Origin of the sequence: Rhodococcus wratislaviensis (genome assembly GCF_041228765.1) — a bacterium.
Taxonomy (GTDB): domain Bacteria; phylum Actinomycetota; class Actinomycetes; order Mycobacteriales; family Mycobacteriaceae; genus Rhodococcus_F; species Rhodococcus_F wratislaviensis.
The window spans coordinates 6,675,660-6,906,345 of record NZ_CP150488.1 but is presented as its reverse complement, the minus strand read 5'-3'; the positions used below and the strand labels follow the sequence as shown (position 1 = coordinate 6,906,345).

The 230,686-nt window shown below is 67.8% G+C and carries 211 protein-coding genes and 1 tRNA gene (2 of these 212 only partly in view); 141 read left to right on the top strand and 71 right to left on the bottom strand.

The window, feature by feature from the left end; all coding sequences use genetic code 11:
* The 5 genes from WKC72_RS31855 to WKC72_RS31835 all read left to right on the top strand — a co-directional run.
* Window positions 1-200 carry the 3' end of a hypothetical protein gene (locus WKC72_RS31855; protein ID WP_370180772.1) on the top strand. It extends 1,270 nt beyond the left edge of the window, so 200 of the gene's 1,470 nt are visible here — the last part of the coding sequence; the start codon falls outside the window, past its left edge; it ends in the stop codon at window positions 198-200.
* A 79-nt stretch (window positions 201-279) separates the two neighbouring features.
* Window positions 280-1,734 carry an O-antigen ligase family protein gene (locus tag WKC72_RS31850; RefSeq protein ID WP_370180771.1) on the top strand — a complete coding sequence of 485 codons (1,455 nt, stop codon included), beginning with the start codon at window positions 280-282 and terminating at the stop codon, window positions 1,732-1,734.
* Window positions 1,731-2,795, top strand: coding sequence for a glycosyltransferase family 4 protein (locus WKC72_RS31845; protein WP_370180770.1), 1,065 nt, complete (start codon window positions 1,731-1,733; stop codon window positions 2,793-2,795). Before WKC72_RS31850 ends, WKC72_RS31845 begins: the two co-directional genes overlap by 4 nt.
* Window positions 2,792-5,074, top strand: coding sequence for a glycosyltransferase (locus tag WKC72_RS31840; protein WP_370180769.1), 2,283 nt, complete (start codon window positions 2,792-2,794; stop codon window positions 5,072-5,074). The genes WKC72_RS31845 and WKC72_RS31840 overlap by 4 nt, the downstream gene beginning before the upstream one ends.
* Complete coding sequence (locus WKC72_RS31835; RefSeq protein WP_370180768.1) at window positions 5,071-6,276, top strand: glycosyltransferase family 4 protein; 1,206 nt, start codon at window positions 5,071-5,073, stop codon at window positions 6,274-6,276. Before WKC72_RS31840 ends, WKC72_RS31835 begins: the two co-directional genes overlap by 4 nt.
* A gap of 14 nt (window positions 6,277-6,290) precedes the next feature.
* On the opposite strand, the gene WKC72_RS31830 is transcribed toward WKC72_RS31835, so the two are convergent.
* Window positions 6,291-7,664 (bottom strand): putative glycoside hydrolase, encoded by a 1,374-nt coding sequence (locus WKC72_RS31830; protein ID WP_370180767.1) that lies wholly within the window; start codon window positions 7,662-7,664, stop codon window positions 6,291-6,293.
* Between the two features lie 74 nt (window positions 7,665-7,738).
* Between WKC72_RS31830 and WKC72_RS31825 the strand changes: the two genes are divergently transcribed.
* From WKC72_RS31825 to WKC72_RS31805, 5 genes are read left to right on the top strand one after another with little or no spacing between them, the layout of a single operon-like run.
* On the top strand, window positions 7,739-9,895 hold the full coding sequence (locus WKC72_RS31825; RefSeq protein WP_370180766.1) for an alginate lyase family protein: 2,157 nt from the start codon (window positions 7,739-7,741) through the stop codon (window positions 9,893-9,895).
* A 36-nt stretch (window positions 9,896-9,931) separates the two neighbouring features.
* Window positions 9,932-11,293: a nucleotide sugar dehydrogenase gene (locus WKC72_RS31820; RefSeq protein WP_370180765.1), complete on the top strand. Its 1,362-nt coding sequence runs from the start codon at window positions 9,932-9,934 to the stop codon at window positions 11,291-11,293.
* 2 nt (window positions 11,294-11,295) lie between these two features.
* Entirely contained in the window at window positions 11,296-12,324 is a 1,029-nt protein-coding gene (locus tag WKC72_RS31815) for a glycosyltransferase family 2 protein (RefSeq protein ID WP_370180764.1), read from the top strand.
* A 14-nt stretch (window positions 12,325-12,338) separates the two neighbouring features.
* The gene (locus tag WKC72_RS31810) at window positions 12,339-13,898 is read left to right on the top strand and encodes an oligosaccharide flippase family protein (RefSeq protein ID WP_370180763.1); all 1,560 of its coding nucleotides are present in this window, start codon (window positions 12,339-12,341) and stop codon (window positions 13,896-13,898) included.
* Window positions 13,899-14,447, top strand: a complete 549-nt coding sequence (locus WKC72_RS31805) for a YdcF family protein (RefSeq protein WP_231914291.1) — start codon at window positions 13,899-13,901, stop codon at window positions 14,445-14,447.
* Here WKC72_RS31805 and WKC72_RS31800 read toward each other — a convergent pair.
* Window positions 14,402-15,538, bottom strand: coding sequence for a class I SAM-dependent methyltransferase (locus tag WKC72_RS31800; RefSeq protein ID WP_370184597.1), 1,137 nt, complete (start codon window positions 15,536-15,538; stop codon window positions 14,402-14,404). The two genes, WKC72_RS31805 and WKC72_RS31800, sit on opposite strands and share 46 nt — an antisense overlap.
* Before the next feature lie 62 nt (window positions 15,539-15,600).
* On the opposite strand from WKC72_RS31800, the gene WKC72_RS31795 reads away from it, so the two are divergent.
* Window positions 15,601-16,158 (top strand): dTDP-4-dehydrorhamnose 3,5-epimerase family protein, encoded by a 558-nt coding sequence (locus WKC72_RS31795; RefSeq protein ID WP_370180762.1) that lies wholly within the window; start codon window positions 15,601-15,603, stop codon window positions 16,156-16,158.
* 19 nt (window positions 16,159-16,177) lie between these two features.
* Here WKC72_RS31795 and WKC72_RS31790 read toward each other — a convergent pair whose 3' ends face one another.
* Genes WKC72_RS31790 through WKC72_RS31775 form a run of 4 tightly spaced genes read right to left on the bottom strand, consistent with a single transcriptional unit; the run spans window position 16,178 to window position 19,918 of the window.
* Window positions 16,178-17,218 carry an NAD-dependent epimerase/dehydratase family protein gene (locus WKC72_RS31790; RefSeq protein ID WP_370180761.1) on the bottom strand — a complete coding sequence of 347 codons (1,041 nt, stop codon included), beginning with the start codon at window positions 17,216-17,218 and terminating at the stop codon, window positions 16,178-16,180.
* Window position 17,219: 1 nt separating this feature from the next.
* On the bottom strand, window positions 17,220-17,870 hold the full coding sequence (locus WKC72_RS31785; RefSeq protein WP_172650272.1) for a PIG-L deacetylase family protein: 651 nt from the start codon (window positions 17,868-17,870) through the stop codon (window positions 17,220-17,222).
* A 3-nt stretch (window positions 17,871-17,873) separates the two neighbouring features.
* Window positions 17,874-18,662, bottom strand: coding sequence for a glucose-1-phosphate cytidylyltransferase (locus tag WKC72_RS31780; protein ID WP_370180760.1), 789 nt, complete (start codon window positions 18,660-18,662; stop codon window positions 17,874-17,876).
* Window positions 18,659-19,918, bottom strand: coding sequence for a class I SAM-dependent methyltransferase (locus WKC72_RS31775; protein WP_370180759.1), 1,260 nt, complete (start codon window positions 19,916-19,918; stop codon window positions 18,659-18,661). Before WKC72_RS31775 ends, WKC72_RS31780 begins: the two co-directional genes overlap by 4 nt.
* A gap of 348 nt (window positions 19,919-20,266) precedes the next feature.
* Between WKC72_RS31775 and WKC72_RS31770 the strand changes: the two genes are divergently transcribed.
* From WKC72_RS31770 to WKC72_RS31650, 25 genes are all read left to right on the top strand, one after another.
* Window positions 20,267-20,731: a GyrI-like domain-containing protein gene (locus WKC72_RS31770; RefSeq protein ID WP_370180758.1), complete on the top strand. Its 465-nt coding sequence runs from the start codon at window positions 20,267-20,269 to the stop codon at window positions 20,729-20,731.
* Complete coding sequence (locus WKC72_RS31765; RefSeq protein WP_370180757.1) at window positions 20,728-21,153, top strand: hypothetical protein; 426 nt, start codon at window positions 20,728-20,730, stop codon at window positions 21,151-21,153. The genes WKC72_RS31770 and WKC72_RS31765 overlap by 4 nt, the downstream gene beginning before the upstream one ends.
* A 212-nt stretch (window positions 21,154-21,365) precedes the next feature.
* Window positions 21,366-22,142: a hypothetical protein gene (locus WKC72_RS31760; protein WP_370180756.1), complete on the top strand. Its 777-nt coding sequence runs from the start codon at window positions 21,366-21,368 to the stop codon at window positions 22,140-22,142.
* Complete coding sequence (locus WKC72_RS31755) at window positions 22,139-24,265, top strand: Rv1355c family protein (RefSeq protein WP_370180755.1); 2,127 nt, start codon at window positions 22,139-22,141, stop codon at window positions 24,263-24,265. The genes WKC72_RS31760 and WKC72_RS31755 overlap by 4 nt, the downstream gene beginning before the upstream one ends.
* 14 nt (window positions 24,266-24,279) lie before the next feature.
* Entirely contained in the window at window positions 24,280-26,124 is a 1,845-nt protein-coding gene (locus WKC72_RS31750; protein ID WP_037243995.1) for a bifunctional diguanylate cyclase/phosphodiesterase, read from the top strand.
* A gap of 205 nt (window positions 26,125-26,329) precedes the next feature.
* Window positions 26,330-27,856, top strand: a complete 1,527-nt coding sequence (locus tag WKC72_RS31745; protein WP_370180754.1) for a sugar transferase — start codon at window positions 26,330-26,332, stop codon at window positions 27,854-27,856.
* Between the two features lie 261 nt (window positions 27,857-28,117).
* Window positions 28,118-28,555, top strand: a complete 438-nt coding sequence (gene acpS / locus WKC72_RS31740; protein ID WP_037243999.1) for a holo-ACP synthase — start codon at window positions 28,118-28,120, stop codon at window positions 28,553-28,555.
* Entirely contained in the window at window positions 28,552-28,794 is a 243-nt protein-coding gene (locus tag WKC72_RS31735) for an acyl carrier protein (RefSeq protein ID WP_112300458.1), read from the top strand. Before acpS ends, WKC72_RS31735 begins: the two co-directional genes overlap by 4 nt.
* The gene (locus WKC72_RS31730) at window positions 28,791-29,999 is read left to right on the top strand and encodes an acyl-CoA dehydrogenase family protein (RefSeq protein WP_370180753.1); all 1,209 of its coding nucleotides are present in this window, start codon (window positions 28,791-28,793) and stop codon (window positions 29,997-29,999) included. The genes WKC72_RS31735 and WKC72_RS31730 overlap by 4 nt, the downstream gene beginning before the upstream one ends.
* On the top strand, window positions 29,996-30,946 hold the full coding sequence (locus tag WKC72_RS31725) for an amino acid--[acyl-carrier-protein] ligase (RefSeq protein WP_370180752.1): 951 nt from the start codon (window positions 29,996-29,998) through the stop codon (window positions 30,944-30,946). The genes WKC72_RS31730 and WKC72_RS31725 overlap by 4 nt, the downstream gene beginning before the upstream one ends.
* Window positions 30,943-31,908 carry a DUF1839 family protein gene (locus tag WKC72_RS31720; protein WP_128639326.1) on the top strand — a complete coding sequence of 322 codons (966 nt, stop codon included), beginning with the start codon at window positions 30,943-30,945 and terminating at the stop codon, window positions 31,906-31,908. The genes WKC72_RS31725 and WKC72_RS31720 overlap by 4 nt, the downstream gene beginning before the upstream one ends.
* Window positions 31,909-31,940: 32 nt before the next feature.
* Window positions 31,941-34,370: a glycosyl hydrolase gene (locus WKC72_RS31715; protein ID WP_370180751.1), complete on the top strand. Its 2,430-nt coding sequence runs from the start codon at window positions 31,941-31,943 to the stop codon at window positions 34,368-34,370.
* A gap of 119 nt (window positions 34,371-34,489) precedes the next feature.
* The gene (gene mfd, locus WKC72_RS31710) at window positions 34,490-38,137 is read left to right on the top strand and encodes a transcription-repair coupling factor (protein ID WP_112300428.1); all 3,648 of its coding nucleotides are present in this window, start codon (window positions 34,490-34,492) and stop codon (window positions 38,135-38,137) included.
* A gap of 4 nt (window positions 38,138-38,141) precedes the next feature.
* Window positions 38,142-39,008 (top strand): MazG family protein, encoded by an 867-nt coding sequence (locus tag WKC72_RS31705; protein WP_370180750.1) that lies wholly within the window; start codon window positions 38,142-38,144, stop codon window positions 39,006-39,008.
* A gap of 305 nt (window positions 39,009-39,313) precedes the next feature.
* The gene (locus WKC72_RS31700; RefSeq protein ID WP_370180749.1) at window positions 39,314-40,141 is read left to right on the top strand and encodes a glycosyltransferase family 2 protein; all 828 of its coding nucleotides are present in this window, start codon (window positions 39,314-39,316) and stop codon (window positions 40,139-40,141) included.
* Window positions 40,142-40,147: 6 nt separating this feature from the next.
* Window positions 40,148-41,098, top strand: a complete 951-nt coding sequence (locus tag WKC72_RS31695) for a glycosyltransferase family 2 protein (protein WP_128639322.1) — start codon at window positions 40,148-40,150, stop codon at window positions 41,096-41,098.
* The gene (locus tag WKC72_RS31690) at window positions 41,095-42,405 is read left to right on the top strand and encodes a glycosyltransferase family 2 protein (RefSeq protein ID WP_370180748.1); all 1,311 of its coding nucleotides are present in this window, start codon (window positions 41,095-41,097) and stop codon (window positions 42,403-42,405) included. Before WKC72_RS31695 ends, WKC72_RS31690 begins: the two co-directional genes overlap by 4 nt.
* Window positions 42,389-44,152: a serine aminopeptidase domain-containing protein gene (locus WKC72_RS31685; protein ID WP_370180747.1), complete on the top strand. Its 1,764-nt coding sequence runs from the start codon at window positions 42,389-42,391 to the stop codon at window positions 44,150-44,152. The genes WKC72_RS31690 and WKC72_RS31685 overlap by 17 nt, the downstream gene beginning before the upstream one ends.
* A 2-nt stretch (window positions 44,153-44,154) precedes the next feature.
* Entirely contained in the window at window positions 44,155-45,528 is a 1,374-nt protein-coding gene (locus tag WKC72_RS31680; RefSeq protein WP_370180746.1) for a lipopolysaccharide biosynthesis protein, read from the top strand.
* Window positions 45,515-46,756, top strand: coding sequence for a hypothetical protein (locus WKC72_RS31675; RefSeq protein WP_370180745.1), 1,242 nt, complete (start codon window positions 45,515-45,517; stop codon window positions 46,754-46,756). Before WKC72_RS31680 ends, WKC72_RS31675 begins: the two co-directional genes overlap by 14 nt.
* Before the next feature lie 2 nt (window positions 46,757-46,758).
* Complete coding sequence (locus WKC72_RS31670) at window positions 46,759-47,430, top strand: DUF998 domain-containing protein (protein ID WP_037244043.1); 672 nt, start codon at window positions 46,759-46,761, stop codon at window positions 47,428-47,430.
* 31 nt (window positions 47,431-47,461) lie between these two features.
* Complete coding sequence (locus WKC72_RS31665) at window positions 47,462-48,259, top strand: glycoside hydrolase family 16 protein (protein WP_370184596.1); 798 nt, start codon at window positions 47,462-47,464, stop codon at window positions 48,257-48,259.
* Entirely contained in the window at window positions 48,252-50,360 is a 2,109-nt protein-coding gene (locus WKC72_RS31660; RefSeq protein WP_370180744.1) for a hypothetical protein, read from the top strand. Before WKC72_RS31665 ends, WKC72_RS31660 begins: the two co-directional genes overlap by 8 nt.
* 55 nt (window positions 50,361-50,415) lie before the next feature.
* Entirely contained in the window at window positions 50,416-51,255 is an 840-nt protein-coding gene (locus tag WKC72_RS31655; RefSeq protein WP_370180743.1) for a glycoside hydrolase family 16 protein, read from the top strand.
* A 392-nt stretch (window positions 51,256-51,647) separates the two neighbouring features.
* Window positions 51,648-55,607: a diguanylate cyclase domain-containing protein gene (locus WKC72_RS31650; protein WP_370180742.1), complete on the top strand. Its 3,960-nt coding sequence runs from the start codon at window positions 51,648-51,650 to the stop codon at window positions 55,605-55,607.
* A 37-nt stretch (window positions 55,608-55,644) separates the two neighbouring features.
* Here WKC72_RS31650 and efeB read toward each other — a convergent pair whose 3' ends face one another.
* From efeB to efeU, 3 genes are read right to left on the bottom strand one after another with little or no spacing between them, the layout of a single operon-like run.
* Window positions 55,645-56,925, bottom strand: coding sequence for an iron uptake transporter deferrochelatase/peroxidase subunit (efeB, locus tag WKC72_RS31645; protein WP_370180741.1), 1,281 nt, complete (start codon window positions 56,923-56,925; stop codon window positions 55,645-55,647).
* Window positions 56,926-56,927: 2 nt separating this feature from the next.
* Window positions 56,928-58,067, bottom strand: coding sequence for an iron uptake system protein EfeO (efeO, locus tag WKC72_RS31640; protein WP_037244051.1), 1,140 nt, complete (start codon window positions 58,065-58,067; stop codon window positions 56,928-56,930).
* Window positions 58,068-58,083: 16 nt separating this feature from the next.
* A complete protein-coding gene (gene efeU / locus WKC72_RS31635) occupies window positions 58,084-59,010 on the bottom strand; it encodes an iron uptake transporter permease EfeU (RefSeq protein WP_370180740.1) in 927 nt (308 codons plus the stop codon).
* Between the two features lie 243 nt (window positions 59,011-59,253).
* Between efeU and WKC72_RS31630 the strand changes: the two genes are divergently transcribed.
* The 6 genes from WKC72_RS31630 (at window position 59,254) to WKC72_RS31605 (ending at window position 63,881) form a co-directional block, all read left to right on the top strand.
* Window positions 59,254-60,024, top strand: coding sequence for a lytic transglycosylase domain-containing protein (locus tag WKC72_RS31630; protein ID WP_370180739.1), 771 nt, complete (start codon window positions 59,254-59,256; stop codon window positions 60,022-60,024).
* Window positions 60,025-60,220: 196 nt separating this feature from the next.
* Window positions 60,221-61,507 (top strand): phosphopyruvate hydratase, encoded by a 1,287-nt coding sequence (eno, locus tag WKC72_RS31625; RefSeq protein WP_037244056.1) that lies wholly within the window; start codon window positions 60,221-60,223, stop codon window positions 61,505-61,507.
* A gap of 33 nt (window positions 61,508-61,540) precedes the next feature.
* The gene (locus WKC72_RS31620; protein ID WP_370180738.1) at window positions 61,541-62,263 is read left to right on the top strand and encodes a septum formation initiator family protein; all 723 of its coding nucleotides are present in this window, start codon (window positions 61,541-61,543) and stop codon (window positions 62,261-62,263) included.
* The gene (locus WKC72_RS31615) at window positions 62,260-62,814 is read left to right on the top strand and encodes a DUF501 domain-containing protein (RefSeq protein WP_037244061.1); all 555 of its coding nucleotides are present in this window, start codon (window positions 62,260-62,262) and stop codon (window positions 62,812-62,814) included. The genes WKC72_RS31620 and WKC72_RS31615 overlap by 4 nt, the downstream gene beginning before the upstream one ends.
* Entirely contained in the window at window positions 62,811-63,755 is a 945-nt protein-coding gene (locus WKC72_RS31610) for an exopolyphosphatase (protein ID WP_370180737.1), read from the top strand. The genes WKC72_RS31615 and WKC72_RS31610 overlap by 4 nt, the downstream gene beginning before the upstream one ends.
* Window positions 63,756-63,804: 49 nt before the next feature.
* Window positions 63,805-63,881, top strand: a tRNA-Leu gene (locus tag WKC72_RS31605).
* Between the two features lie 26 nt (window positions 63,882-63,907).
* On the opposite strand, the gene WKC72_RS31600 is transcribed toward WKC72_RS31605, so the two are convergent.
* The 3 genes from WKC72_RS31600 to WKC72_RS31590 all read right to left on the bottom strand — a co-directional run bounded on the left by WKC72_RS31600 (window position 63,908) and on the right by WKC72_RS31590 (window position 65,666).
* Window positions 63,908-64,684: a trans-aconitate 2-methyltransferase gene (locus WKC72_RS31600; RefSeq protein WP_370180736.1), complete on the bottom strand. Its 777-nt coding sequence runs from the start codon at window positions 64,682-64,684 to the stop codon at window positions 63,908-63,910.
* A 12-nt stretch (window positions 64,685-64,696) separates the two neighbouring features.
* A complete protein-coding gene (locus WKC72_RS31595) occupies window positions 64,697-65,068 on the bottom strand; it encodes a hypothetical protein (RefSeq protein ID WP_037244075.1) in 372 nt (123 codons plus the stop codon).
* Window positions 65,069-65,222: 154 nt separating this feature from the next.
* On the bottom strand, window positions 65,223-65,666 hold the full coding sequence (locus WKC72_RS31590; protein ID WP_370180735.1) for a hypothetical protein: 444 nt from the start codon (window positions 65,664-65,666) through the stop codon (window positions 65,223-65,225).
* Window positions 65,667-65,834: 168 nt separating this feature from the next.
* Here WKC72_RS31590 and WKC72_RS31585 point away from each other — a divergent pair, with 168 nt between their 5' ends.
* Together WKC72_RS31585 and WKC72_RS31580 are read left to right on the top strand one after the other, a co-directional pair.
* Window positions 65,835-66,269 carry a hypothetical protein gene (locus WKC72_RS31585; protein ID WP_370180734.1) on the top strand — a complete coding sequence of 145 codons (435 nt, stop codon included), beginning with the start codon at window positions 65,835-65,837 and terminating at the stop codon, window positions 66,267-66,269.
* Complete coding sequence (locus WKC72_RS31580) at window positions 66,266-66,868, top strand: metallophosphoesterase (RefSeq protein WP_370180733.1); 603 nt, start codon at window positions 66,266-66,268, stop codon at window positions 66,866-66,868. The genes WKC72_RS31585 and WKC72_RS31580 overlap by 4 nt, the downstream gene beginning before the upstream one ends.
* Here the strand turns inward: WKC72_RS31580 and WKC72_RS31575 are convergent.
* A complete protein-coding gene (locus tag WKC72_RS31575; RefSeq protein ID WP_370180732.1) occupies window positions 66,840-67,829 on the bottom strand; it encodes a helix-turn-helix domain-containing protein in 990 nt (329 codons plus the stop codon). The genes WKC72_RS31580 and WKC72_RS31575 overlap by 29 nt on opposite strands.
* 5 nt (window positions 67,830-67,834) lie before the next feature.
* Window positions 67,835-68,374: a MarR family winged helix-turn-helix transcriptional regulator gene (locus WKC72_RS31570; RefSeq protein ID WP_268791111.1), complete on the bottom strand. Its 540-nt coding sequence runs from the start codon at window positions 68,372-68,374 to the stop codon at window positions 67,835-67,837.
* A gap of 184 nt (window positions 68,375-68,558) precedes the next feature.
* On the opposite strand from WKC72_RS31570, the gene WKC72_RS31565 reads away from it, so the two are divergent.
* On the top strand, window positions 68,559-68,810 hold the full coding sequence (locus tag WKC72_RS31565) for a hypothetical protein (protein WP_370180731.1): 252 nt from the start codon (window positions 68,559-68,561) through the stop codon (window positions 68,808-68,810).
* Window positions 68,726-69,757, top strand: a complete 1,032-nt coding sequence (locus WKC72_RS31560; protein WP_370180730.1) for a DDE-type integrase/transposase/recombinase — start codon at window positions 68,726-68,728, stop codon at window positions 69,755-69,757. The genes WKC72_RS31565 and WKC72_RS31560 overlap by 85 nt, the downstream gene beginning before the upstream one ends.
* 89 nt (window positions 69,758-69,846) lie before the next feature.
* Here WKC72_RS31560 and WKC72_RS31555 read toward each other — a convergent pair whose 3' ends face one another.
* Genes WKC72_RS31555 through WKC72_RS31545 form a run of 3 tightly spaced genes read right to left on the bottom strand, consistent with a single transcriptional unit; the run spans window position 69,847 to window position 72,411 of the window.
* Window positions 69,847-70,683, bottom strand: coding sequence for a mycofactocin-coupled SDR family oxidoreductase (locus WKC72_RS31555; protein ID WP_370180729.1), 837 nt, complete (start codon window positions 70,681-70,683; stop codon window positions 69,847-69,849).
* A 23-nt stretch (window positions 70,684-70,706) separates the two neighbouring features.
* On the bottom strand, window positions 70,707-71,450 hold the full coding sequence (locus tag WKC72_RS31550) for an SDR family NAD(P)-dependent oxidoreductase (RefSeq protein ID WP_370180728.1): 744 nt from the start codon (window positions 71,448-71,450) through the stop codon (window positions 70,707-70,709).
* 25 nt (window positions 71,451-71,475) lie between these two features.
* Entirely contained in the window at window positions 71,476-72,411 is a 936-nt protein-coding gene (locus WKC72_RS31545) for a 3-oxoacyl-ACP reductase (RefSeq protein ID WP_370180727.1), read from the bottom strand.
* A gap of 245 nt (window positions 72,412-72,656) precedes the next feature.
* On the opposite strand from WKC72_RS31545, the gene WKC72_RS31540 reads away from it, so the two are divergent.
* Window positions 72,657-74,120 (top strand): MFS transporter, encoded by a 1,464-nt coding sequence (locus WKC72_RS31540; protein ID WP_370180726.1) that lies wholly within the window; start codon window positions 72,657-72,659, stop codon window positions 74,118-74,120.
* Window positions 74,121-74,192: 72 nt separating this feature from the next.
* Here the strand turns inward: WKC72_RS31540 and WKC72_RS31535 are convergent, their stop codons facing one another.
* Window positions 74,193-74,675, bottom strand: a complete 483-nt coding sequence (locus tag WKC72_RS31535; protein ID WP_037244103.1) for a nuclear transport factor 2 family protein — start codon at window positions 74,673-74,675, stop codon at window positions 74,193-74,195.
* Window positions 74,672-75,568 (bottom strand): TIGR03619 family F420-dependent LLM class oxidoreductase, encoded by an 897-nt coding sequence (locus tag WKC72_RS31530; protein WP_370180725.1) that lies wholly within the window; start codon window positions 75,566-75,568, stop codon window positions 74,672-74,674. Before WKC72_RS31530 ends, WKC72_RS31535 begins: the two co-directional genes overlap by 4 nt.
* Window positions 75,569-75,769: 201 nt before the next feature.
* Between WKC72_RS31530 and WKC72_RS31525 the strand changes: the two genes are divergently transcribed.
* Entirely contained in the window at window positions 75,770-76,663 is an 894-nt protein-coding gene (locus WKC72_RS31525; protein WP_370180724.1) for an IclR family transcriptional regulator, read from the top strand.
* A gap of 33 nt (window positions 76,664-76,696) precedes the next feature.
* Here WKC72_RS31525 and WKC72_RS31520 read toward each other — a convergent pair whose 3' ends face one another.
* Window positions 76,697-77,233 (bottom strand): flavin reductase family protein, encoded by a 537-nt coding sequence (locus WKC72_RS31520; protein WP_370180723.1) that lies wholly within the window; start codon window positions 77,231-77,233, stop codon window positions 76,697-76,699.
* Between the two features lie 197 nt (window positions 77,234-77,430).
* Here WKC72_RS31520 and WKC72_RS31515 point away from each other — a divergent pair, with 197 nt between their 5' ends.
* From WKC72_RS31515 to WKC72_RS31465, 11 genes are all read left to right on the top strand, one after another.
* Window positions 77,431-78,306, top strand: a complete 876-nt coding sequence (locus WKC72_RS31515) for an alpha/beta fold hydrolase (protein ID WP_370180722.1) — start codon at window positions 77,431-77,433, stop codon at window positions 78,304-78,306.
* Window positions 78,303-80,015: an FAD-binding protein gene (locus WKC72_RS31510; protein WP_112299048.1), complete on the top strand. Its 1,713-nt coding sequence runs from the start codon at window positions 78,303-78,305 to the stop codon at window positions 80,013-80,015. Before WKC72_RS31515 ends, WKC72_RS31510 begins: the two co-directional genes overlap by 4 nt.
* Complete coding sequence (locus WKC72_RS31505; protein WP_037244120.1) at window positions 80,015-80,800, top strand: 2-keto-4-pentenoate hydratase; 786 nt, start codon at window positions 80,015-80,017, stop codon at window positions 80,798-80,800. The genes WKC72_RS31510 and WKC72_RS31505 overlap by 1 nt, the downstream gene beginning before the upstream one ends.
* Before the next feature lie 11 nt (window positions 80,801-80,811).
* Complete coding sequence (locus tag WKC72_RS31500) at window positions 80,812-81,714, top strand: acetaldehyde dehydrogenase (acetylating) (RefSeq protein WP_370180721.1); 903 nt, start codon at window positions 80,812-80,814, stop codon at window positions 81,712-81,714.
* Window positions 81,715-81,750: 36 nt separating this feature from the next.
* On the top strand, window positions 81,751-82,809 hold the full coding sequence (gene dmpG, locus WKC72_RS31495; RefSeq protein ID WP_037244124.1) for a 4-hydroxy-2-oxovalerate aldolase: 1,059 nt from the start codon (window positions 81,751-81,753) through the stop codon (window positions 82,807-82,809).
* Between the two features lie 40 nt (window positions 82,810-82,849).
* A complete protein-coding gene (locus WKC72_RS31490) occupies window positions 82,850-84,028 on the top strand; it encodes a hydroxylase (RefSeq protein WP_370180720.1) in 1,179 nt (392 codons plus the stop codon).
* 88 nt (window positions 84,029-84,116) lie between these two features.
* Window positions 84,117-85,028: a biphenyl-2,3-diol 1,2-dioxygenase gene (bphC, locus tag WKC72_RS31485; protein ID WP_370180719.1), complete on the top strand. Its 912-nt coding sequence runs from the start codon at window positions 84,117-84,119 to the stop codon at window positions 85,026-85,028.
* A complete protein-coding gene (locus tag WKC72_RS31480; protein WP_112299054.1) occupies window positions 85,025-86,179 on the top strand; it encodes a S9 family peptidase in 1,155 nt (384 codons plus the stop codon). The genes bphC and WKC72_RS31480 overlap by 4 nt, the downstream gene beginning before the upstream one ends.
* A gap of 168 nt (window positions 86,180-86,347) precedes the next feature.
* Window positions 86,348-87,436 carry a PEP/pyruvate-binding domain-containing protein gene (locus tag WKC72_RS31475; protein WP_370180718.1) on the top strand — a complete coding sequence of 363 codons (1,089 nt, stop codon included), beginning with the start codon at window positions 86,348-86,350 and terminating at the stop codon, window positions 87,434-87,436.
* The gene (locus tag WKC72_RS31470) at window positions 87,436-88,035 is read left to right on the top strand and encodes a hypothetical protein (protein ID WP_370180717.1); all 600 of its coding nucleotides are present in this window, start codon (window positions 87,436-87,438) and stop codon (window positions 88,033-88,035) included. The genes WKC72_RS31475 and WKC72_RS31470 overlap by 1 nt, the downstream gene beginning before the upstream one ends.
* 18 nt (window positions 88,036-88,053) lie before the next feature.
* A complete protein-coding gene (locus WKC72_RS31465) occupies window positions 88,054-88,893 on the top strand; it encodes a DUF427 domain-containing protein (RefSeq protein WP_112299056.1) in 840 nt (279 codons plus the stop codon).
* Here the strand turns inward: WKC72_RS31465 and WKC72_RS31460 are convergent.
* Window positions 88,890-90,125: a low temperature requirement protein A gene (locus WKC72_RS31460; RefSeq protein WP_112299057.1), complete on the bottom strand. Its 1,236-nt coding sequence runs from the start codon at window positions 90,123-90,125 to the stop codon at window positions 88,890-88,892. The two genes, WKC72_RS31465 and WKC72_RS31460, sit on opposite strands and share 4 nt — an antisense overlap.
* A 69-nt stretch (window positions 90,126-90,194) precedes the next feature.
* Window positions 90,195-91,010: an alpha/beta fold hydrolase gene (locus WKC72_RS31455; RefSeq protein ID WP_037231416.1), complete on the bottom strand. Its 816-nt coding sequence runs from the start codon at window positions 91,008-91,010 to the stop codon at window positions 90,195-90,197.
* A 247-nt stretch (window positions 91,011-91,257) separates the two neighbouring features.
* Between WKC72_RS31455 and WKC72_RS31450 the strand changes: the two genes are divergently transcribed.
* Complete coding sequence (locus WKC72_RS31450) at window positions 91,258-92,043, top strand: SDR family NAD(P)-dependent oxidoreductase (protein ID WP_128639287.1); 786 nt, start codon at window positions 91,258-91,260, stop codon at window positions 92,041-92,043.
* 9 nt (window positions 92,044-92,052) lie between these two features.
* Here the strand turns inward: WKC72_RS31450 and WKC72_RS31445 are convergent, their stop codons facing one another.
* From WKC72_RS31445 to WKC72_RS31435, 3 genes are read right to left on the bottom strand one after another with little or no spacing between them, the layout of a single operon-like run.
* Complete coding sequence (locus WKC72_RS31445; RefSeq protein WP_037231421.1) at window positions 92,053-92,844, bottom strand: SDR family oxidoreductase; 792 nt, start codon at window positions 92,842-92,844, stop codon at window positions 92,053-92,055.
* Window positions 92,845-92,866: 22 nt separating this feature from the next.
* Entirely contained in the window at window positions 92,867-93,121 is a 255-nt protein-coding gene (locus WKC72_RS31440; RefSeq protein ID WP_128639285.1) for a hypothetical protein, read from the bottom strand.
* Window positions 93,099-94,262 carry a Rieske 2Fe-2S domain-containing protein gene (locus WKC72_RS31435; RefSeq protein ID WP_128639284.1) on the bottom strand — a complete coding sequence of 388 codons (1,164 nt, stop codon included), beginning with the start codon at window positions 94,260-94,262 and terminating at the stop codon, window positions 93,099-93,101. Before WKC72_RS31435 ends, WKC72_RS31440 begins: the two co-directional genes overlap by 23 nt.
* A gap of 167 nt (window positions 94,263-94,429) precedes the next feature.
* Here WKC72_RS31435 and hsaA point away from each other — a divergent pair, with 167 nt between their 5' ends.
* The gene (gene hsaA / locus WKC72_RS31430; protein ID WP_370180716.1) at window positions 94,430-95,596 is read left to right on the top strand and encodes a 3-hydroxy-9,10-secoandrosta-1,3,5(10)-triene-9,17-dione monooxygenase oxygenase subunit; all 1,167 of its coding nucleotides are present in this window, start codon (window positions 94,430-94,432) and stop codon (window positions 95,594-95,596) included.
* Here the strand turns inward: hsaA and WKC72_RS31425 are convergent, their stop codons facing one another.
* Window positions 95,597-97,135 (bottom strand): FAD-dependent oxidoreductase, encoded by a 1,539-nt coding sequence (locus WKC72_RS31425; RefSeq protein ID WP_370180715.1) that lies wholly within the window; start codon window positions 97,133-97,135, stop codon window positions 95,597-95,599.
* A 184-nt stretch (window positions 97,136-97,319) separates the two neighbouring features.
* Between WKC72_RS31425 and WKC72_RS31420 the strand changes: the two genes are divergently transcribed.
* From WKC72_RS31420 to WKC72_RS31395, 6 genes are all read left to right on the top strand, one after another.
* Window positions 97,320-97,931: a TetR family transcriptional regulator gene (locus WKC72_RS31420; protein ID WP_037231430.1), complete on the top strand. Its 612-nt coding sequence runs from the start codon at window positions 97,320-97,322 to the stop codon at window positions 97,929-97,931.
* 181 nt (window positions 97,932-98,112) lie between these two features.
* The gene (locus tag WKC72_RS31415; RefSeq protein ID WP_037231433.1) at window positions 98,113-99,276 is read left to right on the top strand and encodes a steroid 3-ketoacyl-CoA thiolase; all 1,164 of its coding nucleotides are present in this window, start codon (window positions 98,113-98,115) and stop codon (window positions 99,274-99,276) included.
* Window positions 99,277-99,300: 24 nt separating this feature from the next.
* Window positions 99,301-101,529 (top strand): acyl-CoA dehydrogenase, encoded by a 2,229-nt coding sequence (locus WKC72_RS31410; protein ID WP_370180714.1) that lies wholly within the window; start codon window positions 99,301-99,303, stop codon window positions 101,527-101,529.
* 6 nt (window positions 101,530-101,535) lie between these two features.
* Window positions 101,536-102,408 carry a MaoC/PaaZ C-terminal domain-containing protein gene (locus tag WKC72_RS31405; RefSeq protein ID WP_370180713.1) on the top strand — a complete coding sequence of 291 codons (873 nt, stop codon included), beginning with the start codon at window positions 101,536-101,538 and terminating at the stop codon, window positions 102,406-102,408.
* Window positions 102,405-103,055 (top strand): PaaI family thioesterase, encoded by a 651-nt coding sequence (locus WKC72_RS31400; RefSeq protein ID WP_037231440.1) that lies wholly within the window; start codon window positions 102,405-102,407, stop codon window positions 103,053-103,055. The genes WKC72_RS31405 and WKC72_RS31400 overlap by 4 nt, the downstream gene beginning before the upstream one ends.
* Before the next feature lie 36 nt (window positions 103,056-103,091).
* Window positions 103,092-103,907: a mycofactocin-coupled SDR family oxidoreductase gene (locus WKC72_RS31395; protein WP_037231441.1), complete on the top strand. Its 816-nt coding sequence runs from the start codon at window positions 103,092-103,094 to the stop codon at window positions 103,905-103,907.
* An 80-nt stretch (window positions 103,908-103,987) separates the two neighbouring features.
* On the opposite strand, the gene WKC72_RS31390 is transcribed toward WKC72_RS31395, so the two are convergent.
* Entirely contained in the window at window positions 103,988-105,649 is a 1,662-nt protein-coding gene (locus WKC72_RS31390; RefSeq protein WP_370180712.1) for a class I adenylate-forming enzyme family protein, read from the bottom strand.
* Between the two features lie 154 nt (window positions 105,650-105,803).
* Here WKC72_RS31390 and WKC72_RS31385 point away from each other — a divergent pair, with 154 nt between their 5' ends.
* The 3 genes from WKC72_RS31385 to WKC72_RS31375 are packed head-to-tail and all read left to right on the top strand — an operon-like array spanning window position 105,804 to window position 109,592.
* The gene (locus WKC72_RS31385; protein WP_370180711.1) at window positions 105,804-106,997 is read left to right on the top strand and encodes an NADH:flavin oxidoreductase; all 1,194 of its coding nucleotides are present in this window, start codon (window positions 105,804-105,806) and stop codon (window positions 106,995-106,997) included.
* Window positions 106,998-107,023: 26 nt separating this feature from the next.
* On the top strand, window positions 107,024-108,691 hold the full coding sequence (locus WKC72_RS31380; RefSeq protein WP_370184595.1) for an AMP-binding protein: 1,668 nt from the start codon (window positions 107,024-107,026) through the stop codon (window positions 108,689-108,691).
* Window positions 108,692-108,704: 13 nt separating this feature from the next.
* Window positions 108,705-109,592, top strand: coding sequence for an LLM class F420-dependent oxidoreductase (locus tag WKC72_RS31375; protein ID WP_370180710.1), 888 nt, complete (start codon window positions 108,705-108,707; stop codon window positions 109,590-109,592).
* On the opposite strand, the gene WKC72_RS31370 is transcribed toward WKC72_RS31375, so the two are convergent.
* Complete coding sequence (locus tag WKC72_RS31370; protein ID WP_370180709.1) at window positions 109,576-110,016, bottom strand: nuclear transport factor 2 family protein; 441 nt, start codon at window positions 110,014-110,016, stop codon at window positions 109,576-109,578. The genes WKC72_RS31375 and WKC72_RS31370 overlap by 17 nt on opposite strands.
* A gap of 139 nt (window positions 110,017-110,155) precedes the next feature.
* Between WKC72_RS31370 and WKC72_RS31365 the strand changes: the two genes are divergently transcribed.
* The 6 genes from WKC72_RS31365 to WKC72_RS31340 are packed head-to-tail and all read left to right on the top strand — an operon-like array spanning window position 110,156 to window position 115,787.
* Complete coding sequence (locus tag WKC72_RS31365; protein WP_370180708.1) at window positions 110,156-111,322, top strand: acyl-CoA dehydrogenase family protein; 1,167 nt, start codon at window positions 110,156-110,158, stop codon at window positions 111,320-111,322.
* The gene (locus tag WKC72_RS31360; RefSeq protein ID WP_112299073.1) at window positions 111,319-112,257 is read left to right on the top strand and encodes a bifunctional MaoC family dehydratase N-terminal/OB-fold nucleic acid binding domain-containing protein; all 939 of its coding nucleotides are present in this window, start codon (window positions 111,319-111,321) and stop codon (window positions 112,255-112,257) included. The genes WKC72_RS31365 and WKC72_RS31360 overlap by 4 nt, the downstream gene beginning before the upstream one ends.
* On the top strand, window positions 112,257-113,369 hold the full coding sequence (locus tag WKC72_RS31355) for an acyl-CoA dehydrogenase family protein (RefSeq protein ID WP_370180707.1): 1,113 nt from the start codon (window positions 112,257-112,259) through the stop codon (window positions 113,367-113,369). Before WKC72_RS31360 ends, WKC72_RS31355 begins: the two co-directional genes overlap by 1 nt.
* Window positions 113,366-113,797, top strand: coding sequence for a MaoC family dehydratase (locus tag WKC72_RS31350; RefSeq protein WP_037231458.1), 432 nt, complete (start codon window positions 113,366-113,368; stop codon window positions 113,795-113,797). The genes WKC72_RS31355 and WKC72_RS31350 overlap by 4 nt, the downstream gene beginning before the upstream one ends.
* A complete protein-coding gene (locus WKC72_RS31345; RefSeq protein WP_037231459.1) occupies window positions 113,794-114,972 on the top strand; it encodes a lipid-transfer protein in 1,179 nt (392 codons plus the stop codon). The genes WKC72_RS31350 and WKC72_RS31345 overlap by 4 nt, the downstream gene beginning before the upstream one ends.
* 2 nt (window positions 114,973-114,974) lie before the next feature.
* Window positions 114,975-115,787, top strand: coding sequence for a MaoC/PaaZ C-terminal domain-containing protein (locus tag WKC72_RS31340; RefSeq protein WP_370180706.1), 813 nt, complete (start codon window positions 114,975-114,977; stop codon window positions 115,785-115,787).
* Window positions 115,788-115,857: 70 nt separating this feature from the next.
* Here WKC72_RS31340 and WKC72_RS31335 read toward each other — a convergent pair whose 3' ends face one another.
* On the bottom strand, window positions 115,858-116,631 hold the full coding sequence (locus WKC72_RS31335) for an SDR family oxidoreductase (RefSeq protein ID WP_370180705.1): 774 nt from the start codon (window positions 116,629-116,631) through the stop codon (window positions 115,858-115,860).
* Between the two features lie 120 nt (window positions 116,632-116,751).
* Here WKC72_RS31335 and WKC72_RS31330 point away from each other — a divergent pair, with 120 nt between their 5' ends.
* Together WKC72_RS31330 and WKC72_RS31325 are read left to right on the top strand one after the other, a co-directional pair.
* Window positions 116,752-117,513 (top strand): SDR family NAD(P)-dependent oxidoreductase, encoded by a 762-nt coding sequence (locus WKC72_RS31330; RefSeq protein ID WP_128639268.1) that lies wholly within the window; start codon window positions 116,752-116,754, stop codon window positions 117,511-117,513.
* 106 nt (window positions 117,514-117,619) lie between these two features.
* A complete protein-coding gene (locus tag WKC72_RS31325; RefSeq protein WP_037231468.1) occupies window positions 117,620-118,669 on the top strand; it encodes a ferredoxin--NADP reductase in 1,050 nt (349 codons plus the stop codon).
* Between the two features lie 12 nt (window positions 118,670-118,681).
* Here the strand turns inward: WKC72_RS31325 and WKC72_RS31320 are convergent, their stop codons facing one another.
* From WKC72_RS31320 to WKC72_RS31305, 4 genes are all read right to left on the bottom strand, one after another.
* A complete protein-coding gene (locus WKC72_RS31320; protein ID WP_112299081.1) occupies window positions 118,682-119,551 on the bottom strand; it encodes a class II glutamine amidotransferase in 870 nt (289 codons plus the stop codon).
* A gap of 24 nt (window positions 119,552-119,575) precedes the next feature.
* Window positions 119,576-120,307: a flavodoxin family protein gene (locus tag WKC72_RS31315; RefSeq protein ID WP_128639266.1), complete on the bottom strand. Its 732-nt coding sequence runs from the start codon at window positions 120,305-120,307 to the stop codon at window positions 119,576-119,578.
* Window positions 120,308-120,423: 116 nt separating this feature from the next.
* Complete coding sequence (locus tag WKC72_RS31310) at window positions 120,424-121,887, bottom strand: catalase (protein WP_370180704.1); 1,464 nt, start codon at window positions 121,885-121,887, stop codon at window positions 120,424-120,426.
* 190 nt (window positions 121,888-122,077) lie between these two features.
* Window positions 122,078-125,575 (bottom strand): protein kinase, encoded by a 3,498-nt coding sequence (locus WKC72_RS31305; RefSeq protein WP_370184594.1) that lies wholly within the window; start codon window positions 125,573-125,575, stop codon window positions 122,078-122,080.
* 102 nt (window positions 125,576-125,677) lie between these two features.
* Between WKC72_RS31305 and WKC72_RS31300 the strand changes: the two genes are divergently transcribed.
* The 4 genes from WKC72_RS31300 (at window position 125,678) to WKC72_RS31285 (ending at window position 128,945) form a co-directional block, all read left to right on the top strand.
* Window positions 125,678-126,385 carry a nitroreductase gene (locus WKC72_RS31300; protein WP_370180703.1) on the top strand — a complete coding sequence of 236 codons (708 nt, stop codon included), beginning with the start codon at window positions 125,678-125,680 and terminating at the stop codon, window positions 126,383-126,385.
* A gap of 1 nt (window position 126,386) precedes the next feature.
* The gene (locus tag WKC72_RS31295) at window positions 126,387-127,529 is read left to right on the top strand and encodes a class I SAM-dependent methyltransferase (protein ID WP_370180702.1); all 1,143 of its coding nucleotides are present in this window, start codon (window positions 126,387-126,389) and stop codon (window positions 127,527-127,529) included.
* A gap of 164 nt (window positions 127,530-127,693) precedes the next feature.
* Window positions 127,694-128,548, top strand: coding sequence for a Bax inhibitor-1/YccA family protein (locus WKC72_RS31290; RefSeq protein ID WP_174484670.1), 855 nt, complete (start codon window positions 127,694-127,696; stop codon window positions 128,546-128,548).
* A 148-nt stretch (window positions 128,549-128,696) separates the two neighbouring features.
* Window positions 128,697-128,945, top strand: a complete 249-nt coding sequence (locus WKC72_RS31285; RefSeq protein WP_255221458.1) for a DUF1330 domain-containing protein — start codon at window positions 128,697-128,699, stop codon at window positions 128,943-128,945.
* A 48-nt stretch (window positions 128,946-128,993) separates the two neighbouring features.
* On the opposite strand, the gene WKC72_RS31280 is transcribed toward WKC72_RS31285, so the two are convergent.
* On the bottom strand, window positions 128,994-130,211 hold the full coding sequence (locus WKC72_RS31280) for an acetyl-CoA C-acetyltransferase (protein ID WP_112299086.1): 1,218 nt from the start codon (window positions 130,209-130,211) through the stop codon (window positions 128,994-128,996).
* Between the two features lie 107 nt (window positions 130,212-130,318).
* Window positions 130,319-131,341, bottom strand: a complete 1,023-nt coding sequence (locus WKC72_RS31275; protein WP_037231487.1) for an SGNH/GDSL hydrolase family protein — start codon at window positions 131,339-131,341, stop codon at window positions 130,319-130,321.
* A 135-nt stretch (window positions 131,342-131,476) separates the two neighbouring features.
* Between WKC72_RS31275 and WKC72_RS31270 the strand changes: the two genes are divergently transcribed.
* From WKC72_RS31270 to ilvA, 4 genes are all read left to right on the top strand, one after another.
* A complete protein-coding gene (locus WKC72_RS31270) occupies window positions 131,477-132,862 on the top strand; it encodes a cystathionine beta-synthase (RefSeq protein ID WP_005255744.1) in 1,386 nt (461 codons plus the stop codon).
* Window positions 132,863-132,966: 104 nt separating this feature from the next.
* Window positions 132,967-133,500 (top strand): hypothetical protein, encoded by a 534-nt coding sequence (locus WKC72_RS31265; protein WP_370180701.1) that lies wholly within the window; start codon window positions 132,967-132,969, stop codon window positions 133,498-133,500.
* Window positions 133,501-133,521: 21 nt separating this feature from the next.
* Window positions 133,522-134,694: a cystathionine gamma-synthase gene (locus WKC72_RS31260; RefSeq protein ID WP_037231489.1), complete on the top strand. Its 1,173-nt coding sequence runs from the start codon at window positions 133,522-133,524 to the stop codon at window positions 134,692-134,694.
* Between the two features lie 74 nt (window positions 134,695-134,768).
* Window positions 134,769-136,001, top strand: coding sequence for a threonine ammonia-lyase (ilvA, locus tag WKC72_RS31255; protein WP_037231491.1), 1,233 nt, complete (start codon window positions 134,769-134,771; stop codon window positions 135,999-136,001).
* A 6-nt stretch (window positions 136,002-136,007) separates the two neighbouring features.
* Here ilvA and WKC72_RS31250 read toward each other — a convergent pair whose 3' ends face one another.
* Window positions 136,008-136,778, bottom strand: a complete 771-nt coding sequence (locus tag WKC72_RS31250; RefSeq protein ID WP_037231494.1) for an FAD:protein FMN transferase — start codon at window positions 136,776-136,778, stop codon at window positions 136,008-136,010.
* A 25-nt stretch (window positions 136,779-136,803) separates the two neighbouring features.
* Window positions 136,804-136,995 (bottom strand): hypothetical protein, encoded by a 192-nt coding sequence (locus WKC72_RS31245; RefSeq protein ID WP_009479096.1) that lies wholly within the window; start codon window positions 136,993-136,995, stop codon window positions 136,804-136,806.
* Window positions 136,996-137,259: 264 nt separating this feature from the next.
* Between WKC72_RS31245 and WKC72_RS31240 the strand changes: the two genes are divergently transcribed.
* Complete coding sequence (locus WKC72_RS31240; RefSeq protein ID WP_112299089.1) at window positions 137,260-138,609, top strand: bifunctional lytic transglycosylase/C40 family peptidase; 1,350 nt, start codon at window positions 137,260-137,262, stop codon at window positions 138,607-138,609.
* Window positions 138,610-138,688: 79 nt separating this feature from the next.
* Here the strand turns inward: WKC72_RS31240 and greA are convergent, their stop codons facing one another.
* Together greA and WKC72_RS31230 are read right to left on the bottom strand one after the other, a co-directional pair.
* Window positions 138,689-139,183: a transcription elongation factor GreA gene (gene greA, locus WKC72_RS31235; protein WP_005238978.1), complete on the bottom strand. Its 495-nt coding sequence runs from the start codon at window positions 139,181-139,183 to the stop codon at window positions 138,689-138,691.
* A gap of 227 nt (window positions 139,184-139,410) precedes the next feature.
* A complete protein-coding gene (locus tag WKC72_RS31230) occupies window positions 139,411-139,836 on the bottom strand; it encodes a DUF4307 domain-containing protein (RefSeq protein WP_128639261.1) in 426 nt (141 codons plus the stop codon).
* A gap of 191 nt (window positions 139,837-140,027) precedes the next feature.
* Here WKC72_RS31230 and mca point away from each other — a divergent pair, with 191 nt between their 5' ends.
* From mca to WKC72_RS31215, 3 genes are read left to right on the top strand one after another with little or no spacing between them, the layout of a single operon-like run.
* A complete protein-coding gene (gene mca / locus WKC72_RS31225; protein WP_037231689.1) occupies window positions 140,028-140,906 on the top strand; it encodes a mycothiol conjugate amidase Mca in 879 nt (292 codons plus the stop codon).
* The gene (locus WKC72_RS31220) at window positions 140,903-141,223 is read left to right on the top strand and encodes a hypothetical protein (protein WP_025432157.1); all 321 of its coding nucleotides are present in this window, start codon (window positions 140,903-140,905) and stop codon (window positions 141,221-141,223) included. The genes mca and WKC72_RS31220 overlap by 4 nt, the downstream gene beginning before the upstream one ends.
* A gap of 17 nt (window positions 141,224-141,240) precedes the next feature.
* Window positions 141,241-143,256, top strand: coding sequence for a thioredoxin domain-containing protein (locus WKC72_RS31215; RefSeq protein WP_370180700.1), 2,016 nt, complete (start codon window positions 141,241-141,243; stop codon window positions 143,254-143,256).
* Between the two features lie 6 nt (window positions 143,257-143,262).
* On the opposite strand, the gene WKC72_RS31210 is transcribed toward WKC72_RS31215, so the two are convergent.
* Window positions 143,263-143,931 carry a hemolysin III family protein gene (locus tag WKC72_RS31210; RefSeq protein WP_009479104.1) on the bottom strand — a complete coding sequence of 223 codons (669 nt, stop codon included), beginning with the start codon at window positions 143,929-143,931 and terminating at the stop codon, window positions 143,263-143,265.
* A 161-nt stretch (window positions 143,932-144,092) separates the two neighbouring features.
* Here WKC72_RS31210 and WKC72_RS31205 point away from each other — a divergent pair, with 161 nt between their 5' ends.
* The gene (locus WKC72_RS31205; protein ID WP_112299092.1) at window positions 144,093-144,860 is read left to right on the top strand and encodes an isoprenyl transferase; all 768 of its coding nucleotides are present in this window, start codon (window positions 144,093-144,095) and stop codon (window positions 144,858-144,860) included.
* Between the two features lie 41 nt (window positions 144,861-144,901).
* On the opposite strand, the gene coaA is transcribed toward WKC72_RS31205, so the two are convergent.
* Complete coding sequence (coaA, locus tag WKC72_RS31200; RefSeq protein ID WP_005253716.1) at window positions 144,902-145,834, bottom strand: type I pantothenate kinase; 933 nt, start codon at window positions 145,832-145,834, stop codon at window positions 144,902-144,904.
* Between the two features lie 169 nt (window positions 145,835-146,003).
* Here coaA and WKC72_RS31195 point away from each other — a divergent pair, with 169 nt between their 5' ends.
* From WKC72_RS31195 to WKC72_RS31180, 4 genes are all read left to right on the top strand, one after another.
* Complete coding sequence (locus WKC72_RS31195) at window positions 146,004-147,224, top strand: DUF885 domain-containing protein (RefSeq protein WP_370180699.1); 1,221 nt, start codon at window positions 146,004-146,006, stop codon at window positions 147,222-147,224.
* A gap of 66 nt (window positions 147,225-147,290) precedes the next feature.
* On the top strand, window positions 147,291-148,586 hold the full coding sequence (gene glyA, locus WKC72_RS31190; protein WP_370180698.1) for a serine hydroxymethyltransferase: 1,296 nt from the start codon (window positions 147,291-147,293) through the stop codon (window positions 148,584-148,586).
* A gap of 47 nt (window positions 148,587-148,633) precedes the next feature.
* A protein-coding gene (locus WKC72_RS31185) for an IS5 family transposase (protein WP_370180697.1) occupies window positions 148,634-149,543 on the top strand; the annotation gives its coding sequence in 2 pieces (ribosomal slippage) (window positions 148,634-148,990 and window positions 148,992-149,543; 909 coding nt in all).
* 308 nt (window positions 149,544-149,851) lie between these two features.
* The gene (locus tag WKC72_RS31180) at window positions 149,852-151,219 is read left to right on the top strand and encodes a PhoH family protein (RefSeq protein ID WP_037231509.1); all 1,368 of its coding nucleotides are present in this window, start codon (window positions 149,852-149,854) and stop codon (window positions 151,217-151,219) included.
* Window positions 151,220-151,282: 63 nt separating this feature from the next.
* On the opposite strand, the gene WKC72_RS31175 is transcribed toward WKC72_RS31180, so the two are convergent.
* Complete coding sequence (locus WKC72_RS31175) at window positions 151,283-151,714, bottom strand: limonene-1,2-epoxide hydrolase family protein (protein ID WP_011597956.1); 432 nt, start codon at window positions 151,712-151,714, stop codon at window positions 151,283-151,285.
* 26 nt (window positions 151,715-151,740) lie between these two features.
* Window positions 151,741-153,351, bottom strand: a complete 1,611-nt coding sequence (locus tag WKC72_RS31170; protein WP_370180696.1) for a serine hydrolase — start codon at window positions 153,349-153,351, stop codon at window positions 151,741-151,743.
* A gap of 150 nt (window positions 153,352-153,501) precedes the next feature.
* Between WKC72_RS31170 and WKC72_RS31165 the strand changes: the two genes are divergently transcribed.
* A complete protein-coding gene (locus WKC72_RS31165; protein WP_112299149.1) occupies window positions 153,502-154,359 on the top strand; it encodes an acyl-ACP desaturase in 858 nt (285 codons plus the stop codon).
* Between the two features lie 58 nt (window positions 154,360-154,417).
* On the opposite strand, the gene WKC72_RS31160 is transcribed toward WKC72_RS31165, so the two are convergent.
* On the bottom strand, window positions 154,418-155,821 hold the full coding sequence (locus WKC72_RS31160) for a class II fumarate hydratase (protein WP_037231515.1): 1,404 nt from the start codon (window positions 155,819-155,821) through the stop codon (window positions 154,418-154,420).
* Window positions 155,822-155,920: 99 nt separating this feature from the next.
* Window positions 155,921-156,961, bottom strand: a complete 1,041-nt coding sequence (gene glpX / locus WKC72_RS31155) for a class II fructose-bisphosphatase (protein ID WP_037231517.1) — start codon at window positions 156,959-156,961, stop codon at window positions 155,921-155,923.
* A 189-nt stretch (window positions 156,962-157,150) separates the two neighbouring features.
* On the opposite strand from glpX, the gene WKC72_RS31150 reads away from it, so the two are divergent.
* Window positions 157,151-157,720 (top strand): DUF4245 domain-containing protein, encoded by a 570-nt coding sequence (locus tag WKC72_RS31150; RefSeq protein ID WP_037231519.1) that lies wholly within the window; start codon window positions 157,151-157,153, stop codon window positions 157,718-157,720.
* A 14-nt stretch (window positions 157,721-157,734) separates the two neighbouring features.
* On the opposite strand, the gene WKC72_RS31145 is transcribed toward WKC72_RS31150, so the two are convergent.
* The 3 genes from WKC72_RS31145 to WKC72_RS31135 are packed head-to-tail and all read right to left on the bottom strand — an operon-like array spanning window position 157,735 to window position 159,857.
* Window positions 157,735-157,965, bottom strand: a complete 231-nt coding sequence (locus WKC72_RS31145; RefSeq protein ID WP_015889667.1) for an exodeoxyribonuclease VII small subunit — start codon at window positions 157,963-157,965, stop codon at window positions 157,735-157,737.
* Between the two features lie 3 nt (window positions 157,966-157,968).
* Window positions 157,969-159,225 carry an exodeoxyribonuclease VII large subunit gene (gene xseA / locus WKC72_RS31140; protein WP_112299096.1) on the bottom strand — a complete coding sequence of 419 codons (1,257 nt, stop codon included), beginning with the start codon at window positions 159,223-159,225 and terminating at the stop codon, window positions 157,969-157,971.
* Window positions 159,222-159,857: a lipid droplet-associated protein gene (locus WKC72_RS31135; RefSeq protein ID WP_037231692.1), complete on the bottom strand. Its 636-nt coding sequence runs from the start codon at window positions 159,855-159,857 to the stop codon at window positions 159,222-159,224. Before WKC72_RS31135 ends, xseA begins: the two co-directional genes overlap by 4 nt.
* A 142-nt stretch (window positions 159,858-159,999) precedes the next feature.
* Between WKC72_RS31135 and WKC72_RS31130 the strand changes: the two genes are divergently transcribed.
* Window positions 160,000-161,010: a 4-hydroxy-3-methylbut-2-enyl diphosphate reductase gene (locus WKC72_RS31130; protein WP_037231523.1), complete on the top strand. Its 1,011-nt coding sequence runs from the start codon at window positions 160,000-160,002 to the stop codon at window positions 161,008-161,010.
* 28 nt (window positions 161,011-161,038) lie between these two features.
* On the opposite strand, the gene WKC72_RS31125 is transcribed toward WKC72_RS31130, so the two are convergent.
* On the bottom strand, window positions 161,039-161,905 hold the full coding sequence (locus WKC72_RS31125; protein ID WP_370180695.1) for a DUF6542 domain-containing protein: 867 nt from the start codon (window positions 161,903-161,905) through the stop codon (window positions 161,039-161,041).
* Between the two features lie 23 nt (window positions 161,906-161,928).
* Window positions 161,929-163,092, bottom strand: coding sequence for a DNA recombination protein RmuC (locus WKC72_RS31120; protein WP_370180694.1), 1,164 nt, complete (start codon window positions 163,090-163,092; stop codon window positions 161,929-161,931).
* 171 nt (window positions 163,093-163,263) lie between these two features.
* Between WKC72_RS31120 and WKC72_RS31115 the strand changes: the two genes are divergently transcribed.
* On the top strand, window positions 163,264-164,448 hold the full coding sequence (locus tag WKC72_RS31115; protein WP_370180693.1) for an exonuclease SbcCD subunit D: 1,185 nt from the start codon (window positions 163,264-163,266) through the stop codon (window positions 164,446-164,448).
* On the top strand, window positions 164,445-167,426 hold the full coding sequence (locus WKC72_RS31110; protein WP_370180692.1) for an AAA family ATPase: 2,982 nt from the start codon (window positions 164,445-164,447) through the stop codon (window positions 167,424-167,426). Before WKC72_RS31115 ends, WKC72_RS31110 begins: the two co-directional genes overlap by 4 nt.
* A 7-nt stretch (window positions 167,427-167,433) precedes the next feature.
* Here WKC72_RS31110 and WKC72_RS31105 read toward each other — a convergent pair whose 3' ends face one another.
* From WKC72_RS31105 to WKC72_RS31090, 4 genes are all read right to left on the bottom strand, one after another.
* Complete coding sequence (locus tag WKC72_RS31105) at window positions 167,434-168,645, bottom strand: AI-2E family transporter (RefSeq protein ID WP_037231535.1); 1,212 nt, start codon at window positions 168,643-168,645, stop codon at window positions 167,434-167,436.
* A gap of 78 nt (window positions 168,646-168,723) precedes the next feature.
* The gene (locus tag WKC72_RS31100; protein WP_037231693.1) at window positions 168,724-168,915 is read right to left on the bottom strand and encodes a YbdD/YjiX family protein; all 192 of its coding nucleotides are present in this window, start codon (window positions 168,913-168,915) and stop codon (window positions 168,724-168,726) included.
* The gene (locus WKC72_RS31095; RefSeq protein WP_037231695.1) at window positions 168,908-171,211 is read right to left on the bottom strand and encodes a carbon starvation CstA family protein; all 2,304 of its coding nucleotides are present in this window, start codon (window positions 171,209-171,211) and stop codon (window positions 168,908-168,910) included. Before WKC72_RS31095 ends, WKC72_RS31100 begins: the two co-directional genes overlap by 8 nt.
* A 126-nt stretch (window positions 171,212-171,337) precedes the next feature.
* Window positions 171,338-172,915: an FMN-binding glutamate synthase family protein gene (locus WKC72_RS31090; RefSeq protein ID WP_370180691.1), complete on the bottom strand. Its 1,578-nt coding sequence runs from the start codon at window positions 172,913-172,915 to the stop codon at window positions 171,338-171,340.
* A gap of 120 nt (window positions 172,916-173,035) precedes the next feature.
* Between WKC72_RS31090 and WKC72_RS31085 the strand changes: the two genes are divergently transcribed.
* From WKC72_RS31085 to WKC72_RS31075, 3 genes are all read left to right on the top strand, one after another.
* A complete protein-coding gene (locus tag WKC72_RS31085; RefSeq protein ID WP_037231541.1) occupies window positions 173,036-173,446 on the top strand; it encodes a CD225/dispanin family protein in 411 nt (136 codons plus the stop codon).
* A gap of 47 nt (window positions 173,447-173,493) precedes the next feature.
* Window positions 173,494-174,573, top strand: coding sequence for a redox-regulated ATPase YchF (gene ychF / locus WKC72_RS31080; RefSeq protein ID WP_128639249.1), 1,080 nt, complete (start codon window positions 173,494-173,496; stop codon window positions 174,571-174,573).
* Window positions 174,574-175,119: 546 nt separating this feature from the next.
* Window positions 175,120-175,245 carry a hypothetical protein gene (locus WKC72_RS31075; protein WP_370180690.1) on the top strand — a complete coding sequence of 42 codons (126 nt, stop codon included), beginning with the start codon at window positions 175,120-175,122 and terminating at the stop codon, window positions 175,243-175,245.
* On the opposite strand, the gene WKC72_RS31070 is transcribed toward WKC72_RS31075, so the two are convergent.
* On the bottom strand, window positions 175,235-176,641 hold the full coding sequence (locus WKC72_RS31070; RefSeq protein WP_370180689.1) for an ATP-binding protein: 1,407 nt from the start codon (window positions 176,639-176,641) through the stop codon (window positions 175,235-175,237). The two genes, WKC72_RS31075 and WKC72_RS31070, sit on opposite strands and share 11 nt — an antisense overlap.
* 128 nt (window positions 176,642-176,769) lie before the next feature.
* Window positions 176,770-178,170, bottom strand: coding sequence for an MFS transporter (locus tag WKC72_RS31065; RefSeq protein WP_370180688.1), 1,401 nt, complete (start codon window positions 178,168-178,170; stop codon window positions 176,770-176,772).
* A 55-nt stretch (window positions 178,171-178,225) separates the two neighbouring features.
* Between WKC72_RS31065 and WKC72_RS31060 the strand changes: the two genes are divergently transcribed.
* Window positions 178,226-178,762, top strand: coding sequence for a helix-turn-helix domain-containing protein (locus WKC72_RS31060; protein ID WP_112299104.1), 537 nt, complete (start codon window positions 178,226-178,228; stop codon window positions 178,760-178,762).
* Window positions 178,763-178,774: 12 nt separating this feature from the next.
* Here WKC72_RS31060 and WKC72_RS31055 read toward each other — a convergent pair whose 3' ends face one another.
* The 3 genes from WKC72_RS31055 to WKC72_RS31045 all read right to left on the bottom strand — a co-directional run bounded on the left by WKC72_RS31055 (window position 178,775) and on the right by WKC72_RS31045 (window position 180,580).
* The gene (locus WKC72_RS31055; RefSeq protein ID WP_370180687.1) at window positions 178,775-179,644 is read right to left on the bottom strand and encodes a PE-PPE domain-containing protein; all 870 of its coding nucleotides are present in this window, start codon (window positions 179,642-179,644) and stop codon (window positions 178,775-178,777) included.
* A 67-nt stretch (window positions 179,645-179,711) separates the two neighbouring features.
* Window positions 179,712-180,116 (bottom strand): DUF1304 domain-containing protein, encoded by a 405-nt coding sequence (locus tag WKC72_RS31050; protein WP_112299106.1) that lies wholly within the window; start codon window positions 180,114-180,116, stop codon window positions 179,712-179,714.
* On the bottom strand, window positions 180,113-180,580 hold the full coding sequence (locus tag WKC72_RS31045) for a hypothetical protein (RefSeq protein WP_268791067.1): 468 nt from the start codon (window positions 180,578-180,580) through the stop codon (window positions 180,113-180,115). The genes WKC72_RS31050 and WKC72_RS31045 overlap by 4 nt, the downstream gene beginning before the upstream one ends.
* An 86-nt stretch (window positions 180,581-180,666) precedes the next feature.
* Here WKC72_RS31045 and WKC72_RS31040 point away from each other — a divergent pair, with 86 nt between their 5' ends.
* On the top strand, window positions 180,667-181,710 hold the full coding sequence (locus tag WKC72_RS31040; RefSeq protein WP_370180686.1) for a LuxR C-terminal-related transcriptional regulator: 1,044 nt from the start codon (window positions 180,667-180,669) through the stop codon (window positions 181,708-181,710).
* A gap of 24 nt (window positions 181,711-181,734) precedes the next feature.
* Here the strand turns inward: WKC72_RS31040 and WKC72_RS31035 are convergent, their stop codons facing one another.
* Window positions 181,735-183,762: an elongation factor G gene (locus tag WKC72_RS31035; protein ID WP_370180685.1), complete on the bottom strand. Its 2,028-nt coding sequence runs from the start codon at window positions 183,760-183,762 to the stop codon at window positions 181,735-181,737.
* Between the two features lie 138 nt (window positions 183,763-183,900).
* On the opposite strand from WKC72_RS31035, the gene WKC72_RS31030 reads away from it, so the two are divergent.
* On the top strand, window positions 183,901-184,371 hold the full coding sequence (locus WKC72_RS31030; RefSeq protein WP_128642169.1) for an SRPBCC family protein: 471 nt from the start codon (window positions 183,901-183,903) through the stop codon (window positions 184,369-184,371).
* Here the strand turns inward: WKC72_RS31030 and WKC72_RS31025 are convergent.
* Complete coding sequence (locus WKC72_RS31025) at window positions 184,365-186,020, bottom strand: alkaline phosphatase D family protein (RefSeq protein ID WP_268791066.1); 1,656 nt, start codon at window positions 186,018-186,020, stop codon at window positions 184,365-184,367. The genes WKC72_RS31030 and WKC72_RS31025 overlap by 7 nt on opposite strands.
* Window positions 186,021-186,144: 124 nt before the next feature.
* Between WKC72_RS31025 and WKC72_RS31020 the strand changes: the two genes are divergently transcribed.
* The 5 genes from WKC72_RS31020 to WKC72_RS31000 all read left to right on the top strand — a co-directional run bounded on the left by WKC72_RS31020 (window position 186,145) and on the right by WKC72_RS31000 (window position 190,347).
* Window positions 186,145-186,357, top strand: a complete 213-nt coding sequence (locus WKC72_RS31020) for a DUF4287 domain-containing protein (protein WP_087556750.1) — start codon at window positions 186,145-186,147, stop codon at window positions 186,355-186,357.
* A gap of 123 nt (window positions 186,358-186,480) precedes the next feature.
* Window positions 186,481-188,409, top strand: coding sequence for a molecular chaperone HtpG (gene htpG / locus WKC72_RS31015; protein WP_112299153.1), 1,929 nt, complete (start codon window positions 186,481-186,483; stop codon window positions 188,407-188,409).
* Between the two features lie 6 nt (window positions 188,410-188,415).
* Window positions 188,416-189,405, top strand: coding sequence for an SDR family NAD(P)-dependent oxidoreductase (locus tag WKC72_RS31010; protein ID WP_128639231.1), 990 nt, complete (start codon window positions 188,416-188,418; stop codon window positions 189,403-189,405).
* Window positions 189,402-189,971, top strand: a complete 570-nt coding sequence (locus WKC72_RS31005) for a mismatch-specific DNA-glycosylase (RefSeq protein WP_128639230.1) — start codon at window positions 189,402-189,404, stop codon at window positions 189,969-189,971. The genes WKC72_RS31010 and WKC72_RS31005 overlap by 4 nt, the downstream gene beginning before the upstream one ends.
* 25 nt (window positions 189,972-189,996) lie before the next feature.
* The gene (locus WKC72_RS31000; RefSeq protein ID WP_037231559.1) at window positions 189,997-190,347 is read left to right on the top strand and encodes a hypothetical protein; all 351 of its coding nucleotides are present in this window, start codon (window positions 189,997-189,999) and stop codon (window positions 190,345-190,347) included.
* Between the two features lie 11 nt (window positions 190,348-190,358).
* On the opposite strand, the gene WKC72_RS30995 is transcribed toward WKC72_RS31000, so the two are convergent.
* Window positions 190,359-191,753, bottom strand: coding sequence for an acyl-CoA dehydrogenase family protein (locus WKC72_RS30995; RefSeq protein WP_037231561.1), 1,395 nt, complete (start codon window positions 191,751-191,753; stop codon window positions 190,359-190,361).
* A gap of 130 nt (window positions 191,754-191,883) precedes the next feature.
* Here WKC72_RS30995 and WKC72_RS30990 point away from each other — a divergent pair, with 130 nt between their 5' ends.
* Window positions 191,884-192,693 carry a methyltransferase domain-containing protein gene (locus tag WKC72_RS30990; RefSeq protein ID WP_037231563.1) on the top strand — a complete coding sequence of 270 codons (810 nt, stop codon included), beginning with the start codon at window positions 191,884-191,886 and terminating at the stop codon, window positions 192,691-192,693.
* Between the two features lie 53 nt (window positions 192,694-192,746).
* Window positions 192,747-193,415: a L,D-transpeptidase gene (locus tag WKC72_RS30985; RefSeq protein WP_128639229.1), complete on the top strand. Its 669-nt coding sequence runs from the start codon at window positions 192,747-192,749 to the stop codon at window positions 193,413-193,415.
* 60 nt (window positions 193,416-193,475) lie between these two features.
* Here WKC72_RS30985 and WKC72_RS30980 read toward each other — a convergent pair whose 3' ends face one another.
* Window positions 193,476-195,173, bottom strand: a complete 1,698-nt coding sequence (locus WKC72_RS30980; protein WP_037231567.1) for a fumarate hydratase — start codon at window positions 195,171-195,173, stop codon at window positions 193,476-193,478.
* A 177-nt stretch (window positions 195,174-195,350) separates the two neighbouring features.
* On the opposite strand from WKC72_RS30980, the gene WKC72_RS30975 reads away from it, so the two are divergent.
* Entirely contained in the window at window positions 195,351-196,121 is a 771-nt protein-coding gene (locus tag WKC72_RS30975) for a CPBP family intramembrane glutamic endopeptidase (protein WP_128639228.1), read from the top strand.
* An 8-nt stretch (window positions 196,122-196,129) separates the two neighbouring features.
* Here WKC72_RS30975 and WKC72_RS30970 read toward each other — a convergent pair whose 3' ends face one another.
* Entirely contained in the window at window positions 196,130-197,374 is a 1,245-nt protein-coding gene (locus WKC72_RS30970; protein WP_370180684.1) for an esterase/lipase family protein, read from the bottom strand.
* 324 nt (window positions 197,375-197,698) lie between these two features.
* On the bottom strand, window positions 197,699-197,836 hold the full coding sequence (locus WKC72_RS30965; RefSeq protein WP_009479155.1) for a hypothetical protein: 138 nt from the start codon (window positions 197,834-197,836) through the stop codon (window positions 197,699-197,701).
* 303 nt (window positions 197,837-198,139) lie between these two features.
* Here WKC72_RS30965 and WKC72_RS30960 point away from each other — a divergent pair, with 303 nt between their 5' ends.
* Complete coding sequence (locus WKC72_RS30960) at window positions 198,140-198,661, top strand: OmpA family protein (protein WP_037231574.1); 522 nt, start codon at window positions 198,140-198,142, stop codon at window positions 198,659-198,661.
* Between the two features lie 9 nt (window positions 198,662-198,670).
* On the opposite strand, the gene WKC72_RS30955 is transcribed toward WKC72_RS30960, so the two are convergent.
* The gene (locus WKC72_RS30955) at window positions 198,671-199,801 is read right to left on the bottom strand and encodes an NADH:flavin oxidoreductase (protein ID WP_370180683.1); all 1,131 of its coding nucleotides are present in this window, start codon (window positions 199,799-199,801) and stop codon (window positions 198,671-198,673) included.
* Between the two features lie 138 nt (window positions 199,802-199,939).
* Here WKC72_RS30955 and WKC72_RS30950 point away from each other — a divergent pair, with 138 nt between their 5' ends.
* The 20 genes from WKC72_RS30950 to WKC72_RS30855 all read left to right on the top strand — a co-directional run bounded on the left by WKC72_RS30950 (window position 199,940) and on the right by WKC72_RS30855 (window position 223,060).
* On the top strand, window positions 199,940-201,571 hold the full coding sequence (locus WKC72_RS30950) for an amidohydrolase (protein WP_112299116.1): 1,632 nt from the start codon (window positions 199,940-199,942) through the stop codon (window positions 201,569-201,571).
* Window positions 201,568-202,971, top strand: a complete 1,404-nt coding sequence (locus WKC72_RS30945) for a chloride channel protein (protein ID WP_370180682.1) — start codon at window positions 201,568-201,570, stop codon at window positions 202,969-202,971. Before WKC72_RS30950 ends, WKC72_RS30945 begins: the two co-directional genes overlap by 4 nt.
* Before the next feature lie 42 nt (window positions 202,972-203,013).
* Window positions 203,014-203,913, top strand: coding sequence for a restriction endonuclease (locus tag WKC72_RS30940; RefSeq protein WP_005253670.1), 900 nt, complete (start codon window positions 203,014-203,016; stop codon window positions 203,911-203,913).
* Window positions 203,914-204,079: 166 nt separating this feature from the next.
* A complete protein-coding gene (locus WKC72_RS30935; RefSeq protein WP_037231583.1) occupies window positions 204,080-205,288 on the top strand; it encodes a serine hydrolase domain-containing protein in 1,209 nt (402 codons plus the stop codon).
* Window positions 205,289-205,394: 106 nt separating this feature from the next.
* On the top strand, window positions 205,395-205,817 hold the full coding sequence (locus WKC72_RS30930) for a response regulator transcription factor (protein ID WP_128639224.1): 423 nt from the start codon (window positions 205,395-205,397) through the stop codon (window positions 205,815-205,817).
* A 218-nt stretch (window positions 205,818-206,035) separates the two neighbouring features.
* Window positions 206,036-206,395, top strand: coding sequence for an NADH-quinone oxidoreductase subunit A (locus WKC72_RS30925; protein ID WP_005239104.1), 360 nt, complete (start codon window positions 206,036-206,038; stop codon window positions 206,393-206,395).
* Between the two features lie 49 nt (window positions 206,396-206,444).
* Window positions 206,445-206,999: an NADH-quinone oxidoreductase subunit B family protein gene (locus tag WKC72_RS30920; RefSeq protein WP_005239105.1), complete on the top strand. Its 555-nt coding sequence runs from the start codon at window positions 206,445-206,447 to the stop codon at window positions 206,997-206,999.
* Window positions 207,000-207,154: 155 nt separating this feature from the next.
* On the top strand, window positions 207,155-207,877 hold the full coding sequence (locus tag WKC72_RS30915) for an NADH-quinone oxidoreductase subunit C (RefSeq protein WP_128639223.1): 723 nt from the start codon (window positions 207,155-207,157) through the stop codon (window positions 207,875-207,877).
* Window positions 207,877-209,193, top strand: a complete 1,317-nt coding sequence (gene nuoD, locus WKC72_RS30910; RefSeq protein WP_112299120.1) for an NADH dehydrogenase (quinone) subunit D — start codon at window positions 207,877-207,879, stop codon at window positions 209,191-209,193. Before WKC72_RS30915 ends, nuoD begins: the two co-directional genes overlap by 1 nt.
* Complete coding sequence (nuoE, locus tag WKC72_RS30905) at window positions 209,190-210,113, top strand: NADH-quinone oxidoreductase subunit NuoE (RefSeq protein WP_370180681.1); 924 nt, start codon at window positions 209,190-209,192, stop codon at window positions 210,111-210,113. Before nuoD ends, nuoE begins: the two co-directional genes overlap by 4 nt.
* Window position 210,114: 1 nt before the next feature.
* Complete coding sequence (gene nuoF, locus WKC72_RS30900) at window positions 210,115-211,413, top strand: NADH-quinone oxidoreductase subunit NuoF (protein ID WP_112299122.1); 1,299 nt, start codon at window positions 210,115-210,117, stop codon at window positions 211,411-211,413.
* Between the two features lie 76 nt (window positions 211,414-211,489).
* Window positions 211,490-213,967 (top strand): NADH-quinone oxidoreductase subunit G, encoded by a 2,478-nt coding sequence (locus WKC72_RS30895; RefSeq protein WP_370180680.1) that lies wholly within the window; start codon window positions 211,490-211,492, stop codon window positions 213,965-213,967.
* Window positions 213,964-215,316 (top strand): NADH-quinone oxidoreductase subunit NuoH, encoded by a 1,353-nt coding sequence (nuoH, locus tag WKC72_RS30890; protein WP_370180679.1) that lies wholly within the window; start codon window positions 213,964-213,966, stop codon window positions 215,314-215,316. The genes WKC72_RS30895 and nuoH overlap by 4 nt, the downstream gene beginning before the upstream one ends.
* Window positions 215,309-215,875: an NADH-quinone oxidoreductase subunit NuoI gene (gene nuoI, locus WKC72_RS30885; protein WP_112299125.1), complete on the top strand. Its 567-nt coding sequence runs from the start codon at window positions 215,309-215,311 to the stop codon at window positions 215,873-215,875. The genes nuoH and nuoI overlap by 8 nt, the downstream gene beginning before the upstream one ends.
* Before the next feature lie 31 nt (window positions 215,876-215,906).
* On the top strand, window positions 215,907-216,716 hold the full coding sequence (locus tag WKC72_RS30880) for an NADH-quinone oxidoreductase subunit J (RefSeq protein ID WP_370184592.1): 810 nt from the start codon (window positions 215,907-215,909) through the stop codon (window positions 216,714-216,716).
* On the top strand, window positions 216,713-217,012 hold the full coding sequence (gene nuoK, locus WKC72_RS30875; RefSeq protein ID WP_005239116.1) for an NADH-quinone oxidoreductase subunit NuoK: 300 nt from the start codon (window positions 216,713-216,715) through the stop codon (window positions 217,010-217,012). Before WKC72_RS30880 ends, nuoK begins: the two co-directional genes overlap by 4 nt.
* A gap of 69 nt (window positions 217,013-217,081) precedes the next feature.
* Window positions 217,082-218,974, top strand: coding sequence for an NADH-quinone oxidoreductase subunit L (gene nuoL / locus WKC72_RS30870; RefSeq protein WP_370180678.1), 1,893 nt, complete (start codon window positions 217,082-217,084; stop codon window positions 218,972-218,974).
* On the top strand, window positions 218,971-220,542 hold the full coding sequence (locus WKC72_RS30865) for an NADH-quinone oxidoreductase subunit M (RefSeq protein ID WP_174484671.1): 1,572 nt from the start codon (window positions 218,971-218,973) through the stop codon (window positions 220,540-220,542). Before nuoL ends, WKC72_RS30865 begins: the two co-directional genes overlap by 4 nt.
* Window positions 220,539-222,161 (top strand): NADH-quinone oxidoreductase subunit NuoN, encoded by a 1,623-nt coding sequence (nuoN, locus tag WKC72_RS30860; protein WP_370180677.1) that lies wholly within the window; start codon window positions 220,539-220,541, stop codon window positions 222,159-222,161. The genes WKC72_RS30865 and nuoN overlap by 4 nt, the downstream gene beginning before the upstream one ends.
* Before the next feature lie 164 nt (window positions 222,162-222,325).
* Complete coding sequence (locus WKC72_RS30855) at window positions 222,326-223,060, top strand: DUF1906 domain-containing protein (RefSeq protein WP_370180676.1); 735 nt, start codon at window positions 222,326-222,328, stop codon at window positions 223,058-223,060.
* 3 nt (window positions 223,061-223,063) lie between these two features.
* On the opposite strand, the gene WKC72_RS30850 is transcribed toward WKC72_RS30855, so the two are convergent.
* Window positions 223,064-223,567, bottom strand: a complete 504-nt coding sequence (locus WKC72_RS30850) for a nuclear transport factor 2 family protein (RefSeq protein WP_370180675.1) — start codon at window positions 223,565-223,567, stop codon at window positions 223,064-223,066.
* Between the two features lie 101 nt (window positions 223,568-223,668).
* On the opposite strand from WKC72_RS30850, the gene WKC72_RS30845 reads away from it, so the two are divergent.
* A complete protein-coding gene (locus WKC72_RS30845) occupies window positions 223,669-223,815 on the top strand; it encodes a hypothetical protein (RefSeq protein WP_370180674.1) in 147 nt (48 codons plus the stop codon).
* A 76-nt stretch (window positions 223,816-223,891) separates the two neighbouring features.
* Window positions 223,892-224,362 carry a MarR family winged helix-turn-helix transcriptional regulator gene (locus WKC72_RS30840; protein ID WP_370180673.1) on the top strand — a complete coding sequence of 157 codons (471 nt, stop codon included), beginning with the start codon at window positions 223,892-223,894 and terminating at the stop codon, window positions 224,360-224,362.
* 10 nt (window positions 224,363-224,372) lie between these two features.
* Here WKC72_RS30840 and WKC72_RS30835 read toward each other — a convergent pair whose 3' ends face one another.
* Together WKC72_RS30835 and WKC72_RS30830 are read right to left on the bottom strand one after the other, a co-directional pair.
* On the bottom strand, window positions 224,373-224,723 hold the full coding sequence (locus WKC72_RS30835) for a hypothetical protein (protein WP_037231615.1): 351 nt from the start codon (window positions 224,721-224,723) through the stop codon (window positions 224,373-224,375).
* Window positions 224,724-224,832: 109 nt separating this feature from the next.
* The gene (locus WKC72_RS30830; protein WP_174484672.1) at window positions 224,833-225,615 is read right to left on the bottom strand and encodes a hypothetical protein; all 783 of its coding nucleotides are present in this window, start codon (window positions 225,613-225,615) and stop codon (window positions 224,833-224,835) included.
* A 318-nt stretch (window positions 225,616-225,933) separates the two neighbouring features.
* Between WKC72_RS30830 and WKC72_RS30825 the strand changes: the two genes are divergently transcribed.
* Window positions 225,934-227,265: a mannosyltransferase gene (locus WKC72_RS30825; protein WP_268791054.1), complete on the top strand. Its 1,332-nt coding sequence runs from the start codon at window positions 225,934-225,936 to the stop codon at window positions 227,263-227,265.
* Here the strand turns inward: WKC72_RS30825 and WKC72_RS30820 are convergent.
* The gene (locus tag WKC72_RS30820) at window positions 227,213-227,497 is read right to left on the bottom strand and encodes a 4a-hydroxytetrahydrobiopterin dehydratase (protein WP_037231622.1); all 285 of its coding nucleotides are present in this window, start codon (window positions 227,495-227,497) and stop codon (window positions 227,213-227,215) included. The genes WKC72_RS30825 and WKC72_RS30820 overlap by 53 nt on opposite strands.
* A 58-nt stretch (window positions 227,498-227,555) precedes the next feature.
* On the opposite strand from WKC72_RS30820, the gene WKC72_RS30815 reads away from it, so the two are divergent.
* A complete protein-coding gene (locus WKC72_RS30815; protein ID WP_037231624.1) occupies window positions 227,556-227,936 on the top strand; it encodes a (deoxy)nucleoside triphosphate pyrophosphohydrolase in 381 nt (126 codons plus the stop codon).
* 2 nt (window positions 227,937-227,938) lie between these two features.
* On the opposite strand, the gene WKC72_RS30810 is transcribed toward WKC72_RS30815, so the two are convergent.
* A complete protein-coding gene (locus WKC72_RS30810; RefSeq protein WP_162130660.1) occupies window positions 227,939-228,106 on the bottom strand; it encodes a hypothetical protein in 168 nt (55 codons plus the stop codon).
* A 343-nt stretch (window positions 228,107-228,449) separates the two neighbouring features.
* Between WKC72_RS30810 and typA the strand changes: the two genes are divergently transcribed.
* Entirely contained in the window at window positions 228,450-230,357 is a 1,908-nt protein-coding gene (gene typA / locus WKC72_RS30805) for a translational GTPase TypA (RefSeq protein ID WP_005239154.1), read from the top strand.
* A gap of 122 nt (window positions 230,358-230,479) precedes the next feature.
* On the top strand, window positions 230,480-230,686 hold the start of the coding sequence (locus WKC72_RS30800; RefSeq protein WP_370180672.1) for an ABC transporter family substrate-binding protein. The gene runs 1,614 nt beyond the window's last position; only the first 207 of its 1,821 coding nucleotides appear in the window; it begins with the start codon at window positions 230,480-230,482; its stop codon lies off the right edge, out of view.

The following is a 230,686-nucleotide window of genomic DNA, read 5'->3' as shown; positions in this document are numbered from 1 at the left end:
CGATGGAGGCATGTCGGCTGCTCGGGCAGGTGGAGTCGAGGTTGCTCGGCGCCGTCATCATCGATCCTCGATGCACGCGACGCAGTGCGCCGATCCCGCCATCGGTCGAGTTGGACGAGTCGGCGGACTCGGACGCGTTGGATACCGCCGACCTCGTGCAGGTCCGCGAGTCCACTCCGGATCAGACCGCGCGTCCGTGACCTGACGACAATGAGACGGACACCGCCCCTCGCCGACCCCACCAGTATCTCGTCCACGGGTGGATCGACCTTCCGATGGATGGCGGGCGCAGTGTTCCCCGTGGCTGTGCTCATCGTGCTTGCAGCCGCCGCGAAGGTACCGACTCATTTCGGTGTGCTTCTCCTGCTCGGCGCCGTCGGCAGTGCACTTGTCTTCGCCGGGCTGCGCGATCCGGTGGTCGCTGTGCTTCTGCTGCTGGTCACTACGTTCCTCCGGGTCGCCCTACCCAGCATCCTGCCGGTGGATCCCTTCGTCCTGGCGTACCTCGGGGTGGTGGCCGCGTGGGCGATCTGGATTGCCCGGGGCATCGACCGCGCTCCGCGTCTGGGCGCCATCGAGTGTGCAATGGTTCTCTACGTCACCTGGAACGTGATGTCGATGTTCTCCTCACACCAGTACGGCTCCGTCGTCCCCGTGTCCGGCGCAGAACTCTCCGTACCGCGATTCGTACTGACCGGCACCATCATTCCGTTCACGGTGTTTCTCGTGGGGCGGTACACATTCGACCGAGTGTCTGCGGTCCGGCTACTTCTGTGGACGATCCTGTTGCTCGGGGCTTACTCGGCTGCGATGTGCATTCTGCAGTTTCATGGTCCGACCGCACTCGTCTGGCCCCGCTACATAGTCGAGTCTCCGAGCTGGGAGGGGCGAGCCGTCGGCATCTTCGACCAGCCCGTGGTCAACGGCGTGGTGTTGATCCTCGGCTTCATCGTGGCGCTCCTCCTCGCCGCAACGCGCAGTGAACCCCGGTGGAGCCGGATTCTGGCCATCGCTATCGCGGTAGCGTCCGCATACGGCGTCTATCTGACCCACACACGAGTCGTCTGGCTGGCATTCGCTGTGGTGGTGTTGATTGGAGCAGCGTCTGCCAAGGGGTTTCGAACCGGGTTCGTCATGACCGGTGCGGTCGTGGCGGCCGCCGTGGCCATCAAATGGTCGGCCTTCACCAGCAGCGATCGTTCCGCGGGTGGTGTCGGATCACCCGACGAACTGCAGGATCGGCTCAACACTGCGGAAACGGCGATCTGGGCAGTTCAGGAGAAACCGTTGGCGGGGTGGGGAATCGGGCGCTTCACCGCGATGAACACGTACCATCACCAGCGGTGGGCGCCGGATGTGCCATGGATTCGCGGCTTCGGAATCGCGTCCCATTTCAACGAGCTCGGAATCGCGGCGGAACTGGGACTACTCGGGTTGGCTCTCTGGCTCGCCGTCCTCCTCCTCTTGGCCTGCGGTCTCTTCCACGCATACCGGGTGCTGCCGGCCGACGGCCTGTGCGGGAAGCGTCTTGCGCTGGTGGCGATCATGGCCTTCGTTGTGCTCGTGATCGCGGGCCTCACGGTCGACCTACGGTTCTTCGACTTTCCGAACGCGGTCGTGATGCTGCTCGTCGGAATCGTCATCGGCTGGGCTGATCGACTTCCCGCGGATCAGTTGACACCTGGTCCGCATCGACACGCGCCTGAATCGGTTCCAGCACAGGAACGCGCATGAACCGGCAGCGGGCCCTGTGGGCGTCGACCAGCACATCCACCCGGGGCGGAATAGCGAGTTTCGTCCGAACGATGCAAGCTACTCCGCTGTGGGAGCTGTGGAATGTTCGCCATGTCGGTACCCACCGGAACGGCACGGTCGCCACGAAGATCGTGGCGTTCGTGACGGGGCTGGGCGCGTTCGTGACTGCTCTGGTTTTCGACCGGCCGGATGTGGTTCACCTTCATACCTCCGTCGCCGGCAGCTTCATCCGAAAGGCCATCCTCGCCTGGATCTGTCGAATCTTCCGGGTGCCGATCGTGATGCACGTGCACGGTTCCGACTTCCATCTGTTCTACGGCCGATCGCCGCGCCCCATGAAGGCGCTCATCCGCGCCACGCTCACCGGTGCGGACGTGGTAGTGGCACTCGGCGACCGGTGGGCGGAGCGGCTCGAGCGGATTGCGCCGCGGGCGTACGTCGTCTCTGTTCCCAATGCGGTCCGGCCATGCCATCCGGTACGGCAGCCGTCCGGAAGTGAACCGGTGCACGTTCTCTTCCTCGGCTGCATCGGCGATCGCAAGGGGGCCTTCACACTGCTCGACGCGTGGGCGAAGATGATCGGCGACGGAAACGGGCGTGCGCGACTGACGCTCGCCGGTGACGGCGAAGTGCAGCGTGCGCGGGACCGGGTCGATGAGCTGTCGGTGGGTAGCACCGTCACGGTGCTCGGATGGCTCGCTCCGGATCGGGTACCCGAATTGTTGGCAACATCCCAGGTACTGGCCCTGCCGTCGCACAACGAGGGCCAGCCGATGGCGATACTCGAGGCGATGGCCCACGGACTGTGTGTCGTAGCCAGCGCGGTAGGAGGCATCCCCGAACTGATCGACGACCGCTGCGGGGTGCTGGTTCCGGTTGACGACGTAGACGCACTCGCGCACGCATTGCGTCGTGTGGTCTACGACGACGATGCGCGCATCAGGCTCGGATCCCAGGCGTTGCAACGCATCCGAGCCGAGTTCGACGTCGACGTCGTCTGGCGCCGTTTCGATGCCCTCTACCGCGAGGTGCGGCGATGACAGCCGATCGCCCCCTGCGGGTGTTGTGTGTGGTGCCTGACCTCCGCGTCGGAGGAGCGGAGCGGCATGCTGTCACGTTGCTTCCCCGGCTGGACCGAAAGAGGTTCGAACCCAGCGTCATCTGCATCGGGAGCGAGGGCGACCTGTTTCCGGCCCTGGCGGCCGGGGATGTTCCCGCCCTGGCGTTGCGACGAACGAAGTTGCAGGCGGTCGGTGCGCTGTGCGACCTCGTGCGGGAGACGCGCAGGATCGCCCCGGACATCATGATCGTGCGCGGCTTCAATGCGGAGGCCCTCGGTCGGATCGCTGCTTTCCTGGCGCGAGTTCCACGGACGGTCGTGTGGGTGCACAACTGCGGTGAGACCACCACGAGGAGTGTCCTTCGGCGGATCGTCGACCGCGCGCTCGCGCCGGTCACGAGCGCGTATTTCGGTGTGGCGAAGTTGCAAGTTCCCTATCTGGTAGACGATTTGCACATTCCGCCGGGCAAGATCCGAATCATCCACAACGGGGTGGATCCCGCAGAGTTCGATCCGAGGGGAGATCGTGCCGCCGCCGCGGAGCTCGGGATCGGGCCGCGCGACCGAGTGGTGGGAATCCTTGCCGCGCTGCGACCCGAGAAGGACCATGCCACGCTGTTGCGCGCCGCACGGCTGGTCGTCGACGAGCTGCCGGACGCGAAGTTCCTGGTCGTCGGCGATGGGCCGACGCGAGGCGATCTGGAACGGCTGGCCGGTGAGCTGGGCATTGCCGACCGTGTGGTGTTCACCGGTTCCCGTCCGGATGTGAGGGATCTGCTCGGAGTGATGGACGTCTTCGTCCTGAGCTCGTACAGCGTGGAGTGTTTCCCGATGGCGTTGCTCGAGGCGATGGCCGCAGGGCGGCCGGCGGTCTGTACCGCAGTCGGCGGCGTTCCAGAGATGATTTCGGAGGGGGTGACCGGATTCCTCGCGCCCCCGCGTGCGCCGACGGCACTGGCCGAGAAGCTGTTGCGAGTGCTGACGGACCCCGAGAAATCCAGGGAGATGGGCCTCGCGGCGCGGACGCGAGTCGAGTCCGAGTTCAGCCTGCGCGCCAGCGTAGCCGAGAGTGAACGTGCACTCGAGGAGGTGGCGGGTCGGTGCCCGCCTCGCGGGGCGAGACCCATCCGGCTCAGCCTGGTCTTGGACCTGACGTTCGTCGGGGGTGTCGAACTCCTGATGCTGGAACTGTTCCGCAATCTCGATCCGCGGGTGGTACGACCGCGCCTGATCTGTCTGCGCGAGGCTGGGGCGCTCGGCGAGGAGTTTCGGAGGGCGGGATTCGACGTCGAAGTGCTCGAGCGCTCGGGTCGCTACGACGTTCGAACCCTGCCGCGGTTGATCCGCAGCCTGCGACGTGATCGTACCGACGCGGTGCTGGTTACTCATCATCATCGAGCGGCGCTGGCGCTGGGGCGAATTGCGGCACGGATCGCGGGAGTACGTGCCAATATCGTGGCGGCCCACGACATGGACCTGACGTCGGTCGGCAAGCGCTGCCTGCCGCGCTCCACCGTGGAGACGCTGTGGCTGTCCGATGCGCTCGTCCTGCTCGCCCCGCGACAGGGCGAGTACCTGCGCCGGGAAGAAGGGGTAGGACGCTTCGCGTGGCGACGCACGCGCGAGGTGGTGATTCCGAACGGGATAGTGCTGCCGCCGTTGCCGCGTGACGCCGACCGTGAGCGTGCCAGGGCCGCGTTCGGTCTCGACCAGCAGGACTTCATTGTCGGCATCGTCGGCCGGCTCAGCAGTCAGAAGGCGCACCAGGTGCTCTTCGAAGCGATTTCGGCCGTGGCGGCGTCCGGTGTCCGGGTACGGCTGGTCGTGATCGGAGGCGGCGAACGCGACGATGAGTTACGCACTCTCGCCACCGAACTCGGTATCTCGGGCCGCACGCGGTTCATGGGAGTGCGGCGGGACGTGCAACAACTCCTGCCAGGGCTCGATGTGTCCTGTCTGTCGTCCGTGCATGAGGGCGTGCCGATCATCGCGATCGAGTCCATGGCCGCAGGCGTGCCGCTCGTCGTCACCGATTGCGGTTGCCTGCGAGACATGGTCACCGATGGCGAACAGGGTTATGTGGTGCCGGTCGGAGATGCACATGCGATGGCGCAACGGCTCATTTCCTTGGCCGCGGATCCGGGACTGTGCACTCGGCAGGGACGGTCGGGGCGTGCACGGGCGGAACAGCAGTACCGGATCGAAGACACGGCGCGAGGATTCGAGCGCCTGCTCACGGAAGTGGTGGAGGTGCGATGAGTCGTCACATTCTGATTCTCGTGGAGAATCTATCGGTACCGTTCGACCGCCGGGTGTGGCAGGAGAGCAGCGCGTTGGTCGAGGCAGGGTACCGCGTCACAGTGATATGCCCGATGGGGGCCACCCAGGACTGCGAGCCGGACGTCACGCTGGACGGGGTCCGCATTCTCCGCTATCCCCTTCGTGCCGCGGAAGGGGGGCCGTTGGGCTATCTGCGGGAGTACGGTCTGGCGTTGTGGCACACCACGCGACTCGCTCTCCGGGTGAGGCGTGATGATCCGGTCGATGCCGTCCACGCCTGCAATCCGCCGGATCTGCTGTTCCTCGTCGCTACGCTTCTTCGCCCGGCCGGTGCCAAGTTCGTGTTCGATCACCACGATCTGGTGCCCGAACTCTTCCTGTCCCGATTTCCCCGAGGCGGTCCGATCCTCTATTGGGCGACCAGGCTACTGGAACGGCTCACACTGGCCTCCGCTGACGCGGTGATCTCGACGAACGAGAGCTACCGGCGGGTTGCCCTCGAGCGCGGGCATCTGCCACCGGAGCGGGTTACCGTCGTTCGGAGCGCGCCCGATCTGAGTCGGTTCGTCTGCCGAGACCCCGATCCGAACCTGAAGCGCAGCAAGCGGTATCTGGCGGCATACTTGGGTGTGATGGGCCCGCAGGACGGCGTCGACTATGCGCTACGTGCCCTCGCCCACCTGCGGGACGGGATCGGGCGGGACGACCTCCACTGCATATTCATGGGAGCGGGAGACTCGTTCGACGACATGGTGGCCCTCAGCGAGAAGCTCGGACTCACAGACATGGTCGAATTCACCGGCCGGGTCCCCGACGAGTTCGTGCAGCGATGCCTGTCGACCGCAGATGTCTGTCTCGCACCGGATCCACGCAATCCGTTGAACGATGTGTCGACGATGAACAAGGTCGTCGAATACATGGCGATGGGTCGCCCACTCGTCTCGTTCGAGCTCGCCGAGTCGAGAGTGTCGGCGGGGGAGTCCGCTGTGTACGCCCCGGCCAACGACGAGGCAGCCTTCGCAGCGGGGATCGACGAGTTGCTACGGGACCCGCAGAAACGTCACAGGATGGGCCAACTGGGCCGGGCACGTGTCGAGCAGCAGTTGTCGTGGGAGACGTCGCGCCGGGCACTCACGGACTTCTACGCTCGGCTCTTCGCGGCCGAGCGCGTGAGGCGATGAACGACCGAATGCGGTCATGGGTTCTCGCTCGAGAGCACGAGACCGTCGCTCGGTTGGAGGGTCACCGACGTGACGGTGTCCCCGTTGTTGGTGCTCGGATCCTGGACGCCCTGAAGTCGCCGAAAGGGATTCTCGAGTTGCACTTCTCGCGGTTTGTCGTCGGTGTTCAGCAGGACGGTTCCGTGCTCGAAGTCGCGACGGAAGAGGCCGTTGCCCAGCGACCCGACCCCGTTCGCGTACGGATCGTTGAGGACAGCCGGCGACGGGTCGGCCACCAGTGGATGCCCGAGGTACCCCGGGCCGAGTCCGCCACCGTCCATCTCGTCGAAGTAGGCCGGCTCGTCGTAGTCGGCGCCCATCGGCGCCCAGAATCCGTTCTGGAGCAACGTCGCCGCCAAAAAGTACCGGGCACGCTGGAAATCCTGTGCCGAATGCGGTGCGGCACCCAGCTTGTCGATCGTCATCGCGAGGCCGGGCCGGCGGTGGTCGCCTTCGGCGGTCAGGCTGACATACTGCTCGATGTCGAACATGGGATTCCGGTCGGCGCGCGGGTCTGCGAATTTTTCCCACGCCCGGCCGTCCAATTGGTGCGTCAGCAGTGTCCGGTCGCCGTTCGCGATCAGGATCGCGTCCGGAATTCGTTGCCGGATGGTCTGCTCGGCCAGGTTCACGCCGCGTTCCCAGGGGTTTCCGAACCCGTAGATCGAATCGTCCGGTTCGTCGGTTCCATCGGAATCGATGTCCCAGTGATCTCGATCCGCACTGTAGATCCGGTCGCCCCAGACGTCGAGGAAAATGCCGTCCCACACCCCCGCGGACCAGACGTCATCCACCACCCAGTTCGCGGCATACTCGGCAAAGATCTGGCCGTTGATCCGCGGCGCCTGGTCCGTGAGGTTGGTCATCGTCGACTCCGGCCACTCGCTGACGGGCGTGCCGTCCATCGTGTGCGCCAGCCATGGTTCCGGGAACGCACTTTCGCCGTTCTGGTCGAACTGCCACAGCGCGTATCGGTTGGCCCAGTACGCCTCCGTTCCGAGTTGATCGGGATGGTCGACCACGTTCACGTAGGCGAACAACCGGAGGCGTGGATTGGCGTGCCGGAGCTCGTCGAAGTATTCGTGCGGCTTCCGGTTCGCCCATTCGTTGTCGATGACCACCACGTCGTATCGAGCGAGCTCCTCGACGGGCGGAAGATCTTGCTGATTCAGGAAATACGTTGCGGTCCTGGGGAACGTCAGGGAGTGGGGATCGCCGGTAGCGGGCGCGGGCGCGGGACGCTCGTCCACGGGCGTAGCGCACGCGACGGTCAGTCCAACGGCCGTAACGACCGTCGTCAGGGCGAACCGGAGGCGGCCGAAACGCCGGGAGGCGAGAGTGCCGGGCACCGAGTCAGCTTGACACGTTCGAGGCCACCTTGTCACCTGCCGGATGAGGATCTCGTATCCGCATGGAGGGCGCTGTGAGTCAACTCTTGTGGCATGTACACCGATTGCAGTCGATGAGCCCGCGCGAGGTGGCGTGGCGTGCGAGTCGAGCGGGCCGGAGCCTGATTTCACACGGCGGGCGCGGTGCGGCGAGTGACGCAGATCTGTTCGGGACGCCGGAGGCGGACTGGGACGCCGCGTTGGCGAGATTCCGGGAATGCGCCGGTCGGCCCATACTTCTGGACCGCGGCCGGGCCGCCGTCATCGCGCGGGAACATCCGGCCGGGGTCGAGCAGGTGATCGCGGCTGCCGAGCGCGTGGCCGGTGGGCGATTTGCCTACTTCGGTTACCCGGAAGTGACGCTGCCGGAGCCGATCGACTGGCACTACGACCCGCATTCGAAAGTCGGATGGCCTGTCGTGCCCGCATCCAGAATCGACCACCGCACCGCGGATGGTGATCCGAAGTGGATCTGGGAGCTCAATAGACTCCAACATCTGACCTGGCTCGCCGAAGCGTGGTTGTTCACCGGTGAGGAGCGATTCGGGGACGCGGCGTTTCGTCAACTCGATTCGTGGATCGAGCAGAATCCACCGGGCATCGGCATCGGATGGCGCGGTGCCTTCGAGGCGGGCGTCCGCTCGATCTCGATCGCGGTGGCACTCCAGGGTCTGCGGGATTCGCCGGCGTTGACGACCGAGCGGTTTCGGGTCGTCGTCCGCGTGCTCGCCGAGTCTGCCCGTCGCTGCTGGGACGAGCGTTCACGGTTCAGCTCGGCGAACAATCATCTGGTAGGGGAAATGGCAGGCCTGGCCACAGTGGCAATTCTTCTGCCGGACCTGGCCCGTGCCGAGTCGTGGGAGAAGGACGCGATCCGCGTATTGTCGGCCGAGGCCGGGCGGCAGATCCTGCCCGATGGTGCAGGCGCCGAGCAGGCAATGGGATATCAGATCTTCACGTCGGAACTGCTTCTCACCGTGGCAGCGTTGCTGACACTTCGTGACGGTCGACCACCCCCGGAGTTGATCGCCGCCGTCGATCGGAGCGCGGACTTCATCGCAGCGCTCGTCGGTGATCGTGACCCGGAGCCGCACTACGGCGACGACGACGAGGGCTTCGCGCTCCGGCTCGGCGCGGAGCCGGTGCGCACAGCCCGAGATCACCTCGGCACGGTGGGCGCGGTGACCCGCAACACGGCGGCGCGCCGGGTGGGCCGCTCGACGCTGTCGGCGGCCTGGGTGAACTACGCTCGCACAGAACCGGTTTCCGGGGTGAAGTCCTTCCCCGAACCTGGTCCTCGTAGCTTCTACGCCCCGCACGGCGGTCTCGTCGTGCTGCGCGCCGGCGCGCGCCGGCTGACTGTCGACGTCGGGCCGCTCGGTTACCTCTCGCTAGCTGCACACGGGCACGCCGACGCCCTCGCAGTGACGCTGAGCATCGACGGCGACGACGTGATCGGCGACCCCGGCACCGGCAGCTACTACCGGCACCCCGACTGGCGCGCTGCTCATCGGGGTACTCGCGCTCATGCCACCGTGTGTGTCGACGGCCGGGACCAGTCGGTCGTCGGAGGGCCGTTTCTGTGGACGGAGCACGCCCGGGTTCGGGTGCGGTCGGTCGACCTCGAGCGCTGTGTCGTCGATGCCGAACACAGTGGCTACAGTCGGCTCTCGCAGCCGGTGGTGCATCGGAGGTGGCTCATCGCGCCGCCGGATCGGGGCAGCATCCTCGTCGTCGATCTCATCGCCGGCCGAGGCCGCCACGAGGTGCGCACGTCGTGGCCGCTGTCGCCCTCGCTGGACGTCACACCGCTCGAGGGGGGCCACCTTGCCAGCCGCAACGGAGAGCCTATTCTCCAGCTGGTCCACGGCGCCAGCAGCGAGTTGATCCGGTACGAGGTGCGAGGCGACGCCCGGCTCGGTCTCGGGTGGTGGTCGCGTCGGCTGGAATCGAGAGAGCCGGCATGGTTGGTCGGTGGGTACTGCACGGGCGACGTACCGGTCGTGGTCGCTACTGTGCTCAACCCGCTGGACGAACGCATGGCGTTGGCGGAAGACCTCACCGTCGGGGTTCGCGATGGATGTCTCACCGCGAGATGGCGCGATGGGGGCGCGGAAAACCTGGTTGAAATCAACCATGCGATTGGAACCATGACGAAAAACGGGGACGTAGTATGGAATAGGTCACATTAGAAAACTTCTAGACTCCTACTGGTTTGGGCGGTTGTCATGAGCGCGACCGAATTGCATATGCGTCCATCCGCGCGGCGGATAGCCCTGAGCGTCTTCGGGCTGGGCTACGTCGGATGTGTTTCGGCGGCATGCCTGGCGTCCCGGGGTTTCCCCGTGGTCGGGGTAGACATCAATCCCTCGAAGACCGAATTCCTGCGCCGGGGCCAGACCCCGGTGTTCGAGGAGCGGATCGGCCAACTGATCGCGGAGGTCGTGGAATCCGGCCTGCTCACCGTCAGCGACGACCCGGCAGGCGCCGTCCTCGCGAGCGACGTCACGATCGTCTGTGTCGGCACCCCGTCCGCACCGGGTGGAGGCCTGACCACCCGCTATCTCGAGCGTGCGACCGACGAGATCGGCGCCGCGCTGGCCAGGAAGGACAGCTTCCACGTCGTCGTCTATCGCAGCACCATGGTGCCGGGTACCTGCGCGGAGATACTCATCCCGCGTCTGGAACGTGCATCGGGCAAGCGTGCGGGTGTCGACTTCGGCGTCTGTGTCAACCCGGAGTTCCTACGCGAAGGCAGCAGTGTGCGCGACTTCCTCAATCCGCCGAAGACGGTGGTCGGGGAAAGTGACGAGCGCAGCGGGCGACTGGTGACAAGTTTGTACGACGGGCTCGGTGGACCGCGGTTCCGCGTTCCGATCCCCGTCGCCGAGATGGTCAAGTACGTCGACAACAGCTTCCATGCCCTGAAAGTGGGGTTCGGCAACGAAATCGGAGCCATCTGCGCATCTCTGGGGCTCGACTCACACGCCGTGATGGACATCTTCCTTGCCGACACGAAACTGAATCTCAGTGCCGCCTATCTGCGTCCGGGATTTGCGTTCGGAGGCTCGTGTCTGCCGAAGGACGTGCGCGCGCTGATGCACACTGCTCGAATCCACGACGTCGAAGTGCCCGTGCTGGCGAACGTGCTGGTGTCGAACGAGATGCACCTGCGGCGGGCAGTGGACCAGGTGATCGCGTTGGGTAAGCGCAGGATCGGCATCTTCGGTCTGTCGTTCAAGCCCGGCACGGACGATCTGCGTGAGAGCCCGATGGTCGAGCTGGCCGAGCGACTCATCGGCAAGGGATACGACGTCAAGATCTGCGATCCCAACGTCGCACTGTCCAGGCTGTTGGGCGCGAACCGCGACTTCATCGAGGAACTACTGCCGCACATCGGTGAGGTTCTCACCGAGGACGCCGACGCCGTCCTCGACCACGCGGAGGTGCTCATCGCGGGGTCCAGGGAGCCCTCCATGGTGGCGGCGGTCAACCGGGCGGGCGCGCAGCACACGGTCGTCGACCTCGTCCGGCTCCCTGGCGCCGAGGAGCGTCGCCGGCGCGAAGGTTATGTGGGTTTGGGGTGGTAACGGTGAGCGACTCGCGCCCCCTCCCTACCTTCAGCTTTCTGACCACCGCCTACCGGACGGAGGAGTATCTGGCGCAGACGATCGAGTCGGTGCGCCGCCAGACCCGTACCGACTGGGAGTTGATCGTTGTCGACAACGGATGCTCCGACGAGATCGCGGAGATTGTCCGTTCCTTCGCATCCGACAGCCGAATCAGGCTGGTAAGACAGGAGAATCGCGGATACGAGGGCGGTGTGACGGCTGCCGCCGCCCTGGCGCGCGGACAATACTTCTGCGTGCTCGACAGCGACGATCTGCTGATGCCGGACTTCTGCGCGCGGACGGGGGCGGTACTCGCCGCCGACCGGGCCGTCGACGCGGTCGGTTGTGACGCTCTACTGTTCGACGATCACGGTGGCGCACCCAAGGGATACCTGCGCTCGATCGGATTCAGGGCGCGATCGGATCCGGGGCAGCCTCTGGCGCTGACCGAGATGCTCGCGGGATACATCCCTTACTACACGGGCGCGGTTCGGCGCGAGGCGTGGATCGCCGTGGGTGGGTACGAGCACGCGACACAGGAAGTCGAGGCGGACGTGGTCATGTGGCTGAGGCTCGTCGATTCCGGATTCGATGTCCGAATGCTCCCTGAGCGCCTCGCGCGCTGCCGTGTCCGGAAGGACTCGGTATCGCGGGACCCCGCCGGGGTCGAGGCGTTCGATTGGCGCATTCAACGGTCGTTCCAGACGGTGGCCCACTCCACGAGCCGGGCCGAGGACCTGGACGCGCTACGGAGCAATTTACGGCGGTTGCGATACCACCAGGCGATGCGACGGGCCCGACGGTCGCTGCTCGAAGGGAACCTGGCCATGGCGCGTGTCGAGGCGAAAGCGGCGTTCGCGCAGCGGCACACACTCCGCGCCGCCCTGGTGACGTGCTCGTTATCGCTCTTTCCCGACATGATGCGCAGGCTGCATCCGGTCAAGCAAAGGGTCACCGTTGCCCTCGGGCACACGATCGGTCGGCGCACCGAGTCCGTGAGTCGGCCGTGAACGAAGGCGGCGCAGTGGATTCGTCGACACCCGGGCGCGCCCCGGAGTGTGGTGACTCGGGATCTGCACCGTCGCCCGGGACCGCCTCGGTCGGCACACTGAGCAGCATCCTCCGCCGCGGAGCCGCGATGGCGGCGGCGGGTCTGCTGATCGTGCAGGGTGTGACGTTCGTGCAGACGTTGGTGCTGGCACGGCTGCTGAGCCCCGAGATCGTCGGGGTGTTCGCGGCGGGTACCGTGATGACAACCTTTCTGGTGGTCGTCACCCACGGCACGTTGGCCCAGGCACTCGTTCAGCGTGAGCACGATGTCGAGAATGCGGCCACCACGGTGTTCTGGGTGACCTTGGGTACGGGGATCCTCATGAGCCTGGTCATGTTGGCGGTGTCCCCCTTGATCGGGCGCGTGTTCAGCAGCCATGCGGTCGGGACGGTGGCCGCTGCCATGTCCGGTTCGATGTTCTTGATCGCAATCACGTGCGTCCCGGATGCCCTGATGCAGCGCCGCTTTCAGTTCAAGCGCCGGATCATCGTGGATCCCGCCGTGGGGCTCACCTTTGCGGCGGGTTCGATAGTCTTCGCCGCGCTGGGGTACGGCGTCTGGTCCCTGGTGATCGGCTCGTATGCGTCGATGCTCGTCTGGATCGTCGCAAGTTGGTGGCTGTCCCGATGGCATCCGTTCGGTGGGCGGTTCTCGTTTCGGATCTGGCGCGAGATGGCGGTCTTCTCCTTTCCGCTATTACTGGACGGCGCGGCCGCACGGGCACAGGAGGTCGTCGAGTTGACGATCATCGGCCGCGGGCTGAGCGAGGCTGCGCTCGGCAACTATCGGTATGGTCGCAGGATCGCGTTGCTCCCCGGCATGGCGATCGTCCAGGTCTGCTCGTATGTGCTGTTTCCCGCCTTCTCCCGCATCTCCTCCGACTCGCGGCGCTTCAAGGACGCTTTCCTGCGTGCTCTGAGTTGGATCTGGCGGGTGGCGATGCCGGCTGGGGCACTGATGGTCGCAGTCGGTGAGCCCGCTGTCGTGGTGCTGCTCGGCGAGCCCTGGCGCGGCGCCGGAGTGGCGGTGTCATCAATGGCGGGCATCGGACTCGGCGTGGCGATGAACTCGGTGAGCGCGGAGGCGATGAAGGGCGCCGGCCGATCCAGCCGCATGAATTGGATGACCGCAGCGGGCCTGCTGACCGGAGTCCCCTTACTGCTGCTGTTGTTACCTCTCGGTCTCGCCGGCGTCGGTCTCGCGGTTTCCGGCGCGGCGATCGTCGTGGGGATCACGGGGCTCGGACTCGCGCGCTCGGTGATCGGGGCATCGGGCGGTGAGATAGCCCGGGTGATGGTCCCGCCAGTGATCGCCTCGCTGGCTGCATTCGCGGTGATCGCGCCACTCGAACGGTACGTGGTGCACTCGGACCAGCGGTCGATCGCGGTGGGACTCGCGTCGATAGCCCTGGAGTGTGTGGCGTTCCTGATCGCCTACCTCCTGTCCCTTCGGTTGATCGCACCATCCGCCTTCGCGGAGATACGGGCGGCCGTCCACACGATCGCCGGCCGCGTCGTGGGAGGGGAACGCTAGGTGCGCAGTACAGCTCGATGGTTGCGCTGGCCGTTCATCTGCGTGGTTGCCGCGGTCCTCGGCGCGACGGCTGCAGGTGTGCCGACATATGTCGAGCCGCAACTCGACGAGCTCCACCGAGCGGATGCGATCCTGGTTCTCGGTGGGCCCGGCCACGAGCGCTATACCTACGGACTGGACCTCGCCCTCGAAGGGCTCGCCGGGCATGTGGTGCTGTCCGATCCGAGCGGTGGATCCGACGAGTGGCTCGATCGACTTTGCGGAGCGCAGTTCGCGTTTGCGGTTGTCTGCTTCGATCCCGACCCCGCGACCACCGCCGGGGAAGCGAAGGCATTCCGTGATCTCGCGACGGCCGGCGGATGGAACAGCGTCATCGTGGTCACGTTCACACCGCACGTGTCACGGGCTCGGTACATTATTCAACGCTGCTTCGGCGGGGACGTCATGATGGCGGCCAGCCCGGCGGACATCTCTGCCGCCGACTGGGTGTGGCAGAGCGGCTATCAGACTGCGGGGTATGTGCGGAGCTTGTTCCAGCCAGGCTGCTGACGTTCCCCGTCAGCGAAGTCCACCACCCATTTGCCGGTCAACCCTGGAAACTGCGATTGCACTTCCGGGAGCAGGTCGGCGACCGTCAGCAGCACCACGTCGGGGTCGTCTGCGAGCAGCTGCGCAGGGGAGATGATCGGGACATCGGTGCCGGGCATCCGCCGGTCCTGCTTGGCGCGGGACGCGTCGGCTACCGCGCGCAACACACGTCGGTCGACGCCCGCCCGGCTGAACAGGGCAACTGCCCGCGACGCCGCACCGTATGCGTAGACGCGTTGCCCGCGACCTGCCATCGCGGCGAGCCAGATACGTAGCGAGCTGACGTGGTCGTCCGCGGCCCGCTGCAGGTGGCGGATCGATCGCGGCTTGCACACCCCCACGGCGTTTTCAGCCGCGAGGATTCTGCGGACGGTGTGCGACGTGTCCGACCGGACGCCGTGCCGGGCGGCAACCAGGACGGTGCCACCGTACAGGTCGAACTCCCACGCGTACGAAACGTTCATCCCCACATCCCTGAGCATCCGCCGTAGGGCGGTCAACGAGTAGTACGCACAATGTCCGTGCCGCAGCGCGTTCCATTGCCCGTGGCTGACGATCGTGGTGAGCGAATGGAATTGGATCAACAGTATTCCGTCGCTTGCGGTAGCGTGCGCCCGTTCCCGCAGTGACGCACGTTGATTCGGCTCGTGCATCAGGCCGAAACAGTCCAGCACCACCGAGGCCGGGGAGCCCTCCGGCAGGGAGGTAAATCCTCGCTCGGCGAGTAACTGCAGCCAGCTGCCACCGTGCGGACTGCCGAATTCGATGACACTGTCGCCGTTGAGGAATCCCGATGCGGCGACCGCCTCGACTGCGGCGGCCGCCTGGTTTCGCAGCGCCTGCGGTTCGACGCCCCGCGGTTCCTCCGGCGTCGTGTCGTCGTCCGCCAACTGCGCGAGTCCGCACCGCAGGCACAACTCCATTGCCAACGGGTGCGAGGACTCCGCCGGATCAACGGGGGACCAGTGCGGCGGGAAATAGTCCGCGGCGGGCGTGCGCCCCAGATCGAGGACCCGCACCGTGTCGGACGAAGAGCACCCGCGGCAGATCATCGAGACCACGGGGACGCCTGGAAACGCCGACTTCGGCGGGGCTCGTGGGGCACCATGGTGGGGTGCGGGCGAAATTCACCGAACTCGAAGGCGTCGTGCTCTTCACGCCCGACCCGTTCCGGGACGGGCGGGGCCTGTTCACGCGCACTTTCGACGCGCGGCTCTTCGATGCTGTGGTCGCGGACGGGACTCCGGTTCGTGCGGCGGACTTCATCCAGGACTCCCAATCGCGGTCGCGGCGCGGGGTGATCCGCGGAATGCACGGCAGGTCCGGTCGCGGCGAGGCGAAGCTGGTGCGATGTGCGCATGGCGCGATCCACGATGTGCTCGTCGACATCCGGAGGACGTCGCCGACTTTCGGACGCACGCAGGCGTTCACGCTCGACGATGACACGTTCGCGCATCTGTTCGTGCCACCCGGATTGTTGCACGGGTTCCAGGCCCTCACCGACTGCGCCGACGTCTGTTATCGCATCGACAGGGAGCACGACCCGGCAGAAGACCTGGCGGTTGCGTACGACGACCCTGACCTCGCCATCGCCTGGCCGCTCCCGGTGTCGGCGGTGAGCGCGCGGGATGCAGCCGCCGCGAGCTGGGCGAGTCTGATGAAGTCGCTCTGAGGCGCGCGCGCGACCGTCGTCAGTCACGGCCCGCGCCGACCCGCTGGAATCGTAGCGACGCGTCGAGCCGACCCGCGGTTTGCAGCGCCCGCAGGTGGGCCAGGCGGGTGAAGCGAGTAGTGAAGAGCTCTTCCGTGAGCCCCCAGCGGACGTAGTTCTCGTACAGTTCGACAGCGCCGGCGACGACGGTCCACTGCGGGACGTATCCCTCGAGGGCCGTCCGGATCGCGCTGAAGTCGACGCGATACGACCGCGGATCCGGTCCTGTCTCACCGGTGACGTCGACGGTCGAGTTCGGGACAGCCGTGGCCGCGGCTTCCGCGATCTGCGCCACGGTGACGTTGTTGTCCTCGGTCCCCACGTTGTAGGCGCGGCAGTGAATCACGTCCACGGGCGCGACGAGGGCGGCGCAGAATGCAGCTGCGATGTCGCGGGCGTGCACCAGTGGGCGCCATGGCGTGCCGTCCGACAGCACTCGCACGGTGCCGGTCAGCATCGCGACGCCGACGAGATTGTTGAGGACGATGTCGGCGCGCAGACATGGCGAGAACCCGAACGCGGTCGCGTTTCGCAGAAAGACCGGCGAGAACCCCGAGTCGGCGATGGCGGTCACGTCCTCCTCTACGCGCACCTTGCTCTCCGCGTACGGGGTGAGAGGGCGGAGGGGTGCCGATTCGGTCACCAGATCCTCGCCCGCCGAGCCGTACACCGAGCATGTCGATGCATACAGGAAGCGTTGCACACCGGCATCTTTCGCGAGCCGGGCGAGGTGCACCGACGCGTGATGGTTGATGTCGAAGGTGATCTCGGGGGCCAGTGAACCCAGTGGATCGTTCGACAGCGCGGCAAGATGGATCACCGCGTCGAAGCCGACGAGATGTGACGGCGTCACATCGCGGATGTCTGCGCGGATCGACGGAACCTCGGCACTGTCGGGTCCGAGGATGCAGCCGGCGAACAGTCCCGAGTCGAGCCCGACCACGTCGTGGCCGGCGGCGAGCAGACACGGAGCCATGACCGAGCCCAGGTAGCCACGGTGTCCGGTGAGGAGCACTCGCATGTCAGGTCCTTCCGAATCGTATGTTCGCCTTCTCGAGAACGAAGGCCTCGGCGTGCAGCCGCCGACACTGCACACCCCGCAGCCGGGTGACTCCGAGGAACGCTTCTTCGTCGAACCAATCGCGGTCGATCTGGGACGGGTAGTGCTTCAACAGAACCCGGGCCTTTTCCTCCGCGACCGCTCGTATCAGAGGATGGAACACAGTGGGGTGGGGGGTGTCGGTCTCCCATTTGAGGATCTCGTAGCCCAGCACGAGATGGTCCCGAAACACTGTCGGTACGAGTTCGGCCAGTAGCCGGTGATCCTGGTGGGCATCCCCGCGGTGCGGAGCGAACACGATGTCGGGCTCACATCGTCGCCGGAATCCCTCGAGTGCAGTCTTGATCGGCTCCCAGTATCCGGGCGCGTGCCCGTCGGGAACGTCGAGGACGTCGAGTTCGAGGTCGGCACCGGGGCACAGGGCGGTGAGCGCGTGCCGTTCCTCGATCTCTCGCCTGGAGTCGTTGCCCGACAACACCAGGGCACGCACTCGGAGTCCTGGCGAAGTGGACGACAGAGTCAGCAGCGTCCCGCCGACGCCGATCGCGATGTCGTCACAGTGTGCGCCGAGAACGGCGATCTCGGCGACCTGCGGGGTATGGAGGTCGAGCATGACCTATGACACCGCCTGCGGTTGCTCCCACACCATCCACGGATGGATGCCCTTTGCGTAATTCGCGTCGAGTTCCGCCCGCTCCTTGAAGGTGTCGGCAGGCTTCCAGAAGCCCTCGTGCCGGTATCCGAACAGGCGACCCTCGCCCGCCAAGGTTTCGCAGACATCCGCCACCAGATCGCCGCCCGGTGGGAGAAGGTCGAAGATCTCGTGGCTGAGGACGAAGTAGCCACCGTTCTCCCAGATCGGTAGCCGACCGACCGGTATGATCTCCTTGACCTCGCCGTTGTCGGCCACGTTCACGCAGTGGAACGAGGACTGCGGCGGAACGACGAGCATCGACGCCGCGGCACCGGATTCGTGGAACTTCGCGACCACGTCGTCGAGGGGAGCGTCGGTCAGGACGTCTGCGTAGTTCGCGAGAAAGTATTCGTCGCCGTCGAGGTGCCGTCGCACGCGGCGCAGTCGTTCACCGATCGCCGATTCCAGACCCGTATCGACGAACGTGATGGACCAGTCGCTGATGTCGGAATGCAGAAGCTCGATCTTGTTGGCGTGAAGGATGAAGTCGTTGGACTCCGCTTCGCGGTAGTCGAGGAAGAACTCTTTGATGGCCTCGGCGCCGTACCCGAGGCAGAGGATGAACTCCTTGTGCCCGAAGTGGGCGTAGTAGTTCATCACGTGCCACAGCAGGGGCCGAGGGCCGACCATCTGCATCGGCTTGGGGATTGCGTCGTTGCGGTCGTTACGCATGCGCATGCCGTAACCGCCGCAGAACAGGACAACTTTCATGTCGTGAGCCTCCTTGACACGAGGTCCGGCTGGAAACCAGCGCTGTGTAGCGAGGGGAGTGGGAAGACCAGCTCCCCGCCCCACTCTGTGATGTATCGCAGTTGTTCGGTCAGTTCTGCCTCGAGATTCCAGGGCAACGCGAGGACGACGGCGGGGCGATCCTTCTCGATCTGCTTCGGGTCGAGGATCGGAATCCGGGTGCCGGGCGTGAAACGACCGTGCTTGTAGGGATTCCGATCGACCGTATATTCGAGTAGATCCGGACGAATTCCGCAGTAGTTCAACAGCGTGTTCCCCTTGCCCGGAGCGCCGTAGCCGACGACCGTCCGGTTCTGGGCCCGGCAGTCCAGGAGGAACCCGAGCAACTGCTGTCGTACAGCCCTCACCCGAGGCTCGAGTCCGAGGTAGCCGTCTACGTCGTGCAGGCCGGCCGTCTTCTCCTGTTGCAGCACCTCGGCGACGCGGCGAGTCGGCTCCCGGCCGACGGCGCTGGGACGCGCCCAGATCCGAATCGATCCCCCGTGTGTTTCCAGCAGTTCCACATCGACGACGGTGAGGCCCGCCGTCGCGAGCGCGCGGGTCGCGGACAGCACGGTGTAGTACTGGAAGTGCTCGTGATAAATCGTGTCGAACTGCGCGAGGTGGACCAGATTCAAGGCGTGGTGAACCTCGATGCTCAGCCAGCCGTCGTCTGCGACTAGGGTGCGGAGAGAGCGAGTGAATCCGAGTAGGTCCGGGACGTGCGCGTAGACGTTGTTCGCGACCACGAGTTCCGCGGGGCCGTGCTCCGCTCGAACACGGGCGGCGAGGTCCTCGTCCAGGAACGCGGTAAGAGTGGGAACCCCGCGCTCACGCGCAGCCGCACCGACGTTGTGCGACGGTTCGATTCCGAGACAGCGGATTCCGGCGGCGACGCAGTGTTGCAGCAGGTAGCCGTCGTTGCTCGCCACCTCTACGACCGACGAAGTGTCGTCGAGGCCGAGCCTGTCCACGGCCGAGGCGACGAACCTCCGCGCGTGCTCGACCCAGGAGTCCGAGAAGGAGGAGTAGTAGGCGTAGTCGGTGAAGGTGTCTTCCGGCGTGATCAGGGCAGGAATCTGCAGGAGCAAGCAGTCTTCGCACAGCCGCAGGTGCAGTGGATAGGTTACTTCCGCGGTGTCCAACGCGGCTTCGGTCAGGAAGAGTTCACAAGGCGGGGTCGCGCCCAGGTCCAGGATGCTCCGCATCCGGTCGGAGTCGCACAGTCGGCAGCGCACTGCAGTCTCCCTTCACCCCGGGGAGGTCATGACGTTCCTGTCAGGGTATGTCACACCACGGGTCGTCTATCCACCAATAAACCACACTTCATGTCACCGTTCAAGGCTCAAAACCAACTTTGAGTATGTTAGGTGCGTGCAAAACCATTTTTCGGAATTTATCGAATTGCTCCCAGGCGGTGGAGTAATTTGTGGCCGCGAAGAGGCTGCTGGCGGCTTCGGGGACCAATGACGCAGACGGTGGATTCCCGACGATGTATTGTGAAAATTCGACCTCCAAAATGCAGGAGGCCGAACATAAATTGTCGTTGTAGGCCATATGTTCCGATGACATCGGAGGGGTGCCCGGTGCCGTTCGTCATTGTCGAACGCGAAGAGACGTTGGTCGCTGGACTGGCTGTGCGCAGCCCCAAGCGGGCGCTGGGGGAAGCGCGCGACAAGGCGCTCGAGAAGACGTGGTCCACCCTCCTCGCGCAGAATGTGGATCGCCCGTTGGCCTCCGCCTACGTCGACCACGCTCCCGAGATCAATTCGTATTACACGCAAATCGTGGGGTACGAGTGCTCCTCGATAGATCAGGTAGGGCGCGGGCACCTGGTATCGCGGATTCCAGCGGGAACCTATGCGAAGTTCTCCTCGGTCGGCACATTCCCTGATCTCTTCGACGTCCTCTGGGGGCAGATTCGAGACGCGGAGGAGTCGCAGCAGATTCAACGATCCTTCACCGGCGATTTCGAATTCTATCCGCATGCTTTCGGGATCGATCTCTATGTGGCGATAGTGCCACCCGCCACCAGGCAGGGGCAGCAATGAGTTTCGAAATTGTCAAGCGTGAGTCGACTGATTTCGGTGGCCTCGTTCTCCCGCGCATGGAGTTGGGTTCGTCGGCGCATGCGACCGACCTGTTGAAGTTCACCCGCGAGCGCGTCCAGCTGCGCGGCGTCGAGGAACTCGCCACCGTCTACGTCGCGGTCCCGGAGCTGGGATGGACGGCCGTGATCGGGTATCGCTGCATCGACCTCGACCACCTCGAGATCGGCGACGTGCTGGTGCGCGTCCCGGCCGGTTATTTCGCGAAGTTCACACCCGACGGGCGGACGTCCGACCCCATCGAAGATGTGTGGATCCAGGCCGAGGTGGCCGAGAAGGAGGGGCGCATCGAGCGCGCTTACGCGGAAGAGGTCGAGGTCTTCCGTCCTCCGAACAACGTCGAGTTGTTCATTTCCCTGGCGTAATTCAGGTCCCTGGCGTAATTCAGGCGCGATAATTACCGACCTGAAGTTTGTTTTAGGGCCTATTTTCGGCACCACAGGTGACAAATCCGGAGTAAACGCGGAAAATGAGTAGCCGCGGGGCTGTGACCGGGTGTTCGTGTGTCCAGTTCTTGGGGTCTTAACGTAACCCGTGAGTCCCCGGAATTGCCGCACCGACTCCGATGGGAAAGCCAATGCCTGTTGAACAGCTGTCGCGTCCGCAGATCGACGCACGGTCGACCGATACCTTCATTGACCGAACTCTGAGCGTGTGGGATCCGCGATCGGAGTGTCGCTTCGTCGTCGCCCGGCCCACCGAGGAGCCTGAGCTGTGGGAAGCATATCTCGAGGGAGCGGTGGCGGGCTATCGCAAGTACGGCGCCGAGAAGGCGCTCGAGTACCGCCGGATCCAGGCCGGCGACACCACCGCACTGTTCTTCGTCGCCATCGATCCGAACGGTTCGGTCGCAGCCGGCGTCCGCGCCCAGGGTCCGTATCTTGTCGCTGATCAGGCGCATGCGATCACGGAATGGGGAACCGATCCCGGAGCTCCCGCCGTCCGCCGGATGATCGAGGACCGGCTTCCGTTCGGTGTCGTGGAGGCGAAGGGCGCGTGGGTGGCGGACACGGCCGCCAGGCGGGGTGAACTCGTCGGCGCACTGGGCCGCATCGCCACCTTCTCGATGGATCTGCTCGGCGTCCAGTTCATGCTCGCGACCGCCGCATCCCACGTCCTGGACACGTGGCGAACCACCGGTGGCGTGGTGGCCGACCACATTGCTCCCGTGCCCTATCCGGATGACCGCTACGAGACGCGGCTGATGTGGTGGGATCGGAGTAGGCGCAGGGGCCGCGCCGAATCCATGCAGCTGGCCCAACTGTTACTCGCGACGTCCCGCTCGACGCCGTCGGCGGACACCGCGACGGGGACGGGAGGAAACGTCGTCCGGCCGATGCGGAGCGTCTCGTGAAAGAAACCCACGGTGAGTACACCGCACTGCTGCTCGACGAGGGCCACTCTGGGGACGCGGCGGTACTCGACCGTCTCCGCCGCGACCCCGCGGTGGTCTTCGTCGATCGACTCGAACAGCAGAGGGACACGCTCCGCACTCTTGTTCCCGCGCCCGATCCCGGTGTGCTGGACGAGACGCCGGTGTGGGCGTACTACTCGTGGCGACGCACCGTGGTGCGGTTGCTCGGCCCCGCAGCGTTCCGGCTGCTACGGCTGGACCGTAATCGGAACAAAGTCACCGCACCGGAGCAGGAACGACTCCGCGACGTGACCGTCGGGATCGTCGGGCTGAGCGTCGGCCACGCGGTTGCGCTGGCCCTCACCCTGGAAGGGGCATGCGGCGGCCTGCGGCTCGCGGACTTCGACACCCTCGAACTGTCCAACCTGAACCGGGTTCCCGGCACGGTTCTGGACCTCGGCGTGAACAAGGCCGTGGTCGCCGCCCGCCGTATCGCGGAGATCGACCCCTACGTCACTGTGACGTTGTGGGAGGACGGTCTCGACGTCGAGTCGGTGGCCGAATTCCTGGACGGCACGGACGTGGTGATCGACGAGTGCGACTCGCTGGACGTCAAGGTATCCCTGCGGAGCGAGGCCCGTCGCCGGGGTCTGCCGGTGCTGATGGCCACCAGTGACAGGGGCCTGCTGGACGTCGAGCGGTTCGACCTCGAACCGGATCGGCCAATCTTTCACGGAGTGATCGGCGACGTCGACGTGGAGTCACTCGCCGGTCTCGGCTCGCGGGACAAGATTCCGCTCGTCCTTCGGATTCTCGACGCCACACAGTTGTCGGCGACGATGGCGGCGTCGCTGGTGGAGGTGGACGAGACCATCTCGACCTGGCCGCAGCTCGGGGGCGAGGTGTTGCTCGGCGGGGCGGAGGTCGCGGCGGCGGTGCGGCGCATCGTGCTCGGACAGCCGCTCGCGTCGGGTCGGTGCCGCATGGACCTCGACGGGCATCTCGATGCCCTCACCGATCCGCCGAGACCGCAAAACCTGCCGGAGGCGCCTGCGGATCGTGCGGCGGCCGCAGCCTCGTACGACGCCGTCGGCGCCGTCGTGAATGCCGCGGCTCGCGCGCCTTCCGGCGGCAACGTTCAGCCGTGGGCGATTGCGGCGGACGACGAGGGGCTGACCATATCCCTGGACCCGACGCACACGACGGCCATGGACGTCGGATACCGCGGCAGTTGTGTCGCGATGGGCGCCGCCCTGCACAACGCCCGGATCGCCGCGTCGGCCGCCGGACTGCTCGGCGCCGTGACAGTCCGCGACGGGGATCTGGGACTTCCCGTCGCCACGATGACGTTCGGCAGCGGAAACGACCGTGAACTCACCGACCGCTACGAGCACATGCTCGACCGGACCACCAACCGCCGGCCGGGCGTGCCCCGGCCGTTGGACGACACGCAGCTAGGGCTTGTCTCGGATGCTGCATCTCGCGAGGGCGCACGCCTCTGCCTGGTGACCGACCGGGACGACATCGCGACGATCAGCGCCATTCTGGCGGAGTCGGATCGCATCCGATTCCTCACTCCTACCCTGCATCGCGAAATGATCGGCGAGTTGCGGTGGCCGCCCCTTGATTCGGTCGAGACCGGTATCGACGTTCGCGCACTCGAACTCGACTCGGCGGAACTGTCGACTCTTGCGCTGTTGCGGAGGCCCGACGTCATGGAACGGTTGGGCGCACAGGACGCGGGACAGGCGCTGGGCAAGTCCACTGCGGACCGCGTCGTGTCGAGCTCGGCGATCGCCGCCGTCGCGATCCCGGGCAGCACCCTGCGGGACTATGTGCACGGCGGCCAAGCGACCGAATGCGTATGGATCTGCGCGCAGGCGCTCGGGCTCGCAGTCCAGCCGATTTCACCGGTATTTCTCTACGGTGTGGAAAGCGCGGAACTCGAACAACTCTCACCACGGTATGCGGCACCATTGGAGAGGCTGCGGAAGGAACTGTTCGACGTCGTCGGAGCGAAGGGAGGTGAATCGCTCGCCCTGGTGTTACGGCTCAGCCATGCACCGGGCCCCTCGGTTCGGAGCGAGCGCCTCGCCGATCGGCTTCGCAGGCGGATATCGTAAGGACAGGAGGGCCAGTGAACACCGAGAAGCAAACCGAGAAGCTCGAAACCCTGGTGACAACCGTGGCGTCCCGGCTCACGCCCGTCGATGCGGTCTCGTTCAGGAACGTGGCCACCCGCGTGTTGCAGGATCTCGTGGAGCACTTCGAGGTCGACACCAGCTTCCTCAGGTTCACCGACCACGAGATCGCGGCGACAGTCCTGGTCGCGGAATACCCGCTGCGGCCCTTCATCCCCGACCCCGACCCGCTCGGCGTCGTCTATTTCAAGGACGCCGACTCGACGTTCGCCCAGATCGAGCACCAGAAGGAAGTGGCCATCTTCCGTCCGGAGGTGTCCGGTCCGGATTACAACGAGCGGGTCCGCGAGGCGTCCGGGGTGCCGCAGGTGTCGCTCGCGGCCGTTCCGCTGCTGTCCGGTGACACGACGACGGGCACACTCGGGTTCATCAAGTTCGGCGACCGCGACTGGACCCCGCCAGAACTCGACGTCCTCAAGGCCATCGCCGCGCTGCTCGCCCAGGTCCAGGCGCGCATCGTCGTCGAAGAGCAGTTGCGCTACTCGGCCGACCACGATTCCCTCACCGGACTCAGTAACCGGCGCGCGCTCTACCACCACCTGGACACGCGCCTCGCCGAGTCCGAACCCGGGCCGGTCGCCATCCTGTTCCTGGACCTGGACCGGCTGAAGCCTCTCAACGACTTCTTCGGTCACGGAGCCGGCGACGGGTTCATCTCTACGATCGCGGACCGGCTCAGATCGAGCAGCGAGGCAGACGACCTCGTCTCCAGGCTGGGCGGCGACGAATTCGTGCTCGTGCTCGGCGGATCGGTCGGTTTGGAGGAGGCGGAGGCGCGGGCGCAGCACATCCGCGACGTCGTGACCGAGCGGGTGCGTCTCGGCCGCGAGGTCGTCAGTCGCAGTGTCAGCATCGGCGTCGCGGCGGGATATCCGGGCAAGGCCACCACAAGCTCACTTCTCAGCCAGGCCGACCAGGCCGTCATGGTCGCGAAGACCAAGGGCGGTAACGCGATCAGTGTCTTCACGGACGAGATGCAGGAGGAGAGCGAGAAACGCAACATGATCGAGCTCAGTCTGCGTGCGGCCATCGCGGACGAGTCGCTGTTCCTCGAGTACCAGCCCGAGGTCGACCTGCGGACCGGCCGCATCATCGGGGTGGAGGCCCTGGTGCGGTGGAATCACCCGCTGCTCGGGTTGCTGCAGCCGGCGTCGTTCATCGACGTCGCCGAGGCGACGAATGTGGCGGGCGAGCTCGGGCGCTGGGTGATCCGGAAGGCCTGCCGGCAGTGGGCCGACTGGCGGTCGCAGGTTCCCGAACTGGATCTGGATCTCCGCGTCAACGTCTCGCCGGGGCAGTTGGCCGGTCTGGATTTTCTCGACGTCGTCGCGAATGCGTTGACGGAATTCGACCTTCGGAAGGGCGCGCTGTGCCTGGAGATCACCGAGAACGCTGTGCTCAGTGATCTGACCTGGACGCGTGAAGCGCTCGAAGGGCTGCACGCGATGGATGTCGAGGTCGCGATCGATGACTTCGGCACCGGGTACAGCTCCCTCAGCCACCTCAAGGCGCTGCCGGTCGGGACGCTGAAGATCGACAAGGGCTTCGTGATGAACCTCGACAGCAATGCGGGGGACCGGGCGATCGTGAAGTCCATCATCGGCCTTGCCGAATCGTTCGGCCTGGAGCTGGTCGCGGAGGGCGTCGAGAACGTCGAGTCGGCCCGGCAACTTCTCGACATGGGTTGCCATCGGGCGCAGGGCTTCCTGTTCAGCCGCCCGGTCTCGGCGGAGAAGATCGGCAAGTTGCTGGTCGCGGGAGCGATCGAGGTCGGGCTGTAGGTCGCCCGTGCCGCATTAAATATACCGAAAGTTTGGTTTAATTCGGTTTAAATAATGCAAGTCATTTGATTGCGGCTATAACAGACTCGGAGTATGTTTTGAGACATCAGTTCCGGGGCTCGATCGGATCGACGCCGCGGCGGGTGGGTTCCGAGCATGGGTTTGGCCAATGTGCGAATGTGGAAGCGATGTCGAAGCGCTGAGTGTGTCCGAGAGGACCCAGCTCCTCATTAAATCCGAATGTGCACGTGTCCGAACGGGCGCGGGCGTACCGACGATCCCCGGCCGTGCCGTGCCCGAGCCTCCGCCTCGACGACCGGACTGGGAGCGTTCGTACTTTCGCGCTGCGTTCTGTAGCGATCTCCTCTGCGTCTTGGCTGCTGACCTCTTCGTCACCGTCGCCTATCGCCGCCTCTCTCTCGGGTCTCTTGGGGCGTGGCAGGGGGGTCTCGCAGTTGCGGTCGCGGTTCTCGTTCTCTCGATGCTCTCCCTGGCTCTGGCGCATGCATGGGATCCACGCGTTCTCGGCAGCGGTGCGGAGGAACTGCGCAGAGTGGGACGAGCGTACGTATGGGTCATCGCAGTGATGGCTCTCGGCGGGTATGCGCTGGGGACCCCGAACGGACAGTCGTGGGTGTTCGGCGCACTTCCACTCGCAGCTGTGCTGTCGGTGTTCGGACGGTATGGACTCAGACGGGCTCTCCGCAGGCGCCGGAGATCGGGAGGCTATCTGCGCTCGGTCCTTGTGGCTGGTGACGCCGAGGAAGTGCTCGAACTGATCAAACGCACGCAGGATATCTCCCAGGCCGGGTGGCGCGTCGACGCTATCTGCCTGGCCGACGTGCGACCGGGTGAACAGCTTCCGCTCGCTATCGAGGACATTCCCGTGATCGGCACGGGGAAGGACATCGTCGGGATCGCCAGGCTGCACTCCTTCCAGGCGATCGCGGTTCTTCCCTCGAGCGGCTGGACCCCCACGCGCACCGAGCGGCTGAGTTGGGAGCTGGAGGGCACCGGAACGGATCTATTGATCGCGCCGGTGCTGATGGATGTCGTCGGTCCGCGCCTGCATATCGCCCCCGTCGCGGGAGTCCCGTTGATGCAGTTGAGTGCGCCGACGTACTCGGGCCCGGCATGGGTGATCAAGAATGTCCTCGATCGGATCTTCGCTCTCGTGATCGTTATCGCCATTGCGCCTGTACTACTCGTGATCGTCGCTGCGATCCGCGCCACCAGTCGCGGTCCCGCTTTGTTCAAGCAGACCCGAGTCGGTCGGGACGGCGAGGTGTTCACGATGTACAAGTTCCGCAGCATGGTGATGGGTGCGGAAGCGCGAATCCGTGAGCTCACGACATTCGACGAGGGCGCTGGCGTCATGTTCAAGATTCACGACGACCCCCGGGTCACCCGGGTCGGCAGGTTCATTCGCCGCTACTCGCTCGACGAGCTGCCGCAATTGTTCAATGTCGTGTCCGGCAGTATGTCGCTGGTGGGCCCGCGTCCGCCATTGGAATGCGAGGTAGCGCGATACGGCGACGACGGTGCGCGGCGTCGGCTGTTCGTCAAACCGGGACTGACAGGGCTGTGGCAGGTGAGTGGCCGGAGCAACCTCAGCTGGGAGGAATCGGTGCGTGCCGACCTGCATTACGTCGAGAATTGGACCTTCACGCTGGATTTGCTGATCCTGTGGAAGACGATTCGCGCAGTGCTTCGGCCGACCGGTGCCTACTGAGGGTGTATCGGTTCGGCACCGGTCGTGAGGCCGCCACGAACATAGAGGCGGTCGCCCCTCCACGCTGCGGATAGCCCACGGGCATCCTCAGCGTCGCGAAGACAGCGTCACAGACTCAAGGTATGTTTATGCCCACACCGCAGTACCTCTTGTCTTGAATCGCCGGTGTGCGGTAACTTCTCGAAGGGTTTGCTGGAGAGTCGCTGAGGACAGCTTCCGGCACGGAACGTGGGACTGTCGACGACTGGAGCAGGGGGATCGATGTCTGGTGGTTCTGTCTCGTCGATCCCCGAGTCCCGTATCGGGTGCGACGTGATGACGGTCGGGCACGTGCGAAGCAGCGTCGAGCGGTTCGGCGACCGCTACCTGACCAGAATCTTCACGCCCCACGAACTGGAAACCTGCGAAGGGCCTGCGCGCGCACAACGGCTGGCAGCCCGGTTCGCGGCCAAGGAGGCCGTGGTCAAGGTGTTGCGACCCGGGGACGTCGCCTTGCCGTGGCAGTCCATCGAGATCCGGCGTGAGAGCTGGGGCGGATGCGGAGTGCGCCTGTCCGGCAACGCGTCGGCCCTCGCCGAGCGGCAGGGGCTCGGCGATTTCCACGTTTCGATCTCGCACGAGGCCGACGTCGCGATCGCGATGGTCACCGCGTCCCGGTACGGCACACCACCCCATCACCAAGGAGAACGCCACCCATGAGCGAGCAGACGATCCGCAAGGTTCTCGGCGACCACGCCCGGTTGTCCGTCGATGCCACGAGCATCGCCGTCGGGGCCGACCTCTACGAACTGGGTTTGACGTCGCACGCGAGCGTCAACGTCATGCTGGCGCTGGAGGATTCGTTCGACATCGAGTTCCCCGACGAACTGCTGCGCAAGAGTACGTTCGCGAGCGTGGATTCCATTCGGGGCGCACTCGTCGAACTCGGAGTGGCATGAGCATCGCCCTCGCGAGCGGCACCGGGATCGAGTCCGCGCAGTCGTGGGGTCCGGCGGCGCGAGCCGAGAGAGTCGTGGCCGAGGTGGCCGCCCGCTGGGCCGTCGACGTCGATAGGGACGCGCGCTTTCCGCAGGAAGCGCTCGACGCGCTCCGGGACCAGCGGTTGCTCTCGTGTGCCGTTCCCCCGGAGCTGGGTGGCGAAGGCGCGACGCTTCGCGAACTGTGCACGATCGCCCGGACCCTTGGGCGGCACTGCGCCGCGACGGCGATGGTGTTCGCGATGCACCAGACCCAGATCCTCTCGCTCGTACGACATCCGGGTGGCGACGGCGTCTCCGGCTTCCTGCGTGACGCGGTCGCCGGTCAGTATCTGCTCGCGTCGGCGACGACGGAACTGGGCATCGGGGGCGACGTGCGGCGCAGCACGTGCGCGGTGGAGCAGTCCGGCGGGGTGGTGTCGCTGATCAAGAACGCCCCCGTGATCTCCTACGGCGAGTACGCCGATGCGATTCTCGCGACCGCGCGGCGTACCCCCGACAGCCCGCCGAGCGACCAGGTGCTCGTCGTCTGCCGGCGCGCCGATGTGACGCTCGAGCGCACCGGTGAGTGGAACACGCTGGGGCTGCGCGGCACCTGCAGTCCCGGTTTCGTGCTGCGTGCCACCACCACAGCCGACCTCGTCGTCGCCGACCCCTACGCGGAAATCTCGGCAGCGACGATGCTCCCGGTGTCGCACTCGGTGTGGTCGGCCGTGTGGCTCGGCATCGCCGACGCCGCGCTGGAAAAGGCGCGCCGGTACGTGCGAGCGGCAGCGCGGAAGCAGCCGGGTGTGGTCTCGCCCGCGGCGTCGCGTCTCGCCGAGGCGGCCGCTGTGCACCAGCAGTTCTCGGACGTCGTGTTCGCCGCGGCGCGCCGGTTCGACGACGCCGATGCGGCGCCCGCCGGTTCGCCGGAGGCCGAAGTCGCGGGTGGAGTGGGCTATTCGCTGGCGATGAACAACCTGAAGGTGACGGCGTCGACGCTGGTTGTCGACCTCGTCGGCAGAGCCCTGCTGATCTGCGGGATCGCCGGCTACCGGGAAGACACGGAGTACTCGCTGGGCCGGCACCTGCGCGATGCGCACGGGGCGGCCGTCATGGTCAACAACGATCGAATCATGGCCAACTCGGCGCAGATGGCCACGGCATACCGGGGGACGATATGAGCACGGATACAGCAGTGGAGCGGGAAGAGACGAGCGAACTCGAGCGGGCCCGCCGTGCGTTCCGGGCGGAACTGCTCGAGGCCGGACTCCTGGTGGACACGTCCGTCGCCGGCCTCTACGGACGGTCCGGGTTGTTCGAGGACATCGTCGACGGCATCGACGCCGTCGTGCGGGCGGCGGGCCCGGGCGCGTCCGCGGCTCGATTCCGGTTTCCTCCGGTGTTCCCGCGCACCAGTTTCGAGCGCACCGACTACATCGCGTCGTTCCCCAACCTGACCGGTGCGATCAACACGTTCACCGGCACCAACGCCGAGCACGCCCAACTGCTGGCGGCGCGAGCCGACGGCGAGAGCTGGGACAAGTGGCTCGAACCGACGGACACGATGCTGGTATCGGCGGCGTGCCACCCCGCGTACCCGATGTTCACGGGTGTGCTCCCGGACGGCGGTGCGCTGCTCGACGTGTACGGCTACTGCTTCCGGCACGAGCCGGCGTTCGACCCCGCCCGCATGCAGGCGTTCCGGATGCACGAGTTCGTGCGGATCGGCACGGCGGACCAGGCCGCGACCCACCGTGATTCGTGGATCGAGCGCGGGCTCGAGGTGCTGTCCGACCTGTGGCTGGACGCCGCGCCGGTGGCCGCCAACGACCCGTTCTTCGGCAGGGTCGGACGCATGCTCGCCGCCAACCAGCGCGAGGAGAACCTCAAGACCGAGCTCACGGTGCGCCTGTACGGCGATCTCGACGAGGGGACCGCCGTCGTCTCGTGCAACTGCCATCAGGACCATTTCGGTGTCACGTTCGACATCGCCACCGCGGACGGCGGTGTCGCCCACAGTGCGTGCGTGGGATTCGGGATGGAACGCATCGCGCTCGCGATGCTGCGGACTCACGGCATGGACCCGTCGCGCTGGCCGAGTGCGGTGAAATCCCGGATGTCGCTGTGACGTTGCGGCTGATCGACATCTCGCCGGACGGGTACGAACCGCACCCCATCCACTCCGGCGAACGGACGTGGACCGAGACCAACTGCTACCTCGACCTGTGGGTGGAGGTACTCCACTCGCTGGGGCTCGATCCGGTGCCGGCCGCGGCGTGCGCGTTCGGCGCCCGGTTCGACGGATCGCAGTGGACGTTCCTGAAGTTCAAGCCGGAGGATCTGTTCGCGCTCTACGGGATCGACGTGGGGGAGATGAACGTCTGGCGCCGGGTCCTCGACCACGTGGAGGACAATCTCGCGGCGGGAATGCTGTCCACCGTCGAGGTGGATGCGCACTGGCTCCCCGACACGGCAGGCACGGGTTACCGCGAGGGCCACACCAAGACCACGATCGTCGCGAACTACATCGACCGGGAGGGCGGTGTGCTGGAGTACTTCCACAACAGTGGGTATCACCGGCTGGCCGGTGACGATTTTCGCGGGTTGTTCGGGCTGGACGTCGCCGGGTCGACGACATTCACCCCCTACGTGGAGCAGGTCCGGTTCGACGGGGATCCGGGGTACCGGCCGGCGCGCTTCGAGGCGGTGCTGCGGCATCATCTCGCCACCCGACCGGACGGAAATCCGGTGCGCGACCTCGGTGAGCGGGTCGTCGCCGACGTGCCCTGGATTCGTAGCGCGGGCATCGACACGTTCCACCTGTGGACGTTCGGGGTGTTGCGGCAGTGCGGTGCCACCGCCGAACTGGCTGCCGACGTGTGCGAGTACCTCGAGCGCAACGGGTTCGCGGGGGCAGCGGCGTTCGCGCCGGGCTTCCGGGCGGTGGCGCAGGGCGCGAAGAGCGTGCAGTTCCAGATGGCGAGGGCCGCTCGCGGACGCAGTGTCGACCCGTCGGTGCAACTCGACGGGATGGCCGAGGCGTGGGAATCCTCGGTGGGTGGCCTGGCGCGAGTGGTCGGACGCGCGTAGTGGATCTTCTCGCCGACGCTCGGTGGCGTTGTGTGGCAACGGAACCGGGTTCGGTCACCGATCCCGCGGGTCTGGCTTGTGTGCCGGGTCCATGGTATGTCGCGCAGGTGCCGGGTACCGCGGCAGGCGCGATCCGGGCGACCGACGGCGCTGCGGCGGCGCGGGCGGCGAAGACCGATGCGGTGGACTGGTGGTTCGTCACCGACGTGTCCGGCGGCGGCCCGGGTCCGTGGCGGCTCCAGTTCGACGGCCTCGCCTCGCACGCGGAGGTGTGGGCCGGCGACGACCTCGTCCTGACGTCGGAGTCGATGTTCGTGCCGGCCTCGGTCGAGCTCGCCTCTCGCCCCGGCGCGGTCACGCTGGCGATCCGCTTCCCGTCCCTCGAGGCCGTGCTGCGCCGCCGGCGGCCACGCGGACGCTGGCGGTCGTCGCTGGTGAGTGCGCAGGGCCTGCGCTGGATCCGCACGAGCCTGCTCGGTCGCGCCCCGGTCTTCGGCGGTGTGCCCGCCCCGGTGGGTCCGTGGCGGGCGGTGCGCCTGCACGACCGCGCCGCGCCCGTCCTGTCGGACCGTCACGTGGTCACCGCCGTGGCGGACGGCACGGGCGTGCTGGACCTCGCCGTGCGCGTGCATCGTTCGGCCGGACCGGCCCCCGTCGTGCGGCTCGGCGACCTCGCCGTGGTCGCGACGATCGTGGACGTCGGGGACGCACAGGAGGTCCGCGCCCACCTGCGCGTCCCCGACGTCCGGTTGTGGTGGCCGCACACCCACGGCAATCCCGTGACGTATCCGCTGAGCGTCGATCTGGGGGAGCACGTCGTCGACCTGGGCGCGGTCGGATTCCGCACCGTGTGCGCGGCGCGCGGCGACGGCGGATTCCGGCTGTCGGTCAACGGGGTCGACGTGTACTGCCGCGGCGCCGTCTGGACGCCGGTGGATCCGGTCGGGCTGGGCGGCCGGGATCAGACGCGGGCCACCCTCGAGCGGGTGGTCGAGGCCGGCCTGAACATGGTCCGCGTGCCGGGCACGGCGGTGTACGAGGACGCCGCGTTCTGGGACGACTGTGCCGAACTCGGTGTCATGGTGTGGCAGGACGCCATGCTGTCGACGTTCGACCCGCCCGACGACCAGCCGTTCCTGGACCTGCTGACCGCGGAGGTCGAGGCCGTGCTGCGGCCGCTGTCCGGTAACCCCGCGCTCGTCGTGTTCAGCGGAGGTAGCGAGACCGAACAGCAGCCGGCGATGCTCGGATTCCCGGCGCCGCACATGACGGCGGTACACGACGTGATTCCGGCGGTGGTCGGCAGGACGGCGCCGGGGGTGGTGCCGGTGTCGTCGTCACCGTCGCCGCCGCCGGGCGGCGACGCGCTCGCGACCCACGTGGGGACGGGTATCGCGCACTACTTCGGTGTCGGGGGCTACCGGCTTCCGCCGTCCGACGTCCGCCAGGCCGGGGTGCGGTTCGCCGCCGAATGCCTCGCGTTCTCGATCCCCCCGTCGGACGCGGCGATCGAGGCCGAATTCGGCAGCCTCGCGGCGGCCGGCCACCACCCACGGTGGAAGGCGGCCGTGCCGCGGGACAACGGGGCGTCCTGGGATTTCGAGGACGTCCGCGACCACTACGTGCGGACGCTGTTCGGCGAGGAGCCGTCGACGGTCCGCTGGAGCGACCCCGAGCGGTATCTCGCCCTCGGCCGGGCCGCCGTCTGCGAGGCGTTCGCGGCGACTCTCGGTTACTGGCGGCGGCCCGATTCGGGATGCGACGGCGCCCTGGTGCTCGCGCTCCGCGACCTCGAACCCGGTGCCGGGTGGGGGCTGCTCGACTCCGACGGCAGGCCGAAGGCGCCGTGGTTCGTGATGCGGCGGATGTCGCTGCCGGTCGCGGTCCTGCTCGCCGAGGACGGGTTGGACGGACTGCGGATCGACGCGGTCAACGACTCCGACCACACGGTCGCGGGGGAGTTGCGGGTGCAGGTGCACACCCGCACCGGTGCCCGGGCGTTCGACGTCACCGAACCGGTGACCGTGGCTGCGCACGCGGCGCGCCGGTGGTCGCTCGACACGGTGCTCGGCCGGTTCACCGACGCGACCCACGTCCACCGTTTCGGCCCCCGCGGCTACGACAGCGTGACCGTCACCCTGTCGAGCGAGGACGGTGTCGCCGAGTCCGTTCACCTCGTCGGCGGACCGGCGCGCGCCCTCGAACGCACCGTCGGCCTGACGGCGGTCGTGCGGCAGACGGCGTCCGGCGACTGGGTCGTCGACGTCGGGACCGACGGCGCTGCGCAGTACGTTCACCTCGACCTCCGCGGCTTCGAACCGGCGGACTCCTGGTTCCACCTGCCGCCCGGCGGAGCACGGACGGTGCCGGTGCGCAGGACCGGGACGACGGACGCGGTGACCGGGCACGTGCGGGCGTTGAACTCGATGACCGTCGCACCGGTGGTGCAGGCCTCCACCTGATACGGACCCCGGTCCGTCCGTGTGCGATATCGACTAGGCTGGCTCAGTCCGCAACTGGCCGCTCGTCCCGGCCCGAGCTGTTCGCCGGCAGTTCGTCATCACTGCTCAGGAGTGCGTCGTTGTCTTCCCCGCTCATCGCTGCCGAGCCCTCGTCCGACACCCCGCTCGCCGGTCTGGCGAAGATCGCGCTGGGCGACGCAGTCATCGCGCAGGTGACCGAGGCGCTCGGGCGGCATCACCTCGACATCGTCGCGCCCGCACCCGCCCGGCCGTTCGTGGCCGCGGCTCTCGCCGAGCGCACCCATCTGCTGCTGGTCACCGCGACCGGTCGCGAGGCCGACGACCTCACCGCCGAACTGCAGGAGATGATCGGCGACGCCGTGGCGCAGTTCCCGTCGTGGGAGACGCTGCCGCACGAACGGCTGTCGCCGAGCGCCGACACGGTCGGTCGCCGCGTGGAGGTGCTGCGCAGACTCGCGCGTCCGGACGACCGCTCGTACGGGGCGCCGCTCCAGGTCATCGTCACCACCGTCCGCTCGCTCGTGCAGCCCATGGCGCCGGGTCTCGGTGAGATCGAACCCGTCACGCTGCGGGTCGGCGTCGAGCACGACTTCGACGGGCTGATTCAGCGGCTCGTCGAAATGGCGTACACCCGCGTCGACATGGTGGGCAAGCGCGGTGAGTTCGCCGTCCGCGGTGGCATCCTGGACCTGTTCTCACCCACCGCGGATCATCCCGTGCGCGTCGAGTTCTGGGGTGACGAGGTCACCGAACTGCGCGCGTTCTCCGTCGCGGACCAGAGGTCGCTGCCGGAACTCGACATCGACGCCGTGATCGCCCCGCCGTGCCGCGAACTGCTCCTCACCGAGGACGTTCGCGACCGGGCCGCGCAGCTCGCGGTCGACAACCAGGCCGACGCCGCGCTCGTCGAGATGCTCGACAAGATGTCGGCCGGCATCCCGGTGGAGGGCATGGAGGCATTGCTGCCCGTGCTGCGGCCGGGGCAGCTCCAGCTGCTCACCGACGTGCTGCCCGAGGGCGCGCACGTGCTGCTGTGCGATCCGGAGAAGATCCGGACGCGGGCCACCGACCTGGTGCGCACCGGTCAGGAGTTCCTCGAGGCGTCGTGGACGGCGGCCTCGATCGGCGGCGCCGCCCCGCTCGACACCTCCGTGCTGAAGGGCGACGGTATCGACCTCGGCGCCTCCGCCTACCGCTCGCTCAGCCAGGTCCGTGAATCAGCGGAGACGACGGGTCAGCCGTGGTGGACGCTGAGCCCGCTCGCATCCGGCAACGGCGAGGAACTGGAGCTCGCGGTCACGCCGGCGCCGCAGATCCGCGGTTCGGACGACCTGCTGTCGGAACTGTTCGTGAGCCTGCGCGCCCACGTCACCACCGGCGGGCGGGCCGTGATCGTGGTCGCGGGCGCCGGTACCGCGCATCGGGTGCTCGAGCGTCTGCGCGAGGCCGAGGTGCCCGCGGCGGAACTCGTGCCCGGTTCGGAGCCCCCGCGAGGACAGGTCGGGGTGCTGCGCGGTTCGCTCCACGACGGCCTGGTCTTCCCCGGAGACGACTCCACTGCCGGACTCGTCATCGTCACCGAGGCCGATCTCACCGGCAACCGGGTGGCGGCGGTCGGCGACGGCAAGAGGCTGCCGGCGAAGCGCCGCAACCAGGTGGACCCGCTGGCCCTGACGGCCGGGGACATGGTGGTGCACGACCAGCACGGCATCGGACGATTCGTCGAGATGGTCGAACGCACCATCGGCGGCGCCCGGCGCGAGTACCTCGTGATCGAGTACGCCGCCAGCAAGCGCGGACACCCGGGCGACCGTCTGTTCGTGCCGATGGAGTCGCTCGACCAGCTGTCGCGGTACGTCGGCGGCGAGCTGCCCGCGCTCAGCAAGCTCGGCGGTTCCGATTGGGCCAACACCAAACGCAAGGCGCGCAAGGCGGTTCGTGAGATCGCCGGTGAACTCGTCCAGCTGTACGCGGCGCGGCAGGCCGCACCCGGTCATGCGTTCGGCCCGGACACCCCGTGGCAGAAGGAGATGGAGGACGCCTTCGCGTTCACCGAGACCCACGACCAGCTGACGGTCATCAGCGAGGTCAAGGCCGACATGGAGAAGGCCGTGCCGATGGACCGCGTCGTCATCGGCGACGTCGGCTACGGCAAGACCGAGATCGCGGTGCGGGCGGCGTTCAAGGCCGTGCAGGACGGCAAGCAGGTGGCGGTCCTGGTGCCGACGACGCTGCTCGCTCAGCAGCATCTGCAGACATTCACCGAGCGCATGGCCGCGTTCCCGGTGACCGTGCGCGGGCTCTCCCGCTTCACGGATGCGGGGGACTCCAAGGAGATCATCGCCGGCATGGCGGACGGCGAGATCGACGTCGTCGTCGGCACACACCGGCTGCTGCAGACCGGGATCCGGTGGAAGGACCTGGGCCTCGTCATCGTCGACGAGGAACAGCGCTTCGGTGTCGAACACAAGGAGCACATCAAGGCGCTGCGCACCCACGTGGACGTACTCACGATGTCGGCCACGCCGATCCCGCGAACACTCGAGATGAGCATGGCGGGAATCCGCGAGATGTCCACGATCCTCACGCCGCCGGAGGAGCGGCACCCCATCCTCACGTACGTCGGCGCGTACGCCGACAAGCAGGTGGCCGCGGCCATCCGACGGGAACTGCTCCGGGACGGGCAGGTGTTCTACGTCCACAACCGGGTCAGCTCGATCGACAAGTCGGCCCAGCGGATCCGCGACCTCGTCCCCGAGGCTCGGGTCGTCGTGGCGCACGGGCAGATGAACGAGGACACACTCGAGCGGACCGTGCAGGGCTTCTGGGAACGCGACTACGACGTGCTGGTGTGCACCACCATCATCGAGACGGGTCTCGACATCTCCAACGCCAACACGCTCATCGTCGAACGCGCCGATTCCCTCGGCCTGTCGCAGCTGCACCAGTTGCGCGGTCGCGTCGGGCGTAGCCGGGAACGCGGCTACGCGTACTTCCTGTACCCGCCGGAGAAACCGCTCACCGAGACGGCCTACGACCGCCTCGCGACCATTTCGCAGAACTCCGACCTGGGCGCAGGCATGGCGGTCGCGATGAAGGACCTCGAGATCCGCGGTGCCGGAAACGTGCTGGGCGCCGAGCAGTCCGGTCACGTCGCGGGTGTCGGGTTCGACCTGTACGTGCGGCTGGTGGGGGAGGCGGTCGAGGCGTTCCGGGCGGCGGCCGACGGCAAGCCGATCACGACGGAGGACGCCCCGAAGGAGGTCCGTATCGACCTGCCCGTCGATGCGCACATCCCTCCCGATTACGTCACCAGCGACCGTCTGCGGCTCGAGGGTTACCGCAAGCTCGCGGCGGCCACCGAACTCGACGGCATCACGGCCGTGGTCGACGAACTCGTCGACCGGTACGGACCGCTCCCCGAGGAGGTCCGCCGACTGGTCTCGGTGGCCAAGCTGCGTCTGCTGGCCCGTGAGTACGGCCTCGAGGAAATCGCCGTGGTCGGGACGCAGCTGAAGATCGCGCCGATGGCCCTGCCCGACTCGAAGCAGTTGCGTCTCAAGCGGATCTACCCGAGCGCGCAGTACCGTGCCACCACCGGGATGGTGCAGCTGCCGCTGCCCCGGGCGGGTTCGGGCGGAATCGGCGCGGAGCGGGTGCGGGACGTGGAGTTGCTGCAGTACATCGCCGACTTCGTGCTCGCGCTGGACGGCAAGGCCGCCGGGTCCGTGGTGATGGAGGCCTGACCCGATGACGGTGGTCCTGCTCGACCCGTTGCGGCCCACGACGATCCCGATGGAGGCCGTCGGGGTGGTCGGTGACGGAGTGGAGTTCACCGACGAGGTACCCGAGGCCGTGCGGAGATTGCTGACCGAGGCGCCGGGGGCCGCCGTCCTGGTCAGTAGCGATCCCGACGATCCCACCGTGCGTGACTGGGTCGCGTCGGGGTCCCGCGTCATCGCGGCGCCGAAGGTCCCGGGCGACAACCTCGTCGAGGCAGCCGAGGTGATGGACCGATTGTGGAGTTACGGCGGCTGGGAAGTGACGCAGACGCACCGCACCCTGTCGCACTACCTCGTCGAGGAGACGTACGAGGTTCTCGACGCCATCGAGTCGTCCGAACCCGGTGATCTGCGTGAAGAGCTCGGAGACCTGCTGCTGCAGGTCCTGTTCCATTCGCGGATCGCCTCGGCGTCGGGCAATTTCGACGTGGACGACGTGGCCGCGACGCTGGTTGCCAAGCTCGTGCACCGCAGCCCCCACCTCGGGGAGGACGTCGTCGGGCCGATCGACATCGCGGAGCAGGAACGGGCATGGGAGATCCGCAAGGCGGCGGAGAAGGCGCGGAGTTCCTGCCTCGACGGCGTCGCGATGAGTCAGCCGGCGGCGTCGCTGGCTGCGAAGGTCGTGGCCCGCGCGAGCAAGGCGGGTTTGCCGTCCGAACTGGTGCCCACGGAGATCACTGCCGACAGCGCGGCGGTGGTCGCCGCCGAGTCGAGGCTGCAGGCGGCGACGCACGATCTCATCGCCCGGATCCGCGCGGCCGAGAATGCTGCGCGCGCGGCGGGGAAGACCGAGCTGACTCCCGCGGACTGGCTCGGTTACTGGACGTCCTGATACAGGGTCGAACAGCCCTATCGTTCGAGTTTGCCAATATGTAACTGAGTGATGAATCACCCTCGTGTCTGTAGTGCGAGAAAAACAAACCTGAGGTAGTTTAAAGCGCGCATAGAAGACCGTTTGGTTGCAAACACGCGTTTCGAAGAACCGCGAGGTCCATCGACAGGGGTGTTTGTGGGCTTCGCGCACTGCACGTGGTGGGTACCTGAGCTCCCGGTCGGGCGAGGGCCGGTACCCACAGGGGACCACACATTGTCATGCTTCCGGGCCGACTCGATTGCCCGACGATGAGAGACGGACACATGAGCCTGTACACGCCTGACCGCCTGGAACCTTCCGACGAGACAGACGCGCACGACATCGACGAGGCCGGTACCGCCGGCCGCGCGCCGGGCCGCCCGACGGTCACCGTCGTCGTGCCCGCGATGAACGAAGCGAGGAACCTCCCGCACGTCGCCGCGCGGATGCCGGCCGACATCGACGAGATCGTCTTCGTCGACGGACATTCCGTCGACGACACGGTCGAGGTGGCCAGGAGCCTCTGGCCGGACGCCACGGTCGTGACGCAAAGCCGGAAGGGCAAGGGCAACGCCTTGGCCTGCGGTTTCCTCGCCGCCACATCGGACATCATCGTCATGATCGACGCCGACGGATCCACGGACCCGGCCGAGATCCCGCTGTTCGTCGGGGCTCTCGTGGCAGGCGCGGACTTCGCGAAGGGAACCCGCTTCGCCGCCGGCGGCGGAAGCTCGGACATCACGTTCAGCCGAAAGCTCGGAAACAAGGCGTTGAACGCCATCGTCAACCTCAAATTCGGGGCCTCGTTCAGCGACTTGTGCTACGGCTACAACGCATTCTGGCGTCACCACGTCCCGGTGATGGCATTGCCGTCCGTCGACACGACCGAGGCACAGTGGGGCGACGGCTTCGAGATCGAGACACTCATCAACGTGCGGGTCGCCAACGCGGGCCTGAAGATCACCGAGGTGCCGAGTTTCGAGCAGGACCGCATCCACGGCGAGAGCAATCTCAACGCGGTACGTGACGGGCTCCGGGTGCTGCGCACCATCAGGAGCGAACAGCGCACCTCCGCACCGGACGTGTCCCCGGCTCCCGTCTCGCGGGGCTGAGCACCCATGACGGTGTCCACTCTCGTGTCCTGCTCCGTCGTGATCTGCGCCTACACCACCGAACGGTGGACCGACCTGTGTGCCGCAGTCGACTCGGTCCTCACCCAGAACGTGCCCGTGCTCGAGGTCCTGGTGGTGATCGACCACTCCGAGGAACTGTTCTCGCGTGCCGAACGGCACTTCGCCGGGGAGACCCGGGTGACCGTGCTGCGTAACTCCGGGTCGAAGGGGCTCTCCGGAGCCCGCAACACGGGTGTGCGGGCGGCGAGCGGCGACATGATCGCGTTCCTCGACGACGACGCGCGCGCCGAACCCGACTGGTACCGCGTGTCCGCCGCCCACTACTCCGATCCCGACGTGCTCGGTGTGGGGGGATTCGCCAGTCCGGTGTGGCCCGCGGACCGCCCCGTGTGGATGCCCGCCGAGTTCGACTGGGTGGTCGGCTGCAGCTACGTCGGGCAGCCGACACGCATCGAGCCGGTGCGGAACTTCATCGGCTGCAACATGTCGCTGCGGCGCACCGTGTTCGACGCCGTCGACGGGTTCAGCGACGGGATCGGCCGGGTCGGAAAGACGCCGGTCGGGTGCGAGGAGACCGAACTCTGCATCCGGATCCGAGCCCACCAGCCCACTGCGCAGCTGCTGTTCGATCCCGCGATGAAGGTGGCACACCGCGTCAGCGACGACCGCACCACGTTCCGCTACTTCCTGTCGCGCTGCTTCCACGAGGGCGTGTCGAAAGCACTGGTCTCCGATCTCGTCGGGTCCGGCGACGCGCTCAGCAGCGAGCGGGTGTACACCGCGCGTGTCCTCCCGCGAGCCGTCGTCACGGGCATCGCATCCCCGCGGCACGGCGGACTGGCCCGCGCCGGCGCGGTGGTCGCGGGGCTCACGGCGACCACTGCCGGCTACGTCCGGGGTCTCGTCGGTCTGCGATCGAAGCGGGGGACGGCATGACCGGGACACTCGATCGCCGGATCGACCTGGTACCGGCTCTCGTGAGCGATCACGCGCCGACGTGGGACGGGGCCGTCTGGGTCGGCGAACTGCGCGATCCCGTTCGGGAAGACACCGAATACCGGCTGGAGCGCGCCGAGGGGTATCGGCGCGCCCGGCTGCTCGTGCGAGAAGATCGCACCCTGCGGGGATTCGTCGAGCTGGACATCGAGGACGGCCGACTCGAGGCCGACGCATTGCGGCACGCACTGGACGGGCTCCTGCCGCGAGCGGTGGTCGAAAGCGCCGCCGCCACCGACGGACCCGGCCCTTCCGTCACCGTGGTGGTGTGCACCCGGGACCGGGTCGACAGCCTGAAGGTCGCCCTGGAATCGATCCTGTCGCTCGATCATCCCGACTACGAGGTGATCGTGGTCGACAACGCATCCCGCACGGATGCCACGCAGCGGTACGTCGCCGAACTCGGTGACCCCCGTGTCCGCGTCGTGATCGAGCCCCGTCCGGGCCTGTCCAGGGCGCGCAATGCGGGCGTCCGCGCGGCGAGCACGGAGATCGTCGCCTTCACCGACGACGACGTCGTCGTCGACCCGCACTGGCTCACCGAACTCGTCGCCGGCTTCGGCGCCGGGAATGCGGTGGCCTGCGTGTGCGGGATCGTCCCGAGCGGTGAGATCCGCACACCGGCGCAGGCGTACTTCGATCAGCGGGTGGGGTGGGCGAGTTCCTGCGTCCCACGGTTGTTCGACCTCGCGCACCCACCCGCCGACGTGCCGCTCTTCCCGTTCCAGGTCGGGGTCTACGGCACCGGTGCGAATTTCGCCGTCGACCGGCAGGCCGTGTTCGCGCTGGGTGGTTTCGACGAGGCGCTCGGGGCGGGAGCCCCCACCGACGGTGGCGAAGACCTCGACATGTTCTTCCGCGTGCTGCACTCCGGGCGGCAGCTGGCGTACCGGCCCGGGGCGATCGTGTGGCATCGGCACCGGGCCGACAACGAGGCGCTCGCCGTCCAGGCGCGCGGCTACGGACTCGGACTCGGCGCCTGGCTGGCCAAGATCGCCGTCGACCCCCGCACCGCCTGGCTCGCAGTGCGCATCGCCGTGCGGCAGGCGCCGACGTTTCTCCATCTGTCGCGCAAGATGTCCCGCGTCGCCACACCTCCGGACGCTCTCGCCGACGATCTCCCCGTGGGGATCGGAGCCACCGAACTGCGGTCCATCGCACGTGGCCCGTTCGCCTATCTGAAGGCCCGAGTGGAGGGCCGGCATCCGGCACCGATGAGAGGGATGACCCATGACGGCCCATCCTGATCTCGCAGGCACCCGGTTCGCCACCTGGTTCGGACCGGAGGACGCGCCGCTGTTCGGCGTCGTCGATCTTCCCGCCGACGGCCGCTGCCGCGGCGCCGTCGTCCTGTGCCCGCCGATCGGCAAGGAACAGGTCGACTCGTATCGCGGAATGGTCTACCTCGCCCAGCAATTGCGGGCGCGGGGGCTTCTGGTGTTGCGGTTCGACTACCGCGGCACCGGGGACTCGCCGGGCGCCCAGGACGATCCCGACGCGGTCGCCGGATGGCTCGACAGCATCCGGAGGGCCGTCGACTACGTGCGCAGCTGCGGCGTCACGGACATCGGTCTCGTCGGCCTCCGGATCGGCGCCCTGCTCGCCGCGCAGGTCGCCGCGACGTGCGGTCCGCTGCGGGCCGTCACCCTGTGGGATCCGGTGGTCCGCGGCCGCGCCTACCTGCGCAAGCAGACCGCGCTCCACCAGCTGGTGGTCGGTCCCGAGGACACGGACGATCCGCGGGTCACCCTCATCGGTGCGGTGCTCGCACCGGCCGCGGCGACGGCCTTGTCGGCGATGAGTCTGCGGGCGGCCACCCCGCCGCCGGGCGCGAAGATCCTGATGGTGTTGCGGGAGAGCGAGGTCGATTCCGTCGGGATGCGCGAGGCCGTCGCTGCGTGGAACGCCGAGAACTTCACCGTGCACGACTACGAATCGTTCCTCGAGCCGGCGGACTTCGTGGTCCGGCTCCCGTTCGGCGACATCGACCGGATCGCCGACCGGATGTCTGCGTCCTTCGGCGACCACCACACCGGTGCCGCACTCGAACTCCGTACCACCGCCGTCGTGGATCGGACCGTCGACGGCAGGCAGGTCACCGAGACCCTGAGCTTCGCGGGAGCGTCCGAACTCTTCACGATCCGCACGTCCGTCGCGGCCGAGCGGGGTGCAGCGGACAACCCTGCGACACCGACGGTGATCTTCCACGGCACCGCCGGCGAGCACCGCGTCGGACCGGTCCGGCTGTGGGTCGAGACGGCGCGCGAACTCGCGGCCCACGGGATCGTCAGCGTTCGCTTCGACCGCCGCGGCACCGGCGACACCGGCATGGTGCAGCACGGCGAATCCACCACCATCTACACGGGCGAATCCCGCGACGACGCCGTCGACATCATCTCCGTCAGCGGTGCGCAGCCCGAAGCGGTTGTGCTCGCAGGAATGTGCTCGGGGGCGTGGAATTCGAGTTACGCCGCCCTCCGGCGTCCCGTCCGGGCGGTGATCCTGGTCAACATGGCGGACTGGACCATTACCCGTCAGGCGTTCGTGAAACAGTCGACGATGGACGCCGACCGGGGGTCCCTGAAGGGCGCAGCGCTCACGCTGCTCCACCGGCACGCGGCGACGGCGAAAAAGCACCTGCGGGTGTGGATGCCGTACCGCTGCTGGTTGTGGCTGGGCCGGGCAGGCTTGCTGCAGGTGCCGGAGGTCATGCTCGCCCCGCTGAACGACCGTGGCGTGCACACCACCGTCCTCCTCTCGCCGATCGACTACACCGCGTTCGTCGAGAACCAGGGAGAGCGCAGCCTTCGCCGGCTCCGGCGCGCCGGCTGGAACGGACGCCTGGTGACGTACCCGTCCGGCGATCACTCGCTGTACAGCACCGCCCTGCGGGACAGAGTCCTGCGGGACGTCCTCGCCACCGTGCTCGGTGAACTGACCGTGGACCGTGTCGACGACGCCCGTGACGATTCCCGGCCGGAGTTGGTCGGGTAGCCATGGGATCCCCGACAGCGACGCAGTCGCAACTACGCGCGAGGCACCGTGCCGAGCAGCCACCGCGCTCCGCGGGGCGGAATCTGCAGATCAACTCGATGGCACTGATGCTGTCGAGTGTCGTCACCGGTGTCCTCGGCCTCGCCTTCTGGGGCGCGGCGGCGCGATTGTTCCCCGCCGACCAGGTGGGCGTGGCGTCCGCTCTCATCTCGACGGCGATCATGCTGTCGACGCTGTCGAATCTCAGCCTCGGCTCGATGTTCGAGCGCTTCCTGCCCGTGGCCGGCCACCGCGCGGGACCGTTGCTGGTCAAGGGTTTCGCCGCCGTGGCCACGCTGGCCTTCGTGTCGGCTGTCGGGCTCATCGTCCTGGGTCCGCGGGACACGCTGTTCGAGAACAACCTGGAAATAGCGATCTATCCGGTGTTCGTCGTCGTCCTCGCGCTCTTCGCCCTGCAAGACCAGACCGTGTCCGGGCTGGGCGTTGCCCGCTGGGCGGCGTCGAAGAACGTTTTCCACGCGCTGGCCAAACTGCTCGCGGTCGTGGTGCTCGCGGCGTCGGGGTCGGCACTCGCCATCGTCGCGTCCTGGGGGGTCACCGCGGCGATCGCCGTCGTGGTCGTGTTGACGTCGATGGGCCTGCGCATCCGGTCCGACCCTCGATACCGGCAAGTGCCCTCGCTGCCCTCCAACAAGGAACTCGGAGTGTACTTCGGTTCCTCGTACGGCATTTCGGCGCTGGGGGCCATCGCCCCGCTCGTCGTCCCGCTGATCGTCGTCACCCGGGTCGGTACCGCGGCGAACGCCTACTTCGCGGTGACCTGGTCGATCGTCAGCGCCCTCTACATCATGGTGAACCTCATGGTGGGCCCGTTCGTCGCCGAGGCCGCTGCGCATCCGGACAAGATCGTCAGCCTGTCCCGCCGGTTCGTCCGCACCATTGCCGTGGTCGCGGTGGTGGGCGGATTCGGCCTGGCCTTCGTCGCGCCGTTGGCACTCGGATTCATCGGTGACGAATACCGTGCGGAAGGGACGCCTCTGCTCCATCTCGCCGCGGTGTTCGTGCCTCTCACCGTCATCGGCGCCGTCTACGACGGTCTCGCGCGGGTGTACCGCCGGCTGACCCTCGCCGTCGTCACGCAGTGCCTGGCCACGGTGGTCATCATCGTCGGCAGCCTGGTCTTCAGCGCGTCGATCGGCGTCGCGGGTGTGGGCTGGGCGTATCTCGCCGCCGAGACGCTCACCGCCGTGATCCTCGCAGGACCGCTCATCTCCTGGCTCCGCCGACTCCAGAACCGCGCCAAGTGGGAGCGGTGGCTGGCGAAGAAGACCGTGAACCAGAAACCGATGTGGCAGGTGTCCGATGTCGACGCATAGCGCGAGCTACCGCGACCTGATGCGCAGCGCGAGCCGGATGATCACCGCGATCGGTCCCCTCCGGCTGCCGAGCATCGGCGAGATCCGGGACACGCTGACCCTGCTCGCGCACGCGGGCGGGCGGCACACCCCGATCGGCCTCGTCCCGACCACCGAGTCACGCCGGTGGGAGCACCGACCGCAGGACTTCCTCGGGCAGATACGGGAACTCGGACCCTGCACCCGGGAGGAGGTGCCGCAGCTGCTGACCCGGCTGGCACGTTCGGGTGCGTCCGCGCACCCGCTGAACGTCGCGGTCGCGGGCGATTTTCTGCTGCTCGACATCTCCCACGGACTCGGCGACGGGAGGCTCGCGCTGTCGCTCGTCCGTGCCGTCGCCGGGGGACGCACGGGGACACCGGTTCCGGAATGGGCGCGGACGCGGGACACCGCACTGCCGCTCGCACGCGCCCTGACCCGGACGTTCGCGTCGTCCCCCACACGTGTCGCGAGGCTCCTCGAATCCCTGCCCGCTGCCGCACACAGCCCCGGATCGGCGGAGATGGTGCCGTGGCACGGCGCGCCCACCGCCGTCGTCGCGTCCGCAGCATCCGGGACCACTGCGGAACTGCGTCGCTGGCGGGATCGGGAGATGCCCGGGGCGTCGGTGTCGTCGTTGTTGTTCGCGGCCGTCGCGCGGGCGATGCGCAGCCACGGCCTGACGATCGACGACAAGGTCGACGTTCTCTTCGACTGCCGCCGGTATCTCCCGGAGGGTGCGACGGTGAACGGCAACTTCGCTGCCCTGGTGCGTTTCTCGCTGTCGGATCCGGGTGACCCGGCCGAGATGAGTGCGGCGATCGCACAGGCCACGGCGTCGGGCAGGCCGCTCGCCTCGATGGCACTCAGCACCGCCACGTTCCGCAGGCGGGTGGCTGCCGGGAGCGCGCACACGCGGGCCACTCACGTCGCGGCCGAACCCCGGACGAGGCTCGTGTACTCCGACATGGGCGAGGCCGCGCTGCTGGCAGACCTCGACTGGACCGACGAGCCCGGCAGGCGTCTCGTCACCGCGCTGAGCGAACCGGCCGACCCTGCATCGATCGTCTTCACCTCGGTGCGGCGCGGCCCAGAGTTGGACGTGTCGGCGTCGTTGCACGACAACGTCTTCGACCCGGAACTCGTCCGCATCGCACTCGCGGACGCACTGTGCGACCCACTGTCTCTACTGTCTCGAAGGATCTTCTGACCATGCCCTCACACGTCCTCGAGACATCGAAGCGGACTTCGCTGTACCTCACCGTCGCCGTACTGCAATTTTTCGTCGTCGAATTCCTCGTCGCCGGCACGTGGCGCGGGCACTACAGTTACTCCGCCAACTTCATCAGTGACCTCGGTGTCCCGTTCTGCGGCACGGACGGAAACGCGCCGTGCAGCAAGACGTCACTGCTGATGGATGCGGCGTTCGTGGTGACCGGACTCGCCTACGTGGTTGCCGCCGTCCTCTGGCATCGCATCGAACGGGTGCTGCCGCTGGTCCCTGTCGTCTTCCTGGTGGTCGCCGGAATCGGCGGAGTGGTGGTCGGTCTCGCGCCGTCGAACACGCACTGGGAAGTGCATTCGCTCGGCGCCACGCTGTTCCTCATCTTCGGCAACCTCTTCACACTGACGACGGCACTCACCGTCTGGCCCCAGATATCCGGACCGGCAACGTACGTCGCGCTCGCGCTCGGGACACTCGGACTGGTGGGGTACTTCTGCTTCACATACTCGTGGGACCTCGGTCTCGGCGTCGGTGGTATCGAACGCGTCGCGGCGTACTCGGCGATCCTCGGGTTCGTCGTGTGCGTTCACCTCGTGACACAACTGCAGTCGGTTCGACGTTCGGCTGTCGTCCAGGTCGGAGACAGCGCCGGTGCATAGACAGCTGAACCGTCCGCGCCGGACCCGCGCCGTGTCTTCGGCGATGGTGTTCGTCGCGCTCGCCTGCATCGGCGCCACCGGGTGGTATGCGTCGAGCGATGTCGCACAGGCATCGAGGAAGGGCGAGTCGGTGCTCATGTTCGACGATTTCGTCGGGCCCGCCGGAACCTCGCCCGACCCCCGGTACTGGGGACACGCGGTCGGGGGAGGAGGCTGGGGTAACGACGAGGCGCAGGTCTACACGGACGATCCCGCCAATTCCCGGCTCGACGGCGAGGGCAACCTCGTGATCGAAGCCCGTCCCGACCCGTCGGGCTACACGTCCGCCCGGCTTGTCACCCTCGACCGCTTCGCATTCCAGTACGGACGGGCCGAGGCCCGCATCAAGCTGCCGAGCGGACAGGGCCTGCACCCGGCGTTCTGGTTGATGGGCACGGATGTCAACCGCGTCGGCTGGCCGCAGTCGGGGGAGATCGACGTGATCGAGACGATCAACGACGCGTCGTTCTACCACAGTGCGCTGCACGGCCCGTCCGCGGACGGCACACCCTGGGAGGTGAAAGCCGAAGGCAGCGGGAACATGTCGGACGATTTCCACGACTACTGGGTGGAGCGGTCGCCGGACCGGATCGCATTCGGTATCGACGACGCGGTGACGGGCGAGTTCTCGCGCGCCGACCTGGCCCCGGGGCAGGAATGGGTGTTCGACAAGCCGTTCTCCCTGTTGCTGAACGTCGCAGTCGGCGGACGGTGGCCGGGCGACGTCGGAGCCGATACGACGTTCCCCGCCGCGATGCTCGTCGACTGGGTGAGGGTGACCGATGAGTGATCTCCTCACTGCGGAGCGTCTCGACACGAGGGCTCCGGAGCTGACCCGGTACTACGATGTCGCCGCGTTGGCCTCGGCGGTCGCGGGACTGGCGTCCCTGGCGCCGCTGCCGTCGTCGGTGAGTGCGGTGCTGCTGACGGTGTTCGTGTTGATCGGACCGGGTCTCGCGGTCGTGACGTGGTTGCGGCTACCGGTCGCCGCGGCCGTTGCGGCCGTCCCCGTCCTCGGACTGTCCGTGGTGACTGCGGCAACCACTGTCCTGGCCTGGTTCTACCGATGGCCCGCGACGGGTCTGCTGCTCGTGATCGTCCTGGCCGTCGTCGCGTCCGCGCTGCGGCATCGGTGGCACGACACCGGCGCCGAGCCGGTGCGCGCGGTGACCGTGCAGCAGGTGTCGTGTCGTCTGGCGCAATGGTGGCATGCTGCCCGCCGCAACCGGCCCCTGATCCTCGTTGCCGTGGCGCTCGCCGTGTGGGTGGTTGTTCTCTTCGGGCTCGGCTCGACCGCATATGCACAGTTCGGCCTGCTGTTCGTCGGCAGCGGTCCCGGCCTGGTGGTGTGCGCCCTGATGATGCTCGGCGCGTTCGTCTGGGCTCTTCGCGAGAGGGCTGTCGGGACCGCCGTCGTGGCCGTGCTCGGCGTGATCGTGGTGGAACGGCTCACCCCGACCCTCATCACCGACGTTCCCATCTACGGGTGGACGTACAAGCACCTCGGCGTGGTCGACTACATCCAGCAGTTCCAGACACTGCCGCCCAAGGGCGTCGACATCTACGGCGAGTGGCCGGGCTTCTTCACCGCGTTCGCGTGGTTCGGCGACATCACGTCCGCGGACATGATGTCGATCGCTCACTGGTTCGCGCCGGTGATCCACGTGCTGCTGGCGGTCGTGATCGCTGCGATCGCCCGGCTCCTCGGGTTCGGCATGCGGGTGGCACTGACGGCCGCGATGGTGGCGGAACTCGTCAACTGGGTGGGGCAGGACTACTTCTCGCCGCAGGCCATTGCCCTCGTCATGGCGCTGGGTGTGGTGGCACTGCTCGTGGTGTCGACGGAGCACCGATCTGCGGCGTACCTGTCGATCCTCGTCTTCGCCGCTCTGGTGCCCACTCATCAGCTGACCCCGTACTGGCTGTTCGGCGTGACGGTGGCCCTGGCGGTGACGCGGAAGATCCGGCCCTGGTGGATCCCCGTTCCCTACTTCGCGATCCTCGTCGCCTATCTCGTTCCCCGGCTGGACATCGTGGCACCGTACGGGCTGCTGTCCGGTTTCAACCCGGTCGACAACGCCGCCAGCAACGTGACCGCCGTCGGCACGTTCGGGAAGATCTTCACCTCCGCCGTGTGCCGGTCCCTGTCCGCGGGCATCATCCTGCTCGCCGTGGTCTGCGCGATCCTCCTCTGGCGTCGCAAACGTCCCGCCTGGGTCGCGACCGTCATGGCGTTCAGCTCGTTCGCGCTGCTGGCCGGTCAGAGCTACGGCGGTGAGGCGATCTTCCGGGTGTATCTCTACGCCGTTCCCGGGTGCGCGATTCTCATCGCACCGATCCTCGTGGACGCTCTCACGATCAGGTTCCGGTCCGGACTGCTCCGTCGAGTCGTCCCGGTCGGACTCGCGAGCGGACTGGCATACGTGATATTCGCTGGCCTGCAAGGCTATTTCGGGCTGTGGTCGCTGGTCATCGGATATCAGTCCCAGGTGACGTTCGCGGAGGACATCCTCGCGAACGAGAAGCCGCCGGCGACGATCATGTCCCTCTATCCCGCCGGTCTCCCCACCCGGGTCAGCGCCGACTACCTCGAGTTCGCCGTCGTCGACAAGGATTTCGATCAACCCTTGCTGGCCTTGCCCCCGGCCGTGCTGGAGGGCTTCCCGCACGGCGGCCAGATCGAGATGCTCACCGCGGATGCGGCGGAACGCGACGGCGACACGTATCTCGTGTTCAACACGCAGGGCACTGCCGCCATCCGCTACTACGGCTATCTACCGGACGGATCCGTCGAGAACTTCGAGGACCAGATGCGGTCCAGCCCCGACTGGTCCGTGTACGCGCAGGACGACAACAGCACGATCTTCCGTTACACGGGGCCGCGCCGGTAACGGCCACGTCGCGTATTCGGTCACGACCGGTCGCGGCGACGCCTAGCATCGGCACATGCGGCGGATGCGCTCGGCCCTGTTCGAGATTTCGTTGACGTGCTCGGTGGCGCTGTGCGCGCTGTCCCTCACCCCGGCTGTTGCCGCCGCCGTGCCCGGCGGTGCAGGCGTCCGGACCGCCTACCCCGGATACACCGTGATCGGCAGCGACGAATTCGACGGACCCGCAAACGCGGCACCCAATCCATCGTTCTGGGGCTACGACCTCGGCGGCGGCGGGTGGGGCAACAACGAGAAGCAGGTGTACACCGACTCCCGCCAGAATTCGCGGCTCGACGGCAACGGTCGTCTCGTCGTCGAGGCCCGCAGAAACGGTGGCGGATTCACGTCGGCTCGACTCGTGACCCGTGGAAAGTTCGACTTCACGTACGGGGTGATCGAGGCACGGATTCAGGTACCGTCCGGTCCGGGAATCCATCCCGCGTTCTGGACGCTCGGAAGCAACATCAACAGCGTCGGGTGGCCCGCCTGCGGGGAAATCGACATCCTCGAGGTGATCGGGGACGGTTCGCGGTACCACGCGGGAGTGCACGGCCCGACCGTCGGCGGCGGACACTGGGAACGCTCGACGGATGGCTCGATCGGTGCGAACCTCAGCGCGGGTTTCCACGACTACGCCCTGATCAAGGCGCCCGGCCGCATCTCGGTGGGCATCGACGGGAACATCGTCGGCACCGTCACCACGGCGGACCTGCGACCCGAGGAACGCTGGGTGTTCGACGCCCCGGCATACCTGCTGCTCGATGTGGCCGTCGGCGGGAACTGGCCCGGCCCGGTCACGTCGTCGACACGCTTTCCCGCCACCATGCTGGTGGACTGGGTGAGGTTCTCCCAGTGACGTCCGGGACGCACGAGTTTAGGGTGTGAATAGAATCAAGTTCATGGCCGTGTCGAACTCAGAGTGCCGCTGCGGCCACCCATTCGCCGCTCACGAGCACTACCGCAAGGGCACGTCCTGCGCACTGTGCGACTGTCCGCGGTTTCGGCGGCCGCTTCCCCGGCTGATCCGCAAGCTCGTCGGCCGCTGACCGCGATCCGCGCACGGCAGCGGTGCGGATCGGGCAGCGATGTCGCACGTTCGTACGTGCCCATCTGCCTTACAGCGCGCTAAAACATACCATAGGTATCTTTTTGCACTATATTTCAGTATGCACATCGTGCAAAGATGGACCTCTGGATACTTTGAATCCGATAATTTACTGACGGCAGGCGGCAGTTCGGGTGGTGGCGATGGAACATCGGACAGCCGCGCGGGTGGGGACGTCGCCGAGTGCAAAGGCCGCGGTATGGAGCGGCGGTCTCTGGCTGATCGCGGCGATGTTTGCCGTACCGGCATTGCTGTTCGCGCTGGCGCTGTGGCGAGGGTGGGGTGGGACGTTTACGACCACGGTGGTTGTCGACGTCGGCTTGCTGGTGTTTGCTCTCGTCGCGACCGGGTGTACCGCGTGGGCTGCCTGGAGAGGACACGGCAGTCGCCGCCGCAGTTGGCTGGCGTTGGCGGGTGGGCTGGCGGCCTGGTCGGTCGGCCAAGCCATCTGGTGCTACTACGTGGTGTGGCAGGGCAGTGATCAGATACCGTTCCCCTCCTCGGCGGCTGCTGCGTACCTGCTTTTTCCGGTCGGCGCATGCGCGGCGCTGTTGCTGTTCCCGGCCGGTGACAGCGGACAGTCCCGTACCCGGCTGATTCTGGACGGAATCATCGTCGCCGGTTCACTGTTCGTGATGTCGTGGGTGAGCGTGCTCGGCAGCGTCTACCGCGCAGGGAGCGCCACCCCGGTCGCCCTCGTGTTGTCCCTCGCCTATCCTGTCGCGGATCTGGTGATTGCGACGATGGCGATTGTGGTGCTGACCCGAGCGCGGGCTGGGCAACGCTTGACCATGGGACTGCTGTGCATCGGGATCATTCTGATGGCGTTGTCGGCCAGCGCAGTCTCGTACTTGACCGCGTTGGGCACGTATCACAACGGCGGCGTTACCGATCTGGGCTGGGTGGCCGCCTTCGCCGCGATTGGGCTGGCGGCGCTGTCGAGCACCCGCGAGCAGTCACTCGAGCCGGTTCCGGCCCAGATTCCGTCTCGGACACGGTTGTGGTTGCCGTACCTTCCGTTGCTGCTGGCCGCCGCCGTCGGCCTGCAGCGGGAGCTGCCCAGCCTGGGCTCCGGGCCGATTCCCGCTGCGATCGTAGTCCTGGTGATCGCCTTGCTGGCACGACAGTTCATCGTGTTGGCCGAGAACCGACGGTTGTTGCTCACCGTGGCCCGGCAGGCCTTTCGCGACCGACTGACCGGACTGGCGAACCGTGCCTTGTTTCTCGACCGGCTCGACCAAGCCCTACAGCGCCAGCGCCGGGAACTCACACCGATCGTAGTGCTCTGTGTGGATCTCGACGATTTCAAAACCGTCAACGACAGCCTCGGCCATCCCGCCGGGGACGAGCTGTTGATCCGCGTCGCGGAACGGCTCACCGGGTGCATGCGGAGCACCGACACCGTCGCACGGCTCGGAGGCGACGAGTTCGCGGCACTGGTCGAAGGCAGTGTCCAAGATGCCCTGTCGGCCGCAGACCGGGTACTGGAGGCATTCACCCCGCCCTTCATCATCGACGGTGTCGTGCTCTCCATCCGCCCCAGCATCGGGCTCACCATTTCCACGGTCGCCGGCGCGACGACCGAGAGCTTGCTCAAACAGGCAGATCTGGCAATGTATGCGGCCAAGCGCTGCGGTGGTGGTTGTCTGCGCAGTTACGTGCCGGACCCAGCCGACTCCGACACCATGGGCGCGCTGACCTGCGACGACAATCCGACTCACAGCCTCGGACCCGGGGAAACCACGAACGCACCGCGACACGCACGACACGTGACGGATCAGGCTGTAGCGGGAAGGGACATCGTGTCGGTGCCGAGGTCTGCACACAATCGACACCGACCGGGTCCGGTGAGCTGGGTGTCGCCATCCGATCGGGCGCGGCGGGGCGTCGTGGCGGGGCTGGGGATTCTGCTGATCGGTGTGGTCCTGTTCGGGATCTTGATGGGGGCAGGTGATCAAGCGGGTTGGATCGTGCTGCACCGAGTGCTCTACAACGGACTGGCCTTGTCGGCTGCCTTTCTGGTTGCGGCTCGCGCGTGGTGTATTCCGACCGAGCGGCGGGCGTGGTGGCTGATCGCGCTGGGAATGACCAGCTGGAGTGTGGGCGATGCCGTGGCGATGTCGTGGCTGCCTGATGGCCAGACCCCATCGGTGGCCGATCTGCTGAAACTGGCGTTCTACCCACTTGTGTACGCCGGGTTGGTGGTGCTCGTGCGCGCGCAAGCGCGGCGGTTGCCGACCGAGATCTGGTGGGACGCCATCACCGCAGGGTTGACGCTGGCGGCGCTGGCAACGGCCGTCGCATTCGGTCCGATCGACTCGGTCGCCGACGGATCACCCGCGGCGGTGATCGTCGGGTTGGCCTACCCGGTGGGAGACATGCTTCTGTTGGCACTCGCGGTCGGGGCACTTGCGGTGCTGGGGTGGCGGGCCGAGCAGCGGTGGGTGCTGCTGGTCGCGGCGTTCATGATGTTTGCGGTGGCCGACACTGTCAACCTGTTCCGCACTGCTGCCGGTCACGGGGAGGCTACGTGGATCGATGCGCTCCCGCACGCCGCCGCGATACTTGTGGCCGTGGCCAGTTGGCGAGCCCCTGGCCGAAGGCAGTCCGGTCAGCTATCGGGACTGGGTATCTGGATACCCCCGCTGGTGTGCACCGCCGCTTCGGTGGGGCTGCTGGTCCTCGACCACGATGCACGGTTGCCGGGACTCGCGGTGGTGCTCGCCGCGCTCAGCCTCGTCACGGTCGCGGCCCGATTCGCGGTGACGTTCCGGGAAGTCGTCGTCCTGGCCGACAGCCACCGCCAGGCGACTACCGATGACCTCACCGACCTGGCCAATCGGCGGGCGATCATGGCGGCGCTGACCGCCGCATACTTCGACCGGGCGGCACAGTCGGGGACGGGCCCGGGCCCGGGGCCGGGCCTGCTGCTGATGGATGTGGACCGCTTCAAGGAGATCAACGACTCGTTCGGACGTAATGTGGGCGATCAATTGCTGTGCCAGATAGCGGACCGGCTGGCTCGGTCCGTGCGACCGGGTGATCGGCCGGCACGCCTCGACGGAGACGCCTTTGCGGTCCTGCTGCCGTCAGGGATCGACCTCACGGACGCCCGGGCATTGGCCGGCCAGCTCCTCGAGGCAGTAAACGAGCCTTTCGATCTCGACGAGGTCACGGTGCGCGTCGAGGCGCGGATCGGGATCGCCCTCTGCCCGCAGCACTGCACAAACCCCCAGGACCTGCTGCAGTGCGCCGGAGTGGCTGTGTATCGCGCCAAGTCCACCCGCCGCACGATCGCCGTGTACGACACTACCGAGTACCAGCGCAGCATCGAGGAGAGACAGACCATCGACGAGCTGCGCACGGCGATCGCTGGTGGCGAGCTCACGTGCTACTACCAGCCGAAGGTCAGTGCCTGCGACGACCAGGTGCACAGCGTCGAGGCTCTCGTCCGGTGGGAGCATCCCCTCCGCGGCTTACTCCTACCCGATCAATTCCTTCCTCAGGCCGAACAGTCAGGACTGATGCGTCCACTGACAGCGAGAGTGCTGGAGCTTGCGCTGGGTCAGGCGCGGAGCTGGCTCGATCGCGGCATATCGCTGACCGTCGCAGTGAATCTATCGGTCACGAATTTGCTCGACGCAGACCTGGTTGCAGAGATCGACCGACTCCTGGACGACCTTCGGTTACCCGCCGACACGTTGATCCTCGAGATCACCGAAAGCGTCCTGATGACCGACTACAGGCGCGCCAGAAGGGTGGTCGAGGCGCTGCAGGGTCTGGGAATCGGATTGTCGATCGACGACTACGGCACCGGCTGGTCCTCCCTTGCCTATCTGCAGGACCTCGCCGTCGATGAGCTCAAACTCGACCGGATCTTCGTCGCCCGCCTCGCCAGCGACCCTCGATCCGTCGCGATCGTCCGATCGACGGTGGAGCTCGCACACAGCCTGGGCGCATCTCTGGTCGCCGAAGGCGTCGAAGACGAAGACACCCTGCGTGCCTTGCGTCGATACGGCTGCGACGTCACCCAGGGGCACTACCACGGCCGCCCGCTGCCTCCCGACCAGCTCGACCTTCGGTTGCTCGGCCGACACCGTTGATGCATACGCGGTGTCAGGTGCGCGGGATCGAGAGGCCCTACGTGAACAGGCCCTGACCCCAGTACTGCCCCTCGGCGAGGCCGGGCGGGCAGGCGAAGACGGCGGAACCGACGTGCTGGATGTACTCGTTCATCGCGTCGTTCCGGGACAGGTTGAGCTGCATCGGCACGAACTGTTCCTGCGGGTTGCGGCAGTAGGCGATGAAGAAGAGTCCGGCGTCGAGGTGGCCGAAACCGTCGGAGCCGTCGGTGAAGTTGTATCCGCGACGCAGGATCTGGATGCCGCCGAGTTCCTGAGCGGACGCCAGCCGCACGTGCGCGTCGACGTCGATCACCGGGTCGTGACCCTTCTTGGAATCGAGGTCGAGTTCGTCGAACTCCGCCTTGCCGCTCAGAGGAGCGCCGGTGCCCTTGGACCGTCCGATCACGCGTTCCTGCTCGCCGAGCACGGTGCGGTCCCACTGCTCGATGAGCATGCGGATCCGCCGCGCCACGAGATACGCGCCGCCGCCCATCCACGCCTGGTCGTCGCCGGACGCCACCCACACGTGCTCGTCGAGGACGCCGGGTTCCTCGGCCTTGATGTTGTTCGTTCCGTCCTTGAACCCGAACAGGTTTCGCGGTGTGTCCTGGCTGGTCGACGTCGACGAGGTGCGGCCGAATCCCAGCTGCGACCAGCGGACGGAGGCCGTCCCGAACGCGACGCGCGCCAGGTTGCGGATGGCGTGCACGGCCACCTGCGGGTCGTTGGCGCACGCCTGGATCGCGATGTCGCCGCCGCTGCGGGCCGGGTCCAGGTTGTCCGCCCGGAAGTGCGGAAGCTCCTCGAGCGCGGCGGGTTTCTTGGACGCGAAGCCGAAGCGATCGTCGAACAGTGAGGGCCCGAACCCGATGGTGAGCGTCAGCTGCGATGCAGGCAGGCCGAGCGCCTCACCGGTATCACTGGGCGGAACGTAGACGCCGTCACCGATGGCGCCGTCCGGGGTGGCCTCCTCGCCGGCGGTCATCCGCTCGGCCATCACAGTCCATTTCTTCAGGAGCGCTTCGAGTTCCTCACGGGACTTCGTGGTGACGTCGAACGCCACGAAGTGCATCCGGTCCTGCGCCGGCGTCACGATGCCTGCCTGGTGTTCGCCCCGGAAGGCCACGACGTCGGCGTGCGAGATCGGGGGTTCGGCTGCGGTGGCGCGCCCGACCAGTGCACCGGCGCCGGCGAGGGCGGCTCCCGCCCCGACGGCGCCGAACAGACGTCGTCGGGACACACCCTTGCGCTCGTCCACCGAGGTGGTCGTGTCGGTCGTACCGGTCGGATCAGTCATGATTATGCGCCTGCTACCACGCCTTGAACCTGGCTGACCTCTGCCGAGAGGGCGTCGATCTTGCGCGAGAGTTCTTGGCGCTGTTGTTCGTTGACAGTGTCGTAGAAGACGAACCCGTCACCCTGGCGGTATTGAGCGAGTTCGGCATCGAGGTCCGCGAAACGCTGCGTGATGTTCGCGGCCAGTTCGGGATTGCGTTCGTCGATGATCGGCTGCAGTGCGGCGACCGCGGCCTGCGAGCCGTCGACGTTGGCCTGGAAGTCCCACAGGTCGGTGTGCGAGAAGATGTCCTCCTCACCGGTGATCTTCGACGTCGAGATCTCGTCGAGCAGACCCTGCGCGTCGCCGGCGATCTTGGTGGGATCGATCGTGTAGTCCTCGGCGTTCACCTGGTCGGCGAGGTACTGGACGTCGACGACGAGCTGGTCGGCGATCGCGTTGGTGTCGGGCTGGGGGCCGGTGACCCACAGATCCTTCTCGAGCCGGTGGAAGCCCGTCCATTCCTGCCCGGGTTCGAGGTCGGCCTCCCGCAGGTCGAGCTTGGGGTCGAGCTCACCGAAGCTCTCGGCCTCGGGCTCGATGCGCTCGTAGTAGGTGCGGGAGACGGGGAAGAGTGCCTTGGCCTGATCGATGTTGCCCGCCTTGACAGCGTCGACGAACTGCTGCGTGGTGTCCTGCAGGGCGACGACCTGGCTGCGGATGTAGCGGCGGTAGCCGTCGGCGGCCTCGGCGAGCTGTCCGCTCTCGTCGGACGCGCTCATCGAGTCGCCGGTGACGGTGAACTCCTGGCGGATGCCGTCGCCGACCATGCCGGGCTTGCATGCGAGCTGGTAGGTGCCGGCGTCGGGCAGCGACACGATGAGCTGGCGGGTGAGCCCGGGACCGATGTTCTCGACCTCGCCCATCGCCCGGTCGCCCTCGGCGAAGACGTAGAACTCGGTGACCTTGGTGCCGTTGTTCGTGACCTGGAACGTGCTGTTCCCGGTGGTCCCGGAGTCGGCGCTGACGTCGCACGTGTCGTCGTTCGCGGTGACGGTGATGTCGTCGGTGCTCGCGGTCGACTTCTCGGTGCAGCCAGCGAGCGCCAGCGGCAGCAGAGCGACGGAGGCGAGGGCGAAGCTGGTTCGGCGCGTGGTCTTCATGGGCGGAAGTTGCCTTTCATGAAACGGTTTCGTCGGGGGCGGGAGAGGCGGTGCGCTCGGGGGCCGCATCGGCTGCGGGTGCCGCGGGGGCCGGTGTGGGTGCGGAGACGGGCCGGAGGAACAGGAACAGGACCACGACGACGTACACGACCCAGGCGACGGCCTGCAGGACCGTCGGGTCGGGTCGGAAGTTGAAGATGCCCGCCAGGACGGTGCCGTACCAGCTGGACGCGTCGTAGCCGTCCGAGATGTCGAAGGCCAGTGCCGAGCCGCCGGGCAGGACGCCGCCGATCTGCAGGGCATGGATGCCGTACCCGAGGATTCCGGCGGCGACGATGATCAGGAAGATGCCGGTGTATTTGAAGAATTTCGCGAAGTCGAGCCGGACGGCGCCGAAGTACAACAGGACCGTGAGGACCGCGGCGGCGACGATGCCGAGCAGGAGGCCGACGAGGGGCCAGGCGCTACCCGCTGTGTTCTCGGCGTACCCGACCATCAGGAGCGCCGTCTCGACGCCTTCCCGGCCGACGGCGAAGAACGCGAGGGTGAGCACCGCGACGGGTCCGGCGACCAATGCTTTCTCCATGCCCGCCTTGAGGTCGTGCGAGATGGTCCGCGCGGCCTTGCGCATCCACAGCACCATGACGGTGACGATCGCGACCGCGACGAGGGACGCGACGCCGGCGATGATCTCCGCGGTGAGTCCGGTGACGGTGGACGTTCCGTAGTGGATGACGAGGAAAATCGCCGCCACCATCGCGACGGCGATGCCGACGCCGAGCCAGACCCACTTGAGTGCGTCCTTGCGCTCCGCTTTCACGAGGAACGCGGCAAGGATCATGACGACGATGCCTGCCTCGAGGCCCTCGCGCAGACCGATCAATCCACTGCCGAACAGCTGTGTGGCGATCGACGGCGCGGTCCCTGCGGCGAGGACTGACATGCACACTCCTGGGCGAGGCGGGGTCGAGCCGAGTGGTCCGCAAGGTTGGGTAGGCAACCTTGCGGTAGGCAAGGCGAACCTTAGCCCTGAAGAAAACATACACCGCGCCTGCTTGTCCGAAGAAGCCCTCACCAGCACTTTTACAACCCTTTACCTTTGGTGTGTTGCCTCGCCGCGACCCGGCGCGGTGCGGGGTCGTCCCGCGTGGCCAAGATCGACGAGTTTCGTGTGGATGATGGAGACGTGAACCGATATCCCGCGCGGCCGAAACGTCGTCCCCGATGGCCCGGACCGCTGTTCGCTCTTCTCGCGGCGACGGTGGTCGTGGTTCTCGCCTACGGCGCGTGCTCGCGGGAGCAGCAACCGAGGATCGCGATACCGGAAGGCATCCCACCCGGTCCGGGGGCGGCGACCCCTCCGATCGACATCAACGCGCCGGGACGTTCGGCGGATCAGCTGCACCAATGGTCCGCCGGGTTGGCCGACTCGATCGGCGTCGGAAGTACCGCGCTCGAGGCATACGGCTACGCGGCGACGGTGATGGCCGAGACGAAGCCGGAATGCGGGATCGGGTGGACCACCCTCGCCGGAATCGCGAGCGTGGAGAGCCGGCACGGCACCCACGCCGGTTCGACGGTCGGGCCCACCGGTCAGGTCACCCCCGAGATCCGGGGCATCCCCCTCGACGGGGGACCCGGTGTCGCCGAAATCCCCGACACCGACGGCGGGGCGATGGACGGCGACCCGGTGCACGACCGCGCGATGGGTCCGCTGCAGTTCATTCCCGAGACATGGAAGCGGTGGGGTGTCGACGCGAACGGTGACGGCGTGGCCGACGCCGACAACATCGACGACGCGGCGCTGACCGCCGCCCGCTACCTGTGTGACCGGGGCGGCGACCTCACCGGTCCGGAGGGCTGGCAGTCGGCGCTGATGGCCTACAACCTGTCGGGGGAGTACCTCACGCTGGTACGCGACCGGGCGTCCGCCTACTCGGTGGGGGTTCGACCGTAATCGGTCCGTCTCCCCTCCATGACGTGATCGACGCCACATCGGTAGGTGTCGCGCGGGCGGATCGCCGTCCGCGGGGCGCGCCATCCCGCGCCGGTTTCGGTGTGCCGTTACGCTGTGTGCTGGCACGATCTGGTGTCCCTGGCACGATCGGATCGGTCGGTGCACAGTGCGAAGCCCATATAAGGAGAATCAGCAAGTGTCCATCATTGAGCAGGTCGGAGCCCGTGAGATCCTCGATTCCCGTGGTAACCCCACGGTGGAGGTCGAGGTGCTGCTCGACGACGGAAGTTTCGCTCGCGCCGCGGTCCCGTCGGGTGCATCGACCGGTGAGCACGAGGCCGTCGAACTGCGTGACGGCGGCGACCGGTACGGCGGCAAGGGTGTCGAGAAGGCCGTCGAGGCCGTCCTGAGCGAGATCGCTCCTGCCATCATCGGGATCGACGCCACCGAGCAGCGGACCGTCGACCAGGCCCTGCTGGACGCCGACGGCACCCCGGACAAGTCGCGTCTGGGCGCCAACGCGCTGCTGGGTGCGTCGCTGGCAGTGGCCCGCGCGGCCGCCGAATCGTCGGGTCTGGATCTCTTCCGTTACGTCGGCGGCCCCAACGCCCACGTCCTGCCCGTCCCGATGATGAACATCCTCAACGGTGGTGCGCACGCCGACACCGGTGTCGACGTCCAGGAGTTCATGGTCGCCCCGATCGGGGCCGCCACGTTCAAGGAGTCGCTGCGCTGGGGCGCCGAGGTGTACCACGCACTCAAGTCGGTACTGAAGGAGAAGGGCCTGGCCACCGGTCTCGGTGACGAGGGCGGCTTCGCCCCCGACGTCGCGGGCACCAAGGAGGCGCTGGATCTGATCAGCGTCGCGATCGGCAAGACGGGCCTGGTCCTGGGCACCGACGTGGCGCTGGCGCTCGACGTCGCCGCCACCGAGTTCTACACCGACGGAACCGGCTACAAGTTCGAGGGCAGCAACCGGACCGCGGAGGAGATGGCGGCGTTCTACGCCGAGCTGGTCGATGCCTACCCGATCGTGTCCATCGAGGACCCGCTGGACGAGGACGACTGGGACGGCTGGGTCTCCTTGACCGATCAGATCGGCAACAAGGTTCAGCTCGTCGGTGACGACCTGTTCGTCACCAACCCGGAGCGTCTGGAAGAGGGCATCGTCAAGGGCGCCGCGAACGCGTTGCTGGTGAAGGTCAACCAGATCGGCACGCTGACCGAGACCCTCGACGCCGTCGACCTCGCGCACCGCAACGGCTACAAGACGATGATGAGCCACCGGTCCGGTGAGACCGAGGACACCACCATCGCCGACCTCGCGGTCGCCGTGGGCAGCGGTCAGATCAAGACCGGTGCCCCCGCCCGCAGCGAGCGCGTCGCCAAGTACAACCAGCTGCTGCGCATCGAGGAGAACCTGGGCGACGCCGCCCGCTACGCCGGCGAGGTCGCGTTCCCGCGGTTCGCGTTCGAAGGCTGACGTTCGACAGTCGAGTAAGGGGTGTTGGGGTAGGTGGCACAGCGCGGCAGGCCGCGGTCGTCCGGAGCGAGTCCGGGCGGCCGGGGCTCCGGGCGTGGTGAACGGGCCCGCGGAAACCGGGCGGACGGCGCTCCCGGAGCGCGGCGCCCCCGCACCACCAAGTCGACGACGCCGGGGGAGGCCGACGGCAAACCGGACGCAGTCGACGGCGCCGACACCGGCAAGGTGCTCCCCGGCCGCGCCCGCCCGAGACGGGTGGGCGCGGCCGGGGCCGCCCGCGCAATTCGGTCCGAGCACACGATCCTCGGGCTGTCGACCGGCCGGGCGCTCGTCCTCGTCATGGTCGTGCTGCTCCTCGCGCTCACCCTCGCCGTTCCGCTGCGCAACTACCTCACCCAGCGTGGGGAAGCGGATCGTATTGCGGCGGAACAGGTTCAGCTCGAGAAGGATCTGCAGGAACTGCGGATACTCGAGGAGCGCTATTCCGACCCCGCCTACATCGAGGCGCAGGCACGCGGCCGGCTCCGGTGGGTGAAGCCCGGCGACACCCCGTTCCAGGTGCAGCTGCCCGGCGACTACAAGGAGCCGGAGAAGCCGGAGGAGAAGGACGCCGAGATGGCGGGCCCCTGGTACTCCGACCTGTGGAAGGCCATTTCAGAACCGCCGGCCGCACCCGACGTGCAGCCGGCACCGGCTCCGGTGCCCCCCGTGGTGCCGCCGCCCGTACCGCCAGAACCAGGAGAACCCACCGGGTGACCACTTCGTCCGACCCGTCCAGCCCCGTGCCGCAGGAAGACCTCGACGCCGTCGCCGCCCAGTTGGGCCGCGAACCGCGTGGAGTGCTCGAGATCGCGTACCGCAGTCCCGACGGCACGCCGGGCGTCGTGAAGACCGCGCCCAAACTTCCCGACGGAACCCCGTTCCCGACGCTGTACTACCTGACTGATCCGCGACTGACCGCGGAGGCCAGCCGGCAGGAGTCCGCGGGAGTGATGCGTGAGATGACCGAACGCCTCGGGCAGGACCCGGAGCTCGCGGCCGCGTACCTGCGCGCCCACCAGTCGTATCTCGCCGAGCGCGACGCCATCGAGCCCCTGGGAACGGACTTCACCGGTGGCGGAATGCCCGAGCGCGTCAAATGCCTGCACGTGCTGATGGCCCACTCACTGGCGAAGGGGCCCGGCGTCAACCCGCTGGGCGACGAGTCGGTGGCCCTCGCCGCGTCCGCGGCAGGCGGCAAGCTGCGGGGCACCGCGATTCCCGCGGACTGGCCCGGCATCGACGACGTCGAAGGTCCCGAGCAGTGACGCGCGTCGCCGCCGTCGACTGCGGCACGAACTCCATCCGCCTGCTCGTCGCCGACGTCGACGAGCACGGCGCACTTCGCGACGTCCGTCGCGAGATGCGCGTCGTCCGGCTGGGACAGGGCGTGGACGCCACCGGACGACTGGCACCCGAGGCCATCGAACGCACCCGAGTCGCGTTGAGCGAGTACGCCGGAATGATCGCGGACGCCGGCGCCACCGCCGTCCGGATGGTGGCCACGTCGGCCACCCGCGACGCGTCCAATCGGGAAGACTTCTTCTCGATGACCCGCGAGGTGCTGGGCGCCGTCATCCCCGGCGCCGGGGCCGAGGTCATCACCGGCGACGAGGAAGCACGGCTGTCGTTCAACGGGGCAGTCGGGGAACTCGATCCGTCGCAGGGACCGTTCGTGGTCGTGGACCTCGGCGGCGGTTCCACCGAAGTGGTCCTGGGTGACGAATCCGGCGTCCACGCCGCCTTCTCCACCGACATCGGGTGCGTGCGCATCACGGAGCGCTGCCTCCACGACGATCCGCCGACACCCGCACAGGTCGAGGAGGCCCGCGCGTTCGCGCAGGAACGCCTGGACGAGGCGTTCGCGCGCGTCCCCGTCGAACAGGCACACACCTGGGTCGGCGTCGCCGGAACGATGACAACCATCGCCGCGCTCGCCGAAGAACTGCCCGAATACGACGCCGAGCGAGTGCACCTGTCCCGCATCCCGATGCCCCACCTGCGCGAGGTCTGCAACTCGCTGATCGCCATGACCCACACCGAACGGGCCGCGCTCGGCCCGATGCACCCGGGCCGGGTCGACGTCATCGGCGGCGGCGCGATCGTGACCCTGACGCTGGCCGACGCATTCGAGAAGAAGGCGGGCATCGACCAACTCGTCGTCAGCGAACACGACATCCTCGACGGAATCGCATTGTCGATCGCCTGAGCTAGGGTGATCTGCGCACGGTCGCCAAGGACACCCTCGGCGACCGGTAGCCCCTATAGCCCAATTGGCAGAGGCAGCGGACTTAAAATCCGCACAGTGTCGGTTCGAGTCCGACTGGGGGCACCATCACTGAGGCGTGCTTCGGCGGCGGCTCAGGACGTTCGGACGAGTTCCGCCCGCATCTGGGTGAACAGGAACAGTCCGGGGCGTCCGGAGATCTGCTCGTACTCGCGCACGACGTCGTCCATGAACTCCGGCACGGCTGCGTCGTCGAGGTGCGCGGTCCAGTCGGTGGATCCGACGGTGCACCACCGCGCGAATTCTTCCCGGGAACCGAAATCCCATTCGACGTCGCGCACGACGAGGACGGTGGTGTCGAGTCCTGCTGCCTTCGCGACGTCGCGGAACTTCTGCGGTTCGATGTGGACGAACGGCGCCGTGAAGTCGGTGAAGAACTCCGCCCATCGCGGGAGCGCCGCCACGGCCATCAAGACGGCTTCGACACTGGTCCGCGGGCTCGCGCACACCATCTGGATGATCACCCGTCCGCCGCCCACGACGCTGCGGGCGATCGCCGCCAATGCCACCTGCAGATCGGGGATCCAATGCAGGGCGTTGAACGACACCGCGACGTCGAACTCGCCGTCGAACGGGAGGGCGCGGGCGTCGGCGATACGGAACTCGGCGCGGGTGCCCTCCGGCACGACTCTCGATTGGGCCTTCGCGATCATCCGCGGCGACGCGTCCACTCCGACCACCGAACCGCCGGGGAGCCGTTCGGCGATCCGGAGCGTGACGAATCCGTCGCCGCATCCCACGTCGAGTAGCCGTTCACTGCCGGCGAGGGCGAGTTCCGCGATCGATTCCTCCGCGACGGCGCGCTGGAGGGCGCCGACATCGGCGTATCCTTCGCCGTCCCAGTCGACCATGACGGCCAGGCCTCAGGCTCCCTGGTGGTGAGGGCTCGAGTGTGTGCCGCCGCCGGCCCGCGCGATGGATGCGCGGACGCGGGCCGTGGCCTGCCAGATCTGGGTGCTGTCGTGGACGCTGATAACCGGTATGCCCTGCTCACGGGCGTGCTGCATGCTCAGCGCGTCCTGGGGTGAGCCGACTCCGTCGAGGACGTCCTCGGTGACGATCGCGCAGAGCGCGGGGCCGTCCATCTTCCGGACGGGCTCGAGTCCGTGGACCACCATCCACTGCTTGACCATCGCCCAGTGCGACACCTCTTTGTACCGCGTGGGGTTGCCGATGAAGAGAACCCGACGGGAGCGGCGGGCGCGAGCGATATCGATGTGCGTGACGGTAGCCATGGCGGAGGGTTCCTGTCCGTTGCGGGATTCCGTACTGTCAATCCCCACTCGCAGCGGTTTCGTTACGCGTCGGTCCAAGAAGTTCGCCATTCCCGCGTACGTGAGTGAGAAAGAGTGCTCGAACACGCTTTGCCGCTCACGTACGCACGGTCCGTCAGCTACCGAACGGACTGCCGGACGAGCCTCCGCCGCCCGGTCCCGACGTCTCGGTGACGGTGACGACGGTGGGTTCGACGGTGCCGTTGGTCAGCGGCGGAATGCTTCCCCACTGCTCGAACGACGGCACGCTCGAGCAAGTCCATTGCACCGTGTACTCGCCGGGGTCGAGGGTGGCCCTGAGCTCGCCGTCGTCTCCGCCCATTACGGTGGTCGGGCCCACGGTGGCGGCCGAAACGGTTCCGTCGACGGACCGGACGTTCATCAGGCACAACACGGCCCCTGGGGCGGCGTACCGGACGTCCATGACCACCGCATTCCCGTCGACGCCGATGTCGACCGTGACGTCTTCGGGTGCCGCGGACGCGGAGGGTGCGGCGAGTAGACCCGCGCCGGCGACAGCGGCGGCGATACCTACGGTTCGTGCAATCGTGACCTTCATCGGTGCATCCTTCCGGACTTCTCGGTTACCGGTTGATACGAGGCAGGAGCCACCGGGAGTATTGCACCTCGAACGGGTATCCGTGGGGATGCGGACGGTGGAATGCCGCCTGTCCGGGAGTTCTCGGCGTGTCGATCCGACACCCGGTGCATCAAAGGAGACGGCGAAGTGCTCGGACGGAAGAACTACACGAAGGAAGAAATCGATCACGCCGAGGCGTCGATCGCGGAGCAGGTCGCCGCGTACACGTCGCTGACGGGGGCGATTGCGGGCGAGGTCACGGGCAAGAAGGTCTTCGCCGCACTCGAGGACTTCGAGCCACTGTTCTTCGACAACATGGTCCTGGTGCTGGACCGCTACTTCGTCCACCGGGTCCGGGCGGTGACGGGCAAGGACGGGAACCCGCTCAACGAAGTCGAGATCATCGCCGACTCGTTGATGAACAACGACGGCGTCCTGCGCGGCATCAGCGTCCTGAAGTACGTCCCCGGCCAGTCCGTTCTGAAGCTCGAGATCGGCGACCGGATCCGCTTGGGCGCCGACGACTTCGAGCGGCTGTCGGCGGCGTTCTTCGCAGAACTGCGGTCGCGGTTCCTGACATGAGCGTCTGGTTCACGTCCGATCTGCACCTTCGTCACGCACGGCTGGTGGAGATCCGCGGCTTCGACGCGGAGATCGACGCGCACGACGAATCCATCCTCGACGCACTGGCCGCCGCCGTCGGGAGCGGCGACCAACTCTGGATACTCGGCGACGTCACCGTCGGAGGTGCGGCCGCCGAGGACTGGGCGCTGCGCACGCTCGACGAGTTCGCGCGGAACCGGAACGTCGAACTGCACCTGATCCCCGGCAATCACGACTCGTGCCACCCGATGGCGAACCGCAACAGCCACATCCGGCAGCGGGTGTTCCTGGAGACGTTCGCGTCCGTGCAGTTGTTCGCGCGGCGGAAGGTCGCGGGCGAGACCGTGCTGCTCTCCCATTTCCCGTACGTCGGCGACCATACGGCCGAGGACCGGGGCGTGAAGTACCGGCTGCAGGACCAGGGAGACTGGTTGCTGCACGGGCACACTCATCAGGACGACGTGCTCGACCCGTCCGTGCACCCGCGGCAGATCCACGTGGGCTGGGACAGCTGGCGCAGGCCCGTGCACGTCGACGAGATCGCCGAGATCATCGGGTCGGACGCGGCGACTCGGTGACCGGTAAGGCGTCGGCGCGGTATCTGCCGGGCGTCGATCCGTGCGCGTTCTTGAACAGCCGGGAGAAGTGGGCGGCGTCGGCGAAACCCCAGCGGGCGCCGAGGGCGGAGACGGGCACATCGCGGTAACGGGGGTCGGCGAGATCGCGACGGCACTGCTCGAGGCGGCGGCGTCGAATCCATCCGCTCACCGTGTCGCCGTCGGCTTCGAACATCTTCTGCAGGTGCCGCACCGAGATGTGATGCGCGGCGGCGATCGAGTGCACATCCAGCTCCCGGTCGGCGAGCCGCTCGTCGATGAAGGCGGTGACCCTGGCGCGTAGTGCGTCCGCGCGCGACTGCGGCAGCGGCCCGTCGGCGAGGTGAAGTTGCTCGGCGAACGTGGCCGCGACCAGGTCGAGGACGGCGTCGCCGAGGTGCACCGCGACGGTGGGGGAGGCGTCGACGATCTGCTCGCCGAGCCCGCGCAACAGCGGGGTGACGACGGCGCCGAGCCCCTGCCTGCCCGACACCCGGCGCGCGGTGAGCTGGGCGATGCCGGCGGGCGGAACGCGGAGGAGGTGCCGGGGGAACATCACGACCAGCATCCGGAACCGGTCGTCGAACGACAGCTGATACGGCCGGGTCGTGTCGTAGATCGCGAAATCGCCCGGGGTGAGCGCGGCTTCCCGGCCGTCCTGGCTCAGGACGCAGTACCCGCGGACCTGCAGTCCGAGTTTGAAGTAGTCGGGGTTGGCGGCGCGGATGGTCCGGGGCGTTCGGCGAATGACGTGCGGGGCGGCCGTGACCTCGCTGATCCGGATCGCACCGACCGTCGCGCCGCGCACGACGCCCCGGAAGTCGGCGTGGTCCGCCGAGGTCATCTCCAGGGGGACGAACGCGTCGCTGACCGACTCGCGGAACTCGTCGAACGAGACGAGGCCGTGTTCGACCGGACGGATGAGCCTGCTCACGGCCACCATCTACCTCAATTGCGTTTGACGGCTTCGCGTGCGGCGGTGCCCGACGCGAGCTTCTCCAGCAGGCCGATCAGGTCGAGCCGTTCCGACGGTGTCAGCGACTCCGTCCACGTCTGCTCGCGCTTGTTGTGCGCCGAGTACGTGCTGACGATGGCATCGTGCCCGGCGTCGGTCAGTTCGAGGGCGACCGCCCGGCGGTCGCCGGCGGACGGTCGCCGCGTCACGAGACCGTCGCGCTCGAGTGTGTTCACCAGGGCCGACACGGCGGACCTGCTCATCCCGGACAGTGAGGCGACCCGCTTGGCCTCGCACGGTCCGGCGAGCCACACCACGAACAGCACCCGGAATCCGGGCCAGCTCCACCCGCTGGGCCGGTGGACCGTCGACTCGAGATCGTAGACGAGGGCACTGGTCACGCGGTGCAGCGCGAGCACCAGCCGCATGGAGACCGGATCGACCTCGGGCAGTTCGTCGACGGTCTTGCCCACCGCGAAGTCCACGAAGGACAGGAAGTCCAGGTTGCTCTGGTCGGTCGTCTCCTCGGGCATGACCACAGGTTAGCGTCGGAACACGTATTGTCAAAGCATTGATCAACTAGCCCCCGTGAGTACTTGTCAACGCCGGGCGGTTTGTTGAGTCTGGGGACATGTGAGACAGATGATGTCTACCCAGATGTGAGACACGCTGCCGTCGACGAGGTGTGAGGCACCTGACTGGTCGTGAACTTGGTTCATGACCGGAACGGATGCCGTCATGGACCTGCTACACGCCCTGCTGGTGCTCGCCCACGCCACCGGCGCCGACATGTTCGACGGGAACTTCGCCCGCTGGTGCGCCGACCACGGGATCTCCCGCGCCACCGCCTACCGACACAAGAAACGGATCGAGGAGGAGGGCCGGTGGACCACCCGGTCCCGCCGCCCACCTCCTGCCCACACGCCACCCCACTACCGGTCGAGATCGAAATCGTCCGGCTTCGCCTGAACCTGCCCCACCACGAGCGCGGCGCCGACACCATCGCCTACCACCTGCAGGCCGTCGCCGACAAACACCACTGGGCCGCCGAGGGCTGGACCATCCCGTCCCGGGCCACGATCAACACGATCCTCTCCCGCTACGACCTGGTGATCCCGGAACCGAAGAAACGCCCGAAATCGTCGTACCGCCGGTTCTGCTACCGCAACCCCCGCGACTGCTACCAGATCGACGCCACCCAGGTCCGGTTGGCCACCGGCGAGAAGGTCGTCGTCTTCGAGGTCCTCGACGACTGCACCCGCACCCTGGTCGCCACCCGGGTCGCGGACGCCGAAACCGCCGCCGGGGCGATCGCGGCGATCACCGCCGCGTTCACCGGCTTCGGGATCCCGGCGTTGGTGCTCGCCGACAACGGCAGCGCGTTCACCTCCCGCCGCACCAAGGGCGGCATCTCCGGCTTCACCCGGGTCGTGGAGCAGGCCGGGGCCCGGCTGATCCACTCCACCCCGTATCACCCGCAGACCTGCGGGAAGGTCGAACGCCACCACCGCACCTTCAAGCAATGGTTGGCCGCACGGCCCACCACCGCGGCCACCACCACCGAACTGCAGCAACTGTGCGAGACCTACCAGCGGTTCTACAACACCGAACGCCCGCACAGCGCCGTCAAGATGCCACCGCTGCAGGCCTGGCGGAATGCGGCGATCCACGGTGGGCCACAGCACCTTCCGATCCAACACGACGCCACCGTGCACGCCCTCGTCGTCTCCTCCACCGGCACCGTGTGCGTCGACTCCCGCGCCCGCCTGAGCGTCGGCCGAAAGATGGCCGGACAGACCGTCACCCTGCTGCGCGACGACGACCACGTCACCGCCTACACCACCGACGGCGACGTGATCGGCCACCTACACCTCGACCACACCAAGCGCTACCAAGGCAAACTCCGCCCCGCCTAAAATCTGTCTCACATCTACGTAGACACCCGTGTCTCACATCTACGTAGACAGCACAAACCGCCGGGCGGTTAACAAGTACTCACGGGGCGTCAGCCAGTAACCCTCGCGGCGTTGCCCGCGTCGACGGGCAGGACGATGCCGCTGATGTGTGCGCTGCCCTCGGCGGCGAGGAACAGCACGACCCGGGTGATCTCGGCGGCGTCCAGCCACGCCACGGGCTGGGCGTGCAGGCTGCGGAACACCGGTTCCACGTCCTGTGCTCCCGGCATCTCCAGGTCCGGCCGCATCATCCGGTAAAGGGCGTCGTTGTGAATCATCGGTGTCGAGATATTGCCCGGTGCAATCGCATTCACCGTGATGCCGTGCGAGGCGAGATCGAGCGCCGCGCTCTTGGTGAGCCCGATGACGCCCCACTTCGACGCCGCGTACGCGGCCATGTTGGCGTTGCCGGCCCGGCCGAGCATCGACGAGATGGTGACGATCCGGCCGTATCCTCGCCGGATCATGCCGGGCGCCACCGCTCCGACGGTGTTGAAGACGCCGGTGAGGTTGGAACCGATCGCCTCCGACCACTGCTCCTGCGTGAGCGACTGCACCGGGGCGGCCACCGAGACACCGGCATTCGCGACCGCGACGTCGATTCGCCCGAACTCGGACTCCGCCTCCGCGACCAGTGCGTCCATCGCGACTCGGTCCGCGGAGTCTGCCTTGGCGGTGATGCACCGGCGGCCCGTGGCGCGCACCAGCTCCGCGGTCTCGTCGAGGTCGGCGGCGGTGGCCAGGGGATAGCTCACGGCCGGGCTGTCCTCGCAGCGGTCGCACAGAACTATGTCTGCTCCGCGTTCCGCCAGTGCGACCGCGTGGCTGCGGCCCTGGCCGCGGGCACCGCCGGTGACCAGGGCGACCCGGCCTTCGAAGTCTTTCATCGTCGCTCTCCTGTCCGGGCGGATCAGCGCAGCTTGATGCTGCCGCCGTCCGCCATCAATGTCTGTCCGGTCATGTACCGCGAATCTTCGGACGCGAGGAACACCGCGACGGGCGCGATGTCGGTCTCGGGATCGCCGATCCGCTGGAGCGGAATCTTCGCCACGGACGCGGCGGCGCGGTCGGGGAATCGTTCCTGCCAGGCGAGGACGCCCTCGGTGGCGGCGAACGGGCAGATCACGTTCACCCGGATCTGATCGGCCGCCCACTCGTTGGCCGCCACCCGGCTGACGCCGCGAATCGCTTCCTTCGCCGCGGCGTACGACGTCTGGGTGGGCATGCCGTCGAGCCCGGACCCGGACGCGAAGTTGATCACCGAGCCCTTCGCCGCCTTCAGCTGTTCGTAGCAGGCCTGCATGAGGTGCACGACCGGATAGAACCCGGTCCGGAACGAGAGGTCGAACATCTCCTGGGTGTGGTCGATCAGCAGTGCCTGCCGCGATGCGTGGGCGTTGTTGACCAGCACGTCCACGGATCCGAACGCTGCGACGGCGGCGTCCCGGATCTGTTCGGCGGACTCGAGCCGGGAGATGTCGACGTTCAGGAAGCGAGCGGACGATCCCAGTTGCTGCTCGAGATCCCGGCCGCGTTCGTCGTCGATGTCGACGAACAGGACGTTGGCGCCCTCGCGGACGAACACCGTGGTCACGGCCCGGCCGATGCCTCCGGCGCCGCCCGTCACGATCGCCGTCTTTCCGTACAGCCTCATCGTGTGCTCCTTCTGCGAGTGTGGCTCAGACACCGGCGGTGTCGCCGGTCGCCAGCGCGACCTTCTCCAATTCGGCGACGCTGAACGCGGCATAGTTCTCGTACGGTCCGCGGCCGGCGAAATAGGGTGTGAGAAGCTCCTCGAGCTCCTCGGGTGAGAACGCGGAACCCGCTGCATCGAAGCGGTTCTCGACCTTCGGTGCCGCCATCAGCGCGACCATCTTGCCGTACACGACGAACACCTGGCCGTTGATCTCGTCGGCGGCGGGGGAGGACAGGTAGCGGACGAGGGTGGCGACCCGTTCGGGGGACAGGGGGTCGAGTCCGGTGTCGGCCGCGTTCTCGCCGAACGCCTCGGCGGTCATGGCCGTCCTGGCGCGGGGACAGATCGCGTTGGCGCGTATCCCGTAGCGGGACAGGCCCTGTGCGGTCGACAATGTGAGTGCGGTGATCCCGGCCTTCGCGGCCGAGTAGTTGGGCTGGCCCGGCGATCCGAACAGGAACGCCTCGGATGATGTGTTGACGATCCGCCCGTATACCGGGCCTCCGGCGGCCTTGCTCGCCTCGCGCCAGTGCACGGCCGCGGCGCGCGAGGTGGCGGCGTGCCCCTTGAGGTGGACGCGGATGACGTCGTCCCAGTCCGATTCGGAGAGGTTGAAAATCATTTTGTCGCGCAGGATTCCGGCGTTGTTGACGAGGATGTCCATCGATCCGAAGGTGCTGACGGCCTCGTGCACGAGGCGTGCGCCCAGCGACCAGTCGGAGACGTCACCGGTCACGGCGGTGGCGCGGCCGCCTGCCGCCGCGATCTCCGCGGCCACCTCGTGTGCGCCGTCGCCCATGTCGTTGACGACGACTGCGGCTCCCGCGGCGGCGAGGGCGAGGGCTTCGGCCCGGCCGAGGCCTGCGCCTGCGCCGGAGACGACGGCGGTGCGTCCGGTGAGGCTGAGTGATTCCGTCATGGGAACTCCTGATTCGCGAGAAGAATTAGATTTCATTCTAGTTGTATCGCATGAACTACTGATCAGTCACTAGAGAAGCGCGATCTAATGGAGGAATGTTTTCTACTTTCCCTGCCGATTCGGCATCGACGACACCGGCTGCGGGCAGGTCTCGGTGAGTGGGAACTGTGGTCGACGTCACTGGGCGGCATGCCAGGTTGGGCGTGCTGATCCTCTCGAATCCCCCGGAGCCACATATGCATAACATGCCCCTGTCCCCAGGTGAGGCGGAGCGCGCACCGCTCTCACGCGGGAGGTCGTTCGTCCTCCTGGCCTTGATCATCCTTCTGGTCGAGGTCATCCCGCTCGCCTACAACTTCGTCACCCCCGCGCTGCCGGAGATCGCGAAACACTTCGGCACCGCGAATGTCGGCTGGGTGATCACGATCGTCACGCTCGTCCTCGCCGCTTCGACTCCGCTCGTCGGCAAACTCGGCGACATCTACGGCAAGAAGCGGATGATGCTCGTGTCCGCCGCGGTGTTCGGCGCCGGTTCGCTACTCGGTGCGCTGGCCCCCAACTTCGAACTCTTCCTCGTGGGCCGCGGACTCCAGGGTGCGGGCATGGCGATCCTCGTGCTCGCCTACGGGCTGATCCGAGACATCCTGCCTCCGTCCATCATTCCCGTGGCCGTGGGATTCGTCGCCACCGGAATGGGGGCCAGCACCATCCTCGGTCCGATCATCGGCGGCTACCTCATCGACCACTTCGGCTACACCGGCGTATTCTGGGCGCAACTCCTCCACGTGGCGGTCGTCGGAATCGCGGTCGCGATCTTCGTTCCCGAGACCACACTGCGGACGCGATCGAGGCTCGACGTGCTCGGCGCGGCCATCCTCGGCCTCGGTGCATTCGTGCTGCTGTTCGGCATCGGCAAGGCCACCACATGGGGTTACACGGCCCCGCAGACGCTTCTGTGCGTGGGCGGCGGTCTCGCCATTCTCGCCGGCTGGCTGCTGTACGAACGCACGCCGAAGGAACCGCTCATCGACCTGCAGATGCTCGGGCACGGACCCGTTGCGAAAACCCTGGCCGCCAGCGGTTTCGTCCAGTTCGTCCTGGTCAGCCATTCGATGCTCATCCCGATGTTCGTGATGACCGATCCCGACCTCGGCCTCGGCTACGGATTCGGAGTCACCGCGCTCGCCGTCGCGATCTACACCGTCCCCACGGGCGTCGTGTCGATGATCGCGGGCCCGGTCGGCGGATACTTCACCCGTCGCATCGGCCCGGCTCCGGTTCTGGTGTTCGGCGGCGCCTCCCTGGCGCTCGGGTCGTTCCTGCTCGCCATCCTGCACGACTCGACCGTCCAGATGATGTTCGGGCAGTTGGTGATCGGCCTCGGACTCGGTTCCGCGTCGGCGACGTTGCCGAATCTCATCATGCGCACCGTGCCCGCGGAGACGCAGGGGATCGCAGGCGGGATGCTCAACCTGTCCGGCTCGCTGGGCAGTGCGATCGGCAGTCAGGTGATGATCGCCATCGTCGCGATCCCCGGTGTCGTGCTGGTGGGACGCGCCGCGCAGTACTCGGAGAGGGGGTTCGTCTACGCCTTCTTCACACTCGCCGTCGCCGGACTGCTGGCATCGGTGATGGGACTTCTCCTCACCCGCAACAAGATCGAGCGTCCGGTCGACGTGGCGTCGCCGAAGACTGAGATGGTCGCCTGACCTCCCTGTCACGCTGACGACACGAGGCCCGCAGCATCTGCGGGCCTCGTGTCGGTGTGGCAGAGCCCGTGCTCAGACGCGCACACCCGCCGCCAGCAGGGTGCGCGCCTCCTCGCGACCGTCGAGCAGCCGATTGACGCGCCGAGTCACCTTCCACTCGCCGTCGATCTTGGCGAGCTCCCACCGGTTGGCGGTGATCCGGTGGACGCGGAACCCGTCGTCGTCGTGAATGATCAACTGCGACTTGCACGTGGCCACCGCGGTGTCACCGTCGACACGCACGTGCCCGGGCTCGAGCATGTGCGCGCAGCCACCGCCGATCCAGCCCTGATGCGCCTGCGACTGCACCATCGCCGTGATGGCCGCGTGCCCGCGCATCACCCCGGTGTCCACGTCGTACACGCCGTCCTCGGTCCACAGCCGCGCGACCGCGTCGGCCGAACCGCTGTCGATGGCGGGACCGTAGGCGGTCATCAGCTCGAGGATGGCGAGCTTGTCTTCGAGTGCGGTGACGCGTTCGGCGAGCGCGCGGACGAGTTCTTCGGTGCCGGTCATGGACGGATCCTGTCTTCGGTTGCGGCGCGGAAGGAGAGGCCGAGTTCGTCGCCCAGAAGCCGGAGGGCCTCCAGTTGTTCGCAGTAGTGGGCTGCGCTCGTGGACGCGAGGGTGGCGCTGACGACGGTCGTGCCGGCGTCGCGTCGTCGTTCGAGGGCGCGGGCGACGGAGTCGCGGGAGCCGATCGGGTCGAGTGGCGCGCCCGCGCTGAGGACCACCTCGAAACCCTCGGGGAGGTCGACCTTGGCGAGTAGCGCGCACGACTCGTCGAGGGACAGGCCGAACGGCACCCATCCATCGCCGAGCGTTGCGGCGCGGCGCAAGGAACGCAGTGTCCGCCCCCCGATCCACAGCGGGACCCGCGGCTGGACGGCATGCGGTTCGACGACGACGCCGTCGAAGTCGTAGAACGTGCCGTGGTACTCGGGCCGGGGTTGCGACAGCGACGCACGGAGCGCCGCGAGGGCGTCGTCGGCGCGGGCGCCCCGGTCGTCGAAGTGGGCGCCGAGCAGGTCGAATTCCTCGCGCAGGCTGCCCACGCCCAGGCCGAGCACGAGCCGGCCGCCGCTGACGACGTCGAGCGTGCCGTAGCGCTTCGCGATCGCGAGGGGGTGGTGATAGCCGAGTACCAGAACCTGGGTGGCGAGGCGGATGCCGGTGGTCTGGGCGGCGAGGAACCCGAGGGTGGCGAGCGGGTCCCAGTAGGTGCCGCCGCGCTCGACCGCGACGTCGGTGGGCACGGCGACGTGCTCGCTGCAGGTGAGGTGGTGGTAGCCGAGGCGGTCGGCCGTGCGGGCGATCGCGGTCAACTCCGCGATGCCGGCGCCGAGTTCCCAGTCCGCGCGGACGGCGGGGTGCGCGATGACGATGGGCGGCGCGATTCCTATGTGCATCAGTTCGTTACTCCGCTGTCGGGGGTCGGTCTGTCGTCACCGTTGTAGTGGAGGCGCCCGGTGGGCGCGCGGGCGTTCCCGGTGACCGGACGCGGCGATTGTCCGATTTCTTCCCCGCGGCGGGCACGGCTGGTACATTTTAAGAATTCATTTCAATTTTTGTCGGGCGTATGCGTGTGACCAGGATATTTGGAGGCGTCGATGACTGTCGTCGATTCGGATGATGCACTGTCGGTACCCGCTGCGAAGAAGGATCTGCCACCGTCGATGGTCGAGCGGATGACGCTGATCCTCGACGCGTTCGACGGCCGGACGTCGCGCCTGACCCTCGAGGAGGTCGCGTGCCGCACCCGCCTGCCGCGGTCCACGGTGCACCGCATCCTCGACCAGCTGGTCCGCCTCGACTGGGTGGACCACGCGAGCTTCGGTTACTGCCTCGGACGGCGCGCGATGGGGCTCGGCGGCGGCGACAACGGTCACAGCCAGGTTCGGGCCGCGGCGGCCCCGCTGCTGCACGAACTGCACATGCAGACCGGCTTGGTGGTGCACCTGGCCGTGCTGGACGGCGCGGAGAGCGTGTACCTGGACAAGGTGGGCGGCCGGATGGCCGCGAGCCTGCCGTCGCGGGTGGGTGGGCGCGTGCCCGCCTACACGACCGCGGGCGGCAAGGCGATGCTGGCGTGGGTCGACCCGGAGCGGGTCGACAGCATGTACGGGCCGCGGCTCAACCGGAGCACGGACCGCACGATCACCGAACTGTCCACGCTGCACCAGGAACTCAACCGGATCCGGCAGCGCCGCGGACTCGCGTTCGAGCGTGGGGAGGCGGTGCGCGGAATCGGGTGTGTCGGTGTCGCGGTCCGCAGCGCCGACGGGCCGGTGGCCGGCATCTCGCTGTGCGGCGACGCGCGCACCGTCCAACTCGAACGCGTCGCCCCGCTCGTCGTCGACGCCGCCCGGGAAGTCACCCGGACGCTCCACCCCGAACTGGGAACACCCCGCCGCGGCCGCCGGACCCCGGAGATCCCGGACAGCTCGTGGTCGACCGAGACCCTGGACCAGCTCCTCGCGGTGCAGTCCGGGCAATGGCTGTAGCGCCCGTGCGCGCGTGACGAGTCTCCGGACTCGTTACGCGCGCACGGGCCGCGGAGCGGCGTCGAGGCCGAAACCGCCCCGGAAGAACACCATCGGACGCTCCTCGCAGACCGATTCGAGTTCCAGGACCCGTCCGATCACCACGTCGTGGTCGCCGGCGGTGTGCACCGACTGCACGTCCGCGTGCACGCGCACGAGAACCCCGGGCAGCGACGGCGTCGACCACCGCGACGGCTCCCAGGACAGGCCGTCGAACTTGGAACCCCGGCGCGAGCCGAACCGGAAGCAGAGGTCCGTCTGATCCTCGCGCAGCACGTTGATCGTGAAACGCCCCGACCGCCGGATGCGCGGCCATGCCCGCCCGCGGTGATCGGCACAGAACAGGATCAACGGCGGCTCCAGGGACACCGACGCGAACGACTGACACGTGAAACCCACCGGACCTTCCGTGTCGAGGCCGGTCACCACCGTGACCCCGCTGGCGAATTGGCCGAGGGCACGGCGCATCTCGTCCGGTGACGGTGCGTCCGAGCGTGTCCCGGGCTGGGTGCCGGCCGGTTCGGTTGCCATCAGACCGCCTCCGATTGCTCTTCCGTCGCCGACCCGTTCGACGATCGTCCCCGAGGCTAGGGACGGCGCCGAACGGTCACGAGATGCCGTCTCGGTCAGTGGAAATCCCCGGCCGATGGCTGCGCGAGCAGGGCGATGTCTCGCTGACCGGGATCGCTTCTGTCCGAGCCGGGAGCGCGCTGGCAACGTGACCGACCATGACGACTGACTCGAGTTACGAGGGCACCCTGAAGGAGCTGAAGACCGACCTCGGCGTGCTTCGCTACCACGAGGCCGGCGACGGCCCGCCCCTCCTGCTGCTGCACGGCTCCGGCCCCGGTGTGACGGGGTGGCGCAACTTCCGCGGCAACCTCGGCGTCTTCGCCGAGCACTTCCGCACCTTCGTCCTGGAATTCCCGGGATTCGGGGTCAGCGACGACTTCGGCGGCCATCCGATGCTCACCGCAGGCGACGCCGTGCTCCGCTTCCTCGACGGGATCGGACTCGACGAGGTCGCGATGCTCGGAAACTCGATGGGCGGCATCGTCGCCACCCAGTTCGCCATCGCGCACCCCGACCGGGTCGCCAAGCTGATCACCATCGGCGGCATCGGCAGGAACCTCTTCAGCCCCGGCCCCGGTGAGGGCATCAACCTCCTGATGGAGTTCACGGACGACCCCACCCGGGAGCGACTGATCGCGTGGCTGCACTCGATGGTGTTCGACCCCGCGATGGTCACCGAGGAACTGATCGAGGAACGCTGGACGCAGGCCACCGATCCCGAGACCCTCGCCAGCGCCCGCAAGATGTACAGCAGGGCGGCGTTCGAGGCCGGCGCCCGGGCCGCACTCGAGTCCGATGCGGCCCCGTACTGGGCTCAGCTGCACAAGGTGAAGGCGCCGACACTGCTCACCTGGGGTCGCGACGACCGGGTCAGCCCGCTGGACATGGCGATCATCCCGATGCGGTCGATTCCGCGGGCGGAACTGCACGTGTTCCCGAACTGCGGGCACTGGGCGATGATCGAGCAGAAGACGGCGTTCGAGAGCGCCGTCCTCGCCTTCCTGCTCCGCAAGGACGGCAGCGGGCGATGAGCGGCACCGAAGAGAACTTCGACACCACAGTCGATTTCCTCGTCGTCGGCAGCGGTGGCGGCGGCATGGCCGCGGCGATCACCGCGGCCGACCGGGGACTCGACACCCTCGTCATCGACAAGGGCGCCACGTTCGGCGGATCCACCGCCATCTCCGGCGGCGGCATCTGGATTCCCAACGCCCCCACACTGCGGGAGAAGGGTGTGATCGATTCGCGGGAGTCGATCCGCCGCTACCTCGACATCATCACCGAGGGCACGGTTCCCGCCGACCGTCTCGACGCGTTCGTCGACAAGGGCCCCGAGCTGATGGAACTGCTCGACCGCAGCCCGCACATGAAGCTCTACTGGGTGAAGGGCTACTCCGACTACCACCCGGAGTACGACGGCGGCCGTCCGCTCGGACGCACCATCGAATGCACGCCGTTCGACACCCGGGCGCTGAAGGAGGACGAGCAGTACCAGCGTCCGAACAGCATGAAGGGCCCGCTGGGACTGTGGGTCACGTCCAAGGACTACCACGACCTCGCCATGGTCAAGCGCACGTGGACTGGCCGCAAGGCATCACTGGTCGCGGCGTGGCGGGTGGCATCCAACGTGATCCGCCGACGGCACATGGCCACCGGCGGACGCGCACTCGTGGCGCGGATGCGGATGGTTCTCAAGGACGCCGGGGTTCCGCTGTGGCTGAAGACGTCGATGACGGAACTGATCGTCGACGGCACCGGAGCGGTCGTCGGTGTTCTCGCCGAACGTGACGGACGGACGGTCCGGATCGGTGCCCGTCGCGGCGTGCTGCTCGCGACCGGCGGGTTCGACCACAACCAGGACATGCGCGCGAAGTACCTGCCCAGGCACGGCGTCCCGGACGTCAGTGCCGGTGCCCGGGAGAACACCGGCGACGGCATCGTCGCCGGCCAGAAGCTCGGCGCCGCAGTCGACCTCATGGACGACGCGTGGTGGATGCCGTCGGTGTTCCACCCGATGGGCGCCGTGATCCCGCTCGTGTCGGAGCGGTGCATTCCGCCGTCGGTGATCGTCAACGGCCGCGGTGAACGCTTCACGAACGAGTCGTCGCCGTACGTGAACTTCGTCCACGACCAGCTCGACGGCGGCCACGTCCCGGCGTGGTTCGTGATGGACGGCAAGGCGAAGTCGCGGTACCCGTTCGCGCAGGTGCTGCCGGGTGTGCCGTTCCCGCAGGGGTTCTACGACTCCGGAGTCGTGCACAAGGCGGACACCGTGCGTGACCTCGCCGACGCGATCGGCGTCAAGGCCGACACCCTGGTCGCGACCATCGACCGGTTCAACGGCTTCGCCCGCACCGGCAAAGACGAGGACTTCGGCCGCGGCGACAGCGCGTACGACCGCTACTACGGCGACCCGACGATGAAGAACCCGTGCCTCGACGAGATCGTCCAGGGACCGTTCTACGCGATCCGGTGCGAGGCCGGCGACCTGGGCACCAAGGGCGGCCTCGTCACCGACGCCGACGCGCGGGTGCTCCGCGAGGACGGCTCCGTCATCGACGGCCTGTACGCCACCGGCAACACGTCGGCGTCGGTGATGGGCAACGAATACGCCGGTGCGGGCGCGACCATCGGTCCCGCCATGGTGTTCGGCTACATCGCCGCGCTGCACGTCGCCCACGTGAGTGGCAAGGCGTCCCCGGGCACACGACAGCACTCACGTGCGGGAGAGGTGGCGTGATGCTGAGCGATGCCCAACGACTGTCCGCCGCACACCTCCTGCGGAACGCCGAACAGGACCGTGCGCCGATCGACCCGTTGACCACCGTGTTCCCGGGGATCGACGTCGTCGACGCCTACGAGATCGCGCTGATCAACATCCGGGCGCGGCTGGGCGCGGGGGAGACGGTGTACGGCCACAAGGTCGGGCTGTCGTCCGAGGTCATGCAGAAGATGATGGGTGTCGACGAACCCGACTACGGGCATCTGCTGTCGAGCATGGTGTACGCCGAGGGGACGCCGATCGACACCGCCCGGTTCTGCTACCCGCGCATCGAGGTGGAGATCGGATACGTCCTCGGCGAGACCCTGCCGGGGGAGGGATGCACCGAGGCGGACGTGCTGGCGGCCACCGAATACATCGTTCCCAGCATCGAACTGATCGACTCACGCATCACCGACTGGAAGATCGGGCTCGCCGACACGATCGCCGACAACGCGTCCTCGGCCGGGGTGATCCTCGGCGCCGGACGGGTGGAACCGGCGAACGTCGACATCGGCGGGATCTCCGCCGTGCTGTTCCAGGGCGAGGAGGAGATCGCGCGGGGCGAGGCGTCGGCGGTGCTCGGCAATCCCACGAAGGCCGTCGCCTGGCTGGCCCGGAAGGTCGCGAGCTTCGGAGTGCGACTCGAGGCCGGGCACGTGATCCTGCCCGGCTCGTGCACCCGCGCGATCGACGCCCGGCCCGGCGACGTGTTCCGCGCCGATTTCAGTGACATCGGTTCCGTATCAGTAGAATTCAAGTAAAGGCGACAACTGTGACCAAGGCTATCGCCGCGATCGTCGGATCCGGCAACATCGGCACCGACCTCCTGTACAAGCTCCTCCGCTCGGAGATCATCGAGCCCCGCTGGATGATCGGCGTCGACCCGGACAGCGAGGGACTGAAACGCGCCGCGGACCGGGGTGTGACCGCCAGCGCCGAGGGCGTCGACTGGCTGCTCGCCCAGGACGAGCGCCCCGACATCGTCTTCGAGGCCACGTCCGCCTACGTGCACCGGGTGAACGCACCCCGTTACCGGGAACTCGGCATCCAGGCCGTCGACCTCACCCCCGCCGCGCTCGGACCCGCTGTGGTGCCCGCCGTGAACATGGGCGAGCACCGGACCGCGCCGAACGTCAACCTCATCACGTGCGGCGGCCAGGCGACCATCCCGATGGTCCACGCCGTCTCCCGGATCACCGAGGTGGCGTACGCCGAGATCGTCGCCAGCGTCGCGTCGCCGTCCGCAGGCCCGGGCACACGCGCGAACATCGACGAATTCACGATCACCACGAGTCGGGGCATCGAGACGATCGGCGGGGCGAAGAAGGGCAAGGCGATCATCATCCTGAACCCCGCCGAACCGCCGATGTTCATGAAGGACACCGTGTTCTGCTCCATTCCCGCCGACGCCGACCGGGACGCGATCACCGCGTCCATCCACGACGTCGCGGCATCCGTGCAGGCGTACGTCCCCGGCTACCGTCTGCGCGCCGAACCGCAGTTCGACGACCCGACGCCGATCAGCGGTGGCCTCGCCCGGGTCGGCATCTTCCTCGAGGTCGAGGGAGCGGGCGACTTCCTGCCGCCCTATTCCGGCAACCTCGACATCATGACCGCCGCCGCCACCAAGGTCGGCGAGAGCTTCGCGACGCAGATCCTCGGCGCAAGCGTCTGAGCGCGTCCGCCCCAATCACTCTTCGAAGGAATACCGATGCCTTACAGTGCTGATCTCGACATCCGGGTGACGGACTCGTCCCTGCGCGACGGCTCCCACGCCAAGCGACACCAGTTCACCGTCGAACACGTCCGCTCGATCGTCGGGGCGCTCGACGCCGCCGGGGTCCCGGTCATCGAGGTCACCCACGGCGACGGACTCGGCGGTTCCTCGTTCAACTACGGCTTCAGCCACACCCCGGAGCAGGAGCTGATCAAGGCCGCTGTGGAGACGGCGGAACAGGCCAGGATCGCGTTCCTCATGCTCCCCGGACTGGGTGTCCAGTCCGACATCCGTGAGGCCGCGGACAACGGCGCGAGCATCTGCCGCATCGCCACGCACTGCACCGAGGCCGACATCTCCGTGCAGCATTTCGGTCTCGCTCGCGAACTCGGGCTGGAGACGGTCGGCTTCCTGATGATGTCGCACAGCCAGCCGCCGGAGGTACTGGCCGCACAGGCCCGGATCATGGCCGACGCCGGCTGCCAGTGCGTGTACGTGGTGGACTCGGCCGGGGCGCTGATCCTGAACGCCGTCAGCGACCGCGTGTCCGCCCTGGTCGCCGAACTCGGTGACGACGCGCAGGTCGGCTTCCACGGGCACGAGAATCTCGGGCTCGGTGTCGCCAACTCGGTGCTCGCTGTCGAGGCCGGCGCCCTGCAGATCGACGGCTCGACCCGGCGTTTCGGTGCGGGCGCGGGCAACACCCCGGTCGAGGCATTCGCCGCCGTGACCGAGAAGCTCGGAATCCGCACCGGCATCGACACTCTGAAGATCATCGACGCCGCAGAGGACGTCGTCCGGCCGATCATGGACGGCGACTGCCTGCTCGACCGGCTGTCGCTGACTATGGGCTACGCGGGTGTCTACTCCAGCTTCCTCAAGCATGCCGATTCGCACGCCCGCCGGTACGGGGTGTCCGGTGCGGAGATCCTCATCGAGGCCGGTCGACGCAAGCTCGTCGGCGGTCAGGAGGACCAGCTGATCGAGATCGCCCTCGGTCTCGCAGACCGGAAGTCCGCGAGTTCCGCAGTCGCCGAGAAGAAGTCCGCCTAGGCGTTTCGCCGGGCACCGACACCAGAAAGCCGAGATCATCATGGGCCAGGTTCTTGACCGGATCGAACAGTACGCGGACGAGATCCGCGCGGAAGGCGCCGAGGGCGACAAGCTGATGCGCCTGTCCGACACCTCCGCGAAACGGTTGCGCGACTCCGGCGTGATGCGGATGCTGCAGCCCAAGGAGTACGGCGGCTACGAATCGCATCCGCGTGAGTTCGCGGAGACCGCGATGGGCATCGGCGCCATCGACGGGGCCGCGGGCTGGGTGAGCGGCATCGTCGGCGTCCACCCGTGGGAACTGGCGTTCTTCGACCGCAAAGCGCAGGACGAGGTGTGGGGCGAGGATTCCGACATGTGGATGGCCTCGCCGTATGCCCCGATGGGGGTCGCGACGCCCGTCGACGGCGGCTACGTTCTCAACGGTCGGTGGTCGTTCTCGTCGGGCACCGACCACTGCGGGTGGATCATGATCGGCGCCGCGGTCGGTGACCGGGACGGCAACCGGGTGATGCCACCGAAGATCCTGCACGTGCTGCTCCCGCGCTCGGACTACGACATCGACCAGGACAGCTGGAACGTCGTCGGGTTGCGCGGCACCGGGTCCAAGGACCTGATCGTGAAGGACGCGTTCATCCCGCAGCACCGGACGCTGGCCGCCGACAAGGTGTTCGACGGCTCCGCGCCGAAGGAGTTCGGCCGCACCCAGACGCTCTACAACTTCCCGTTCTCGTGCATCTTCCCGCTCGGCATCACGTCGTCGTTGATCGGCATCGCCGAGGGCGCGCTGGCCTGCCACCTGAATGCGCAGCGTGAACGTGTCACCGTGTCGGGTACCGCGATCAAGGACGACCCGTACGTGCTGTTCGCGATCGGCGAGGCGGCGGCGGAGATCGCGGCGTCGCGCGCGGCGATCCTCGAGACGGTCGACCGGTTCTGGGACCTGACCGAGAAGGGCCAGGACGTCTCGTTCGAACTCCGCTCCATCGGCCGCCGCACGCAGACGGCCGCCGCGTGGCGGGCGGTGCGCGCCGTGGACGAGATCTTCGCCCGCTCCGGTGGCGGTGCGCTCCAACTGAAGACACCCCTGCAGCGCTTCTGGCGGGACGCCCACGCGGGCCTCTCGCATGCCATCCACGTGCCGGGATCGATCTTCCATTCCTCGGCCCTGACCCAGCTCGGCGGAGAACCTCAGGGTATCCACCGCTCGATGATCTAGGCGCTCCGCGCCCGTGCGTGGTTAGCGAGTCCAGAGACTCGTCAACCACGCACGGGCGGCGGAGCCGCCTTCAGGAAAGGACTTTCACATGACCGACATTCGAGGACTCGGCTACCTCAGGATCCAGACGAAGGACGTGCCCCGCTGGCGTGAGCTGGTGGTGGACGGGCTCGGCATGGCCGAGGGTTCCGGCCCCGAGCCCGACGGCCTGTACCTGCGCGTCGACGAGCGGCGGTCGCGGCTGATCGTCCTCCCCGGTGACACGGACACGGCACTCGCGGTGGGGTGGGAGGTGCGCGACCAGTTCGCTCTCCAGCGGGTGCGGGAGCAGGTGGAGAAGTCGGGTGTCACGGTCGACGTCCTGTCCGAGGAGGAATCGCGCTACCGCGACGCCGAGCAGGTGATCGCGTTCGACGATCCGTCCGGCACACGGGTGGAGGTGTTCTTCGGGCCCGTGCTCGACCACAGTCCGGTCGTCACCCCACACGGCGGGCGGTTCGTCACCGGCGCACAGGGTCTGGGGCACGTGGTCCTCCCGACGCCGGCATTCGAAGAGGCCTACACGTTCTACACCGAGGTGCTGGGTTTCCTGCCCCGCGGGGCGATCCGGCTCGGGCCGGCCGACGCCCCGGGACCGGCCCGCCGGGTGCGGTTCATGGGCGTCAACCAGCGCCATCACAGCCTCGCGTTGTGCCCTGCGCCGCACAGCGGCGAACCCGGGATGGTGCATCTGATGACGGAGGTCGACACGCTCGACGCCGTCGGCCAGGCGCTCGACCGGCTCGGCAAGCTCGGCTTCTCCATCTCGTCGACCCTCGGCCGCCACACCAACGACCGCATGGTGTCGTTCTACGTGCGTGCCCCCGGCGGCTGGGACCTCGAGTTCGGCACCGAGGGGATGCTCGTCTACGAGACGCACTACACCGCCGAGGAGATCACGGCGGACAGCTACTGGGGTCACGACTGGTCGGGTTCCGAGCCGCTGGCGGCGTTCTCGTGATGTCGTCGCGCGCCGGGATCGGAGCGGTGGCCGCGCTCGTCATTCTCGGTGGAACCGCCTGTTCCACTGCGACATCCGAGACGGCGGCCGACCCGGCGGCGCTCCGGCCGGGCCAGCTTCTCTCGTCCCGCGCCGTCGCGGACGGTCCCGCACTGCCGAGCGCCGGACGGAACGAGATCATCACCTACGCGTCGCAGGACGGCAACGGCGACCCCGTGGTGGTGTCGGGGACCGTGTCGATTCCCCGCACGCCGGCACCCGAGGGTGGGTATCCCGTGATCAGCTGGGCGCACGGCACGACCGGAGTCGCGGACGCCTGCGCCCCGTCCACGGATTTCGTGGGCGGCCCTGCCCACGGCTATCTATCCGGGGTGAACGCGTCCCTCGACGATTGGGTCGCCAAGGGATACGCGGTGGTGAGCACGGACTACCAGGGTCTGGGCACGCCGGGTATCCATCCGTACATCAACGGTGACACGGAGACGAACGCCGTCGTGGACATTGTCCGCGCCGCCGGCGCGATGGATCCGGCTGTCGGCCCGACGTGGTTCGTGATCGGCCACAGCCAGGGCGGGCAGGCGGCGTTGTTCACCGCGGCGCAGGGCGGGGAGCGCGCCCCGGAACTGCATCTCGGTGGTGCCGTGGCGATCGCCCCGGGCAACGGGCTCGACCAGACGCCGCAGTACTTCCGCTCGGGTGTTCCGGGTATCGAAGCGGCCGAGGCGTTCCTCCCGCTGATCCTCCTCGGAGCCCAGGCGGCCGACCCCGCGATCGACCCGTCGGCGTTGCTGACGGAGCAGGCGCAACCGCTGGTGACGGCGGCGCGGACCGGGTGCATCGACGACATCCGGAAGGTGCCACCCGTGCCCGCCGGTCAAGTGTTCCGTCCCGACGCCGACCTGAGACCGCTGACGGACTACCTGGCCCGCCAGGAGCCGTCGCGAGTCCACGTGCAGGTGCCGACGCTGGTCGCGCAGAGCTCCGGCGACCTGGTGGTGAGCAAACCGTCGACGGACCTGATGGTGAAGACGTTGCAGGACAACGGAAACGAACTCACGTATCGGACGTACGAGGGTGCGGACCATCGCGGAACGATCGGGGTGTCGCAGAAGGACGCGCAGGATTTCGTCGCCGGGATCCTTGCTCGCTGAGGATGCCGGGACCTCACCCTGACCACCGGCCGTCACCAGCGTGTTGACAACAGAGTGTTGATTGTGTGGGGTGGTCGGGTGACCATCGAGGGTTCGGCGCAGGCTGTCCGGCAGCGGCTGAACCGGGTTCGTGCTCGGGCCGGCGACCGTGACGCGGAGGCCTGAGCGGTGCCGCTCGTCCCGCTGCCGGACGCGTCCGAGCGTTGCGGTGGCAAGGCCCGCAACCTCGGCCTGCTGCTACGTGCCGGATTCCGGGTGCCCGCAGGATTCGTGATCCCCGATCCGCTCGGCGATCCCGGGTGGGAGCGGGAGATCGAGGCCGGACTGCGCCGTCTCGGTCCGGGTCCGGTCGCGGTGCGCTCGTCCGCTCTCGCGGAGGACGGCCTGGAGTCGTCGTTCGCCGGACAGCTGGCGACGACGCTCGGGGTCACCACCGCCGCCGAGGTGATCGAGGCGGTGCATCGCAGCGCCTCCTCCGGCTCCTCGCCCGAGGGCGTCGCGTATGCGAATCGCACACATCGGGACGCCCTCGCGACGGCCGGGGTGATCGTGCAGGTGATGGTGCAACCCGAGACGGCCGGAGTCATGTTCACCCGGCACCCGGTCACCGGGGCCGAGCAGGTGGTGATCGAGGCGGCGAGGGGCCTGGGCGACGCAGTCGCGGCCGGGACCGTCACTCCGGAGTCCTACCTGGTCGACGGTGTACACGTGCAGACAGCGAGGCACCGGGGCGGGCAACTGCTGTCCACTGCCCGGGCCTGCGCCCTCGCTGCTCTGGGACGTGACATCGAGAATCTGTTCGGGCAACCGCAGGACATCGAGTGGGCGATCGCCGGCGACGAAACCTGGGTCCTGCAGGCTCGCCCGATCACGACCGCTCCCACCACCGCACCGCCAGTGCGAGCAACGCCGGGCGAGGTGCTGCTGACAGGCATCGCAGCCAGCCCGGGCACCGCCGTCGGGCCTGCGCGGATCATCGGCAGCCTGGACGACTTCGCCCGCTTCCGTCCGGACGACGTGCTGGTCTGCCGTACGACCTCGCCGGCGTGGACCCCGCTCCTGGCTCGCGCGTGCGCGGTGGTCACCGAGACGGGCGGGATGCTGGCGCACGCCGCGATCGTGGCCCGCGAGTTCGGCATCCCGGCGGTCCTGGCGGCGCCGGGGGCCATGACCGCACTGGCCGAGGGCCGGCTGGTCCGCGTCGACGGCACCCGCGGGCACGTCGGCACCGCCACCGGGATCGGTGGGCGGAACTGATGTCGCACCGCACACCGACGGACATCCTGGTGCTGCACGCCGTGCGGATCCTGGGCTACGCGGAGACCGACCGCATCGCCGCCCGGTTCGCCCTGCCTGCAGGACTGGCCGCCGAGCACCTGCTCGACGCCGAGGCGCGTGGATTGGTCACCCACATCGCCTTCGCCGGGGACAGCGGATGGTCCCTGACCGAAGCCGGGAAGGTCCACGGCGAGCGACTGCTCGCCGCCGAGCTCGACCGATGCGGAACCCGCGCCGTGGTGGTGCGGGTCCACCGGGACTTCCTGCCGCACAACGTCGCCGTGGCGGACAGTTGCACCGCCTGGCAGTTGGCCGAGATCGGCCTCGGCGAGGCGACCGTGACCATCGGCGAGACGATCTCCCGGCTGGGGACCGCGGCGGACGCCCTCGCCGAACTCGAGGCGCGCCTGGTCGCCGGCATGGACCGGTTCGCCGGGTATCACCAGCGGTTCGCCGGCGCCGTCGAGCGGGCGGGCACCGAGCCGGCCTGGATCACCGCAACCGACCGCGACTCCTGCCACCGCGTCTGGTTCGAGTTCCACGAGGACCTCATCGCTTCCCTCGGCCTGACCCGATGACACGGCTAGTCTCGAACTATGGGCCTACGACTGCGCGACAGCATCGGACGTCAGCTGCGCGAGCTTCGCTACGAGCCGACGGCGAAGCGGATTCGTGCGGTGCTGAACGGGACCACGGTGGTCGACAGTGACCGTGCGATCCTGGTCTGGGAGCCGCGGCGCGTCGTTCCCGCGTACGCGGTGCCGGCGGAGGACATCGACGCGGAGTTGTCGCCGGAGCCAACGGGTTCGGTGCCGGCGGGGGAGACCGGCGACGTCGGCTTCGCCCTGCCGGACGTGACGACGATGCCGGTGCTCGATCCGCGGGTGCCGTTCTCGGTGCACAGCACGGAAGGGGAGCCCGTTGCGATCCGCACCGGCGCCGGGTACGCCCGGGGGTTCCGGCCCGGAGACCAGGACCTGACCGGGTACGTGGTGCTCGATTTCGACGGCTTCGACCGCTGGCTCGAGGAGGACGACGAGATCGTCGGACATCCGCACGACCCGTTCCAGCGCATCGACGTTCGCCGCACGTCCCGGCACATCCGGGTGATGCTGGGCGACACCCTCCTCGCCGACACCCGGCGGGCGAAAATGCTGTTCGAAACACTGCTGCCGGTCCGCTACTACCTGCCGGCCGGCGACGTCGTCGCGGAACTGCAACCGAGTGCGACGACGTCGTACTGCGCCTACAAGGGCGAGGCCGCCTACCGGTCCGCGGTCACCGCCGGCGGAGTGCTTCACGACATCGCGTGGCGATACGACGAGCCCCTCGTCGACGCGTCGGAAGTTCGGGGGCTCGTGGCCTTCTTCGACGAGCGGCTCGATCTGGTCGTCGACGGTGTGGCCCGCCCTCGGCCGGTGACTCCCTGGTCCTAGGTCTCCTCGCCGGCACCGGTGTCGGTGCGCCCGAGGACGACCTCGAGCGCACGGGCCTCGTGCGCGTGCCCGAGCAATTCGTATCCGACGACCGTGACGACCGGTGCCAGCATCACCACGATCAGACACCACGCCATCGACACGCCTTGCGCCGCCAGCACCAGTGCGAGCGCGATCGTGGCCGCGGTCAGGACGAGGAGCAGGACGTGGAATGGATCGGGCACCCGCAGCAGATACGTGTACAGCGCGTAGACGCCCAGAAGGAAGATCGCGACGGGCGCGGCGACGGAGAGCACCGTCGCCGTCCCGCCGATATGGGAGGCGTGTTCGATGTAATACGCCGCCACGTGTAGTCCGGCCCCCACCGCGGCCAGCGACGCGAAGAGCGCGATGTGGCTGTAACCCCAGACGAACGACCGGCTGCGGTACACCTCGAGCACCTCGGCCGACGGCAGGGTGTAGTACACCCACCACAGTCCGAACGTGAGTCCGATGCCCGCCACCGCGACGAGTACCGCGTCCAATGTCCAGCCCTGGTGTTCGACCACGGCGGACAGTGATGCCACGGTGCCGATCACACCCTCGCCGAGTGTGATGATGACGAGCAGGCCGTGACGCTCGACGATGTGGTGTGCGTGCCAGGGCGTTCCGCCCTTGTACCGTTCGGCGATGACGGGGCTGGTCAGCTCGACGAGTATGAGTATCGCGCCGAGGCCGAACGCGTATTCGACGGTGAGGGGAGCGATCACCAAGGCGACCCAGCCGATCTGCGCGATGACGAGCGTCGTGGCGTACGTCAGTGACGCGGAACGGTGCTCGGGGTCGTGTTTGGCGGCGCGCAGCCATTGGAACACCATGGCGACCCGCATGACGATGTAGCCGGACACCATCACGGAATTGTCGAGTTCGACTCCACGGTCGATGGACGCGAACATCGGAGGCATACCGAGCGCCAGGATGACGACGCCGATCATCTGGATCATGGTGGTGACCCGGTAGATCCAGTCGTCGGTGTCGTAGGCCGACGCGAACCAGGAGAAGTTGATCCACGCCCAGATGATGGAGAACATCGCGAACGCGAATCCCGCCAGCCCGGCGGCGACGTGTCCTTCGGCGACGAGGTGCGCGAACTGATCGCCCGCGACACCGAACGCGACGACGAACGTCAGGTCGAACAGCAGCTCCAACGGCGTTGCCGCACGGTGCTCCTCGTGTGGATCACGCCCGACCATCCTCTGGACACGGTGGGCGAGGTTCCTGCTGTTCGGTGCCGGTTGTCCGGGCGCGTTCACGGCGGTCCGCTACGGAGTTCCCTGGTCTGCCTGCACCACGAGGTCCGCGACCGCGCCGGGCTGGGACACCAGGACGGCGTGCGACGCCGGGATTTCCGTGATCCGGGCTCCCGCGCGCGTGGCCATGAACCGCTCCGCCGCCGCCGGAATCACACGATCGTTCTGAGCGACCAGGGCCCAGCTCGGTGTCGACGCCCACGACGGATCGGCGGTCGGTTCGAGGTTCGCGACGAGCGCCGCCGACTTCTGGTGCGCGATCATGCCTGCGACCGTGGCGTCCGGGACGTCCTGTGCGAACACGTCGTGGAAGCGGCCGGGATCGATGTAGCCGTCGAGGTTTCTCCCTGCGATTCCGGTGGGATCGTTCTCGACCACCTTCACCTGCAGCACCGGCGGGAGCAGCTGGCTGCCGGGGAACCGGATCGGGTCGAGGTTCAGCATGACCGGCTCGCCCTGTGCCGGGGCGAATGCCGCCACGTAGACGAGGGCCTCGACGTTCGGCGAATGCACATTGGTGATGACCGCGCCCCCGTACGAGTGACCGACGAGGACCACCGGTCCCGGGATGTCCGCGAGCACCTTCTCGATGGCGGCGGAGTCGTACGCCGGTCCGCGCAACGGGTTGTCCGGGACCACGACTTCATATCCGCGGCCGCGCAGTTCCGCGGCCACCGCATCCCAGCTGGTCGTGTCGGCGAACGCACCGTGGACCAGCACCACCGTCGGCAGATCCTGGGCGAGGGCCGGTCCGGCCCCCACGGTGAGCGTTCCGGCAGCCGCGATCGCGCATGCGGCAACGGCGGTTCGAAGTCGAAGAAGGCGCATCACTCGTCTCCCGAGTCAGGAAAGAACACAGTGGTCAGGGGTGAAGGGGCCTGCGCGCCAGGTGTAGTCGTGCGACGAGAGGCACCGTAGGAGGAGAGACGCCGTCGTACGAGAGCAACGCCGTGGCCTGGCCCTTCGTCGCTGAGATTACTCGCCTGCAGCGCGGTCGGCATCATTTCGGCTAGCGTGATCGGAGGGGGACGTTCCGCTCGTGTATGCACGCTCCGCCGTCGTCAGGAGGAACCCCGTGGATCTCGCGTTGCGCGGCACCGTCGCCGTGGTCACCGGAGCCAGCAAGGGTATCGGGCTCGCCATCACCCGGGCGCTCGCCGCGGAAGGCGCGTTCGTGGTGGCGGGGGCGCGTTCGCCCAGCCCCGAACTGGAAGAACTCGTCCGCAGCGGAACGGTGGAGGCGGTGAGCGTCGACCTGTCGACCCCCACCGGCCCGGGCGAACTCGTCGCCGCCGCCACTGCCCGGGGCAGTCTCGGCGTCGTCGTCAACAACGTCGGCGCTGCCCACCCGAGACTGACCGGTTTCCTCGACGTGACCGACGAAGACTGGATCACGACGATGAATCTCAACCTGATGTCGGCGGTGCGAACGATCCGCGCCGCCCTGCCCACGATGATCGCGGCGGGCCGGGGTTCCATCGTGACGACCAGTTCGGTCAACAGTTTCCTGCCCGACCCCACCGTCATCGACTACTGTGCGTCCAAGGCCGCGCTCACCAACTTCTCGAAGGCTCTGTCGAAAGAGGTGGGACCGTTGGGTATTCGGGTGAACACCGTGAGTCCCGGCCCGGTGTCGACCGCTCTGTGGCTCGGCGACGACGGGGTCGCCGCCACGGTGGCGCGCGCCGCGGGCGGCGACCCGGACGCAGTGGCGGAGCGTGCCGCGAAGCAGGCGGTCACGGGCCGGTTCACCCGCCCGGACGAGGTGGCGGATCTCGTCGTGTTCCTCGCGAGCGACCGGGCGGGCAATGTGACGGGGTCCGACTTCGTGATCGACGGCGGACTCGTCACCACCCTCTGACGTCGGCGGTTACCGGCGGCCCAGCAACTTCCGCATTCCCTCGGCTGCCCCGCGCACGAGTGCGTCGCGGGGGAAACCACTGCGCTTCCGGGCCGCGTCGTAGTTGCCGCCCGCCACCCAGACCGGCCCGTCGGCGATGTGCGCGAGCCCCTCACGGGCAACGTCTTCCGGTTCGGCGACCTTCATTCCGGGAAGGTCGAAGTTCAGGCCCGCCCGGACCATCGCCGGCGTGCGGGTGACGCCCAGGACCAGTTCGACCACGTGGACGCCGAACGGCGCGAGTTCGAGCCAGAGGCTTTCCGCGAAGATCCGGCCGAACGCCTTGGACGCGGCGTAGATGCTCTGGTCCTCCGAACCCAGGTACCCGGCCAGCGAACCGACCAGCACGATGCCGCCTCGGCCACGGGTCTTCATCCTCGTGCCGAAATGCTGCGAAAGGTGCAGCTGAGAGGTGATGTTCAGGTCGATGACACGCTGGAAGCCGGCGAGGTCTCCGCTGACGAACTCGTGTCCGTAACTGTTGGCTCCGGCGTTGAAGATCAGCAACCCGACCTCGACGTCGTCGGTGGCCGTGCGGATCCGGTCGAGGGCGTCCGGATCGAGGAGATCGAGCGCGAGGGTGCGCACCAGGACGCCGTGGGTGCGGACCGTGGCCGCGGTCTCCTCGAGCGGCCCGGGCTTACGGGCGATCAGCACGAGGTTGATCCCGGCGCGGCCCAGTTCCTCGGCGAAACTCGCGCCCACACCCTCGGAGCCGCCTGCGATCACGGCCCACGGACCGTAGTGTTCGGTGTCGATCATGTTGTGTCCTTACGGAAATCGTTCAGTGGGCGACGACGGGTGTCGGAACGGGGTCGGGATCGCGCACCGGGACGACGCCCGCCTCCGCGGCCCGGGTGATCGACGCCGTCAGCGCCGAACATCCTTTCCGGGGAGCGCCGGGGCGCCCCGGCCCCGCGCTGCCGATCTCGCGGCACCGGGCGCGGGCCGCGTCGTCCCACTGAACGGAAGTGTGCTCCCAGCTGTTCTTCTGGACCAGGACGCGCGCGCCGCACTCAGTGCACTGCAGCGGTCGCATCGGCTTCGCGCGCCTTTCGTGCGAGGTTCTCTTCCACTTCGCGCTTCCACGATTCGACCGGCCGGGTGGTGTCGAGTTCGAACTCGAACCGCTCGGTCATCTGCGGGGTCACCGCATCGACGTCGACGTAGAACTGCTCGTACCAGCGGCGCAGCTGGTAGACCGGGCCGTCCTCCTCACACAGCAGCGGATTCTCGATGCGGGTCTTGTTCTTCCAGATCTCGATGTCCTGCTCGAAACCCTTCGCGATGAACGTGCCGAAATTCTTCGCCATCTCGGTGGCCGCGTCGCCGTCGAGATCCTTCGACTTCTTGACGATGATGCCGTACTGCAGCACGAACCTGTCGGCGCTGACAGGGTAGTGGCAGTTGATCAGCACGGAGTCGACCTCGTGCGTCTCGTACCGGTACGTCAGGTCGTCGACCATGAACGACGGGCCGAAATACGTCGCATCCGAGCGGCTTCCGACCATCTTGGGTTGACCCGACGCGTGCGGGCGCATGTCGTCGCGGGCCTGCCCGCGCATGAACTGGCTGGCGACGTGGCCCTCGAAGACGTTCTTGAAGTAGGTGGGGAACGAGTAGTGCACATAGAAGAAGTGCGCCATGTCGACGATGTTGTCGACCACCTCCCGGCAGTTGGTGTCGACCGTGGTCCGGTACCAGACCCAGTCCGTCCATTCGTCGTCGAGAGCGCCGTCGATGCGGGGAATCGTGACGTCCGCGGGCGGCGGATTGCCCTCCGGATCGTTCCACACGAACAACATCCCGTCCTGGTCGAGCGCGTGCCACGACCGGGTCCGGGCGAGCGGCGGAACCCGGCGCGCATATGGAATCTTCTTGCACCGGCCGTTGGCACCCCACCGCCAGTCGTGGAACGGGCACGCCACCTCGTCGCCCTTGACCGTGCCCTGGCTGAGGTCGCCGCCCATGTGCCGGCAGTAGCCGTCGAGCACGGCGAGATCGCCCGCACTGTCGGCGAAGACGACGAGCTTGGTCCCGAACGCTTCGACGGAATGCGGCTTGCCGTCCCGGAACGCCTCGGACATTCCGATGCAGTGCCATCCACGGGCGAATCGGGTGGGCGCTGCGCCCGTGTCGATTTCGCGTACCTCGACTGTCTCGGACTGTTGGGTGGTCACGATGCGTCCCGTCCTCTCCTGGGCTTGTGCGGTGCCCTGCACGCTAAGTGAGCGTGGACGGCCCGCATCGTGTGGTCCCACTGGACGGGACCGGGCGGTGGGGCGGTGTTTCCCGTTGAGCGAGACGCCTGTCCACGCACGGGTGTGATCGCCCTACCCTCCGACAGATGACGAACGAGGTCCTGAGATCGATCCGCGGCCTGCTGCCGATGATCGCGGAACGCGCGGGCAAGGTCGACGAGTCGCGGCGCGTGTCCGAACAGGTGATCCGTGAACTCGGCGACGCCGGAATGTTCAAGATGCTGCAGCCCAGGCGGTACGGCGGCACGGAAAGCAATCCGGTGCACTTCTACGAGGTGGTGCGCGCCGTGTCGGGTGTGTGCGGCTCGACGGGCTGGCTGGCGTCCGTGCTCGGGGTGCACCCGTGGCACCTGGCCCTGTTCGACGACCGGGCGCAGCGTGACGTGTGGGGCCACGACGATTCGGTGCTCGTGTCGTCCGCCTACGCACCCGTCGGGCGGCTTGTCCCCGTCGAGGGCGGGTACCGGCTGACGGGGGACTGGCATTTCTCCTCGGGCTGCGAGCACGCGTCGTGGGCACTGCTCGGCGCGATGGTGGTCGGGACCGAGGGCCGCCCGGTCGATTTCATGACCGCTCTGGTGCCGCGGTCGGACTACCGCATCCACGACGTCTGGGACGTGGTGGGGATGCGTGGCACCGCCAGCAACGAGATCAGCGCGGAGGACGTGTTCGTTCCCGACTATCGGATCAAGAGGAATTACGAGACGGCGCAACTGCGTGGACCCGGGCAGAAGGTGAACCGGGGACCGCTGTACCGGCTGCCGTTCGCCACGCTCTTCACCACCGCCGTGGCAGCCCCGGGAGTGGGTGTCGTCGCGGGATGCTACGAACGCTATCTGACGTTCATGCGGGAACGAGTGCGGCTCAGCCTCGGTGGCGGAAGATTCGTCGACGACCAGTTCGCCCAGGTCGCGGTGGCCCGGGCGTCGTCCGAGATCGACGCCGCGATCCTGCAGATGGATCGCAACGTGCGTGAACTGTGGGAACTGGCCGAGGCCGGTGAGGAACTCCCCATGGGTCTGCGGCTGCGGGTTCGCCGCGATCAGGTTCGCGCGACCGAGCGAGCCCTCGACGCGATCGACCTGCTGTTCAAGACCGCCGGCGGAAGTTCGCTGTCGCGCGGCAACGCGATCGAACGGTCGTGGCGCGACGCCCACGCGGGCAGCGTGCACGTGGCCAACGAGCCCGAACGCGCCCTCGCCCTGTTCGGCAGGGGCGCGTTCGGGCTCCCGGTGGAGGACAACCTCGTGTAGTCAGCTCCGCATGTGCTGAACTGCCCGGTAGGAGAAGACCATTGCGGTGCCGAGCGGCACTCCCGGGCCGGGATAGAACCGGCCGCTGAGCGATGCGCTGGTGTTGCCCGCCGCATACAGTCCGTCGATGGGTGTGCCGTCGGCGCGCAGGACCCGGGCGTCGGCGTCGGTCCGGACCCCGCCCTTGGTGCCGAGATCGCTGAGCACGATGCGGGCCGCGTGGAACGGGCCCTGCGACACCGGGCTCAGTGCCGGATTCGGTGGCGCGTCCGCACCCGTGCCCGGCGGGCAGAAGAAGTTGTCGTACGGGTCCTCTCCTCGGTGGAACGCCTCGTCGACGCCGTGCTTGGCGAAGTCGTTGAACTGTTCGACGGCGCGGCGCAGAGCGTCCGCGGGAACGCCGATCTCCTCCGCGAGTTCCTCGACCGTATCGGCCGAGACCCAGGTGCCCGCCGCGTGATGCTTCTCGGCGGAGATGTTCGGAATGGAGATGGCAGGCAACACGGGCCCACCCTCCTTCGAGTCGAACACGAGATACGAACTGCCGCTTCCGTGCTCGATCATCGCTCGACCGAACTGGTCGTACGGCAGGGACTCGTTGAGGTACCGCTCTCCGGACGTGTCGACGAGAATGCCGCCGCGCACGCCCACCATGAACGCGCCGGAGCCGTCCGGAAGTTCGACCCCGGGGCACCACCACGCCTCGTCGAGGAGTGCGGTGTCCGCGCCGATCTCCACCGCCGCCCGCAGGAGGTCGCCGGTGTTCGCGCCGCGCGGGCCCATGCTCCAGTCCGCCTTGCCCGGCGTTCCGTTCTCGGTGCGCAGCGCCGCGTTGCCCTCGATCCCGCCTGCCGCGAGCAGCACGCCGCGCCTCGCCCGGATTCGGACGGTCTCACCGGCGGCGTTCGTCGCCTCGACGCCGACGACCCGGCCGTCCTCGACGATCAGCGACCGCGCGGCGGTCTCGGTGCGCAGTTCCGCGTGCCCGGTGCCGTGCAGAGCCATGAGAAGACGGCCGATCAGGGCGCGGCCACCGTTCAGTGTTCCCTCCGGATGCGGTTCCCCGGCCCGGTCGACGTCGGCCTCGGGCCGGATGACCTCGCGCAGGTCCCCGACCTCGTCGCTCGGCAGGTCGAGCGGGTTGATCGCGCGACCGTAGTCCATCCGGCCGGGCGCCTTGTAGTAGTCGGGGAACGCGCGCCACTCGAATTCGATGTGGGGATCGCGTTCGAGGAGGTCGACGACCTCGGGCGCGGTGGCGACGTACGCCTCCTGACGGTCGATTTCCTCGTCACCCACCACTGCGCGCAGGTACGTGCGCGCTTTGTCCGTGGAGTCGCCGATGCCGGCGCGCTCCTGCACGGCGGTGCCCGGCAGCCACACCGCGGCGCCGGAGTATGCGGACGTGCCGCCGAACAGTGGGGTCTTCTCGAGGACGAGGGTGCGCAAACCCTGCGAAGCGGCCGTGTAGGCGCCGGTCAGCGCGCCGCCCCCCGAACCGACCACCAGCACGTCGCACTCGGTTGTCCAGTCCTGCATCGTCGTTTCCTCCGTTGATGGTCTGTGGTGACTGGCGGTCCAGTCGTGGGGTTCACGCAATCGCATCCTGGGGACCTGCGGCACGTGCGGTCCCACTCACCGGACGAAATTCGATGCTTTCCCGAACCAATGCGAGAATCGACACCGGATCCGGGGCTGTGTGCGGAGTGAAGGGGGATCGAGGGTGCCGAGAATCGCCGAAGTGCGGGACGCTGCCGAACCGAGTTCGGAGGAACAGCGGGCCCGCCACGTCCGCATGCTCGAGGCCGCGATCGAACTGGCCACCGAGAAGGAACTCGCCCGAGTCCAGATGCACGAGGTGGCCAAACGTGCCGGCGTCGCGATAGGGACGCTGTACCGGTACTTTCCGTCGAAGACGCATCTGTTCGTCGCGGTGATGGTCGACCAGATCGACCGCATGGGTGTCGGGTTCAAGAAGAGCGCACCCCCCGGTGAATCGCCGCAGGATGCGGTGTACAACGTGCTCGTCCGCGCCACCCGCGGGCTGCTGCGACGGCCCGCACTGTCCACCGCGATGATCCAGTCCACGAGCACCGCCAACGTCGCGTCCGTGCCGGATGCGGGGAAGGTCGACCGGGCCTTCCGGCAGATCATGCTGGACGCCGCCGGGATCGAACATCCGACGGAGGAAGACCTCACGGCGCTGCGCCTGCTGGTGCAGCTGTGGTTCGGCGTCATCCAGTCCTGCCTCAACGGCCGGGTCTCGATTCCCGATGCCGAGTCCGACATCCGTAAGGCGTGCGACCTGCTGCTGGTCAACCTGTCGCACCGCTGACAGCTCGCCGGCGTCGGGCCGCGTCACCGTCGACGTCGAAGTGAAATTCATTCCTGACACCTGAGCTGCGCCGAAAACTATTTTGCAAGGCAAAGGGCATTGATGTCTATTCAAAAATAGAATACATTTCAAAAATGAGCGCGGACACGTCCGCGAGCCAGAAGAACCCAAGGAGCGGAACATGGGCAACGCCGTCATCGTCGACGCGGCACGGACACCGATCGGGCGTCGGCGCGGGGCACTGTCCGGACTGCACCCGGCCGAACTGCTCGGCGCCGCACAGCGGGGTGTCCTCGAACGGGCCGGTGTCGCCCCGGCGGACATCGGGCAGGTCGTCGGCGGATGCGTCACCCAGGCCGGTGAACAGTCCAACAACGTGACCCGGCAGGCGTGGCTGCACGCGGGACTGCCGTACGCGACGGCGGCCACGTCGCTCGACTGCGCCTGCGGGTCTTCCCAGCAGGCCGTGCACGTCGTGGCGGGGCTCATCGCGTCCGGCCAGATCTCCGCCGGAATCGGGTGCGGTGTCGAGGCGATGAGCCGGGTGTTCCTCGGCCAGGCCGTCACACCGGAGACCGGCAACCCGTACCCCGGCGACTGGTCGATCGACATGGGCGACCAGTTCACGTCCGCCCAGCGGATCGCCGACCTGCGCGGACTCGGGCGCGGCGACGTCGACGCCTTCGGGCTCGAGTCACAGCGCCGCGCCGCCCAGGCCTGGGCGGAAGGACGGTTCGACCGCGAGATCGTTCCCGTCACCGCCCCCGTCGTCGACAAGTCCGGCGCACCCACCGGTGAACTCGCGGTGGTCACCCGGGACGGGGGACTGCGGGAGACGACAGCAGAGGCCCTGGCGGCCCTGAAACCCGTGATCGACGGCCACATTCACACTGCGGGCAACTCGTCCCAGATCAGCGACGGCGCCGCCGCCGTCCTGCTCATGGACGGCGGCCGTGCCCGCGAACTCGGATTGCGGCCGCGCGCGAGGATCGTCGCGTCCGGCATGGTCGGCTCCGACCCGTACTACCACCTCGACGGGCCGATCGAGTCCACGCGGATGGTCCTCGGACGCGCCGGAATGTCGTTGGGCGACATCGATCGCGTCGAGATCAACGAGGCGTTCGCGTCCGTCGTGCTGTCGTGGGCGCAGGTGCACGGGGCCGACCTGTCGAAGGTGAACGTCAACGGCGGCGCCATCGCCCTCGGACATCCGGTGGGCTCCACCGGGGCCCGGCTGATCACGACCGCCCTGTACGAACTGGAGCGCTCCGACACCTCCACCGCGTTGGTCACGATGTGCGCCGGTGGCGCACTGTCCACCGCAACCATCATCGAACGCATCTGACCCCGAACGATCGACGAGGCCGACATGACAATGGGATTGACCGAAGAAGAACGCGACCTACGCGACTCGGTGCGGGGCTGGGCCACGCGGACCGTGACCCCGGCCGTGCTCCGGGAGGCCGTCGAGGCCAAGACCGAGCGACGGCCGCTGTTCTGGAAGTCGTTGGCGGAACTGGGTGTACTGGGACTGCACCTGCCCGAGGACATGGGCGGGGCCGGGTGCGGGCTGGTCGAACTGGCAGTGGTCACCGAGGAACTGGGCCGGGTCCTGCTGCCCGGTCCCTTCCTCCCGACCGTGCTGCTCGGCGCCGTCCTGCACGAGTCGGGGCGCGCGGGTGAGCTCTCCGGGCTTGCGGACGGTTCGACCCTCGGCGCGGTGGCCCTGCAGCCGGGTTCGCTGCGGCTCGCCCGGGGCGGCGGAGTGGTGACGCTGGACGGCGAGTCCGGGTACGTCCTCGGCGGGCAGGTGGGCGACCTGTTCCTGCTCGCGGCGAGGGACGGCGACGAGACCGTCTTCGTGGCGCTCGCCCGCGACCGGCTCGACGTGACCGACCTGCCCAGCCACGACGTGGTGCGCCGCAACGCGACCGCGGCGGCGAACGGACTCGAGATCACCGAAGCCGATGTTCTGCAGATCGATTCGCAGCGCGTCCTCGATCTGGCGGCCACCTTGTTCGCCGCCGAGGCCGCGGGCGTCGCGGACTGGGCCGTGACCACCGCCGCCGACTACGCCAAGGTGCGCCACCAGTTCGGCCGCCCCATCGGCCAGTTCCAGGGCGTGAAGCACCGGGTGGCACGCATGCTCTGCCTCGCCGAACAGGCCCGCGTGTGTGCGTGGGACGCGGCCCGTGCGATGAATTTCGGGAGCAGTGCCAGGGCCGCGACGGCTGCGCCGCGCTGCAGTGCGGCGGAGGAGTCACTCGCGGCCGCGGTCGCCGGAGCCACCGCCCCCGACGCGGCGTTCTCCGTCACCAAGGACTGCATCCAGGTGCTCGGGGGCATCGGCTACACCTGGGAACACGACGCTCATCTGTACCTGCGCCGGGCGCAGTCGCTTCGGATCCTGCTCGGGTCCACCGCATCGTGGCGGCGGCGCGTTGCCCGCGCGACCCTGGGTGGCACCCGCCGGGTGCTCGGCATCGACCTGCCGCCGGACGCCGAGGACATCCGCGCCGACGTCCGCGCGGAACTCGCGGCCGCCGCCGCACTGGACGAGACGGAGTGCAGGGCGTACCTGGCCGAGAAGGGTTACACCGCACCGCACCTCCCCACACCGTGGGGCAGGGGAGCCGGCGCCGTGGAACAACTCGTGATCGCGGACGAACTGCGCGCGGCCGCGCTGAAGCCCCACGACATGATCATCGGCAACTGGGTGGTGCCCACGCTCATCGCGCACGGCAGCGAAGAACAGTGGCAGCGCTTCGTGCCGCCGTCGCTGCGCGGCGACCTCGTCTGGTGCCAGCTGTTCTCCGAACCCGGCGCCGGATCGGACCTCGCCGGCCTGAACACCAAGGCCACCAAGGTGGACGGCGGCTGGGTGCTGCAAGGGCAGAAGGTGTGGACGTCGATGGCCCGGGACGCGGACTGGGGCATCTGCCTCGCCCGCACGGATGCCTCGGCTCCCAAACACAAGGGATTGTCGTACTTCCTGATCGACATGTCGGCCAGCGACGGCCTCGACATCCGGCCACTGCGCGAGATCACCGGCGAGGCACTGTTCAACGAGGTGTTCCTCGACAACGTGTTCGTCCCGGACGAACTCCTGGTGGGCGAACCGGGCGACGGCTGGAAGCTCGCCCGGACGACCCTCGCCAACGAACGCGTGTCGCTGTCGCACGACTCCTCACTGGGTTCCGGCGGCGAGGCTCTGCTGACGCTGGCGAGCGAACTGCCCGGCGGCATCGACGACGAGCAGCTGACCGTGCTCGGCAAGGTCCTCTGCGACGCACAGTCCGGCGGCCTGATGGGGCTGCGCACCACCCTGCGATCGATCGCGGGCGGGCAACCGGGCGCCGAGTCGTCGGTCGCGAAACTGCTCGGCGTCGAACACATCCAGCAGGTGTGGGAGGTGGCGATGGACTGGGCCGGACCGCGCGCCCTGCTCGGCGACCAGCCCCGGACGTCCGGCACGCAGATGTTCCTGAACTCGCAGTGCATGTCGATCGCGGGTGGCACCACCAATGTCCAGCTCAACATCATCGGCGAACGACTGCTGGGTCTGCCGCGTGACCTCGAGCCCGGAAAGGGAGTGTGACCTGACATGCCGATCGACGTGAACGCTGCGCTGACCGCGGAACCGGCGGTGCGGGACGTGGCGTGGACCGAGCGCGACGTCATTCTCTACCACCTCGGACTCGGCGCCGGCGAGAACCCACAGGACCCCGCGGAACTGCGCTGGGTGTACGAGAAGGACTTGCAGGTGCTCCCGACGTTCGCGCTCGTCGCGGGGCAGGGAATCTCGGCCGGCGACGCACCGGCGGCCGGGCTGAACCTGCCCGGCATCGACATCGACCTGCGCAGGATCCTGCACGGCGGACAGTCGCTCACCGTGCACGCGCCCATCCCCGCCTCGGGCGGGGCCCGGGTGTCCTCGCGGGTGGCGGATGTGTGGGACAAGGGCAAGGCTGCCGTCATCGTGCTCGAACAGACGGCCACCGACTCGGGCGGGAACCCGTTGTGGACCACGGGGATGCAGATCTGGGCCCGTGATGAGGGCGGGTTCGGCGGCTCCCCGGGACCCGAGTCGGTGGCCACGGTGCCCGACCGGGAACCCGACAAGGTGCTCGTATCGCGCACCGGGACGGCGCAGGCCCTGCTGTACCGGCTCAGCGGCGACCTCAACCCGCTGCACGCGGACCCTGATTTCGCGGCCGCGGCCGGGTTCGAAAGGCCGATCCTGCACGGGCTCGCGTCGTACGGTGTGGTGTGCAAGGCCGTCGTCGACGGGATGCTGGACGGCGATCCCACACGACTGCGCCACTACGCGGTGCGGTTCGCGGGCTCGCTGTACCCGGGCGAGACCGTCGAGACCGCGGTCTGGCAGGACGGCGACCGGCTGACCCTGCGGGCGACGTGTCCCGACCGCGACGGGCAACCTGTCCTGACCCAGGCGACGATGGAGGTGAGCGGGTGAACGTCGGTACACATCCCACCCACGAGAACAGCCCGCCGGGGACGGTGCTGACGTCGCCGCCCGACGGATCTCCCGTCGACCGGGCAACCGAGGCCGCCCGCCGCGTGGTCGACGCGCTGCTCCGCACCGATCGTGGCAACGCCAACCTCGAACGTGTCGCGGAAGAGCTGAACAGCATCGCCGAGCACCTCGAGGAACACGCGCCTGCCGTCGCCGAACGGCTGATCGACATGTGGAACGGCGAGGGCGTCACCCGGCACGATCCCGTCACCGGACCCGAGAACGCGCTCGCGCCGCCCGTCGTCCTCGAGGGGCTGTCCGACGGATCGGTCCGGGGCACCGTCACACTGACCATCCCGTACCAGGGTCCGCCCGGGCACGTCCACGGCGGTGTGTCCGCGCTCCTGCTCGACCACGTCCTCGGCGTCGCCAACGCCTGGGGTGGAAAAGCCGGCATGACAGCGCAGTTGAGCACCCGCTACCACCGCCCGACGCCGCTGTTCGAACCACTCACCCTGACCGGGAAGCTGATGTCGGTCGACGGCCGCAAGATCACCACCGTCGGCGACATCCGGACCGCGGACGGCCAGGTGTGCGTCTCGGTCGAGGGACTGTTCGTCGACAAGACCGTGCCCCGCCCACGATGACACCGATCAGGAGCAGACGATGAGCAGGAACAGACAATGACGTCACCCGGCCGTTTCGAGAACAAGGTCGTCTTCGTCACCGGCGCGGCCCGCGGGCAGGGCCGCGCCGAGGCCGTCCGGTTCGCGTCCGAGGGCGCCGACGTCATCGCCATCGACGCCTGTACCGAATTCGCGTCCACGCCGTATCCCGGCGCCACCCAGGACGACCTGGCCGAGACGGTCCGGCTCGTCGAGGCGACCGGCCGGCGGATCGTCGCCGCCACCGCGGACGTGCGCGATTTCGACGGACTCTCCAGCGCCCTCGCGGGCGGCATCGAACGGCTGGGGCGCCTCGACGTCGTGATCGCGAACGCGGGCATCTGCTCGGGGGCGTTGTCGTGGGAGATTACCGCGGAGCAGTGGCAGGAGACTGTCGACGTCAACCTCACGGGAACCTTCCACACCGCGAAGGCGGCAATCCCGTACCTGATCGAACAGGGGGAGGGCGGCGCCGTCGTCTTCACCAGTTCGGTGTCCGGGCTGAAGGGAACCCCGTTCACCGGGCACTACGTCGCCACCAAGCACGGCATCACCGGGCTCGCCAAGACGATGGCGAACGAACTCGGTGAGCACCGCATCCGCGTCAACACGGTGCACCCGGCGGGCGTGGACACCGGCATGAAGGTGCGCGACCTGCACCCGCTCATCGCCCGGTACGCGTCGACGCTCGGCTCCATCTACCAGAACTCGCTGCCCTACAGCATCCTCGCGCCCGAGGACGTCGCCGCCGTCGTCGCCTGGGTCTGTTCCGACGAGGCGAAATACATCACCGGCGCGCAGATTCCCGTCGACCTCGGCAATCTCATCCGCTGAGGTTCGCAGTCTGTGTTCGCCGAATGTCACAGTGGTGCAGTGCGACTGCACCACTGTGACATTCGGCGCCCTGCTGACGGTCAGACGGTGATGTCCCGGCGGACCATCTTGCCGGTCGCGTTGCGGGGCAACAGTTCCGTGGTGATCCGCCAGCGGGTCGGGACCTTGAAATACGACAGGCGATCGGCGGCGTACTCGCGCAGCTGCGCCTCGGTGGTCGCGGCACCGGGTCGCAACACCACGACGGCCGCCACCTCCTGCCCCAGATCCTCGTGGGGCGTCCCGATCACCGCGCACTCGAGCACGTCCGGGTGTTCGTCGAGGCACTGCTCGATCTCGGTGGGGTACACGTTCTCCCCGCCGCGGAGAATCAGATCCGAGCGACGTCCGGTCAGCCGCAGGCGACCGTTCTCGACGAGTCCGTAGTCGCCGGTCCGGAGCCACCGGCCCGGGGCGATCGCCGCGGCGGTGGCGGCCTCGTCCTCCCAGTACCCGAGCATCACGAACGGGCTGCGCACGCACACCTCGCCCTCGACGCCGTCGGGCAGCCACTCCCCGTACGGGTCGCGGATCTCCATGCTCACCGTGATGATCGGACGTCCCAGAGTGCCCGGGAACTGCTCGAGTTCGGGGGCGGTGGCGACGGCGATCGCCGTACTGCACTCGGTGAGCCCGTAACTGTCCACCAGGGCGTTGCGCGCGAACGGCACCTTCTCGCGAAGGCGTTCCTTGAACGCGACCGACGACGGTGCGGACGCCAGCGAGAACGACGTGAGCGACGACAGGTCGTACTTGCCGAGGTCGTCGTGTTCCACGAGACGCGACGCCATGGTGGGCACCGCTCCCCAGTTGGTGACCCGTTCCCGCTCGACGAGACGGAGCACGGCGTCCACATCGAAACCGCCCTGGTGCATGACGACCGCGCCGCCCGTCGCCAGCCGCGGAATCACCAGATTGTGCAGGCTCGCGATGTGGAACAGGGGAGACGTCAGGAGGTAGCGAAGCGAACTCGGCACCGTCGGATCGACGGGCCGTCCACTGAATTCGCCGACCACGGCGTCGCTGAACCGGTGGTAGTCGACGACGGCCAGAATATTGCGCTGAGAGTGCAACGCTCCCTTGGGCCTGCCGCTCGTGCCGCTCGTGTAGAGGATGGCGGCGGGATCGTCCTCGTCGACGTCGGTGTGCGGCATCGGGGACCCTGCGTACCGCGCGAAGATCGCAGGCAGATCCGCCTCCATCGTCAGGACCGGAAGATCGGTGCCGACCGCGGCGAGCGTCTCCGCGCGCTTCCCGTCGGCGACCACCACGGTGGGGCGACTGTGCGTCAGCCCGTACTCGACCTCCCGCGGCACCCACCAGCCGTTCAACCCGACGCTGATGGCGCCGAGCACCTGCGTGGCCCAGAACGCGACCACCCACTCGGGGGTGTTCGCGGCCAGGATCGCCACCCGGTCACCCTTCCGGACGCCGTAGTCCTCGCGCAGCGCCGTCGCCAGGGCCGCGACCGCTGCGGCGTGCTCGGTATAGGACATCCGGCGGTCGGCGGTCACGAGGTAGTCGCGGTCGCCCCACCGGAGCGACGTGGTGAGGAGTTCGCCCACCGAGCGCCCGCGGTTCTTCATCACCGGCATCCGGGTGCCGAGTACCGGCTCCTCGACGAGCTCGAACCGGCCACCGGGTCCGGTGAGACGGGACATCACCTGATCCAGGTGCAACTGTGGATCTGTAGGGGCAGTCATCGGGGCGACCTTTCGTCCTCGGGCACTCGTACCGACACAAGATGGCACGCCGTGACGGGCGCCCGGACGTGGTTACCACTCAGCGAGACTGCCGCGATCCGTGACATCCCGGCGCCGTTACGTTCGACAGCGAATCGCAGCTGGAGGAACTCATATGACGATAGATCTCGACCCGCCCACAGTGAAGGTCGATCCGCTCGCCCCGGCCACACTCGGCCCGATCACCCTGCGCAATCGCGTGATCAAGGCAGCGACGTACGAGGGCCTGAGCCCGAGGGGGCTGGTCACCGACGAGCTCATCGAATTCCATCGGCAGCCCGCTGCCGGAGGCGTGGGCATGACGACCGTCGCGTACTGCGCGGTCGCCGCGGACGGCCGTACGTCGCCCGGCCAGATCCAGTGGACCGACGAGGCGATGCCGGGCCTGCGGAAGTTGACCGACGCCATCCACGCCGAGGGTGCGGCAGTGTCTGCGCAGATCGGCCACGCGGGACCGGTCGCGGCCGCGAAGTACATCGGATCCCCGGCCCTGGGTCCGTCCCGCGCGTTCCGGATGACCACTCAGAACTTCTCCAAGCCGGCCTCCACGGCAGATATCGCCCGGATCGTCGAGGCACACGCCGACGCGGCTCGCCGCGCGGTGGAGGCGGGATTCGATGCCGTGGAGATCCATTTCGGCCACAACTACCTGATCAGCTCGTTCCTCAGCCCGAAGGTCAACAAGCGCACGGACGAGTACGGCGGATCCCTGGCGAACCGCGCCCGGTTCGCGCTCGACACCGCCCGCGCCGTGCGCGACGCGGTGGGGGACAGGATCGCGATCCTCGCCAAGCTGAATATGGACGACGGTGTGCCCGGGGGCTTCTGGGTGGACGAGGCCATCCAGGTGGCGCAATGGCTCGAACGGGACGGTTCGCTGGACGCGCTCGAGCTCACCGCGGGCAGTTCGCTGCTGAACCCGATGTACCTGTTCAAGGGCGACGCGCCGCTCCGTGAGTTCGCCGCCGTCATGCCGCAACCGACGAAACTGGGAATCCGGTTGGTCGGCAAGCACTTCCTGAAGGAATACCCCTACCGCGACGCCTACCTCCTCGAGGACGCCCGCCAGATCAGGGCGGCCGTGACGATGCCGCTCGTCCTACTCGGTGGCATCACCGGCAAGGCGACCATGGACCTGGCGATGGCGGAAGGCTTCCAGTTCGTGGCCGTCGCACGGGCCCTCCTGCGGGAACCCGACCTCGTCAACCGGATCACGGAGGAGACCCACAACCCCGGTCTGTGCATTCACTGCAACAAATGCATGACGGCGATCTACGGTGGCACCCACTGTGTGCTCCGCGTGCCGTGAGCGTGCACACCGTGTCGACAGGAGAGATGGAGTTGGAACGCACCACGATCGCCCGGATGCTGCTCGACCGGCTGGGTGACGACAGGCTGGGAGTCCGTACCCGGGACCAGGATTGGACCTGGGACGAGACGGTGCGCGAGAGCGCGGCCCGCGGCGCCGTCGCGTCCTCGCTGCGGCGCGACGGACCGTTCCACGTCGGTGTCCTGCTCGAGAACACCCCCGAGTTCCTGTTCTGGCTGGGCGGCGCGGCGCTCGCCGGGGCCACCGTCGTCGGCATCAATCCGACCCGTCGCGGGGCGGAACTCGAGGCCGAGATCCGGTACGTCGACTGTCAGCTGATCGTCACGGACACCGCCGGGAAGGCGCAGCTCGCCGGTCTCGACCTCGGGCTGTCCGACGACCGGTTCCTGCTGGTCGACGAACCGGGCTACACCGAACTCGTCGCGTCCCACGCGGTGGAGTGTCCGGTCGAGGAGCCCGGGATCGACGCGTCGACGCTGTTCCTTCTGCTGTTCACATCCGGCACCACCGGCGCGTCGAAGGCGGTGCGGTGCAGCCAGGGCCGGCTCGCCCGGCTGGCGTACGCGAACACCGCCAAATACGGGCACGTGCGCGACGACGTCGACTACTGCTGCATGCCGCTGTTCCACGGCAACGCGTTGATGGCGCTGTGGGCGCCCGCCCTCGCCAACGGCGCCACCGTCTGCCTGCCGCGCAAATTCTCCGCCTCCGGATTCCTGCCCGACGTCCGGTTCTTCGGCGCCACGTTCTTCACCTACGTCGGCAAGGCGCTGGCGTATCTGATGGCCACACCGGAGCGACCCGACGACCGTGACAACACGCTCGTCCGCGGTTTCGGGACCGAGGCGTCCCCGGAAGACAAGACCGAATTCGTCCGCCGGTTCGGCGCCGAACTGTACGAAGGGTACGGCTCGAGTGAGGGTGCCGGTTCGGTGACGCTCGACCCCGACGCCCCCGAGGGCGCGCTCGGCAGGCCCGCGAACGAGAACATCCTCATCGTCGACCCCGACACCCGAGCGGAGAAGGCCCGGGCGCGGCTCGACGAGCACGGACGCGTGCTCAACCCGGACGAGGCGATCGGCGAGATGGTCGACAAGGCCGGCGCGGCGCGGTTCGAGGGCTACTACAAGAACGAGGACGCGATCGCGGACCGCATCCGGCACGGCTGGTACTGGACGGGCGACCTCGGGTACGTCGACGAGGCCGGCTTCATCTACTTCGCCGGCCGGAAGGGCGACTGGATCCGCGTGGACGGGGAGAACACCTCGGCGCTGATGGTGGAGCGGATCTTGCGGCGACACCCGAAAGTGGTCGCCACCGGCGTGTACGCCGTCCCCGACCCGCGGTCGGGCGATCAGGTGATGGCGGCCGTCGAGGTGTCCGACCCCACCGATTTCGATCCGGCGGAGTTCGCCGTGTTCCTCGGTAGCCAGGACGACCTGGGCACGAAAGCTGCACCGAGATTCGTCCGGGTGTCGACGGACCTGCCGGTGACGGGATCGAACAAGGTCCTCAAACGCACGCTGCAGGAGCAGCGCTGGCGTTGCGGCGATCCGGTCTTCCGGTGGGTGGGACGTGGTGTTCCGGAGTACCACGAGATGACCGAGAGTGAGAAGGCCGCGCTGGAGCAGGAGTTCCACACGCACGGCCGGCAACGATTCCTGCAGGTGTGACGGTGAGGGTGACATGAAACTGGGTGTGGTGATTCCCGTCGAGCTGGGACGGGCGGGCGAGCCCGAGTGGATACTCGAATTCGCGAGGGCTGCCGAATCACTCGGATTCGACGAGATCTCGGCCGTCGAGCATTCGGTCGTCATCGCGGACACGGCGAGTGCCTATCCGTACTCGCCCACCGGGAAGTCGCACCTACCCGACGACTGCAGCCTGCCGGACCCGCTGGAACTGCTGTCGTTCGTCGCCGGCGCCACGACGACCCTGGGTCTCGCGACAGGCGTGCTGGTCCTGCCCAACCACCACCCCGTGGTGCTGGCGAAACGCCTCGCCACCCTGGACCGGCTGTCCGCGGGGCGCCTCCGTATCTGCCTCGGTCTCGGCTGGATGCGCGAGGAGATCGAGGCCTGCGGCGGCGACTTCGACCGGCGCGGCGCTGTCTCCGACGAGGCGATCGCGGTGATGCGGGCGCTGTGGTCGGGCACCACCGCCGTCGACTTCGCGGGCGAACACTTCTCCTTCCGCGGCGCCCAGAGCTGGCCCAAACCCCACCGGGATTCGGGAGTGCCGCTCTACATCGGCGGACACAGCCCGGCGGCCGCACGGCGGGCCGGGCGGCTGGGCGACGGCTTCCAGCCGCTCGGCCTGGCCGGCGACGACCTGGACCTTGCGATCGCCCGGATGCGGGCGGCGGCAGCGGACGCCGGCCGCGATCCCGCCGACGTCGACCTCGTGCTGGGTGCCACGCTGCCGCGGCTGGACGAGGCCAAACTCGACCGGTCCCGGGAACTGGGCGCGAATCGGCTCGTCCTGTCGGTGTCCCGGCACGCGCACTCGCTCGACGAGGTCATCGACGAGATGGCAGCCTGCTCCGCCCGGTTGGGACTCAGTCCGGCACGGTGACCGGCACGTCCTCGCTGAAGTCGACGATCAGTTCGCGCCGGGAGAACTGCCAGCCGGTGTCGCCGAGCACGTACCGGTCGTGGTAGCGCAGTGCGATCCGATTGTCGCGGAATCCGTTTCGGCCGGCATAGACATGGTGCGCCGTGCAGTACGTCTCACCCGACGCGCTCGACCCGTCCACGTCGATCACCTGCTGGTGCACGACGTGCCGGGTGGACTGCAGATGCGAGACCGCGTCCACGACGGCGGACGCGAGCACGTCACTGCCGCGGAGTTCCGTTGCCGCGCCGGTGCCCGTCAACGCAGGCGGGAGGACGAACGTCCCGTCGGAGTCGAACAACGCCGCGAGCGTTGCCGCCTCGCGCCGGTCGACGGCCCGCGCATAGCGGGCGGTGAGTTCGGTGAGAGCGAATCCGGTGGCCATTCCACCATTCCAGCGGACATCCGGCCTCGGCGACAGCCGCCTCCCGCTGACCGAGACATCGGCAGTGCGGTGTGGGAGTGCTGGTTAGCGTCCAGAACACACGTGGCGACAGCCACGCACAGGCTTGAGGAGAACGCCGATGGATGTGAGGGAATCGCCCGGGCAACGGGAACTCCGGCGGGAGTTGCGCGCCTACTTCGCGGCGCTGCTGCCGGAGGAGACGCGGCGGATCGCGGGTGAGCAAGGTGTGGGCGGAGAGCATTTCCGCGACATCGTGCGGCTGCTGGGCAAGGACGGCTGGCTGGGTGTCGGCTGGCCGGTGGAGTACGGCGGGCAGGGACGGTCGATCGAAGACCAGTTCGTGTTCTTCGACGAGGTGCAACGGGCCGGACTGCCGTTCCCGTTCGTCACCGTCAACACCGTCGGCCCCACCCTGATGAAGTACGGCACCGAGGAGCAGAAGGCGCGGTTCCTTCCCGGCATCCTGGCCGGCGACATCGTCTTCGCCATCGGCTACACCGAACCGGAAGCCGGCACCGACCTCGCCTCGCTGCAGACCCGGGCCGTTCGCGACGGAGATGCGTGGGTGGTCGACGGCAACAAAATCTTCACCAGTGGCGCCAACACAGCCGACTACGTGTGGCTGGCGTGCCGCACCGATGCGGACGCACCCAAGCACAAGGGCATCTCGATCCTCATCGTGCCCACCGATGATCCCGGTTTCAGCTGGTCGCCGATCCACACCGTGGGCGGGCTGACGGTCACGTCGACCTACTACAGCGGAATCCGGGTCGGCGATCAGGACGTCGTGGGCGACGTCGACGGCGGGTGGCAGCTGATCACCGCCCAGCTCAATCACGAACGCATCGGGCTCGCGGCGCTCGGCGGACGCACGCTCGGCCTGTGGCAGCAGGTCCTCGACTGGGCCAGGCAGAACGGTGCACTCGACATCCCGTGGGTGCAGATGGACTTCGCGCGCACTCACGCGAAACTCGAGGCGATGCGACTGCTGAACTGGAAGATGACCGCCGCGGTCGCGCGGGATGCGTTGTCGGGAGCCGACGCCGGTGCCACCAAGACGTACGGCACCGAAACCCACGTCGACGTCTACCGCACTCTGCTCGGGATCCTCGGCGCCGCCGGACGGCTGCGTCCGGGCTCACCCGGCGCGATCCTCGCCGGCCAGATCGAACAGATCTCCCGTCAAAGTGTGGTGAACACGTTCGGCGGCGGCGTCAACGAGGTGCTCCGCGACATGGTCGGCACTCTCGGCCTCGGACTCGTCCGCGAGAAGAGGGTGAAATGAGCGAACTCCTCACCCGGCTGCGCGCGTTCGAGGGACGGACGATCGTCCCGGCCACCTGGGGCCCCGACCCCGTGAACACTCCGATGATCCGGCACTGGGTCGAGGCGATGGGTGACACGAGCCCCGTCTACCTCGACGACGACGCCGCGCACGCCACCGGCCGCGGCGGCGCCGTGGCACCCGCCCAGATGCTGCAGGTGTGGACGATGCGCACGTACGCCGACAAGATGTCCGGCGCCGACCCGTCACCCGTCTGGACGGAGTTGATCGCCACATTCGACGAGGCGGGATTCACGTCCGTCGTCGCCACCGATTCCGACCAGGAGTTCTTCGCCGAACTGCGCCCCGGCGACCGGGTGAGCACGACCGAAGTGGTCGAGTCCGTGTCCGCGGAGAAACAGACAGGTCTCGGCGCCGGACATTTCGTCACCACCCTCAAGACATACCGCAACGGCGGCGGCGAGATCGTCGGCACCCAGCGGTGGCGGACACTCCGCTTCCGGCCCGCCGAGCGTCCGGCTCCGCGCGCACTGCGCCCGCGGCCCGCCATCGACCACGACAACGCCTTCTGGTTCGCGGCCGCACGCGAGCACCGCCTCGTCATCCAGCGGTGCGCGAGCTGCGGGGTGCTGCGGCACCCGACCGGACCGATGTGCGGGGAGTGCCGCTCCACCGAGTGGGACACCGTCGACGCGTCGGGGCGGGGCACCGTCTACACGTTCGTCGTCAATCACCACCCGAAGATCGACGCCTTCGACTACCCACTGATCGTCGCGGTGATCGAACTCGAGGAGGGCACCCGCCTGATCGCCAACATGACGGGTGTCGAACCCGAACACGTGCACATCGGAATGCCGGTGGAACTGGTCTGGATCGACGCCGACCCGGAACTGACGCTTCCCGCATTCCGGCCCACCCCATTGGAGGACCACTGATGGATTTCACCTTCAGCGAGGAGCAGGAGGCGGTGCGCGGACTGGCCGCGGACGTGTTCGCTGCCACGTCGCGACCCGAGCGGATCAAGGACGTCGAGTCGACCGCCGACCGGATCGACCGGAAACTGTGGCGTGAACTGGCCACGACCGGGCTGCTCGGCATCTCCCTGCCCGAGAACCTCGGTGGCGGCGGCATGGGACTCGCCGAACTGTGCGTCCTGTTCGAGGAGCAGGGCCGGACCGTGGCGCCGGTTCCGTTGTGGCCGCACGTGCTCGGTGCGCTCGCGATCACCGAGTTCGGGACGCCGGACCAGCGCGGCGCGCTGGTTCCCGCCGCGGCCGACGGCAGCCTGATCCTCACGGTCGGACTCGAGGAGTTCGGGCCGTACGTCGCCGGCGAACCGGCGACGACGGCACGCGAGGTGGACGGCCGGTGGCAGGTGCACGGCGCCAAGGCCGCGGTGCCGGTGGCGCATCTCGCCGAACGCCTCCTCGTCTCCGCGACGACCGGCAGCGGTCCGGCGCTGTTCCTGGTGCACCCCGGCGCCGCGGGAGTGACCGTGCAGCAGGCGGAGTCGACCACCCACGAGATCTGCGCGAACGTCACGTTCGACGCGGCCCCCGCGGAACCGGTCGGCCCGGCGGACGGTACCGCGGTGCGGTGGCTGCTCGAACGGGCGGAACTGGCACTCGCCGCGCTGCAACTGGGCGTGGGGGAAGGCGCGGTCGGCCAGGCCGTGACGTACCTCAACGGACGCACCCAGTTCGGCCGCCCGCTCGCGACGTTCCAGGCCGTCACCCATCAGCTCGCGGACTGCTACATCGACCTCGAGGCCATGAGGGTGACGCTGTGGCAGGCCGTCTGGCTCCTCGCGAGCGGGGAAGATCCGGGAACCGCTGTGCTGGTCGCGAAATGGTGGGCGACCGACGGCGGCCAGCGGGTCGTTCACCGCACGCAGCACGTACACGGCGGAATCGGCGTCGACACCGACTACCCGGTGCACCGGCACCTCCTGTGGGGCAAACAGCTCGCCGCCACACTCGGCGGCGCCGGCTCCGACCTGGCACGCCTGGGCGCGCAGCTGGCGGCCGGGGTCGAGGTGGTCGCATGACCGCGACCGTCGGCGCCACGGGCTACGAGACCGTCACGATCGGCGATCGGCTGCCCGAGTTGGTGATTCCGCTGACGCGCACCCTGATCGTCGCCACCGCCCTCGCCACCCGCGACTTCCAGGACGTGCACCACGACCCGGCACTCGCGGTGGAACGGGGATCGACGGACGTGTTCATGAACATCCTCACCACCAACGGGCTGGTGGGGCGATTCGTCACCGACTGGGCAGGCCCGCACGCGTCCCTGCGGCGGATCGCGGTGCGGCTCGGTGCCCCCAACTACCCCGGCGACGAGATGACCCTGACCGGTGAGGTGGTCGCGAAGGACGACGGTCTCGTCACCGTGAAGATCCGCGGCGCGAACAGCCTCGGTGATCACGCCACCGGCACCGTCGTCGTCGCCTGGCCTGCACGAGGAGACCTGTGATCAGCCCCCTGTCGGGCGCCGCCGCCATCGTCGGCATCGGCGCCACCGAATTCTCCAAGCACTCGGGACGAAGTGAACTGCAACTGGCGTGCGAGGCGATCGTCGCGGCACTCGCCGACGCGGGCATCGACCCGTCCGAGGTCGACGGACTGTCCACGTACACCGCCGAGACGAACGGGGAGGTGCTCGTCGCCCGCAACACGGGCATCGGCGAGCTGAAGTTCTTCTCCCGCATCGGTTACGGCGGCGGCGCCGCGTGCGCCACGGTCCAGCAGGCGGCGATGGCCGTCGCCACGGGCATCGCGGACGTCGTCGTCTGTTACCGCGCGTTCAACGAACGATCCGGTGTGCGTTACGGACTCGGGCAGCACGACCGCCCGATGGACAGCACCGCGGACCGGGCGGCATACGCCTGGCTGACCCCGCAGGGACTGTCGACGCCCGCCCAGTGGGTGGCGATGTTCGCCCGCCGGTACATGCATCGGTACGGCGCCACGAGCGAGGACTTCGGCCGGGTCGCGGTCGTCGCACGCAAGCACGCCGCCGACAACCCCGCTGCCTGGTTTCACGGGCGGCCCATCACCCTCGACGACCACCAGAAGTCGCGGTGGATCGCCGAACCGCTGCACCTACTGGACTGCTGCCAGGAAACCGACGGCGGCCAGGCCCTCGTCGTCGTCTCCGCCGAACGCGCCAGGGACCTCCGCGCCACCCCGGCGATCGTCAAGGCCGCCGCGCAGGGCTCCGGCAAGGACCAGCACATGATGGCCAGCTACTACCGGCCCGACATCACCGGAATACCCGAAATGGGCGTCGTGGGCAGGCAACTCTACGGGCAGAGCGGTCTCGCCCCTGACGACATCTCGGCGGCGATCCTCTACGACCACTTCACCCCGCTCGTCCTCCCGCAACTCGAGGAACTCGGGTTCTGCGACCCCGGCGAGGCGAAGGATTTCATCCGGGACGGCAACCTCGAGGTCGGCGGCCGCCTCCCGGCCAACACCCACGGCGGCCAGATCGGCGAGGCCTATCTGCACGGCGTCAACGGCATCGCCGAGGCAGTTCGCCTGATCCGCGGAACGTCGACGACACAACCGGACGGCATCGGCAACGTGCTGGTGACCGCGGGCACCGCCGTGCCCACCAGCGGCCTGATCCTGGGCAGAGAGGACTGATCATGACGACAACCGAACGCACGACGGCAGGAGCGTGGCGAGGCGAGGACCTCGGCACCCGCACCGTGAGTTACGACGAGCGCGACGCCATCCTGTACGCCCTGTCGGTGGGTGCACGGGCCACCGAACTGGACCTCGTCTTCGAGGAGCGTCTGCGGGTGCTGCCCACGTTTGCTCTCACCCTCGCCCAGTGGGCGCCGGACGAACTGGGGTCGCGCGGCGCTTTCGACACGAAGACGGCGCTGCACGGATCGCAGGAACTGACGGTGCTCGCGCCGCTTCCGCGTCGCGGCGAGATCGCGTTGTCGGCGTCGGTCGGCGAGGTGTGGGACAAGGGCTCGGCCGCCGTGTTCGAGGTGCGCGTCGAGTCCGAGTTCTTCGTCGCCACCTGGTCGCTGTTCGCGCCGGGCGCCGGCGGCTTCGGTGGCGATCGAGGTCCCGCGAAACCGTCTCGGCCCGAGGGGAAACCGGTCGCGGAGGCCGTTCTGCCGACCGCGGAGAACCAGGCGGCGCTGTACCGGCTGACCGGCGACCGGCACCACATCCACATCGACCCGGCGGCGGCCGAGCGGATCGGACAGCCCCGGCCGATCATGCACGGGCTGTGCACCCTCGCCGCGAGCACGCTGGAACTCGCGCGAGCGCTGGACGTCCACCCGGCCGACCTCGCCCGGCTGGAGGGACGGTTCGCCGCACCGGTCTACCCGGGCGACGCACCGACGTTGCGAGCCTGGGGTGATGCGGAGGACGCGTCGTTCGAACTCGTCCAGGGCGACCGGCCGCTCATCGCCGGGGCCCGCGCCGCGTTCCGCTGACCGCGCGGTCGCCCGCCGAATGTCGCACCGGTGCAGTTGAACCGCACCGGTGCGACATTCGGCGAGGACGTCAGGAGTGGGTCGCGAGGTACCGCGCGGGGTATTCGCCGCCGCCGTGGACGGCGAGATCGGCGCCGTTCACGTACGACGCCTGCGCGCTCGCCAGGAAGAGGCACGCGTCCGCGATGTCGGACGGCACCGCCATCCGCCCCATCGGCAGGGTCCGGGTGACGGCGGCTCCGCCGTCGTCGCCGTAGACGGACGCCGCGCTCTCGGTGCGGATGAGACCCGTGGTGATGTGGTTGATCCGGACCTTCGGAGCCCATTCGAGCGCAAGCGCTTTCGTCAGGACGAGCAGGCCGGCCTTCGCGGCGCTGTACGCGGCGGTGCCGGGTTGCGGATCGTGAGCGGAGACGCTGCCGATGTTGACGATGGCACCACCGTCGGACTGCTGCTGCATCACCGTGTTGGCGGCCTGGGCGACGGTGAAGGGCGCCAGCAGATTCAGTGCGACGATCTTCTCGACGAAACGGGGGGAGACGGTGGCCGCGTCGGCGTCGGGCGAACCGCCCGCGTTGTTGACGAGGACGTCGAGGCGGCCGTACCGCGCGACGGCGTCGTCGATCAGTGCGGCGGCGTCGGCATGGTCGCGGACGTCGGTCGCGCGGAACGCGGCGATGCGATCGGCGTGCGCGGGCAGGGAGTGCGGCGCGGAGCGGCCGCACACGAGCACGTTCGCCCCCGCGGCGAGAAACGATTCGGCGACGACGAAACCGATGCCCTTGGTGCCGCCGGTCACGACGACGGTGCGGCCACTGAAATCGAGAGGAGGGGGGATTGTCACGGGAGACCTTCGGAGTGAGGGAGCGCAGGATTCCTGGCGCTCGAATGAGATCGGGTGAATCGGCACGAAAGCCGAAAACAAGCAAATGCTTGGTTCGATAGTAGGGGAACGGGAGTGGACATGGGCAAACTCGACGGCAAGGTCGCGCTGATCACGGGTGCGGGACAGGGGATCGGACAGGGAATCGCCCTGGCCCTCGCCCGGGAGGGCGCGGCGATCGCCGTCGCCGGACGGACCGAAGCGAAACTGCACCGCACGTGCGAGCGGCTCACCGAACTCGGCGCCCGCAGCGAACCGGTGGTGTGCGACGTCAGCAGACGCGCAGACATCGCATCCGCCGTCGAGCGGACCGTGGACGTGTTCGGCGGCGTCGACATCCTGGTCAACAACGCCAACGACTGCAGACCGGGACCGATCCTGTCGGTGATCGACGAGGAGTACGAGCGGTCGTTCGCGACGGGGCCGCTCGCGACGCTGCGCATGATGCAGTCGTGCCATCCGCACATGAAGTCACGCGGCGGCGGCGTGATCGTCAACCTCGTCACGTCGGCGGCCGTGCGCTGGGATGCGAGCAACTACGGCGCCTACGGTTCGATCAAGGAGGGGATGCGTTCGCTGACCAGGTCGGCGGCGTGCGAGTGGGGCCGGGACGGCATCCGGGTGCTGTCCGTGGCCCCGCACGCCAAGAGTCCGGCGCTCGCGCGGTGGATGGAGCAGAATCCGGACGAGGCGGCGGAGTTCGTGGCGGGCATCCCGCTCGGACGGGTCGGCGACGCCGAAACCGACATCGGGCGCGCCGTCGTGTTCCTCGTCAGCGAGGACGCCGGCTACCTCACCGGGGCCACCATCCCCCTGGACGGCGGGCAGTCCCGTTGGGGCTGACGCCGGTGAGACGGGTCCCGCACAGCGGGAAGAGCTGCGGTCGCCGCGCTCGATCTGCACTAGTTTCGGCAGGATCGAATTACCGTAGCGAGAGGGCACCGTCGCGATGACGACCGTTGAAACACCACGCAGTTCGCGATCAGTAGTGGTCACCGTGGCCGCTGTCGTGGAGGAGACGTCCGACGCCCGGTCGCTGGTGTTCGACGTCCCCGACGAGCGTCGGCACGAATTCGCGTACAAGCCCGGACAGTTCCTGACGCTGCGGATCCCGAGCGACCGGACGGGATCGGTCGCGCGGTGCTACTCGCTGGCCAGTTCGCCGTTCACCGACGACCTGCCGAAGGTGACGATCAAACGCACCGCAGGCGGGTACGGTTCGCACTGGTTGTGCGACAACGTCGGCGTCGGCGACCGCATCGAGGTCCTGCCTCCCGCGGGCGTGTTCACTCCGGCCAGCCTGGACGAAGACCTGATCCTGTTCGCCGCGGGCAGCGGAATCACCCCGGTGATGTCGATCCTCAAGTCGGCGCTGAGCGAGGGCAACGGGAAAGTCGTTCTGGTGTACGCGAACCGGGACGAGAAGTCGGTCATCTTCGCCGATGAGTTGCGGGGACTCGCGGCCCGCCACGAACATCGGCTGACCGTCGTGCACTGGCTCGAGAGCGTGCAGGGTCTGCCGACGCCGCGGCAGCTGGCGAATCTGTCGGACCGGTTCCGGGACCACCGCGCGTACCTCTGCGGACCGCGTCCCTTCATGGACGCGATCCACGAGTCGCTCGCACTCGCCGGCGTCCCGCGCGACCGGGTGCACGCCGAGGTGTTCACGTCACTGTCCGGGGATCCGTTCGCGGACGTCGTGGTCGAGGAACTGCCGGACACGGGGACGGCGTCGACGGTCGAGGTGCAACTCGACGGCGAAGCGCACAACCTGAGCTGGCCACGCCAGGCGACACTCGTCGACGTCATGCTCTCCAAGGGCCTCGACGTCCCCTACTCGTGCCGCGAGGGCGAATGCGGTTCCTGCGCATGCACGGTGGTCGAGGGTGAGGTGGACATGGACAACGCGTCGATCCTCGATCCCGAGGACATCGCGAGCGGCTACATCCTCGCGTGCCAGGCCCGCCCCGTCAGCGAGCATGTGCGGATCGAGTTCTGACGGGCGTCCGCGCTATTTCTCCGTCTGCGCGGCCGCGGCGCGCGCATTGAGGTCGGCGAGGCGGATCGGGTACCGCGGTGGGCGATCGACGATCACCTGCCGGGTGACGGCGAGGTCGCGGTCGACGTGGAGCAGTTCGCCCGACTGCAGCGGAGTCCAGCCGGGATCCTCGTCCATCTGCTCGCTGGCGACGACCACCGCCGGATTGTCGGCGAGATGTTCGGACCTGGCACGGATACGGCCGGGAGTGCTCGCGTGCTGGAGGTGGCGACCACCGCTCGGACCGCCCGCCCGCCGCTCGAGGAAGAGCAGGTCGTGGGTGTCCGGGTATCGTAGCGCCCACAATTCGCCGGGTGTGGTCAGCAGGATGTTGAGCGCGTAGATCGGCACGTTGTCCGCCAGCCATCGGGCGGCCGACGTGATACCTGCCGTGACGTCGCCGCCGTTCCTCCCGATGTGACCGGTCACCAGGGCGAAGACGCGTTCCGAGTCGGTGTCGCCGTGAACGAGGGCGAGATCGGACCCCAGTTCCGCCTCGAGCTTCGGCAGGTCCTCGACCACGCCGTTGTGGGCGAACACGCGACCGTCCTGGGCGAACGGATGGGTGTTCTGGGGAAGCAGTTCACCGGTGGTTGCGAAACGGATGTGCGCCACGAACGTGGCCGAATACCGATGCTTCGCCTCCTGTGCGAACTCCGTGTCCTCGTACGCGGCGAGCGGTTGCTTCTCCACCACCGGAGTTCCGTCCTCCGCGAACGTGCCGAGTCCGGTGCCGTCCGGCTCGCGGTGACTCTGCTGGGCCAGACTGTCCGGGGCGTCCAGCAGCCAGAACGACGCGCGGACGCGGTGCGGGGCTGCGGACAACCCGAACAATCGGCACATGACTTCCCTCTCGGATGCGGCGGATCAGCGGTAGTCCGGGTTGGCGAAGTCGGGGCGGCAACCGGCGTCCCATTCCGAACGTTGATTTCCGTACGCGGGGAACCCGCCGGCGTTCTTCAGCATCGCGGCGACGTGCATCAGGTTGTACGTCATGAACGTGGTGTTGCGGTTGGTGAAATCGTTCTCCGGGCCGCCCGACCCTTCGTCGAGATACGACGGGCCCGGGCCGGCCTCGCCGATCCATCCGGCGTCGGCCTGCGGTGGGATCACGTATCCGAGATGCTGGAGGCTGTAGAGGATGTTCATCGCGCAATGCTTGACACCGTCCTCGTTGCCGGTGATCAGACAACCCCCGGCCCGCCCGTAGTACGCGTACTGGCCGTTGTCGTTGAGAATCGACGAGCACCCGTACAGCCGCTCGATCACCTGCTTCGTGACGGAACCGTTGTCGCCGAGCCAGATCGGACCGGCGAGGACCAGGATGTCGGCGTCCAGCACTCGCTGAAACAGTGAGGGCCATTCGTCGCTCGGCCACCCGTGTTCGGTCATGTCCGGATAGACGCCGGTCGCGATGTCGTGGTCCACCGCCCGGATCTGGTCGACCGAGACGCCTTCCCGTTCCATCAGGCCGACACTGCGGTCGATCAGCCCCTGGGTGTTGCTCACTTCGGGAGACCGCTTCAGGGTGCAGTTGACGAACAGGGCACGCAGACCGCTGAAACGGGGGGTACCGTCCTGCGGCGACGGATCGGTCATCAGTCCTCCCACGAAAGAGTCCGGAAGTCCACGATATGCCGCGGCGGTCCCTGTTCGTGGCAGAAGAGTCCGCCCGGTCCGGGACGATTCCGGACCGGGCGGACCCGGATGTTCTCTCAGCCCAGGGCGGAGATCGCCTTCGCGACGCCCTCACCGTAGGCGGGGTCGCATTGGGTGCAGTTGTCGATGTGCCGCTGCACGACCTGCTGCGACGCGCCGTTGATGGCCCGCGCGGTGTTCTCGAACAACACCTGCTTCTGCTCGTCGCTCATGTTGTTGAACAACACGCGCGGCTGCGAGAAGTAGTCGTCGTCGTCCTCGCGGAAGTTGAACCGGTCGGCGAACGCGCCCACACTCTGCGCGGGATCGCGGTACCGGCTCTGCTCCTGCCACTTGCCGTAACTGTTCGGCTCGTAGTGCAGGGTGCCACCGTTGTTGCCGTCGACCCGCATGGCACCGTCGCGGTGGAAGTTGCTCACCGGGCAGCGGGCCGCATTGACCGGGATCTGATAGTTGTTCACACCGAGGCGGTAGCGCTGCGCGTCACCGTAGGAGAACAACCGGCCCTGGAGCATCTTGTCGGGGGAGAAGCTGATGCCGGGCACGACGTGCGCCGGGTTGAACGCCGCCTGCTCGACCTCGGCGAAATAGTTGTCGGGGTTGCGGTTGAGTTCCCATTCGCCGACCTCGATCAGCGGGTAGTCGGCCTTCGGCCACACCTTCGTCAGGTCGAACGGGTGGTAGGGGACCGTGTCGGCGTCGGCCTCGGGCATGATCTGCACGCACAGCTTCCACTTCGGGAAATTTCCGGCCTCGATGGCGTCGAAGAGGTCCCGCTGATGGCTCTCGCGGTCGGCGCCGACCAGGGCCCCGGCCTCGGCGTCGGTGAGGTTCTCGACACCCTGCTGCACACGGTGGTGGAACTTCACCCAGAAGCGTTCGCCCTCGGCGTTGATGAAACTGAAGGTGTGTGAACCGAATCCGTGCATGTGCCGGTACGACGACGGGATGCCGCGGTCGCTCATCACGATGGTGACCTGGTGCAGTGACTCGGGCAGCGATGTCCAGAAGTCCCAATTGTTGTCGGGGCTGCGCAGATTCGTGCGGGGATCGCGCTTGACGGCGTGGTTGAGGTCGGGGAACTTCAGCGGGTCGCGGAAGAAGAAGACCGGGGTGTTGTTGCCGACCAGGTCCCAGTTGCCTTCCTCGGTATAGAACTTGACCGCGAAGCCGCGGATGTCGCGCTCGGCGTCGGCGGCGCCGCGCTCACCGGCGACGGTGGAGAAGCGGGCGAACAGCTCGGTCTTCTTGCCGACCTCGGAGAAGATCTTCGCGCTGGTGTACCGAGTGATGTCGTTCGTGACCGTGAACGTTCCGAACGCACCGGAACCCTTGGCGTGCATGCGGCGTTCCGGAATGACCTCGCGGTCGAAATGTGCGAGCTTCTCGAGGAACCAGACGTCCTGCAGCAACTGCGGCCCGCGGGGCCCGGCGGTCACGACGTTCTGGTTGTCGGGGACGGGTGCGCCTACGGCCGTGGTGAGCTTGTCGCTGGTGTTCGCAGTGGTCTCTCGGCTCACAGTGGATCCCTTCGTTGCTGGCGGTCGCTCTGGGTTTTCTGGAACTGGCTGTCGGGCAAGAGGCTTCGCCGACGCCGGCGGATCGAACCACACTTACGGAGCGCGACGTGGTGGTGGCCGGCTCCCGCCCTTGTGTGTGTTCACGGTCACACTGCACCACCGTTTCTTGAATTAGTCAAGAAAGCGCGGGCTAACTTTCGATCGGAGTCGCTGTCTCCAACGCCGCAACCAGGAACTCTTCCGGAACCTCCGGCCAGTCGGACTGCCAGCGGCCGGCCCGCCTGTCCTCGAGAAGAGCCGTCAGCGCGGGCACCATGCGCGGCCCGCCGTCGATCAGATAGCGCACGAAGCCGATTCGTGCACACGTCGCGGCGATGGACGCCAGCACCGGCTCGGCTTCGTCGACGCGGCCCGCCGCGACCAGGCATGCGACGAGAAGGCGACTGGCCTGCATGGCCGCCCTCGGCCGGCTCTCCCGTTCGACCCTGCGCACCCATTCCTCGGCGCGGCGACACGCGACATCGGGATCGACGGCCAACTGTTTCCGGATCTCGGTGGCGTCGTCGAGTTGCGCGACGATCTCGGCGAAACCGAAATCGGGTTCCCGGGTCGCCTTCCCGCCACCGGCCGCCGGCTGGGGTGACGCGGGCAGACCGAGCCGGACCCGCTCGTTCTCGACCCGGGCCCGCAACCGCGGAAGGCCCAGCGACGCCGCCGCGGACGCACCCTCGTCGAGGTGGCGGGCAGCGGACGCGAGATCGCCGCGCCCCGCCTTCAGCCGCGCGCCCGTGACGAAGCGGGCGATCATGAAATCGACGATGCCGCCCTCGGGGCCGAGCTCGTAGCTCTCGTCGAGGAGTCGTTCGGCCTCGTCGAGATGGCCCAGTTCGTACATCAGCTCGCCGAGGAGTGCGCCTGCGAGTCGTGCGGCATGCGAATGGGTGCCTGCCAACTTCGTTGCAGTCTGCACGGCCAGCCGGAAGTTGTCCTCGGCCGCGGCGATGTCGAGTTGTTCCATCGCGGCGATACCGGCGAAGCTGTACCCGTACATCCTGCTGAACGGTCCGACGGTCCGCTGGTGGTACCCGGTCGCCCAGTCCTGCAGTCGGCGTGCCTCCACGAAATCGAATTGGGCGATCGCGGCGGCGGAGGCGAGATTCGACCCCGCCGAAACCACCCACGCGCGTAAGGTCTCCGGGCGGGCAAGGCATTCCGCGATGAGGTCGGGGACGCCGGCGATGCGATCGGACGACACCGCGATCACGGCGCGGACGATGTCGGCCTCCACACGGATGTCGGCCTGCTCGGTGTCGCTCAGCGTCGAGGACTCGAGGGCTGACGCGACCAGCGAGAGCGACCGCAGCGTCGGCGCCACCCGCTGCAGCAGGATGTTCGCCCACGCGACCGCGATCTGGATACGCGGACTGGACTCGACCAGCGGCCGCGGCAACTTGTCGACGAGGCCGAGCAGCGCGACCATCCGCGAGTGCTCCACCAGGTACATGCCCTGCTCCTCGACCACCGCGACGGCCACGTCGCGATCGCCCGCCGCCAACGCGTGATCCACTGCGTCGCTGACGTAGTGGTGGTCGGCGAACCAGTGTGCGGCCGCACGGTGCAGGTCTGCGATGCGTGAGGGATGATCGCGCTCGAGGCGGCGGCGGAGGTACTCGGCGAACAGGTGGTGGTACTCGAACCACTCCCGGTCCTCGTCGAGGCTGCGCAGGAACAGATCGCGCGATTCGACCTGCTCGAGCAGGGCCTGACCGCGGGTCACGTTCGCCAGCACGCAGGCGAGGTCGCCGCACACCCGCTCCGTGACGGACGTGGCCAGCATGAAGTCGAGCAGTGCAGGTTCGAGAGTGCTGAGCACGTTCTCCGCCAGGTATTCACCGATCGCGTGGTGGCGGCCCGACATGTGCCGGATGAGGTCACCGGGATCGGTGCGATCACGCAGCGACAGCGACGCCAGTTGCAGCGCCGCCACCCACCCGTCCGTGGTCTCCTCCAGCGCCTCCACGTCGGAGTCCTCCAGGTGCAGTCCACCGAGGTCGACCAGGAACCGCTGCGACTCGGTGATGTCGAAGCGCAAAGCCACGGAATCGATTTCGACGAGCTCGTCGCGCACCCGCATCTTGGCCAGCGGAAGTCCCGCTTGGCTTCGGCTGCTCACCACCATTTGCAGGTGGTGGCAGCCGTTCTCCAGGATGAAGTCCATCGCGGCGATCGTGTCCGGCGACGTGACGCGATGCCAGTCGTCGATCATCACCACCACGTGGCGCCTGCTGTCGTGGACCTGATTCACCAGCGACGTCAGCACATACCGTTCCGCTTCGGCGCCGTTCTCGTCGAGTGCCTGCCCCAACTCGTCCGCCAGGCTCGGTTCGGCACGGCGGATCGCCTCGACGAGGTGGGACAGGAACCACACGACGTTGTTGTCGTCGTTGTCCACCGTCAGCCAGGCGACGGCGGAGCCGTCCTCGATCAGCACGTCGCGCCACTGGGCGGCCACCGTGCTCTTCCCGAAGCCGGCGGGTGCGTGGATGAGCGTCAACCGCCTCCGCTGACCCAGCCGGAGCAGTTCCAGGAGACGGGTGCGCTCCACCAGGGACCGCATCGGGGTCGGCGGCCGGAAGCGGGCCGCGGCGCTCGGCGGAGTGGCACCCGACCGCCTGCGGTAGCTGCGACTGTGCCCGGACGTCGAGGACTGCGTGGTCGGCGCCGCCGTGTGCTCGGTGCGCGGGAATTCGTCCGCCGCCGCGGGGAGCGCCATCTCGTCGACGTCGAGCCCGTGCCTGCGCTCGATGTCGCGGAGTTCCTGGCCGAACTCCGCGGCCGAAGCCGGGCGGTCGGTCGGTTCCTCGGACATGGCGCGCTCGATGGCCGCGCACACGTCGTCGGGAATATCCTCGCCCCGCAGGTCCGGAACGGGTTGCGTGGCGATGCGGAGGAACTGGGCGACGAGCCGCTCCCCGCTCCGCCGCTCGAACGCGGCATGCCCGGTGAGCAGGCAGAACAGGGCGGCACCCAGGCTGTACACGTCGGAAGACGCGGACGGTGCGTCGCCGCGGAGGACCTCCGGCGCCGTGAACGCGGGCGAACCGGTGATCATGCTCGACGTGGTCTCGAATCCACCCGTGACCCGCGCGATGCCGAAGTCCGTGAGCTGCGGTTCGCCGTACCCGGTGAGCAGGATGTTCGCCGGCTTCACGTCGCGGTGCAGGGTGCCGAGCCGGTGCGCCGTCTCCAGGGCGCCCGCCAGCTTCACGCCGACGCGCAGCGTTTCGCTCCACGGCAGCGGCCCTTCACGGCGAATCCAGGCGTCGAGTGAATTGCGCGAGTGGTACGGCATCACGATGTACGGCCTGCCGCTGCGCGTCACCCCCGACTGCAGGATGTCGACCACATGGGGATGCCCCGACAATTTCCCCATCGCACGCTGTTCCCGCAGGAAGCGTTCGCGGTCCTCGCCGTCCAGATCGGACGACAGCACCTTGATCGCGACCGTGCGGTCGAGCGCCGTCTGGAGGCAGCGGTACACGACCCCGAACCCTCCCCGGCCGATCTCGCGGGCGTCGTCGAATCCTTCCGAGGCCAGCTCCGCGACGATGTCGGTCACGACGATCCGCTTGGTAGCCTGCGGATCCGAGTCGGTCGGCCCGGAACTGCTTTCCGGGTGTCGTGGCACACTCAATGAAATCACCTTCTCGGTGCACTGACGCCAGCATATCGCGGTCGCACGACACGAGAGCGGTGTTCGAGAACGAGTAGACCCGAGGAGAATTCGACGGTGACGGATACCGGCATTGCAGCAGCGGACACGAGCCTGGCCGAGCGGACCCTGGCCCAGCTCCTCGACGCGCGGATCAGTTGCAGGGCTTACCTACCGACGCAGGTGCCGCGCGACGTGATCGAGAGGATCCTCGAGCTCGCGCAGCAGACGCCGTCGTGGTGCAACACGCAGCCGTGGCAGGTCGCGATCACCGAGGGAGAGGGAACCGAGCGGTTCCGTTCCGGGCTGGCCGAGTACGTCCGCACCCACCCGCAGGAGTCCGACTTCGAGTGGCCCCGCGAATACGTGGGCGAGCACAAGCAACGCCGCCGCGAGTGCGCCATGCAGCTGTACTCCAGCGTCGGCATCGCGCCCGGCGACCGGGCCGCGTCGGCCGAGCAGACGATGAAGAACTTCGACCTGTTCGGCGCGCCGCACGTCGCGATCGTCACCACCCACGAAGCGCTCGGCACATACGGCGCCGTCGACTGCGGCCTGTACGTCGAGACATTCCTCCTCGCCGCGCAGAGCCTCGGAGTGGCGACCATTCCGCAGGCCGCTGTCGCCGGAAGTTCGCGGTTCATCCACGACTTCTTCTCGCTCGACGAAGACCGCAGGGTCGTCTGCGCGATCTCGTTCGGCTACCCCGACACCGAGAACCCCGTCAACGGATTCCGCACCTGCCGGGAACCCGTCGCCAACGTCGCGCAGTGGGTGTCGCAGTAACGTGCTCGACTCCGAAGTGTTCGACCGGGACGCCCTGTTCGCCCGCCTCCGTCGCCGCCCCGACGTCGAGGCACCCAACCTGACGGCCGTCGACGCCGCCGACCGGCTGATCCTCGACGAGGCCGCGGCGGCCCTGTCGGCGGCACGTCCCGGGACGCTCGCCGTGATCGGCGACCACTACGGTGCGCTCACCCTCGGCGCCGCGGTGACACACGGCTCCACCGGGATCCGCGTGCACCAGGACCCGCTGACCGGCGAACTGGCGCTCGCCGCCAACGCCGCGACGGTCGGGCTCGCCGACCGCTACCGGGCGTGCGCGCTCGGTGGGGAGCTGCTCGCGGGCGCAACCGTCGTGCTGATGCAGCTACCGCGGAGCCTCGGCGAACTGACCGAGGTTGCCGAGGCGATCGCCCGCCACGCCGACCCGTCCGTCGTCGTCTACGCGGGCGGACGCAACAAGCACATCTCCACCGCCATGAACGACGTGCTCCGTCGTTCGTTCTCCGACGTCCGCGCAACCCTCGGCAGGCAGAAGTCGCGGGTGCTGATCGCTCGCGGCCCGGTGCAGGCGGCGCAGCAGACGTACCCCGTCACCGATCATCTCGCCGAGATCGGGCTGGACGTGGTCTCGTACGGTGCCGCGTTCGCCGGACCCAAGCTGGACATCGGGACCAGATACCTCCTCGACTTCCTTCCCCGCGTGAACCCCCGGGCCCGTGCCGCGGTCGACCTCGGGTGCGGAACCGGCATCCTCGCCGTCAGCCTGGCCCGGCTCCTCCCGGAGGCGTCGGTGATCGCGACCGACCAGTCCTCCGCGGCGGTGGCGTCGGCGGCCGCCACCGCCCGCGCGAACGGACTCGACGGACGGGTCAGCACGCTGCGCGACGACGCCATGTCCACCCTCGCCACCGACAGCCAGGACGTCGTCCTGTGCAACCCGCCGTTCCACGTGGGCGCGGCCGTCCACACCGGTGGCGCATCGAAGATGTTCACCGAAGCCGGGCGAGTGCTCCGGCCCGGCGGCGAGTTGTGGACCGTGTACAACTCGCATCTCGGGTACCGGGGCCGGTTGCAGCGGCTCGTCGGTCCGACCGACGTCGTCGGCCGGAATCCCAAATTCACGGTCACCCGGTCGGTGGCCTGACCGCCACGCCGACCGGCGTCCGTCTGGCGGGTGTCCCCGCGGCACCGGTAGAGTCCGAATTGTCCGACCCGAAAGCGACGAACGGGAACTTGCGGTGGGTGCGGGACGTTCAACGTACAAGAAACCCGGATCCACCCGGCGAGCCACGAGAAGGGATGTGCACGGTGCGCACCACCAGTAACCCGGTGTTCCGCAACCTGCCCAAACAAGAGGGCAGCGGCGGATACGCCTCGTTCGGATCTACGACGGCCGGCGCAGCGCAGGTCACGCAGCAGTTCGGTCAGCCGCAGTACACGCAGGCCGAGCCCTACCGGACGGGCCCCGACTACCGTTCGATGACCATCGACGACGTCGTCACCAAGACGGGTGTCACGCTCGGCGTGCTCACGGTGTCGGCGATCATCTCCTACTTCCTGGTGAGCAACAATGCGAACCTCGCGGGCCCGTTGGTCATCGGTGGTGGCCTCGTCGGTCTCGTGCTGGTCCTCGTGGCCACGTTCGGCCGCAAGATGGACAACCCGGGCATCGTTCTCGCCTACGCGGTGGCGGAGGGCCTGTTCCTCGGCGCCCTGTCGTTCATGTTCACCGACATCACGTTCGGTGGAGTCGGGGGAGCGGCACTCATCGCCCAGGCCGTACTCGGCACGTTCGGCGTGTTCTTCGGCATGCTCGTCGTCTACAAGACGGGCGCGATCCGAGTCACGCCCCGCCTGACGCGGATGATCATCGGCGCCCTCATCGGTGTCGTCGTCCTCGTCCTCGGCAACGTGATCGCCAGCTTCTTCACCGAAGGCGGCCTCGGTCTCCGCGACGGCGGTCCCCTGGCGATCATCTTCAGCCTCGTCTGCATCGGCATCGCCGCATTCAGCTTCCTGCTGGACTTCGACGCCGCCGACCAGCTGATCCGCGCCCAGGCGCCGGAGAAGGCAGCGTGGGGTGTCGCATTCGGACTCACCGTCACCCTCGTGTGGCTGTACGTCGAGATCCTGCGACTCCTGAGCTACTTCAACAGCGACTAGTAGTCCCACGAGAAGGCCCCCGAGAGCATGCTCTCGGGGGCCTTCTCCGTCTGCGGGGCCGGGTTCGATTACCTCGGAGGTAATCGACGCGCGTACCCGGGCGGAGGAATGTCGTGTGCAGCAACCGCCTCACCCGAAGGAGCACGACATGAGCGCGTACGGAATGGCCCACCTCCAGAACGTCGACATGGGTCCGCAGATCGTCGAATACCTCGAACGCATCGACGGCACCCTGCGCCCCTTCTCCGGCAAGTTCATCGTCCACGGCGGACGCCAGGACGTGGTCGAGGGGACGTCCGACGGCACGTTCATCGTCATCGAGTTCCCCGACCGCGAGCACCTCGAAGGCTGGTACGCGTCCGACGCGTACCGGGAGATCCTCCCGCTGCGCCCGTGAGTGGTTGACGAGTCTCTGCACTCGTCAACCACTCACGGTCCGGAGGGCCTAGCTCAGACGCTCGAGGACCATCGCCATGCCCTGCCCGCCGCCGACGCACATGGTCTCGACGCCGAACGTCTTGTCCTGCTCGCGGAGGTTGTTGAGCAGGGTGTTGGTGATGCGGGCGCCGGTCATGCCGAACGGGTGGCCGAGGGCGATGGCGCCGCCGGAGATGTTCAGCTTGTCCTCGTCGATCTTCAGTTCACGGGCAGAACCGAGAACCTGGACCGCGAATGCCTCGTTGATCTCGAACAGGTCGATGTCGGAGATGGACTTGCCCGCGATCGCGAGGGCCTTCTTGACGGCCTCGATCGGGCCCAGGCCCATGATTTCGGGGGACAGCCCGGACACCCCGGTGGACACGATGCGGGCGAGCGGGGTCAGCCCGAGGGCCTTGGCCTTGGTGTCGGACATGATCACGAGCGCGGCGGCGCCGTCGTTGAGGGGGCACGCGTTGCCGGCGGTGACGGTGCCGTCGGGCCGGAACACCGGCTTGAGTTGGCTGATGCCCTCGTAGGTGGTGCCGGCGCGCGGGCCGTCGTCGGTGCTGACGACGGTGCCGTCGGGGAGGGTGACCGGGGTGATCTCCCGTTCGAAGAAGCCGTTCTTGATGGCGTCCTCCGCGCGGTTCTGGGAGCGGACGCCCCAGCGGTCCTGCTCCTCACGCGTGATGCCGGTGGCCGAGGCGACGTTCTCGGCGGTCTGGCCCATGGCGATGTAGACGTCGGGAATCTGCTCGTTCTCGCGCGGGTCGGTCCAGGCGACGCCGCCCTCGGCGAGCTTCGCGGTACGCGCCTCGGCGTCGGCGAACCTCGGGTTCTTGGTGTTCGGCAGGCCGTCGGCGTTGCCGGTGACGAAGCTGGACACCGACTCGACGCCGGCGGAGATGAACACGTCGCCTTCGCCGGCCTTGATCGCGTGCAGTGCCATGCGGGTGGTCTGCAGCGAGGAGGAACAGTATCGGTTGACGGTGACGCCGGGCAGGAAGTCGTAACCCAGTTCCACCGCGACGACGCGGGCGATGTTGAAACCCGACTGGCCGGCGGGCTGGCCGCAGCCGAGGAGCAGGTCGTCGATCTCGGTGGGATCGAGTTCGGGGATCTTCGCCAGAGCCGCGGCCACCATCTGCGTCGTCAGATCATCCGGGCGGATGGTCTTGAGTGAGCCCTTCATGGCTCGGCCGATCGGTGAGCGTACTGCGGAGACGATGACTGCCTCGGGCATGAAAACTCCTTTGTCAACTGCAGGGGTCTGCACTGTGTTGCAGACCACCCGTTTTGTGGCCTTCCCGACAACTTACGTTGCCGGGTGGCACCGGGGACATCGCCATCTCACTCAGCGACCCGTCGCGTCCTGGACGCAGACGCCTCCTCGATCGCGAGGAGTTCGTCGAGGCGGGCAGGCGAGCGTCGCCTGGCAGTGCGCCGCCACAGGAAACGGTTGAGCGAGGCGGTCATTCGGGTCGACAGCTTGCGCGACTCCGCGGCCTCCGACACCTCGGGCAGGTCGGGGAGCGGTCCGCCGTGCCACATGCCCAGGGCGGTCGCGAGAACGGGCACGATCTGCATCGCCGCCAACTCGTAGCCCGCCGCGGACGGGTGGAAATGGTCGGAGGAGAACATCCGGTCGGGGGCCGCCAGGAACTCGGGAGCCAGCAGGTCGGCCAACGCCACCGGGTGGCCACCCGCCGCGCTGGTTGCGGCCGCCTGCGCCCTCGCCAGGCGCAACCCCCACGTCCGGACGACGGTTCGCAGGGGCTGCGGAATCGCGGTCACCACCCCGAGGTCGGGGCACGTTCCGACCACGACCGCGCAGTCGCGGGCGCGGAGCCGTTCCACCGCTTCCCCTAGCCTGCGCGCCGACGCCCGAATCGAGTTCTTGGACGTCACGTCGTTCGCGCCGACCAGGATCACCGCGGCGTCCGGCGGCGGTCCGGCGACGAACATCGCGTCCACCTGCCCGCTGAGCCCGCGGGATGTGGCGCCGCCGATGGCCTTGGTGCTCAGCCGGATCCGCTTGCCGGTCTCGTCGGCGAGGCGCCTCGCGATCTGCACGCCGGGCACCTCGTCCGCCGACAGGCACCCCACCCCGGCGGCCGTGGAATCGCCGAAAATCATCAGATGGACGTCGTAGGGCGTGGTCCGTAGCCAGCGTTCGGGGACCGCGGCGCCGGGGGAGTAGACGCCGTCGGCCTCCGGCGGCTTGGCGACGTTGCGCCCGATCACACCGCGGGCCGCCGTCGCCTGGGACATCAGATAGGAGTACGCCGCCCACGACAGCGTGCCCGCGCTCGAACCTGCCACGACAGCCGCGGCACCGGCTTTCACTCCGGTCTGCCAGGTCCTCTTGGGCACTGGTCTCACCTTTCCGCTACCTGGTGCTCATCTCACGGGTTCCAGCGGACTGCGTCCGCACCAATCTAGTCGGATCGGGGCCCCCGTGCCGGACGTCTGTGAGCATCGGATCAGGGCATCTGGGAGCATGGAGGCATGCGCATCGCGGAACACGTCGTCGACCTGATCGGCAACACCCCTCTCGTCAAGCTCTCTTCTGTCATCGGGGAGAACCACGGGACCGTTGCAGCCAAGATCGAATACCTCAACCCGGGTGGAAGCTCGAAGGACCGCATCGCGGTCAAGATGATCGACGCCGCGGAGGCGTCCGGTGAGCTGAAGCCGGGTGGGACCATCGTCGAGCCCACGTCCGGCAACACCGGCATCGGCCTTGCCCTGGTGGCCCAGAAGCGCGGATACAAGTGCGTGTTCGTCTGCCCCGACAAGGTCAGCGAAGACAAGCGGAACGTTCTCAAGGCCTACGGCGCCGAGGTCGTGGTGTGCCCCACCGCGGTCGCGCCCGAGCACCCGGACAGCTACTACAGCGTCTCCGACCGGCTCGCACGCGAGCTCCCCGGCGGCTGGAAGCCCAACCAGTACTCCAACCCGGGCGGCCCGCAGAGCCACTACGAGACCACCGGCCCCGAGATCTGGGCCGACACCGACGGAAAGATCACCCACTTCGTCGCGGGCGTCGGCACCGGCGGCACCATCACCGGCACCGGCCGCTACCTCAAGGAGGTGTCCGGCGGCAAGGTCAAGGTCATCGGCGCCGACCCCGAGGGTTCCGTGTACTCGGGCGGCACCGGTCGCCCGTACCTGGTCGAGGGCGTCGGCGAGGACTTCTGGCCGAGCGCCTACGACCCGTCCATCCCCGACGAGATCATCGCCGTGTCCGACGCCGACTCCTTCGAGATGACCCGTCGTCTCGCCCGCGAAGAGGGCCTGCTGGTCGGCGGCTCCTGCGGCATGGCCGTCGTCGCCGCACTCGAGGTCGCCAAGCGTGAGGGCCCCGACGCCGTCATCGTCGTCCTGCTGCCCGACGGTGGCCGCGGATACCTGTCGAAGATCTTCAACGACAAGTGGATGGCGTCCTACGGCTTCCTCCGCACACCGCTCGACGGCAAGCCCGACGAGAAGACCGTCGGCGATGTGCTGCGCGGCAAGTCCGGCGAACTCCCGGACCTCGTCCACACCCACCCGTCCGAGACGCTGCGCGACGCCATCGAGATCCTCCGCGAGTACGGGGTGTCGCAGATGCCCGTCGTCGGTGCGGAGCCGCCCGTCATGGCCGGTGAAGTGGCGGGCAGCGTCACCGAGCGCGACCTGCTCAGTGCCGTGTTCGAGGGACGCGCACACCTCGCGGACCCGGTCGAGAAGCACATGAGCAAGCCGTTCCCGCTCATCGGTTCCGGTGAGCCCGTGTCGGCCGCCACCAAGGCGCTCGGCGACACCGACGCCCTGATGGTCGTCGACGACGGCAAGCCCGCCGGAGTCATCACCCGCCACGACCTTCTCGGTTTCCTCAGCGCCGGCTCCTAGACGACACGTCGAGGGCCGGGCACGACAACACTGGTCCCCGCTGCGCACGGAACGTACGGTGCACAGCGGGGGACCGGTCCGGTGTCCGTGAGGGGGAAATCACAGTGAGTGCTCGTCTACGTCGTGTCCTGGTGGTCCCGGTCGCCCTGCTCGGGTTGGCGGCCGCCGGATGCGGGAACAGTATCGAGGGTGCCGCCGTCGCACAGTCGGGGTCGTCGCCCGTGGGATCGGTGTCCTCGGGCACCTCGTCTTCGGACGCATCCGCGGACTGCGCCGCACTCACGAAGGCACTCGGCCGGCTGGTGTCGGACCGGCCGCATCTCACCGAGGCCGTCCTGCCCGGATCGACCGATCCGACGTGCTCGTGGTCCAAGGGGCCGACCAACGTGATGAGCACCATCACCGCTTCGGTGAAGCCGCAGGTGACGGATCCTGCTGTCCTCGTCGAGATGCGGAACGGGACGAACGTCGTCCCGGATACCCGTTCCGCCGAGTTCGGCGGGGTGGTTCTCGACGTCGTGGCCATGGCGCTGCTCACCCCGGAACACAGCATCATCGTCAACGCGCTCGACCCCTCCGTCAGCGACGCGACCAAGCTCGACATCGCCTTCGCCATCGCGGAGTATCTGGAGAATTAGGTCCCCACTAGGCTGGGGGCCATGAGTGAGCAGCGCAGCAAAGCGGACAACATCAGCTGGCAGGGGTTCTCCACCAAGGCCGTGCACGCAGGATTCGACCCGGACCCGCAGACGGGCGCCGTCAACGTCCCGATCTACGCCAGTTCGACGTTCGCGCAGGACGGCGTCGGCGGCATGCGTAACGGATTCGAATACGCCCGCACCGGCAACCCCACCCGACGACCGCTCGAGGCCAACCTCGCCGCCCTCGAGTCGGGCACGTACGGTCGCGCCTTCGGCTCGGGCATGGCCGCCACCGACTGCCTGCTCCGTGCCGCGCTCCGCCCCGGCGACCACCTCGTCATCCCGAACGACGCCTACGGCGGAACGTTCCGCCTGATCGACAAGGTCTTCACCCAGTGGGGCATCGAGTACACGCCCGCCGCGGTGTCCGACGTGGACGCGGTCCGGGCCGCGATCCGGCCTAACACCAAGCTCGTGTGGGTCGAGACGCCCACCAACCCGCTCCTCAACATCGGTGACATCGAGGCACTGTCCGACGTGGCACACGACGCCGGCGCGAAGATCGTCGTCGACAACACGTTCGCCTCGCCGTACCTGCAGCAGCCGCTGCAGCTCGGCGCCGACATCGCGCTGCACTCGACCACCAAATACATCGGCGGACACTCCGACGTCGTCGGCGGCGCACTCGTCACCAATGACGAGGAGCTCGACACGGCCTTCGCGTTCCTACAGAACGGTGCAGGCGCGGTCCCCGGGCCCTTCGACGCGTTCCTCACGCTCCGCGGCATCAAGACCCTCTCCCTGCGCATGGAGCGGCACAGCGACAACGCCGAGAAGGTCGTCGAACTGCTCACCGGGCACCCCGCGGTGTCGCAGGTCATCTACCCCGGACTCGAGTCGCACCCCGGCCACAAGGTCGCGGAGAAGCAGATGCGCCGCTTCGGCGGCATGATCTCGGTCCGCCTCGCCGGCGGCAAGCAGGCCGCGCTGGACTTCTGCTCGCGCACCGAGATCTTCACGCTGGCCGAGTCGCTCGGCGGCGTCGAATCGCTGATCGAACACCCGGGCGCCATGACCCACGCCTCGACCGCCGGTTCGCTGCTCGAGGTCCCGGACGACCTGGTGCGGCTGTCCGTCGGCATCGAGGATGCCGCCGACCTCGTGGGCGACATCGAGCAGGCTCTGAAGTAGCAGGCGGCTCCGCCGCCCGTGAGTAGTTGACGAGTCTCTGGACTCCTTAACCACTCACGGGCGCGGAGCGCCCTATGCTGGCCCGCGTGGAGCCTGTCACGCTGGATCAGATCAGAGCAGCTCGTAAGCTGCTGGACCCCGTCATGCGCCGGACGCCGGTGATCGCGTCCCGGGCGCTGTCGGAACGATGCGGGCACGTCGTGACGCTGAAGTGCGAAAATCTGCAGCGCACAGGGTCTTTCAAACCCCGTGGTGCATACAACCGGATCGCGAATCTGTCGGTCGCCGAACGGGCCTGCGGGGTCGTGGCGGCGAGCGCGGGCAATCACGCGCAGGGCGTGGCCTGGGCGGCCACCGAGCTGGGCATCCCGTCCACCGTCTTCATGCCCACGGGTGCACCCCTGCCGAAACTCGTCGCCACCAAGGCGTACGGCGCCACCGTCCACTTGACCGGCGACACCGTGGACGACGCGCTCGTCGCTGCGAAGGAGTTCGCGGACGAGACCGGCGCCGTCCTCATCCATCCCTTCGATCACGTCGACATCGTCGCCGGGCAGGGGACCGTGGGGCTCGAGATCCTCGAGCAGGAACCCGACGTCGGCACCCTCGTCGTCCCGACCGGCGGTGGTGGGCTGATCGCGGGCATCGCCGCGGCGGTGAAGGCCACCCGGCCCGACGTGCGGATCGTCGGCGTCCAGGCCGAGCAGGCGGCCGCCTGGCCGCGTTCGCTGGCCGAGGGCCGCCCGATTCCGCTGGAGACCATGTCGACCATGGCCGACGGCATCGCGGTCGGCCGGCCCGGCGACGTGCCGTTCGCGCACGTCGGCTCGCAGGTCGACGCCATCGTCACGGTCAGTGAGGACGCTCTGTCCCGGGCGCTGCTCCTGTGCCTCGAACGCGCGAAGCTCATCGTGGAGCCTGCGGGCGCGGCGGCGGTGGCCGCGCTGATCAGCTGCTCGACGGAAGAGCTGGGACTCACCGGGAAGGTCTGCGCGGTGCTGTCCGGCGGCAACATCGACCCGTTGCTGCTCACGCACGTCGTCAATCACGGTCTCCGGGCGGCCGGACGGTATCTCGGTGTGCACGTGACCATTCCGGACCGACCGGGTGGTTTGGTCAGCCTCCTCGGCGTGATCAGCGGCAACGGCGCCAGCGTCGTGGACGTCGTTCACTCCCGCACCGGCGGCGCGCTCGCGCTCGACGAGGTGGAGGTGTTCCTCACCGTCGAGACCCGTGGTCCCGGCCACCGGCAGGATCTCCTCGACGCCCTGCGTGACGCCCAGTACGCGGTTCGCCTGCAGGAGTAGCCGGATCTAGCTCGGCCATCCGCCGAGGGTGATGACCCGGAACTCCTGATCCACCAGCCGGGCCGGCAGTTCGAGGGTGGTGAGCCAGTCGATCGCACCGCCGCCCATGCCGACCGCCGCCGTACTGGACGCGTGCGCGGTGGTGCATGACTCGGCCACCACGGACACTGTCCGCCACAACGAGATCGAGTCGGGGTGGAGGGGCTTGACGGTGCTGGCGGTCGCGACGGCCGCACCCGACGGGATCGACACCTGGCAGGTGGGGTCGCCCGGCAGGTCCTGGACCTGGACCTGCCAGCCGCCCGGTGGCGTGGTCCCGGCGGTGGCGATGTCTCCGCCGAGCGCCACCAGGACGCCACACCCGAGCAGCTCGGCTGTCGTCGACGCGCAGTGGTCGGCGGAACTCGCCCGTGCGGTGGCCGTCAGGTCGAGCTCCACACCGGACGGGAGCGTGACCTCGGTGCCGTCGACGGTGATCGACCGCCACGACTGGGGTGCGGGTGCCGACGCAGTGGGGTCGAGTGCGCCCTCCGTGGTGCGTGCGGCGGCGAGGGCGTCGGTGAGGAACCGCGCGAACATCGGTGTGACCGTGTTCGGGCCCGCGTCGAGCGAGCGGATCTCGGCGTCCGCGCGGTCCCGGTTGACGGCGGCATCGGCGGCCGCGAGGTAACCGCGGATCAGGTTCGACGCCGAGCTCAGGGCGTCGGGGTCGGTGACGACGATGCGTGCGTGCACACCCCAGGTGGACCATTCGGTTGCGCTGCGTGCACTGGTCATGTGGTGGATCTCCGGTCGCGGGATCTCAGGAACCGCTGGACACGGCGTCCGGCGCGCCGAATCCTGCCGAGACGAGGGGCGCTGCCACCGTCGAATCGGGGGTCGCGGGGTCCGCTGCTGCCGCCATGCCGCCACCGGCGACCAGTCCGGCGATTCCGGCTGCCGCGAGGACGCGGCGAACGGGAAGCAGGCGGGAAATCCGTCGGTCTTCACTCATGCCGACCAGCTTCCCCGAAGAACCTTAGAACAACCTGGGAAGAATCTGTCTCTCGTCGTGGAGTGCGCAGGAGTGCAGCGCACGCCCGGCGAGTCGCCTGCAGTCCTGCGCAGTCCGCCCCGGCAGCCGCGATTCGCCAGGTGCCGCTCTCCCGCAGGTCACGGTAGGAAACGGATCAATCCCGCAGAATCGCCTCGCATCTGCTGTGCCCCGTCGTAACGTGAACTCACTCGGTTAGGTGCACCGAGGAGGAGGAGCGCACGTATGTCAGTTGATGCAGCGGCGATCATCGTGGCGATCACCACCGCAGCGGGGGCCATCGTTCAGGGAGCGGACATACCGCAGCCGGTGAAAGATCAAGCAGCAGAAGCAATTCAGGTGGTCGAGCAGGCCTCACCCGACGTTCAGAAACAAGTAAACGACGCGATATCGACCCTCCCGGAACCGGCCCGCGTGCAGGCCGAGCAGATGGTGGCGCAGGCCTCGGATGTGGTGAAGCAGGCAACCGACCCCTACATTCCGCCGCCGCCCGCCGTCGAGGCGGCACCGCCTCCTGCCCCGGTTCCCCCACTGGCACTCCCGGACACGCCGCTCGACCAACCCCCCGCGATGAGCGCCCCCGACGTCGGAACGGCGATCGGGGGCCTTGCCGCTCTGCCGGGGGTCCCGGCCCTGATCAGCGGACTCGGATCGCTGATCCCGTCCGTCCCCGCCGGTTTCCCCGGGGTGTCGCTCGCGCCGGTCGGTGCCATCGCCGTCTTCGCGCCGTGGATCCGCAAGGCCGGGTCGCTGTGCGAGGGCATCAAGCCGCCGACGCTGGCGGCCCTGTACTCGGTCGAGAACGGTTTCCGCTACGGCGCGACCTCACCCGTGTCCCGGGCAGGAGCCCGCGGTCCCGGTCAGTTCATGCCCCCTGCCTGGGCCAAATACGGCAAGGACGCGGACGGCGACGGCAAGGTCGACATCAACGGTGTCGCCGACCCGATGATGGCGTCCGGTCAGATGCTGTGCGACCTGTTCGGGCAGATCGAGGGGTGGAAGAAGGAGGGTGTGGTCAAGGGCGACACCCTCGACCTCACGATCGCCGCCTACAACGCCGGGGCGGGTGCGGTCCGGACCGCCGGTGGCATGCCCGCCGGCAAGTTCGACTACGAGCACGAAACGCAGCCGTACGTCGCACGGATCCGATCACTGGAGGAATCGTTCGCGCGGATGCTGTCGCCGTTCTTCTACGGTGCGGCCGCCGGTGACACGAGCCGCGTCGTCGAAGCGGCCATGCGGTTCATCGGTCTGCCGTACGTGTGGGGCGGCGGCAACATCAACGGACCGTCCGGCGGCGGTTTCGACTGCTCGGGTCTGACGTCGTTCGCCGTGTACGCCGCAACCGGCGTCACATTGCCCCGCACGTCGGAAACGCAGTGGAAAGTCGGTGTGGAGGTGCCGCTGTCGCAGGCCAGGCCCGGAGACCTGCTGTTCGGCAACTGGCAGTCGGGTGGTCCGGGACACGTGGCGATCTACGTCGGAAACGGCCAGATGCTGCACGCCCCGACGACGGGCGACGTGGTGCGCATCGGTCCCGTGTTCGCCGACATGAAGGCCCGCAGGGTCTTCTGATTCACGCACAGGCGTCAATGCAGAAAACTCCGGCCCGGGCGCTGGGCCCGGACCGGAGTTTTCGGCGGTGGATCCGAGATCAGCTGTGGTACGGCTCCGCGCTGACGAGCGTCACCTTCATGCTGCTGCCGTTGGGCAGCGTGTATTCGCGGGTTTCGCCGACCTTCGCCTCGAGCAGTGCGCCACCCAGCGGGGAGTTGGGGGAGTAGACCTCGAGCTTGTTGTCGCGTGCACCCTCTTCGCGGGTGGCGATCAGGAATGTCTCGGTGTCCTTCTCGTCGCCGTCGTAGTACACCTTCACCACGGAACCGGGCAGTGCGACACCGGACTGGGTGGGCGCTTCGCCGACCTTCGCGCTGTTCAGGAGTTCCTGAAGCTGGCGGATGCGTGCCTCCTGCTGACCCTGCTCTTCGCGGGCCGCGTGGTAGCCACCGTTCTCCTTCAGATCGCCCTCTTCGCGACGCTCGTTGATCTCGGCGGCGATGACCGGACGATTGGCAATGAGCTGGTCGAGTTCGCTCTTGAGCCTGTCATGTGACTCCTGGGTCAGCCAGGTCACCTGGGTCTCGGTCATCTCGATCACTCCCTCGTAGTTGGAGCCGCCGGGCTCCCTCGACAGACCACTGCAACAGCAGTGATCAACGGCTCGGCGCAATGCGACGGCCGGGGCCGTTCGTTTTCCGCCTTGCCGCCAATGCAGCAATACACGGTTCCAAACCGGAACCGTGTACCAGGCGATTCTAGCACGATCGGGGAGTGCAAACCCCTAATAACCCGAACGGTCGCTCGGGTGTGCTGGTCTCAGCCGCCGGTCAGATAGGCGGGAACGTCCAGGCTGCAGCCGTAGATGTCACCCATCGCGGGCGGGCGCGACGTGTAGACGGGGGCGGTGACTTTCACCGTCTGGTCTTCGCCGCCGGCGATGTAGACCTCGCGGCGGCCGGTCTCGGAACCGTCCTTGGAGCGGGAGCGGACGATGCAGACCGCCGCCTGGGACGGATCCTCACGGGTGACGGTGAACGTGATGTCCAGCTGCGAGTCGCTCACCAGATCGAACGACGTGGCTTCACTGTCGATCTCGGAGACGGCGAACTTGTTGTATGCGACGACCGCCACGATCACGCCCACGACCACGACCGCCGCGGAAAGGGCCCACACGAGCCAGCGCTTCGGGCGCGCAGGCTTTGCCGCGGCTGTGTATCGGCCCGGGGGAAGCGTTCTCGTCATCTCTCAACTCTCGTACCGCTCCGGTTCCACGTAACTCACAGCACTCGAGCGGGGGCACGGCTGCAAGCGGAACTCTCGGGTGGAACTATAGAGGACGTGCGTCAGTGCGCCGTCAGCGATGGCGGAGGGCGAGAGCGTGCGACACGGACAAGCCGGCAACGGCTACTGGCGAAGTTGAGGTGAACGAATACGTGAGCGGATTCCGGCTCATGGCCGTCCATGCCCATCCCGACGACGAGTCGAGCAAGGGTGCCGCGACAACGGCCCGTTACGCCGCAGAGGGCAACGAAGTGAAGGTCGTGACGTTGACCGGGGGTGAACGTGGCGACATCCTCAACCCCGCGATGGACGTGCCCGGGGTGCGTGACCGCATCCACGAGGTTCGCATCGAGGAGATGGCCGAGGCGGCGCGCATCCTCGGAGTCCAGCACCAGTGGATGGGATTCGTCGACTCCGGTCTACCCGAGGGCGACCCGAAACCGCCGCTGCCGGAGGGCTGCTTCGCGCTCGTTCCGCTCGAGGAGTCGACCGAGGCACTGGTGCGTGCGATCCGCGAGTTCCGTCCGCACGTCATGACCACGTACGACGAGAACGGCGGCTACCCGCACCCCGATCACATCCGTTGCCATGAGGTGTCGATGGCCGCGTACGAGGCCGCTGCCGACCCGGAGCGGTTCCCCGACGCCGGGGAACCGTGGAAGGTGCAGAAGGTCTACTACTCGCACGGCTTCATCCGGAAGCGTCTGCTGCAGTTCCAGGAGGAGTACGACCGCCGCGGCGAAGAGTTCCCGATGGCCGAGTGGCTCAAGAAGTGGAAGACCGAGCAGGGCGACCTGATGGCACGCGTCACCACCCAGATCACGTGCGGCGACTACTTCCCGCAGCGCGACGACGCGTTGCGGGCCCACGCGACGCAGATCGACCCGAACGGCTCGTTCTTCGCGGTTCCGCTCGAGATTCAGCAGAAGATCTGGCCGACCGAGGAATTCGAGCTCGCCAAGACCCGCGTCACCACCTCCATCCCGGAGAACGACCTGTTCGCGGGCATCCATGAGGACGGACAGCAGTGAATGCGTTGACGGTGAGCATCGTGGCCGGCGCGGCGGACGTCCTGGCGCAGACGCCGAGCACCCCGTCCGGTCCCGAGTTCGGCAAGGCGTCGCCCATCGGCCTCGTCGTCATTCTCGCGCTGCTCGCGGGTGTGGTGCTGCTGGTGCGGTCGATGAACAAGAAGCTCAAGAACCTGCCCGAGACGTTCGAGCCGGAGCACCCCGAACCGGACCAGGAAGTGGACGAGGGCACCGACCGCGGCGCGATCCACGGTGGCGGGCCGAGCAGCACCGAACCGCCGAAGCCCACGGACACCCCGCCGAACCTGCAGAAGTAGTCGAACAGGAGCTGGACATGGACCCACGCGCGCAGAACACACTCGGTGGGTCCACCAGCCCCTATCTGCGACAGCACGCCGAGAACCCCGTGCACTGGCAGCAGTGGGGTCCGGAGGCGACCGAGTGGGCGCGCGAGCGGGACGTTCCGATCCTGTTGTCGATCGGATACTCGGCGTGCCACTGGTGCCATGTGATGGCCCACGAGTCCTTCGAGGACGAGGCGGTGGCGTCGCTGATGAACGAGCATTTCGTGTGCGTCAAGGTGGACCGCGAGGAGCGTCCCGACCTCGATGCCGTGTACATGAACGCCACGGTCGCGATGACCGGCCAGGGTGGCTGGCCGATGACGTGCTTCCTCACCCCCGGCGGCGCCCCGTTCTACTGCGGCACCTACTACCCGGCCGAGCCGCGTGGCGGCATGCCGTCCTTCACCCAGCTGCTGAGTGCCATCGCCGACACGTGGCGGGACCGCCGCGGTGACGTCGACGACGCGGCCGCCTCCGTGGTCGCCGAGCTGCGGCGGGGCGCCGGCGGCATCCCCGAGGGCGATGTCCGGGTGGACGCGGCCCTGCTCGACGCGGCCGCCGGAGCCGTGCTGCGGGACGAGGACGCCGACCGCGGCGGGTTCGGGGGAGCCCCCAAGTTTCCGCCGTCCGCGCTGATGGAAGGCCTGCTGCGCACGTACGAGCGGTCCGGCGACGACGACGTGCTCGGTGTCGTGGCGCGGACGGCGTCGGCGATGGCGCGCGGCGGCCTCTACGACCAGCTCGGCGGCGGTTTCGCCCGGTACTCGGTCGACGCCGCGTGGGTGGTGCCGCACTTCGAGAAGATGCTCTACGACAACGCCCAGCTGCTGCGCGCCTACGCGCACCTGGGCCGGCGCACGGGCTCGGACCTGGCCGCCCGTGTCACCGAGGAGACCGTCGAGTTCCTGCTGCGCGATCTGCGCACCGACAACGGGTCGTTCGCGTCCGCCCTCGACGCCGACACCGAGGGCGTTGAGGGACTCACGTACGTGTGGACCCCCGAGCAGCTCGTCGAGGTTCTCGGTACCGAGGACGGGGAGTGGGCGGCCCGGGTGTTCGCGGTGACCGCCGACGGCACGTTCGAGGCAGGCACGTCCGTCCTGCAGCTTCCGCGCGATCCGGACGACTGGGACCGCTGGCGCCGGATCCGGGACACGCTGCTTGCCCGGCGTGCGACGCGGCCGCAGCCGGGGCGCGACGACAAGGTGGTCACCGCCTGGAACGGCCTCACGATCACCGCGCTCGCCGAGGCCGGCGCCGGGCTCGGCAGGCCGGAGTGGGTGGCCGCCGCCGCGGACTGCGCGCGTGCGGTCCTGGGATTGCACGTCGTCGACGGGCGCCTGCGGAGGGCGTCCCTGGGAACGTCGGTGGGCGAATCGGCCGGGGTGCTCGAGGACTACGCCTGCCTGGCGACGGGCCTCCTCGCGTTGTATCAGGCGACCGGCGACAGCGAGTGGCTGACGCACGCGCAGGCGCTGCTGGACAGCGCCCTGATCCATTTCGCCGACGACGAGCGGCCGGGCAGCTGGTTCGACACCGCCGACGACGCCGAGTCCCTGGTGACCCGTCCCCGCGACCCGGTCGACGGTGCGACGCCGTCCGGGGCGTCGTGTCTGGTCGAGGCACTGCTCACCGCGGTCGCGGTGGCCGACGGGGAGGCGTCGGGACGTTATGCGACCGCGGCCGCCGAATCGCTCGACCGGGTGGCCCTGCTGCTGGAGCGGGCACCACGATCGGCCGGGCACTGGCTCGCGGTCGCGGAGGCGTCGGTGCGCGGCCCGATCCAGGTGGCCGTGGCAACCGACGGCGACTCCATCCTGCTCCGGGAGGCGCGCAGACTCGCGCCCGGCGGTGCCGTCGTGGTCGGCGGCGAACCGGACTCGTCCCCGCTTCTCGCCGACCGGCCGCTGGTCGGCGGCGCGTCCGCGGCGTACGTCTGCCGCGGGTTCGTGTGCGACCGCCCGGTGTCGACGGTCGAGGATCTCGATGCCGCGTTGAGCCGGTAGTCCGGCCTACCGGAACACCACCAGCCACACGGCGATGTAGTGACACAGCGCCGCGATGACGGTGGCGGCGTGGAAGAACTCGTGATGCCCGAACGTGGTGGGCCAGGGGTTGGGCCACTTGGTGGCGTAGAGGATCGCGCCGACCGAGTAGAGGATGCCGCCGATCAGCAGCAGCACCATCGGGACGACGCCGACCTCGTGCGTCAGTTCGGGGGCTACCGGAACGATGGCCCAGCCGAGCAGCAGGTAGAGCGGCACTCCGACCCAGCGCGGTGCCGTCGGCCACAGCATCTTCAGCGCGACCCCGGCGAGCGCGCCCGCCCACACGACGATCAGCAGCGTCCGGCCCGTGTCGGGCGGAAGTCCCAGCACCGCGAACGGGGTGTAGCTGCCGGCGATGAACAGGAAGATCATCGAATGGTCCGCGCGCTTCATCCACGTGCGGGCCGAGACGGTGTTCCAGTGGATGCGGTGGTAGGTGGCGCTGACCCCGAACACACCGCACACCGTGAGGCTGTAGACGGCAGTGGCGAGCGCCGCTTCCCCGGACACCTGGGTGCCCGACAGCGTGACGAGGACGATGCCGGCGATCACGGAGACGCCGAACGCCCACAGGTGGATCCACCCTCGCAGTCGGGGCTTGACGGGCAATTCGTCGAGGCCGAAAGCGGTCACTGAACACCTCTTCTCGCTGTGCGTGGCGCTAACCTACGCAACCGTAGGTTAGCTTGTGGTGAGAGCGTACCCGTCGGTAGCAGGAAGTCGTGCGCTGTGTGACGGCCGTCGCGGATCACCTTCGGCTGCGGCGTAGTCTTGCGTGTCATGGTGATCTCCAGGTGAGTGCGCGAGGACTGCTGTACAGCATCTACGAGCGTCGGCTACTCAAGCGGCTCGACGGTCTACAGCACCCTCGGCACATTGCCGTGATGTGCGACGGCAACCGGCGGTGGGCCCGGGAGAACGGCTTCGAGGACGTCAGCCACGGCCACCGCATGGGCGCCCTGAAGATTTCCGAGATGCTCGGCTGGTGCGACGCCGCGGGCATCGAGATGGCCACCATCTACCTGCTGTCCACCGAGAACCTGCGCCGCGACCCGGAGGAACTCGACACCCTGCTCGAGATCATCACGGACGTCGTCGAGGAGATCTCCGGCCCGGACAAGAATTGGAGCGTCAAGATCGTCGGCGCCCTCGACCTCCTGCCCGCCGAACAGTCGCGGCGTCTGCGCGACGCGGCCGCCGGGACCGAGGGTCGCACCGGGACCCACGTCAACGTCGCGATCGGGTACGGCGGCCGTCAGGAGATCGCCGACGCCGTGCAGTCGCTGCTCAGTGAGAAGCTCCTCGCGGGACTGTCGGGGGACGCACTCGTGAAATCGATCACAGTCGACGGCATCGACGGTCACCTCTACACGTCCGGCCAGCCCGACCCCGACCTCGTGATCCGCACGTCGGGGGAGCAGCGGCTGTCGGGGTTCCTGCTGTGGCAGAGCGCCTACTCGGAGATCTGGTTCACGGAGGCGTACTGGCCCGAGTTCCGCCGCGTCGACTTCCTCCGTGCGCTCCGCGACTACGCCGCCCGGCACCGCCGCTTCGGCGTCTGACGTGAGTGGCGAAGCGTGCCGGAACACACTTCGCCACTCACCTACAGCTTCCGCAGCCGCAGCCGGTTGATCGAATGATTGGCGTCCTTGCGCAGCACGAGCGTCGCGCGCGGACGCGTCGGCAGGATGTTCTCCACGAGGTTCGGCCGGTTGATGTTGTGCCAGATCTCCTGAGCAGCAGCCGTCGCATCCCGATCGGACAGCCCGGCGTAGTGATGGAAGTGCGCGTCGGGGTCGGAGAACGACGTCTTCCGCAGCGCGAGAAAACGCTGGATGTACCAGTTCTCGATGTCCTCGATGCGGGCGTCGACGTAGATCGAGAAGTCGAACAGGTCCGACACCATCAGCCGCGGACCGGTCTGCAGCACGTTGAGGCCCTCGATGATGAGGATGTCGGGCTGCCGGATCAGGTGGTACTGGCCCGGGATGATGTCGTACGAGATGTGTGAATAGACAGGCGCGGCCACCTCTTCGGCCCCCGACTTCACCTCGGTGACGAACCGGAGCAGCTTGCGGCGGTCGTAACTCTCGGGAAAGCCCTTGCGGTGCATGATCCCGCGGCGGTTCAGCTCGGCCGTCTGGTAGAGGAAGCCGTCCGTCGTCACCAGGTCGACGCGCGGGTGGTGCTCCCAGCGCGCGAGGAGGGCCTGGAGGACACGGGCGGTGGTGGACTTGCCGACCGCGACACTGCCTGCGACGCCGATCACGAACGGCACCTGCTGGTCGGGGTGCTTCTCGCCGAGGAACGTCGCGGTCGCGGCGAACAGTCGCTGCCTCGCCGCGACCTGCAGGTGGATGAGACGCGACAGCGGCAGGTACACCTCCGCGACCTCTTCGAGGTCGATCTGCTCGCCGAGGCCCCGCAGCCCGTACAGCTCTTCCTCGGTGAGGACGAGTGGCGTCGACTTACGCAGTGTGCGCCACTGCTTCCGGTCGAATTCGACGTACGGACTGGACTCGCTCGTCCGCGCCATCAGTTCCGCTCACACTCGGGTACACGGGGGAGTGAGCGGTCCATGCCCAGAATCTCTGCCGTCGTCGTTGCGCTGGCGAGTAGCGGTTGCATAGTCGGATTGTGCTTGGTGCCACAGGCTGCGCTGTCGGCGGGTCGGGCAGACGCGTCTGCGACTAAGGTCGGACGGCATGGAATCCGTTTCGTTCGTACGCGAATACTTGCTGCTCGGGCTGGGTTTCGACCGGCTGGAGGAAGGATTCGTCGACGCGTATACCGGCGATCCCGCGCTGCGCAGGCAGGTGGAGAACGCGCCGAAGCCCGATCCGCGCGACCTCGCGCGCACGGCGGCGAACCTCCGCGCGGAACTGCCGTCGGCGGGTCTGTCCGAGGAACGGGCCCGGTTCCTCGACGTCCATCTCCGTGCCCTCGAATGCTCGGGGCGCAAGTTCGCGGGTGACGACGTCGGCTTCGTCGACGAGGTCGAGGCGTACTTCGACGTCCGCATCGAACGCGGCGACGAGGAGCAGTACCGGGAGGCGCACCGGAAGATGGACGCCGTGCTGCCCGGAACGGGCCCGCTCGCCGAACGCATCCGGGCCCACCGCGCGAAGGACGCGATCCCCGCGGAGCGGTTGCAGGAATGCGTCGACGCCTTCTCGAGCGCCCTGCGCGACCTCGTGCGGGAGCACTACGCACTGCCCGACTCGGAGGTCGTCGAGTACGAGGTGGTGGGCGACAAGCCGTGGTCGGGGTTCAACTACTACCTCGGCGACTACCGTTCCCGGGTCGCGATCAACTCCGACCTCGAGCAGCACATGTCGAACCTGCCGCGCCTGGTCGCCCACGAGTCGTACCCGGGCCACCACACCGAGCACTGCCGCAAGGAAGCCGGACTGGTCGGGTCGGGACAGCTCGAGCAGACGTTGTTCGTCGTCAACACCCCGCAGTGCCTGATGGCCGAGGGCCTCGCGGATCTCGCGCTCGAATCGATCGTCGGGTCCGACTGGGGGCTGTGGGCGCAGGAAATCTACGCCGACCTCGGCCTCCGATTCGACGGTGAGCAGGCACAACGCCTGTCCGGGGCGTCCGGGCAGCTGCTCGGTGTGCGGCAGGACGCCGCGATGATGCTGCACGACGAGGGTCGCAGCCACGACGACGTCGCGGCGTTCCTGCAGCAGTGGAGCCTGTCGACCCCCGAGCGTGCCCGGCAGTCGCTGCGCTTCCTGTCGTCGCCGCTGTGGCGGGCGTACACCAGCACCTATGTGGAGGGGTACCGCCTGCTCGGTGGCTGGCTGGCCGAGGTGCCCGTCGGCGCGGAGCGGTCGGAGCGGTTCCGTCGACTGCTCGACGAGCCGCTCGTTCCCAGCGTCCTGCGTGCCGGTGAGGGGTACCTCACCGCGGGCGGTTAGGAAGTCCTCACGGGTACTTCGTAGACTGGGAGCATTCGTTTCCGCATCCAGCTTGGAGATCCCTCGATGACCGCTGTGCCCGGTACCGACGTCAACACGGCCCCCCTCGCCGAACTCGACCCCGAAGTCGCCCAGGCCATGGCAGGTGAGCTGGCCCGTCAGCGCGACACGCTGGAGATGATCGCCTCGGAGAACTTCGTTCCCCGCGCGGTCCTCCAGGCGCAGGGCAGCGTCCTCACCAACAAGTACGCCGAGGGATACCCGGGTCGCCGCTACTACGGCGGTTGCGAGCACGTCGACGTCATCGAGGACCTCGCCCGCGCCCGCGCGAAGGAACTGTTCGGCGCCGACTTCGCGAACGTCCAGCCGCACTCCGGCGCACAGGCCAACGCGGCGGTCCTGATGGCCCTGATGAACCCCGGCGAGAAGCTCCTCGGCCTCGACCTGGCACACGGCGGCCACCTCACGCACGGCATGAAGCTGAACTTCTCCGGCAAGCTCTACGACGTCGAGTCGTACGGGGTCAGCAAGGAAGACCACCGCATCGACATGGACGAGGTCCGCAAGATCGCCGTCGCCGCGCAGCCGAAGGTCATCGTCGCCGGCTGGTCCGCGTACCCGCGTCACGAGGACTTCGCCGCGTTCCGTTCGATCGCCGACGAGGTCGGCGCGTACCTGTGGGTCGACATGGCGCACTTCGCGGGCCTGGTGGCGGCCGGGCTGCACCCGTCGCCCGTTCCCTACGCCGACGTCGTGTCCAGCACCGTTCACAAGACGCTCGGCGGGCCGCGCTCCGGCCTGATCCTCGCCAAGCAGGAGTGGGCGAAGAAGCTCAACTCCGCCGTCTTCCCCGGCCAGCAGGGCGGGCCGCTGATGCACGCCATCGCCGCCAAGGCCGTCTCCTTGAAGATCGCGGGTACCGAGGAGTTCAAGGACCGTCAGCAGCGCACCCTGACCGGCGCGAAGATCCTCGCCGAGCGTCTGACCGGCGCGGATGTCGTCGACAAGGGTGTCAGCGTTCTCACCGGCGGCACCGACGTGCACCTCGTGCTCGTCGACCTGCGCAACTCGCAGCTCGACGGCCAGCAGGGTGAGGACCTTCTCCACGAGGTCGGCATCACCGTCAACCGCAATGCGGTGCCGTTCGACCCGCGCCCGCCGATGGTCACGTCCGGCCTGCGGATCGGCACGGCGGCGCTCGCGTCGCGTGGGTTCGGGGACGAGCAGTTCACCGACGTCGCCGACATCATCGGCACCGCGCTCGCCGGATCGTCCGACGTCGAGACGCTGAAGTCCCGCGTGTCGAAGCTCGCCGCCGACTTCCCGCTGTACGAGGGTCTCGAGGACTGGCGCCTGATCTAGGGTGTGTCTCCCAATGATTTGTGGTGTTGTGCTGCAGACTCTTCGGTGTGGCAGACGTTGTTGATCGGTTTGAGGTGTTGACGGACAAGCAGTGGGAGTTGCTCGCGCTGCTGTTGCCCAGTTCCGATGGGCTCCGGGGGCGGAAGTTCCGGAACAATCGTGTGGTGGTCGAGGGGATGCTGTATCGACTGCGGACCGGGTTGCCCTGGCGAGATCTCCCGTCGCATTTCGGGCCGTGGAAGACGGTGTGGAAGCGACATCGCCGATACGCCGGAGACGGAACCTGGGATCGGGTGCTGACTGCTCTGGTCGCGATGGCCGACGCCGGCGGGAACCTGGACTGGGCGGTATCGGTCGATTCCACAGTGGTCCGTGTCCATCAGCACGGTGCGAACGCCGCCCGCCACACAGGGGGATCTACCGAATTACACGAACCTGCGTGACGAGCCTGCCGATCACGGCATCGGCCGGTCGAGGGGCGGGTTGACCAGCAAGGCGCACCTGGCGTGCGACGGTCACGGGCGCCCGCTGTCGGTGCTGGTCGGCCCAGGCCAAGCCGGTGACAGTCCGATGTTCGCCCACGTGCTGGAGGGCATCTGCGTGCCGCGGCTCGCGGGCGGAGCGCACCGCACGCGCCCCGACGAGGTCCGGGCCGACAAGGCGTACTCATCACGGGCAAACCGGGAACTGCTGCGAAGCAGAGGCATCAAGGCGGTGATCCCCGAGAAGACCGATCAGGCAGCGAACCGGGTGAACAAGGGCCGCGCGGGCGGGCGGCCACCGAACTTCGACCCGGAGTCCTACAAGGGGCGCAACGTGGTCGAACGGGCCTTCAACAAGGCGAAACAGTGGCGTGCGGTGGCCACTCGCTACGACAAACTCGCCCTCACCTACCGCGCCGGATTCCTGCTCGCCGGCATCGTCGAGTGGCTCAAGTTATTGGGAGACATGCCCTAGGCGGCTCCGCCGCCCGTGCGTGGCCTGCGAGTGCAGGGACTCGTTAACCACGCACGGGCGCCGCAGGCGCCTCCACGTAACTTGATGTTCACCGACACGCCCGCCGCTCGCACGGCCGTCCGGCGTGTTTGGCAGTACCGTCGGGGGTAACAGGCAGCGGGGAAGTTGCTTGTACGGGAGGTCCTGATCGTGGCTGACACACTCAGTGCGAGGGGGCCGGCGCCCGGCCCTCGTGTGGTGACACACCAGGGACGGACCGGTCCAGCGAACCGAGTTTGCGTGGGTGCCACGCAGACCTAGGAGCCAACGTGACTGCTTCACGCTCCGTCTCAGCCCGCGTCGGACGTTCGTCCGCCGCCCCCAGGAAATCGTCGGATTCTGCAGTTCGTACATTCGTACTCGACACCTCCGTACTGCTGTCCGATCCCTGGGCCGTCACCAGGTTCGCCGAGCACCGTGTGGTGCTTCCCCTCGTCGTGATCAGCGAGCTCGAAGGGAAGCGGCACCACCACGAGTTGGGATGGTTCGCAAGAGAATCGCTGCGCATGCTCGACGACCTCCGTCTGGAATACGGTCGTCTCGACCAGCCCGTGCCGATCGGCACCGAGGGCGGCACCCTGCAGGTCGAGCTGAACCACACCGACCCGTCGGTTCTCCCGGTCGGATTCCGCACGGACAGTAACGATTCGAGGATTCTGGCCTGCGCACTGAATCTGGAGGCCGAGGGTGGCGACGTCGTCCTGGTCAGCAAGGACATCCCGCTGCGGGTGAAGGCTGGTGCGGTGGGACTTCCCGCCGACGAATACCACGCCCACGACGTCGTTCCGTCGGGTTGGACGGGTATGACCGAACTGGACGTGGCGTCCTCGTCGATCGACGAACTGTTCTCCGAGGGTGTCGTCGATCTGGAGGAGGCCCGGGAACTTCCGTGCCACACGGGCATTCGGCTGCTGGGAGGTTCGTCGAGCGCGCTGGGCCGCGTGAACGCCGAGAAGCGGGTGCAGTTGGTGCGGGGGGAGCGTGAGGCCTTCGGTCTGCACGGACGTTCGGCCGAGCAGCGGATCGCCCTGGACATCCTGCTGGACGACAGTGTCGGCATCGTGTCGCTGGGCGGCAAGGCGGGCACCGGCAAGTCGGCGCTGGCGTTGACGGCGGGGCTGGAGGCGGTGCTCGAGCGTCGCACCCAGCGGAAAGTCGTTGTCTTCCGGCCGCTCTACGCGGTGGGCGGGCAGGAACTCGGCTACCTGCCGGGTAGTGAGAGCGAGAAGATGGGCCCGTGGGCCCAGGCGGTCTTCGACACTCTCGACGGCCTCGCCAGCACCGAGGTGATGGACGAGGTGATCAGCCGCGGCATGCTGGAAGTGTTGCCACTCACGCATATTCGCGGACGGTCACTGCACGATTCGTTCGTGATCGTGGACGAGGCGCAGTCGCTGGAACGCAACGTGCTGCTCACGGTGCTCTCCCGCCTCGGCACCGGCTCCCGGGTGATCCTCACCCACGACGTCGCGCAGCGCGACAACCTGAGGGTCGGACGTCACGACGGTGTGGCCGCGGTGATCGAGAAGCTCAAGGGGCATCCGCTGTTCGCGCACATCACGTTGACGCGCAGTGAGCGTTCGCCGATCGCGGCGCTCGTGACGGAGATGCTGGAGGAGTTCGGGCCGACGCCGTAGGCGCCTGCCCCGCAGCGTGTTCCGCCCGATGTCGCACGGTCCGTGCGGCATCGGGCGGAAACGTCAGAAGGCGCGCACGATCCCTTTGAGCGTGCCCCACAGGAAGTCCCGGCTGCTGAAGTAGTCGCGCCAGACGGCGATCTTGCCGTCCTTCATCTCGAACGTGCCGCACACCCAGAATTCGCTGCGCAGCCGCTTGTAGATCAGGACGTCCGTGCGTTCGGTCAGCACGGCCGTTCCGTCGCCGGCGATGTGGTGCAGACGCACGTCGAATCCGACACCGGGGCGGCTCATTCCGCGGAGAATCCGCATAACGGCGCCGAGCCCGCGGATCTTGGGCAGGGACACGTTGTGCCACACGATGTCCTGGTGCAGATACTGCTGCGCGGCGTCCGGGTCGCCGGCGACGAGCGCATCCAGGAATGCCCGGACCACCTGGACATCTGCCGTGTCGGTTCGAGCGGTTCCCGTGGGTGCGTGCGAGTTCGTGCTCATGGTCTTCTTCCCGTCGATGTGTCGGCTCAGCGGGCGAATGTCCCGCGGCCTTCCGTGTCGTAGTACTCGAGTGTGACGTTGTTGCCGGCGAACGTGGCCTTCGAGATGGTTCCGGGCGGGGCGTTCTCACCGCGGGGTGTGAAGGTGAAGGTGTCGCCGTCCCAGTGGGTGAGTGGGAAGGTCTGCCCGGCGGGCCCGAGCTGGAGCGTCAGCGCGCCGTTGCTCTCGGTGACGACGGCGGGGCCCCAATACGGGTTGCCGTAGGTGCCCGCGTAGGTCGGGAGGGGTTGCGGCGGTGCCGGGTTCGCGGGGGCCGTCTGGCCGACGAGACTGCCCTCGGGCTCGTCCATCGGCGCGATGGCCTGCCGGTACAGTGACCTCCAGTCCTCGCGGATCTCCCCGAACTGCACGAGGTCGGCGAACTCGGCGGTGAGGGACTCGGGGATGCCGATGGGCGACCCGTTGGCCAGGGCGACGATGGCGACGTCGGCGGACGGTATCGCGACGAAGTTCGTCGCCACCCCGAGCTGGAACCCGCCGGAGTGGCTGAGGGAGACCCGCCCTGCCGGGGTGGTCGAGACGTTGAACCCGTACCCGTACGACCCCGGCCGGCTGTCCATCGACCGCGGTGGGCTGGATACCATCTGAGGACTGACCGCGGGGAGCAGCGCTTCGGGGGACACGATCTCCTTGCCCTCGAACGTTCCGTCGGCCAGCAGCATCGCCAGCCATTTGCCCATGTCGTTGACGGACGAGCTCACTCCGCCTGCGGGGGACTGGGCGTCGGGGTCGCGCACCGCATCGGCGACGTACTTGCCGTCGACGAGTTGATGCGCGACTGCCCGGTCGCTGCGGGCCTGATAGTCGGCGAATCGAGAACTCGTGGACGACATCCCCAGCGGCTGGTAGATCGTCTGCTCGGACAGCGTCGCCCAGTCCGTCCCGGACGCCGCCGCGACAGCCTCCGCCGCCGCGGTGAGGCCGAAGTTGGTGTACTCGTAGGTGATCCGGAACGGGTTCAGCGGTTCGAGCCGGAGCTTGTCGAGCACCTGCTGCTGGTTGTACCCCAGGTCCTCGAGCAGATCGCCGGCATGATCGGGCAAACCCGACCGGTGCGAGTACAGATCACCCACCGTGACGTGCTCGGTGACCCACGGGTCGGCGAGCGCGAAACCGGGCAACTTCGACACCACGGGAGTGTCCCAGCCGATCACGCCGGCATCGACCTGATGGGCCACCACCGTGGACCCCACCGGCTTCGACATCGACGCCAGCTGAAACACGGTGTCGGCGTCCACTTTCTGATCGGTGCCCGCCTCGCGCACTCCGAACCCCTTCGCATAGACGGTCTGCCCACCGTGGACGACGGCGACCGCCATACCCGGAAGTCCGGAACTCTCCATCAACTCGTTCGCGAGGTCGTCGAGACGGCCCACGGCGTCGTCGATCTGACCGTCCGGGATGTCGACGCCCGCGACCGTGCCCGGGTTCGGCGGCTGGGAAGACTCCGAGGTGGGGGTTCCGCCGGACGTCGCGGCGGACCCGGAGTCGTTCGTGTCGGAGCCACAACCCGTCACGAGTGACCCGCCGAGCGCGAGAGCCGACAGGAGGATCGTCAGGTTCCGATGTCTGCGCATTGGTGATCCTCTGCTCGGGCCCGGGGAACACTGCCAGCCTAACGACTGCAAGTCCATGACCTGGCCGTTTTCGTCACAACACCGGCGTTGTTCCCGTCGAATTCACCGGTGGTCGACCCGGCGCCGGGTCGCGGACGCTACGGTGTGCGGATGCCGATTGAAAAGAATGACTCGCAGCTGCTCAGTGAGCTGGCCCCGGTAGTGGACGAGAACCTCACACGTCACATCGCCGAGGCGGACGGCTGGCAGCCGCACGATCTGGTTCCTTGGGACCAGGGCAAGAACTTTGCGTTCATGGGTGGAACGGATTGGTCGGCAGATCAGTCGACGCTGAGCGACGTCGAGGCGCTCGCGCTGACCGTGGGTGTGCTGGTGGCGGACAACGTCCCCGCGTACCACCGGGAGATCGCCAAGCACCTCGCCCTGGTGGGCCCGTGGTGGCGCTGGGTGGGTCGCTGGACCGCGGAGGAGAACCGGCACTCCATCGTGCTGCGGAACTACCTGATGGTGACGCGCGCCGTCGATCCCGTCGCCCTCGAGCGCGCCCGGATGGACGAGATGGTCCGCGGGTACGCGATGCCGCCGATGCACCTGCTCGAGATGCTCGCGAACTCCGCGTTCGAGGAGAAGGCCGCGGCAGTGCGTCATCACAACACGGCAGCGCTCGGCGAGGACGCGCTGGTGGCCGTGATCGCCGAGCGGCTGGCCACGGACGACGAACTGCAGTCGCTGTTCTACCGGAACATCGTCGAGGCCGCGTTCGAGCTGGTACCCGATCAGACGATGCGGGCCATCGCGTCGCGGATCGCCGCGTTCGACGTGCCGAGCGTGGCACTGCCCGGCGGAACCGACAGCACCGCGGTGCTCGCCGAGGCCGGCATCTACGACCCCGCCCAGCAGGGGGAGAAGGTCTTCGCCCCGCTGCTCCGCTCGTGGAACATCGCCGGGCGCGCCGATCTCGGCCCGGAGGGCGAGAAGGCCCGCGACGAGCTGTCCGCGCTGCTGTAGGACTTCTGCGCGAGAGGGCCCGCACTCCGGCGAGTGCGGGCCCTCTCCGTCGGCAGGGTCAGTCCTTCACCTTCGCCATCGCCAGCACGTCGAGACGCTTGTCGAGTTCTTCCTCGCTCAGCTTGTCGCCGATCAGACCACGGTCGACGACGGTCTCGCGGATGGTCTTCTTCTCCTTCAGCGCCTGCTTGGCGACGGCCGCGGCCTCCTCGTATCCGATCGCGGAGTTCAGCGGCGTCACGATGGACGGCGACGACTCCGCGAGGGTCTTGAGGTGCTCGGTGTTCGCGACGAGCCCCACGACGCACCGGTCGGCGAACAACCGCGAGACGTTGGCCAGCAACGTCAACGATTCGAGCAGGTTCCGCGCCATCATCGGGATGTAGACGTTGAGCTCGAATGCGCCCGCGGCACCGCCCCAGGCGACTGCGGCATCGTTACCGACCACCTGAGCGGCGACCTGGGTGGCGGCCTCCGGCAACACCGGATTGACCTTGCCGGGCATGATCGAACTGCCGGGCTGCAGGTCAGGGAGGCGGATCTCGCCGAGACCGGTGAGCGGCCCCGACCCCATCCAGCGGATGTCGTTGGCGATCTTGGTCAGGGACACCGCGATCGTGCGCAGCGCACCGGACGCCTCCACCAGGCCGTCCCGCGCCGCCTGCGCCTCGAAACTGTTCTTCGCCGGTGTAAGGGCGTCGACGCCCGTCGCCTTGACCAGTTCGGCGACGACCTTCGGGCCGAATCCGTCGGGGGCGTTGAGTCCCGTTCCGACCGCGGTGCCGCCGATGGGCAGCTCACCCAGCCGGGGCAGGCAGGCGACGACCCGCTCCATCCCCGCCTCCATCTGGCGGGCGTAACCGCCGAACTCCTGGCCGAGGGTCACCGGGACGGCGTCCATGAGGTGGGTGCGGCCCGACTTCACGACGTGCTTCCACTCGGTGGACTTGTCGAGCAGGGCCAGGCGCAGATGGTCGAGGGCGGGGAGGAGGTCCTTCACCGCGGACTCGGTCGCCGCGACGTGCGTCGCGGTGGGAAAGGTGTCGTTGGACGACTGCGACATGTTGACGTCGTCATTGGGATGGACGACCACACCGTTCGCCGCGGCGATCGATGCGATCACCTCGTTGGCGTTCATGTTGGAACTGGTGCCCGAGCCCGTCTGGAAGACGTCGATGGGGAACTGATCGTCGTGCTTGCCCTCGGCGATCTCGCCCGCCGCGGCGATGATGGCGTCCGCCTTCTCGGCGTCGAGGAGGCCGAGGTCCTTGTTGACCTGCGCACAGGCCGCCTTCAGGAGACCCATTGCGCGTATCTGGGTGCGCTCGAGACCTCGACCGCTGATCGGGAAGTTCTCGACGGCGCGCTGAGTTTGCGCGCGCCACAGGGCATCCACGGGCACCCGCACCTCGCCCATGGTGTCGTGTTCGATCCGGTACTGCTGCTCGTTGCTCTCGGTCATGCGTCAAACATGCCACTTCTGAGCGCGTCGTGGGGGCGCTCCCCGTGCGCCTTTCCGGTAGCCGGAGCTACCGGAAAGGCGCACGGGCAGCGGAGCTGCCTAGAACGTCGGCGGCACGGCGCCGTCCTCGCCCGTGAAGTCCACGGATGAGTACTCGCGCAGCTTCTCGAGACGGTGGTACGCGTCGATCATGCGGACGGTGCCCGACTTCGACCGCATCACGATCGACTGGGTCGAGGCGCCGCCACCGTAGTAGCGGACACCGCGGAGCAGGTCGCCGTCCGTGACACCGGTGGCGCAGAAGAAGACGTTCTCACCGGACACGAGATCTTCGGTGGTGAGCACGCGGTCCAGGTCGTGGCCTGCGTCGATGGCCTTCTGGCGCTCGGCGTCGTCGGTCGGGGCCAGCCGGCCCTGCAGCGATCCACCCATACAGCGCATGGCCGCGGCGGCGATGATGCCCTCGGGCGTGCCACCCGTGCCGAGCAGGATGTCGGTGCCCGACTCCGGACGCGCGGCGGCGATCGCACCCGCGACGTCGCCGTCGGAGATGAGACGGATCCGGGCGCCGGTGTCCCGGACCTCTTCGATCAGCCGGGCGTGCCGGGGACGGTCGAGGATGCAGACCGTCACGTCGGAGGGGGACGCCTTGCGGACCTTCGCGACGCGCTTGATGTTCTCGGCGACGGGCGCTGTGATGTCGATTACATCGGCGGCGTCGGGGCCGACGGCGATCTTCTCCATGTAGAACACGGCGGACGGGTCGAACATTGCGCCGCGCTCGGCGACCGCGAGGACGGAGATGGCGTTCGGCATGCCCTTGGACATCAGAGTGGTGCCGTCGACCGGATCGACGGCGAAGTCGCAGTCGGGTCCGTCACCGTTGCCGACCTCTTCGCCGTTGAACAGCATCGGGGCTTCGTCCTTCTCGCCCTCGCCGATGACCACGACGCCGCGCATCGAGACCGAGCTCACGAGCTGGCGCATGGCGTCGACGGCGGCGCCGTCGCCACCCTCCTTGTCGCCGCGGCCGACCCAGCGACCGGCAGCCATCGCACCAGCCTCGGTGACTCGGACCAATTCCAGAGCAAGATTTCGGTCCGGGGCCTCGCGGCGACTCGAAGTGGTGCTAGCCGTCATGGGCAGTGCCTCCTGGTGCAGTCACGGTCGACGTTGTACGTCGACGCTGTGTCGGTGGCCGTCGGCCGCCGAGTGTCGGGTGGATCTCGCTGCTGATTCTCCCAGAAAGAAGTGTGACGTGCGCTGCTGGGGCGCGAATCACGGGACCGTGAATCGTTGTTCCGGGACCGACCCTGGATACTGGTGGGCGTGGCATCTGATAAACCCCGCATCCTGCACAACAACCGCGACATGGTGTGGTCGCTCGTACCCCTTGTCCTGTTCTGCGTACTGATCGCGGGTATCGCCAGCCAGTGCACGTTCAGCCCGGGCGGGCCCACCAGTGGCCCGATCCCCAGCTTCGACGTCGACGCGGCGCTGAAGTACGACGCGCAGGACCTTCCGTTCCCGGTACGCAAACCGGAGACGCCGGAGGGCTGGACGCCCAATTCGGGCAGCCGCAGCATCGTCAGCGGCGACGGCGGCGGCGATTCGAGCACCGTCGGATTCATCACCGAAGCCGGCCGCTACATCCAGCTGACGCAGAGCAATGCCGCCGAGACGGTGCTCGTGCCGTTCGTCGCGGGTGGTCCGCGTACCGCGACGGGAACCGAGGACGTCGCAGGTCACAGCTGGATCGTGTACGGCGGGGAGGGTGTCGAGCCGATCTGGGTCTCCGACTTCGGCGACGTCCGGCTCCTCGTGACGGGCAGCGCGTCACCCGAGGCCTTCGAGCAGCTCACCACCGCCGCAGCCGACGCCCCGATCCTCGCCGCCTGACGACCGGGGGAGTGTCAGCCCTCGTCCTCGGCGTGGGCGAGCGCCGTCTCGACGCGCTTGCGCGCCCCGGCGAGGTGCTCCTCGCAGCGTTTGGCCAGGGCTTCGCCCCGCTCCCACAGTGCGAGTGACGCGTCGAGGTCGAGGCCGCCCTGTTCGAGCACCTTGACCACGTCGACGAGTTCGTCGCGCGCCGCCTCGTAGCCGAGCTCGGCGATGTCGGTGTCGTTTCCGGTGGGATTGCTCATGTCCTACTTGTCCTTTCCCATCACCGCGGCACGGATTGCGCCGTCGGCGACTCGAACGCGAATCTGGGTTCCCGGTGGGGCGTCGTCGACCGAACGCAGTACCTCGGGATCGCCGTCGGACACGATCCGCTGAACCACGGAGTAGCCGCGGGCCAGGGTCGCGGCCGGCCCGAGGGTCGTCAGCCGTGCACGCAGGTGCTCGATCGTGGTGCTCTCCGCGGCGATCGCCCGGCTGACGTCGCGTCGCCCGGCCTCCCGCAGTCGCTCGACCTCGTCCGACCGGTGGTCGAGTGCGCGCAGTGGGTCGGCGAGCACCGGCCGGCTCCGCAGCTGGGAGATCAGGTGCGACTCGCGCTGCACCCAGTTGCGCAGCGCAGCGGCGCTCCGCGACCGCAGTTCGCCGACGAGTGCCTGCTCGGCGACGGCATCCGGTACGACCCGCTTGGCGGCGTCCGTCGGTGTCGCGGCGCGCAGGTCGGCGACGTGATCGCTGAGCGGACTGTCCGGTTCGTGGCCGATGGCGCTGACCACCGGAGTTCGGCAGGCGACGATCGCGCGGCACAACGTCTCGTCGGAGAACGGCAGCAGATCCTCCACACTGCCGCCGCCGCGCGCGAGGATGATCACGTCGACGTGCGGGTCGGCGTCCAGTTCCTTCAACGCGTCGAGGATCTGCGGAACGGCGGTCGCGCCCTGCACCGGGGTGTTGCGCACCTCGAAGCGCACGGCGGGCCAGCGGCGCTGCGCCACGCTGAGGACGTCGTGCTCGGCGGCGCTGGCGCGGCCGGTGATCAGGCCGATGGTGCCGGGCAGGAACGGCAGCGGACGCTTCAGCCGGGGGTCGAACAAGCCCTCCGCGGCCAGCAGCGCGCGCAACCGCTCGATCCGGGCGAGGAGTTCACCGATCCCGATCGCGCGGATCTCCGTCACGCGCAGCGAGACCGAACCTCGTCCGGTGTAGAACGACAACTTGCCGAACATCACCACCCGGCTGCCCTCGGTGAGCGGGACGGGGGAGTTCTGCAGCAGCTGCGGGGAGCAGGTCACCGACAACGACATGTCGACGGACGGATCCCGCAGCACCAGAAACGCGGTCCGGGTTCCCGGACGCGCGTTGATCTGGGTGATCTGTCCCTCGACCCAGACACTCCCGAGCCGGTCGATCCACTGTGCGACCTTGGCCGACACGGTGCGGACCGGCCAGGGCTGCTCGGCGGTGCTGGGTCCGGTACTGGCTGCGCGGGGCTGTGCGGAGGTCACTTGGCCTTGGCGGAGGTGATGCGGTTGGTCAGCATGGTCTGGAACGGCGCGCGTGCCAGGGTCGCGTTCTCGTAGTCCAGCAGCGTCGTGAGGTCCTCGACGGACAGGCTGCGCAGGCGCGCCCGCAGCTGGGCGAGCGTCAGCGTGCCGTAGTCGAGCACGACGGCGATCTCGGGTTCGGCAACCGTCGGCGCGGAGGTCGCGGCCTTCTTGCCCGCGGGCTTCGCGGGGGCGGCGCCGTTGGTTGCGGCCACGGGAGCAGCCTTCGGAGTCGAGACCTTCTCGGGAGCGCTCTCGTCCTGCGGACTCAGCGAGTACAGGGCGAACCGGCCCGGTCCGGCGGGCCGCTCGTCGGTCGCGCCGTCGGCGCCGGGCGCCGGGTCGGTGTCCTCGTCGAAGACGGCCCAGGCCGGCTGCTCGTCGTCGTGGGTCCAGTGGATCAGTGCGAAAGCCTGGTCGCCCTTGATGGCCAGCGCCGTCATGGACTGCTGAACACGCATCGTGGTCTGCAGTACCTGACTGACCGCGGTCATGGGCAGGGTCGCCGCGGTGGTCGGCAGTCTCCTGGCCTCTTCGACGGCCGTCACGGCGATTCCAGCGGCGACACGCGCCACGAACGGGGGACGAATCATTCCCACAGCCTGCCTGACAACGGCACGTTTGGGTAGCCGACGTGCCCACAGCGTCGACGACTTCGGTGCGACGATGCGCACACTACCCGGCCGAGGCCCCGCGAAAGTGTCGTCCGTCCGGGGTGACCCGTAGTCTGGAACCATGTCTTCGGCTGTTCCACTCAATGTGGGTATCACACGTTCTGCAGATTCGGGAGCGTCGCGCGCCGACGGCGAGAAGCGCGTACTGCTCGCGGAGCCCCGCGGCTACTGCGCCGGCGTGGACCGCGCCGTCGAGACGGTGGAGAAGGCGCTCGAGAAGCACGGCGCCCCGATCTACGTGCGTAAGGAGATCGTCCACAACCGGCACGTCGTCGAGACTCTCACCGATCAGGGTGTCGTCTTCGTCGACGAAACCGACGAGGTTCCGGAGGGTGCGCTGCTTGTGTTCTCCGCCCACGGCGTGTCTCCCGCGGTCCACGAATCGGCCGCGGCGCGCAACCTGCGCACCATCGACGCCACGTGCCCGCTGGTCACGAAGGTCCACCAGGAAGCCAAGCGCTTCGCCCGCGACGACTTCGACATCCTCCTGATCGGCCACGAGGGCCACGAGGAAGTGGAGGGCACAGCCGGCGAGGCCCCCGATCACGTGCAGCTGGTCGACGGACCCGACTCCGTCGACGCCGTGACGGTCCGCGACGAATCGAAGGTCATCTGGTTGTCGCAGACCACGTTGAGCGTCGACGAGACGATGCAGACGGTCGCGCGGCTGCGGGAGCGTTTCCCGAATCTGCAGGACCCGCCGAGTGACGACATCTGCTACGCCACCCAGAACCGTCAGGTCGCGGTCAAGGCGATGGCGCCCGAATGCGACCTCGTCATCGTCGTCGGATCCCGCAACTCCTCGAACTCCGTTCGCCTCGTCGAGGTCGCACTGAATGCGGGCGCGAAGGCGTCGTACCTGGTCGATTACGCACGCGAAGTGGATCCGGCCTGGCTCGACGGGGTCCGGACGGTCGGGATCACCTCCGGAGCGTCGGTGCCGGAGATTTTGGTGCGCGGTGTGATCGATCTGCTCGACGAGCACGGATTCCACGACGTCCAGCCGGTCACCACGGCCAACGAGACGCTGGTCTTCGCACTGCCGCGCGAGCTTCGCGCCGCGCGGCACTGATCGGACCGCTACGGGCGCTGACCCTGCTCTAGCGGGGCTGCTCCGTCTCGAACGGCGGCTCGTAGCGGTCGCGGTAGCGCACCTGCGGAATGGGGTGGGCAGGCACGTCGGGGTTGGGCCGGGGTCGCGGCGTCGTCCGCGGGGGGACCGAACGCGGCGCCTGAGTGGTGCGTGGGGGTGCCGAGCGGGGTGCCTGCGCCGCCCGGTCGACCATCGGTGGTGGGGGCGTGGTGCGTCCGCCCGACGAGGACGAGCGGCGCGGCGGTGGGGTGGCAGCCCGACGCGCCGAGCGGGGATGATCCCGTGCAGCGTCCCTGTCACGCGCCCGTGCACTGTCCTTCTCACGCGCCCGACGCGGCGGTGGAGACTCCTCCGACCCCTCGGCTGCGCGCCGAGGGCGGGCGGCGCGTGGCGTCCGCTGCGCGCGTCGGCGCTCGGACGTGCGGGCGGGACCGGTCTTGCGTTGCTGCAGCAGGAAGAGACGGAGTCCACCGATCAGCAGGGTCACCACGGTGGCGGCGAGCATCACCGGAAATCGGTTGACCAGCGGATACGCGACGTTGATCGCCAGGTCTTTCAGTGCGGTGCTGTTCTCCTCCGCGATCAGGCTCTGTCCGAGCGGCACCGCGACGAACAGGATCAGCGGTGGCTGGACGATCGCGGTGAACAGCGCCCGATTGCCGGCAGCGGCCACGGCGAGGACACAGCCGAGGAAGTAGAACGTGGAGAACGCAGCCGTGAGTTCGGTGCCACGAGCCGCATCGACAGCGAATCCGACAAAGGTGACTCCGACGGCCAGGAGAATGACACCCCACCAGGGGAGACCGGGGACCGTAGGGACAATCGACCGCCTGTCGAGCGGCACCCCAGAGCGAGCACGTTGGGTTGCAGACACACAACGACAGTAGCGGCAACTTGTTAACTAGCCTCGTTGGCGTGACCGGTAGAGCCTGAGAGATCCTCGAGATTTGTGCGTCGCGGCCACGAATCGACGGCGCTGACCTCGGTGACGTCGCCGTCGAACACGTCGAGGTCGTGAAGCTTGCGGGCGGTGACTGTGACCCGGGACTCCATCGACGCGACGGTGAGATTGAACGAGTCGACCGCCTTGCCGAGTTGTGAGCCGAGCCGGTCGAGGTGCGCGCCGACCGTGCCGAGCCGCGAATACAGCTCCCGGCCGAGCTGGTGGATCTTCGCGGCGTCCTGAGACAGCGCCTCCTGACGCCAGGTGTGCGCGATGGTCCGCAGCAACGCGATGAGGGTGGTGGGGGTGGCGAGGATCACGTTCCGCGAGAACGCGTGCTCGAGCAGTCCGGAGTCGGCGGTCAGCGCCGCGTCCAGGAACGGATCACCGGGCACGAACAGCACCACGAATTCCGGCGTCGGGTCGAACGACTCCCAGTACGTCTTGTCGGCCAACTGGTCGACGTGCGTGCGCAGCTGCCGGGCGTGCCGGGAGAGGTGCTGTTCGCGGGCCGCCGGATCTTCGGTCTGCGCGGCGTCCAGGTACGCCGCGAACGGGACCTTGGCGTCGACCACGATCTGCTTGCCGCCCGCGAGGTACACGAGCAGATCCGGACGGACACCCTCCTTCGACACCTGGGTGTCGAAGTCGCAGTGCCGGACCATCCCGGCCAGTTCGACCACCCGCTCCAGCTGGATCTCGCCCCACCGGCCCCGGATCTGCGGCGCCCGCAGCGCCGTGACGAGCCTGTTCGTCTGCGCGGACAGCATCTGTGACGTGCGGTGCATGCCCTCGACCTGCTCACTGAGCCCGGCGTATGCGTGAACCCGGTTGCGTTCGACGTGGTCCACCTGTTCCGCCAGGGCGCCCACGGCCTCGTGCAGCGGTCCGACCAGTCGCGAGATCTGCTCGCCGATCGCACCCGAGTGGCGGCGCGCGGAATCCTCGCTGACCGCGCCGAGCGACTGCCGCAGCAGGGCCTCGTTCTCGCGCAGCGCGGCGAGCTGTGCCTCCGCTCGCGCCGCCCGATCGCCACTCCGCGCCGCGTGCAGCAGCCACCCGAGGGCGGTGCCCGCGGCCAGCGCCAGAAGCATTCCGAGTGCAGCGAGTGCATTCATGTGGCTCATGGTGCACCGACCCACCGACATGTGGGGCACAGCCCCAGCGACATGTGGGGCACCGCTCCAGCGAACATGTGGGGCACCGCCCCAGCGACACGTCGAATCGCTCGGACGCCACGCGGCCGAGGTGTTCGAGGTTGTCGGCACGGTGCTCTACGGTCTCGAGACATGAGGATCCTGCACACTTCGGACTGGCACATCGGACGCACGTTCCACGGGGTGGACCTGCTCACCGACCAGGCCGATGTGCTCGAGGCGATCGCCGCCCTCGTCGCCGAGCACGGCGTGGACGTCGTCGTCGTTCCCGGAGACGTCTACGACCGGTCGATCCCCAGCGCGGACGCCGTCACCGTGTGCAACCGCGGATTCGAAGCCATCCGGAACGCAGGCGCGGTCATCGTCGCCACGTCCGGCAACCACGACTCCGCCGCGCGGCTCGGGGCGGGTGCCGCGTTCTCCCGTGCCGGCGGGCTGCACCTCATGACGACGGTCGCCGGGATCGGCGCGCCTGTCGTGCTCGAGGACGAGCACGGTCCCGTCGCGTTCTACGGCATTCCCTATCTCGAGCCCGAGATCACCCGTGCGCAACTGGACGTACCGACCGCTCGGTCGCACGCCGAGATCCTCGACGCCGCGATGGACCGGGTCCGCACCGACCTCGACGCGCGGAACGACACCGGTCCGCGCACCAGGTCCGTGGTGCTGGCCCACGCGTTCGTCGTGGGCGCCGAGGCGACCGGGTCGGAGAGATCCATCTCCGTCGGTGGCGTCGAGACGGTGTCGGCCTCGGCGTTCGGCGGGGTCGACTACGTCGCGCTCGGCCACCTCCACTCGCCGCAGACTCTCGCCGAGAACATCCGGTACTCGGGCTCGCCGCTGCCGTACTCGTTCGGTGAGCGCACCCACAGCAAGGCGGTCTACCTGGTGGATCTCGACGCCGACGGACTGCGTGCCGTCGACCGGGTCGACTTACCGGTGGTCCGCGGTCTCCGGCAACTGACGGGGACGGTGCAGGAGTTGCTCGAGGACGACAGTTTCCGCGACGCCGAGGACTGCTACGTGTCGGCGGTGCTCACCGACACGGAACGTCCGGTCGACGCCATGCGCTCACTTCAGACGCGATTCCCGTTCGCCGTTCACCTCGAGTGGCAACGCCCCGACAGCAGCGACGATCTGCGCTACCGCGACAAGGTGCACGGTCGCAGCGATCTGCAGATCACGCGCAGCTTCATCACCGACGTGCGCAGCGAACCGTCGACCGGCGAGATCCGGCTGGTGGAAGCTGCACTCGGCTTCGCCGACCGGGCCGGCGAGGACACCGCCGAGGTCGTCGCGCTGGAACAGACGGCATGAGGCTGCATCGACTCGAGGTCGAAGCCTTCGGGCCGTTCGCAGGATCGGTGGAAGTCGACTTCGATCGGCTCGGCGCGGACGGGCTCTTTCTGCTGCACGGTCATACCGGAGCCGGTAAGACGACGGTCCTCGACGCGGTGGCGTTTGCGCTGTACGGCACGGTGCCCGGGGCGCGGAAGGACGGCAAACGCCTCCTGTCCGACCACGCGCCCGCCGGTTCGGTTCCGACGGTGACGCTCGAGGCGACGATCGCGGGCCGGCATCTGCGACTCGTCCGCAGCCCGGAGTTCGAGCGCCCCAAGCGCCGTGGGTCGGGCACCATCAAAGAGAACGCGAAGGCCACGCTCACCTGGCTGGACGGTCGCGGCGAAAACCTGTCACGGATCCCCGACATCGCCGACGAGGTCGGGCGGCTGATGGGCATGAGCGCCGACCAGTTCTTTCAGGTGGTCCTGCTGCCGCAGGGCGAGTTCGCGAAGTTTCTGCGCGCCGACACCGAGGAACGCGGTCAGCTCTTGGAGAGGCTGTTCGACACCACCCGATTCGGGACGGTGGAGGAATGGTTCCTCGACCGCAGGCGCACCAGCGCCCATGACCTGGACGAGCATCAACGGGCCGTCGACGTCCTGCTGGCGAGGGTCGCGACGGCTGCGGGCATCGAAGGCGGCGCCGACGCCGATCCGGTGACCTGGGCCCACAAGCTCGAGGACGAGGCGCGCGAAACCCGCGACCTGGCCGCCGACGACCTGCAGAAAGCCAAGAGTCAGGCGAAGGTGGCTCGTGACGCGCTCACGGAGGCGCGCCGCGTCCTCGAACTGCAGACCCGCCGGCAACGAGCCGAGACGGAACTCGACGCCCACGCCGCGGGTGCCGAGCAGCGGGCGGTCCTCGCCGCCGAACTGGCGGATGCGCGCCGGGCCGAACCGGTCGCGACCGTGGCGCGCGACGCCGACGCCGCCCGCGCCAAGGCCGCGGTCGCCGCGCGGAACGTCGGATCGATCACGGTCGGTCTGCGTTCGACGGTGGGCGGCGCCGATCTGGTGGCGGAGTTGACCTGGCCTCCGACCGCTGACGAACGGGACCACATCCGGTCGAGTATCCGTGCCTGGCGTGACGAGATCGTGCGCCTCGACGGGGCACTCACCGAATCCGTCGCCGCCGACCGGCTCGCCGTCGAACTGGAGCGGCTGCGCGCCCGGCAGGTCGAACTCGCCGAGGCGGGTGACGCTCTGTCCCGGGAGCGGGAACAATTGCCTCTCGCTCTGCGGGAAGCGGAGAAAGCCCTCGACTCGGCGCAAAAGGCCCGCGCCGCACTGCCCGCCCTCGTCGATGCCCGGGACCGGGCAGCCGACGCTGCCTCGGCGGCGGCGGATCTCCGCACCCGCCGCACCGAACGGGATCGACTCGACCGCGGCGTGCTCGATGCCCGGCGAAAGCATCAGGACGCGCGGGAGCACTGGCTCGACCTGCTGCAACGCCGGATCGCGGGCATGGCTGCCGAACTGGCGGGCACGCTCGAGGATGGTGTCCCGTGCCAGGTGTGTGGTTCACCCGAGCACCCGCAGCCCGCCGAACCGTCCGAGCTGTCGGTCACGAAAGCCGACGAGGACAAGGCCCTCAACGCGGAGCAGAAGGCCGCGGCAGCGCTGACGACCGCGACCGAGAAGCTGGGCGCGGTGGAGCGCGCGATAGACGTGCTCGTCCAGCGCGGCGGCGACGGTGACGCGGACGAACTCGCGCAGGCCCTCACCGCCGCGGAGACGGCGGTGGGGGAGGCGACCGCGCTGGGCGGTGAGGTCGAGCGCCGGTCCGCAACACTCACCGAACTGCGGGACCGCGAGGCTCACCTGCAGGAACGGTCGCGGGACGTGGGCGTCGACGCCGCCACCGTCGCCGAGAGGATTGCGGCGAGTACGACACAGCTCGGGGAGATCCGGGCCCGGGTGAGCGAGGCCGCAGGCGACGACCCGAGCGTGGAGGCTCGTCGCGCACGACTCGACGCCCTTTCCGAATCCGCATCCGAGCTGCTCGACGCGCGGGACGCCGGTGCCGCAGCCGAGTCGGCGGCCCAAGAACTCGTGGCCAAGGCCGAAACATTCGCCGGGGACGCCGGATTCGACGGCACTGCCGACGCCGTGACCGCGGTCCGGACGGCCGCCCGCCAGGGTGAGATCGAGGCCGTCCTCGCCGCGGCGCGGGACGCCGAGGTCGGGGCGCGCAGCGTGCTCGACGACCCCGAGGTCGTTGCCGTCGCCGAGGCGGAGCCCGTGGAATTGGCGTCCGTCCAGCACGCGCACGACATGGCCGCGGAGGTGGTGAACGTCGCCGTCGCGGCGGCGTCCGACGCGGAGCGCCGCCTGCTCGATCTGGAACGGTTCGTCGGTCAGCTCGACAAGGCCGCCGAGGCGATTGCGCCGATGCAGGCCGCGCACGAGGAGCTGGCGGCGCTCGCGGAGGTGATCGCGGGCCGTGGCCAGAACGCCAGGAAGATGTCGCTGCGGTCGTATGTGCTGGCGGCCCGGCTGGAAGAGGTGGCGGTCTCGGCATCCGCCCGGCTCGGCCGGATGTCGGCGGGACGTTACGAGTTCGTCCACAGCGACGAGGCCGGTCCGCGGGGCCGCCGCGGTGGTCTGGGGCTGGACATCCGCGACGACTACACCGGGGTGGTGCGTTCGGCCAAGACCCTGTCCGGCGGTGAGTCGTTCCTGGCGTCGCTGTCGCTGGCGCTCGGTCTCGCCGACGTGGTTGCGGCGGAGTCGGGAGGCGTCGTCCTCGACACGATGTTCATCGACGAGGGATTCGGCACCCTCGACGCGGACACCCTCGACTCGGTGATGGGTGTGCTCGACGAGCTTCGTGACGGCGGCCGGGTGGTCGGGATCGTCAGTCACGTCGACGAGATGCGTCAGCGAATCCCGAGCCGGCTGCACGTGATTCGCGGACGCACCGGCTCCACCGTGGAGGTCGTCGCCGGCTGACCGCCGCTCAGTCCGCCTTGGGTGCGACGGCGGCCTGATCGACGGTGACGCCCTCCCGTTCGGCATCGTCGAGGTCTTCGTTCGCGGCGACGGCGTCGGCGATGTTGCTTTCGGCGCTGTGCTCGTCGATCTGCTCACCGATGTAGCGCACCACCACGGCGGCGACGGCGGCGGCGGGCACCGCGAGGAAGGCGCCGACGATCCCGAACACGGAGCCACCGGCGGTGACGGCCAGCAGAACCACGACGGCGTGCAGTTTCATGCTCTTGCTCTGGAGAACGGGCTGGAGCACGTTGCCCTCGATCTGCTGCACCACGAGGATGATGATCAGCACGATCACCGCGGTGGTGAGACCGTTGGCCACCAACGCGACGAGCACAGCGAGAGCGCCGGCGACGAACGCACCGACGATCGGGATGAAGCCACCGATGAACGTCAGGATCGCGAGGACCGGTGCCAGAGGCACACCGAGAATCAGCAGTCCGGCGCCGATGAAGACGGCGTCGATGAGGCTGACCAGTGCCTGCGTCCTGATGAACCCGCCGAGCGTGTCCCACATGCGTCCCAGCACCACTTCGAGGTGACGGCCGGCGCGGCCGCCGCTGACGGAGTGCAGCCACGGGATGAACCGCGGACCGTCCTTGATGAAGAAGAACGACAGCACCAGCACGAGGCCGAGCGTGATCAGCAGGGAGCTGGCGGTGCTGACCCCGGTGAACACACCGGATGCGATGACCGTTCCACTCTCCTGGACCTTCACGATGATGGTGTGGATGCCCTGGTCGATCTGATCGTCCTGCAGGTTGATCGGCGGACCCTTCAACCAGTCCTGCACCTGGTTGATGCCCTGGGTGGCCTTGTTGGCCAGCTCAGGGGCCTGGCTCACGACGGACGGCACGATGCCCGCGATGATTCCGGCCACGACGGCGATGAACACGACGAGGGACGTCGCGGCGGCCGCCGCCGGGGGGATACGCCGTCTTGTCATCGCCCGTGTCGGCGGCCACAGCACCGTGCACACCACGACGGCCAGGAGCACGGGGAGGACGATCACCCACAGCTTTTCGATGATCCACCCGAACAACAAGGCCCCCAGCGAGATGGCTACGAGGACCAGCGACCATTTGGCCACCCACATCGCACCCACCCCGATGAGATGCCCGCGGTCCGGTTTCGTGACTGTGCTCCCGGACGGCGCCGGGGCTTCCTTCTCCGTCACAGATGGTCCTCCCTCACCGTGTCTGCTCAGCCGATCAGTACTGACAGTACTGGGGGACGCCGGGACGGGTCGGTGAGGTCAGCAGCAGCGGGCACCCGGGTTCGTGTCGGCGTCCGCGTAGCGCGCCTTCCAGTACTCGCGCTCGGTCGGCACCTCGGCGTCCGGATGGTTCCGGCGAAGGTGTTCGACGTATCTGCTGTAGTCGTGGTCGCCCATCAGCGACCCGGTCCACCACCAGGCGGTCCGGACGGCCCCCACGACCCTATTCATCATGGTGATGTGCCCTGTCCGTGTGGGTGTGTGCGGCACCGGGCGCGCGGACGGCGCCCGAAGCGATCAGTTCGTTCCATTCCTTTTCGAGTGCCTTCTCGGCGGCGGTGGGGACGAATCCGGCCGGGGCGAAGATCTTCGACGGTTCCTCGGGCGCTTCGGTGGTCGGCAGTCCACCGGCCCGGAACGCCTTGATGCAGACGAGCGCGCCGGCCACCACGACGACGAGGACGAGTCCGGCGAACACGATGGACAGGGTGCCCTGGATGAACGTGTTGCGGATGACGGCGTCGATGGCCTCCGGGGTCTTGGCCGAACCGAAACTGGTCTTGCCGGCTTCCTTCGCTTCCTTGAACGCGGCGTGCTGGGACCAGTAGCCGACGGAGGTGTTGCCGGAGAAGATCTTCTGCCAGGACGCGGTCATGGTCACGATGAGATCCCAGACGAGTGGGACGCCGGGAATCCATGCCCACTTGAAGAGGCCCTTCTTCATGACGACGGCGAGCACCACGGTGAGGGCGATTGCGGCGAGCAACTGGTTCGCGATGCCGAAGAGCGGGAAGAGGGTGTTGATTCCGCCGAGCGGGTCGGTGACGCCCATCAGGAGGATGGCGCCCCACAGTCCGACGACGGCCAGCGAGCACACCCAGGCTCCGACCCGCCACGACGGATCCTTGAATTTGCGGGCGGGTCCGCCGAAGTTGCCGAGCGAGTCGGACAGCATGAACCGGGCGACACGGGTACCGGCGTCGACGGTGGTGAGGATGAACAGCGCCTCGAACATGATCGCGAAGTGATACCAGAACGCTTTGAGGGCGGCGCCGCCGAGGAACTGGCTGAGCACTTGCGACATGCCGAACGCGAGCGTCGGCGCACCGCCGGTGCGCGAGATGATGGACTCCTCGTCCACGCCCGCCGCCGCCTGCGAGAGGGTGTCCGCGGTGATGTTCGGGCTGGACAGTCCGAGGCTGTTCACATACGCAGCGGCCGTCTCGGGGGTCCCACCGGTGAGGGTGGCCGGCGCGTTGAGCGCGAAGTACAGGTGCTGGTCGATGATGCACGCGGTGACGAGCGCCATGATCGCAACGAACGACTCGGTGAGCATGCCCCCGTAGCCGATCAGGCGGGTCTGCTTCTCCTTCTCCAGCAGTTTGGGGGTGGTGCCGGACGCGATCAGGGCGTGGAAGCCGGACAGCGCGCCGCACGCGATGGTGATGAACAGGAACGGGAACAGCGATCCGGCGAAGGCGGGACCGTTGCCCTGGATCGCGAAGGTGGTGACGTCCGGCATCTGAATGGTGGGTCGTGCGACCAGGATGCCGATGGCGAGCAGGAGGATCGTGCCGATCTTCATGAACGTCGACAGGTAGTCGCGCGGGGCCAGCAGCAGCCACACGGGAAGAACGGATGCGGCGAAACCGTAGGCGATCATCAGCCAGGCGATGGTCACCTTGGAGAGCGTGAACCAGTCGGCGCCCCATCCGGTGTCGGCCACCCAGCCGCCCGACACGATGGCCAGGAGCAGCAGCACGACGCCGATCAGCGACACCTCCGCGACCTTGCCCGGGCGCAGGTACCGCAGGTAGACGCCCATGAACAGGGCGATCGGGATGGTCATGGCGATGGAGAACACACCCCACGGGCTTTCCGCGAGCGCGTTGACGACGACGAGGGCGAGCACCGCGATGAGGATTATCATGATGACGAAGACGCCGATCATGGCGGCGACACCGCCGACGACGCCGAGTTCGTCGCGGGCCATCTGACCGAGGCTGCGTCCGCGGCGTTTCGTCGAGATCCACAGGACGAGGAAGTCCTGGACGGCTCCGGCGAAGACGACGCCGATGATGATCCACAGCGTGCCGGGCAGGTAGCCCATCTGCGCGGCGAGGACGGGGCCGACGAGGGGGCCTGCGCCGGCGATGGCGGCGAAGTGGTGCCCGAACAGCACCCGCCGGTCCGTCGGCATGTAGTCCTTGCCGTTCTCCAGGATCTCGGCGGGGGTGGCCCGGTCGTCACGGGGTTGGACGAGTTTGCGCTCGATCAGCCGCGCGTAGAAGCGGTAGGCGATGAGGTACGTGCAGACGGCGGCCACCACGAACCAGACGGCGTTGATGTTCTCGCCGCGGACGAACGCGATCATCACCCAGGCGATGCCGCCGAGAAGGCCGAGGACGGCGAACGTGATCCGCGCCGCCGGTGAGATGGGGGTGCGGTCCACGACGCCGACCGCTGGCAGGTCCGGATCCGTTTTCAGGTACTCGATCTCGGATTCGGGGGCGGCTCTCAGGGCCATCGCGAACTCCTTCCCAGCGCCCCCGTCGTCATTGTGTGCCAGGGGTGACGCCGTCGACAGTTGCCACATCTTTTGTGGCCCCCGTCACCCTATTGTGCCGACGTTCGGTTCGACGAAAAAACGACGTCAGAAGCGAGACGAATCGGCGTCGATCCAGTCGGTGAGCCAATCCGAGGGCGGATCCTCGAGCAGTTCGCCGGGCATCAGCCACTCGTACAGTTCCGCATAGGTGCGGGTGGTGACGCCGTCGATCCGCCGGTTGAGCATCGCCGGTGTCAGTTGGTCGAAGCTGTCGAGACCCATCGATGCCACCATCTGCTGGGCGCCGGCCACCGTCGACTTCTGGAACCGGAACACCCTGGCCGCCTTGTCGGGGACGTCGAGTGCGCGGGTTCGCGCCGGGTCCTGCGTCGTCACCCCGACGGGGCAGCGGTTGGTGTGGCACATCTGCGCCTGGATGCACCCGACGGCGAACATCATCGCGCGGGCGGCCAGCGTGAAGTCGGCGCCCTGGATGATCCGTTTGACGATGTCGGATGCGCTGGCGACCTTCCCGGACGCGCCGATCTTGATGCGGTTCCGCAGTCCAGCGCCGGTGAGCGCGTTGTGCACGAGCATCAGCCCCTCGGTCAGGGGCATGCCCATGTTGTCCTCGAATTCCACTGGACCGGCCCCGGTTCCGCCCTCGGAGCCGTCGACGATGACGAAGTCCGGGGTGACGTCGCGTTCGAGCATCGCCTTGCAGATGCCGAGGAACTCGGTACGCGATCCGACGCACAATTTGAACCCGACGGGTTTGCCGCCGGAGAGCTTTCGCAGGGTGACGATGAAGTCGATCAGCTCGTTCGGGGTGGAGAACGCGGTGTGCGAGGGCGGGGAGATCACTGTCTGTCCGGCCGGCACGCCGCGGGTCTCGGCGATCTCCCGTGAGACCTTCGCTCCGGGCAGCACACCGCCGAGCCCGGGTTTCGCGCCCTGCGACAGCTTGATCGAGATGGCCTTCACCTGGTCTGAGGCCGCGTGTTCGGCGAACTTGCCGGGGTCGAAGTGGCCGTCGTCCGTCCGGCAGCCGAAATAGCCGGACGCGATCTCCCAGATCAGGTCGCCGCCGCGTTTGCGGTGGTACGGGCTGATCGCGCCCTCGCCGGTGTCGTGGGCGAACCCGCCGCGTGCGGCCCCGGCGTTGAGGGCTTCGATGGCGTTGGCGGAGAGCGAGCCGAAGCTCATCGCCGACACGTTGAGAAGCGCGATGTCGTAGGGCCGTTCGCAGTCGGGGCCGCCGAGGCGGACGGTCGGCGGCTCGGGCGGCGCCATCCGGGCGCGCAGCGAATGGGCCATGAACTCGTAGCCGACGGCGTGCACGTCCCGCTCGGTGCCGAACGGTTCCTCGGCGAGGGTGCCCTTGGCGCGCTCGTAGACGAGGTCGCGGGTGTCGCGGTCGAAGGGCGTTCCATCCGTGGACGATTCGATGAAGTACTGCTGGATCTCGGGGCGGATCTTCTCGAGCAGGAACCGTGCGTGCCCCAGCACCGGGTAGTTCCGCAGAATGCTGTGCCGCCGTTGCAGCAGATCCCACGTCCCCAGGGCTGCGAGCGCGAGAACGACGACCGCGGCGAACCACCACCCGGTCGCCACACCGAGGGTCAGGGCGAGAGCGCCCAGTCCGAGGATCCATAACGCGAGGACGATCAACCAGCGGGTCACTCGCTGAGACTAGAACCTCACGTGAGTGCCGACGCGTACTCCGGCGCACTTTCCCACTCACGTGGGGAGGCAGGTGGGATAGTGGACGCACGAGGTCAGCTGCCACGACAGGGGGACGTCATGTCGGAGTCGATCAATCCGGAATCGTCGAGCAATCCGGTGCCGCCGAAGCCCGGCGACACGGGTGCGTACGGCTACCAGTACCCGACGCAGCAACAGCAGCCGGCGCAGTCGCAGCCGTACCCGGGGCAGTACGGCCCGCCGCCGCTGCCGCCCTCGAACGCCGGGTGGGCGGTGGCCGCCGTCCTCTTCTTCTGGCCGCTCGCGTTCGCGGCGTTCAACCACGTCCACGACGTCTACCCGAAGTGGGCGATGGGCGACTACCAGGGCGCCCAGTACGCGTCGGACCGTGCCAAGGCACTCGGCAAGATCGCCCTGTGGATCTGGGTGGCGCTGATCGTCGTCTTCGTCGTCGGGTACGCCATCCTGATCATCGCGCTCGTCGCGAACAGCGATACCTCCAGCTGGTGAGGCCGATGGTCGTTGATCGGTCGCCGACGCCGTAGAATCCAACGACCGTGAGCCTTACCCTCGGAATCGTCGGACTGCCCAACGTCGGCAAGTCCACCTTGTTCAACGCGCTGACCAACAACGACGTGCTGGCCGCGAACTACCCGTTCGCGACCATCGAACCCAACGTCGGCCTGGTCGAACTGCCGGATCCGCGGCTCTCCGAGCTCGCCCGGATCTTCGGTTCCGAGCGCATCCTGCCCGCCACGGTGTCGTTCGTCGACATCGCCGGCATCGTCAAGGGTGCCTCCGAGGGCGCCGGCCTCGGCAACAAGTTCCTCGCCAACATCCGCGAGGCCGACGCCATCTGTCAGGTGGTTCGCGTGTTCAACGACGACGACGTCGTGCACGTCGACGGCCGCGTGGACCCGGCATCCGACATCGAGGTGATCGAGACCGAGCTCGTCATCGCCGACATGCAGACGCTGGAGAAGGCGCTGCCGCGTCTGGAGAAGGAAGCGAAGAAGAACAAGGAACTCAAGCCCATCCACGAGGAGGCGCTGAAGGCGCAGGAAGTCCTCGACGAGGGCAAGACCCTGTTCAGCGCGAAGGACAAGCTGGACTTCGCGCTGCTGCGCGAGCTGAGCCTGCTCACCACCAAGCCGTTCCTGTACGTGTTCAACGCCGACGAGGCCGTGCTCACCGACGAAGCGAAGGTCGCCGAACTGCGCGCCTCCGTCGCCCCCGCGGACGCCGTGTTCCTCGACGCCAAGGTCGAGCAGGAGCTGCTCGAACTGGACGAAGAGGACCGGCAGGAGATGCTCGACTCGATCGGACAGTCCGAGCCCGGCCTGCACGCACTCGCCCGCACCGGCTTCCACACCCTCGGCCTGCAGACCTACCTCACCGCGGGCCCCAAGGAATCGCGCGCCTGGACCATCCACAAGGGCGACACCGCCCCGCAGGCTGCCGGCGTCATCCACACCGACTTCGAGCGCGGCTTCATCAAGGCCGAGATCGTCTCCTTCGACGACCTCGTCGCCGCCGGATCCATGGCCGCAGCCAAGGCCGCGGGCAAGGTCCGCATGGAGGGCAAGGACTACACCATGGCCGACGGCGACGTGGTGGAGTTCCGCTTCAACGTCTAGTGGGGCTAAGTTCCCGCAGCTCAGGCGCTCACCAGTATGAAGAATATGCTGGTGAATGCTTGTTTTTGCTCGTCTGCTGTCTATCATGTGGTCACCGCTTGATCAGCAGCCGATACGGCTAGAGAAGGGCTACAAGCCAGCGGCTGAGCACCGGTTGCCGGCACTGGCGGTGAGGCTGGAGCACTGTCGGATGTGGGCCGTATGGTGGCCGCAGCACTGCCCCCGCGACCCCGAGGCCTTGCCGAGCGAGTACTCCTGGGGACCGGGCCTGACTCCGCCCGGTCTTGAAGACGCGCCGCCGAGCTAGGGAGGCGGTACCGGGGTAAGTCGCCAGCGACGGAAGACGATCACGATCTGCGCGCTCTGGCAGGCCGACTCGCCGGGGGGAACCGACGGTGAGCCGGCGACGAAAGTGCCGCCATGACGCTAAGGGCCGGTTCGCTGGTGCGGGGGCGAAGGTCTCCGCAACGGCGAAGGACACTCGCACGGTCGCTAAGGCTGCTGTTAATCGCGGCCAAAGTCCCCGCCAAGGCGATCCGGGCGCGCTTGGGCCACAGCTCGTTCAAGATCACGATGGACACCTACGGTCACCTGTACGAGGACGCCAGCGATCACGTCGCCAACGCGATGAACGCAGCGTTCGCGGCGAACGTCCACGCGATCAGGGGTTAGAGTGTCCCGTCCACTTTCGGTACGCTGACGCGGGTCCACTTCGCCCGGGAATTCGTTCAATCTGTTTGGTGCCGATCAAGCGGTTAAATACTCGCTTGATTGCATTCTCGGATCCGATTCCAGTAAGCGCACGTAGTGTCCTATTGTTGATCTCATCATGGTCCTCAAGGTATTCCATGCAGATCTCTTCGGGTGACCCCAAGCGTTCATGGCGAATAACGACCAACACGGAGTTGGGTCGTTCGGAAATTACCGGTTCCTTGAGTTTCAACGACTTCATCGCGTCGAAAGCGGTGTTCAGCCCTTCGCCGACGTCCTTGTTAGGCGCATCCGGAAATTTATTGATAAGTCGAACAATCGTCGGGTTTCGAGAGTACCTCTCGTCGAGAATGTTCGCAGGAGTTATGTGCGCGGGAAGCCTTCCCGGGCTTTCGACTTCGACGCGATTGTCAAAGATTCGGATATGGATGTCATCTAGTATGCTGTAGTCGCGGTGAATTACTGCATTGGTTACGATTTCGTGGATAGTCTCAGATGGGTACTGCACTTCGCGCAGCCCGTCACTGTCGGTGATCTTGGAATCGCCAACGACGCCAACCACCTTGTCGACGGCTGCGTATATCTGGTTGTAGACGGATCCTTCGATGGTTATGGGATCCCATGCCAAATTCTTTCGCGAACCTTCGTCGTCCGATGTTCTGTAGCGGTAGAGCTTGATTCCGGATCGTTTGGGGAGTGCGATTTGAGGCTCATCATCGAAAAGGAGGATCGCTGCCACAGTGGCGAGGTCTCCGTGGGAGATTAGTCGCTGTTTTTTGAACCATCCCTCCGGTGTGTTGGTTGGAATTTGGTGTTCCATGAATTTGGCTGTGATACTGGATTCGACAATGTTGGACACCGGATATGGAACAGTTTCCGTCTCGAACGACGTAATGCCCTTTGTCCGCTCGAGATTGCGCTTGTCTTCTTCGGTGGTGACAGGGAGGTTCTGGGCTCCTCGCCGTTTGTAGATCTTGCCGTTGGAAGCGGACTTGATCGATATTGACTTATCGATCTCGACGTGCAAAACTTTGCCTGTTTCTGATTCGGACTCAAGGAATTCGTAGCGGTGCTCGCCACCGAGGGGGAATAGAGTCTCGAATATTTGAATGTGACCATTGGCATCCTCCTGCGATGCGAAACCGCGCCACTGCCTGGAGGTCTTCCCGCAGCTGTCGGTCACCTCATCGATGCCGATGTAGATTTCGCCTCCGTCTGCGTTCGCGAAGGCTGCCATCGTTTTTGTAAGCGACGCGGGGGCGATCTCGATTGCTTTGAGGTCTTGGAAGTGCCCTTCCTCAATCAGCAGCAGGAGGCGCACGGCCTCATCGGAGATCCCCTCGACGCGGATTGTCATTGGGGGATCGTATCGGGCACGCTCCGACAGTAAGGTGTCTATGGGGCTACAAGGGGACTAGAGCGGCCGTCAGGAACAGCACTTGCCCAGGTAGGACCACATGAGTGGCCCGCCGCTCGCATTCCGCTTCAACGTCTGACGGCGGTTCCCCGCACGAGCACTCCGACGACTCCTGCGCCGACGAGTGAGATCAACCCCGTGGTGACGGCCGCATGGTTCCAGCCCGACACCATGCCGTCGACGGTGCCTGCCGGGTCGAGGGCGATGATGCTGACGACGGTGACGCCGATGGACGAGCCGAGGTAGCGGGCGGTGTTGTTGGCGCCGCTGCCGAGTCCGCCCTGGTCGGCGGGCACGCTGGCGACGGCTTGGCGGCCGAGGCCGGCGTTGAGCAGCCCGCTGGCGACGCCGGCGAGCAGCAGTCCCGGGACGAGGCGCAGCAGGGACGAGTCGGGGGAGAGGCCTGTCATCGTGAGCATGGCGACGCCGACGCCGGCGAGTCCGATGACGAGTTGCGGCGACCCGGCCAGCCGGGCGGGGAGTCGGCGGGCGAGCAGCGACGCCACGACACTCGTGCCCGACCACAGGGCGATCACGCCGGCCGCGGCCAGCGTGCTGACGTGCATCGTCTTGACCAGGAACGTGCACGCGAACGACATCAGGCCGATGATGCCGGCCCCGGTCGCGAGGGCCGCGAGGGTGGCGGCCAGGAAGTCGCGTCGACGGAACAACGCGAGGTCGAGCATCGGGAACGGTCGCCGCCGCTCGACCGCGACGAAGGCGAGGGTGAACACGGCTGCGCCGACACCGCAGAGCACGGTGGCGGCGGTGTTCCCCTGCCTGCCCTCGACGAGTGCGACGAGCACCAGGACCATCGCGGCGCACAGCGTGACCGCTCCCGGAACGTCGATCCGCTTCGGGACGGCGGAGCGTGATTCCGCCAGTGCACGTGTCGCGACCTGTCCGATCACGAGTGACGCGACGGCGAGTGCCCAGTACAAGCCGCGCCACCACCCGGCGAGGTCGAGGAGGCCCGCGAGGACGGGGCCGACGGCGATGCCGGCGCCGACGCTCGCGCCCCAGATCCCGCTCGCCGTCGCCCGCGCCGCCGGCGTGGTGAAGGCGTGTGCGACGGCGCCGAGGCTGGCCGCGATCAATGCCGCGCCCGCAACTCCCTGGATCAGTCGCCCGACGATGAACAGGACGGGTTCCTGACTGACCGCGCCGACCACGGCGCCCACCGCGAGAAGCCAGGCGCCCCAGTGGAACACCCGGCGCCTGCCGTAGTCGTCGGCGAGTGCGCCCGCGGTCAGCAGGACCGCGGCGAGGCCCACGCTCATCGAACTGAGAATCCACGTCTGCGCTGCCGGGCCTGCCGAGAGAGCCGCGGCAACGGTGGGCATGTTGCCCAGCGGGGCGCAGAACGCGACCAGGGCGACGAACGTCCCGAGCGATGCGACGGACAGTGTGGTCCCCGGGCGGGGCGAGCGTGCGCGAATCGGTGGGGCAAGCGCGGTTGGTCTGTTCACAAGACTGAACTTAGAACTAATTTGGTCTGGTGACAAGACTGAGGTGCGATAGCATGTGGGCGTGGCACTGGGAACCGGGTACTCGCAGCAGAACTGCAACCTCGCTCGCGCCCTCGAGGTGGTGGGTGAGCGGTGGACGATGCTCGTGCTGCGCGACTGTTTCTACGGCGTCCGCCGCTTCAGCGATCTGCTCGCCCATCTCGACATCTCCCGCGCCGTCCTCACTGATCGGCTGACCGCTCTCGTCGAGGCCGGAGTGCTCGTCCGGGTCGCAGACGGCGGTCATCCCGAATACGAACTCACCGAGGCCGGAAAAGCTCTGTGGCCGAGCATCTATGCGCTCTCGCAATGGGGTGAGCAGTACGTGTCGCCCGGCAGCTACCCGGGCCGCGTGTTCTCGCACGCGGAGTGCGGAACGCAACTCGATCGTTTCGGGCAATGCCCCGACTGCGGCACGATCCCGGGCCCCGAGGACCTGGTGGTCGCGCCGGGACCGGGGGAGGCAGTCCATCCCCGCAGCGATGCCGTCGCCGTGGCTCTGCGTGCACCCCGCCGGATGCTCACTCCGCTGCGTCCGCGCGGTGACGCCTGATCGGCGCGACCCTTACGCCGCGACGCGCAGAGGCGGTTCGAACGTCGCCCGCACCTGCAGCCACTGGGCGAGGATCTGGCATCCGGTGAGCCCGCTCGCATCGAGTGGTTCGCTGGCGTACGCGACGTGCCGCCCGCCCCGTGCGTTGACGACGCGCACACCGCGCCAGACGAGGCGCGGCGGAAGGTAGCCGAGCACCTCGATCGCCGCGGTCCGCAGGCGGCGCAGGTCGGTGCGCCACTGCCGAGGGCTGACACGTGTCTTGGTCGCGTTCTGGAAGCTGTTGTTGCGGATCAGTTCCCACGTCTGCGCAAGCCACGTCCGCATCGCGCGAAACGACATCCACCGGGTGAGGTCCGCGATGTCGCGCACATAGCTGTCTTCGCTGGCATTGCAGATCATGTCGTCCGGGTGCGCGATCCACTGCACCGGCACCGAGTCCGGGATCGGGGCGCCGTCGCCCGCGACACCGCGCCCGCGGCAGCCCGGTACCACCCCCGCGGGTTGCTCGGGGTCGGAGACGAGACCCACCGCGGAGAGGTTGTCGGCGCGCAGGGCCCCGGTGGCGATCTGCCCGAGCACCTCACGGATCACGGTGCATCCCTGCGAGTACCCGATCAGCATGACCGGTCCGGGAGCGTCCTCCATGGCGTCGATCAAGCGGCGGACGCCGACCTCGGTGCTCTGCCGGTAACTCAGTCCGCCCGCCGCGACCGGCCCGTACGACGCCGGATAGCCGACCCACCGCGACGCGAACCGGTCGTCGAGGGCGTCGGTGACGTCACGCAACAGTCCGGTGACGTGGCGTCGGTGGTCGTCGGGGTGGGACTCTCCGGTGCCACCGATGGCGAGAACGGTCACCTGGGACATGGTTCCCATCATGCCGACCGCGAATAAGGATCCGTTCGGTCGACCCTGAGAAGTTCCTGGCAATCGGACGCCGTGGGTGTCACCCGATCGCCAGCGCGATCAGGGCCACCAGCGGGGGCACGCTCTGTGACAGTGCGCCGACGACGCCGTCGCCGCGCTGTCGGCTGAGTGCCATGCGGTCCGACACGGCCAGGGCGATGCCCGCCAGGAACATGAAGAGGCAGGTGTAGACGACGAGGGTGCGACCCGGAGTGTCGTGGCCCGCCCACCACAGGATGACGCCGGCGATGGCGCCGGAACCGAGGAACAGGTTGTAGAAACCGACGTTGAACGCCCATAGATGGGCGGCGGGCACGTCGCCGCTCGGAATGCGGAAGATGCCCTCGTGTACCGACGGCCTGCGGAACAGGAACGATTCCCACACGAACGCCAGCAGGTGCACGCCTGCGGCGATCAGTGTGGCGATCTGCGCGACGATGATCACGGCGCACCTGCCCCGGTCGCGAGTTCGACGCCGTACCGATCGGTGACCTCGTGCAGCAGCCGGTCCATTTCCTCCGGCGAGTGCCTGCCACGGCCGACCGCGTCGAGATCACCGAAGAAGCCGCTGTTGGACGCCCCGGCGGTGACGAGGAGGAAGTCGGCGGACTCGGAGAGGACCGTGAACGTATTCATCGTTCCCGCCTCGATGGCGATGGTTTCCCCGGCCTCGAGCTCGTATCCGGTGTCTCCGGCCTGGACGAGAATCCGGCCGCGCAGCACGTGGTAGGACTTCGACCACGGCTCGGCGTGCAGCGGGCCGTCCGGTGCGTACCGGGACGCTTCGACGAGGAAGACTTCGTACGCCCGGCCGGCGTGATCGCCACCGACCAGGACCGTGATGTCGGCGTCCGGTGCGGTGAGGTGCCTGCCGTCGCCTGCTCTGATGACGTGAACGTGGGTGGACATACTGCGACGGTAGAACCGGCGCACCCCGCTGCCCATCCCCGGAATCTGGGATGGTGGTGTGCCTGTGACCAGCGCATACTGTGTTCATGCTGGAGGTCCGGGCGGAAAAGTTGCGCCGGGAGGTGCTTGCGGTCGCGGGATCGGGCGCCGGTGTCACGCAGCTGCACGAGCGCGCCATCGAACTGGTCGGTGAGACGGTGCGCAGCGACCTGACGTGCTGGGCGATGCTCGACCCGGAGACACTCGCGATCAGTTCGATGACCAGCGGGCGCAGCCGGATACCGCAGCAGTACGAGCCGCTGCTCGCCGAATCCGAGTACAACGGCGACGATCCGGGCACGTTCGCCGAACTCGCCCGCAGTGGCCGAACCGTCGCGCGGGCCTCGGACCTACCCGCGGAAGACGTGGCGCACAGCATTCGTCACGGCGCGGTGTGGGCGCCGCTGGGGCTCGGCAGCGAGGTCCGCCTCGTGTTCCGCGTCGACGGCGTGTGCTGGGGCGCAGCCGGATTCGTGCGGTCCGGGCCGGATTTCACCGACCGTGAGCTCGAGTTCCTCACGCTCGTGGCCCCCGGCCTGGCGGTCGCGACACGGGCCGCGTCCGTGCACGCCCCGGCGATCTCCGGTGGCGGTGACCAGGGTCCGGCGGTGGTGCTGACCGATGCCGCCGGCGATCCGGTTGCGCTCACGGCCGCTGCCCGCGGTTGGCAGGATCGCTTCGACGCGGTGGCCCCGGGACGGCTGACCGTTGTGTTGCGGGCCGCCACGTTCGGGGCGCGGTCGAGCGGTTCGGGGATCTTCAAGGCGCGTGTCCGCGATGCGGAGGGAGGCTGGATTCTGGTGCGCGCCACGGCCCTGATCGGCGGCGGCGAACCGCAGACGGTGGTCACCCTCGAACCCGCGGTCGGCGGTGAGCTCACGGGACTGCTGCTCGCGGCGTATGCGGTGACCGCACGCGAGCGTGACGTGTGTGCCGACGTGATGGCCGGCTACGCGACGTCCGAGATCGCGGACCGCCGCGGCATCACCGTGAACACCGTCCAGGACCACCTGAAATCGGTGTACGCGAAGGCCGGGGTCCGCAGCCGCGCGGAACTCGCCGCGCGGCTGCGGACCGGTCGCGAGCACTAGCGGCGGCTCGCGAAGCGTTCACTGTCAGCGCGGTTCGGGCCGCTCCTGGTAGCACTTGAAACTCAGGGCGAGACGACCACGCCCGTGTGTCATCGAGCGCAGGGCGACCGGATAGTCGGTGACCTCGCTCGTCGGCACCGACGCGATCACGGTGATCTCGCCGTCCCCTGCCGGTTCGGTGCCCTCGATCTGGCCGCGCCGCCGTCCGAGATCCGCCATCACGTCACCTTGGAGCGCCGACGGCACCGTGACCTCGACGTGGTCGACGGGTTCGAGGACGAGAGTGCCCACCTTGTCGATGGCCGCACGGAGGGCGAGTGCCCCCGCCATCCGGAAGCTGAAATCGTCGGAGTCGACCGAGTGATGTTTGCCGTCGAGAACGGTGGCCCGCAGGTCGACGAGCGGAAATCCGTGCCGGCCTCCGCGTCCCATCGATTCGGCGATTCCCTTGCCGACGGCGGGAATGAGGGACTTGGGTATCACGCCACCGCGGGTCTCGTCGACGAACTCGTAGCCCTCGTCCCGGGGGAGCGGCTCGAAGCGGACGGTCGCCACCCCGAACTGGCCGTGGCCGCCGCTCTGCTTCTTGTGGCGGCCCTCCGTCTCCACGGTGCCGAGCAGCGTCTCGCGGTAGGCGATCTTGACCGGTTCGGTCTGGAGGGTGATGCCGTACCGCCGCTTCAATCGGGTCAGCGCCACCTGCACGTGCACGTCGCCGGCGCCCCGGACCACCGTCTGATGGGTTTCGCTGTCGCGGGTCACCTCCAGCGTCGGGTCGTCGCTGACGAGCTCCGCCAGGGCGGTCGCCAGTTTGTCCTCGTCGCCCGCGCTCTCGGCGGCCACGGCGATTCCGTAGACGGGACGCCGGTGCACGATCGGGGGCACGGTGAGGGACGAGCCGATCGGCGCGAGGGTGTCGCCCGTCGAGACGTCGGTCAGCTTGATGGCGCCGACGATGTCGCCCGCCTCCGCGGTGTCGATCGCGGTGTGTTTGCTGCCGAGGACGCGAAGGAGGTTGTGCAGGCGCTCCTTCGCACCGGTGCGCTGGTTGACGAGGATGTCGTCGGCATGCACGGTGCCGGAGAGGATCGTCAACAGCGCCACCTGTCCGACGTATTCGTCGGTCTGCGTCTTGAAGACGTACGCGAGCGGGTCTCCGGACGGATCGCACCGCACCTCCGCGACCCCGTCGCCGACGACCTCGATGCCGGGGACCTCCGACGGTGCGGGCGCGATCCGGCACACGAAGTCGAGCAACCGGTCGACGGCGATGGCATCGACGGCCGACCCGCACAGCACCGGCCACAGCGAGCCCGCGGCGAAACCCGCGCGGAGGGCGTGCTCGAGTTCGGCCACGGAGATGTCCTCCCCGTCGAGATACTTCGAGAGCAGGTCGTCCTCGATCTCGACCACGTCCTCCACGAGATGCTCATGCTGTTCGTGCTCGCGGTCGGCGATGTCGGCGGGCAGTTCGTCGCTCGTGTTCGCGGACCCGCTGTCGTAGAGGATGACGTGCTCGGTGAGGAGATCGGCGACCCCGGTGAACGCCGACGCTTCGCCGACGGGCAGGTCGACCGGCTCGACTCCGGACCCGAAATGGTCGCGGATCCCGGCCAGGACGACATCGAACGATGCCCGCTCCTTGTCCATCTTGTTCACGAACAGGATGCGCGGGATGGATCGCTCGCCGGCCACCTGCCACAGCAACTCGTCGTTCACCTGCAGACCGCTGACCCCGTCGATCACGAACACGGCGACGTCCGCGACCCGGAGCGCGGTCATCGCGTCGCCGACGAAATCGGCGTAGCCCGGCGGGTCGAGGAGATTGATCCGGTAGTCGCCCCACGAGAAGGAGGCCAGGCCGAGCGTCAGCGACTGGGTGCGGTCGTGTTCCTCCGGCTGGGTGTCGAGCACGGTGTTACCGCTCTCGACGCGTCCGGGCCGGGTGACGACACCGGCGCGGAACAGCATCGCCTCCGCGAGCGTCGTCTTCCCGTTACCCTGATGTCCCACCAGAGCGATATTGCGGATCAGATCCGTCTCGGTCGTCACTGCTACCCCCACCACAGCACTGTCGTTGGGTCGCTCCCGACGATACCGCGCGCGCGACCGCCGGCGAGGCGTTATCTTCCACCTGGACAGGTGGGCGCGACCTCGTTCCACCACACCCGCTACCGAATGGAGACCGGCATGGCCTCGGACGACTTCCTCGTCGAACGTTCCACCGTCATCGATGCGAGCCCCGACGTCGTTCAGCCGCTTCTCGACAACTTCCGGCAGTGGCAGTCGTGGTCGCCGTGGGAGAACGTCGATCCCGATTTGAAGCGCACGTACTCCGGCCCGGAGTCGGGCGTCGGCGCCGCCTACGCCTGGGAGGGCAATCGCAAGGCGGGGGCGGGGTCGATGGTGATCACCGAGTCGGTGCCCGGTTCGAAGGTCGTGCTCGACCTGAAGTTCCTCAAACCGTTCAAGGCCGACAACGTCACGACGTTCCTCCTCGAGCCGAACAGCGCCGGGACCACCGTCCGCTGGCAGATGACCGGTAAGACCAACCGTTTCTTCAAGATCGTGGGAGTCCTCTTCCCGATGGACAAGATGGTGGGCAAGGACTTCGAGAAGGGGCTCGCGCAGCTGAAGTCGACGGCCGAGCAGCGTCAGTAGTCGTTTCCCGTCGTCAACTCGAGGTCGGTCATGGTCTTGAAGCGGGGCGTGCCGTCGCTGTCGTTGCGTGCCTGTTCCATCACGAGGCGGGCGGCCCGTCCGTTCAGGTGGAGCGTCGCGACCTGATCGCCGAAGAACGGTCCGGCGACCTTCGACCAGTCGATGGGGACGGGTGGCACCCGCGACACCCGGCCGAGGATGAAACGCACGGTCCGCTCGGTGGCGCGCCGCCACGAGATCCGGAACGTCACTTTCATGGCGGCCGGAACGTAGTTGTGCAGGGGCGAGCACGTCAGCTGATACACCAGTGACTGCAGCTTCTCGGCGTAGTGCGCCTGCGCGACGTAGGCGTGGTGGACGTCGCCGGACAGCACCGAGATGGTGGACGGCGCCCGGCCGGCCGGCCGGGCCTTGCGGCCTGCGCCGACCTCGGCGAAGAGGCGGGCCAGCCGGTCGAACGAGTCACGGAACGCCGCCCAGTGCTCGAGGTCCGCACCCCGCCGGATCTTCTCCGCCACGGCCGCCACCCGCGGGCCGCGGGACCCGGCGGCGAGCCGTTCGTCCCAGGACTCGAGGTCGTGAAGGGCGCGGGGCAGCAGCCACGGCAGTGACGTCCCGACGAGCAGGTGGTCGTAGTCGCCCTCGGTCTGACGTTCGATCCACGCGAATTCGGGGTCGGACACCATCTCGCGGCGACCGCCGGAGAGGATGCGACCGCACCGCGAGTCGATGACGAGCAGCCTCGCGGCCCCGAGGTCCCGGCGATACGACCATTGCATGCCCTTGGCCCCGTCCGCTTCCTCGTCGGCGGCCGACGCGAACTCGCGGAGCATCGGCTCGACGTCACCGCCGTGCTTCCGAACGCGTTGGTACAGTTCGTTTTCGGCGAGGTGGCTCGGCGCCAGGTTCCCGAGGTGCTGGTAGACCCAGTACGAGGACAGCGCGCCGACGATGCGCTCCTCCCACCACGACGTGGCCTCGATTTCGGCGCGCCAGGACTCCGAGGTGTTCCAGTCGTCCCGGACGTCGTGGTCGTCGAAGATCATCGACGTCGGCACCGTCGACATCAGCCAGCGCACCTGAGGGTCCGTCCACGATTCGGCGTAGAGCCAGGTGTACTCCTCGAAATTGCGCACCTGCGGCCCCGGTGGTTCGTTCACGTCGTGGATCTCGGCGACCCGGGCCTCGGTCTCCGGGGAGAGTTCGTCGGCGTACACCTGGTCCCCGAGCAACAGCAGGGCGTCGGGCCACTGGTCCGGGGACTGTTCGGCCATCCGCACCGCGTACGCGTCCAGGGCGTCGGCGCCGAGATGCCGGTTGCCCTCCGTCGTGGACATCGTGGCGAACCGGCACGACCCGAACGTGAGGACGAGCGTGTCGTCGTCCTCCCGGAGCGTGCGGATCACCGACGGGACGGCACTCGGTAACGGCCACACCGGGCGGCCGTCGAGGGTCACCTCGTACGGGGTGGTCGACCCGGGCTCCAGACCCTCCACGACGACGAGTGCATAGTGGTGACCCGACACGTTCCACGTGCGTTCCTCGTGGCCGAGGACCCGGACGGTGCACGCCTCCGACGTCTCGACCCACACCGTCGCGTCGCTCGTGCCGACATGTCTCAGCAGTGGCCCCAGAATCAGCTCCGCCATGACGTCATCCTGCCGATGTTCGTTCCATGCAGTCAGCTTACGGACGTCGGCGTCGGCGAGGGCGCGACATCCGAAGATGCTTGTCGGACAGTATGTGTCGGCGGGTGCCGGTAGCCTGTCGCGCATGGCTGAACCAGTGAAGGGCCCCGCGTCCTATTTCCCGTCGATCGAGGAGAAGTACGGTCGGCCGATCAGTGAATGGCAGACGCTCATCCGGTCGTCCGAGCTGACCAAGCACATGGAGTTGGTGAGCTGGCTGAAGTCCGAGCACGGCCTCGGTCACGGCCACGCCAACGCGCTGGTCGCGCACACCCTGAAGGAGGACGCCGCCGGCTGACCGTCTCGGCGCGGGTGCGGCGGGATCCTGACCTCTCGCCGCGATGAATCCGGTATTCGGCCGCGGGCTATCATTCCGACGACGAATCTGGTGTCGAGGGTTCTGCTGTCGAAGGGAATCGAAGTGAGCACGAAAATCGAACAACTGGAGTTCCAGGCGGAGACCCGCCAACTCCTGGACCTCATGATCCACTCGGTGTACTCCAACAAGGACTCGTTCCTGCGGGAGCTCATCTCCAACGCCTCCGATGCGCTGGACAAGTTGCGGCTCGAAGCCTTCCGCAACAAGGAACTCCACGTCGACACGTCGGATCTGCACATCGAGATCGAGGTGGACGCGGAGCAGCGCACGCTCACCGTCCGCGACAACGGCATCGGCATGTCCCACGAGGAGGTCGTCGACCTCATCGGCACGCTGGCCAAGTCCGGCACCGCAGACCTGCGCCGCAAGTTGAAGGAAGCGAAGGACGCCGCCGCCTCCGAGGAACTGATCGGACAGTTCGGCATCGGCTTCTACTCGACGTTCATGGTCGCCGACAAGGTCACGCTGCTGACGCGGAAGGCCGGCGAGAGCGAGGCCACGCGCTGGGAGTCGAGCGGCGAGGCCACCTACACGATCGAGGCGGTCGACGACGCCCCGCAAGGCAGCTCCGTCACCCTGCACCTCAAGCCCGAGGACGCCGAGGATCACCTGCACGACTACACGTCGGAACGGAAGATCAAGGAACTCGTCAAGCGTTACTCCGACTTCATCGCGTGGCCGATCCGGATGAACGTCGAGCGCACGGTCCCCGCGGAGGGCGACGGCGAGGACGAGGTCACCACGACGTCCGAGACGATCAACTCGATGAAGGCGCTGTGGGCGCGCTCGAAGGACGACGTCTCCGAAGAAGAGTACAAGGAGTTCTACAAGCACATCGCCCACGCCTGGGACGATCCGCTCGAGGTCATCCCGATGAAAGCGGAGGGCACGTTCGAGTTCCAGGCCCTGCTGTTCATCCCGTCCCACGCCCCGTTCGACCTGTTCATGCGGGACGGGAAGACGGGTGTGCAGCTGTACGTCAAGCGCGTCTTCATCATGGACGACTGCGATCAGCTGATGCCGGAGTACCTCCGCTTCGTCAAGGGTGTGGTCGACGCTCAGGACCTGTCCCTCAACGTGTCTCGTGAGATCCTTCAGCAGGACCGGCAGATTCGCGCGATCCGGCGCAGGCTCACCAAGAAGGTCCTCACCACGATCAAGGACCTGAAGGCCGAGCGGCCCGACGACTACCGCACGTTCTGGGCGGAGTTCGGCCGTGCGGTCAAGGAAGGCCTGATGTCGGACACCGACAATCGGGAGGTGCTACTGGGTATCTCGTCGTTCGCGTCCACCCACAGCGAGGACGAGCTGACCTCGCTCGAAGACTACGTGGCGCGGATGAAGGACGGTCAGGACCAGATCTTCTACGCCACCGGTGAATCCCGGCAGCTGCTCGAGAGTTCACCGCACATGGAGGCGTTCCGCGCGAAGGGCTTCGAGGTGCTGCTGCTCACCGATCCCGTGGACGAGATGTGGGTCGGTGCCGTCCCCGAGTTCGACGGCAAGTCGTTCCAGTCGATCGCCAAGGGGGAGGTCGACCTCGACACCGAGGAAGACAAGAAGGCGCACGAGTCGGAGCGGGAGGAGCAGGAGAAGGACTTCGCCGGCCTGCTCTCCTGGATGGCCGACGCGCTGAGCGAGCAGGTCAAGGAGGTGCGGCTGTCGACGCGGCTGACCACGTCACCGGCCTGCATCGTCGGCGACGCGTTCAGCATGTCGCCGGCACTCGAGCGGATGTACCGGGCGTCCGGGCAGCCCGTTCCCGTCACGAAGCGCATCCTCGAGCTGAACCCGACCCACCCGCTCGTCACCGGGCTGCGGGAGGCGCACGGCGAACGCGACGAGGATCCGGCGCTGGGGGAGACCGCGGAGCTGCTCTACGGGATGGCGTTGCTGGCCGAGGGCGGCGAACTCGAGGATCCCGCCCGGTTCACCACCATGCTCGCCAACCGTCTCGCCAGGACGGTGTAGTTCACGTTGCTGGTATTGGTCACGGGGGGAACAGGTTTCGTCGGGGCATGGAGCGCGAAGGCGGCGGTGGACGCCGGCCACCGGGTGCGCTTCCTCGTGCGGGATCCTGCTCGCCTCGTGACCAGTGCCGCGGCACTCGGACTCGACACGTCCGATCACGTGGTCGGTGACATCACGGACGCCGAGTCCGTGCGCCGCGCGCTGGACGGCTGCGACGCCGTCATCCACGCCGCGGCCGTGGTCGCGGTCGACCCGCGCCGCGCGGAGGAGATGCTGCAGACCAACCTGGCCGGCGCACAGAACGTGCTGGGAACCGCGGTCGAGTTGGGCCTCGACCCGATCGTCTACGTCTCGAGTATCGCCGCACTGTTCCAGCCCGACGCCCGGATGCTCACTCCAGACCTGCCGGTGTGCGGGCCTCCCGACGCCTACGGCCGGAGCAAGGCGCGTGTGGAGCAGTACGCTCGCGACCTTCAGGCCGACGGCGCACCGATCGCGATCACTTATCCGGGCATGATCGTCGGCCCGCCGGCCGGGAACCAGTTCGGCGAGGCCGCCCAGGCAGTCGAGGCCGCCGTCCACCTTCGGGGTCTGCCAGGGCGGAGCGCCGCGTGGACGATGGTCGACGTCCGGGAGGTGGCGAGCGCGCACGCCGCCCTCCTCGAGCCGGGGCGCGGCGCCCGCCGGTACATGCTCGGTGGTCCCCGGATTCCGATCGCGGGGATCTCCGAGATGCTGAGCGTGATCACGGGCAAATGGATGGGGGTGTTCCCCGTTCCGGACGTAGCGTTGCGCCTGGTTGGCAGGCTGGTCGACACCGTCGACCGGTTCGTCCACATCGACACCCCGATCTCCGAGGCCGCGATGGAGTACTACACGCGAATGCCGGACACCGACGACCGGCCGAGTGAAAGCGAATTGGGTGTGAAGTACCGCGATTCGGCGGAGACCCTGGCCGACACCGTCGCGGGGCTGACGGAGGCGGGCCGACTGTGAGCTTCACGCGTGCGGAGTTGGAGTCGTTCCGCGATGCCGAGGTTGCGGACCTCATCGGACCGGGCTGCCGACTGTTGTTCGTCGGGATCAACCCGGGACTGTGGACGGCCGCGACGGGGGCGCATTTCGCGCGCCCGGGCAACCGTTTCTATCCGGCTCTGCTGGCCGCGGAGATCATCGAGCGTCCGATCGATCCGACGGCAGGGATGTCGGACGCGGATCGCGAGCACCTGATCGAGCGGGGCGTCGGCATCACCAACCTGGCCCCGCGCGCCACGGCGAAGGCGGACGAGTTGACCGGTGAGGAGCTTGCCGTCGGCGCCGAGCGCTTGCGCACCGTGGTCCGCGACACCACTCCCCGGGTGGTCGCCGTCGCCGGAATCACCGCCTATCGCACGGCTTTCGGGGAGCGTGCCGCGAAGAAGGGCAAGCAGCCGCGCGACCTCGAGGGCGCGGAGTTGTGGCTGGTCCCGAACCCCAGCGGGCTCAACGCCCACGAAACCGTCGCCACGCTGGCCGCGTCGTACCGGGAGGCGGCGATCGAGGCGGGAATCGTATCCGGCTGACCGGGCAGGTCGCTAGGCTGCGGAGATGACCGTCGTCTACAACCTCGTCTTCGTCTGCCACCTGCTCGGCATGGCCGCCCTCGTCGGCGGCTATTTCGCGGTGCTCGGGGCGCCGCGGATCTCCGAGGTCATGGTGTGGGGTGCGCGGCTCCAGTTCGTGACGGGACTGATCCTGGTCGGGCTCGGCGAGGCCGCACTGGACAAGGACTACAACCACGTCAAGATCGGTGTGAAGCTTCTGCTCTCACTGGTGGTGGTCGCGCTCGCCGAGATCGTCCGGGGCAAGCAGAACAAGGGGCAGGAGAACCCGAACCTGGTCCACGTGGTCGGTGGGCTCGGCATCGTCACCGTACTGGTGGCAGCTCTCTGGACCTGATCTCACAGGGTTCACTTCTTCGGTGGAGCAAGGATTTTCATCGCCAGTCGCTGCGCGGACTCGGGCATCCGGTCCTTCATCGACATCGCGAATTCGCCTGCCTTCGTGCGCACGGACGTGCCCCTGCCAAACCGCCGGTTGAACGCGGATCCCTCGGTCGGCTGATCGAAGTGCAGGGGCGGGGCGCCGTCCGCGGCGCCGAGAGCGCGCCCGATCACCATCCGCTGAATCTCGCTGGTGCCCTCGAAGATGGTGTACAGCTTGGCGTCCCGGTACCACTTCTCGACGGGGTGGTCGCTGATGTACCCCCACCCGCCCATCGTCTGCAGTGCGCGTTCCGTGGTCTTCACCGCGACCTCCGACGCCGCGAGTTTCGCCATCGAGCCCTCGCCGTGGCGGAACTCCACGCCCGCCGCCGCCATCCACGACGCCCGCCACGTGAGCAGTCGCGCGGCGTCGATCTGGGTCGCGAGGTCGGCCAGCGGAAACGCGATGCCCTGGTTGTCGATGATCGGGCCGCCGAATGCCTCCCGGCGGTTCGCGTATTCGGTGGCGTATTCGAGCGCGGCGCGGGCGATGCCCAGCGCCTGAGCTGCGACCATGGGGCGGGTCTGCTCGAACGTGCCGAGGGTGGAAGATTTCCGTCGCGGCGCGCCGGTGGCCACCTCCTCCTGCACCTCGCGGGCCTTCCGCATGCGGTTCTGCAGCTTGTCGTCGCCACCGAGCAGATGGTCGGCGGGCACCCGAACCTGATGGAATTTCAGTTCCGCCGTGTGCGACGCGCGGCAGCCAAGCTTGTCGAGCTTGCGGACGAGTTCGATGCCTGGGCTTCCGCCGGGGACCACGAAGAGCGCCTGCCCGCGATGGCCCAGATCCGGATCGACGGTGGCGTTCACGACGTGCACGTCGGCGATTCCCCCGTTGCCGATCCACATCTTGTGCCCCTCGATCACCCACTCGTCGCCGTCGCGCGTCGCGGTGGTCCGCAGATTGCGGACGTCGCTGCCGCCCTCGGGTTCCGAGATGCACAGTGCGGCGAGTTTCAGGTTGCCGGGCTCGCCGAAGCACTCGGGCGCCCACCGCAGCATCTGCTCCGGCGTCGCGGCCTGCCCGATCGACGACAGCGCCAGCGCGGGCATCACGACGGCCAGCCCGATTCCGGCGCAACCCCAGAACAACTCCTCCATGAACAGGGGAAGAGATAGTCCCGTCGGGTCGCCGATGAGGTCGCGGTAGAACAGCGGACTGTAGAAGCCCTCTTGTGCGGCCTTCTCGAGAACGTCCCACGGGAACTCCTGCGCGCGGTCGTGCTCGGCCGCCACCGGCCGGATCACATTCTCCGCGAAGGCGTGCGTCCGCTCGACGAGGTCTTTCTGCGCCGGAGTGAGAGCGAGGCTGAAAGTCATGGCAGTCCCTCGGTTGCCTGTTGGTGTGCAACAACGTAACACTCACGACCTGCCGCGACCGGGGTTCCCGCGATCTTGGATGGTGAGATGATGATCCCATTATCTGGTCGAGGTTGCTAGCGTCGGAGGCATGAACGGCGACGAGACGGTCTACACCCACGGACACGACGAATCGGTGCTGCGGAACCATCGATGGCGCACCGCCGAGAACTCCGCCGGCTACCTGCTCCCGCACCTGCGCGCAGGCATGACGTTGCTCGACGTCGGGTGCGGGCCGGGCACGATCACCGCCGACCTCGCGGGACTCGTCGCTCCCGGAGTCGTCACCGCCGTCGAGATGACCGATGAGGCGCTGTCCCTGGCCCGGAACGAGTTCGCCAAGCGGGGAGTCCCGAACACCCTGACCGTCGTGTCCGACGTCCACGCCCTCGACTTTCCCGACGACAGCTTCGATGTCGTGCATGCACATCAGGTCCTGCAACACGTCGGAGATCCGGTGCAGGCATTGCGCGAGATGAAGCGGGTGTGCAGGCCCGGCGGGATCGTCGCCGCCCGCGACGCGGACTACGGCACCTTCACGTGGTTTCCGGCGACACCGGCACTCGACGAATGGCTGACGCTGTACAAGGCCATCGCGCGGGCGAACGGTGGTGAACCGGACGCGGGCCGCCGCCTGCGGGCGTGGGCGCACGAGGCGGGTCTCGGCGACGTCGTGAACACTGCGAGCACGTGGTGTTTCTCCTCCGACGAGGATCGCGAGTGGTGGGGAGGGTCCTGGGCCGATCGCTCGCTGCAGTCGAACTACGCGGACCGGGCGCTCGAGTTGGGGCTCGCTACCGCGGCGGACCTGGAACGCATCGCGGCGGGCTGGCGTTCGTGGGTGCGGGAGGACGACGGCTGGTTCGCGCTCCTGCACAGCGAGATCCTCTGCCGCGTGTAGCAGCGGGGAGGGAAAATCTCGCGACGAGTGCCCGAGGATGGAACACTCGCCCCATGACGACGTTACGGGTGGGTCGACTGTGGTTGGCGGGACTGATGGTGGCTCTGATCGGGCTGGTGCTGGTACCCGGCGCCTCCGCGGCCCCGGACCGAGCGGTCTTCTCCGGCGCCTCGGACCAGGTGATCACGGTCTACGCCCCGTCCGCGGGGGCAGTGGTCGCCGAACTGACCGCGTGGGAACGGAATGCGGACGGCACGTGGCAGGTGTTCGCGGGCCCCGTCCCCGCCGACGTCGGCGGGGAAGGAATCGGTGCGGCGAACGAATTCTCCACCCGCACGCCGGCCGGTGTCTTTCCGCTGGCGCAGGCGTTCGGCAGGCAGCCCGCCCCCGAGACGGCGATGCCGTACTTCCAGTCGGATCGGCGGGACTGGTGGGATTCGAATCCGCTCTCGCCGACGTACAACACGCACGTCCGGCAGGATGCGAGCCCCGGTGGTAACAGTGAGAACCTGTACGCGGCCGGTCCGCTGTACGACTACGCGGTCGCGATCGGCTACAACGCCGCCCGCATTCCGGGTCTCGGGTCGGCGATGTTCCTGCACGTCACGGACGGCACCACCACCGAAGGCTGCGTCGCGATCGACCGCGACACGTTGACCACACTCCTCGGCCGGCTCGACCCGGCGAAGAATCCGGTGATCGAGATCGCGGTAGGTGCGTAGCACCCGTGAGTGGTTGACGAGTCCAGGGACTCGTCAACCACTCACGGGCGGCGGAGCCGCCTACAGGCCGGGGCGCTTGCCGATGGTGAGGGTGGGGGTGGAGACACCGGCGAAGAAGTCCTCGCCCTTGTCGTCGACCACGATGAACGCGGGGAAGTCCTCGACCTCGATCTTCCAGACCGCTTCCATGCCGAGCTCTTCGTACTCGACGATCTCGACCTTCTTGATGCAGTCGAGGGCGAGACGCGCCGCGGGACCGCCGATGGACCCGAGGTAGAAGCCGCCGTACGACTTGCACGCGTCGGTGACCTGCTTGGAGCGGTTGCCCTTCGCGAGCATCACCATCGAGCCGCCCGCGGCCTGGAACTGCTCCACGTAGGAGTCCATGCGACCGGCGGTGGTGGGTCCGAAGGAACCGGACGCCATGCCGTCGGGGGTCTTGGCCGGACCGGCGTAGTACACCGGGTGGTCCTTGAGGTACTGCGGCATGTCCTCGCCGGCGTCGAGCCGTTCCTTGATCTTGGCGTGGGCGATGTCGCGTGCGACGACGAGCGGTCCGGTGAGCGACAGTCGTGTCTTCACCGGGTGCTTGGACAGCTCGGCGAGGATCTCCGGCATCGGCTTGGTGAGGTCGATCTTCACGGCCGCGCCCTTGCCGGTGCCGGAGACACCGTCGGTCTCGGCGTCGAGCTGGGCGTCGGTGACCTCGGGGAGGAACCTGCCGGGGTTGAATTCGAGCTGCTCGAGGAAGACGCCCTCGGGGGTGATCTTCGCCTTGGCCTGCCGGTCCGCCGAGCAGGACACGGCCAGTGCGACGGGCAGTGACGCACCGTGGCGGGGGAGGCGGATGACGCGGACGTCGTGGCAGAAGTACTTGCCGCCGAACTGTGCGCCGATGCCGATCTGACGGGTCAGCTCGAGCACCTTCTCCTCGAGCTCCAGGTCGCGGAAGCCGCGGCCCGTGATCGCCCCCTCGTTCGGGAGTTCGTCGAGGTAGTGCGCCGACGCGTACTTGGCCGTCTTGAGCGCAAACTCCGCGGACGTGCCGCCGACGACGATCGCGAGGTGGTACGGCGGGCAGGCTGCGGTGCCGAGGGCGCGGATCTTCTCCTCGAGGAACCGCATCATGCCGTCCGGGTTCAGAATCGCCTTGGTCTCCTGGAACAGGTAGGACTTGTTGGCGCTGCCGCCGCCCTTGGCCATGTACAGGAACTTGTAGGCGTTCTCGTGCCCGCTCGCCGTGTCGGCGTAGAGCTCGATCTGGGCGGGGAGGTTGCTCCCGGTGTTCTTCTCGTCCCACATCGTGATCGGCGCGTTCTGCGAGTACCGCAGGTTGAGCCGGGTGTAGGCGTCATAGACGCCCCGGGCGATGGCCTTCTCGTCGTCGCCGGGGGTGAGGACGTGCTGGCCGCGCTTTCCCATGACGATCGCGGTACCGGTGTCCTGGCACATCGGCAGCACGCCGGCGGCGGAGATGTTGGCGTTCTTGAGCAGATCGAGTGCCACGAACTTGTCGTTGCCCGACGCCTCGGGATCGTCGAGGATGCTCGCGAGCTGCGTCAGATGGTCGCTGCGCAGGTAGTGCGAGATGTCGTGGAGCGCGGTCTCGGTGAGCAGCCGCAGCGCCTCGGGCTCGACGGACAGGAAGGTGCGGCCGTCGGGTCCTTCGACAGTCGACACCCCCTCGGTGGTCAGCAGCCGATACTCGGTGGGGTCCTCACCGATCGGCAGCAAGTCCTCGTAGAGGAAGTCGGCCATTCTATCTCCTGGACAGCGGGTTGTGTGAAGTTCGTATTCAGGCTAGCCGCGGGCTCCGGCGGCCCTGTGACGCGGGGGCATGCTTCGACCTGCGCAGTGGCGTGGCTCACAGAGGTTTCGGAGGCGAATCCGTACACTTGACTTGATGCGTGTACACGAAGCAGATCGGCCGGCCGAATGACCCTTGAAGTCCAGTACGCCGGAACTGTCGACGGCGAGAAGTCCGGTGCACGCGCCAAGCGTCCCGTGCTGCATGCCTACCTGGACATCGCGATCGTGGTGGTCGTCCTCGCAGCCACGAATCTGATCGCGCACTTCACCACCGCGTGGGCGAGTATCGCCACCGTTCCGATCGCCGCTGTCGTGCTGCTCGTTCTCACGCGGCGCCGCGGGCTCGGCTGGGCAGAACTGGGGCTCTCGCCCCGGCACTGGCGAAAGGGTTCGCTGTACGCGCTGGCGGCGATGGGACTCGTGATCGGCGTCGTGGCGATCGGCGCAGCCCTGCCGATCACCCGCCCCTTCTTCATGGCCGACCGGTACGCCACCCTGTCCGGTGCGCTCATCGCGTCGATGATCGTCATCCCGTTGCAGACGGTCATCCCCGAGGAGCTCGCGTTCCGCGGCGTGCTGCACGGCACCCTCGACCGCGTGTACGGCGCCCGTGGTGTCTTCGCGGCGGGTTCGCTGATGTTCGGTCTCTGGCACATCGCGTCTTCGCTGGGACTGACGTCGGGAAACAAGGGGCTGTCCAGCTTCCTCGGCGGCGGCGTCCTCGGTCAGGTGCTCGGCATCCTCGCGGCGGTGGTCGCGACCGCGGCCGCGGGCGTCGTGTTCACCTGGCTCCGTCGCCGCAGCGGCAGTCTGATCGCGCCCATCGCGCTGCACTGGTCATTGAACGGCGCGGGTGCGCTCGCCGCCGCCATCGTGTGGCACACGACCATGGCCTGAGTCCGGAGTCAGCGGGCTTCCGGCGTGCCGAGCCATTCCAGCAGCTTCTCGTACACCGACTCGTGGTTGAGCATCGTGAAGTGGTTCGCGGGCGCGAGGTGCATGCCGTCCTTGTCGCGGAAGCCGATCATCCGCGTCCGGTTCCGGCCGGACGCACTCGGCACGAGCACCATGCCGTCGCCGAGCAGGCGGCCCAGCGGATGCCTCGGGCTGCGCGTGATGGTCGCGGAGACGAAGCAGTACGTCACGCCGTCGAGCAGGGGGACCTCGCTGCACGCCGCGGCGCGGAGCGTGTCGGGATCGCGATCGCGCCAGTCCTCGTCGACGAGCGAACCCTGGTTCAGATCCCGGATGCCGGCGCTCCTTCTGCGCAGGAGCCCGGAGATCGCGCGCGTCTCGGGCAGCGCGGCCAGTCTGGCACTCGCGTAGTGGACGGCCTGCTCCAACGGGGCGCCGAGGTGAGGCGAGCCGAGACTCACGACGTGCCGAACCCGTCTCACCCACGGGCGGTCGTCGAGGAAGGCGATCCGGCAGGCGCTGCGGGCCACGAGGCCACCCATGGAATGCCCGACGAGTGCGATCGACTCGACCTCGACCGGCCAGTTCTCGGTGACCGCGTCCAGAAGGTCGGACAGGCTCCTGCCGTTGTCCGAGATGTGCCTGCCGGAGTTGTACCGGATCTGCAGCGCCGTGTACCCCAGGTCCGTCCCGAGCCGTTCACCGTAGGTGGGACGGCGGCCCAGCGACCACGCGTCCTCGGTCTCGACGAGGCCGTGCAGGAAGACGACGATGCGGCCGCCGGCGCGCGGGAAGGCGTCGGCGAGCGTGGGCGCGTCCGGGGCGAGCGCGACACCGTTCACCCGTATCGCCAGGGGCTCGGCGAGCGGTGACCCCTCGGATTCCAGTACGTCGCCGATCAGCCCCTGGATCGCGGCGATCGCCTGGGCTCCGCGGCGAGTCTGGGACGGCGCGACGTTCTCCGGCGACGGGAGGTCGAGGAACCGTCCTGCGAGGGAACCACTGAGACGTGCGGTGTCGGCGACGAGTGCGTACACGGCGCCCGAGATCTCGTCGTGGAGCAGCTTGGCGGGGATCGTGTGGGAGCCGACGCCGAGTCGGATCCCGGCGAAGACGCGATCCGAGATCGCGCGGTGGATGCTGCCGATGCCGGTGGCGGCGCCCCCGATTTCTTCGAGGGCCAGCCGGGCGAGGGCCCGCACCTCGGTGCGGCGTCTGATCTGCGCGTCGGTCACGAGATTTGAGTGTACGCATGTGCACTGAAATGTGCGCGTGTTACGAGGGTGTCGCGAATATGCCCCGCGGCCGATTATTTCGGGAATAAATCAACGGTGAAGCGGAAAAGTTGATCTTCGACGGCCGGTTCAATTGGTCGACCGACCAATTCCGGGAAAATCGCTGGTGACGCGGATAATGAACATGTTCACGTTGTGAATTACTCGTCGTGATAGATACGTGATTGAGTCGGATCAATGGGGCCGACAACGCCGTGACGGGGTCCGCGCGCCTGAGCGTGCGAACCCCGTCACGGGTGTTCAAGTCTTGTGCCAGCGGAAATGCTAGCCAATCGTGGCCGCGGCCGCGGTTGCGGCGTCTGCGCCACCGCCCAATGCGTCGGCGGAACCCGAGAAGAAGTCCAGGGCACCGGCGAGGTCGGAGAAGGCGGAGAAGAATTCGGACAGGAAGGCGAGATCCATGCTTTTAACTCCTTGCTCGGTTGTGGGCATTTATGTCGGCGCTGAGCGGGCGCCGGATTCCTTCCTACCGTTATTGAAATGAGATCGCAATCCGAGGGTTTAACCGAAATGAAACGCGAGACGAATTACCGGGTTCCGACCAGGTGAGAAGCCCGTGTCCGGATTCACATCCGGCGGGCGGGATCCCACGATGTGGGAGCCGGGCAGTGCCCGAATACCACCGTCGACGGGCGTCGGCGGGGCTATCCTCGTCCCACGACGTGTAGCGCCTTCCGGACATACCGACGTATAGGGGAACCCATCATGCGCAAGACCATCGTCACCGGTATCGCGGTCGCCGCCATCGCGCTGCTCGGCGCGGCCGGTTGCTCCGACGACAGTTCGAACGAGGCTCCGATCGCGACCACGACGACCTCGTCGGCGTCCGACCGGGTGGAAGGCGCGATCAGTAGCGTGCAGGCCACGGCGTCGTCCGCCGTGAACACCGCGCGCGAGGCCACGCAGAACGCGATCAACTCGGCCATCGCGGCGGTCCCGATCGGATTCGAGTCGGGAACCGCCGAGCTCAACGCCGTCTCGGACGTGACGGTCAGGGCGGTGGCCGCCGCCATGAAGGCCGGCGACAGCAAGATCGAGATCGAGGCCTACGCGAGCAACACGGACGAGGCGGCCGCCGAACTCCTGGCCGATCAGCGCGCCCAGGCCGTCGCCAACGCGCTCGAGGCGCAGGGCGTCGACAAGAGCCGCATCTCGGTCGACGGAACGGCCAACCCGCCCGAAGGTGTCAATGTCGATCAGGTGGAGATCACCGTCGAGGACAGCTGACCGGCCCGGTCAGTGCAGGACCGCCCGGTGCTCGTTGCTGTACGGGACGTGCTCGGCGGTTCTGCCCTCGCGGAGTTTGAGCACCCACTCGGGGTCGGACAGCAGCGCGCGGCCGACGGCCACGAGATCGAACTCGCCGTTCTCGTACTGCCGGAGCAGGCGGTCGATACCGGCGGTGTTCGAGGCGCCGTCCGAGGTGAAGGCTGTCGTGAACACGTCGTCGAGACCCACCGAACCGACCGTGATGGTGGGGAGTCCGGTCAGCCGTTTGGTCCAACCCGCGAGACCGAGTTCCCCGTCGTCACCGGCCAGCTCGGGGAACGCCGGTTCCCAGTGCCTGCGGGTGGACGGGTGCAGTACGTCGACACCGGCGGCGACGAGGGGCGCGAGCACCGCCGCGAGTTCGTCGGGGGACTGCGCGATCCGCGAGTCGTAGTGGTTCGACTTCCACTGGCTGAAGCGGTAGACGATCGCGAAGTCCTCGCCGACGGCGTCGCGGATCGCTGCGACCACCTCGACGGGGAACCGGGTGCGGGCCTCGAGCGACCCGCCGTAGCCGTCGGATCGGACGTTGGTGCGGTCCCACAGGAACTGGTCGAGCAGGTAGCCGTGCGCACCGTGCAGTTCGATGCCGTCGAAGCCCACGTCGCGCGCATTGACGGCGGCCGCGACCCAGGACTCGCGCAGCGCGCCGAGATCGGACGCGGTGAATTCACGTCCCAGGCGAGTCCCGTCGAGGGCGATCCCGGACGGGCTGGCGGTGGTCACCTCCGGATTCAGGCGGGGCTGCGGGCCACGTTCGACGCCCAGGTGCCACAGCTGCGGGATGATCTGCCCGCCCTCGTCGTGGACTGCGTCCACCACCGATTTCCAGCCCGCGAGGCTGTCGTGCCCGTAGAGGAGCGGCACCCGGGTGTGCGATCCGGCGGCCGGGTCGGGGATGTACGTCCCCTCGGTGATGACGAGTCCGACCCCGCCCGCCGCGCGCCGGCGGTAGTACGCCGCCACATCGTCCCTGGGAATGCCGTCGGGGGAGAATGCCCTGGTCATGGGCGCCATTGCAAAGCGATTCCGTAGCCGGAGGGATTTGACGGCGAACGGCTTGAAGAGGCCGTCCACGGGCAGCGGTGTTTCGGTCATGCCTGTCTGCAACTGATCTTGGTTACGCACTATTCCTGCATACGACCTGCTGTGTAGTTGTAATCTGAAGTCACAGTCGACACTCGCTGCCGGCGCGTGGGCTCTCGCCCGCGCCCGGTCTGACGGGAGGGTGCACTGATGGGCACGAACGACGGAAAAGCTGCCGATCTGGTGCTGTTCGGTGACGTGGTCACCATGAACGACGCCGCGCCGCGCGCTCGGGCGGTTGCGGTGCGCGACGGGCGGATAGCCGCCGTCGGCAACGACTCCGCGGTGTTTCCGCTGATCGGGCCGGCAACGATCACGGTCGACCTGCATCGCGCATGCATACTCCCGGGCTTCATCGAGGCGCACGGTCACCCGCTGAACTCCGCGGTGCTGCTCGGCGAACCGGTGGTGGACATCAGACCGGTCACGATCGCCGACGCGGGGGACGTGGTCGACGCGGTTCGCCGCGCCGTCGACGAACACCCCGACGGCGCCGTGCTCAATGGCTGGGACCCCCTGCTCCAGAAGGGGCTGCCCGAACCGACCCGCGAATGGCTCAATTCCGTCGCCCCCGACACGTCCCTGGTGATCCTGCACAACACCGGGCACGTCGCCTACTTCAACGACGTCGCCGCGCGGGAGTCCGGATTGAGCAAGGACACGCCGGACCCGGAGGGCGGCAGCTTCGGCCGCGACAAGTCGGGTGAACTGGACGGTTCGGCATTCGAGGCGCCCGCCGTGATGGTGGTGGCCGCCACGATCCTCGCGGGTGCCGCCGAGCGGTTGCCCGAACTCCTCGCCGCCGAGTGCGCGCGGATGAACGCGGCAGGCATCACGACCGCCAGCGAAATGGCCTTCGACCCACGGTTCCGCAGCGCCCTGACCGCGATCGCCCGATCCGGTGCGCTCACCACCCGACTGCGGCTGTACGAGATGTCGAACCCGGAGCGCGCCTCCGAGGTGTCACCCGGAGTCGGCAACGACCTGCTGCGCCAGGTGGGCATCAAGATCTGGTCGGACGGCTCGCCGTGGGTGGGCAACGCGGCCACCAGCTTTCCGTACCTCGACACGGAGGTCACCCGGTCGCTCGGGCTCGCCGGAACGCGCGGCGAGGCCAATTACACGGAGGACGAGATTCTCGAGATCAGCAAGCCGTACTTCGAGAACGGCTGGCAGATCTCCTGCCACGCCAACGGTGACGCCGCGGTCGCCCTGGTCCTCGACGCGTGGGAGCGGATGCTCGCCGACTCCCCACGCGAGGATCACCGACTCCGGCTCGAGCACGTCGGGGCGATGACCCCGGACCAGTTCCGCCGAGCGACCGAACTCGGCGTCACGTGCAGCCTTTTCGTCGATCACCTCTACTACTGGGGCGACGTGCTCGTCGACGACCTGTTCGGCCCCGAACGCGGAGCATGTTGGGCGGCTGCAGGTTCCGCGATCAAGGCGGGACAGCGGATCTCGTTCCACAACGACGGCCCGGTCACCCCGACCAACCCGCTGCGCAACATCGCCGACGCCGTCACCCGCCGCACCCGATCGGGGCGCGTGCTCGCTCCCGAGGAACGGATCTCCGTCCCGGATGCCCTGCGCGCCGAGACGATCAACTCGGCGTGGCACCTACGGAGTGAGGACGCCATCGGGGCGATCGTCGCCGGCATGCACGCCGATCTCGTCGTGTTGTCGGCCAACCCGCTCCTGGTGGAGCCAGACGACATCGCGGACCTCGAGGTGCTCGCCACGATCCTGGAGGGTCGAACGGTCTTCGGAAAGCTGGAGTGATCCGGGTGGCGCCCGGGTCGAGGGCTCTGCGGTCGATCGGGACGTCAGCCGGAAACTGGATCCGGACTTCGGGTTACACCCGCAAATGGCTGGTTCTCGGCGTCGTGATCGGGATCGTCGCCGGGCTCGGAGCGGTCGTGTTCTACGTCGCGCTGTCGGAAGCGACGCAACTGCTGATCGTCGGCATCGGGGGCTACCACCCGCCGACCGCGGCGGGCGACGGTGGGGCGGTCGGCAGCAGGGAGTTCACGAGACCGTGGGCGATCCCGCTCGTGGTGTGCCTGGGTGGTCTGGTATCGGGGATCATCGTGTTCACGCTGGCTCCGGAGGCCGAGGGGCACGGCACCGACGCGGCGATCGAAGCCGTCCACCGGGACCCCCGCATGATCCGCGTCCGGGTCGTCCTCGTGAAGCTGGTCGCGTCCGCGATCACGATCGGGTCCGGCGGGTCCGGCGGTCGCGAGGGACCCACCGCACAGATCTCGGCGGGTTTCGGATCGCTCCTCGCCCGCAGGCTGGACCTGTCCCCACGGGACGGTCGAATCGCCGTGGCGATCGGCATCGGCTCCGGCATCGGCGCGATCTTCGGCGCCCCGCTCGGCGGCGCGGTGTTGTGCTGCACGATTCCCTACAAGGAAGACTTCGATTTCGAGGTGCTCGTGCCGGCGCTGGTCACGTCGATCGTCAGCTACACCGTGTTCGGCAGCTTCCTCGGTTTCGGGCCACTGTTCGGGTACGCCGCGCAGGACTACGTGTTCGACACCCCGGTCCAGCTGGTGTGGTTCGCGCTCATCGGTGTGCTCGGCGGCCTGATCGGATTGCTGTACAGCGGGACGTTCTACACGGCCGTCGATCTCACCCACCGTCTGCCGGGCAGCCGGATCGTCAAACCGGCGGTCGGCGGGCTGCTCGTCGGACTGATGGCTCTCGTGTTGCCGGAGGTGCTGGGCAGCGGTTACGGCTGGATTCAGCAGTCCATGGGCCGCGGCGACCTCACGGCCATCCCGCTGTGGGTCGTGCTGCTGTTGCCGTTCGCGAAGATCCTCGCGACGTCGCTGTCCATCGGCTCGGGTGGATCCGGCGGCATCTTCGGCCCGGGAATGGTGATCGGGGCGTTCACCGGCGCCGCAGTGTGGCGACTGCTGGAACCGATCGCCCCGGGAGTCCCCGACAATCCGGCGCCCTTCGTCATCGTCGGCATGATGGCCTGCTTCGGCAGTATCGCCCGCGCTCCTCTCGCGGTCATGTTGATGGTCGCGGAGATGACGGGGAGCGTCGGCGTGCTGGTGCCGGGGATGATCGCTGTCGGACTCGCTTATCTCATCGTGCGGCGATCGGGGAAGACGATCTACCGGGCGCAGCGCGAGAACCGTGCGGAGGCTCGGCTCGCCCCGGGATGATCGGATCGGGGTCCGTGTGTGGAGGGCCGGGTGGATTCCGGCATGCTTGTGGCCATGACTGTTCACGTTCCTCAGTACGTCGACCTCCTCTGGCCAGCGCTTCAGGCTGCCATTGCTCTCGGTGGTTCGGCGTCCAACGAGGAGCTCGACAGCGCCGTCGTTGAGCGAGAAGGGCTTTCGTCCGACGTGCAGGGTGTGCTGCACGGTGACGGTCCCAGCACCGAGATCGAGTACCGGTTGGCGTGGGCCCGTACCTACCTCAAGGGGATGGGTCTGCTCACGAACAGCAGGCGCGGGGTGTGGAGTGTGACGGAGAAGGGCCGCGAGGTCGCCGAGAGCGAGATTCGACCGCTGCACGCCGAGTTCTCCGCCGAGAACCGCAAGAAGAATGCCGCCCGCAAATCGGCGAAGGCGGCGTCCCGCCGCAACGACGAGCCGGATGCCAACATCGCCGAGGCCGAGAACGACGCGGACTGGAAAGACCTCCTCCTCGATACGGTCCTGAAGATGTCGCCGCCCGCGTTCGAGCGGCTGACCCAGCGGTTGCTGCGGGAGGCGGGATTCTCGAGCGCGTCCGTCACCGGTCGCGGCGGCGACGGGGACATCGAGGGGCTCGGCGTGTACCAGTTGTCGCTGCTCAGTTTCCCCGTGTTCTTCCAGTGCAAGCGCTACAGCGGCAGCGTCGGGGCGGGGGCGGTGCGCGATTTCCGCGGCGCGATGGCGGGCCGCGGCGAGAAGGGCCTGCTCATCACCACCGGGACCTTCACCGGTGACGCCCGCACGGAGTCCAAGAGGGACGGGGCACCGCCGATCGACCTCATCGACGGCGACCGGCTGTGCGACTTGTTGAAGGAGCATTCACTGGGTGTCCAGACCACCACGCGTCTCGTCGAGGACGTCGAGGTCAGGTCTGATTACTTCCACTCGCTGGAGCCGAAATGATCAGCGTCGGGTCACCGCCCCAGCGCCAGGACACTCTTTCCCGTTGCGGTATGGCCACGAAGCGATCACACAGGCCCTGAAGCGGTGCCGACAGCGTCTTCCCGTGTGTAAAGAGGAAGTTAAATACACATGTCACTGACGTGAAAAGCGACCGAGGGAAGTCGATATGACGACCACATCGCCGTGGCCGTTGATGGGCCGCACGGTACGGCCGCCGGCGGGGATGCTGGCGGACCGGCGGTTCGCGATGCTCGTCGACCAGTTCTTCGGACTCTTCCACGACGCCAGCCAGGGCGGCGGCGCGCTGGCCGTCTATCTCCACGGTGAACCGGTCGTCGACGTGTGGGCCGGGTGGGCGAGCCGCGACACGTTCTGGCAGGACGACACCGTCACCCTCACGTTCTCCACGGGCAAGGGCGTCGCGTCCACCGTTCTGCACCGTCTCGCCGGACGCGGGATCATCGACTACGAGGCGCCGGTGGCGCAGTACTGGCCCGAGTTCGCCGCCGAGGGCAAGGACGAGATCACGGTGCGCGAACTGCTGTCGCACCGCGCCGGACTGCACCGGGTACGCGGGCTCGTGCCCGGACCGCTGAGTCTGATGGACCATTCCCTGGTCAGCGCCGCACTGGCCGCGGCGACCCCGGATCAGCGTCGGCTGAAGGTCCCCGGCTATCACGCGGTGACATTCGGTTCGCTCGTCGCCGAACTGACCTCCCGCGCGGCCGGGAAACCCTTCACGGAACTGGTGCGCACCGAGGTCGCCGAACCGCTCGGGGTGAAGGAATTCTGGTACGAGGTGCCGCCGGCCGAGCGTGCCCGGATCGCGAGGACCTTCCCGCACATCAACCCGTTCGGCGTTCCGTGGGGAGCCACGTCGTTCGCGATGTCGCGGCTGCCCGGTCTGCGCAACGTGGCCGACGCCGGCATGCCCGCCGGTTTCGACGCCCTCGTCCGCAACCCAGCGATCCACGACAGCGTGATGCCCGGGTGGAACGGCGTGTTCAGCGCCCGCGCGCTGGCGCGTATGTACGGGGCGCTGGCGAACGGCGGAACGGTCGGCGGTGTGGAGTTCCTCCCACCCGACGTCGTGGCGACGCTGAGTCAGGTGCAGACGACGGCCCGCGACTACGTTCTGGGCATTCCGATGAACTGGCGGCTCGGCTACCACGCGGGGATGGTGGCACGTCGCAGGCAGCCGTCGAATACTTTCGGGCACTACGGGTTGGGCGGGTCGGGTGCGTTCGCCGACGCCGACACCGGGCTGTCGATCGCCTTCGTCACCAACCGGCTCGGCAACATGCTGACCCCCATCGCCGATCTCCGCCTGCCGAAGCTCGGGTCGACGGCGCTCGCCATCGCCGAGAAGCTGTAGCCGGGCGGCTCGCGCCGCCGGTGGAACCAATTCGATGTAGACGCGCCGTTTTTCGATCGACGCGAGCCTCCGGTCTGGAGGGCGGGGGACCGGTAGCATCGGGTCCGTGACCGACGCGACCGCCCACACCAGCCGTCCTGATCGGTTGCGTGTCCTCGTCTACAGCGACGATGCGACCACCCGCCAGAAGGTCGTTCTGGCGCTGGGGACGCGTCCGCACCCCGACCTCCCGGAGTTGGAGTACGTCGAGGTGGCGACCGCGCCCGTGGTGATCCGGCAGATGGATGCCGGCGGTATCGACCTTGCAATCCTGGACGGGGAGGCGGTGCCCGCGGGCGGGATGGGGATCGCGAAGCAGTTGAAGGACGAGATCGACGACTGCCCCCCGATCCTGGTCCTGACCGGCCGCCCCGACGACGCCTGGCTGGCCACGTGGTCGCGGGCCGAGGCCGCGGTGCCGCACCCGCTCGACCCGATCCGGTTGTCCGAAGCGGTCATAGCGCTGCTACGCACCCGCCTCTCAGCTTAGGCTCTCCTGACTCCGTTTCCCGCTGCGTGAAGGTGCATCGAGCGCCTGTGCCGCAGGGGTTTTCCGTACTTCGAGATCGCCTGGAACTCGCACGGTCAAATCGACCGGGCTCGACGACTTCCCTTGTACGCTGTGGCATAACTCACAAGAGCGTAGCTTCGGAAACGACCGTCCGGGAATCGGGCGGACAGGCTCGGGAAGAGGGGAGCTGAGACGGCATGAATGTCTACGTGCCGATCCTCGTGCTCGGGGCGATTGCGGTCGCGTTCGCGGTCTTCTCCGTGATCGTGGCGAGGATCGTCGGTCCGAGGCGCTACAACCGTGCCAAACTCGACGCCTACGAGTGCGGCATCGAGCCGACACTCTCGCCTCTGGGCGCGGGCCGCATCCCGGTGAAGTACTACCTGACGGCCATGTTGTTCATCATCTTCGACATCGAGATCGTGTTCCTCTATCCGTGGGCTGTCCATTTCGATGCTCTCGGCTTCTTCGGTCTCGGGGCCATGGCCCTGTTCATCTTCAACGTCTCCGTCGCCTACGCGTACGAGTGGCGGCGTGGCGGTCTCAGTTGGGACTGACCTGTCCCCCCAGCGATCCAAAAGCTAAGTCGGAAGAGAAGAGTCGGATATGGGCATCGAGGAGAAGCTGCCGAGCGGCTTCCTGCTGACCACGGTCGAAGGGCTCGCGGGCTATGTCCGCAAGGGCTCGCTGTGGCCGGCGAGTTTCGGGCTCGCCTGCTGCGCGATCGAGATGATGGCCACCGCCGGCGGACGCTTCGACATCGCCCGTTTCGGCATGGAGGCGTTCCGGGCGTCGCCGCGGCAGGCGGACCTGATGATCGTGGCCGGCCGGGTGAGCCAGAAGATGGCCCCGGTGCTGCGGCAGATCTACGACCAGATGGTGGAGCCGAAGTGGGTGCTGGCGATGGGCGTCTGCGCGTCGTCGGGCGGCATGTTCAACAACTACGCGATCGTGCAGGGCGTCGACCACATCGTGCCGGTGGACATCTATCTGCCCGGGTGCCCGCCCCGGCCCGAGATGTTGTTGAACGCGATCCTCACCCTGCACGAGAAGATCCAGCAGATGCCGCTCGGCGTTCACCGCGAGGAGGTGGCGCGGGCGGCGGAGCAGGCGGCGCTGGCCGCCACCCCCACCATCCAGATGAAGGGCCTCCTGAGATGACCGGAGCGAGCGGCCGTGGCTCGAGGGAGCGAAGCGAACCGAGCAGAAGGTGCCGGGGCCGTGCGGTCTGGACTGAGGAGCGAGGGAGCGTAGCGAACCGAGCAGAAGGTGCCGGGGCCGTGCGGTCTGGACTGAGGAGCGAGGGAGCGTAGCGAGTGAGTGACGAGGGAAGACCGCACGACAAGGCCCCGGCGCCCGCGAGCGAAGCGAGCAATGTCCCAGAACAGATCGGTGTGCGCAAGGGGCTGTTCGGGGTGCGGGGTAGTGGGGATACGTCGGGGTATGGGCGGTTGGTGCGTCCGGTGTTGTTGCCGGGGAGTACGCCGCGGCCGTATGGGGGGTATTTCGATGATGTCGCGGATGGGCTGGGGGCGGCGTTGGCGGAGTCGGGTGTGGGTTTCGAGGTGGCGATCGAGTCGGTTGTGGTGTTTCGGGGTGAGGTGACGTTCGGTGTGCGGCGGGAGTTTTTGCCTTTGGTGGCGCGGGCGTTGCGTGATGAGCCGGATCTGCGGTTCGAGATGTGTCTGGGTGTGAATGGTGTGCATTTCCCGCAGGATGTGGGCCGGGAGTTGCATGCGGTGTATCCGTTGTTGTCGATTACGCACAATCGTCGGATCCGTCTGGAGGTGGCGGCGCCGGATGCGGATCCGCACATCCCGTCGTTGTATGAGGTGTATCCGACGAACGATTGGCACGAGCGGGAGACGTACGACTTTTTCGGGATCGTGTTCGATGGTCATCCGTCGTTGACCCGGATCGAGATGCCGGATGACTGGCCGGGTCATCCGCAGCGGAAGGACTATCCGCTCGGCGGCATTCCCGTCGAGTACAAGGGCGCGGAGATCGCGCCGCCCGACGAGCGGCGGGGGTACAACTGATGAGCGAGGACACGGTTTTCACTGTCGCCGGTCAGGACTGGGACGAGGTTGTCGATGCGGTGAAGGCGTCGTCGGGTGGTGCGGGTTCGGAGGGCGGCGAGGAGCGGATCGTCGTGAATATGGGTCCGCAGCATCCGTCGACGCACGGGGTGTTGCGGCTCATCTTGGAGATCGAGGGTGAGACGGTCACGGAGGCCCGGTGCGGGATCGGTTATCTGCATACGGGGATCGAGAAGAACCTCGAGTATCGGACGTGGACGCAGGGCGTGACGTTCGTGACGCGGATGGATTACCTGTCGCCGTTCTTCAACGAGACGGCGTATTGCCTCGGTGTGGAGAAGTTGCTCGACATCACGGATCAGGTGCCGGAGCGGGCGAGTGTGATCCGGGTGATGTTGATGGAGCTCAACCGCATCTCTTCGCATCTGGTGGCGTTGGCCACGGGCGGCATGGAGTTGGGGGCGGTCACGGCGATGTTGTTCGGTTTCCGGGAACGTGAGCTGGTTCTGGACGTGTTCGAGATGATCACGGGGTTGCGCATGAATCATGCGTACATCCGGCCGGGGGGTTTGTCGCAGGATCTGCCGGAGGGTGCGGTGGAGAAGGTGCGCGAGTTGCTCACGTTGATGCCGGAACGGCTGCGGGACATGGAGAATCTCCTCAACGACAACCGCATCTGGAAGGGGCGCACCCAGGGCATCGGGTATCTCGACCTGACGGGGTGCATGGCGCTCGGCATCACGGGTCCGATGCTGCGTGCGACGGGTCTGCCGCACGATCTGCGTAAGTCGCAGCCGTATTGCGGTTACGAGAATTACGAGTTCGACGTCAGCACCGATACGGGGTGCGACGCGTACGGCCGTTATTTGATCCGGGTCGACGAGATGAAGGAGTCGTTGAAGATCGTCGAGCAGTGCCTCGACAAGTTGCGGCCGGGCCCGATCATGGCGGAGGACAAGAAGATCGCGTGGCCGGCGGATCTGACGTTGGGTCCCGACGGTCTGGGCAATTCGCCAGGGCACGTCCGCGAGATCATGGATTCGTCGATGGAGTCGCTGATTCATCACTTCAAGTTGGTGACGGAGGGTTTCCGGGTGCCGCCGGGCCAGGTGTATGTGGCGGTGGAGTCGCCGCGGGGTGAGCTCGGTGTGCACATGGTGAGCGACGGCGGAACCCGACCGTACCGGGTGCATTTCCGGGATCCGTCGTTCACGAACCTGCAGTCGGTGGCGGCCACGTGTGAGGGCGGCATGGTTGCGGATGTCATTGCCGCGGTCGCGAGCATCGATCCGGTGATGGGGGGCGTGGACCGATGACCGAGCAAGCAGCACCGAAGCAAACCCCCATCTTCATCGAGTTCGGGCCCCGGCCGGAGGAGCACGGGCTGCTGGTGCGGCCGGGGGCGCGTGAGGAGTACCCGCCGGAGGTCGGTGCGCGGTTGGATGCCGATGCCGACGTCGTCGTCGCGCGGTACCCGAATTCGCGTTCCGCGCTGCTGCCGCTGCTGCATCTGGTGCAGGCGGAGGACGGCTGCATCACGCCGGCGGGGATCGAGTTCTGTGCCTGCCGGCTCGGGTTGACCGGCGCCGAGGTGGCTGCGGTGGCGACGTTCTATTCGATGTACCGGCGCGATCCGACGGGCGACTACTACGTCGGTGTGTGCACCAACACGTTGTGCGCGATCATGGGCGGCGACGCGATCCTCGCCGCGCTGGAGGAGCATCTCGACCTGCCGCATGGCGGCACGTCCGCGGACGGCAAGGTCACGCTGGAGCACATCGAGTGCAATGCGGCGTGCGATTACGCCCCGGTGGTGATGGTCAATTGGGAGTTCTTCGACAACCAGACCCCGGAGTCGGCTCGCTCGCTCGTCGATTCCCTGCGTTCGGGGGAGCGGGTGTCGCCGAGCCGCGGCGCGGCGCTGTGCACGTTCCGGGAGACCGCGAGAATTCTCGCTGGGTTCCCCGACGAGCGTCCGGGTGCGCTGGCGGAGGGCGGCTCCGCGGGCGACGCCACACTGGCCGGTCTGCGGGTGGCGCACGAACGGGGTATGGCAGCGCCGGATCCTGCGGAGACGTCGCTGATCCCGGAGCCGCCGTCGCGGGACACCGAGCCGGTGGCGGCGGAATCGGCGAAGGACCAGCCGGCGCCTGCCCCGTCCGCGACGGTGCCGCCGGATCGGTCCACCTCCGAGACGGATCCGGCGGACACCGACCCGGGTCGAAAGGGAGACTGACATGCCGCTGACCCCTGTCCTCAGCCGTTACTGGGACGAGCCCGAGTCCTGGACCCTCGACACGTACCGTCGCCACGACGGGTACGAGGGCCTGCAGAAGGCGCTGCGCATGGAGCCGGACGAGGTCATCTCGACGGTCAAGGAGGCCGGCCTGCGCGGTCGTGGTGGTGCCGGGTTCCCGACCGGGATGAAGTGGTCGTTCATCCCGCAGGGCGACGACAAGCCGCACTACCTCGTGGTCAACGCCGACGAGTCCGAACCGGGCACCTGCAAGGACATGCCGCTTATGCTGGCCACGCCGCACGCGCTCGTGGAGGGCGTCATCATCGCGGCGTACGCGATCCGCGCCGGGCACGCGTTCATCTATGTGCGCGGCGAGGTGGTGCCGGTGCTGCGCCGGCTGCAGGCCGCGGTCGCGGAGGCGTATGCGGCGGGCTACCTCGGCACGAACATCCTGGGCACCGGTTTCGACCTCGAACTGGTCGTGCACGCGGGTGCGGGGGCGTACATCTGCGGGGAGGAGACGGCGCTGCTCGATTCGCTGGAGGGGCGCCGCGGTCAGCCTCGGTTGCGTCCGCCGTTCCCCGCGGTGGCCGGTCTCTACGCGTCACCGACCGTCGTCAACAACGTCGAGTCGATTGCGAGTGTCCCGCCGATCATCGTGAACGGCATCGAGTGGTTCCGGTCGATGGGCAGCGAGAAGTCGCCCGGCTTCACCCTGTACTCCCTGTCCGGGCACGTGACGAAGCCCGGACAGTACGAGGCCCCGCTCGGAATCACCCTGCGGGAGTTGCTCGAGTACGCGGGCGGAGTCCGCGCCGGGCACCGATTGAAGTTCTGGACCCCGGGCGGTTCCTCGACGCCGATCTTCACCGACGAGCATCTCGACGTCGCCCTCGACTACGAGGGTGTCGGCGCCGCCGGATCGATGCTGGGCACCAAGGCGTTGCAGATCTTCGACGAGACCACGTGCGTGGTGCGTGCCGTGCTCCGCTGGACCGAGTTCTATGCGCACGAGTCGTGCGGGAAGTGCACGCCCTGCCGGGAAGGCACCTACTGGCTGGTGCAGATCCTGGAGCGGCTCGAGAGGGGGGAGGGGACCGACGCCGATCTGGAGAAGCTGCTCGACATCGCCGACAATATCCTCGGCAAGTCGTTCTGCGCTCTCGGTGACGGTGCGGCCAGCCCGATCATGTCCTCCATCAAGTACTTCCGCGACGAGTACCTCGCACACTTCGAGCAGGGTGGCTGCCCGTTCGACCCGCATCAGTCCACGCTCATGGCGGGAGTGCATGCATGAAGCCTGCGAGTGTAGCGAGCGATGTTTCGGCGCGGAGGCCGCGCGTTCTGGACCGAGGAGCGAGGGAGCGCAGCGAGTGAGCGATGAGGGAAGGGCGCGCGTGAAGGGCTCCGCGCCTGCGAGCGTAGCGAGCCATGATACGAGCCTTGATGCAGTGAACGTTGTCATCGACGGTGTCGAGGTCAGTGTCCCCAAGGGCACGTTGGTGATTCGTGCCGCGGAGATGATCGGCATCCAGATCCCGCGGTTCTGCGACCACCCGTTGCTCGACCCGGTCGGCGCGTGCCGTCAGTGCCTCGTCGACGTCGAGGGGCAGCGCAAGCCGCTCGCCTCCTGCACCACGACCGTCACCGACGGCATGGTCGTCCACACCCAGCTCACGTCGCCCGTCGCCGACAAGGCGCAGAAGGGCGTGATGGAGTTGCTGCTGATCAACCATCCTCTGGACTGCCCGGTGTGCGACAAGGGCGGCGAGTGCCCCCTGCAGAACCAGGCGATGTCCAACGGGCGCGCGGAATCGCGTTTCGGGGAGGTCAAGCGCACGTTCCCCAAGCCGATTCCGCTGTCCACGGAGGTCCTGCTGGACCGCGAGCGGTGCGTGCTGTGCGCGCGGTGCACCCGGTTCTCCCAGCAGGTCGCCGGCGACCCGTTCATCGAACTCATGGAACGGGGCGCGCTGCAGCAGGTGGGGATCTACGCGAAGGAACCGTTCGAGTCGTACTTTTCCGGCAACACCGTCCAGATCTGTCCGGTGGGTGCGCTGACGGGTTCCGCGTACCGCTTCCGGGCCCGCCCGTTCGACCTGGTCTCCAGCCCCAGCGTCTGCGAGCACTGTGCGAGCGGGTGCGCCCAGCGCACCGACCACCGGCGGGGGAAAGTGCTGCGCCGGCTGGCGGGCGACGATCCGGAGGTCAACGAGGAGTGGAATTGCGACAAGGGGCGGTGGGCGTTCGCCTACGCCACCGAGCGCGACCGGACCACGACCCCTCTGGTCCGCGGCGACGACGGCACGCTGGCACCCGCCTCCTGGTCGGAGGCCCTGGCCGTCGCGGCGCGGGGACTGGCCGCCGCGCGGGGCAACGCGGGTGTTCTCGTCGGGGGCCGGTCCACCTGGGAGGATGCCTACGCCTACGCGAAGTTCGCACGAACAGTGCTCGGCACCAATGACATCGACTTCCGCAGTCGCGCGCACTCCGGCGAGGAGGCCGAGTTCCTGGCTGCCCGGGTGGCGGGGCAGCGACTCGCGGTCACCTACGAGGATCTCGACGCCGCGCCGGTCGTTCTTCTCGTCGCATTCGAGCCGGAGGAGGAATCGCCGATCGTCTTCCTGCGGCTGCGCAAGGCCGCACGCGCGAAGGCCGTTCCGGTCTACTCGATCGCCCCGTACGCGTCCCGTGGCCTGGAGAAGATGTCCGGCCGCCTGCTGCGGTCCGCGCCGAGTGCGGAGGCGGAGGTCCTCGACGGACTCCGCGCGGGAGACCCGGACCCGGGCGTTACTGAACTGCTGCGCCGGCCGGGTGCGGTCATCGTGGTCGGGGAAAGACTCGCCGGGGTGCCGGGGGCGCTGTCCGCGGCGGTCCGACTGGCCGACGACACGGGGGCCCGGCTGGCCTGGGTGCCGCGACGGGCCGGCGAACGCGGCGCACTCGAGGCCGGTGCGCTGCCCGGACTGCTCCCGGGTGGCAGACCGGTGGGCGATCCGGAGGCGCGGCGGCAGGTCGCGTCGGTGTGGAACGCCGCGGGCCTGCCGGACACCGCGGGCCGGGACACCGCGGGCATCCTCGCCGCGGCCGAGGCGAAGACGCTCGGGGCGCTGGTGATCGGCGGTGTCGAGGCCGACGACCTCCCCGACCCGCAGGCCGCGCTGGCCGCGGTCGAGGCGGCAGGGTTCGTCGTGAGTCTGGAACTGCGCCACAGTGCGATCAGCGAGCGCGCGGACGTGGTGTTCCCCATCGCACCGGTCATGGAGAAGCCGGGCACCTTCCTCGACTGGGAAGGGCGCATACGCGATTTCGACGCCGCCCTCCGGGCCACCGGGTCGATGCCCGATCAGCGCGTGCTCCACGCGATCGCCGGCGAAATGGGTGTCCCGCTGGGTCTTCCGGACGCCGCCACCGCACGGCGCGAACTCGAGAGGCTCGGCGCCTGGGACGGTGACTTCCCGGATCCGCCCGACCATCCGCAACCGCCGCGGCGGGAACCCGGGCCGGGGGAGGCGGTGCTCGCCACCTGGCGGATGCTGCTCGACTCGGGGCGGCTGCAGGACGGGGAACCGCACCTGGCAGGCACCGCCCGCACTCCGGTCGTGCGGATGTCCGCGGCCTCGGCGGCCGAGTCGGGTGCCGCTGACGGGGATCCGGTCACCGTGACGACGGAGCGGGGCGGCGTCACCCTGCCGTTGGTGATCACCGACATGCCGGATCGAGTGGTGTGGCTGCCCCTCAACTCGCCCGGGTCCGCCGTCTACAAGCAACTGGCCGCCCGGTCGGGGAGCGTCGTGAACGTCCGCCGCGCGGCAGGCACCAACGGGATGGTCCCGGGAGGTGCGCTGTGACGATCGAGGCCGTCTACCCCGACCCGGCGCTGTTCGGCCACGACCCGTGGTGGCTGGTTCTCGGCAAGGCCCTGGCCATCTTCGTGTTCCTCGTCCTCACTCCGCTTCTGACGATCCTGGCCGAACGCAAGGTCATGGCCTGGATGCAGATGCGCGTGGGCCCGAACCGGGTGGGTCCGCGGGGCATGCTGCAGAGCCTCGCCGACGGCATCAAGCTCGCGCTGAAGGAAGGGATCGTCCCGAAGGGTGTGGACAAGCCGATCTACATCCTGGCGCCGATCATCGCCGCGGTACCCGCGTTCATGGCGTTCGCCGTGATCCCGTTCGGCCCGGCGGTGTCGATCTTCGGGCACTACACGCCCTTGCAGCTGACGGACCTGCCGGTGGCCGTCCTCTACGTCCTCGCGGCCACGTCGATCGGCGTCTACGGCATCGTGCTCGCCGGCTGGGCGTCCGGCTCCACGTACCCGTTGCTGGGAGGGCTGCGCTCGACGGCGCAGGTGATCTCGTACGAGATCGCGATGGCGTTGTCCTTCGCGGCCGTGTTCCTGGACGCCGGAACGATGTCCACGTCGGGCATCGTCGCCGCCCAGGACCACACCTGGTACGTCTTCCTGCTGCTGCCGTCGTTCCTCATCTACGTCACGTCGATGGTCGGCGAGACCAACCGGGCGCCCTTCGACCTGCCCGAGGCCGAAGGCGAACTGGTCGGCGGGTTCCACACCGAGTACTCCTCGCTGAGCTTCGCGATGTTCATGCTCGCCGAGTACGTGAACATGGTGACGGTCTCGGCGCTCGCCACCACGCTGTTCCTCGGCGGCTGGCATGCCCCGTTCCCGCTCAGCCTGTGGGAAGGCGCGAATTCCGGCTGGTGGCCGGTGCTGTGGTTCACGCTGAAGGTCTGGGGTTTCCTGTTCGTGTTCGTCTGGTTGCGCGCCACGCTGCCCCGGCTGCGGTACGACCAGTTCATGGGTCTCGGCTGGAAGATCCTGATCCCGATCTCGCTGGTGTGGGTCATGGTCGTCGCCACCGTCCGGGCCTTCCGCAACGAGGGTTACGACGTCCGGTCGATCGCACTCGTCGTCGCGGGCCTCGTCGTCGCCCTCGTCGTGGTGATGCTGCTGTGGAAGCGGCTGCGCCCGGGCCGCGTTCCCGCACCCGAGAAACGGGTCGAGCCGCAGGGACGCGCGGAACCGTCCCCGGAGACACTCGAACCGTTCGATCCCATGGCCGGTGGATACCCGGTTCCGCCGATGCCGGGTCAGACGCTGCCCGCGTTCCGGCGCACGCCCGTCTCCGTCACCTCCGCGCACTCCACCGGATCGACCCAGGAGAACAGCGATGACTAAATTCCTCGGCCCCATAGCGGGTTTCGGCGTGACCTTCTCGACGATGTTCAAGAAATCGAACACCGAGTTCTACCCGGAGGAGAAGGTGCCGACGGCTGCCCGCTATCACGGCAGGCACCAGCTCAACCGTTACGCGGACGGGCTGGAGAAGTGCATCGGGTGCGAACTGTGTGCCTGGGCGTGCCCCGCCGACGCGATCTTCGTGGAGGGCGCCGACAACACCGACGAGGAACGCTTCTCGCCCGGCGAGCGGTACGGCCGGGTGTACCAGATCAACTACCTGCGCTGCATCGGGTGCGGGCTGTGCATCGAGGCGTGCCCGACGCGGGCGCTGACCATGACCAACGAGTACGAGATGGCCGACGACAACCGTGCCGGCCTGATCTACGAGAAGGACCGGCTGCTGGCCCCGCTCGAGTCCGGCATGGTCGAGTCGCCGCACCCGATGGCCCCGGGCACCACCGCCGAGGACTACTACCGCGGCGCGGTGACCGGGGGAGCGGCGGCTGCGCCGCAGGATGAATCCGGGGTCGACGACACGGCGGGGGACAGGCCGTGATCGAGGGAGGAGAGCCGACGTGGTGAACACGATGCCGTCCGCGGTCCAGCTGGTCGCGGAACCCTTCACGCAGACCTCGACGGGCGAGGGTGTGCAGTTCTGGGTCCTCGCGACCGTGGCCGTGATCGGCGCGCTCGGAGTGGTCAGCGCAACCAAGGCCGTCTACTCGGCGATCTTCCTCGCGACGACCATGATCATCCTGGCCGTGTTCTACATCGCCCAGGGCGCGCTCTTCCTCGGCGTCGTGCAGATCGTGGTCTACACCGGCGCGGTCATGATGCTGTTCCTGTTCGTGCTCATGCTCATCGGCGTCGACTCCTCCGAGTCCCTCGTGGAGAACCTCCGCGGTCAGCGGGTGGCCGCGATCGCGGCGGGACTGGGATTCGGACTCCTGCTGATCGGCGGCATCGGGAGTGCGTCCGTCTCCGCGTTCACCGGACTCGATCAGGCCAACGCGGGGGGCAACGTCGAGGGGCTCGCCGAACTCGTGTTCATCCGGTACGTGTGGGCTTTCGAACTGACCGGTGCGTTGCTGATCACGGCGACCATCGGTGCCATGGTGCTCGCCCACCGGGAGCGTTTCGAGCGGCGGAAGGAGCAGCGTGAGCTGTCCCAGGACCGCGTCCGCGAGGGTGCCCGTGTCACTCCGCTGCCCAGTCCGGGTGTGTACGCGAGGCACAACGCGGTCGACATACCGGCGTTGCTGCCCGACGGCACCTTCTCCGAGCTGTCCGTCAGCCGGTCGCTCGAACGGCGGCCGAGCCTGCCCGCCCGGGCGCTGGGCACCGCGGACGTCGCGACCCCCGAACCCGGTGCGACCGACGAGGGGAGTCGGCGATGAACCCCGAGAACTACCTCTACCTGTCGGCGCTGCTGTTCACGATCGGTGCGGCCGGGGTGCTGATCCGCCGCAACGCGATCATCGTGTTCATGTGCATCGAATTGATGCTCAACGCCTCGAATCTGGCGTTCGTGACGTTCGCCCGGATGCACGGCAACCTCGACGGTCAGGTCTTTGCGTTCTTCACGATGGTCGTCGCGGCCGCCGAGGTCGTCGTCGGTCTGGCGATCATCATGACCATCTTCCGTTCCCGCCGTTCGGCTTCCGTCGACGACGCCAACCTCCTCAAGAACTGACGGGTCCCCGATGACGCACATCCTCGAGAAGGTGACTTTGCCCGACGACGACCCGATCGGCGGTGCGGCATGAGCGGAACGCTCTCGTCGGCCGTGTGGCTACTGCCCGTTCTGCCGCTCTTCGGAGCCGCCGTGCTCCTGCTGGCGGGAAGGCGCAGCGATGCGTGGGGCCATCTCCTCGGCTGTGCGACGGCGCTGGTCTCGTTCGCGCTCGGCGTCGTCTTCTTCGTCGACATGCTGGGCCGGGACGCAGCCGAGCGGGTCGTGCACCAGACCCTGTTCAGCTGGGTGCCGGTCGGTGAACTCCAGGTGGATTTCGGTCTCCAACTCGACCAGCTGTCCGTGTGCTTCGTCCTCCTGATCACCGGGGTGGGTTCGCTGATCCACATCTATTCGGTCGGCTACATGGCGCACGATCCGGAGCGACGGCGATTCTTCGCCTACCTCAATCTGTTCCTCGCGGCGATGCTGCTGCTGGTGCTGGCCGACAACTTCCTGGGTCTGTACGTCGGGTGGGAGGGCGTCGGTCTCGCCTCGTACCTGCTCATCGGGTTCTGGCAGTACAAGCCGTCCGCGGCGGCGGCCGCGAAGAAGGCGTTCGTCGTCAACCGCGTCGGCGACATGGGACTGGTCCTCGCGATCATGATCATGTTCTCGACCTTCGGCTCGATCGAATTCGCCGACGTGTTCACGCGTGCCGACGCCGCGAGCGAGGGGGTGCTCACCGCGATCGGGCTCGCGCTGCTGCTCGCCGCCTGCGGCAAATCGGCGCAGGTCCCGTTGCAGTCCTGGCTCGGTGACGCGATGGAGGGCCCGACACCGGTGTCGGCGCTCATCCACGCCGCGACCATGGTCACGGCGGGTGTGTATCTGATCGTCCGGTCCAACGCGATCTTCGACCTGGCCCCGGGCGCCCAGCTCGCCGTCGTGATCGTCGGCGCGGTGACCCTGCTGTTCGGCGCGATCATCGGCTGCGCGAAGGACGACATCAAGAAGGCGCTGGCGGCATCCACGATGAGCCAGATCGGGTACATGGTGCTGGCCGCCGGTCTGGGGCCGGCCGGGTACGCGTTCGCGATCATGCTGCTGCTCACCCACGGCTTCTTCAAGGCCGGCCTGTTCCTCGGCGCAGGCTCGGTGATGCACGGCATGAACGACGAGGTGAACATGCGCCGCTACGGCGGTCTGCGCACCGTCATGCCGATCACGTTCGTCACGTTCGGGCTGGGATACCTGGCCATCATCGGGATTCCGCCGTTCTCCGGCTTCTTCTCGAAGGACAAGATCATCGAAGCGGCGTTCGCCGCCGAGGGCGTCCAGGGCGTCGTCCTCGGAACGGTCACGCTGCTCGGCGCGGGACTGACCGCCTTCTACATGACCAGGGTGATGCTGATGACGTTCTTCGGACGTCGCCGATGGGCGTCGGACGCCGACCCACACGAATCGCCAGGGGTGATGACGGTGCCGATGATTCTGCTCGCGGTGGGTTCGGTCGCCGCAGGCGCCCTACTCGCGGTCGGCTCCTCCCTGCAGCACTGGCTGGAACCGGTCGTCGGCGCCCACCACGGCGAGCCCGCCCTGCCCGTGTGGGCGATCACCGTACTCACTCTGGTGGTGGTGCTCGCGGGAGTCGCGGTGGCCTACCGGCAGTACGCCGGGCAGCCGATCCCCGAGGTCGCGCCGGCGGAGGTCACCGCGTTCACCGTCGCGGCCCGCAAGGACCTGTACGGCGATGCGTTCAACGAGGCGGCGCTGATGCGTCCCGGGCAGGAGCTGACGCGAACACTCGTGACCGTCGACGGCAGGGGAGTCGACGGTGCCGTCAACGGGTTCGCCGCGCTCGTCGGCGGCACGTCGATGCGGGTGCGGCGCCTGCAGACCGGGTTCGTCCGGTCGTACGCGCTGTTCATGTTCGCCGGTGCGGCCCTTCTGGTCGCCACGATGCTGGTGAGGCTGTGGTGAGCGGCTTCCCGTGGCTGACCGCCCTCTGGGTGCTGCCACTCGTCGGCGCCGGTGTGGTCCTGGCATTGCCCGTCCACAAGCGCGCGCTCGCGAAATCCGTCGCCGTGGGCGTGTCCGTGGTGGTGCTGTGCCTGGCAGTCGTGCTGGCGATCCGGTTCGATCCGACCGGCGAGCAGTACCAGTTCGTGGAATCGCACGCCTGGATCCCGGCGTTCGGCACCCGGTACATCCTGGGCCTCGACGGCATCGCGCTCGTCCTGGTACTCCTCACCACCGTTCTGGTGCCGCTGCTGTTGCTCGCGGGGTGGAACGACGGTGACACCGCGCCCGACTACGGGCAGCGGCGGATGGCCCACACCTACGTGGCGCTGACGCTGATGGTCGAGGCGATGGTGATCGTGTCGTTCACCGCTCTCGACGTCCTGCTCTTCTACATCTTCTTCGAGGCCATGCTCATCCCGATGTACTTCCTGATCGGAGGATTCGGTGGGGCGGGGAGAACGTACGCCGCGGTGAAGTTCCTGCTCTACAACCTGTTCGGCGGCCTGATCATGCTGGCCGCGGTCATCGGGGTGTACGTGGTGACGGCGCGTCAGGACGCCTTCGGCGGCGGCACCTTCGACTTCCGGGTGATCGTCGCCGAAGGGCTGGACGCCGACCCCGGCGTGCTGAAGGCACTGTTCCTCGGGTTCATGTTCGCGTTCGCGGTCAAGGCGCCGTTGTGGCCGTTCCACACGTGGCTGCCGGGCGCCGCGGTGGAAGCCACCCCGGCCAGCGCGGTGCTCATGATGGCCGTCGTCGACAAGGTCGGGACGTTCGGCATGCTGCGCTACTGCCTGCAGATGTTCCCCGAGGCGTCGGCGTACTTCGCGCCGTTCGTCACGGTGCTGGCGGTGATCGGAATCATCTACGGCGCGGTGCTGGCCATCGGCCAGACCGACGTGATGCGACTGATCGCCTACACGTCGATCTCGCACTTCGGGTTCATCATTCTCGGCATCTTCGCCATGACCAGCCAGGGACAGGCCGGATCGACGCTGTACATGGTCAACCACGGCATCTCGACCGCGGCGCTGTTCCTGATCGCGGGGTTCCTGGTGTCCCGGCGCGGCACCCGCCTCATCGCCGACTACGGCGGCGTGCAGAAGGTGGCGCCGGTGATGGCGGGCACGTTCCTCGTGGCGGGGCTCGCCACGCTGTCGCTGCCGGGCCTGGCGCCGTTCATCAGTGAGTTCCTCGTCCTGGTCGGCACGTTCTCGCGCTACCAGATCGCTGCCGTGGTCGCGACTTTCGCGCTCGTCCTCGCCGCGATCTACGTGCTGTGGCTCTATCAGCGGATGATGACCGGGCCGCTGAAGGAGGGCAACGAGACCGTCCGCGACCTCGTGCGCCGTGAGATCGCGGTCGTGGCGCCGCTGATCGCCCTGCTGCTCGTCCTCGGCGTCTACCCCAAGCCCGTGCTGGACGTCATCACCCCCGCGGTGAGCCACGTCCTCGTCACCGTCGGTCAGCACGATCCTGCACCCACAGTCGCCGGGCAGGACCCAGAGGGAGGCACACACCGATGAGTACCTCCGAACTGCTACTCGCCCAGTCCACGACGTTGCGTGCGCCGGACATCGAATACGGTCAGCTGGCACCCATGTTGATCGTGTTCGGCGTGGCGGTCGCCGGCGTGCTCGTCGAGGCGTTCCTGCCCCGGCGCGGCCGCTACTCCAGCCATCTCGTACTCGCGCTCGGGGGACTCACCGCCGCGTTCGTGGCCGTCGTCATGCTCGCCGGGACCAGCGACTCCGCTGTCGGGGGCGCGGTGGCCGTCGACGGTCCGACGCTGTTCCTCCAGGGAACCATCCTGCTGATCTCGATCCCCGCGATCCTGCTCATCGCCGAGCGGAGCGTCGACAGCGGGGTCGGCGCGGCGACCGCGGAGGTCACGGCCGCGAGTGCAGCCGAGCCGGAAGGCGGAACCGACGCCTTCACCCCGCAGGCGTTCGCCGTCCCCGGCAGCGTCGCCGAACGGGAGGCCACCAAGAACGCCCCGGGGCATACCGAGGTCTTTCCCCTCACTCTGTTCGCGGTCGGCGGGATGCTCCTGTTCCCGGCATCCAACGACCTCCTCACGATGTTCGTGGCGCTCGAGGTGCTCTCGCTGCCGCTGTACCTGCTGTGTGGGCTGGCGCGGCGTCGTCGTCTCCTCTCGCAGGAGGCGGCGCTCAAATACTTTCTGCTCGGGGCGTTCTCGTCGGCGTTCTTCCTGTTCGGGGTGGCGTTGCTGTACGGCTACGCCGGCACGGTCGAGTTGCCGCGGATCGGCGACGCGCTCGCCCGGGGCACCGACGACAAGACGCTGGCGCTGATCGGTACCGCGCTCCTGTCGGTGGGCCTGCTGTTCAAGATCGGCGCCGTCCCGTTCCACTCGTGGATTCCCGACGTCTACCAGGGTGCGCCGACGCCGATCACCGCGTTCATGGCGGCGGCCACCAAGGTCGCGGCAGTGGGTGCGATGCTGCGCATCTTCTACGTGGCACTGCCCGACCTGCGCGCGGACTGGCGGCCCGTGATGTGGGGCGTCGCCATCCTCACCATGGTGGTCGGTGCGGTCATGGCGGTCACGCAGAACGACGTCAAGCGGATGCTCGCGTACTCGTCGGTCGCGCACGCCGGGTTCATCCTCACCGGTCTGATCGCGGCCAACCGGGCGGGTCTGTCGTCCACGATGTTCTATCTCCTGGCGTACGGATTCAGCACGCTCGGCGCGTTCGCCGTCGTCACCCTGGTGCGGGACAGCCGGGGCGAGGCGACGGACCTGTCGCGCTGGGCGGGGCTGGGGCGGCGTTCGCCACTGGTGGGTGGCGTCTTCGCGCTGTTCCTGCTGGCGTTCGCCGGAATCCCCTTGACGAGTGGGTTCGTCAGCAAGTTCGCGGTCTTCCAGGCCGCCATCGAGGGCGGTGCCGTTCCGCTCGTCCTCGTCGGTGTCGTCAGCAGCGCGATCGCGGCGTTCTTCTACGTCCGCGTCATCGTCCTGATGTTCTTCTCGGAGCCGCAGAGCGACGCCCCGACGATCGTGGTGCCCAGCATGTTCACCGCCGCGGCCATCGCGGTCGGAGTGGTGGTGACGGTGGTGCTCGGAATCCTGCCGCAGGGTGCACTCGATCTCGCGGACCAGGCTGCGGTGTTCTTCCGCTGACTCGGGGCGCTGCCGGTTCGGTGCGGGTCCCGAGTGCCCGATGTGACGGATGTAGTCCAAGTGGCTGGCGGGACCCGTGTGAGTGTGGTGGAATGCAAACCGGACAACATACCGACTGAGCGAGAGTGAATGTCGGAGACACGCCGGAGCGCGACCGATCGGATATGGGGGCCACAGTGCAGATTTCTCGACGAGACCTGTTCCGGTACGCGGCAGCGGGATCCGCCGTGGCCGGGATCGCGGCGCTCACGTCCACCACGGCCTCGGTCGCCGTCGCGAAGGCGGACAGCCTAGGCATCCTGATCGACTACGCCGGTGGGGTGCCGTCGGCGGACGCCATCCTCGAGGCCGGCTATGCCGGCGCCATCCGCTACGTGTCCGACCGCCGTCCCGGCGCCGAATGGATGGAAGGCAAGCCGATGCTCGCCGACGAGGCGCAGGCGTTGCTCGACGCCGGACTGTCGGTCGTCTCGTGCTACCAGTTCGGCAAGGGGCCGACGGCCGATTGGCGCGGCGGGCTCGAGGCGGGGAAGCGGCACGCGGAGCGCGGACTCGAATTGCACCTCGCTGCAGGCGGTTCCGAGGACCGGCCCATCTACGCGTCCATCGACGACAATCCCACGCCCGCCGATTTCCTGACCATGATCGCCCCGTATCTCGCCGGGTGGGAGTCGGTGGTCGGCAAGGCCAATACCGGTATCTACGCCAATTCCAAGACGCTGGATCTGGCGGTCCTCGCCGGGCTCGGGTCGTGGTACTGGCAGCACGACTGGGGCACGCAGGAGGGGTACGTCCACCCGTCGGCGCACCTGCATCAGTACGAGATCGATGCGAGCAACGTCGACGGGGTGGGCATCGACCTCAACGACATTCTGAAGCCCGACTACGGGCAGTGGTGACGGCTAGGCCGCCGGTTGCCCGCCCATCCTCGAGAGCCACTCCCGGGCGTCGTCAGGTAGCCTGCCGACGGCTTCCGCTGCGCGGCACCACTTCTTGGCCGCGGCGAGGAAATTAATCGGGTTGTACGCGTCTTCCTCGCGCGACCACAGGTTGTCGCCGGCGTAGTGCAGGATCGTGATGTTGGCTGCGGCGTGTTCCGAACCGTCGCCGGGATCCTCCATGGGGTTGTCTATCTCGCAGATCACCCATCCGCGGTCCTCGTCGATCACGTACCAGTTCGCCGGGAACGAGGTCATCCGGCTGCCGGGGAAGGCCGACATGGTCCGCGTGACCCATGTCCGAATGGCCTCGCGTCCGTCGAAGTCTCCGAAGGCGTGCTCGACGTACGTGGCGTCCTCCGTGAAGAGGTCGGCGAAGCCGTTCCAGTCCCCGAGTTCGACGCAGCGGCTGACGGTCCGCTGGTAGTGCGCGAAGGCCTCTTCGAGCTCGGCACGACTCCACGGCATGTGTGCATCCCTTCTCTCGTCCGGCGCCCCGATTGTGAGCGCCTCGCAAAATAAGAACACGTTTCAGTTCGAGTGTGGGGCGTTTTCCGGTGGATGGGAGTGTGAAACGCTCCGCGAGGCAACTCCGATTACCTGTTGTCACTCTTTTCACTCTGAACCCGGAGGTTCACCCGATGGAACTGCTGGTCAATTTCGTGTACACCGTCGCCTCGGTCCTCTACACCGCGCTGTTCGTCAACGGATCCTGATGAAAAATGTGCACACTACACACTATGTGTATGGTGCACAATAATGCCTCGGGCAGAATGACGGTAACCAGGGGAGGTGTCGGTGTCCGAACGCGACGAGGTGGCGGCAGATGTCGAGAACGAATTGACATTGCTGTCGCGCTATCACGCCCATGCGCAACGGGCGGGATTCCAACTCGACCGTTCCGCCTACCTCCTCCTCGGACGTCTGGAACTGGAACATCCGCTCAGCCTCAAACAGCTTGCCGAGGCATTCCAGCTCGACATCTCGACGATCAACCGGCAGATCGGCGCCCTGCTGAAGCGCGGGCTCGTCGATCGCGTCCCCGACCCGGACGGGGGAATGGCCCGCAAGGTCGAGGCCACCGCGCTGGGGCTCGAGCAGCTTCACGCCGACCGGGCGCTGGGCCGAAAAGGAGTCGAGCGAATCATCGCCGAGTGGAGCGACCACGACCGGGACGAGCTGCGGCGGCTGCTGACGAAGTTCAACGGCGAGATCGAGAAGTACGACGGCAACTCCTGGCCGCGCGCCGGACGGACGTCCTGACCGGACCGCGTCAGGACTGGACGTGCGCGGTCGCGTCCCGGGCGAGGTCCGGTTCCTCGGCGATGACCGTGAGGTGAGGGTGTTCCGGCGGCGAGTCGTGCCACCCCTTCCACGACATCAGGGACCACCGCGACAGCCCCGACAGCGCAGACCCGAGGCTGGCGAACGAGCCGGTGCTCAGTGCCGAGCCGGCCGACCCGACCGACCCGATGGAGAGCACCGAGCCGACACTCCCGATGGACAGGATGGAGTAGGCGGAACCGATCGAGAGGATCGATCCCTCCGAACGGATCGACAGTATGGAACGCCGGGCGTGTCGCGATCGCAGTGAGTGGTCTGGTGTGTGGTGCGTCGAGGGCATCCCTCGGTCTACCACGGTGGTGCCGTCGGCAAACAGAGAAGCGGTGCAGACATGAGCGAAGGGCCCTTCCGGAAAAATCCGGAAGGGCCCTTCGCTCAGCTGTGGAGAGTTACGCGACCTGGAACATGCCGACGGTGGGGAGGAAGCTGCACGTGATCGGCGCGGCGCCTTCCTTCTGCGTGGTCAGTCCGCCCGACACGACCGCGAGGACGCGACCCGGGCCGGTGTCCGCGATCGCCGACAGGGTTGCCGGTCCGTCGGGGTTGATCTTGGCCTCGTTGGTGAGGTTCTGGGTGGCGCGCCGCTGGTTGTCCAGGTTGATCCACGTCACGGTCAGTGGATTGGGCTGTTCGGCGGCAACGGAACTGGTTCCGAGGGCGGTGAACACGAAACCGGCCTGACCTGCCTTGGGTCCGGGCGGGGGCAGCTGGGCGGGACCGGGGACCGCGAGTGCGGTGCCCACGGAGTCGGCGCCCTCTCCGATGCAGCCCTTGCCGATGGTCGGGTAGAGGAACTGCGCGATGACGGGTGCGTTCTCCTGCGGGATCTCGGGTCCGCCGCCGCCACTGCCGTCGAGGAACGTGATGACGCGCTCGAGGGTGGACTTGAGCTCGGGCGGGATTCCGGGGGCCTCGAGAAGGTTGCGGGCCTGGTCCAGGATCGCGTCCTGAGGTCCTGCTGCGATGTCCTCGGTACCAGCGGCTGCGCCGATGATCGCGGGTGCGAACGATGCGAGCATCTCCACGGGGATGCCTTCGGGCACGGGCGGCGGCGTCGGCTGCGCACTCGCCTGGGCCGGCACTGCCATAGCGGCTGCTGCGGCAACAGCGAGAGCAGTCACTGCTCTGCGCATACCTCGGGTTCGAAGCACAGTCTCCCCATCCTTAGTCATAACAGCGTGGACGACAACTCAATCCACGTCTGACGGCTCGGGGGGTCACTCTATGTACAGCGCCCCCGGGTTGTACAGCTCACGAGTTCGTTCACCGATAGCTGCGGCATCCCGGTGGGAGTGTATGGCATACAGACCCCGACGGTGATCTTCCGGTGACCATAGCTTGTGGCACGTGTGGTTCGTGTGATTGGTGATGCAACTGTTACGCGCGGCTACGGACACCTCGGGGGCCGCGGAGGGCGCCGTCTACGCTGTGCGGGACCGTTTCGGGATCGGCTGAGACATCTACACACCTCACGGGGAGAGCGCCACACTGTGTCCGACCATGCAGCGTCCGACGACGGAGCAGCCTCCGACGACCCGTCCTCCGAGCGTTCTCCCGCGTCCCGGGGAGCGTCCGCCCTGCACGGCTTGTTGCGGTGCGCGCCTGTGCTTCTCGTGTTGTCGGTGCTCGGGCGCATGGCGTGGACGCTGTTGAGTCCCAACGGGATGAACCTCGTCGACCTGCACGTCTACGTCGACGGTTCCGAGGCGCTCCGTGGTGGCAGTCTCTACGACTTCACCTATTCGGAAGTGACACCGGACTTTCCGCTGCCGTTCACCTACCCACCATTCGCCGCGCTGGTCTTCTTTCCCCTGCATTACCTGCCGTTCCCGCTGGTCGGGGTCGGCTGGCAACTGCTCACGATCCTCGCCCTGTACGCGCTGGCGCGAATGAGCCTGGGGCTCGTGCTCGGTGACGCCGCGCACAGCCCGCACTGGCGGGCGGTCGCGGTGCTGTGGACCACGGTGGGGGTGTGGGTGGAACCGGTGCGCACCACGCTGGACTACGGCCAGATCAACGTGTTCCTCGCGCTGCTCGTGATGACCGCGGTCCGCAGCTCCCGGTGGTGGCTGTCCGGTGCGCTCGTCGGTTTCGCCGCCGGGATCAAATTGACCCCGGCGATCACCGGCCTCTACTTCCTGATGCAGCGCCGGTGGAAGGCCGCGGTCTTCTCGGGTGTCGCGTTCGCCGCGACCGTCGGAGTCAGTTACCTCCTGATCGGCTCGGAGGCGCGGGAGTACTTCACCCACCTGCTCGGTGACGCCGATCGCATCGGGCCGGTCGGCTCGGTGTGGAATCAGTCCCTGCGCGGCGCGTTGTCGCGGCTGCTCGGGTACGACGTCGAGACGGGCGTCCTCTGGATGTTTGCCGTGGCGGTCACGGTGGTCCTCGCCGTCCTGGCCTGGCGGGCGATCGCCCGGGACGATCGGCTCGGCACCCTCGTCATCGTCGAGTTGCTGGGGCTGCTCGTCTCACCGATCTCGTGGTCGCACCACTGGGTGTGGGTCATTCCGATGCTGATCTGGTTGCTGCACGGCCCCTACGGATCGATGCTGGGCACCCGGATCCTCGCCGGATACTGGCTCGTCACCACCCTCATCGGCGTGCCGTGGGTTCTCAGCTTCTTCCAGGACTCGATCTGGCTGATCTCCCGGCCCGCGGTACTCGCGTGGCTGGGCACGGTCGACGTCGTCGGCGCATTCGGTGTCTACGCCTGGGTGGCCTACGCCGGACGCCGAACACAGCGTGCCGCCGCGGTCACCGGCACGATCAGCCCGCCAGTGCGTCGATCTGCGCAGCAAGATCCAGATCCAGCTGCGTGAGCCCGCCGGCGGAATGCGTCGACAGCGTGTAGGTGACCTTGCGCCACCTGATGTCGATGTCCGGATGGTGGTTCGCGGCCTCCGCCGCCTCCGCGACCTTCCCGACCAGCTCGACGGCGTCGGGGAAACTCGGCGACTCGACGGTGCGGACGAGGGAATCACCCGCCCGCCGCCACCCGGGCAGTTCTGCGAGCGCGGTGTCGATCTCTCCGTCTGACAGCAACTCGGCCATACCCCATGATGGTGCGGTGCCAGTGGAACGTGCAAGGCCTGCCGACCACACCGGAGAGGTGGTGGCGGCCGCGATCATCGTCGACGGCCGGCTGTTGCTCGCGCAGCGGACGCGGCCCCCGGAACTCGCGGGACAGTGGGAGCTGCCCGGGGGCAAGGCGGAGGCGGGGGAGACCGCCGACGACGCGCTGCGCCGCGAACTGCGAGAAGAGCTCGGGGTCGAGGTGTCGGGCGGCGACCGGATCGGTGAGGACGTGCCGCTGCCCGACGGCCGGGTGCTCCGCGCGTACCGGGTCGAACTGGTGTCGGGAACGCCCGTCGCACTCGATCACGCGGAACTGCGGTGGGTGGACGGACGGGAACTGGGGGAGATCGACCTCGTCGGCAACGACCGCGGGTGGGTGCCGGACCTGCGGCTGCACTTGAAAGGGTGGGGCTGACCTCAGGCTGCGCGGGCCTTCTTGAGCCCCTTCTTCAGTTCCTTCTTGGAAGCGCCCTCGTTCTCGAGCTTCTTCATGCGCATGATGACCACCGGGCACTTGATGCAGCGCGTCTTGCTGCGGCAGCACTTCTTCTTCGGTTTGAGACCCGAGACCTTGCTGGCCTTCACCTTGCCCATACTCGGCGCGGCCTTCCTACTACGGTGAACACCGGTATCCGCCGGCTCCACCCAGGTTAGCGTCCCCTCAGCTTTCGGCCCCGATCCACACCCGAGACAGGCCGAATTCGACGTGGCGCAGATCACTTTACGCTGGTCGGGCAGGCCCCGGGCGGCCGGCGATGCGCGAAGTAGGCGCTCGGGCGGGTAGTATTCACGTGGCCGCGATGCCTGCACTGGGCGATTTACCATCGCCTCGACGAGGATTCTGAATCGAGATGACAAGGCGGCCGCCAGAAAGCCGTGCGAGGGAACTTTCGCGTGGCCGAATCAACTCAGCCAGGAGAGCCACCGCGTGACCATCACCAGCTTCCGTAACGTTGCCATCGTCGCACACGTCGACCACGGCAAGACCACCCTCGTCGACGCCATGTTGCGCCAGTCGGGGGCATTCGAGGAGCGCGCCGAACTGGTCGATCGCGTCATGGACTCCGGCGACCTCGAACGCGAGAAGGGCATCACCATCCTCGCGAAGAACACCGCCGTCCACAAGCATCACGGTGACGGCAGTGTCACGGTCATCAACGTCATCGACACCCCCGGTCACGCCGACTTCGGTGGCGAGGTCGAGCGCGGCCTGTCCATGGTCGACGGTGTCGTCCTGCTCGTCGACGCGTCCGAGGGTCCGCTGCCGCAGACCCGCTTCGTGCTGCGCAAGGCGCTCGCCGCGTCGCTGCCCGTCATCCTGGTGGTCAACAAGACCGACCGGCCCGACGCCCGCATCGAAGAGGTCGTCTCCGAGAGCCACGACCTGCTGCTCGACCTGGCCTCCGACCTCGACGACGAGGCCGCGGAAGCCGCCGAGCTCGCCCTCGACCTTCCCGTTCTGTACGCCTCCGGCCGCGAGGGCAAGGCGTCCAAGGTTCAGCCCGAGAACGGTCACGCACCGGACGCCGAGAACCTCGACGCCCTGTTCGAGGTGCTCCTCAACTACGTGCCCGCGCCCAAGGGCAACGTCGACGCGCCGCTGCAGGCTCACGTCACCAACCTCGACGCCTCCGCGTTCCTCGGCCGCCTCGCGCTGGTCCGTATCCACAACGGCGAGCTGACCAAGGGTCAGACCGTCTCCTGGTGCCGCGAGGTGGACGGCGAGCCCGTCGTCACCAAGGCCAAGATCACCGAACTGCTCGCCACCAAGGGCGTCGAGCGTCAGCCCGCCGAGAAGGCCGTCGCCGGTGACATCGTCGCCGTCGCCGGTTTCCCCGACATCATGATCGGCGACACCCTCGCCGACCTGGAGAACCCGGTCCCGCTGCCGCGGATCACCGTCGACCAGCCCGCCATCTCGGTGACCATCGGCACCAACACCTCGCCGCTCGTCGGCCGGGTCAGCGGACACAAGCTGACCGCCCGCATGGTGAAGTCGCGTCTCGACCAGGAACTCGTCGGCAACGTCTCGCTCAAGGTTCTCGACATCGGTCGCCCCGACGCCTGGGAGGTCCAGGGCCGTGGTGAGCTCGCGCTCGCCATCCTGGTCGAGCAGATGCGCCGCGAGGGCTTCGAGCTGACCGTCGGCAAGCCGCAGGTGGTCACCCGTCAGGTCGACGGCAAGGTGCACGAGCCCTTCGAAGAGCTCACCATCGACAGCCCCGAGGAGTACCTCGGCGCCATCACCCAGCTCCTCGCCAACCGCAAGGGCAAGATGGTGCAGATGGCCAACCACGGCGCGGGCTGGGTCCGGATGGAGTTCATCGTTCCCTCGCGTGGCCTGATCGGCTTCCGCACCGACTTCCTCACCGAGACCCGCGGCACCGGCATCGCGAACGCCGTCTTCCACGGCTACGCGCCGTGGGCCGGCGAGATCCGCGCCCGCCACACCGGCTCGCTCGTCTCGGACCGCACCGGTTCGGTCACCCCGTTCGCGATGATCCAGCTCGCCGATCGCGGAACGTTCTTCGTCGAGCCCGGCGCCGACACCTACGAGGGCATGGTCGTGGGCATCAACCCGCGCCAGGAGGACCTCGACATCAACGTCACCCGCGAGAAGAAGCTGACCAACATGCGTCAGTCCTCCGCCGACGTGATGGAGACTCTCGCCAAGCCCATCAAGCTCGAGCTCGAAGGCGCGATGGAGTTCTGCGCCGGCGACGAGTGCGTGGAGGTCACCCCGGAGGTCGTGCGCGTGCGCAAGGTGCACCTGTCGGCCACCGACCGTGCCCGTGAGCGTTCGCGTTCCAAGGCCCGCGACAAGGCGGCCCTGTAGTCGGCTCGTCCGACCACGTCAGACACAACCGGGCGGATGTACCTTCGGTCGATCGGCGACCGAAGGTACATTCGCTCGTGGGTTTCCGGAGCCTTCCGGTCTCTCTGAGGAAAGGCGGCGCGGTGGTTGCTGGGGGTCGACTCGAGAGAGTTCGAGGAGTGCGGGGCCGAAGGCGTGGGAACGGTGCGGCAGTGACCGCGCTCCTGCTCGCAGTGTCGACGGCGATGCTCACGTCGTGCACCGCCGATCCGCCCCCGCCGGTCGAGAGCACCGACAGCCCCAAGCCGACGGTGTCGCCGACCGAGAAGCAGCCCGTCGTCGTGGCCATC

Excerpts from the sequence above, each read along its gene's own strand:
- WKC72_RS31850 (WP_370180771.1), top strand. The coding sequence starts at position 280 with ATGGCGGGCGCAGTGTTCCCCGTGGCTGTGCTCATCGTGCTTGCAGCC.
- WKC72_RS31845 (WP_370180770.1), top strand. The coding sequence starts at position 1,731 with ATGAACCGGCAGCGGGCCCTGTGGGCGTCGACCAGCACATCCACCCGG.
- WKC72_RS31840 (WP_370180769.1), top strand. The coding sequence starts at position 2,792 with ATGACAGCCGATCGCCCCCTGCGGGTGTTGTGTGTGGTGCCTGACCTC.
- WKC72_RS31835 (WP_370180768.1), top strand. The coding sequence starts at position 5,071 with ATGAGTCGTCACATTCTGATTCTCGTGGAGAATCTATCGGTACCGTTC.
- WKC72_RS31820 (WP_370180765.1), top strand. The coding sequence starts at position 9,932 with ATGAGCGCGACCGAATTGCATATGCGTCCATCCGCGCGGCGGATAGCC.
- WKC72_RS31800 (WP_370184597.1), bottom strand. The coding sequence starts at position 15,538 with ATGATCTGCCGCGGGTGCTCTTCGTCCGACACGGTGCGGGTCCTCGAT.
- WKC72_RS31790 (WP_370180761.1), bottom strand. The coding sequence starts at position 17,218 with ATGCGAGTGCTCCTCACCGGACACCGTGGCTACCTGGGCTCGGTCATG.
- WKC72_RS31785 (WP_172650272.1), bottom strand. The coding sequence starts at position 17,870 with ATGCTCGACCTCCATACCCCGCAGGTCGCCGAGATCGCCGTTCTCGGC.
- WKC72_RS31780 (WP_370180760.1), bottom strand. The coding sequence starts at position 18,662 with ATGAAAGTTGTCCTGTTCTGCGGCGGTTACGGCATGCGCATGCGTAAC.
- WKC72_RS31765 (WP_370180757.1), top strand. The coding sequence starts at position 20,728 with ATGAGTTTCGAAATTGTCAAGCGTGAGTCGACTGATTTCGGTGGCCTC.
- WKC72_RS31760 (WP_370180756.1), top strand. The coding sequence starts at position 21,366 with ATGCCTGTTGAACAGCTGTCGCGTCCGCAGATCGACGCACGGTCGACC.
- acpS (WP_037243999.1), top strand. The coding sequence starts at position 28,118 with ATGTCTGGTGGTTCTGTCTCGTCGATCCCCGAGTCCCGTATCGGGTGC.
- WKC72_RS31735 (WP_112300458.1), top strand. The coding sequence starts at position 28,552 with ATGAGCGAGCAGACGATCCGCAAGGTTCTCGGCGACCACGCCCGGTTG.
- WKC72_RS31730 (WP_370180753.1), top strand. The coding sequence starts at position 28,791 with ATGAGCATCGCCCTCGCGAGCGGCACCGGGATCGAGTCCGCGCAGTCG.
- WKC72_RS31725 (WP_370180752.1), top strand. The coding sequence starts at position 29,996 with ATGAGCACGGATACAGCAGTGGAGCGGGAAGAGACGAGCGAACTCGAG.
- WKC72_RS31705 (WP_370180750.1), top strand. The coding sequence starts at position 38,142 with ATGACGGTGGTCCTGCTCGACCCGTTGCGGCCCACGACGATCCCGATG.
- WKC72_RS31700 (WP_370180749.1), top strand. The coding sequence starts at position 39,314 with ATGAGCCTGTACACGCCTGACCGCCTGGAACCTTCCGACGAGACAGAC.
- WKC72_RS31695 (WP_128639322.1), top strand. The coding sequence starts at position 40,148 with ATGACGGTGTCCACTCTCGTGTCCTGCTCCGTCGTGATCTGCGCCTAC.
- WKC72_RS31690 (WP_370180748.1), top strand. The coding sequence starts at position 41,095 with ATGACCGGGACACTCGATCGCCGGATCGACCTGGTACCGGCTCTCGTG.
- WKC72_RS31685 (WP_370180747.1), top strand. The coding sequence starts at position 42,389 with ATGACGGCCCATCCTGATCTCGCAGGCACCCGGTTCGCCACCTGGTTC.
- WKC72_RS31680 (WP_370180746.1), top strand. The coding sequence starts at position 44,155 with ATGGGATCCCCGACAGCGACGCAGTCGCAACTACGCGCGAGGCACCGT.
- WKC72_RS31675 (WP_370180745.1), top strand. The coding sequence starts at position 45,515 with ATGTCGACGCATAGCGCGAGCTACCGCGACCTGATGCGCAGCGCGAGC.
- WKC72_RS31670 (WP_037244043.1), top strand. The coding sequence starts at position 46,759 with ATGCCCTCACACGTCCTCGAGACATCGAAGCGGACTTCGCTGTACCTC.
- WKC72_RS31660 (WP_370180744.1), top strand. The coding sequence starts at position 48,252 with ATGAGTGATCTCCTCACTGCGGAGCGTCTCGACACGAGGGCTCCGGAG.
- WKC72_RS31655 (WP_370180743.1), top strand. The coding sequence starts at position 50,416 with ATGCGGCGGATGCGCTCGGCCCTGTTCGAGATTTCGTTGACGTGCTCG.
- WKC72_RS31650 (WP_370180742.1), top strand. The coding sequence starts at position 51,648 with ATGGAACATCGGACAGCCGCGCGGGTGGGGACGTCGCCGAGTGCAAAG.
- efeB (WP_370180741.1), bottom strand. The coding sequence starts at position 56,925 with ATGACTGATCCGACCGGTACGACCGACACGACCACCTCGGTGGACGAG.
- efeO (WP_037244051.1), bottom strand. The coding sequence starts at position 58,067 with ATGAAGACCACGCGCCGAACCAGCTTCGCCCTCGCCTCCGTCGCTCTG.
- efeU (WP_370180740.1), bottom strand. The coding sequence starts at position 59,010 with ATGTCAGTCCTCGCCGCAGGGACCGCGCCGTCGATCGCCACACAGCTG.
- WKC72_RS31600 (WP_370180736.1), bottom strand. The coding sequence starts at position 64,684 with ATGGTCGACTGGGACGGCGAAGGATACGCCGATGTCGGCGCCCTCCAG.
- WKC72_RS31595 (WP_037244075.1), bottom strand. The coding sequence starts at position 65,068 with ATGGCTACCGTCACGCACATCGATATCGCTCGCGCCCGCCGCTCCCGT.
- WKC72_RS31590 (WP_370180735.1), bottom strand. The coding sequence starts at position 65,666 with ATGAAGGTCACGATTGCACGAACCGTAGGTATCGCCGCCGCTGTCGCC.
- WKC72_RS31580 (WP_370180733.1), top strand. The coding sequence starts at position 66,266 with ATGAGCGTCTGGTTCACGTCCGATCTGCACCTTCGTCACGCACGGCTG.
- WKC72_RS31575 (WP_370180732.1), bottom strand. The coding sequence starts at position 67,829 with ATGGTGGCCGTGAGCAGGCTCATCCGTCCGGTCGAACACGGCCTCGTC.
- WKC72_RS31570 (WP_268791111.1), bottom strand. The coding sequence starts at position 68,374 with ATGCCCGAGGAGACGACCGACCAGAGCAACCTGGACTTCCTGTCCTTC.
- WKC72_RS31565 (WP_370180731.1), top strand. The coding sequence starts at position 68,559 with ATGACCGGAACGGATGCCGTCATGGACCTGCTACACGCCCTGCTGGTG.
- WKC72_RS31555 (WP_370180729.1), bottom strand. The coding sequence starts at position 70,683 with ATGAAAGACTTCGAAGGCCGGGTCGCCCTGGTCACCGGCGGTGCCCGC.
- WKC72_RS31550 (WP_370180728.1), bottom strand. The coding sequence starts at position 71,450 with ATGAGGCTGTACGGAAAGACGGCGATCGTGACGGGCGGCGCCGGAGGC.
- WKC72_RS31545 (WP_370180727.1), bottom strand. The coding sequence starts at position 72,411 with ATGACGGAATCACTCAGCCTCACCGGACGCACCGCCGTCGTCTCCGGC.
- WKC72_RS31540 (WP_370180726.1), top strand. The coding sequence starts at position 72,657 with ATGCCCCTGTCCCCAGGTGAGGCGGAGCGCGCACCGCTCTCACGCGGG.
- WKC72_RS31535 (WP_037244103.1), bottom strand. The coding sequence starts at position 74,675 with ATGACCGGCACCGAAGAACTCGTCCGCGCGCTCGCCGAACGCGTCACC.
- WKC72_RS31530 (WP_370180725.1), bottom strand. The coding sequence starts at position 75,568 with ATGCACATAGGAATCGCGCCGCCCATCGTCATCGCGCACCCCGCCGTC.
- WKC72_RS31525 (WP_370180724.1), top strand. The coding sequence starts at position 75,770 with ATGACTGTCGTCGATTCGGATGATGCACTGTCGGTACCCGCTGCGAAG.
- WKC72_RS31520 (WP_370180723.1), bottom strand. The coding sequence starts at position 77,233 with ATGGCAACCGAACCGGCCGGCACCCAGCCCGGGACACGCTCGGACGCA.
- WKC72_RS31515 (WP_370180722.1), top strand. The coding sequence starts at position 77,431 with ATGACGACTGACTCGAGTTACGAGGGCACCCTGAAGGAGCTGAAGACC.
- WKC72_RS31510 (WP_112299048.1), top strand. The coding sequence starts at position 78,303 with ATGAGCGGCACCGAAGAGAACTTCGACACCACAGTCGATTTCCTCGTC.
- WKC72_RS31505 (WP_037244120.1), top strand. The coding sequence starts at position 80,015 with ATGCTGAGCGATGCCCAACGACTGTCCGCCGCACACCTCCTGCGGAAC.
- dmpG (WP_037244124.1), top strand. The coding sequence starts at position 81,751 with ATGCCTTACAGTGCTGATCTCGACATCCGGGTGACGGACTCGTCCCTG.
- WKC72_RS31490 (WP_370180720.1), top strand. The coding sequence starts at position 82,850 with ATGGGCCAGGTTCTTGACCGGATCGAACAGTACGCGGACGAGATCCGC.
- bphC (WP_370180719.1), top strand. The coding sequence starts at position 84,117 with ATGACCGACATTCGAGGACTCGGCTACCTCAGGATCCAGACGAAGGAC.
- WKC72_RS31470 (WP_370180717.1), top strand. The coding sequence starts at position 87,436 with ATGTCGCACCGCACACCGACGGACATCCTGGTGCTGCACGCCGTGCGG.
- WKC72_RS31465 (WP_112299056.1), top strand. The coding sequence starts at position 88,054 with ATGGGCCTACGACTGCGCGACAGCATCGGACGTCAGCTGCGCGAGCTT.
- WKC72_RS31460 (WP_112299057.1), bottom strand. The coding sequence starts at position 90,125 with ATGGTCGGGCGTGATCCACACGAGGAGCACCGTGCGGCAACGCCGTTG.
- WKC72_RS31455 (WP_037231416.1), bottom strand. The coding sequence starts at position 91,010 with ATGCGCCTTCTTCGACTTCGAACCGCCGTTGCCGCATGCGCGATCGCG.
- WKC72_RS31445 (WP_037231421.1), bottom strand. The coding sequence starts at position 92,844 with ATGATCGACACCGAACACTACGGTCCGTGGGCCGTGATCGCAGGCGGC.
- WKC72_RS31440 (WP_128639285.1), bottom strand. The coding sequence starts at position 93,121 with ATGCGACCGCTGCAGTGCACTGAGTGCGGCGCGCGCGTCCTGGTCCAG.
- hsaA (WP_370180716.1), top strand. The coding sequence starts at position 94,430 with ATGACGAACGAGGTCCTGAGATCGATCCGCGGCCTGCTGCCGATGATC.
- WKC72_RS31425 (WP_370180715.1), bottom strand. The coding sequence starts at position 97,135 with ATGCAGGACTGGACAACCGAGTGCGACGTGCTGGTGGTCGGTTCGGGG.
- WKC72_RS31415 (WP_037231433.1), top strand. The coding sequence starts at position 98,113 with ATGGGCAACGCCGTCATCGTCGACGCGGCACGGACACCGATCGGGCGT.
- WKC72_RS31410 (WP_370180714.1), top strand. The coding sequence starts at position 99,301 with ATGACAATGGGATTGACCGAAGAAGAACGCGACCTACGCGACTCGGTG.
- WKC72_RS31405 (WP_370180713.1), top strand. The coding sequence starts at position 101,536 with ATGCCGATCGACGTGAACGCTGCGCTGACCGCGGAACCGGCGGTGCGG.
- WKC72_RS31395 (WP_037231441.1), top strand. The coding sequence starts at position 103,092 with ATGACGTCACCCGGCCGTTTCGAGAACAAGGTCGTCTTCGTCACCGGC.
- WKC72_RS31390 (WP_370180712.1), bottom strand. The coding sequence starts at position 105,649 with ATGACTGCCCCTACAGATCCACAGTTGCACCTGGATCAGGTGATGTCC.
- WKC72_RS31385 (WP_370180711.1), top strand. The coding sequence starts at position 105,804 with ATGACGATAGATCTCGACCCGCCCACAGTGAAGGTCGATCCGCTCGCC.
- WKC72_RS31380 (WP_370184595.1), top strand. The coding sequence starts at position 107,024 with ATGGAGTTGGAACGCACCACGATCGCCCGGATGCTGCTCGACCGGCTG.
- WKC72_RS31375 (WP_370180710.1), top strand. The coding sequence starts at position 108,705 with ATGAAACTGGGTGTGGTGATTCCCGTCGAGCTGGGACGGGCGGGCGAG.
- WKC72_RS31370 (WP_370180709.1), bottom strand. The coding sequence starts at position 110,016 with ATGGCCACCGGATTCGCTCTCACCGAACTCACCGCCCGCTATGCGCGG.
- WKC72_RS31365 (WP_370180708.1), top strand. The coding sequence starts at position 110,156 with ATGGATGTGAGGGAATCGCCCGGGCAACGGGAACTCCGGCGGGAGTTG.
- WKC72_RS31360 (WP_112299073.1), top strand. The coding sequence starts at position 111,319 with ATGAGCGAACTCCTCACCCGGCTGCGCGCGTTCGAGGGACGGACGATC.
- WKC72_RS31355 (WP_370180707.1), top strand. The coding sequence starts at position 112,257 with ATGGATTTCACCTTCAGCGAGGAGCAGGAGGCGGTGCGCGGACTGGCC.
- WKC72_RS31350 (WP_037231458.1), top strand. The coding sequence starts at position 113,366 with ATGACCGCGACCGTCGGCGCCACGGGCTACGAGACCGTCACGATCGGC.
- WKC72_RS31340 (WP_370180706.1), top strand. The coding sequence starts at position 114,975 with ATGACGACAACCGAACGCACGACGGCAGGAGCGTGGCGAGGCGAGGAC.
- WKC72_RS31330 (WP_128639268.1), top strand. The coding sequence starts at position 116,752 with ATGGGCAAACTCGACGGCAAGGTCGCGCTGATCACGGGTGCGGGACAG.
- WKC72_RS31325 (WP_037231468.1), top strand. The coding sequence starts at position 117,620 with ATGACGACCGTTGAAACACCACGCAGTTCGCGATCAGTAGTGGTCACC.
- WKC72_RS31320 (WP_112299081.1), bottom strand. The coding sequence starts at position 119,551 with ATGTGCCGATTGTTCGGGTTGTCCGCAGCCCCGCACCGCGTCCGCGCG.
- WKC72_RS31315 (WP_128639266.1), bottom strand. The coding sequence starts at position 120,307 with ATGACCGATCCGTCGCCGCAGGACGGTACCCCCCGTTTCAGCGGTCTG.
- WKC72_RS31285 (WP_255221458.1), top strand. The coding sequence starts at position 128,697 with ATGAGCGCGTACGGAATGGCCCACCTCCAGAACGTCGACATGGGTCCG.
- WKC72_RS31280 (WP_112299086.1), bottom strand. The coding sequence starts at position 130,211 with ATGCCCGAGGCAGTCATCGTCTCCGCAGTACGCTCACCGATCGGCCGA.
- WKC72_RS31270 (WP_005255744.1), top strand. The coding sequence starts at position 131,477 with ATGCGCATCGCGGAACACGTCGTCGACCTGATCGGCAACACCCCTCTC.
- WKC72_RS31260 (WP_037231489.1), top strand. The coding sequence starts at position 133,522 with ATGAGTGAGCAGCGCAGCAAAGCGGACAACATCAGCTGGCAGGGGTTC.
- ilvA (WP_037231491.1), top strand. The coding sequence starts at position 134,769 with ATGCTGGCCCGCGTGGAGCCTGTCACGCTGGATCAGATCAGAGCAGCT.
- WKC72_RS31250 (WP_037231494.1), bottom strand. The coding sequence starts at position 136,778 with ATGACCAGTGCACGCAGCGCAACCGAATGGTCCACCTGGGGTGTGCAC.
- WKC72_RS31245 (WP_009479096.1), bottom strand. The coding sequence starts at position 136,995 with ATGAGTGAAGACCGACGGATTTCCCGCCTGCTTCCCGTTCGCCGCGTC.
- WKC72_RS31240 (WP_112299089.1), top strand. The coding sequence starts at position 137,260 with ATGTCAGTTGATGCAGCGGCGATCATCGTGGCGATCACCACCGCAGCG.
- greA (WP_005238978.1), bottom strand. The coding sequence starts at position 139,183 with ATGACCGAGACCCAGGTGACCTGGCTGACCCAGGAGTCACATGACAGG.
- WKC72_RS31230 (WP_128639261.1), bottom strand. The coding sequence starts at position 139,836 with ATGACGAGAACGCTTCCCCCGGGCCGATACACAGCCGCGGCAAAGCCT.
- WKC72_RS31215 (WP_370180700.1), top strand. The coding sequence starts at position 141,241 with ATGGACCCACGCGCGCAGAACACACTCGGTGGGTCCACCAGCCCCTAT.
- coaA (WP_005253716.1), bottom strand. The coding sequence starts at position 145,834 with ATGGCGCGGACGAGCGAGTCCAGTCCGTACGTCGAATTCGACCGGAAG.
- WKC72_RS31195 (WP_370180699.1), top strand. The coding sequence starts at position 146,004 with ATGGAATCCGTTTCGTTCGTACGCGAATACTTGCTGCTCGGGCTGGGT.
- glyA (WP_370180698.1), top strand. The coding sequence starts at position 147,291 with ATGACCGCTGTGCCCGGTACCGACGTCAACACGGCCCCCCTCGCCGAA.
- WKC72_RS31175 (WP_011597956.1), bottom strand. The coding sequence starts at position 151,714 with ATGAGCACGAACTCGCACGCACCCACGGGAACCGCTCGAACCGACACG.
- WKC72_RS31170 (WP_370180696.1), bottom strand. The coding sequence starts at position 153,351 with ATGCGCAGACATCGGAACCTGACGATCCTCCTGTCGGCTCTCGCGCTC.
- WKC72_RS31165 (WP_112299149.1), top strand. The coding sequence starts at position 153,502 with ATGCCGATTGAAAAGAATGACTCGCAGCTGCTCAGTGAGCTGGCCCCG.
- WKC72_RS31160 (WP_037231515.1), bottom strand. The coding sequence starts at position 155,821 with ATGACCGAGAGCAACGAGCAGCAGTACCGGATCGAACACGACACCATG.
- glpX (WP_037231517.1), bottom strand. The coding sequence starts at position 156,961 with ATGACGGCTAGCACCACTTCGAGTCGCCGCGAGGCCCCGGACCGAAAT.
- WKC72_RS31145 (WP_015889667.1), bottom strand. The coding sequence starts at position 157,965 with ATGAGCAATCCCACCGGAAACGACACCGACATCGCCGAGCTCGGCTAC.
- WKC72_RS31135 (WP_037231692.1), bottom strand. The coding sequence starts at position 159,857 with ATGATTCGTCCCCCGTTCGTGGCGCGTGTCGCCGCTGGAATCGCCGTG.
- WKC72_RS31130 (WP_037231523.1), top strand. The coding sequence starts at position 160,000 with ATGTCTTCGGCTGTTCCACTCAATGTGGGTATCACACGTTCTGCAGAT.
- WKC72_RS31120 (WP_370180694.1), bottom strand. The coding sequence starts at position 163,092 with ATGAATGCACTCGCTGCACTCGGAATGCTTCTGGCGCTGGCCGCGGGC.
- WKC72_RS31115 (WP_370180693.1), top strand. The coding sequence starts at position 163,264 with ATGAGGATCCTGCACACTTCGGACTGGCACATCGGACGCACGTTCCAC.
- WKC72_RS31110 (WP_370180692.1), top strand. The coding sequence starts at position 164,445 with ATGAGGCTGCATCGACTCGAGGTCGAAGCCTTCGGGCCGTTCGCAGGA.
- WKC72_RS31100 (WP_037231693.1), bottom strand. The coding sequence starts at position 168,915 with ATGAATAGGGTCGTGGGGGCCGTCCGGACCGCCTGGTGGTGGACCGGG.
- WKC72_RS31095 (WP_037231695.1), bottom strand. The coding sequence starts at position 171,211 with ATGGCCCTGAGAGCCGCCCCCGAATCCGAGATCGAGTACCTGAAAACG.
- WKC72_RS31085 (WP_037231541.1), top strand. The coding sequence starts at position 173,036 with ATGTCGGAGTCGATCAATCCGGAATCGTCGAGCAATCCGGTGCCGCCG.
- WKC72_RS31070 (WP_370180689.1), bottom strand. The coding sequence starts at position 176,641 with ATGACAATCCGCGTCGAGGGGATCTCCGATGAGGCCGTGCGCCTCCTG.
- WKC72_RS31055 (WP_370180687.1), bottom strand. The coding sequence starts at position 179,644 with ATGATGGGAACCATGTCCCAGGTGACCGTTCTCGCCATCGGTGGCACC.
- WKC72_RS31045 (WP_268791067.1), bottom strand. The coding sequence starts at position 180,580 with ATGTCCACCCACGTTCACGTCATCAGAGCAGGCGACGGCAGGCACCTC.
- WKC72_RS31040 (WP_370180686.1), top strand. The coding sequence starts at position 180,667 with ATGCTGGAGGTCCGGGCGGAAAAGTTGCGCCGGGAGGTGCTTGCGGTC.
- WKC72_RS31030 (WP_128642169.1), top strand. The coding sequence starts at position 183,901 with ATGGCCTCGGACGACTTCCTCGTCGAACGTTCCACCGTCATCGATGCG.
- WKC72_RS31025 (WP_268791066.1), bottom strand. The coding sequence starts at position 186,020 with ATGGCGGAGCTGATTCTGGGGCCACTGCTGAGACATGTCGGCACGAGC.
- WKC72_RS31020 (WP_087556750.1), top strand. The coding sequence starts at position 186,145 with ATGGCTGAACCAGTGAAGGGCCCCGCGTCCTATTTCCCGTCGATCGAG.
- WKC72_RS31000 (WP_037231559.1), top strand. The coding sequence starts at position 189,997 with ATGACCGTCGTCTACAACCTCGTCTTCGTCTGCCACCTGCTCGGCATG.
- WKC72_RS30995 (WP_037231561.1), bottom strand. The coding sequence starts at position 191,753 with ATGACTTTCAGCCTCGCTCTCACTCCGGCGCAGAAAGACCTCGTCGAG.
- WKC72_RS30990 (WP_037231563.1), top strand. The coding sequence starts at position 191,884 with ATGAACGGCGACGAGACGGTCTACACCCACGGACACGACGAATCGGTG.
- WKC72_RS30985 (WP_128639229.1), top strand. The coding sequence starts at position 192,747 with ATGACGACGTTACGGGTGGGTCGACTGTGGTTGGCGGGACTGATGGTG.
- WKC72_RS30980 (WP_037231567.1), bottom strand. The coding sequence starts at position 195,173 with ATGGCCGACTTCCTCTACGAGGACTTGCTGCCGATCGGTGAGGACCCC.
- WKC72_RS30975 (WP_128639228.1), top strand. The coding sequence starts at position 195,351 with ATGACCCTTGAAGTCCAGTACGCCGGAACTGTCGACGGCGAGAAGTCC.
- WKC72_RS30965 (WP_009479155.1), bottom strand. The coding sequence starts at position 197,836 with ATGGATCTCGCCTTCCTGTCCGAATTCTTCTCCGCCTTCTCCGACCTC.
- WKC72_RS30960 (WP_037231574.1), top strand. The coding sequence starts at position 198,140 with ATGCGCAAGACCATCGTCACCGGTATCGCGGTCGCCGCCATCGCGCTG.
- WKC72_RS30955 (WP_370180683.1), bottom strand. The coding sequence starts at position 199,801 with ATGACCGAAACACCGCTGCCCGTGGACGGCCTCTTCAAGCCGTTCGCC.
- WKC72_RS30950 (WP_112299116.1), top strand. The coding sequence starts at position 199,940 with ATGGGCACGAACGACGGAAAAGCTGCCGATCTGGTGCTGTTCGGTGAC.
- WKC72_RS30940 (WP_005253670.1), top strand. The coding sequence starts at position 203,014 with ATGCTTGTGGCCATGACTGTTCACGTTCCTCAGTACGTCGACCTCCTC.
- WKC72_RS30935 (WP_037231583.1), top strand. The coding sequence starts at position 204,080 with ATGACGACCACATCGCCGTGGCCGTTGATGGGCCGCACGGTACGGCCG.
- WKC72_RS30925 (WP_005239104.1), top strand. The coding sequence starts at position 206,036 with ATGAATGTCTACGTGCCGATCCTCGTGCTCGGGGCGATTGCGGTCGCG.
- WKC72_RS30920 (WP_005239105.1), top strand. The coding sequence starts at position 206,445 with ATGGGCATCGAGGAGAAGCTGCCGAGCGGCTTCCTGCTGACCACGGTC.
- nuoD (WP_112299120.1), top strand. The coding sequence starts at position 207,877 with ATGAGCGAGGACACGGTTTTCACTGTCGCCGGTCAGGACTGGGACGAG.
- nuoE (WP_370180681.1), top strand. The coding sequence starts at position 209,190 with ATGACCGAGCAAGCAGCACCGAAGCAAACCCCCATCTTCATCGAGTTC.
- nuoF (WP_112299122.1), top strand. The coding sequence starts at position 210,115 with ATGCCGCTGACCCCTGTCCTCAGCCGTTACTGGGACGAGCCCGAGTCC.
- nuoI (WP_112299125.1), top strand. The coding sequence starts at position 215,309 with ATGACTAAATTCCTCGGCCCCATAGCGGGTTTCGGCGTGACCTTCTCG.
- WKC72_RS30880 (WP_370184592.1), top strand. The coding sequence starts at position 215,907 with ATGCCGTCCGCGGTCCAGCTGGTCGCGGAACCCTTCACGCAGACCTCG.
- nuoK (WP_005239116.1), top strand. The coding sequence starts at position 216,713 with ATGAACCCCGAGAACTACCTCTACCTGTCGGCGCTGCTGTTCACGATC.
- nuoL (WP_370180678.1), top strand. The coding sequence starts at position 217,082 with ATGAGCGGAACGCTCTCGTCGGCCGTGTGGCTACTGCCCGTTCTGCCG.
- nuoN (WP_370180677.1), top strand. The coding sequence starts at position 220,539 with ATGAGTACCTCCGAACTGCTACTCGCCCAGTCCACGACGTTGCGTGCG.
- WKC72_RS30855 (WP_370180676.1), top strand. The coding sequence starts at position 222,326 with ATGGGGGCCACAGTGCAGATTTCTCGACGAGACCTGTTCCGGTACGCG.
- WKC72_RS30850 (WP_370180675.1), bottom strand. The coding sequence starts at position 223,567 with ATGCCGTGGAGTCGTGCCGAGCTCGAAGAGGCCTTCGCGCACTACCAG.
- WKC72_RS30835 (WP_037231615.1), bottom strand. The coding sequence starts at position 224,723 with ATGCCCTCGACGCACCACACACCAGACCACTCACTGCGATCGCGACAC.
- WKC72_RS30830 (WP_174484672.1), bottom strand. The coding sequence starts at position 225,615 with ATGACTAAGGATGGGGAGACTGTGCTTCGAACCCGAGGTATGCGCAGA.
- WKC72_RS30820 (WP_037231622.1), bottom strand. The coding sequence starts at position 227,497 with ATGGCCGAGTTGCTGTCAGACGGAGAGATCGACACCGCGCTCGCAGAA.